This is a genomic window from Acidovorax sp. NN32 (assembly GCF_057597245.1).
Genome location: NZ_CP199679.1, coordinates 112,125 through 335,734 on the forward strand (window position 1 = coordinate 112,125; position 223,610 = coordinate 335,734).

Annotated in this window: 204 protein-coding genes and 1 riboswitch (2 of these 205 cut by a window edge); of the genes, 109 read left to right on the plus strand and 95 right to left on the minus strand. The window is 66.2% G+C overall.

From position 1 onward, the window contains the following. From ACT89O_RS00530 to ACT89O_RS00550, 5 genes are all read left to right on the plus strand, one after another. A protein-coding gene (locus ACT89O_RS00530) for a COG3014 family protein (RefSeq protein ID WP_055395761.1) crosses the window boundary here: on the plus strand, positions 1-339 show its end. 1,188 nt of this gene lie to the left of the window's left edge; 339 of the gene's 1,527 nt are visible here — the last part of the coding sequence; its start codon lies off the left edge, out of view; the stop codon is at positions 337-339. 35 nt (positions 340-374) lie between these two features. Further along, positions 375-788: a YcfL family putative periplasmic lipoprotein gene (locus ACT89O_RS00535; RefSeq protein ID WP_055395763.1), complete on the plus strand. Its 414-nt coding sequence runs from the start codon at positions 375-377 to the stop codon at positions 786-788. 42 nt (positions 789-830) lie between these two features. Continuing rightward, positions 831-1,448 (plus strand): penicillin-binding protein activator LpoB, encoded by a 618-nt coding sequence (lpoB, locus tag ACT89O_RS00540; RefSeq protein ID WP_218135467.1) that lies wholly within the window; start codon positions 831-833, stop codon positions 1,446-1,448. Positions 1,449-1,713: 265 nt separating this feature from the next. Further along, positions 1,714-2,676 carry a hypothetical protein gene (locus ACT89O_RS00545; RefSeq protein ID WP_218301383.1) on the plus strand — a complete coding sequence of 321 codons (963 nt, stop codon included), beginning with the start codon at positions 1,714-1,716 and terminating at the stop codon, positions 2,674-2,676. Between the two features lie 181 nt (positions 2,677-2,857). After that, on the plus strand, positions 2,858-3,982 hold the full coding sequence (locus ACT89O_RS00550; RefSeq protein WP_487261529.1) for an alpha/beta fold hydrolase: 1,125 nt from the start codon (positions 2,858-2,860) through the stop codon (positions 3,980-3,982). A gap of 56 nt (positions 3,983-4,038) precedes the next feature. Here the strand turns inward: ACT89O_RS00550 and ACT89O_RS00555 are convergent, their stop codons facing one another. After that, positions 4,039-4,980, minus strand: coding sequence for a LysR substrate-binding domain-containing protein (locus ACT89O_RS00555; protein ID WP_487261530.1), 942 nt, complete (start codon positions 4,978-4,980; stop codon positions 4,039-4,041). 167 nt (positions 4,981-5,147) lie between these two features. Here ACT89O_RS00555 and ACT89O_RS00560 point away from each other — a divergent pair, with 167 nt between their 5' ends. After that, positions 5,148-5,552, plus strand: coding sequence for a tautomerase family protein (locus tag ACT89O_RS00560; protein ID WP_487261531.1), 405 nt, complete (start codon positions 5,148-5,150; stop codon positions 5,550-5,552). 13 nt (positions 5,553-5,565) lie between these two features. Here the strand turns inward: ACT89O_RS00560 and ACT89O_RS00565 are convergent, their stop codons facing one another. The 3 genes from ACT89O_RS00565 to ACT89O_RS00575 all read right to left on the minus strand — a co-directional run bounded on the left by ACT89O_RS00565 (position 5,566) and on the right by ACT89O_RS00575 (position 9,022). Beyond that, the gene (locus ACT89O_RS00565; RefSeq protein ID WP_487261532.1) at positions 5,566-6,204 is read right to left on the minus strand and encodes a flavin reductase family protein; all 639 of its coding nucleotides are present in this window, start codon (positions 6,202-6,204) and stop codon (positions 5,566-5,568) included. Between the two features lie 370 nt (positions 6,205-6,574). Then, positions 6,575-7,894, minus strand: coding sequence for a hypothetical protein (locus ACT89O_RS00570; protein ID WP_487261533.1), 1,320 nt, complete (start codon positions 7,892-7,894; stop codon positions 6,575-6,577). Between the two features lie 171 nt (positions 7,895-8,065). Continuing rightward, complete coding sequence (locus ACT89O_RS00575) at positions 8,066-9,022, minus strand: AraC family transcriptional regulator (RefSeq protein WP_487261534.1); 957 nt, start codon at positions 9,020-9,022, stop codon at positions 8,066-8,068. A 65-nt stretch (positions 9,023-9,087) separates the two neighbouring features. Here ACT89O_RS00575 and ACT89O_RS00580 point away from each other — a divergent pair, with 65 nt between their 5' ends. The 3 genes from ACT89O_RS00580 to ACT89O_RS00590 all read left to right on the plus strand — a co-directional run bounded on the left by ACT89O_RS00580 (position 9,088) and on the right by ACT89O_RS00590 (position 11,275). After that, complete coding sequence (locus tag ACT89O_RS00580; RefSeq protein ID WP_487261535.1) at positions 9,088-10,356, plus strand: MFS transporter; 1,269 nt, start codon at positions 9,088-9,090, stop codon at positions 10,354-10,356. A gap of 62 nt (positions 10,357-10,418) precedes the next feature. Further along, entirely contained in the window at positions 10,419-10,661 is a 243-nt protein-coding gene (locus ACT89O_RS00585) for a helix-hairpin-helix domain-containing protein (RefSeq protein WP_121421794.1), read from the plus strand. A 101-nt stretch (positions 10,662-10,762) separates the two neighbouring features. Continuing rightward, positions 10,763-11,275: a DUF1993 domain-containing protein gene (locus ACT89O_RS00590; protein WP_055395783.1), complete on the plus strand. Its 513-nt coding sequence runs from the start codon at positions 10,763-10,765 to the stop codon at positions 11,273-11,275. A 36-nt stretch (positions 11,276-11,311) separates the two neighbouring features. On the opposite strand, the gene ACT89O_RS00595 is transcribed toward ACT89O_RS00590, so the two are convergent. Further along, on the minus strand, positions 11,312-11,764 hold the full coding sequence (locus ACT89O_RS00595) for an Lrp/AsnC family transcriptional regulator (RefSeq protein WP_487262907.1): 453 nt from the start codon (positions 11,762-11,764) through the stop codon (positions 11,312-11,314). Positions 11,765-11,999: 235 nt separating this feature from the next. Here ACT89O_RS00595 and ggt point away from each other — a divergent pair, with 235 nt between their 5' ends. After that, positions 12,000-13,877: a gamma-glutamyltransferase gene (gene ggt / locus ACT89O_RS00600; RefSeq protein ID WP_431151424.1), complete on the plus strand. Its 1,878-nt coding sequence runs from the start codon at positions 12,000-12,002 to the stop codon at positions 13,875-13,877. Between the two features lie 71 nt (positions 13,878-13,948). On the opposite strand, the gene ACT89O_RS00605 is transcribed toward ggt, so the two are convergent. Next, positions 13,949-14,908: a LysR family transcriptional regulator gene (locus ACT89O_RS00605; RefSeq protein ID WP_487261536.1), complete on the minus strand. Its 960-nt coding sequence runs from the start codon at positions 14,906-14,908 to the stop codon at positions 13,949-13,951. A gap of 154 nt (positions 14,909-15,062) precedes the next feature. Here ACT89O_RS00605 and ACT89O_RS00610 point away from each other — a divergent pair, with 154 nt between their 5' ends. Beyond that, the gene (locus tag ACT89O_RS00610) at positions 15,063-16,457 is read left to right on the plus strand and encodes a hypothetical protein (RefSeq protein WP_487261537.1); all 1,395 of its coding nucleotides are present in this window, start codon (positions 15,063-15,065) and stop codon (positions 16,455-16,457) included. Positions 16,458-16,645: 188 nt separating this feature from the next. Here the strand turns inward: ACT89O_RS00610 and ACT89O_RS00615 are convergent, their stop codons facing one another. The 5 genes from ACT89O_RS00615 to ACT89O_RS00635 form a co-directional block, all read right to left on the minus strand. Next, positions 16,646-18,880: an NADP-dependent isocitrate dehydrogenase gene (locus ACT89O_RS00615; RefSeq protein WP_121507997.1), complete on the minus strand. Its 2,235-nt coding sequence runs from the start codon at positions 18,878-18,880 to the stop codon at positions 16,646-16,648. A gap of 241 nt (positions 18,881-19,121) precedes the next feature. Next, positions 19,122-19,829 (minus strand): ligase-associated DNA damage response endonuclease PdeM, encoded by a 708-nt coding sequence (gene pdeM / locus ACT89O_RS00620; protein WP_487261538.1) that lies wholly within the window; start codon positions 19,827-19,829, stop codon positions 19,122-19,124. A gap of 5 nt (positions 19,830-19,834) precedes the next feature. Further along, on the minus strand, positions 19,835-22,558 hold the full coding sequence (locus tag ACT89O_RS00625) for a ligase-associated DNA damage response DEXH box helicase (protein ID WP_487261539.1): 2,724 nt from the start codon (positions 22,556-22,558) through the stop codon (positions 19,835-19,837). Next, a complete protein-coding gene (locus ACT89O_RS00630; protein ID WP_487261540.1) occupies positions 22,555-24,252 on the minus strand; it encodes an ATP-dependent DNA ligase in 1,698 nt (565 codons plus the stop codon). Before ACT89O_RS00630 ends, ACT89O_RS00625 begins: the two co-directional genes overlap by 4 nt. Further along, positions 24,249-25,310 (minus strand): ligase-associated DNA damage response exonuclease, encoded by a 1,062-nt coding sequence (locus tag ACT89O_RS00635; protein ID WP_487261541.1) that lies wholly within the window; start codon positions 25,308-25,310, stop codon positions 24,249-24,251. The genes ACT89O_RS00630 and ACT89O_RS00635 overlap by 4 nt, the downstream gene beginning before the upstream one ends. A gap of 236 nt (positions 25,311-25,546) precedes the next feature. Between ACT89O_RS00635 and ACT89O_RS00640 the strand changes: the two genes are divergently transcribed. The 3 genes from ACT89O_RS00640 to ACT89O_RS00650 all read left to right on the plus strand — a co-directional run bounded on the left by ACT89O_RS00640 (position 25,547) and on the right by ACT89O_RS00650 (position 28,350). Continuing rightward, positions 25,547-26,029 carry a GNAT family N-acetyltransferase gene (locus tag ACT89O_RS00640; RefSeq protein WP_487261542.1) on the plus strand — a complete coding sequence of 161 codons (483 nt, stop codon included), beginning with the start codon at positions 25,547-25,549 and terminating at the stop codon, positions 26,027-26,029. 34 nt (positions 26,030-26,063) lie between these two features. Further along, the gene (locus tag ACT89O_RS00645) at positions 26,064-26,594 is read left to right on the plus strand and encodes a BON domain-containing protein (protein WP_121421803.1); all 531 of its coding nucleotides are present in this window, start codon (positions 26,064-26,066) and stop codon (positions 26,592-26,594) included. A gap of 169 nt (positions 26,595-26,763) precedes the next feature. Beyond that, a complete protein-coding gene (locus ACT89O_RS00650; RefSeq protein WP_487261543.1) occupies positions 26,764-28,350 on the plus strand; it encodes an ABC transporter substrate-binding protein in 1,587 nt (528 codons plus the stop codon). A 52-nt stretch (positions 28,351-28,402) separates the two neighbouring features. Here ACT89O_RS00650 and ACT89O_RS00655 read toward each other — a convergent pair whose 3' ends face one another. The 3 genes from ACT89O_RS00655 to ACT89O_RS00665 all read right to left on the minus strand — a co-directional run bounded on the left by ACT89O_RS00655 (position 28,403) and on the right by ACT89O_RS00665 (position 31,726). Next, positions 28,403-30,538, minus strand: a complete 2,136-nt coding sequence (locus ACT89O_RS00655; RefSeq protein ID WP_487261544.1) for a hypothetical protein — start codon at positions 30,536-30,538, stop codon at positions 28,403-28,405. Positions 30,539-30,677: 139 nt separating this feature from the next. Further along, a complete protein-coding gene (locus ACT89O_RS00660; RefSeq protein WP_487261545.1) occupies positions 30,678-31,001 on the minus strand; it encodes a YnfA family protein in 324 nt (107 codons plus the stop codon). After that, a complete protein-coding gene (locus tag ACT89O_RS00665; RefSeq protein ID WP_487261546.1) occupies positions 31,001-31,726 on the minus strand; it encodes an ArsR/SmtB family transcription factor in 726 nt (241 codons plus the stop codon). The genes ACT89O_RS00660 and ACT89O_RS00665 overlap by 1 nt, the downstream gene beginning before the upstream one ends. A gap of 78 nt (positions 31,727-31,804) precedes the next feature. Here ACT89O_RS00665 and ACT89O_RS00670 point away from each other — a divergent pair, with 78 nt between their 5' ends. After that, a complete protein-coding gene (locus ACT89O_RS00670; RefSeq protein WP_010465174.1) occupies positions 31,805-32,149 on the plus strand; it encodes an NIPSNAP family protein in 345 nt (114 codons plus the stop codon). Then, positions 32,146-32,490, plus strand: coding sequence for an antibiotic biosynthesis monooxygenase family protein (locus ACT89O_RS00675; protein ID WP_055396150.1), 345 nt, complete (start codon positions 32,146-32,148; stop codon positions 32,488-32,490). Before ACT89O_RS00670 ends, ACT89O_RS00675 begins: the two co-directional genes overlap by 4 nt. Positions 32,491-32,675: 185 nt before the next feature. On the opposite strand, the gene ACT89O_RS00680 is transcribed toward ACT89O_RS00675, so the two are convergent. From ACT89O_RS00680 to ACT89O_RS00695, 4 genes are all read right to left on the minus strand, one after another. After that, positions 32,676-33,425: a hypothetical protein gene (locus ACT89O_RS00680; protein WP_426305879.1), complete on the minus strand. Its 750-nt coding sequence runs from the start codon at positions 33,423-33,425 to the stop codon at positions 32,676-32,678. 28 nt (positions 33,426-33,453) lie between these two features. Continuing rightward, positions 33,454-34,011, minus strand: a complete 558-nt coding sequence (locus ACT89O_RS00685) for an N-acetyltransferase family protein (RefSeq protein ID WP_487261547.1) — start codon at positions 34,009-34,011, stop codon at positions 33,454-33,456. Between the two features lie 181 nt (positions 34,012-34,192). Beyond that, complete coding sequence (locus ACT89O_RS00690) at positions 34,193-34,852, minus strand: class I SAM-dependent methyltransferase (protein WP_055396210.1); 660 nt, start codon at positions 34,850-34,852, stop codon at positions 34,193-34,195. A 731-nt stretch (positions 34,853-35,583) separates the two neighbouring features. Continuing rightward, positions 35,584-37,008, minus strand: a complete 1,425-nt coding sequence (locus tag ACT89O_RS00695; protein ID WP_487261548.1) for an FAD-binding oxidoreductase — start codon at positions 37,006-37,008, stop codon at positions 35,584-35,586. A 170-nt stretch (positions 37,009-37,178) separates the two neighbouring features. Between ACT89O_RS00695 and ACT89O_RS00700 the strand changes: the two genes are divergently transcribed. The 10 genes from ACT89O_RS00700 (at position 37,179) to ACT89O_RS00745 (ending at position 45,587) form a co-directional block, all read left to right on the plus strand. Beyond that, a complete protein-coding gene (locus tag ACT89O_RS00700; RefSeq protein WP_487261549.1) occupies positions 37,179-37,865 on the plus strand; it encodes a TetR/AcrR family transcriptional regulator in 687 nt (228 codons plus the stop codon). Between the two features lie 67 nt (positions 37,866-37,932). Further along, positions 37,933-38,931 (plus strand): Bug family tripartite tricarboxylate transporter substrate binding protein, encoded by a 999-nt coding sequence (locus tag ACT89O_RS00705; protein WP_487261550.1) that lies wholly within the window; start codon positions 37,933-37,935, stop codon positions 38,929-38,931. Beyond that, a complete protein-coding gene (locus ACT89O_RS00710; RefSeq protein ID WP_487261551.1) occupies positions 38,928-40,457 on the plus strand; it encodes a carboxylesterase/lipase family protein in 1,530 nt (509 codons plus the stop codon). Before ACT89O_RS00705 ends, ACT89O_RS00710 begins: the two co-directional genes overlap by 4 nt. Before the next feature lie 100 nt (positions 40,458-40,557). Further along, on the plus strand, positions 40,558-41,130 hold the full coding sequence (locus ACT89O_RS00715; protein ID WP_487261552.1) for a hypothetical protein: 573 nt from the start codon (positions 40,558-40,560) through the stop codon (positions 41,128-41,130). A gap of 22 nt (positions 41,131-41,152) precedes the next feature. Then, complete coding sequence (locus ACT89O_RS00720) at positions 41,153-41,566, plus strand: DUF2752 domain-containing protein (protein ID WP_487261553.1); 414 nt, start codon at positions 41,153-41,155, stop codon at positions 41,564-41,566. Positions 41,567-41,780: 214 nt separating this feature from the next. Next, complete coding sequence (locus ACT89O_RS00725; RefSeq protein ID WP_228896988.1) at positions 41,781-42,578, plus strand: GntR family transcriptional regulator; 798 nt, start codon at positions 41,781-41,783, stop codon at positions 42,576-42,578. Next, positions 42,575-43,396 (plus strand): transporter substrate-binding domain-containing protein, encoded by an 822-nt coding sequence (locus tag ACT89O_RS00730; RefSeq protein WP_055396171.1) that lies wholly within the window; start codon positions 42,575-42,577, stop codon positions 43,394-43,396. Before ACT89O_RS00725 ends, ACT89O_RS00730 begins: the two co-directional genes overlap by 4 nt. Before the next feature lie 72 nt (positions 43,397-43,468). Beyond that, on the plus strand, positions 43,469-44,143 hold the full coding sequence (locus ACT89O_RS00735; protein WP_487255882.1) for an amino acid ABC transporter permease: 675 nt from the start codon (positions 43,469-43,471) through the stop codon (positions 44,141-44,143). A gap of 3 nt (positions 44,144-44,146) precedes the next feature. Further along, positions 44,147-44,800, plus strand: coding sequence for an amino acid ABC transporter permease (locus tag ACT89O_RS00740; protein WP_487261554.1), 654 nt, complete (start codon positions 44,147-44,149; stop codon positions 44,798-44,800). After that, complete coding sequence (locus ACT89O_RS00745; RefSeq protein WP_255577867.1) at positions 44,784-45,587, plus strand: amino acid ABC transporter ATP-binding protein; 804 nt, start codon at positions 44,784-44,786, stop codon at positions 45,585-45,587. Before ACT89O_RS00740 ends, ACT89O_RS00745 begins: the two co-directional genes overlap by 17 nt. Positions 45,588-45,718: 131 nt before the next feature. Here the strand turns inward: ACT89O_RS00745 and ACT89O_RS00750 are convergent, their stop codons facing one another. Then, the gene (locus tag ACT89O_RS00750) at positions 45,719-46,081 is read right to left on the minus strand and encodes a PLC family EF-hand domain-containing protein (protein WP_055396178.1); all 363 of its coding nucleotides are present in this window, start codon (positions 46,079-46,081) and stop codon (positions 45,719-45,721) included. 347 nt (positions 46,082-46,428) lie between these two features. Between ACT89O_RS00750 and ACT89O_RS00755 the strand changes: the two genes are divergently transcribed. Further along, positions 46,429-46,869 carry a hypothetical protein gene (locus tag ACT89O_RS00755; RefSeq protein WP_121421820.1) on the plus strand — a complete coding sequence of 147 codons (441 nt, stop codon included), beginning with the start codon at positions 46,429-46,431 and terminating at the stop codon, positions 46,867-46,869. A 238-nt stretch (positions 46,870-47,107) separates the two neighbouring features. Further along, positions 47,108-47,677 (plus strand): cob(I)yrinic acid a,c-diamide adenosyltransferase, encoded by a 570-nt coding sequence (locus tag ACT89O_RS00760; protein WP_121421821.1) that lies wholly within the window; start codon positions 47,108-47,110, stop codon positions 47,675-47,677. Between the two features lie 198 nt (positions 47,678-47,875). Here the strand turns inward: ACT89O_RS00760 and ACT89O_RS00765 are convergent, their stop codons facing one another. From ACT89O_RS00765 to ACT89O_RS00785, 5 genes are all read right to left on the minus strand, one after another. Beyond that, positions 47,876-48,298: a hotdog fold thioesterase gene (locus ACT89O_RS00765; RefSeq protein WP_218301357.1), complete on the minus strand. Its 423-nt coding sequence runs from the start codon at positions 48,296-48,298 to the stop codon at positions 47,876-47,878. A gap of 139 nt (positions 48,299-48,437) precedes the next feature. Beyond that, positions 48,438-49,346, minus strand: coding sequence for a hypothetical protein (locus ACT89O_RS00770; RefSeq protein ID WP_487261555.1), 909 nt, complete (start codon positions 49,344-49,346; stop codon positions 48,438-48,440). 102 nt (positions 49,347-49,448) lie between these two features. Further along, complete coding sequence (locus tag ACT89O_RS00775) at positions 49,449-50,600, minus strand: ABC transporter substrate-binding protein (RefSeq protein ID WP_487261556.1); 1,152 nt, start codon at positions 50,598-50,600, stop codon at positions 49,449-49,451. Between the two features lie 158 nt (positions 50,601-50,758). Beyond that, entirely contained in the window at positions 50,759-52,300 is a 1,542-nt protein-coding gene (gene scpC / locus ACT89O_RS00780; protein ID WP_487261557.1) for a succinyl-CoA:acetate CoA-transferase ScpC, read from the minus strand. Between the two features lie 142 nt (positions 52,301-52,442). Then, a complete protein-coding gene (locus ACT89O_RS00785; RefSeq protein ID WP_121421824.1) occupies positions 52,443-53,732 on the minus strand; it encodes a solute carrier family 23 protein in 1,290 nt (429 codons plus the stop codon). A 146-nt stretch (positions 53,733-53,878) separates the two neighbouring features. Between ACT89O_RS00785 and ACT89O_RS00790 the strand changes: the two genes are divergently transcribed. Next, positions 53,879-54,634, plus strand: coding sequence for a zf-TFIIB domain-containing protein (locus ACT89O_RS00790; protein ID WP_487261558.1), 756 nt, complete (start codon positions 53,879-53,881; stop codon positions 54,632-54,634). On the opposite strand, the gene ACT89O_RS00795 is transcribed toward ACT89O_RS00790, so the two are convergent. Then, positions 54,628-54,963 (minus strand): DMT family transporter, encoded by a 336-nt coding sequence (locus ACT89O_RS00795; RefSeq protein WP_121421825.1) that lies wholly within the window; start codon positions 54,961-54,963, stop codon positions 54,628-54,630. The genes ACT89O_RS00790 and ACT89O_RS00795 overlap by 7 nt on opposite strands. Positions 54,964-55,309: 346 nt before the next feature. On the opposite strand from ACT89O_RS00795, the gene ACT89O_RS00800 reads away from it, so the two are divergent. Next, positions 55,310-56,272 (plus strand): class I SAM-dependent methyltransferase, encoded by a 963-nt coding sequence (locus tag ACT89O_RS00800; protein ID WP_487261559.1) that lies wholly within the window; start codon positions 55,310-55,312, stop codon positions 56,270-56,272. 34 nt (positions 56,273-56,306) lie between these two features. Here ACT89O_RS00800 and ubiM read toward each other — a convergent pair whose 3' ends face one another. From ubiM to ACT89O_RS00830, 6 genes are all read right to left on the minus strand, one after another. Next, a complete protein-coding gene (gene ubiM / locus ACT89O_RS00805; protein ID WP_487261560.1) occupies positions 56,307-57,584 on the minus strand; it encodes a 5-demethoxyubiquinol-8 5-hydroxylase UbiM in 1,278 nt (425 codons plus the stop codon). Between the two features lie 192 nt (positions 57,585-57,776). Beyond that, positions 57,777-58,205: a hypothetical protein gene (locus ACT89O_RS00810; protein WP_487261561.1), complete on the minus strand. Its 429-nt coding sequence runs from the start codon at positions 58,203-58,205 to the stop codon at positions 57,777-57,779. A gap of 177 nt (positions 58,206-58,382) precedes the next feature. After that, complete coding sequence (locus ACT89O_RS00815; RefSeq protein WP_055396198.1) at positions 58,383-59,912, minus strand: BCCT family transporter; 1,530 nt, start codon at positions 59,910-59,912, stop codon at positions 58,383-58,385. Positions 59,913-60,381: 469 nt separating this feature from the next. Next, positions 60,382-61,329 carry an alpha/beta fold hydrolase gene (locus ACT89O_RS00820; protein ID WP_487261562.1) on the minus strand — a complete coding sequence of 316 codons (948 nt, stop codon included), beginning with the start codon at positions 61,327-61,329 and terminating at the stop codon, positions 60,382-60,384. A 236-nt stretch (positions 61,330-61,565) separates the two neighbouring features. Continuing rightward, positions 61,566-62,177 (minus strand): TetR/AcrR family transcriptional regulator, encoded by a 612-nt coding sequence (locus tag ACT89O_RS00825; RefSeq protein ID WP_487261563.1) that lies wholly within the window; start codon positions 62,175-62,177, stop codon positions 61,566-61,568. A gap of 111 nt (positions 62,178-62,288) precedes the next feature. Then, a complete protein-coding gene (locus tag ACT89O_RS00830) occupies positions 62,289-64,664 on the minus strand; it encodes a LamG-like jellyroll fold domain-containing protein (RefSeq protein ID WP_487261564.1) in 2,376 nt (791 codons plus the stop codon). 314 nt (positions 64,665-64,978) lie between these two features. Between ACT89O_RS00830 and ACT89O_RS00835 the strand changes: the two genes are divergently transcribed. Further along, a complete protein-coding gene (locus tag ACT89O_RS00835) occupies positions 64,979-67,054 on the plus strand; it encodes an acetoacetate--CoA ligase (RefSeq protein WP_487261565.1) in 2,076 nt (691 codons plus the stop codon). A gap of 211 nt (positions 67,055-67,265) precedes the next feature. Here the strand turns inward: ACT89O_RS00835 and ACT89O_RS00840 are convergent, their stop codons facing one another. Then, the gene (locus ACT89O_RS00840) at positions 67,266-68,261 is read right to left on the minus strand and encodes a Bug family tripartite tricarboxylate transporter substrate binding protein (RefSeq protein WP_487261566.1); all 996 of its coding nucleotides are present in this window, start codon (positions 68,259-68,261) and stop codon (positions 67,266-67,268) included. Positions 68,262-68,351: 90 nt separating this feature from the next. Further along, positions 68,352-70,301 (minus strand): acyl-CoA synthetase, encoded by a 1,950-nt coding sequence (locus ACT89O_RS00845; protein WP_487261567.1) that lies wholly within the window; start codon positions 70,299-70,301, stop codon positions 68,352-68,354. 257 nt (positions 70,302-70,558) lie between these two features. Between ACT89O_RS00845 and pssA the strand changes: the two genes are divergently transcribed. From pssA to ACT89O_RS00860, 3 genes are read left to right on the plus strand one after another with little or no spacing between them, the layout of a single operon-like run. Beyond that, entirely contained in the window at positions 70,559-71,185 is a 627-nt protein-coding gene (gene pssA, locus ACT89O_RS00850) for a CDP-diacylglycerol--serine O-phosphatidyltransferase (RefSeq protein ID WP_055397283.1), read from the plus strand. A 56-nt stretch (positions 71,186-71,241) separates the two neighbouring features. Then, entirely contained in the window at positions 71,242-71,607 is a 366-nt protein-coding gene (locus ACT89O_RS00855; RefSeq protein WP_487261568.1) for a hypothetical protein, read from the plus strand. A 60-nt stretch (positions 71,608-71,667) separates the two neighbouring features. Continuing rightward, a complete protein-coding gene (locus tag ACT89O_RS00860) occupies positions 71,668-72,510 on the plus strand; it encodes a PhzF family phenazine biosynthesis protein (RefSeq protein WP_487261569.1) in 843 nt (280 codons plus the stop codon). Positions 72,511-72,559: 49 nt separating this feature from the next. On the opposite strand, the gene ACT89O_RS00865 is transcribed toward ACT89O_RS00860, so the two are convergent. Further along, complete coding sequence (locus tag ACT89O_RS00865; protein ID WP_487262908.1) at positions 72,560-73,507, minus strand: LysR substrate-binding domain-containing protein; 948 nt, start codon at positions 73,505-73,507, stop codon at positions 72,560-72,562. 66 nt (positions 73,508-73,573) lie between these two features. Between ACT89O_RS00865 and ACT89O_RS00870 the strand changes: the two genes are divergently transcribed. Together ACT89O_RS00870 and ACT89O_RS00875 are read left to right on the plus strand one after the other, a co-directional pair. After that, positions 73,574-74,719: an MFS transporter gene (locus ACT89O_RS00870; RefSeq protein ID WP_487261570.1), complete on the plus strand. Its 1,146-nt coding sequence runs from the start codon at positions 73,574-73,576 to the stop codon at positions 74,717-74,719. Positions 74,720-74,774: 55 nt separating this feature from the next. Continuing rightward, positions 74,775-75,287 (plus strand): hypothetical protein, encoded by a 513-nt coding sequence (locus ACT89O_RS00875; RefSeq protein ID WP_121507963.1) that lies wholly within the window; start codon positions 74,775-74,777, stop codon positions 75,285-75,287. 102 nt (positions 75,288-75,389) lie between these two features. On the opposite strand, the gene ACT89O_RS00880 is transcribed toward ACT89O_RS00875, so the two are convergent. Next, positions 75,390-76,316 (minus strand): DMT family transporter, encoded by a 927-nt coding sequence (locus tag ACT89O_RS00880; protein WP_487261571.1) that lies wholly within the window; start codon positions 76,314-76,316, stop codon positions 75,390-75,392. 242 nt (positions 76,317-76,558) lie between these two features. Between ACT89O_RS00880 and ACT89O_RS00885 the strand changes: the two genes are divergently transcribed. The 5 genes from ACT89O_RS00885 (at position 76,559) to minE (ending at position 79,960) form a co-directional block, all read left to right on the plus strand. Further along, positions 76,559-77,392, plus strand: coding sequence for a hypothetical protein (locus ACT89O_RS00885; RefSeq protein ID WP_487261572.1), 834 nt, complete (start codon positions 76,559-76,561; stop codon positions 77,390-77,392). A gap of 206 nt (positions 77,393-77,598) precedes the next feature. Then, a complete protein-coding gene (locus tag ACT89O_RS00890; protein WP_055397269.1) occupies positions 77,599-77,901 on the plus strand; it encodes a hypothetical protein in 303 nt (100 codons plus the stop codon). A 164-nt stretch (positions 77,902-78,065) separates the two neighbouring features. Next, the gene (minC, locus tag ACT89O_RS00895) at positions 78,066-78,827 is read left to right on the plus strand and encodes a septum site-determining protein MinC (RefSeq protein WP_176887800.1); all 762 of its coding nucleotides are present in this window, start codon (positions 78,066-78,068) and stop codon (positions 78,825-78,827) included. A gap of 44 nt (positions 78,828-78,871) precedes the next feature. Continuing rightward, complete coding sequence (gene minD, locus ACT89O_RS00900) at positions 78,872-79,690, plus strand: septum site-determining protein MinD (protein ID WP_176887801.1); 819 nt, start codon at positions 78,872-78,874, stop codon at positions 79,688-79,690. A 3-nt stretch (positions 79,691-79,693) separates the two neighbouring features. Further along, entirely contained in the window at positions 79,694-79,960 is a 267-nt protein-coding gene (gene minE, locus ACT89O_RS00905; RefSeq protein ID WP_010465263.1) for a cell division topological specificity factor MinE, read from the plus strand. 87 nt (positions 79,961-80,047) lie between these two features. On the opposite strand, the gene ACT89O_RS00910 is transcribed toward minE, so the two are convergent. Both ACT89O_RS00910 and ACT89O_RS00915 read right to left on the minus strand, forming a co-directional pair. Continuing rightward, the gene (locus tag ACT89O_RS00910) at positions 80,048-80,638 is read right to left on the minus strand and encodes an MOSC domain-containing protein (protein WP_055397263.1); all 591 of its coding nucleotides are present in this window, start codon (positions 80,636-80,638) and stop codon (positions 80,048-80,050) included. Next, entirely contained in the window at positions 80,635-81,156 is a 522-nt protein-coding gene (locus ACT89O_RS00915; RefSeq protein ID WP_055397294.1) for a flavin reductase family protein, read from the minus strand. The genes ACT89O_RS00910 and ACT89O_RS00915 overlap by 4 nt, the downstream gene beginning before the upstream one ends. 94 nt (positions 81,157-81,250) lie before the next feature. On the opposite strand from ACT89O_RS00915, the gene ACT89O_RS00920 reads away from it, so the two are divergent. Together ACT89O_RS00920 and ACT89O_RS00925 are read left to right on the plus strand one after the other, a co-directional pair. After that, a complete protein-coding gene (locus ACT89O_RS00920) occupies positions 81,251-82,039 on the plus strand; it encodes an alpha/beta fold hydrolase (RefSeq protein ID WP_055397261.1) in 789 nt (262 codons plus the stop codon). 113 nt (positions 82,040-82,152) lie between these two features. Beyond that, on the plus strand, positions 82,153-82,911 hold the full coding sequence (locus tag ACT89O_RS00925; protein ID WP_176887804.1) for a YdcF family protein: 759 nt from the start codon (positions 82,153-82,155) through the stop codon (positions 82,909-82,911). A gap of 4 nt (positions 82,912-82,915) precedes the next feature. Here the strand turns inward: ACT89O_RS00925 and ACT89O_RS00930 are convergent, their stop codons facing one another. The 3 genes from ACT89O_RS00930 to ACT89O_RS00940 all read right to left on the minus strand — a co-directional run bounded on the left by ACT89O_RS00930 (position 82,916) and on the right by ACT89O_RS00940 (position 85,867). Then, positions 82,916-83,491: a flavodoxin family protein gene (locus ACT89O_RS00930; protein WP_487261573.1), complete on the minus strand. Its 576-nt coding sequence runs from the start codon at positions 83,489-83,491 to the stop codon at positions 82,916-82,918. Next, positions 83,488-84,147 carry a TetR/AcrR family transcriptional regulator gene (locus ACT89O_RS00935; protein WP_487261574.1) on the minus strand — a complete coding sequence of 220 codons (660 nt, stop codon included), beginning with the start codon at positions 84,145-84,147 and terminating at the stop codon, positions 83,488-83,490. The genes ACT89O_RS00930 and ACT89O_RS00935 overlap by 4 nt, the downstream gene beginning before the upstream one ends. A gap of 820 nt (positions 84,148-84,967) precedes the next feature. Continuing rightward, positions 84,968-85,867: a LysR substrate-binding domain-containing protein gene (locus ACT89O_RS00940; RefSeq protein ID WP_121421843.1), complete on the minus strand. Its 900-nt coding sequence runs from the start codon at positions 85,865-85,867 to the stop codon at positions 84,968-84,970. Positions 85,868-85,980: 113 nt separating this feature from the next. On the opposite strand from ACT89O_RS00940, the gene ACT89O_RS00945 reads away from it, so the two are divergent. Continuing rightward, positions 85,981-86,685 (plus strand): SDR family oxidoreductase, encoded by a 705-nt coding sequence (locus ACT89O_RS00945; RefSeq protein WP_487261575.1) that lies wholly within the window; start codon positions 85,981-85,983, stop codon positions 86,683-86,685. A gap of 67 nt (positions 86,686-86,752) precedes the next feature. On the opposite strand, the gene ACT89O_RS00950 is transcribed toward ACT89O_RS00945, so the two are convergent. Beyond that, the gene (locus tag ACT89O_RS00950) at positions 86,753-88,096 is read right to left on the minus strand and encodes a D-amino acid dehydrogenase (protein ID WP_055397247.1); all 1,344 of its coding nucleotides are present in this window, start codon (positions 88,094-88,096) and stop codon (positions 86,753-86,755) included. A 176-nt stretch (positions 88,097-88,272) separates the two neighbouring features. Between ACT89O_RS00950 and ACT89O_RS00955 the strand changes: the two genes are divergently transcribed. Both ACT89O_RS00955 and ACT89O_RS00960 read left to right on the plus strand, forming a co-directional pair. Further along, positions 88,273-89,193, plus strand: coding sequence for a LysR family transcriptional regulator ArgP (locus ACT89O_RS00955; protein ID WP_055397292.1), 921 nt, complete (start codon positions 88,273-88,275; stop codon positions 89,191-89,193). An 84-nt stretch (positions 89,194-89,277) separates the two neighbouring features. Continuing rightward, a complete protein-coding gene (locus ACT89O_RS00960; RefSeq protein WP_055397245.1) occupies positions 89,278-89,892 on the plus strand; it encodes a TetR/AcrR family transcriptional regulator in 615 nt (204 codons plus the stop codon). A gap of 97 nt (positions 89,893-89,989) precedes the next feature. Here ACT89O_RS00960 and ACT89O_RS00965 read toward each other — a convergent pair whose 3' ends face one another. From ACT89O_RS00965 to ACT89O_RS00985, 5 genes are all read right to left on the minus strand, one after another. Further along, positions 89,990-90,928, minus strand: a complete 939-nt coding sequence (locus ACT89O_RS00965; RefSeq protein ID WP_487261576.1) for a fasciclin domain-containing protein — start codon at positions 90,926-90,928, stop codon at positions 89,990-89,992. Positions 90,929-90,985: 57 nt separating this feature from the next. Then, entirely contained in the window at positions 90,986-91,441 is a 456-nt protein-coding gene (locus ACT89O_RS00970) for a fasciclin domain-containing protein (protein ID WP_121421847.1), read from the minus strand. 179 nt (positions 91,442-91,620) lie between these two features. Beyond that, positions 91,621-92,043 carry a universal stress protein gene (locus tag ACT89O_RS00975; RefSeq protein WP_055397239.1) on the minus strand — a complete coding sequence of 141 codons (423 nt, stop codon included), beginning with the start codon at positions 92,041-92,043 and terminating at the stop codon, positions 91,621-91,623. A gap of 111 nt (positions 92,044-92,154) precedes the next feature. Continuing rightward, positions 92,155-93,000 (minus strand): metallophosphoesterase, encoded by an 846-nt coding sequence (locus ACT89O_RS00980; RefSeq protein ID WP_487261577.1) that lies wholly within the window; start codon positions 92,998-93,000, stop codon positions 92,155-92,157. A gap of 34 nt (positions 93,001-93,034) precedes the next feature. Next, the gene (locus ACT89O_RS00985; protein WP_055397236.1) at positions 93,035-93,994 is read right to left on the minus strand and encodes a LysR family transcriptional regulator; all 960 of its coding nucleotides are present in this window, start codon (positions 93,992-93,994) and stop codon (positions 93,035-93,037) included. A 126-nt stretch (positions 93,995-94,120) separates the two neighbouring features. Between ACT89O_RS00985 and ACT89O_RS00990 the strand changes: the two genes are divergently transcribed. Then, positions 94,121-94,561, plus strand: a complete 441-nt coding sequence (locus ACT89O_RS00990; RefSeq protein ID WP_055397233.1) for a hypothetical protein — start codon at positions 94,121-94,123, stop codon at positions 94,559-94,561. Between the two features lie 183 nt (positions 94,562-94,744). Here the strand turns inward: ACT89O_RS00990 and ACT89O_RS00995 are convergent, their stop codons facing one another. The 5 genes from ACT89O_RS00995 to norR all read right to left on the minus strand — a co-directional run bounded on the left by ACT89O_RS00995 (position 94,745) and on the right by norR (position 100,928). After that, positions 94,745-96,616, minus strand: a complete 1,872-nt coding sequence (locus tag ACT89O_RS00995; RefSeq protein WP_487261578.1) for a phosphoenolpyruvate carboxykinase (GTP) — start codon at positions 96,614-96,616, stop codon at positions 94,745-94,747. 293 nt (positions 96,617-96,909) lie between these two features. Continuing rightward, complete coding sequence (gene queC / locus ACT89O_RS01000) at positions 96,910-97,620, minus strand: 7-cyano-7-deazaguanine synthase QueC (protein WP_487261579.1); 711 nt, start codon at positions 97,618-97,620, stop codon at positions 96,910-96,912. A 91-nt stretch (positions 97,621-97,711) separates the two neighbouring features. Continuing rightward, positions 97,712-97,858 (minus strand): hypothetical protein, encoded by a 147-nt coding sequence (locus ACT89O_RS01005; protein WP_199727054.1) that lies wholly within the window; start codon positions 97,856-97,858, stop codon positions 97,712-97,714. Positions 97,859-97,934: 76 nt separating this feature from the next. Beyond that, positions 97,935-99,134: a threonine ammonia-lyase gene (locus ACT89O_RS01010; RefSeq protein ID WP_487261580.1), complete on the minus strand. Its 1,200-nt coding sequence runs from the start codon at positions 99,132-99,134 to the stop codon at positions 97,935-97,937. A gap of 228 nt (positions 99,135-99,362) precedes the next feature. Continuing rightward, complete coding sequence (norR, locus tag ACT89O_RS01015; RefSeq protein WP_487261581.1) at positions 99,363-100,928, minus strand: nitric oxide reductase transcriptional regulator NorR; 1,566 nt, start codon at positions 100,926-100,928, stop codon at positions 99,363-99,365. Positions 100,929-101,166: 238 nt separating this feature from the next. Here norR and ACT89O_RS01020 point away from each other — a divergent pair, with 238 nt between their 5' ends. The 6 genes from ACT89O_RS01020 to ipdC all read left to right on the plus strand — a co-directional run bounded on the left by ACT89O_RS01020 (position 101,167) and on the right by ipdC (position 109,024). Next, positions 101,167-103,449 carry a nitric-oxide reductase large subunit gene (locus ACT89O_RS01020; RefSeq protein ID WP_487261582.1) on the plus strand — a complete coding sequence of 761 codons (2,283 nt, stop codon included), beginning with the start codon at positions 101,167-101,169 and terminating at the stop codon, positions 103,447-103,449. A 71-nt stretch (positions 103,450-103,520) separates the two neighbouring features. Beyond that, positions 103,521-103,949: a hemerythrin domain-containing protein gene (locus ACT89O_RS01025; RefSeq protein WP_487261583.1), complete on the plus strand. Its 429-nt coding sequence runs from the start codon at positions 103,521-103,523 to the stop codon at positions 103,947-103,949. A 218-nt stretch (positions 103,950-104,167) separates the two neighbouring features. After that, the gene (locus ACT89O_RS01030) at positions 104,168-106,186 is read left to right on the plus strand and encodes a ribonucleoside triphosphate reductase (protein ID WP_487261584.1); all 2,019 of its coding nucleotides are present in this window, start codon (positions 104,168-104,170) and stop codon (positions 106,184-106,186) included. Positions 106,187-106,285: 99 nt separating this feature from the next. After that, positions 106,286-106,495, plus strand: a complete 210-nt coding sequence (nrdD, locus tag ACT89O_RS01035) for an anaerobic ribonucleoside-triphosphate reductase (protein ID WP_218301327.1) — start codon at positions 106,286-106,288, stop codon at positions 106,493-106,495. A gap of 34 nt (positions 106,496-106,529) precedes the next feature. Beyond that, a complete protein-coding gene (locus tag ACT89O_RS01040) occupies positions 106,530-107,177 on the plus strand; it encodes an anaerobic ribonucleoside-triphosphate reductase activating protein (protein WP_436129643.1) in 648 nt (215 codons plus the stop codon). A gap of 188 nt (positions 107,178-107,365) precedes the next feature. Next, positions 107,366-109,024 (plus strand): indolepyruvate/phenylpyruvate decarboxylase, encoded by a 1,659-nt coding sequence (gene ipdC, locus ACT89O_RS01045; RefSeq protein WP_487261585.1) that lies wholly within the window; start codon positions 107,366-107,368, stop codon positions 109,022-109,024. 68 nt (positions 109,025-109,092) lie between these two features. Here the strand turns inward: ipdC and recQ are convergent, their stop codons facing one another. Both recQ and pdxR read right to left on the minus strand, forming a co-directional pair. Then, the gene (gene recQ, locus ACT89O_RS01050; RefSeq protein ID WP_142150909.1) at positions 109,093-110,964 is read right to left on the minus strand and encodes a DNA helicase RecQ; all 1,872 of its coding nucleotides are present in this window, start codon (positions 110,962-110,964) and stop codon (positions 109,093-109,095) included. Between the two features lie 173 nt (positions 110,965-111,137). Next, on the minus strand, positions 111,138-112,568 hold the full coding sequence (gene pdxR / locus ACT89O_RS01055; protein WP_487261586.1) for a MocR-like pyridoxine biosynthesis transcription factor PdxR: 1,431 nt from the start codon (positions 112,566-112,568) through the stop codon (positions 111,138-111,140). 108 nt (positions 112,569-112,676) lie between these two features. On the opposite strand from pdxR, the gene ACT89O_RS01060 reads away from it, so the two are divergent. The 5 genes from ACT89O_RS01060 (at position 112,677) to trhP (ending at position 117,428) form a co-directional block, all read left to right on the plus strand. Next, on the plus strand, positions 112,677-113,150 hold the full coding sequence (locus tag ACT89O_RS01060; protein WP_121507941.1) for a rhodanese-like domain-containing protein: 474 nt from the start codon (positions 112,677-112,679) through the stop codon (positions 113,148-113,150). Next, positions 113,144-113,614: a GNAT family N-acetyltransferase gene (locus ACT89O_RS01065; protein WP_121508878.1), complete on the plus strand. Its 471-nt coding sequence runs from the start codon at positions 113,144-113,146 to the stop codon at positions 113,612-113,614. Before ACT89O_RS01060 ends, ACT89O_RS01065 begins: the two co-directional genes overlap by 7 nt. Positions 113,615-113,664: 50 nt before the next feature. After that, positions 113,665-114,729 carry a homocysteine S-methyltransferase family protein gene (locus ACT89O_RS01070; RefSeq protein WP_487261587.1) on the plus strand — a complete coding sequence of 355 codons (1,065 nt, stop codon included), beginning with the start codon at positions 113,665-113,667 and terminating at the stop codon, positions 114,727-114,729. Positions 114,730-115,013: 284 nt separating this feature from the next. Further along, entirely contained in the window at positions 115,014-115,949 is a 936-nt protein-coding gene (gene ttcA / locus ACT89O_RS01075; RefSeq protein ID WP_487261588.1) for a tRNA 2-thiocytidine(32) synthetase TtcA, read from the plus strand. A gap of 36 nt (positions 115,950-115,985) precedes the next feature. Next, entirely contained in the window at positions 115,986-117,428 is a 1,443-nt protein-coding gene (trhP, locus tag ACT89O_RS01080) for a prephenate-dependent tRNA uridine(34) hydroxylase TrhP (RefSeq protein WP_487261589.1), read from the plus strand. Positions 117,429-117,493: 65 nt separating this feature from the next. Here trhP and ACT89O_RS01085 read toward each other — a convergent pair whose 3' ends face one another. Both ACT89O_RS01085 and ACT89O_RS01090 read right to left on the minus strand, forming a co-directional pair. After that, entirely contained in the window at positions 117,494-117,805 is a 312-nt protein-coding gene (locus ACT89O_RS01085) for a hypothetical protein (RefSeq protein ID WP_147433285.1), read from the minus strand. A gap of 138 nt (positions 117,806-117,943) precedes the next feature. Next, positions 117,944-118,945, minus strand: coding sequence for a LysR family transcriptional regulator (locus tag ACT89O_RS01090; RefSeq protein ID WP_487261590.1), 1,002 nt, complete (start codon positions 118,943-118,945; stop codon positions 117,944-117,946). A 176-nt stretch (positions 118,946-119,121) separates the two neighbouring features. On the opposite strand from ACT89O_RS01090, the gene ACT89O_RS01095 reads away from it, so the two are divergent. Together ACT89O_RS01095 and ACT89O_RS01100 are read left to right on the plus strand one after the other, a co-directional pair. Further along, positions 119,122-120,762 carry an argininosuccinate lyase gene (locus tag ACT89O_RS01095; RefSeq protein ID WP_487261591.1) on the plus strand — a complete coding sequence of 547 codons (1,641 nt, stop codon included), beginning with the start codon at positions 119,122-119,124 and terminating at the stop codon, positions 120,760-120,762. Positions 120,763-120,867: 105 nt separating this feature from the next. Beyond that, positions 120,868-122,268, plus strand: coding sequence for an SH3 domain-containing protein (locus ACT89O_RS01100; protein ID WP_487261592.1), 1,401 nt, complete (start codon positions 120,868-120,870; stop codon positions 122,266-122,268). Between the two features lie 102 nt (positions 122,269-122,370). Here the strand turns inward: ACT89O_RS01100 and ACT89O_RS01105 are convergent, their stop codons facing one another. Then, positions 122,371-122,667, minus strand: coding sequence for a hypothetical protein (locus tag ACT89O_RS01105; RefSeq protein WP_487261593.1), 297 nt, complete (start codon positions 122,665-122,667; stop codon positions 122,371-122,373). 187 nt (positions 122,668-122,854) lie between these two features. Continuing rightward, a complete protein-coding gene (locus tag ACT89O_RS01110) occupies positions 122,855-123,502 on the minus strand; it encodes a hypothetical protein (protein ID WP_487261594.1) in 648 nt (215 codons plus the stop codon). 187 nt (positions 123,503-123,689) lie between these two features. Between ACT89O_RS01110 and ACT89O_RS01115 the strand changes: the two genes are divergently transcribed. Both ACT89O_RS01115 and ACT89O_RS01120 read left to right on the plus strand, forming a co-directional pair. Next, positions 123,690-124,832: a hypothetical protein gene (locus tag ACT89O_RS01115; protein ID WP_487261595.1), complete on the plus strand. Its 1,143-nt coding sequence runs from the start codon at positions 123,690-123,692 to the stop codon at positions 124,830-124,832. A 119-nt stretch (positions 124,833-124,951) separates the two neighbouring features. Beyond that, the gene (locus ACT89O_RS01120) at positions 124,952-125,776 is read left to right on the plus strand and encodes an EAL domain-containing protein (protein ID WP_431151491.1); all 825 of its coding nucleotides are present in this window, start codon (positions 124,952-124,954) and stop codon (positions 125,774-125,776) included. A gap of 15 nt (positions 125,777-125,791) precedes the next feature. Here the strand turns inward: ACT89O_RS01120 and ACT89O_RS01125 are convergent, their stop codons facing one another. After that, on the minus strand, positions 125,792-126,880 hold the full coding sequence (locus ACT89O_RS01125; protein ID WP_487261596.1) for a sensor domain-containing diguanylate cyclase: 1,089 nt from the start codon (positions 126,878-126,880) through the stop codon (positions 125,792-125,794). Positions 126,881-127,103: 223 nt separating this feature from the next. Here ACT89O_RS01125 and ACT89O_RS01130 point away from each other — a divergent pair, with 223 nt between their 5' ends. Next, positions 127,104-127,523 carry a BLUF domain-containing protein gene (locus ACT89O_RS01130; RefSeq protein ID WP_055398776.1) on the plus strand — a complete coding sequence of 140 codons (420 nt, stop codon included), beginning with the start codon at positions 127,104-127,106 and terminating at the stop codon, positions 127,521-127,523. Positions 127,524-127,577: 54 nt separating this feature from the next. Here ACT89O_RS01130 and ACT89O_RS01135 read toward each other — a convergent pair whose 3' ends face one another. The 6 genes from ACT89O_RS01135 to ACT89O_RS01160 form a co-directional block, all read right to left on the minus strand. Then, positions 127,578-128,960, minus strand: a complete 1,383-nt coding sequence (locus ACT89O_RS01135) for an MFS transporter (protein ID WP_487261597.1) — start codon at positions 128,958-128,960, stop codon at positions 127,578-127,580. Next, complete coding sequence (locus tag ACT89O_RS01140; RefSeq protein ID WP_487261598.1) at positions 128,957-130,612, minus strand: class I adenylate-forming enzyme family protein; 1,656 nt, start codon at positions 130,610-130,612, stop codon at positions 128,957-128,959. The genes ACT89O_RS01135 and ACT89O_RS01140 overlap by 4 nt, the downstream gene beginning before the upstream one ends. Before the next feature lie 379 nt (positions 130,613-130,991). Further along, on the minus strand, positions 130,992-132,299 hold the full coding sequence (locus ACT89O_RS01145) for a Glu/Leu/Phe/Val family dehydrogenase (protein ID WP_055398770.1): 1,308 nt from the start codon (positions 132,297-132,299) through the stop codon (positions 130,992-130,994). 194 nt (positions 132,300-132,493) lie between these two features. Then, positions 132,494-133,381, minus strand: a complete 888-nt coding sequence (locus ACT89O_RS01150) for a PPK2 family polyphosphate kinase (RefSeq protein WP_487261599.1) — start codon at positions 133,379-133,381, stop codon at positions 132,494-132,496. 53 nt (positions 133,382-133,434) lie between these two features. Next, entirely contained in the window at positions 133,435-133,839 is a 405-nt protein-coding gene (locus ACT89O_RS01155) for a GFA family protein (protein WP_487261600.1), read from the minus strand. A gap of 126 nt (positions 133,840-133,965) precedes the next feature. Beyond that, complete coding sequence (locus ACT89O_RS01160; RefSeq protein WP_487261601.1) at positions 133,966-134,955, minus strand: GlxA family transcriptional regulator; 990 nt, start codon at positions 134,953-134,955, stop codon at positions 133,966-133,968. A gap of 114 nt (positions 134,956-135,069) precedes the next feature. Here ACT89O_RS01160 and ACT89O_RS01165 point away from each other — a divergent pair, with 114 nt between their 5' ends. Continuing rightward, entirely contained in the window at positions 135,070-135,882 is an 813-nt protein-coding gene (locus tag ACT89O_RS01165) for an MBL fold metallo-hydrolase (RefSeq protein ID WP_487261602.1), read from the plus strand. Positions 135,883-135,931: 49 nt separating this feature from the next. Here the strand turns inward: ACT89O_RS01165 and ACT89O_RS01170 are convergent, their stop codons facing one another. After that, positions 135,932-138,094, minus strand: coding sequence for a TonB-dependent siderophore receptor (locus ACT89O_RS01170; protein ID WP_487261603.1), 2,163 nt, complete (start codon positions 138,092-138,094; stop codon positions 135,932-135,934). A 220-nt stretch (positions 138,095-138,314) separates the two neighbouring features. Continuing rightward, positions 138,315-139,250: a LysR family transcriptional regulator gene (locus ACT89O_RS01175; RefSeq protein ID WP_487261604.1), complete on the minus strand. Its 936-nt coding sequence runs from the start codon at positions 139,248-139,250 to the stop codon at positions 138,315-138,317. A gap of 72 nt (positions 139,251-139,322) precedes the next feature. Between ACT89O_RS01175 and ACT89O_RS01180 the strand changes: the two genes are divergently transcribed. Then, positions 139,323-139,784: a PACE efflux transporter gene (locus tag ACT89O_RS01180; RefSeq protein ID WP_431151499.1), complete on the plus strand. Its 462-nt coding sequence runs from the start codon at positions 139,323-139,325 to the stop codon at positions 139,782-139,784. Positions 139,785-139,865: 81 nt separating this feature from the next. Here ACT89O_RS01180 and ACT89O_RS01185 read toward each other — a convergent pair whose 3' ends face one another. Both ACT89O_RS01185 and ACT89O_RS01190 read right to left on the minus strand, forming a co-directional pair. Continuing rightward, positions 139,866-140,777, minus strand: coding sequence for a response regulator (locus ACT89O_RS01185; protein ID WP_487261605.1), 912 nt, complete (start codon positions 140,775-140,777; stop codon positions 139,866-139,868). Next, positions 140,774-144,214, minus strand: coding sequence for a hybrid sensor histidine kinase/response regulator (locus tag ACT89O_RS01190; protein ID WP_487261606.1), 3,441 nt, complete (start codon positions 144,212-144,214; stop codon positions 140,774-140,776). The genes ACT89O_RS01185 and ACT89O_RS01190 overlap by 4 nt, the downstream gene beginning before the upstream one ends. Before the next feature lie 245 nt (positions 144,215-144,459). On the opposite strand from ACT89O_RS01190, the gene urtA reads away from it, so the two are divergent. The 13 genes from urtA to ACT89O_RS01255 all read left to right on the plus strand — a co-directional run bounded on the left by urtA (position 144,460) and on the right by ACT89O_RS01255 (position 160,061). Continuing rightward, positions 144,460-145,725 carry an urea ABC transporter substrate-binding protein gene (gene urtA / locus ACT89O_RS01195; protein WP_228896924.1) on the plus strand — a complete coding sequence of 422 codons (1,266 nt, stop codon included), beginning with the start codon at positions 144,460-144,462 and terminating at the stop codon, positions 145,723-145,725. Positions 145,726-145,887: 162 nt separating this feature from the next. Next, the gene (urtB, locus tag ACT89O_RS01200; RefSeq protein WP_487261607.1) at positions 145,888-146,802 is read left to right on the plus strand and encodes an urea ABC transporter permease subunit UrtB; all 915 of its coding nucleotides are present in this window, start codon (positions 145,888-145,890) and stop codon (positions 146,800-146,802) included. A gap of 46 nt (positions 146,803-146,848) precedes the next feature. Continuing rightward, positions 146,849-148,060, plus strand: a complete 1,212-nt coding sequence (urtC, locus tag ACT89O_RS01205; RefSeq protein WP_487261608.1) for an urea ABC transporter permease subunit UrtC — start codon at positions 146,849-146,851, stop codon at positions 148,058-148,060. 19 nt (positions 148,061-148,079) lie between these two features. Further along, positions 148,080-148,823 (plus strand): urea ABC transporter ATP-binding protein UrtD, encoded by a 744-nt coding sequence (urtD, locus tag ACT89O_RS01210; RefSeq protein WP_121507918.1) that lies wholly within the window; start codon positions 148,080-148,082, stop codon positions 148,821-148,823. 39 nt (positions 148,824-148,862) lie between these two features. Next, positions 148,863-149,552 (plus strand): urea ABC transporter ATP-binding subunit UrtE, encoded by a 690-nt coding sequence (urtE, locus tag ACT89O_RS01215; protein ID WP_057228091.1) that lies wholly within the window; start codon positions 148,863-148,865, stop codon positions 149,550-149,552. A gap of 184 nt (positions 149,553-149,736) precedes the next feature. Continuing rightward, positions 149,737-150,963 carry a formamidase gene (gene fmdA / locus ACT89O_RS01220; protein WP_121507917.1) on the plus strand — a complete coding sequence of 409 codons (1,227 nt, stop codon included), beginning with the start codon at positions 149,737-149,739 and terminating at the stop codon, positions 150,961-150,963. Between the two features lie 33 nt (positions 150,964-150,996). Beyond that, complete coding sequence (locus tag ACT89O_RS01225; protein ID WP_057228095.1) at positions 150,997-151,341, plus strand: FmdB family zinc ribbon protein; 345 nt, start codon at positions 150,997-150,999, stop codon at positions 151,339-151,341. 15 nt (positions 151,342-151,356) lie between these two features. Next, entirely contained in the window at positions 151,357-152,397 is a 1,041-nt protein-coding gene (locus ACT89O_RS01230) for an aliphatic amidase (RefSeq protein WP_228896921.1), read from the plus strand. A gap of 119 nt (positions 152,398-152,516) precedes the next feature. Continuing rightward, a complete protein-coding gene (locus ACT89O_RS01235; protein ID WP_487261609.1) occupies positions 152,517-153,230 on the plus strand; it encodes a hypothetical protein in 714 nt (237 codons plus the stop codon). Positions 153,231-153,353: 123 nt separating this feature from the next. Beyond that, positions 153,354-155,060, plus strand: coding sequence for an IPTL-CTERM sorting domain-containing protein (locus ACT89O_RS01240; RefSeq protein WP_487261610.1), 1,707 nt, complete (start codon positions 153,354-153,356; stop codon positions 155,058-155,060). A gap of 29 nt (positions 155,061-155,089) precedes the next feature. Then, positions 155,090-155,198, plus strand: a riboswitch (S-adenosyl-L-homocysteine riboswitch). Between the two features lie 57 nt (positions 155,199-155,255). Continuing rightward, positions 155,256-157,970 carry a methionine synthase gene (gene metH / locus ACT89O_RS01245; protein WP_487261611.1) on the plus strand — a complete coding sequence of 905 codons (2,715 nt, stop codon included), beginning with the start codon at positions 155,256-155,258 and terminating at the stop codon, positions 157,968-157,970. A gap of 625 nt (positions 157,971-158,595) precedes the next feature. After that, positions 158,596-159,543: a hypothetical protein gene (locus ACT89O_RS01250; protein ID WP_487261612.1), complete on the plus strand. Its 948-nt coding sequence runs from the start codon at positions 158,596-158,598 to the stop codon at positions 159,541-159,543. 29 nt (positions 159,544-159,572) lie between these two features. Beyond that, entirely contained in the window at positions 159,573-160,061 is a 489-nt protein-coding gene (locus ACT89O_RS01255; protein ID WP_487261613.1) for a hypothetical protein, read from the plus strand. A gap of 90 nt (positions 160,062-160,151) precedes the next feature. Here ACT89O_RS01255 and ACT89O_RS01260 read toward each other — a convergent pair whose 3' ends face one another. After that, a complete protein-coding gene (locus ACT89O_RS01260; RefSeq protein ID WP_055398746.1) occupies positions 160,152-160,748 on the minus strand; it encodes a shikimate kinase in 597 nt (198 codons plus the stop codon). A 264-nt stretch (positions 160,749-161,012) separates the two neighbouring features. Continuing rightward, positions 161,013-162,158, minus strand: a complete 1,146-nt coding sequence (locus ACT89O_RS01265; protein WP_487261614.1) for a serine hydrolase domain-containing protein — start codon at positions 162,156-162,158, stop codon at positions 161,013-161,015. A gap of 191 nt (positions 162,159-162,349) precedes the next feature. Between ACT89O_RS01265 and ACT89O_RS01270 the strand changes: the two genes are divergently transcribed. Continuing rightward, positions 162,350-163,276, plus strand: coding sequence for a YihY/virulence factor BrkB family protein (locus ACT89O_RS01270; RefSeq protein ID WP_121421897.1), 927 nt, complete (start codon positions 162,350-162,352; stop codon positions 163,274-163,276). Positions 163,277-163,393: 117 nt separating this feature from the next. Beyond that, positions 163,394-164,206, plus strand: a complete 813-nt coding sequence (locus ACT89O_RS01275) for an outer membrane lipoprotein (protein WP_487261615.1) — start codon at positions 163,394-163,396, stop codon at positions 164,204-164,206. A 65-nt stretch (positions 164,207-164,271) separates the two neighbouring features. Here ACT89O_RS01275 and ACT89O_RS01280 read toward each other — a convergent pair whose 3' ends face one another. The 4 genes from ACT89O_RS01280 to fdxA form a co-directional block, all read right to left on the minus strand. Next, positions 164,272-165,459, minus strand: coding sequence for an amidohydrolase family protein (locus ACT89O_RS01280; protein ID WP_487261616.1), 1,188 nt, complete (start codon positions 165,457-165,459; stop codon positions 164,272-164,274). A 68-nt stretch (positions 165,460-165,527) separates the two neighbouring features. Next, complete coding sequence (locus tag ACT89O_RS01285) at positions 165,528-166,247, minus strand: TetR/AcrR family transcriptional regulator (RefSeq protein ID WP_121421900.1); 720 nt, start codon at positions 166,245-166,247, stop codon at positions 165,528-165,530. Positions 166,248-166,299: 52 nt separating this feature from the next. Beyond that, complete coding sequence (locus ACT89O_RS01290) at positions 166,300-167,076, minus strand: ferredoxin--NADP reductase (RefSeq protein WP_055398734.1); 777 nt, start codon at positions 167,074-167,076, stop codon at positions 166,300-166,302. Between the two features lie 76 nt (positions 167,077-167,152). Further along, on the minus strand, positions 167,153-167,482 hold the full coding sequence (fdxA, locus tag ACT89O_RS01295; protein WP_487261617.1) for a ferredoxin FdxA: 330 nt from the start codon (positions 167,480-167,482) through the stop codon (positions 167,153-167,155). A gap of 175 nt (positions 167,483-167,657) precedes the next feature. Between fdxA and ACT89O_RS01300 the strand changes: the two genes are divergently transcribed. The 12 genes from ACT89O_RS01300 (at position 167,658) to ACT89O_RS01355 (ending at position 182,748) form a co-directional block, all read left to right on the plus strand. After that, entirely contained in the window at positions 167,658-169,277 is a 1,620-nt protein-coding gene (locus ACT89O_RS01300; protein ID WP_487261618.1) for a 6-hydroxynicotinate reductase, read from the plus strand. 12 nt (positions 169,278-169,289) lie between these two features. Beyond that, on the plus strand, positions 169,290-170,210 hold the full coding sequence (locus ACT89O_RS01305; protein WP_487261619.1) for a UPF0280 family protein: 921 nt from the start codon (positions 169,290-169,292) through the stop codon (positions 170,208-170,210). A gap of 21 nt (positions 170,211-170,231) precedes the next feature. Next, complete coding sequence (locus tag ACT89O_RS01310) at positions 170,232-170,873, plus strand: amino acid synthesis family protein (RefSeq protein WP_121507904.1); 642 nt, start codon at positions 170,232-170,234, stop codon at positions 170,871-170,873. 36 nt (positions 170,874-170,909) lie between these two features. After that, the gene (locus tag ACT89O_RS01315) at positions 170,910-171,494 is read left to right on the plus strand and encodes an amino acid synthesis family protein (protein WP_274106096.1); all 585 of its coding nucleotides are present in this window, start codon (positions 170,910-170,912) and stop codon (positions 171,492-171,494) included. Positions 171,495-171,567: 73 nt separating this feature from the next. Further along, positions 171,568-172,776, plus strand: a complete 1,209-nt coding sequence (locus ACT89O_RS01320; protein WP_055398805.1) for an ABC transporter substrate-binding protein — start codon at positions 171,568-171,570, stop codon at positions 172,774-172,776. Between the two features lie 115 nt (positions 172,777-172,891). After that, entirely contained in the window at positions 172,892-174,799 is a 1,908-nt protein-coding gene (locus ACT89O_RS01325) for an ABC transporter permease (RefSeq protein ID WP_487261620.1), read from the plus strand. Then, complete coding sequence (locus ACT89O_RS01330; protein ID WP_055398725.1) at positions 174,796-175,581, plus strand: ABC transporter ATP-binding protein; 786 nt, start codon at positions 174,796-174,798, stop codon at positions 175,579-175,581. Before ACT89O_RS01325 ends, ACT89O_RS01330 begins: the two co-directional genes overlap by 4 nt. 2 nt (positions 175,582-175,583) lie before the next feature. Then, positions 175,584-176,327: an ABC transporter ATP-binding protein gene (locus ACT89O_RS01335; RefSeq protein ID WP_176889093.1), complete on the plus strand. Its 744-nt coding sequence runs from the start codon at positions 175,584-175,586 to the stop codon at positions 176,325-176,327. A 131-nt stretch (positions 176,328-176,458) separates the two neighbouring features. Next, a complete protein-coding gene (locus ACT89O_RS01340; protein ID WP_487261621.1) occupies positions 176,459-177,634 on the plus strand; it encodes an ABC transporter substrate-binding protein in 1,176 nt (391 codons plus the stop codon). 17 nt (positions 177,635-177,651) lie between these two features. Continuing rightward, on the plus strand, positions 177,652-178,158 hold the full coding sequence (locus ACT89O_RS01345) for a (2Fe-2S)-binding protein (protein ID WP_487261622.1): 507 nt from the start codon (positions 177,652-177,654) through the stop codon (positions 178,156-178,158). Next, the gene (locus tag ACT89O_RS01350; RefSeq protein ID WP_487261623.1) at positions 178,155-181,910 is read left to right on the plus strand and encodes a molybdopterin cofactor-binding domain-containing protein; all 3,756 of its coding nucleotides are present in this window, start codon (positions 178,155-178,157) and stop codon (positions 181,908-181,910) included. The genes ACT89O_RS01345 and ACT89O_RS01350 overlap by 4 nt, the downstream gene beginning before the upstream one ends. 127 nt (positions 181,911-182,037) lie before the next feature. Further along, positions 182,038-182,748: a hypothetical protein gene (locus ACT89O_RS01355; RefSeq protein WP_244303666.1), complete on the plus strand. Its 711-nt coding sequence runs from the start codon at positions 182,038-182,040 to the stop codon at positions 182,746-182,748. A gap of 433 nt (positions 182,749-183,181) precedes the next feature. Here ACT89O_RS01355 and ACT89O_RS01360 read toward each other — a convergent pair whose 3' ends face one another. Continuing rightward, positions 183,182-183,721, minus strand: coding sequence for an EVE domain-containing protein (locus ACT89O_RS01360; RefSeq protein WP_487261624.1), 540 nt, complete (start codon positions 183,719-183,721; stop codon positions 183,182-183,184). Positions 183,722-183,822: 101 nt separating this feature from the next. Next, a complete protein-coding gene (locus tag ACT89O_RS01365; protein ID WP_055399759.1) occupies positions 183,823-184,443 on the minus strand; it encodes a LysE family translocator in 621 nt (206 codons plus the stop codon). 101 nt (positions 184,444-184,544) lie between these two features. Between ACT89O_RS01365 and ACT89O_RS01370 the strand changes: the two genes are divergently transcribed. Further along, positions 184,545-184,994: an Lrp/AsnC family transcriptional regulator gene (locus ACT89O_RS01370; RefSeq protein WP_015012065.1), complete on the plus strand. Its 450-nt coding sequence runs from the start codon at positions 184,545-184,547 to the stop codon at positions 184,992-184,994. Positions 184,995-185,002: 8 nt separating this feature from the next. Here ACT89O_RS01370 and ACT89O_RS01375 read toward each other — a convergent pair whose 3' ends face one another. The 3 genes from ACT89O_RS01375 to ACT89O_RS01385 all read right to left on the minus strand — a co-directional run bounded on the left by ACT89O_RS01375 (position 185,003) and on the right by ACT89O_RS01385 (position 186,815). Next, a complete protein-coding gene (locus tag ACT89O_RS01375; RefSeq protein ID WP_121507896.1) occupies positions 185,003-185,431 on the minus strand; it encodes a VOC family protein in 429 nt (142 codons plus the stop codon). Positions 185,432-185,450: 19 nt separating this feature from the next. Then, entirely contained in the window at positions 185,451-185,828 is a 378-nt protein-coding gene (locus ACT89O_RS01380) for a VOC family protein (protein ID WP_487255815.1), read from the minus strand. Positions 185,829-185,921: 93 nt separating this feature from the next. Continuing rightward, complete coding sequence (locus ACT89O_RS01385; protein ID WP_306555650.1) at positions 185,922-186,815, minus strand: helix-turn-helix domain-containing protein; 894 nt, start codon at positions 186,813-186,815, stop codon at positions 185,922-185,924. Between the two features lie 214 nt (positions 186,816-187,029). Here ACT89O_RS01385 and pobA point away from each other — a divergent pair, with 214 nt between their 5' ends. Next, complete coding sequence (pobA, locus tag ACT89O_RS01390) at positions 187,030-188,202, plus strand: 4-hydroxybenzoate 3-monooxygenase (protein ID WP_487261625.1); 1,173 nt, start codon at positions 187,030-187,032, stop codon at positions 188,200-188,202. A gap of 1,236 nt (positions 188,203-189,438) precedes the next feature. Here pobA and ACT89O_RS01395 read toward each other — a convergent pair. The 10 genes from ACT89O_RS01395 to ACT89O_RS01440 all read right to left on the minus strand — a co-directional run bounded on the left by ACT89O_RS01395 (position 189,439) and on the right by ACT89O_RS01440 (position 201,431). Further along, the gene (locus tag ACT89O_RS01395; RefSeq protein WP_487261626.1) at positions 189,439-190,017 is read right to left on the minus strand and encodes an RES family NAD+ phosphorylase; all 579 of its coding nucleotides are present in this window, start codon (positions 190,015-190,017) and stop codon (positions 189,439-189,441) included. A gap of 18 nt (positions 190,018-190,035) precedes the next feature. Continuing rightward, positions 190,036-190,512, minus strand: a complete 477-nt coding sequence (locus ACT89O_RS01400; protein ID WP_487255811.1) for a helix-turn-helix domain-containing protein — start codon at positions 190,510-190,512, stop codon at positions 190,036-190,038. A gap of 20 nt (positions 190,513-190,532) precedes the next feature. Continuing rightward, positions 190,533-190,955 carry a hypothetical protein gene (locus ACT89O_RS01405; RefSeq protein ID WP_487255810.1) on the minus strand — a complete coding sequence of 141 codons (423 nt, stop codon included), beginning with the start codon at positions 190,953-190,955 and terminating at the stop codon, positions 190,533-190,535. A gap of 276 nt (positions 190,956-191,231) precedes the next feature. Then, positions 191,232-192,977 (minus strand): tannase/feruloyl esterase family alpha/beta hydrolase, encoded by a 1,746-nt coding sequence (locus ACT89O_RS01410; protein ID WP_487261627.1) that lies wholly within the window; start codon positions 192,975-192,977, stop codon positions 191,232-191,234. A 102-nt stretch (positions 192,978-193,079) separates the two neighbouring features. Next, complete coding sequence (locus tag ACT89O_RS01415; RefSeq protein WP_228896895.1) at positions 193,080-194,747, minus strand: tannase/feruloyl esterase family alpha/beta hydrolase; 1,668 nt, start codon at positions 194,745-194,747, stop codon at positions 193,080-193,082. A 196-nt stretch (positions 194,748-194,943) separates the two neighbouring features. After that, complete coding sequence (locus ACT89O_RS01420) at positions 194,944-196,674, minus strand: acyl-CoA dehydrogenase family protein (RefSeq protein ID WP_487261628.1); 1,731 nt, start codon at positions 196,672-196,674, stop codon at positions 194,944-194,946. A gap of 213 nt (positions 196,675-196,887) precedes the next feature. Further along, positions 196,888-197,877, minus strand: coding sequence for a Bug family tripartite tricarboxylate transporter substrate binding protein (locus ACT89O_RS01425; RefSeq protein WP_218301277.1), 990 nt, complete (start codon positions 197,875-197,877; stop codon positions 196,888-196,890). Positions 197,878-197,930: 53 nt separating this feature from the next. Beyond that, positions 197,931-198,695: an SDR family NAD(P)-dependent oxidoreductase gene (locus ACT89O_RS01430; RefSeq protein ID WP_487261629.1), complete on the minus strand. Its 765-nt coding sequence runs from the start codon at positions 198,693-198,695 to the stop codon at positions 197,931-197,933. A 37-nt stretch (positions 198,696-198,732) separates the two neighbouring features. Continuing rightward, complete coding sequence (locus tag ACT89O_RS01435; protein ID WP_487261630.1) at positions 198,733-200,601, minus strand: feruloyl-CoA synthase; 1,869 nt, start codon at positions 200,599-200,601, stop codon at positions 198,733-198,735. Between the two features lie 44 nt (positions 200,602-200,645). Continuing rightward, positions 200,646-201,431, minus strand: coding sequence for a crotonase/enoyl-CoA hydratase family protein (locus ACT89O_RS01440; protein ID WP_055399790.1), 786 nt, complete (start codon positions 201,429-201,431; stop codon positions 200,646-200,648). Between the two features lie 159 nt (positions 201,432-201,590). On the opposite strand from ACT89O_RS01440, the gene ACT89O_RS01445 reads away from it, so the two are divergent. The 3 genes from ACT89O_RS01445 to ACT89O_RS01455 are packed head-to-tail and all read left to right on the plus strand — an operon-like array spanning position 201,591 to position 205,691. Further along, the gene (locus ACT89O_RS01445) at positions 201,591-202,805 is read left to right on the plus strand and encodes a thiolase family protein (protein WP_436129608.1); all 1,215 of its coding nucleotides are present in this window, start codon (positions 201,591-201,593) and stop codon (positions 202,803-202,805) included. A gap of 2 nt (positions 202,806-202,807) precedes the next feature. Next, on the plus strand, positions 202,808-204,061 hold the full coding sequence (locus tag ACT89O_RS01450; RefSeq protein WP_487261631.1) for a thiolase family protein: 1,254 nt from the start codon (positions 202,808-202,810) through the stop codon (positions 204,059-204,061). A 37-nt stretch (positions 204,062-204,098) separates the two neighbouring features. Continuing rightward, positions 204,099-205,691, plus strand: a complete 1,593-nt coding sequence (locus tag ACT89O_RS01455) for an acyl CoA:acetate/3-ketoacid CoA transferase (protein ID WP_487261632.1) — start codon at positions 204,099-204,101, stop codon at positions 205,689-205,691. Between the two features lie 77 nt (positions 205,692-205,768). Here the strand turns inward: ACT89O_RS01455 and ACT89O_RS01460 are convergent, their stop codons facing one another. Continuing rightward, positions 205,769-206,275: a MarR family winged helix-turn-helix transcriptional regulator gene (locus ACT89O_RS01460; protein ID WP_218301271.1), complete on the minus strand. Its 507-nt coding sequence runs from the start codon at positions 206,273-206,275 to the stop codon at positions 205,769-205,771. Positions 206,276-206,441: 166 nt separating this feature from the next. Further along, on the minus strand, positions 206,442-207,986 hold the full coding sequence (locus tag ACT89O_RS01465) for a YifB family Mg chelatase-like AAA ATPase (RefSeq protein ID WP_487261633.1): 1,545 nt from the start codon (positions 207,984-207,986) through the stop codon (positions 206,442-206,444). Positions 207,987-208,210: 224 nt separating this feature from the next. On the opposite strand from ACT89O_RS01465, the gene ACT89O_RS01470 reads away from it, so the two are divergent. From ACT89O_RS01470 to ACT89O_RS01515, 10 genes are all read left to right on the plus strand, one after another. Next, positions 208,211-208,942: a TorF family putative porin gene (locus ACT89O_RS01470; protein WP_121421928.1), complete on the plus strand. Its 732-nt coding sequence runs from the start codon at positions 208,211-208,213 to the stop codon at positions 208,940-208,942. A 46-nt stretch (positions 208,943-208,988) separates the two neighbouring features. After that, positions 208,989-209,327: a P-II family nitrogen regulator gene (gene glnK / locus ACT89O_RS01475; protein ID WP_010466918.1), complete on the plus strand. Its 339-nt coding sequence runs from the start codon at positions 208,989-208,991 to the stop codon at positions 209,325-209,327. A gap of 36 nt (positions 209,328-209,363) precedes the next feature. Next, complete coding sequence (gene amt, locus ACT89O_RS01480; protein ID WP_121421929.1) at positions 209,364-210,902, plus strand: ammonium transporter; 1,539 nt, start codon at positions 209,364-209,366, stop codon at positions 210,900-210,902. A 261-nt stretch (positions 210,903-211,163) separates the two neighbouring features. After that, the gene (glcE, locus tag ACT89O_RS01485) at positions 211,164-212,300 is read left to right on the plus strand and encodes a glycolate oxidase subunit GlcE (protein WP_436131570.1); all 1,137 of its coding nucleotides are present in this window, start codon (positions 211,164-211,166) and stop codon (positions 212,298-212,300) included. 47 nt (positions 212,301-212,347) lie between these two features. After that, entirely contained in the window at positions 212,348-213,148 is an 801-nt protein-coding gene (locus ACT89O_RS01490; protein WP_436131550.1) for a YoaK family protein, read from the plus strand. 42 nt (positions 213,149-213,190) lie between these two features. Then, positions 213,191-214,441 carry a glycolate oxidase subunit GlcF gene (gene glcF / locus ACT89O_RS01495; protein WP_436131549.1) on the plus strand — a complete coding sequence of 417 codons (1,251 nt, stop codon included), beginning with the start codon at positions 213,191-213,193 and terminating at the stop codon, positions 214,439-214,441. A 132-nt stretch (positions 214,442-214,573) separates the two neighbouring features. Beyond that, positions 214,574-215,440 carry a ProQ/FINO family protein gene (locus tag ACT89O_RS01500; RefSeq protein WP_436131548.1) on the plus strand — a complete coding sequence of 289 codons (867 nt, stop codon included), beginning with the start codon at positions 214,574-214,576 and terminating at the stop codon, positions 215,438-215,440. Between the two features lie 457 nt (positions 215,441-215,897). After that, the gene (locus tag ACT89O_RS01505; protein ID WP_121421932.1) at positions 215,898-216,185 is read left to right on the plus strand and encodes a DUF2798 domain-containing protein; all 288 of its coding nucleotides are present in this window, start codon (positions 215,898-215,900) and stop codon (positions 216,183-216,185) included. 186 nt (positions 216,186-216,371) lie between these two features. Next, entirely contained in the window at positions 216,372-216,860 is a 489-nt protein-coding gene (locus tag ACT89O_RS01510; RefSeq protein WP_487261634.1) for a GyrI-like domain-containing protein, read from the plus strand. A 61-nt stretch (positions 216,861-216,921) separates the two neighbouring features. After that, on the plus strand, positions 216,922-217,656 hold the full coding sequence (locus ACT89O_RS01515) for a helix-turn-helix transcriptional regulator (protein WP_055399814.1): 735 nt from the start codon (positions 216,922-216,924) through the stop codon (positions 217,654-217,656). Positions 217,657-217,927: 271 nt separating this feature from the next. Here the strand turns inward: ACT89O_RS01515 and ACT89O_RS01520 are convergent, their stop codons facing one another. Beyond that, entirely contained in the window at positions 217,928-218,872 is a 945-nt protein-coding gene (locus ACT89O_RS01520) for a LytTR family DNA-binding domain-containing protein (protein WP_218301262.1), read from the minus strand. A 180-nt stretch (positions 218,873-219,052) separates the two neighbouring features. Between ACT89O_RS01520 and ACT89O_RS01525 the strand changes: the two genes are divergently transcribed. Next, positions 219,053-220,282 carry an acyltransferase family protein gene (locus ACT89O_RS01525; RefSeq protein WP_487261635.1) on the plus strand — a complete coding sequence of 410 codons (1,230 nt, stop codon included), beginning with the start codon at positions 219,053-219,055 and terminating at the stop codon, positions 220,280-220,282. A gap of 10 nt (positions 220,283-220,292) precedes the next feature. Then, entirely contained in the window at positions 220,293-220,787 is a 495-nt protein-coding gene (locus ACT89O_RS01530; protein ID WP_487261636.1) for a GNAT family N-acetyltransferase, read from the plus strand. 13 nt (positions 220,788-220,800) lie between these two features. Here the strand turns inward: ACT89O_RS01530 and ACT89O_RS01535 are convergent, their stop codons facing one another. The 3 genes from ACT89O_RS01535 to lplT all read right to left on the minus strand — a co-directional run. Beyond that, on the minus strand, positions 220,801-221,289 hold the full coding sequence (locus ACT89O_RS01535; protein WP_176887890.1) for a glutathione peroxidase: 489 nt from the start codon (positions 221,287-221,289) through the stop codon (positions 220,801-220,803). A gap of 73 nt (positions 221,290-221,362) precedes the next feature. After that, a complete protein-coding gene (locus ACT89O_RS01540) occupies positions 221,363-222,259 on the minus strand; it encodes a DMT family transporter (protein WP_487261637.1) in 897 nt (298 codons plus the stop codon). A 192-nt stretch (positions 222,260-222,451) separates the two neighbouring features. Continuing rightward, positions 222,452-223,610: the 3' portion of a lysophospholipid transporter LplT gene (lplT, locus tag ACT89O_RS01545; protein WP_487261638.1), read on the minus strand. 146 nt of this gene lie beyond the right edge of the window; 1,159 of the gene's 1,305 nt are visible here — the last part of the coding sequence; its start codon lies off the right edge, out of view — the gene reads right to left on this strand; the stop codon is at positions 222,452-222,454.

Below are 223,610 nucleotides of genomic sequence, written 5' to 3' on the forward strand. Positions count from 1 at the left end.
GACGACCGCATGTGGCGCATGCTGCCCGGCCGCGTGTATGTGGCCCGTGGCTACCTGCCGCCCGGCGAGCATGTGGTGAGCGTGAATGGCCGCCAGCTGCCCCAGCCCATCAAGATCGACGGCCAGTACGCCCTGGTGCCCCTGCGCATGTATGAAAACAGCGTGCTGACCGGCGACGTGGCCATGCTGGGGCAGCTGCCCACCGTGGCGGCGGCACCGCAGCCCGCCGCAGAGCCTGCCACCACCGTGCGCACGACGACGACCACCACCACCCGCACGCGCTCGGTGCCCAAGTCGGCGGTCAAGTCCACCTCGGCCACGCCTGCCGCCAAGAACTGAAACCGAACATGTCCCATTTTCAAGGAGCCTCTGGCATGAGAACCCGTTTTGCCCTTGCTGCCGCCGCACCCGCCGTTGCGTGCGCGGTCCTCGCGATGACCTTGGCCACCGCTGCCCGTGCCCAGCTGCACGACCCGGCCACCCCGCTGGCCGTGGCGTCCAAGGTCGCCCTGCGTGGCGAAGCCAACAGCATCGCCGTGCGCGAGATGCGCATCGTGCGCAAGAACGACATCCTGGTGGTGCAGGCTGACATGGCCAACATGGGCCGCACCGACCGTACCGTGTTCTACCGCTTCAAGTGGCTGGACAACGTGGGCAACCAGGTGGGCGACGGCGAATCCTGGAAGCAGATGAGCGTGCTCGGCCTGGGCCAGCAGACTGTCAAGAGCGTGGCGCCGACCAGCGCTGCCGTGGACCTGCGCCTGGAAATGAATGTGGAGCCGCGCTGATCGCGCCGCGCCAATCCCTGTTTGAGTGAGGAGTAAACCAACATGAACACCAAGAACCGCATCCAGCGCAGCGCGCTGGTCCTGGCCTTTGCGGCCAGCACCCTGGCCCTGTCGGCCTGCCAGAACCTGTCCTCGCCCACCGTGCGTTTTGACCGCCAGGTCAACTACGGCGATGCCAAGGCCGTCGAGCTGGTGACCAACGAATTCGGCTCCACCGACCTGCAGATGATTGCCGAGAAGATGACCGGCGGTTTGCTCGAAACCGGCATCTTCCAGGGCCGCCCCACGGTGACGATCTCCACCGTGAAGAACAAGACCAGCGAATACATCGACACCACCAACGTGATGAACTCGATCCAGACCTCGCTGGTCAAGTCGGGCAAGGTGCGTTTCGTGCGCTCCATCAACGAGATGCAGGCCGGTGTGGACGAGCTGCAGCGCCAGAACCAGAGCGGCCTGTACAAGCAAGGCACCACCGCCAAGGTCGGCCAGATGACGGCCGCCAAGTACAGCATGGAAGGCGAGCTGACCAGCATCGTCAAGCAGAACAACGCGACCAAGGACGTGTACTACAAGTTCACGCTCAAGCTGTTTGATGTGCAGGAAGGCACGATCGAGTGGCAGGACGAAAAGGAAATCCGGAAGACGAGTAAGAGATAACCCCCTGAGGTGCGACCGCTCGGTGCAGCCGCCAGAAGCGGCAGCTCTTGCGGGCCGTCCAAGCCTGCATTGGCAGGCTTGGAGCCGCGGCCCTCAGCCCCTTTCTCTCGCGCTGCGCGCGGGAAGGGGGACGCCGCCAGCGCGGCGGGGCGGCCCTTGCACGGCGGCCGCTGGCCTGGGCCGCGCCAGTTTCGAAGGATGTGGGCGCTAAGGCCACATCGCTCGATGGATTCATGAATTCCCGTTAGCTCACAAGGAGCACACCATGCAACGCAGAACCACTTTGCACACGGCCCTGGCCGTGATCGCCGCCACCACCATGGCCTGGGGCACGGGCGCCCAGGCGCAGCAGCCCGGCGCGGCGCCCAAGATCGCCGTGACCGACCTGGCCTATGCCCAGCGCGTGTCCGAATACTTTGTGGCCGGTACCTACCAGCGCAGCAGCCAGATGAGCGCAGGCGGCAGCCACAGCGGTGGCTACAGCCACGGCCCCTATGGCGGTGGCGGCTCGCACTCGGGCAGCCACTCGATGCAGGCGTCCGAGCAGGCCAGCGGCACCTACGTGGCCGGGCGCTACAGCTACATCGAGCAGCGCGAGCTGGGTGGCTACACCAACGACATCAAGGGCGCCATCCTGCAGGGCACGTACTTCCGCCTGATCCAGGGCAAGGGCTTCGACGCTGGCAAGCCCCAGCCGAGCAAGGCCGAGCAGGTGCTCAACCAGGTGCAGGGCGGCAAGATGGCCACGCCGCAGGTTCAGCCCCAGGTCAACGACGTGATCAGCCGCATCAAAAAGGGCGAGTTCAACGGCGCCGACTACGTGCTGTTCGGCGTGGTCTCCAGCATCGACTTCACCGACGCGCTCTCGCCCCTGCAAGGCACCACCAGCGCCACGCGCCAGTACGGCCTGCAGCTGCTGGCCGACTTCTCGCTCATCAACACCAAGACCTACGAGATCAAGGCCGCGTTCTCCGCCCAGGGCGAAGGCAACGACACCAAGATTTTGTCGATCCGTGGCGACATCGCCCCTCCCAACCGCGCCAAGGTGATGCGCGAAACCTCGCTGTCGCTGGCGCAGGACGTGTACCAGCAGCTCGCCATGCAGCTGGGCTACACCGACGCCAACCTGTCGCGCGGCGTGCGCCCGCCCGTGGTCTACCAACAGGGCGGCCAGCCCATGCCCATGCCGCAGCCCCAGCAGCCTGAGCAGGTCATCATCTTGAAGTAGCAGGGGTGGCAACCCCGTGAGGCGCTGCCACTCGGTGCCGACCGCCGGGGGCTGCAGCCCCTTGCTCGGCATCTCGCGCTGGGCGGCCACCCGTAGCAGGTGCAGCGCCCGGGGTGGTCGCAGTCATGCCAGACTGTGGCCTGTGCTCAACGTAAAACACCTTTCTGCTTCTACTGCACCTTTGCGGCCCTTGGCCAACCCGGTGCTGGCGTTTTTCGTCGCCACGGCCATTGCCGTGGTGCTGGGTGGCTGCGCCTCGCCCCCGCCGTTCTATGCGGCGGCAGCGTCTGAATCGCTGGTGAATGTGTACGGGCCAGAGGCTTCCACAGAGACGCCCACGGCGCCTGCACAGGCCAATGCACAGGAGGCTCCTGCAGCCACCCAGACGCCACCCCCTGCGGAGCGCTTTGTACTGCGGCCCTTGCCAGGCGCTGATGGCGCCACGCTCCTGGCCCTTACGCGCAGCGAGCGCACCGCCTCGCTGCGCTACCGCGTGATCGTCATCCCCGGCTCCGGCTGCGCAGGCATGGGGCCGATTGCCGACCGCTACTTTGCCGGCCTGCTGCATGCCCAGGTGCTGGTGTTGCACAAGCCCGGCGTGGACCCGCAGGCGCGCACGGCGCCCGCAGACTGCGCACGCGATTTCGTGCAGCAAGACCGCCTCTCCAGCTGGCTGGCCCACGCCCGTGCGGCGTTGGTGGCAGATGCGCAGCAACGCGCGCGCGAAGGCGCACCCGCGCTGCCGCAACTGCTGGTGGGCATCTCCGAAGGCGCCGAACTGCTGCCCGCCCTGGCACCCGAGGTTCCGCAACTCGCGGGCCTGGTGGTGCTGGCGTCCAGTGGCCTTGATCCGCAGGAGGCGGGAGCCCTGCAAGCCCAGCGCCTGGGGGCGCAAGCCGACTGGGAGGAACTGGGCCGCATGGTGGCTGGACGCCGCCCCGACAGTTCCGTAGCGCAGGGCCGCAGCCTGGGCTACTGGCGCGACCTGTGGAACTGGTCCTTGACCCTGCCGCTGGTGCGAAGCCCCTGGCCGTTGCTGCAGGTGTGGGGTGGCGACGATGCGCTGGTGCCCCTTGCGGCCTACGAGCGTTTTGCAGAGCTGGCCTCCTTGCGCACCGTGCCCTATTGCGCGCGCCGCCTGGACGGCGCCAACCACGGCTTGCAGCGCGGTGCGGGGCCGCTCACAGACGGCGTGCAGCTGGTCTGGGCCTGGATCGAGCAATGGGCGCGCAACCCGGCCTCAGGGCTGTGCGCGCCGCTGCTGGACCGACCCCTGATGCTGTTGCCATCAGTGGGCGTTCCCTGAGCCAGGATCGCACCGCAGCCAGCTCCGCTGCTGCCGATGCGGTAAAAAAAGGACCCTCAGCCCGACGGTGGCCCTTGCGGCCCGGGAGGGACGGGATTGGCAAGGGCCTGCGCCTGCAGCCAGGCACAGAACACATCCAGCCGGGGCAGGGGGCCGCTGGTGCGGCGGCGCACCACGTAGTCATAGCCGGAGGCCACAAAACCCAGCGGGGCCACCAGCCGCCCCGCCAACACGTCGTCCATCACCAGATGCCAGGGGGCCACGGCAATGCCCAGCCCGCGCACGGCGGCCTCCAGCGTGAAGTAGTAGTGCTCGAACTCGGGCCCCGCCTGTGAAGGCGTGGGCAGCGGCACGGTAGCGCCCGCCGCTGCCCCCCACATGGCCCAGGCATTGCGCCGCGTGCGGGTGTGCAGGCGCAGGGGCGCCAGGGCAAGGTCCGCCAGGTCGGTGGGTTGCTGCAGCGCCACCCGTTGCGCCAGTTCGGGGCTCAACACCGGGCCCAGGTGTTCGGGGAACAACCGTTGTTCCTTGCTGGTATCCCACGCCCCGGTGGCCTCTTCGGCAGTGATGGCTAGGTCGCCGTGCATGCGGCCCGCACCGGTGCCTGCGTCGGTGGTGCGCAGGCGCACCTCGATGCCCGGGTGCTGCGCCTGGAAGTCGAACAGCCGGGGGATCAGCCACTTCACGGTGAAGGTGCTGAAGCAGGCCACGTCCAGCGGCCCCCGGCTGGGGTCGCTGACCTCGCGCACCGCATCGGCGATGTGGGCAAAGGCGGTGGTCAGCACCGGCTGCAGCACATGCGCTGCCGGGGTGAGGGTAGGGCGGGCCTTGGTGCCGTCAAACAGGGCCACGCCCAGGTGCTGCTCCAGCTGGCGCACCTGGCGGCTGATGGCGCCGGGCGTGACTGCCAACTCGTCCGCGGCCGCCGTCATGCGGCCCAGCCGGGCGGCGGCCTCGAACGCGCGCAGGGCACTCAGTGGGGGCAGGCGGTGGCTCATCTATGTGATTTTAGAGCACATAAATTCAGCCAAATCATCACTTTTCAATCAAGAAATTGATAGCAAAAATAGATGGAATTTCAAGCGATAGCTGCTTGAAATGCTTGCAAATTGGCAAGCGCTGGTTTGAATGTCTTTATTTGATTTGAATGAACATAGGAAAACCGATGCCCTTTATCCGCACCAACGTTCCGCAGGACACCCCCGCCGCCACGCGCGATGCCATCGTGCAAGGCATTCACCAGGCCCTGGTGGGCGCCATCGGCATGCCGCCGGACGAGCTGTTCAACCTGGTGGCTGGCTACGCCCCCGGCGAATTTGCCTGCAGCCCCACCTTCAACGGCGTGGCGCGCTCCGACCGCGTGGTGGTGGTCGAGATCACGCTGCGGCGCGGGCGCAGCGACGCGATGAAGCGTGCCCTCTATGCCGCCATCGCGCGCAACCTGCAGGCCACGGCGGGCGTGGCCCCGGCCGACGTGTTCATCTTCATGCACGAGAACGACTATTCGGACTGGTCCGTGGGCCATGGCCGGTTTGCGATGGACCTGGTGCAGAACAAGGCCGCAGCCTGAGCTGTGGCGCCCGCTACCGGGGCCGGAACATCCTGAACAGCTGCTCCGGCCCCACGGTGAAGTAATCGGCCGGGCCCCCGCCGCGCAGGATGTGGCCTGCGTTCGCCGTGTCGTACACCCCGTCCTTGAGCAGCGCCTTGTCGATGTGCACGGCCACCACCTCGCCCAGCACCAGCCAGGTGTCCACCGGGACGCCGTCCACGCCCTGCAACTGCAGGATCTGCGTGCTGCGGCATTCAAAGGTGACCGGACTTTCGGCCACGCGCGGCGGTGCGACCAAAGTGGAGGGAAGGGGGGTGAGGCCGGTCAGGTCGAACTCGCTGACTTCGGGCGGCACAGCGGCGCAGCTTTGGTTCATCACGTCGGCCAAATCGCGCGTGGCCAGGTTCCACACGAATTCGCCCGTCTCCTGCACGTTGCGCACCGTGTCTTTGAAGCCGATGCTGGCAAAGCCCACGATGGGCGGCACGTAGTTGAAGGCGTTGAAAAAGCTGTAGGGCGCCAGGTTGGTGGCACCTGCTGCGTTCTGCGTGGAGATCCAGCCAATGGGGCGCGGCCCCACGATGGCGTTGAACGGGTCGTGCGGCAGGCCGTGGCCCAGGCGGGGCTCGTAGCTGTGGATGTCATCGCGGCGGGGTGAGGCGGTGGTCATGGGGGTGCAGTGAGGTGGATGGGGATATGCACGCTGCAGCGGGTGGTCCTTTCACCGCGCAGTCTCCGGGTCGTACATTACCTCCGGCTTCTGCGGGATGCAGTCACCGGGATTTCAAAGATGCTACTAAAGTAATAGCTAAAAGCGCTTTGTGGTCAAGCGCTAGGGGGCTATTTCTATCAAAAATGGGTGGCGCCCACTGGCGCAGTGGCTTTGGCGGTGATCAACACGTAAGACCGAAGGGCAGGGCTATCAGCCGCCCCCATGCCCGGGTGGCAGGCCGAAAAGGCTCCGCCCAAAAAAAATAGACCCGCGAGGGGTCCATGGGTAGTCGGCGATTTCGGGTCACCGCCGAGGTGCCGGCAGCGCCTTATTTCTGGAACAGCACCAGCTGAGTCTCTGTTGGGGCCATGCCGCCCCTTTCGGCGTTCATCGTCACTTCGTAGCGTGTGCCGGGTAGCGGTATTTGCGATGTGAAACTGAACGAGAAGTCACCGTTGCCATCTGCCTGCACACGCTGCGACAGCAATTCCTGGTTCAGGCCAAACGCGCCGACGAGCGTGCCGACCGCATTCACCTTGACATCCACCACCGCGCCAGGCACGGTGCGGCCGCGCACGACCACGGCGCCTCTGTCCACTGTGGCATGGTTGGCGTGGCTGGTCACCTGCAGCTGCACCGTGGTGGGCGCGGCGTTCACTTGCGAAGCGATGTTGAAGGTCCAGTTCTGGCGCATGCCGTTGCCCACCAGGTCCCGGGCGGTCACTTCGACCGGATACCGGCCGGTGGGCAGGTCAGCGCGGTAGGTGAAAAACTGCGGCGTGACCTGCGAGGCGGACGTGACATCGCGACCCGCGATCACGATGCGAACGCTCTTGGGGTCTACACCCACACCACCGACGTCATCAAACGTGCCGGACACCGAAGTGGCCGCATTGCGCGGGACCGTTTCCCCGTCGCGCGGCGACACGTGGCGAATCACCGGCGGTTTGGCATCGGCGATCAAAGGCTGGGTCAGGGTTGACGAAACCGTGCGGTCCCCGACACGCAAGGTGGCCACCGTGGGGCGCGACGGCGCCAAGTTGTCCATGCGGCGGATGGTGTACGCGCCCTCATACACGCCGGGCGATACCTCACGCATCGGCACGTTGTCGATGACACCGGGAATGTCGAAATCCGCCCGGCCTCCGGGCGCGCCATTCAGTGTAAAGCGCAATTCGGCGCCGGGCTCCATCTTGTCAATGGGGGCGACCGAGAAACGGTCGATCTTCAGTCCGGGTGGCGGTGCGGCCACCACGTTGCGGTCACCAATGTTGGCCGGAAGCGTGTAGTTGCTGGTGATGGTGCGGTTGCGCACCTTCAGCGTGGCGCGCACGGCGCTGCCTTCGTTGAGCCGGTCCTGGCGGCGGACTGTGTAGCTGCCCGTGTATACGCCCCGTTCGGTTTCCTGCAGCACGATGGCGCGGGGCACGCCAGCCACACGGAGCTGAACCTTGCCCCGCGGTGTGCCTTCTACCGTGAACTGCAGGTCGGCGCCGGCCCGCAGACCGTCGTCTGTCGCTACCTGCAGTGATCGCAATTCAGGGGCGGCGGGCTGCGCCATGACCGTACCTGGAACGACCATCAGGGCGCTGGCGACGGGAAGAAGCAGGAAAAGGGCTGCCACATGGTGGCGAATTTGTTTTGTCATGGGGTTCAAACCTGGTGCTAGGGATGAACTCACTGTGGGCGCAACACATGTTTCCAAACGTAGGCGGGCAGCGACAAGTTCGAAGGACAAGACGCCGTTGGCGCGTCAGGAGCGCGCCGTTTTGAGCCCTTTCACGCGTGCGCAGGCCGGTGGTGCAGCCTTGCACAGCCTCTATTGCTCAGGCGCCGGGTGTTGCTGCCCCAGAAACCGCCCCGGTGGCTGCCCCACCGACTTGCGCACCATGGCGCTGAACGCACTGGGGCTGTAGCCCAGCTCGGCGGCGATCTGGCCCATGGGCATGCGCCCGGCGGCCAGCGACACGGCCTTGGCCAGGATGACCTGCTGGCGCCACTGGGTGAAGGTGCTACCCAGTTCGGAACGGAACAGCCGCGCCACGGTGCGTGGGCTGGCGCCGGTGTCCTGCGCCCAGTCGGCCAGTGTTTCATGGCGCGTGGGGTCGGCCAGCACGGCCTCGCACAGGTGGCGCAGGCGCTTGTCCTGGGGCAGGTCCACGCCCAGCTTCACGGCGGCGGCGCGGGCCAGTTCGCCCCTGACCAGGGCGCTCAGATGCTGTTCGCGCCGCAGTTCGGCGGGCGTGGGGGCGGGGCCGCCATCGGGTGTGGTGGGCATCTCGCGCACCAGGGCGCGCAGCAGCTCGGACACCTCCAGCACGCGGCACTGGCGCCAGGCGTCTTCCTGGTCGCGCGGCACACCGGGGCCGCAGCGCCCCCGGGGCTGGTGAAAGTACAGCGTGCGCAGGTCGGCGTCTTCCACCATGGTCACGGCATGTTCCACACCGGGCGGAATCCACAGCGCGCGCGAGGGCGGCACGATGTAGGTGCCGTGGTTCACCGTGAGCCGGATCACGCCCGTGGTGGAGATCGCCACCTGCGCCCAGGGGTGGCTGTGGGGCATCACCTGGGTGTCGGCTGCCAGCCAGCGCAGCTTGGCGCGCACCGGGCGGGCGGGGGTAGGCACAAACAGCTCGGGTGTGAGCGAGCCCACGTACGACATCCCGCGCCCCGCTCCGCGCGAGCTCCCGCTTTTTGGACGGGGCACAACCTGGGCGGCAAAGTGCTCCACCACCGGCTCGGGGGATGGGGCGGGTGCGGCGGCGGGGTTTGGCATGTTTGCGATAGAAGTTGGCCGCCTATCGTAAACCTGCCGAAGCCTGCGTGCCTAAGATCAAGCCCATGACCGCTTCATCCTCTGGCGCCACCGCCAACCCCGTGCCCTTGCGGCAGGACGCCCGCACCATCGGCCTCGTTGGCTTGGCCCATGGCAGCTCGCATTTCTTCCACATGCTGCTGCCGCCGCTGTTCCCGTGGCTGATCGGCGAGTTTGGCTTCAGCTATTCCGAGCTCGGCCTGCTGGTGTCGGTGTTTTTTGTGATCTCGGGCGTGGGCCAGGCGCTGTCGGGCTTCATCGTGGACCGCGTGGGCGCGCGGCCGGTGATGTTTTTTGCGCTGTCGAGTTTTGCAGCAGCGGGCCTGGCGGCGGGCACCGCGCAGGGCTACTGGGGCCTGTTGCTGGCGGCCGCGCTGGCCGGTCTGGGCAATGCGCCGTTCCACCCCGTGGACTTCACGATCCTGAACAAACGCGTGTCGCCGCAGCGCCTGGGGCATGGCTTTTCGGTGCACGGCATCAGCGGTAACCTGGGCTGGGCCACGGCGCCGGTGTTCATGGCGGGCATTGCCACGGCCACGGGCTCGTGGCGCACGGCCTGCCTGTGCGGGGGGCTGTTCGCCCTGGTGGTGCTGGCCATCATGGTCTGGAACCGCGATGCGCTCGACGACCGCCAGGGCGCCTGGGCGCACCAGGCCAAGGGCGGGGCAGGGGCTGCCAAGCCCGAGCACCCCATGGCCTTCCTCAAGCTGCCCTCGGTGTGGCTGTGTTTCTCGTTCTTCTTCTGGAGCACCTGCGCGCTGAGCGCCATCCAGAGTTTCGCCAGCCCCGCGCTGCAGTCCATGTACGGCCTGCCGCTCAGCATCACGGCCATGGTGGTCACGGGCTACATGCTGTGCGGCGCGGCAGGCATGCTGGTGGGTGGGTTCCTGGTGGGGCGTGTGCAGCGGCTGGAGAAGATCATCTCGGTGTGCCTGCTGGGTTCGGCGGCGCTGCTGGTGGTGGTGGGCATGGGCTTCCTGCCCGGCATGGCGGCGGTGGCCGTGGCTTCGGTCGCTGGCCTGGGTACGGGCCTGGCGGGCCCCTCGCGCGACATGCTCATCAAGCGCGCTGCGCCCCCGGGCGCCACGGGCCGTGTGTACGGTACCGTGTATTCGGGTCTGGACCTGGGCTTTTGCCTCGCCGCCCCCGTGTTTGGCGCCATGCTGGACCATGGCATGACCTCGGGCATCTTCTACGGCTCGGCCTTTACGCTGGCGCTGAGCGTGGTGTCGGCGGCGCTGGTGGGGGTGGGGGTTGCGGCACGGGCTGCCAGGCCCCTGGCGACGGCGGTCTGAAGGACGCCGGACGTTTGACGGGCACGCCCGCCGGGTTGTCCTGCCTCCTGCATACTCGGACCATGCCATTTCCCCTTGAAGAACGCCGCGCCTTGCTCAACGTGAAGGGCGTGGGGCCGACCGTCGTCGCTCGGCTTGAACAGATGGGCTTTGAATCGCTGGCGCATCTGGGCAAGGCCAATGCCCTGGACATTGTTTCCACGGCCTCGGCCATGGTGGGCTCCACCTGCTGGAAGAACAGCCCCCAGGCCCGCGCAGCGATCCAGGCGGCCATTGCACTGGCCCAGTCGCGGCCTGCTGCTTGACCTTTCAGCTGCAAGCCTGGGTGGGGTGTGTTGCAATGCGGCCCGGCGATGGGGCATCAAGTGGCCCCTGCTGCTGCCTCACACCATTTCCAGGACACCCCATGACCCACCCCATCTACAACGCCAGCATCCCCGTCTTTCGCCAGATGCTGGGCTCCCTGAAAGACGTGCTGGCCAAGACCGAGGCCCATGCCACGGCGCGCAAGATCGAGCCGGATGCCCTGCTGCAGGCCCGACTGTTCCCCGACATGTTCCCCATGGCGCGCCAGGTGCTGATTGCCTGCGACTTTGCCAAGGGCGTGGCGGCGCGCCTGGCCGGGGTGGAGGTGCCGTCCTTCCCCGACGCCGAGCGTCCCGGTTTTGCCGACCTGAATGAACGCATCGACACCGTGCTCACGTTTGTCGAAGGCCTGCCAGAGGCTGCGTTTGCCGATGCCGCCACACGCCAGATCACCATCCAGCCCGGCACCCCGCGCGAAAAACAGTTCGTCGGCGAGCATTACCTGCTGCACTACGGTCTGCCTCAGTTCTTCTTCCACGTGAACGCGACCTATGCCATTGCGCGGCACAACGGCGTGGAGCTGGGCAAACGCGACTACATGGGCAAGTACTGATCAGTGCCTGTGCGCAGACGGTCACCTCGGTGGCCGCTACTGCGCATAGTTCAGCGGCAGCGCCGTGGTGAACTTGATTTCTTCCATCGCAAAGCTCGAACTCACGTCTGACAGCGCCACGGCCTGCGTGAGCCGCTTGTAGACCGAATCGTAGGCGCGGATGTCGGGCACCACCACGCGCAACAGGTAGTCCACATCCCCGCTCATGCGGTAGAACTCGACGATCTCGGGGATGCCCATCACGGCATCCCGCAGGGTGTCAAACCATTGCTGGTGGTGCTGGTTGGTCTTCACGGCCACGAACACCGTCACACCCACATTCACCTTGCGCGGGTCCACTAGGGCGACATGGCGGGTGATGTAGCCCTTCTCGCGCAACCACTGAATGCGCCGCCAGCAGGGCGTGTTGGACAGATGCACGGCCTCGGCCAGTGGCGTCTCGGCGTTGTGCTGCAGCATCGCCAGCAGCTGGCGGTCAATGGAATCCAGATTCTGTTTCAAGGGATATGTGAGAAATCGTTTCCCTTATTGGGCGTTAATCAGGGCATAAAAGCAAAGTTTTTTCAGGGCTGTCGTTACATACTGTCAAGGCATCGTTGGCACGGAATCTGCGTCAAGTCCCCGTAATTTCGCACCGTGCATCCACCCGGTGCGTGGTGCGCTGTCTCCCCATAGCACGCCGTTCCTGGCCCCTCCCGTCGCCCTTTTTTCAAGGATCTCATCCATGTCGCTTTCTGTTTTTCGACGCAACCCCTACGCCCTGGGACTGAGCATTGCCGCATTGGCCGTGCTGGCCGCCTGTGGCGGCAGTGACGGCCCCACCACCCCGGTGGCCACGCCTGAGCCCACCGAGCAGTACGTGCCGCCCGAGCCGCCCTCGGGCTACACGCCCAAAACCATCAGCTATGCCAACAAGGACATGGTGGCGGCGGCCAACCCGCTGGCGGTGAAGGCAGGTGTGGACATCCTGGCCAAGGGCGGCACGGCCACAGATGCCGCCATTGCGGTGCAGATGGTGCTGAACCTGGTGGAGCCGCAGTCGTCGGGCATTGGTGGCGGCGCCTTCATGCTGCACTACGACAAGGGCGCCAACAAGCTGCTGGCCTACGACGGCCGCGAGACCGCGCCCAAGGCCGCCACGCCCAACCTCTTCATCGGCGCCGATGGCAAGCCGCTGGCGTTTCTGGCGGCGGTGGACGGCGGCCTGTCGGTCGGCACTCCGGGCGTGCTGCGCATGCTCGAAGCCGCGCACAAGGCCCACGGCAAGCTGCCCTGGAAGGACCTGTTCGAGCCCGCCATCAAGCTCAGCGAAGACGGCTTTGCGATCTCGCAGCGCATGAGTGTGTCCATTGCCGGATCGGCCGCGCGCATCAAGGCCCAGGGCGAGCCCGGATCCAGCTATTTCCTCAACGCCGACGGCACGGCCAAGGCGGCGGGCACGCTGCTCAAGAACCCTGAATTTGCAGCCACGCTCAAGGCCATTGCAGCGGGCGGTGCCGATGCGTTCTACAAGGGGGACATCGCCAAGGACATCGTGGCCAAGGTGGTCAGCCATCCCACCAACCCCGGCAAGCTCGCGCTTGATGACCTGAGTGATTACACCCACAAGGTGCGTGAGCCCGTGTGCGGCGTCTACCGTGTGCAGTACCGCGTGTGTGGCATGCCCGCGCCCAGCTCCGGCGGCATCGCGGTGCTGCAGACGCTGGGCCTGCTGCAGGGCTTTGACCTGGCGGCCATGAAGCCCAACACGCTCGACTCCGTGCACGTGGTGTCCGAAGCCTATCGCCTGGCCTATGCCGACCGCGCGCTGTATGTGGCCGACCCTGACTTCGTCAACGTGCCCCAGGCCGGGCTGATCAATGCCGACTACCTCAAGGAGCGCGCCAAGCTCATCAGCCTGCAAAAGAGCATGGGCGTGCCGGTGGCCGGCATCCCGCCGGGTGTCACGGGCGCCACGGGCAAGGACAGCTCACTGGCCCTGCCATCGACCACGCACATGTCCATCATCGACAACGCGGGCAACGCCGTGTCCATGACGACCACCATCGAGAACGGCTTCGGCAGCCTGCAGATGGTGCGCGGCTTCTTGCTGAACAACCAGCTCACCGACTTCTCGTTCACGGCCACCGACGCGGCAGGCAACCCCATTGCCAACAGCGTGCAGGCTGGTAAGCGCCCCCGCAGTTCCATGGCACCCACCATCATCTTCAACGCCACCACGGGCGACCTCGAAGGTGTGGTCGGCTCGCCAGGAGGCAGTGCCATCATCCAGTACACCGCCAAGACCATCCTGGGCATGACGGACTGGGGCCTGAACGTCCAGCAGGCCATCAACCTGCCGAACTTCGGTGCGCAGACCAACGCCACCACGTCCATCGAAAAGGGCTCGCTCATCGACACCGCTGCCATCCGCGACGGACTCAAGGCACGCGGCCACACCGTGGCGCAGACCGACTCCTTCACCAGCGGCCTGCATGGAGCGGTGTTCAACGGTGTGCGGTCCAACGGCAATGCGGGCCTGCTGTCGCGCAACCCAGGTGCGGGCACCTATGCCGGCGGCGCCGATCCCCGCCGGGAGGGGATTGCGCTGGGCAACAACTGAGCTGCGCAATGTGATCGGTGGCGGCTCCAGAGCAGGGGCTGCGCTGATACTGATGAAGGCTGCCGGGTGGACTACCGGGCAGCCTTTTTTTGTGGGTGCTCCGTGGTGGCCGCCGGGTGCTTTTCGCCCGCCAGCGTCTGGAGCAAGCGGGTGAAGGTCGCTGTCGGGCCCACGTTGTCCTCGTCGCGATAGACCAGCGTCAGGGGCACATTCAGCCGCCCGCCATCCACCAACGGCCGGTAGGCAATGGCGTGGCGGTGCACGCCCAGCATCGATGAAGGCACCACGGAAATGCCCGTGCCCGCAGCCACCAGGTTGAGGTTGGTCAGCATGCGCGCCACCTCGGCCACCACACGGGGGCGCACGCCCTGCTCGGCACACAGCGCCAGCAGGTTGGCATACAGGCCGGGCGCGCCCGGGCGGCGCACCAGGATCATGGGCTCGCCCTCCAGGTCGGCAATCTGGATGGGCAGCGGCTTGCCGCGCCGCTGGCGTTGTGCCAGTGGGTGGTCGATGGGCAGGGCCACCATGGCGGGCTCGTGCTGCAGCGTATCGAACACCAGGCCCGCAGGCCTCGCCACGGGTACGCGCAGCAGGCCGCAGTGCAGGCGGCCATCGGCCACGGCCTCGGTGATCTCGGCGGCGTTGTTCTCGCCAATCTCCAGCACCAGGCCGGGGTGGCGGGCGCGGCACTCCCGCAAGGCAAACGGGGTGAATTCATGGGCGGCGGCCGAGCTGGTGAAGGCAATCACGAGCCGGCCGGTCTTGCCCTCGGCCAGCAGCTGCATGCGGCTTTGCAGTGCGTCGAAGTCATGCACCAGGCGGGCGGCATCGGCCTGCAGTGTCTGCCCCGCCTCGGTCAGCGTGACGCCCTTGGAATGGCGCTTGAACAGCACCATGCCCACCGTGTTTTCCAGGGCCTTGATCTGCTGGCTGAGCGGTGGCTGGGCCATGCCCAGCAGCCCTGCCGCGCGGCTCATGTGCCCGGCTTCGGCCACGGCGAGAAAGTAGCGCAACTGGCGGATGTCCATGTCAGAGGTCGGGTGCAGATGGCAGGATGTTCATATGCAAATCGTATCGCCTAGGGCATTTTTGCCTATTTGACGTATTGAAAGCCGGTTTCTACGATGCAGCGGCATCCGGTTTGAAACGGCCCATAAGAATCCTCAAGGAGACACATCCACCATGACTGCCCCGCAACCCCATTTGCCTCTGCCCCGCCTGGCCCTGCTGGGCCTGGCGTGCCTTGCGGTGGCCGCCTGTGCGCCCATGGCACCCAGCAGTGCACCAGCGGCCAGCGCGGTCTCTGCCAAGGCCGAGGCCGCCCCCGTGGCTGCGGCCTGCCCCAAGGACTTGGCACCCATCGCCCGCTGCCTGTCGGGCCAGGATTCGGCGGGTGCGTATTACCTGATCGCCATGCCGCAGCAATGGAACGGCCACCTCGTGCTGCATGCCCACGGGGGCCCCGCGCTGGGTGCGCCCAGGATGGAGCGGTCGGTCGAAGACCTCACGCGCTGGTCCATCATGGTCCGTGCGGGCTACGCCTGGGCGGGCAGCACCTTCCGCCAGGGCGGCGTGGAGGTGCGCGCAGCGGCCGAGGACACCGAGCGCCTGCGGCAGATCTTTGTGCAGCACGTAGCGCAGCCGCAGCGCACGGTGCTGCACGGCCAGTCCTGGGGCGCCAGCGTGGCGGCCAAGGGGGCCGAGATGTTCCAGACCACGGCCGATGGCAAGCGCCCTTACGACGCCGTGCTGCTCACCAGCGGCGTGCTGGCAGGCGGCACGCGGTCCTACGACTTCCGCACCGACCTGCGCGTGGTCTACCAGTACCTGTGCAACAACCACCCCCGGCCCACCGAGGCGCAGTACGCGCTGAATATCGGCCTGCCTGCCGACGCTGCGATGACGCAGGCGGACCTGTCAGCGCGCCTGAACGAATGCCTGGCCCTGAACAAGCCCGCTGCCGAGCGCACGCCCGAGCAGCAGCGCAAGGTGCAGACCATCGTGGATGTGATACGCATCCCTGCGAATTCCATCCAGGGCCATATGAACTGGGCCACGTTCCACTTCCGTGACGTGGTGCAGCACCGCACGGGCGGCGCGAGTCCGTTTGGCAACCAGGGGGTGTTGTACCGGGGCTCGCCCGACGATGCCGCCCTGAACGCGGCCGTGCTGCGCTACCGCGCCGACCCTGCGGCCGTGGCCCGCTTCGCGCAGGACACGGACCTGACCGGCCGCATTCCCGTGCCTGTGCTCACCGTGAAAGGCGTGGACGACCCCACCGCCTTCGTCGAGCTGGATGCAGCCTTCAAGGCCACCATGGCGCAGGGCGGCAGCGCGGCGCGCCTGGTGCAGACCTTCACCCAGCACAACACCCACAGCTACCTGAGCGACCCGACCTACCCCACGCTTTTGGCGGCGCTGCTGCGCTGGGTGGACACGGGCGACAAGCCCACGCCCGAGGGCATTGCGCGGCAGTGCGCAGGCATGGAGCCCCCATTTGGCAAGGGCTGCGCCTTCCTGCCCGGCTATGTGCCTGCGCCGCTGGTCAGCCGGGTGGCAGAGCGCGAGCGGCCGTAAACCGGCCGCCAGCAAAAAAAAGGCCCCGCTGAAACAGCGGGGCCTTGTGTCAAGACGCTACAAAATTTATAGCTGATTGCGCTTGCTGGATAAGCGCCAGGTGCCAATATCGCCAAAAAATCACAGTCAGAGCACCTGTCTTCTCGCACCAGGTGCAGCCCCGGCCGGGGCCGCCCCGCCGCCTCTGCTTACTTGACGGAGGCAAGCGCCTTGTTCAGCGTGGCGCTCGGGCGCATCACGGCGTCCAGCTTGGCCACGTCGGGCAGGTAGTAGCCGCCGATGTCAGCAGGTGCGCCCTGCACGGCCGCCAGCTCGGCCACGATGGTCTGCTCGTTGTCGGTCAACTGTTTGGCCAGGGGCGCAAACTTGGCGGCCAGCTCTGCGTCTTCGGTCTGTGCGGCCAGTTCCTGCGCCCAGTACAGCGCCAGGTAGAACTGGCTGCCACGGTTGTCCAGCTGGCCGGTCTTGGGGCTTGGGTTCTTGTTGTTGTCCAGCAGCTTGCCCGTGGCAGCGTCCAGCGTCTGGGCCAGCACCTTGGCCTTGCCGTTGCCGGTCTTCAGGCCCAGGTCTTCCAGCGACACGGCCAGCGCCAGGAACTCACCCAGCGAATCCCAGCGCAGGTGGTTTTCTTCCACCAGCTGCTGCACGTGCTTCGGAGCCGAGCCGCCCGCGCCCGTTTCGTACATGCCGCCACCGGCCATCAGCGGCACGATGGACAGCATCTTGGCCGAGGTGCCCAGTTCCATGATGGGGAACAGGTCGGTGAGGTAGTCGCGCAGGATGTTGCCGGTGGCGCTGATGGTGTCCAGGCCACGGATCACGCGCTCCAGCGTGTAGCGCATCGCACGCACCTGGCTCATGATCTGGATATCGAGGCCGACGGTGTTGTGCTCGTGCAGGTACATCTTCACCTTGGTGATGAGTTCCTTTTCGTGCGGGCGGTACGAGTCGAGCCAGAACACCACGGGCATGCCGGAGTTGCGGGCGCGGTTGACGGCCAGCTTCACCCAGTCGCGGATCGCGGCGTCCTTGACCTGGCACATGCGCCAGATGTCGCCAGCTTCCACGTTCTGGCTCAGCAGCACTTCGCCGGTGGCCAGGTCGGTGATGTTGGCCACGCCGTCTTCAGCGATCTCGAAGGTCTTGTCGTGGCTGCCGTATTCCTCGGCCTGCTGGGCCATCAGGCCCACGTTGGGCACGGTGCCCATGGTCTTGGGGTCGAACGCGCCGTGCCACTTGCAGAAGTTGATGATCTCCTGGTAGATGCGGGCGAAGGTCGATTCAGGCATCACGGCCTTCACATCCTTCAGGCGGCCGTTGGCGTCCCACATTTTGCCGCCGTTGCGGATCATCGCGGGCATGGAGGCGTCCACGATGATGTCGTTGGGCGAGTGGAAGTTGGTGATGCCCTTGGCCGAATCCACCATGGCCAGCTCGGGGCGGTGCTCGTGGCAGGCGTGCAGGTCGCGCTTGATCTCGTCGCGCTGGCTTTGTGGCAGCGTCTCGATCTTGGTGTACAGATCGACCATGCCGTTGTTCACGTTCACGCCGAGTTCTTCAAAGGTCTTGGCGTGTTTCTCGAACGCGTCCTTGTAGAAGATCTTCACGCAGTGGCCGAACACGATGGGGTGCGACACCTTCATCATCGTGGCCTTCACGTGCAGCGAGAACATCACGCCGGTCTTGCGCGCGTCTTCGATTTCCTTTTCGTAGAACTCCAGCAGCGCCTTCTTGCTCATGAACATGCTGTCGATCACTTCGCGGTCGAGCAGGCTGACCTTGGGCTTGAGGACGATGGCCTTGCCGCTCTTGGTGATCAGCTCCATCTTCACGTCACGGGCGCGGTCCAGCGTCATGGACTTTTCGCCGTGGTAGAAGTCGCCAGCGTGCATGTGCGAAACATGCGAGCGCGAGGCCTGGCTCCACTCGGCCATGCTGTGCGGGTTCTTGCGTGCGTATTCCTTCACGGCCTTGGGCGCGCGGCGGTCAGAGTTGCCTTCGCGCAGCACGGGGTTCACGGCCGAGCCGATGCACTTGCCGTAGCGGGCCTTGATCTCTTTTTCCTTGTCGTCCTTGGGCTGGTCCGGGTAGTCGGGCAGGGCGTAGCCCTTGGCCTGCAGCTCGGCGATGGCGGCCTTGAGCTGCGAGACGGACGCACTGATGTTGGGCAGCTTGATGATGTTGGCGTCGGGCTGCAGCGTTTTCTTGCCCAGCTCGGCCAGGGTGTTGGGAGCGCGCTGGTCTTCCTTCAAAAACTCGGGAAACTCGCCCAGCACGCGGGCGGCCACGGAGATGTCGCTCTCCGTCACATTGATGCCTGCGGGCGCCGCGAACGTGCGGACGATGGGCAGGAAGGAGGCCGTGGCCAGACGGGGTGCTTCGTCGGTCAGGGTGTAGATGATGGTCGGTTGCTGGGTCGTCATGGCTTGTCTCACGAAACAGAGTAGGTAGGTGCCCCCGGCTGCGTCGCAGCGGGGCCAAACGCGGATGCTCTCTGATTCTCCTTGCTCGGGGCTGTCACAGCCCGCTGTTTTTGCAATCGAATCTCACAATGCAAAATTATCATAAGCCCGGGGCACTTTTTTTCACCAAATAGGTGGTAATCACCCTGCGGCGCTCTGCAGTTTGACCGCGTTGGCGGCAGCGCGCCACCCCCTGTACACCCTATGAAAGGCCCCCTGGAACGGCCACCACGCGGCCAGGCAGGACGGCAAACTGCGCCCAGTGCCTCGGCAGGGTGTCGGGCGCCGTGCCGGTGAAGGCCCCGAAGGCGGGCAGGATCAACTGTCCATCGCCCCACCCAAAGCAAGGCGCCCGCAGCGCATCCCGCGCCGGGCCGCGCAGCCGCAGCGTGGGGTGCAGGTGCCCGGCAATCACCGTGTGGCCGGCAACGGCCTGCGGGTGGTGGCAGGCCAGCACCGGCACATCGGCGCAAGGCAACCAGGGCTCGTTGACCAGCGCCAGAGCCAGCGTGGCCGGTGGGTCGCCCGCATGCAGGTCGTGGTTGCCGCGCACCAGGGTCATCGCCACACGGGCATGGCGCTGGCGCCAGGGCAGCAACTGCTGCCACAGCGCATCGGCCGCGCCGCTGCGTGCGTGCAGAAAGTCGCCCAGAAACACCAGATGGTCGGCACCGGTGGCAGCGAGCACCGCATCCAGCCGCGCCAGGTTGTCCGCCGTGGTGCCATGGGGCACGGGCTGGCCTGCGCGGCGGAAGGTGGCCGCCTTGCCGAAATGCACATCCGCCACCAGCACCATGCGGGCAACGGGCCACCACAGGGCGTGCTGGGGCAGCAGCTGCAGCGCGGTGCCGCAGGGCAGGGTGATGGCGTGCGCACCGATGGTGTGCGTGGGGGTGGCCAGCGAGGTCATGGTGCTCAGAATCCGTGGCGTCTGCGGGCGCGACGAGGGCTGTCCCCGGCCGGGTCTCGGCGCGTGCGCCGTGCCGAGGTCGCGGAGCCTTCAGGGAGGTCCCACGCCATGTCCGTGGATTGCACAGGGTGCTGCGCAAGGTGGGTGCCCGTGGTGGCGTCGGCCGCCTGCTCCAGCGCTTGCACCATGCGCGCCAGCCGGTCGGCCAGGGTCTCGGTGCTCAGGCGCTCGCGAAAGCGCTCCACCATCAGCGGCAGGGCAAACGGGGTGGGGCGCGTGAGGGCATGGATGGACAGGGTCTGCGCCTGCATGCCGCGCAGCGTTCGGGCCAGTCGCTCCATGTCCAGCTCGTTCGCCAGCAGCTCGGCACGGGCCTGGGCCAGCAGCAGGTTGTCGGGGTCGTACTGCGCAAACACGTCGTAATAGAGCGACGACGAGGCCTGCAGCTGGCGGCTGCTGCGCTGCTCGCCGGGGTGGCTCTGGAAGATCAGGCCCGCAATGCGCGCGATCTCGCGAAAGCGCCTGCGCGCCATTTCGGTGGCGTTCAGGCTGGCCAGCACTTCGTCTTCGAGCCCGCTACCGATGGTGGTGTGCGTGCCTTCGCCGATCAGGCGCGGCAGCAGCGCGGGCCAGTCCACGGGCTTGGCCGACAGCAGCTCCAGCCCGTAGTCATTGACCGCGATGGAGAAGGTGTTGGGCACCTGCTGCGACGCGCGCCAGCCCAGCAGCCCGGCCAGGCCCAGGTGCACCAGGCGGCCTGCCAGTGGGTACAGGTACAGGTGCCAGCCCTCGCGCGTGTGCAGGGTCTCGGCCACCAGGCGGCTGGGTGTGGGCAGGGCCGACCAGGCCTGCTGCAGCTCCAGCAGCGGCTGGGCGCAGCGCATCTCGGGCGTGGTGAACTGGCCGCGCTCGGCTTGCGCCAGCTGTTCCAGCATCGCATCGGCCAGCGTGTTCGACAGCGGCATGCGCCCGCCGCTCCAGCGCGGCAGTGCGGCGCTGCCCCTGGGGGCGATGCGCACATAGGCCGTCATCTGCTGGGTGCGCACCAGCTCCAGCAGCCGGCCTGCAAACATGAACACATCGCCCTTGCGCAGCCGGGCGATGAAGCTCTCTTCCACCGACCCCAGGCGCCCGCCGCTCACAAACTGCACCTGCATGGCGGCGTCGCTCACGATGGTGCCGATGTTGCTGCGGTGGCGGCGCGCCAGGCGCGCATCGGGCACGCGCCACACACCCTCGTCGTCTGGCACCACGCGGTGAAAGTCCGGGTAGGTGGCCAGCGATGAACCGCCCTGGCGCACGAACTGCAGCGCCCACTGCCAGTCGTTGTCGGCCAATGCAGCATAGGCCGGTGCGCGCCGCACTTCGGCCAGCAGCGCATCGGGCACAAAGCCGCCGCCGAGCGCCACGGTGACCAGGTGCTGCACCAGCACGTCAAGCGGCGCACGCGGCGTGTGCCGGTCTTCAATGCGGCCCTGCGCCAGTGCGTGGCGCGCAGCGGCTGCCTCCACCAGCTCCAGGCTGTGCGTGGGCACCAGCGTGATGCTGGAGCTGCGCCCCGGCGCATGACCCGAGCGGCCTGCACGCTGCACCAGCCGCGCCACGCCCTTGGCCGAACCGATTTGCAGCACCTGCTCCACCGGCAAAAAGTCCACGCCCAGGTCCAGGCTCGATGTGCACACCACGGCCTTGAGCTGCCCGGCCTTCAGGCCTCGCTCCACCCAGTCGCGCACCTCATGCCCGAGCGACCCATGGTGCAGCGCAATGGTGCCGGCCCAGTCGGGCCGTGCCTCCAGCAGCGCCTGGTACCAGCGCTCCGCCTGAGACCGGGTGTTGGTGAACACCAAGGTGGACGCTGCCGCTTCGATCGACTGCACCACCTGCGGCAGCAGGCTCAGCCCCATGTGGCCCGCCCACGCAAAGCGGTCGGCCCGCGCGGGCAGCATCACCTGCACCTCCAGCCGCTTGTCGATGCGGCCCTGCACCAGCACGGCGGGCGGTGGATGTGGCGCTTCCGCCGTGCTGGGCAAGGGCTGGGGCAGCAAGGTGTGCAGGGCCTCCTCCAGGTTGCCCAGCGTGGCCGACATGCCCCACACCTGCAGCGCCGAGTTCCAGCCCGACAGGCGCGCCAGCGCCAGCTGCACCTGCACGCCGCGTTTGTTGCCCACCAGCTCGTGCCACTCGTCCACCACCACCAGCCGCACGCTGGCCAAGCGCTCACGCGCATCGGCGCGCGCCAGCAGCAGCGACACGCTTTCGGGCGTCGTTACCAGCAGCGTGGGCAGGCGGCGGTCTTGCGCGGCGCGCTCGCCGCTGGCCGTGTCGCCCGTGCGCAGGCCGCTGGTCCAGGTGGGGGCCAGTTCGGGCAGCGGTGCCTGCAGGGCGCGCAGCGAATCAGCAGCCAATGCGCGCATGGGCGTGATCCACAGCACGGTGAGGGGCGGTGCGGCAGCGCGGCGCGTGCGCAGGGCGGTGCGGGCGTTGGGGGCTTCTGCAGGCGCAGGTGCAGCATCGGCCTGCGCCAAGTGCTGCAGCGCGCCCAGCCACACCGCATAGGTCTTGCCCGCGCCCGTGGTGGCGTGCAGCAGGCCCGAGCGGCCCTCGCCCATCGCGCGCCACACGTCTTGCTGGAAGCCGAACGGCTGCCAGTCGCGCTCGGCCATCCATTGGGCTGCGGCACTGGTAGCCACAGTGGGCTCGGGCTTGCGCGGTCGGCGTGTCGTGCTCATGCTGCCGCGTCCTGCCCCGGCAGCAGTGCCATCAGCGTTTGCAAGGTATCGGCCTCTGCCACGGGCTTGTCTTGCCGCCAGCGCAGCATGCGCGGAAAGCGCACGGCAATGCCGCTCTTGTGGCGCGGGCTGCGCGCAATGCCTTCGAAGCCCAGCTCAAACACCAGCGTCGCGTCCACGCTGCGCACGGGCCCGAAGCTCTCGCGCGTGGTCTTGCGGATGATGGCATCCACCTGCGCAATCTCGGCGTCCGTCAGGCCCGAATAGGCCTTGGCAAAAGGCACCAGTTGCCGGTCCGGGTAGTCCTGCGGCCCGGTCCACACGGCAAAGGTGTAGTCGGTGTAGAGGCTCGCGCGGCGGCCGTGGCCGCGCTGGGCGTAGATGAGTACCGCGTCCACGCTCATCGGGTCGATCTTCCACTTCCACCACACGCCCACATCCTTGGTGCGGCCCACGCCATAGTGGGCGCTGCGGTGCTTGAGCATGAAGCCCTCGGTGCCCATGCTGCGCGCGGCCTCGCGCTGGCGCGCGAGGTCGGCCCAGTCGGAGCCGTGCAGCAGCGCGCTCAGGCGCAGGGCCTTGTGGGGCGGGGGGGCGATGGCGGTGTCATTGGGCGGCTGCAGCGTGGCCTCCAGCAGCGTGCGGCGGGCCTGTTGCGGCTCTTGGCGCAGGTCCTGCCCAGCGTGCTCCAGCAGGTCGTAGGTGACCAGCACCACGGGCAGTTCGCGCAGCAGCTTCGGGCCCAGGGTCTTGCGGCCCAGGCGCTTTTGCAGGTCGGCAAAGGGGCGGGGCTGGGGCTCGCCCGGCAGCCATACCAGGATCTCGCCATCGACCACTGTGCCGTCAGGGAGCTGCTCCATCGCGGCCTCGGCCAGTTCGGGGAAGCGGTCGGTCACCAGCTCTTCGCCGCGTGACCAGATCCACACCGTACCGCCCCGGCGCACGATCTGCGCGCGGATGCCGTCCCACTTCCATTCCACCAGCCAGTCACCTGGCGTGCCCAGCAGTGCGGGCATCTCGGCCACGGGCTGGTTGAACGGGTGGGCCAAAAAGAAGGGGTAGGGCTGGCCTGCATCGGCGGCATCCTGCGTATTGGCATCGTCGTCCACCGGCGCGATCAGCGCCTGGTAGTCGCTGGCCTGGGGCTGCCGACCGATCTGCGTGTAGCCCATCAGCCGGTGCGCAATGCGCTTGGGGTCCAGCGCGCTCACCGTGGCCAGCGCTTGCGTCACCTGCAGGCGCGACACTCCTACGCGGAAGTTGCCGGTGATGAGCTTGAAGTACACAAAGCGCTGCTCGGGCGCCAGCATGTCCCATTGCGTGCGCAGACGGGTATCGGCGTCACCCTGCGGCAGGGCGCGCAGGGGCAGCAGCTGGGCCATCCATTCGGCCAGTGTCAGTTCGGTGGGCTGGGCGGGCGGGGGCAGCAGCAGCGCCAGCGTTTCGGCCAGGTCGCCCACGGCCTGGTAGCTTTCTTCAAACAGCCACTCGGGCAGGCCTGCGGCCTCTTGTGCCAGCGCCTTCAGACGCTTGGTGGGCACCATCTGGCGCGGTTTGCCGCCTGCGAGAAAGTAGGTGGCCCAGGCCGCATCGGCGGGCGGCACCACGCGCAGGTAGGCCACCAGCGCCGCGAGCTTGGCCGACTGTGCGGTGGTGGCGTCGAGCGCCTGGAACAACTGGGCAAAGGCCTTCATGCCTTCGCCCTGGGTGCGGGTTCGCTGCTTGGCTCGGGCGCAGCCCCTGCATCGTCCTCGTTGTCATCGGCGCCGTATTCGGTGGCGAACACCTGGGCGTCCAGCCCCTGCTCGCGCAGCCAGCGCACCATCACGGCCGTGCTGCCGTGCGTCACGATGACGCGCTCCGCGCCCGTGGCGCCAATGGCTTTTTGCAAGCTGGGCCAGTCGGCGTGGTCGCTCATCACAAAGCCCCGGTCCACGCCCCGGCGTCGGCGTGCGCCGCGCACCAGCATCCAGCCGCTGGCAAACGCGTCAGAAAAATCACCAAAGCGCTTGAGCCAAGGGGTGCCAGCGGCCGAGGGCGGCGCCAGCACCAGCGCGCGTTTCAGGTCGGCCTTGGTGAGGCCCGGGTCCGTCACGCGCAGCGTGGGCGGCAGGTCCACTCGCGCCGCGCGGTACACGGCGTTAAGCGGCTCCACCGCGCCATGCACCACGATGGGCCCAATGCTGGCGTCCACCCCATGCAGCAGCCGCTGCGCTTTGCCGAAGGCATAGGCATACAGCACGCTGGCCTTGCCCGCCGCTGCGTTCGCCGCCCACCAGGCATTGATGTCGGCAAACAGCGTGGGCTGCGAGGGCCAGCGGTAGATCGGCAGGCCAAAGGTCGATTCGGTGATGAAGGTGTGGCAGCGCACGGGTTCGAACGGCGTGCAGGTGCCGTCGTCTTCGAGCTTGTAGTCGCCCGAGGCCACCCACACCTGGCCGCCATGTTCGACGCGCACCTGGGCCGAGCCCAGCACATGCCCGGCCGGGTGCAGCGACACGCGCACGCCATGGTGGTCTATGGCCTCGCCGTAGGCCAGCGTCTGCAGCGCGATGTCTGCCCCCAGCCGGTTGCGCAGCGTGCCCGCGCTGTCGTGGTGCGCCAGGTAGTGGGCCGAGCCCATGCGTGCGTGGTCTGAATGGGCGTGCGTGATCACAGCCCGCTCCACCGGCCGCCAGGGGTCGATGTAGAAGTCGCCGGACGGGCAGTACAGGCCTTCGGGGCGGTGGACGATCAGGTCGCTTGCGGGCATGGTCGGGACATCGTAGGGGGCGGGCCAAAGCCGGGGCGCGGGCTGGGGATTGCGTGACGACGCTTCATGACTAAAATTTGAATAAAAATGGCTGCTAGCGCTTATATGATGAGTGCTGGCAGCTATAAATATGTGAGCAATCGTGCTGGGCGTGATTCATTCCGTCAGCGCTGTCAACGCCTCGTCCCATCATCTTGTGCAGCTTCACCCTGTCTGCAGGCCAACACCGCTTTTGTATGCGCACCGAAATCGCCCGCCCGTCAGACGCCGTTGCCATTGCTGCCGTGTTGCGCGAGGCCGCGCAGTGGTTGGTCGATCAAAAAATTCCGCTCTGGCTCGTGTCTGATTTCACAGATGACAGCGTGCAGCGTGATGTGGATGGCGGGTTGTATGTGGTCGCCAAAGCGAGCGAAGCGGTAGTGGGTGTGGTGCGCTTCCAGCGCGAAGACCCAGTCTTCTGGCCGGACGCTGAACCGGGCACCTCCGCGTTCTTGCACAAGCTGGCCGTGCGGCGTGCTTGGGCGGGGCAGGGGGTATCTACGGCACTGCTGGCATTTGGGTGCCAGCACGCACGCAGCCTGGACCTGCGCTATCTGCGGCTGGACTGCGTGGCCGACCGGCAACCGCTGCGAAGGCTGTATGAGGGCTTTGATTTTACCCTGAACGACTGTGTGCGCAAAGGCAGCAGAGAGTTTGCGCGGTACCAGATCGTGCTGTAGCCGCGCTGTGACCATCTTCAGGAAGGAACGATTCATGCGCCGTGTTTGTGTGTTCCGCCGGTTCGTCATGGCGTTGTTGGTGGCCGTCGCCATGGCCCCCTTCCTGACCACTGCCCAGGTGGCTGGCAATGCCGCCCCGCGAACCAACGCCTTCAACGACCCGTTCGTGCAGGTCACCAGCGCTCTCCCGCACTGCCCCGTGCCCGAAGGCCCGCTCTACACCGAGGCCGAGGTGCGCGAGCTGGCGCATGTGCGATCGCAACACGGCGGCAGCTGCCACCGCGTGGGGCGCTGCCGCCTGCCCAACTCGTACCTGTACGACGCCGAGATCATTCCGCGCGTGCAGCGCTACATCCAGCAGGATGGCCGTTTTGACGACACCAGCGTGTGGGTGCTGGGCGAGCGGCGGCTGGTGACACTGATGGGTTGTGTGCGGTCGCAGGCGCAGGCCGAGGCGCTGGAGAAAGCCGTGTGGCTGGTGGACGACGTGATGGGGGTGATCAACCTGCTGCAGGTGGGCGTTGAGCGCGATGGCGTGCGCTACCCGGTGCGGTCAGTGCCGTAGCCGGTGCACCGGCCTGCCGCGGCCCTTTTATCCCAGCCGCACCCGGCGCGCAATCGGTCCCGACACGGGGCTTGCATCGCCGGTGCCACACATGGCGCGTGGGGGCTTGGGCTGGCCTGTTTCCTGCTGCATATTGCCGTTTCTCCTATTTCATCAAGGAAATTTCGCCATGCAATTCAAGCGTTCCCTGCTTGCGGCCGCTACCCTGGCCCTGGCAACCGTTGCTCCCACCGCGTCGGCAAAACCGTTCAAGTGGGCAGGCTCCAGCGACATCCAGACCATGGACATCCATTCGCAAAACAGCGCCCTGGGCAATGGCATCCATGCGGCTGTGTATGAGTCGCTGGTGATGTTCAACAGCCGCACGCTCAAGGTCGAGCCGCTGCTGGCCACCTCGTGGCAGCAGGTCAGCCCCACGCAGCTGCGCGTGAAGCTGCGACAGGGGGTGAAGTTCAGCGACGGCTCGGCCATGACGGCCGATGACGTGGTTTATTCGCTGCAGCGCGCGATGAGCAAGACCTCCACGTACTCCATCTACACCCAGGGCATGGACCGCATCGCCAAGGTAGACGGCGAGACCATTGACATCTTCCTGAAGAACCCCAACCCGGTGATCCTGAACCAGCTCACCGAGCTGCGTGTGATGAGCAAGGCCTGGGCCGAGAAGAACAACTCGGTCGAGCCCAAGGACATCAAGGCCAAGGACGAAACCTATTCGCACCGCAATGCCATGGGCACAGGGCCCTTCGTGCTCAAGGAATGGGTGCCCGACCAGAAGATCGTGTTCACGGCCAACCCCCACTGGTGGAATGCAGGCAAGGCCGAAGGCAACGTCACGGAGATCACCTACACCCCCATCAAGTCCGAAGCCACGCGCATCGCCGCACTGCTGTCGGGCGAAGTGGACATGGTGCGCGACACCAGCATCCAGGACCTGGCCCGCATCAAGGCCAACCCCGCCCTCAAGGTCATGGAGATGGTGGAAAACCGCACCGTGTACCTCGCCATGGACCAGTTCCGCGAAGAGCTGGTGGGCAGCAACGTCAAGGGCAAGAACCCGCTCAAGGACCTGCGCGTGCGCAAGGCGCTCTACCAGGCCATCGACAGCGCCACGCTGCAGCGCGTGACCATGCGCGGCATGTCCAAACCCACCGGGGCCATCGTGTCGCCGCTGGTCAATGGCTGGACGGAAGCCGTGGACAAGCGCCTGCCCTTTGACGCCAATGCCGCGAAGGCCTTGCTGGCCGAGGCAGGCTACAAGGACGGCTTCGAGGTGGACTTTGCCTGCAGCAACAACGCCATCGTGCAGGACGAAGAGCTGTGCCAGGCGATCACCTCCATGTGGTCGCGCATCGGCGTGAAGGCCAAGCTGCGCACGCTGCCAGCAGTCACCTATTACCCCATGGCACAGCGGCACGAGGCCAGCATTGCGCTGCTCAGCTGGGGCGTGCCCACCTTCGATGCGCTGTACACCCTGCAGTCACTCGTCCGCACCAAGACCACGGGCGGTGACGGCAACTACAACCTGGGCCGCTACACCAATGAACGCATGGACTACATCGTGGACCGTGTGAAGACCGAAACCGACCTGCCCGTGCGAAACCGCCTGCTCACCGAAGGCCTGCAGCTGCAGAACGACACCGTGGCACACATCCCCCTGCACAACCAGATGCTGGCCTGGGCGATGATGAAAAACGTGGAGCTGGTGCAGCGGCCGGACAACCGGATTGACTGGCGGTTGATCAAGGTGAACTGACGGGCAGGGGGGCGAAAGGCCGTCCGTTGACGGACGGCCTTTCGCGGCGCTCTTACGCTGGCAGATTCAGCCGCAGCACGCTGTTTTCGCTGCCCACGTACAGGCTGTTGGCATCTGGGCCTGGGCTGATGAATTTCACTAGGTTCAGGCTGGCGGGCAAGGAGCTCAGGCGCACGCCGCCGGGCGTCGGATCGGCCTGCCCGGCCACCAGCTCCAAGCCCTTGGCAACGGTCCAGCGGTACACGGCGCAGGCGTTGGAGATGATGAACACCTCGCCGGGCCGACCAGGCAGGGTGCAGAGCTGGTGGTAGTGCATCGAATACGCATCGGTTCCACTTACCGGGGGCAGGGCAAAGGACTGGCGCGTAGCGCCTTCCAGGCGCACCAGTTCGGGCACATGGCGCTGCACGCCCTTGCGGTCTGCGGTCAGCACGGGTCGGTTGCACAGCACCCACGACACGGGCGAGTTGCCACCCTCGAAGGCGAGGTCCGTCACGTCCATGTGCCAGGGGCGTTGCTCCAGCAGGGGGTAGTTGTCGGGTGAGTGGATGAGTTGCGGGTCGCCCACCACCACTTGCACCTGCCCCGCAGCGCTGATAGTGCCGATCAGCGAGACGCCGGAGTTTTTGAAGGGCATCCAACTCAGCGGAATTGGGCGGACCCGCGTGGCAAACCACAGTAGGCCGGTTGTGTCGGCCCGCAGCGTGGACAAGCCCAGGTCGTTGGACGGGCTCATGCTGTCCAGGAGCCTGCTCTTGGCCCAAGGCTCCCAGGCCGTGCCGGCCCCGCCCTTGGGTGCGCGCAGCAGTGTCTTGGTGTCCTGGTCGTAGGTCACGAGGTAGCCATATGCGCTGGACAACAGCCGAAAGCTGGAAGGGTAGGTGACAGGCATCGAAGTCACCTGGCCTGCCGGTGTGACCGTGCGCAGCGGCGTAGGGACCGACTGCGGCGGCGTACCGGGCAATGGGATCTGAGCCCCCACTGCCACATACAGCGGGCCCGATGCTTCCGAGGTGGCGTGGGCACCGCGTTCAAAATCAAACCGTGCTGCGTCGCCCTGGCCGTCCGTGTGCCCGCGCTGATCGGCCAGGCCGACCCAAGGTTGCGGCACAGCGGTCGGTGTTTTCACCCTGTCCAGCACCAAGAGCACGCCGGGGCTCTCGATGGAGGATTCGTCCAGAGGGCCCCGCCACGCATGCGCCACCAAGTGTCCGGTGAGGGGGTTGGACACCGCCGCATCCACCCGCCCTGGCAGTTGCCAGACGTCCGTGCGCGTGCCATCCAGCGCGTAGTGGGCCATCGTGTTGAACGCAGCGTCAAAGCCCCAGTACATGTCGATGCTGCCTTTGACGGGCGCGAAGGGTTCGGCGTGGGCCACACTTCTCCAGTTGTTCGGCAGGTCTTCCCAGAAGTATTGGCCTGACGGGGCCCTCGCCAGTTCCGCCCATTGCACGCGGTTGTTCTGAAAATCATCGGTAAACCTGCGCACTGCCCCAGTGGGGGATGCGATCAAGCGGCTGTTATTGGGCACCGGCAGCAAGGAAACCACGGTTCCATCGGAGGCCAAAGTTCGCAGCGTGTAGTTGGTGGCGCCAGCATCGCGGTCCAGAAAGTACACCAGCCCATCGCCTGCCAGCAGCGGGCTCCCGAACCAGAGGATCTGCGCCGCAGGGCCTTTGCCATCCTGCATGGTGGTGGCGTTGGGTTGGCCTGCCAGCGTCACCAGCGTTTCATTGTCGAAGAACGAAACCACAGTGCTGGAATCGCCCACCGCAGCATGGGCGATCACGTACCGGTCTTGCGCATCAAAGACCCCGAAATTCACGGGCACCTGTTGGTTGAACGCAAAGTACGACAGCGTACCTTCTGGGGTGATCCTTCCTACTTTTTGTTCACGGCCGTACCTGCCAACGAACCAAAGATCGCCCTTGCTGTTGAAGGCATGCCCCGCCATCACTGGGGGCAAACGTGCATCGGCCAACGCGCCAGACAGAAAACCTGAGCCGCCCAATGCGCCCGCCATCAAACTGAGCGAGGCTGGCCCCGGCGCGGGACCGGGCGGTGGGGCTGGCGCGGGGGCGCCCTCTCCCCCGCCACCGCCGCAGGCCGACAAACCAGAGGCCGTCATCCACAGGGCAAAGTGGCGGCGAGTGAGGGCAGAGGAAACCTTCTCGGTCGAAATGCGCATGGACAGTCTTGTGAAAGTTGAGAAATCACTGCTTATAAAACACCGATGTAGCAAATGTGGAGGTTGTTACCAGGAGTTGCAGTGACGCGCGTGCCAGCTGTGAGCACCGAGCACTGCGGGCACGCAGAGTGCGCGGGCGTTAGCGCGCGGGCTGCAGCATGATGATCGCCATGCCCGCCAGCGCTACCAGTACGCCCGCCGTATCCCAGACGGTGGGCCGAATGCCATCGACTATCCACAGCCAGGCCAGCGCTGCGCCGATATAAACCCCGCCATAGGCCGCATACACGCGCCCCGCGCCTGCGGTGTCATGCAGCGTGAGCAGCCACGCGAACAGGGCGAGGCTCAGCGCTGCAGGGAGCAGCAGCCACATCGGTTTGCCCTGTTTGAGCCACAGCCAGGACAGGTAGCAACCCACGATTTCAGCCAGGGCGGTGGCGATGAAGAGCAGCAAGGTCTTCATCATTGTTCGGGGCCGCGAAGGGCGGTGGAGGGTGGTGCCTCTGGGCTGGTTGCCAGCCACTGGCGCAGCGCCAGTTCGCCCTTGGCGGTGAAGTGCACGACGCGCGAGCCCTGCGCCCGGTGCGCCCATCCGCCGTCGAACAGGCGCTGCAGCAGCGCAGCGCCCAGCGCGCCGCCCAGGTGGTGGCGGCGCTCGCTCCAGTCCAGGCAAGGGCGGCACAGCATGCGCCGCTGTTGCGCCAGTGCCGTGGTGTCAATGCCCACCTGGGCAAACCACTGCGCGCCTGCGGGCGTCACCGCTGCACCCTGGGGCGTGGCGTGCAGCAGCCCCTGGCGCACCAGGGCTTCGTAGAACTGCACGCCCACTTCGCCGGCCAGGTGGTCGTAGCACATGCGCGCGCGGCGCAACGCGGGCTCCCGGGGGCTTGCGCGCAGGCGCACGGCACCGGCGCGGAAGGCCACGTTCATGAGCGATTCCAGCAGGTGCGCCACATCGCGATCGGCCAGCCGGAAGTAGCGGTGACGGCCCTGGTGCTCGACGGTCAGCAGGCCGGCATCGAGCAGCTTGGCCAGGTGGGCACTGATGGTCTGCTTGGTCACGCCTGCCACCGCCGCCAGTTCGGTGGCCGTGAGTGCGCGGTCTGCCATCAGGGCCGTGAGGACTTCGGCGCGCGCGCTGTCGCCAATGAGCGCGGCAATGCGCGCGATGTGGGGGCCGTCTTTCATGGTTCGATCTTGGGCGAACCATCGAAGGACGTCAACCTCCTATCGTGGAGCCCTGTCCACCAACGACGTCTGAACACCATGATCACCTGCTTTATCCGCTACGACATCGACCCCTTCCAGCGCGAGCTGTTTGCCGAATACGCGCGCCGCTGGGGCCAGATCATCCCGCGCTGCGGGGGCCACCTGATCGGCTATTTTCTGCCGCACGAGGGCAGCAACTACGAGGCCTGGGGGCTCATCGGCTTTGAGTCGCTGGCTGCCTACGAGGCCTACCGCGCCCGCCTGCGCTCCGACCCCGAAGGCCGTGCCAACTTCGCCATGGCGCAGGAAAAGCGCTTCATCCTGCGCGAGGAGCGCACGTTCACGCAGGGCGTGGAAGGCACGCTGGACCTGCCCGCACACCCACTGGAGATCAGTGCATGATGGCCGTCATTTTCGAGGTACAGCCCGCTCCGGGCCAGCAGGACGCTTATCTGGGCGCTGCCGCTGCGTTGCGGCCTTTGCTGGAGCAGATCGACGGGTTTATCTCCATCGAACGGTTCGAGAGCCTCAGTGCTCCCGGCAAACTGCTTTCGCTTTCGTTCTGGCGTGACGAGGAAGCGGTGGCGCAATGGCGCCAGATGGAAGCCCACCGCGCCACGCAGAAAGCCGGCCGCGAGCGGATCTTCGACAACTACCGCCTGCGCGTTGCCGCGGTGGTGCGCGACTACGGCATGCACGACCGCAATCAGGCTCCCGCAGATTCACGATCAGTGCACACCTGACGGGAGCCTGCGCTCCCGGCTACGACGGCCGTGCTGCCGGGCAAGCCTCGCCATGGCCGCGTTTCGAACTGTGGTGGTCTGCACAAGCGCAGGAGAAAGGGGGCTGCCACCCAGATTTGCTGCCGGGTCAGAGCCCATCGGCGGCGGATGCGGAGACGGGAGAGATCCGCAGGAGGGGCAAGCCTTCAGCAAGGTGACACCGCGCCGCTCATGCTGCCCTGGCACAGGTGCAGGCTGACCCGCGCCCGGTTCAATAGCAGATCGCACAGCCACGCGTACACCAGCGCGATGTATGCCAGCTGCGCCCAGCCCACGTAGCTGCCGAACACGACGGTGTGCAGCCAGTTCTGGCCCCAAAGGTAGATGGCGCTGCTTGCCAGCGTGGCCAGAAGGAGGGTGGCGGTGGCCGGCACCAGCGATACCCCACGGGCGCCGTGGGGTCGCCGCCATGCGGCCAGGCCCAGCAGGGCGAATGCCAGGGCATTGGCACCGCTGAAGATGCGCAATTCGCGCAACAGCTTTTCGGCCGTGTCCATGTAGGCGCTGCGGATCAGCGCATCGAGCTGGGCCTGCATCTGCTGCGCGGTGCCAATCTGCAGTTCCAGCCGTTGTTGCCGCCGTTTGCGGCACTCGCACGCCGGAATCCCCATCTCGGCCGCAATGGCCGCGACCCGGGCGGGCAGGCCCGCAGACAGCGCCTTGCGAGCGGCGTCGATCTCCTGCTCCTTGCCGCGCAAGAAGACCCGCGCCTGGGCGCTCAGAAAGCGTTCGTCCAGGGCCCGGAGCTTTTCGCCCGTCTTGTGCTCGATCTGCTGGCGGATCAGCTCGCGCGCACCGTGTTCAATCCAGGTAGGTTGCAGCAGCGATACCAGCAGCAACCCGCCGAAGGCGGCGCTGCCCAGCAGGGACAGCAGAAGTACGAAAGAGCGAAACAAGGTGGAGGTCTCCGATGTTCAGTGCAGCTTAGCTCTGCGCAGACCGCACGTCGGCACATCCACTTTCGAGTACCAGCCGGCCCAGTGCGGGCTCCGTGAGCCGGTAGCTCAGCCGTTCGGCCACGCGCTCGGCACCCAGGCTTTCGTAGAACAGGATTCCCCGGGCGTTTGAAGCCTTCACAGGCCAGTCGATGCGGCGGCAGCCGTGTTCCATGGCATATCGGGCGAGCCCGTGCATGAGCGCCCGGCCCGCACCCTGGCTTCTTGCGGCCGAACTTACATACAACTCTTTGAGCTGGCAGTGTCTGCGCTGGTCCTCTGCAAATTCGACCAACGAATACACCAGCGAGAACGCCGCCAGGCCCACCACAACGCCATCGCTGCACGAAGCCACCAGCAAACGCTGGGCGGAGTCAGGCGCCAAGAGGTTCTGGCGAAGATGCTCCATCACCACCTGCCAAGGGGGTGTGGCGCCTTGGTTGTAGAAGGCGTGCAGTTCGCACAGCAGGTCGACCAGTGATGCATGCTGGTGTTCGGCGACCAGTTCAATACGAAAGCGGTGTTTTGTGGGATGGAGGCCCTGCATATGGTTTTCTCACCAGGAAGCGTCTGCAACACGACGACCCGCGCATTCTGGCCCCTTCAGCGTGTCCGACGGCCATCGCATCCAGTCGGTACACGCCCTGCGGCGTGCACCGCGCAGGGGTGGTTGGTCAGGACTCCGTGGGCCATGCCGACCTTAGGCGCGCGTTGTGTGTACCGCCTGCCTAGGCTTTCACCGCAATCACTTCCATACAGACGCGGTACCGCTGGCTGATGCCATAGCGCACGGGCTTGAAGCCACATTCGGCCAGCAATGCATACAGGCGGTCGCGGTCGAAGTTGTGATAGTGCTCGATTTCACCCCAGTACGGGTTTGCATTGCCGGCATCCAGAGCTTTCCAGACCATGGAGCCCGAGTTGGGCATGGAGATCAGCAGCACGCCACCCGGTTGCAACAGTCGGTGGGCGGCATGCAGGCCTACCTTGGGATACGGCATGTGCTCCAGCACATCTGCCATGCTGATCACACTGGCGGGGCGAGACAGCTCGAACCCTTTGACATCCTGGCAATGGGCTGCCACGCCCCATCGGCGCAACTCTTCCACCGATTGCGGACGCAGGTCCAGGCCTACAGGCTCGAAGCCGTACTCGTGCGCCGTGAACAGAAGCGATGCATTGCCAAACCCCACGTCCAGCCACGTGCCGCCGGTCTGGTAGGGCAGCACTTTCTCAATCATTTGCGCAGACACATAGCGCTGCCGCTCCAGGTCATAGCCCACCACCTGGGATTCGTTGGTGCCACGGAAAACGATATTCAGCGCTGCTTCGGTGTAGTAGCCGCTGCGAAAAACATGCTGGCACGCCGCGCATTGGCTCCAATGCATGGTGCGAGAGAGTTCTTGGCTGTAGCGAGGGTGGTGGGAACAGTCCGCACTGCGCAGCGGACGAAAGGCTTTGCTCTCGCACAACGGGCATGCCTGGTAGTCGATCAACTCATTGGCCAGGACTGCGGGGGTGTTTGCTGGAGGCCTGTAAGTCACCGGCGCAGCTGGGAAGGAGTACTTGATCATTGCCTCATTCTAGGAGCCTGTGATCTGCGCATGAGGAGCGCCCTGGCGTCACGCCGAATTGCAAACGCCGCAAGCGCAAAGAGCACGGCCCACGAGACGAAAGCTCCGGTCAGTACGTGCAGGAGGTAGGCCGGGGCCCCGCCCTCGGGCACGAGCCAGTACACCACCGCAGTGGGAGTGATGTGCACAAGGAGTTCAGCCGTTTGGATGCCGGGCCACAGGTAGGTGGTCGAAGCCCATCCAGGCGGCAGGACCCCCCAGTGCCAACGCGCCGACAGCCGCCGAGAAACCGATACCGACCAGCACAGCGGCGCGCAAGCCCTTCATGCGGCCAACCAACGCTGCACGGTTCCAGCGTGCCGCTTCCAGCAACCGTTGGGAGCGGGGCGGAGCGCTGGGACAGCTCGAGCGGCGTGAAAGCGAGCCGTGCACCACAAATGCTATAGAAACAATAGCTTTTCGCGCTTGTCAGACAAGCGCCAGGTGCCAAAAAACCTCCAACCCGAGCCGCGCCAGTCAGCGAGCCCGTTCATGCGGCGGCCCACTCACAGCGCAAAAATTTTCCCCGGATTCAGGATGTTCTTCGGGTCCAGCGCCCGCTTGATGGCGCGCATCATGTCCACCGCGCCCGTGCCGGTCTCGTCCAGCAAAAAGCCCATCTTGTGGATGCCCACGCCATGCTCACCGGTGCAGGTGCCGCCCATGCTGAGGGCGCGGGCCACCAGCGTGTGGTTCATGGCTTCGGCCTTGGTGCGTTCTTCGGTGCTGTTGGGGTCGATGAGGTAGCCGAAGTGGAAGTTGCCGTCGCCCACGTGGCCGACGAGGAAGTAGGGGATGCCGCTGGCTTCGACCTCGTCCACCGATTCGAGCAGGCAGTCGGCCAGGCGGCTGATGGGCACGCAGGTGTCGGTGCTGATGGCGCGGCAGCCGGGGCGGCTTTGCACGGCCGCGAAGTAGGCGTTGTGCCGGGCGGTCCACAGGCGGGTGCGTTCTTCGGGCGTGCTGGCCCATTCGAAGGCCTGGCCGCCAAATTCGCTGGCGATGTCTTGCACCATCTCGGCCTGTTCCTTCACGCTGGCGGGCGAGCCGTGGAACTCCATGAGCAGCATGGGTTCTTCGCGCAGATTGAGCTTACTGTGCGCGTTCACCATGCGCACCGTGTGGTGGTCGATCAGTTCCACGCGGGCGATGGGCACACCCAGCTGGATGGTCTGGATGGTGGTGCGCACGGCAGCCTCGATGCTCGGGAACGAGCAGATGGCCGCGCTCACGGCCTCGGGCAGGGGGTACAGGCGCACGGTGATCTGCGTCATGATGCCCAGCGTGCCTTCGCTGCCCACCAGCAGGCGCGTGAGGTCGTAGCCCGCGCTGCTCTTTTTGGCGCGCGTGCCGGTGTGGATGACCTCGCCGCTGGCGGTCACCACCTCCAGCGCCAGCACGTTCTCGCGCATGGTGCCGTAGCGCACGGCGTTGGTGCCGCTGGCGCGGGTAGCGGCCATGCCGCCAATGCTGGCGTCGGCGCCGGGGTCGATGGGGAAAAACAGGCCGGTGTCCTTGATCGCATCGTTCAGTGCTTTGCGCGTGATGCCGGGCTGCACGGTCACCGTGAGGTCTTCGGCATTGATGCTCAGCACCTGGTTCATGCGGCTCACGTCGATGCTGATGCCGCCCTGCACGGCCAGCAGGTGGCCTTCGAGCGAAGAGCCCGCGCCGTAGGGGATCACAGGCACTTCGTACTGGCTGGCCAGCTTCACCGCGTCGGCCACATCCTGCGTGCTTTCGGCAAACACCACGGCGCTGGGCGGCGGGGCCTGCAGCGAGCCTTCGTCGCGCCCGTGCTGCTCGCGCACGGCCTGGGCCAGCGAGCACTGCGCGCCAAAGCGGGCCTGCAGCGCATCGATGAGGGCCTGGGGTACGTCGCGCAGCTTGATTTCGGGCAGCAGGTGGGCGGCAGCGGTGGGGGCGTTCATGGTGTGTGTCTCCGGTGGGTGCGGTCAGTGAGAAGCATTCTAGGTTCGGCCCCGTGCAAGGGCTCTGGGTGATCCAACTTGGGCCTGTGCGGGGATGCGGGTATTCACGGGCTTGTGGGTCGGCGTCTGCATAAATACATTACGTTCGAAATGTATATTGTGAAAGCGCCATGAACCACCGTGTTTCCCCCAAGGCCGGGGTGCGCCGCACCCATGCCGAGCGCAGCGCCGCCACCCGCCAGCACCTGATTGCCACGGCCATCGACGTGATCCAGCACCGCAGCCTGGAGGAGATGTCCATCCACGAGCTGGCCAAGTCGGCGGGCATGACATCGGGCGCAGTGCAGCACCACTTCGAGTCGAAGGCGGTGCTGATGATGAACGTGCTGAGCGAGCTGATCGAGTCCACCGTGCGTTCGGGCGAACTCTGGCCCAGCCCCGCGCTGCCCGCGCGCGAACGGGCCGCGAAGTTTGTGCGGGCGGTGTGGAGCCTGGTCTATGCGCAGCCGCGCTTCATCGTGGCCTGGAACATCTACCTGGGCTGCCGCAACCAGCCCGAGGTGCTGGGCCACATTGCCGAGCTGCGCCAGAGCGTGCAGGCGCGCATGCACGAAGGCTTCTTCACGGCCTTCCCCGAGCTGGCGGCAGAGCCCGACCGCGATGGCCTGTTGGGCATGGTGCTGTCGTCGTTGCGCGGGCTGGGGATGCTGCAACTGTTTGCGCCAGCACAGCCATCAGCGCCCGATGCCGTCCAGCAGGCGCAGCTGTCCTGCCTGGCCGACTGGATCGCCACCCGGTGCGAGGCCGCAGCAGCCTCTGCGGCCACGCCCGCGAAGGTGCGCACGCGCCGCCGCTGACCCGTCTTTGCCTGCACGCCGCGCCGATCAGGCATCCCTCGCTTAAAAAATCACCAGGAGACACACCATGACTTCGGCTTCCACGCGCGCTCCGCGCCTCCTCGCGCTCGCCGCACTCGCTTGCCTGGCCGGTGGCGCCCTGGCGCAGCAGCCGGGCGGCTATCCGACCAAGCCCATCCAGCTCATCGCCCAGCAACCGCCCGGCAGCGGCTCGGACGCGATGACGCGCGTGTGGGCCGATTGCGCCGCGCGCGAGCTGGGCCAGGCCGTGGTGGTGCAGAACAAGCCCGGGGCCAATGGCATCCTGGCCATCAACTACCTCAAGTCCCAGCCTGCCGACGGCTACAGCCTGCTGAGCATCGGCATGTCGCAGATGACGATCACGCCGTATGTCTACAAGCAGCCGCCGTATGACCCGCAACACGACTTTGACGGTGTGGCCGTGCTGGGCACATCGCCCCTGGTCTTGGCCGTGCCGCCCGGCATGGGGATCGCCAGTCTGGCTGATTTGCAGAAGCTCGCGCGGTCCACGCCCGGCGGCATCAACTTTGGCTCACCAGGCAAAGGCAGCCCTGCGCACCTGCTCACCTCGGCGCTGGTGGACAAGCTGGGTGTGCCCGGCACCCATGTGCCCTTCGTGGGCGAGGGCGCGGGCCTGACTGCGCTCATGGGCCAGCAGATCCATGCGATGACGCTGGTCATTGGCACGGCGGCGGCGCAGGTCAAGGCGGGCAAGCTGGTGCCGCTGGCGCTGTTTGGTGCGCAGCGCTCGGCGCTGCTGCCCGATGTGCCCACCATCGCCGAGGCCCTGCCCGCCGCCAGCGATCTGGCGCGCCCCGCGTGGATTGCGGTGGTGGCCAAGGCGGGCACGCCGCCCGAGCTGTTGAACCGGCTCAATGCCGTCACCGAAAAATGCCGTGGTGGTGATGCGCAGTACAAGTCCCGCCTGGAAGCCATGAACGTCACACTGACCACTTCCACACCCGGCGATGCCCGCACCTGGGCGGCCCGCGATGCGGCCGTGTGGCGCCCGCTGATCGACAAGCTGGGCCTGGCCACGGAATGACGGCGGGCACAGCGGCGCCGCTGGTCACGCTGCCCCACGGCGGGCAGCTGCGCGGCCTGTGGGAGCAGGGTGTGCGCGTGTTCCGGGGTGTGCCATATGCGCAGGCGCCGAGCGGCACTTTGCGCTTTGCGGCTCCGGTGCCAGCGCTACCGTGGCCTGGCGTGCGCGATGCCACCGAGTTTGCGCCGATGGCACCGCAGCTGCCCCGCACGGCGCGTGCGGATGCGCCCATGCTGGGGGGCGAAGACTGCCTGGCCGTCAACGTATGGGCCCCGCCTGCAGAGCCCGGCGCCCGCCTGCCCGTGATGGTGTGGGTGCATGGCGGCGGGTTCTTTCGCGGGGCGGCCAGCGAGCCGTTGTACGACGGGGCGTCGTTTGCGCGCCAGGGCGTGGTGTTTGTGTCGCTGCAGTACCGTTTGGGCATCGACGGTTTCCTGCATTTCGAGGACGAGGCTGAGGCTGGTTCGCCAGGCGGTGCAGCGCCCGCCAATCGCGGCCTGCTGGACCTGTTGGCCGCGCTGCAATGGGTGCGCGAGCACATCTCCGCCTGGGGCGGCGACCCGGCGCAGGTCACGGTGTTCGGCCAGTCGGCCGGTGCGGGCGCACTGGCCTGTGTGCTGGGCATGCCCGCATCGCGTGGGCTCTTGTTGCGCGCCATCTTGCAGAGCCCGAGCGTGGCCTGCCAGACGCTGCAAGAGGCCGCCGCTGCACGCCGCGCTGTGGCTGCACTGGTGGGGGTGGCGCCCTCTCTGGCTGCGCTGGGTGCGGCAGCCCGGCCTGCCGTGCTGCACGCGGTGCACCGCCTCGCGGCAGACCCGGCCCTGCGGCAGCAGCACGGCCTGGGCATCCGCAACTTCTTTCCCCTGCGGCCCGTGGTGGACGGGCAGGTGCTTGTTGCGTCGCCGCTGCAGGCGCTGGCGCAGCAGTGGGCGGCGCACCCGCCAGACTTGCAGGTGCTGGTGGGCAGCAATGCCGAGGAAATGCGCCTGTACCACATGCCGGGCGGCGCGATGGACCGCGTGACCGAGGCGCAGGTGCTGGCTTTTGCGCAGGAGGTGGGTTTGGGCGCGGACGCGGTGCAGGCCCTGCGCGTCACATTGCCGCCCACACACCCAACGCCCGGTGAACTGCTGTGTGCCCTGCAGTCCGACTTTTACTACCGCGTGCCCGCCCAGCGCATTGCAGCGCTGGCCAGCCGCTGGGCCCGCAGTGCCCATGCCTATGAATTCGCCTGGCCTTCGCCGCAGTGGCGGGGGCGACTGGGGGCGGCGCATGGGGTAGAGTTGCCGTTTGTTTTCGGCAACCTCCACACCACCACGGGGCAGGAACTGACAGGGCCCAGGCCACCCACCGCGCTGGCTGCGACCATGCACCAGGGCTGGGTGGCGTTTGCACAAAGGGGCGACCCTGGATGGGCGCCGTATGCGGGCGTGCAACCGCTGGTTCAGCGGTTCGGTGTGGCGTCGCCTGCGTATGCGCCCCACCCGGAGCCTGTGCGGCTCTCGCTGTGGGACGGTCTTCTCTGACAAAGTAGCCGCCGAGGTAGCTGCAGAGGTAGATGCCGGAGCGGTGGCTCGCTACACTGGCCCGGCGTCTTGTTGACGACTTCAAACAGAGGGGGTTGCCATGGCTTCAGCCAATGTGGGGGATTGCCTGTCGGGTGCCTGGGGCATCTTCAAGAACAACGCCATCACCCATGTGGTGTGCACCTTGCTGGTGATGGTGGTGGCCAGCATCAGCGCGGGCCTGCTGGCCGGGCCCATGGTGGTGGGCTATATGCGCATGATCGAGCGCGAGACGCGCGGCGAAGCGGTGCAGATCGGCGACATCTTCCGGGGCTTTGACGACTTTGTGCCCGCGTTTGTGGCCGGGCTCATCAGCTCGCTGGTGGTGTCGCTGGGCTTCATGCTGTGTTTCATCCCCGGCCTGCTGGTCATGGCGCTGCCCCCGGTGGCGCTGTTCCTCGTGGCGCGCGGCGAGCGCGATGGTGTGGCCGCCTTCAACCAGGCCTGGGGCATCGTGACGAAGAACCTGGGCTCGGCGTTCTTTTGCTCGCTGGTGCTGGGCATCGTGGGTTCGCTGGGCTTTTTGCTCTGCGGCGTTGGCGCACTGCTGACGCTGCCGCTGTCCACCATCGGCTCCTACTACATGGCGCGCCAGCTGGTGGGCGATGAACCGGTGGCGCTCCCTCCCCTCTGACCCCGGCCCTGTAGTGGTGCCGGTGACCAGATCGCCCGCCTGGCAGACGCTGGACGGGAACGCTCGGCGGCTGCGGCTGGCGTTCGGCCTGGGCTGGCCACTGGCCATGGCCGCTACGCCCTGGTGGCTGGGGCAGGGCGGGCTGGGCCTGGGCTGCGGGTTTCGCGCGCTGACGGGCATGCTCTGCCCGCTGTGTGGCGGCACGCATGCGTGTGCGGCCCTGGTCCAGGGCGATTGGGCGGCCGCCTGGGCCGCCAACCCGGGCGCGGTGCTGTTGCTGGTGTGGCTGGTGCTGCTGGCGGGCCAGGCGGTGGTGGAAGGCACGCTGGGCCACCACCGCACGGTGCGCTGGCCGTGGTGGCATCCGGCAGTGCTGGTGGCGGTGGGCGGCGGATTGCTGCTGCCCTGGCTGCTGCGCCTCGCGGGGCTCGCGTAGCCGGGTGCCCAGCCTTCTTTCTCGTTCTTCTTTCTCTATTCCTTTCCAACTTTTCGGGCACGCGCGTGCACCGCTTGTGATGTGCGCGCACCACTTGCATGCAAAGCAGCGTGTCCGTGGTGCCAGGGAACCGCCCGGTGCACAGCCTCCGTGCGCCAGACTGGTGCATTCGGCTTGTATACCAGTTGGCACGGAACCTGCGTAACCGCAGGCAATGACCACCGCCACCGAGATCAGCAACCGCATCATCGAAGCCGTGATGGCGCAAAAACTCGCGCCCGGCTCCCGCCTGGGCGAGCAGCAACTGGCCATGCTGTTCGACTGCAGCCGCACCATCGTGCGCGAGGCGCTCACGCGGCTGGCCACGCGGGGCATCGTCACCGTCAGCGCCCGGCGCGGCTGGTATGTGATCGAACCCTCGCAGGACGAAGCGCGCGAGGCCTTCGAGGCGCGCCGCGTGATCGAGCTGGGCCTGCTGCACCAGCTCAAGGTGGTGGACAAGGCCGCGTTGCGCCAGCTCAAAAGCCATCTGCAGCGCGAAAAGGCCGCGCTGGCGGGCACTGATGTGGGCATGCGCAGTTTTCTATTGGGCGACTTCCACGTGTGCCTGGCCGAGTGCCTGGGCAACAGCCTGCTGGCCGACACGCTGCGCGACTTCACGGCGCGCACCACGCTCATCGCCATGCTCTACCAGTCGTCGCACGATGCGGCGCAGAGCTGCGCCGACCACGTGCGCATCGTCGAGGCGCTGGAGGCAGGCGACATTGCCCGCGCCGAAGCGCTGATGTCCGAGCACATCGGCACGGTGCAGTCGGCCCTGCGCCTGCAGGCCAGCAGCGACCCGCTGGCGGGGCTGCGCGACGCACTGGCGCCGGTGCGCAAGAGCCCTGCACAAGCCACCCCACCAGCCCGCGCGCGCAAGCCCCGCGCTGCCCCCAAGAGTTCCACCCCCCCAGCGTCTGACCCAGACGCCCCTGTCGACGCATCCACCTACCTAGGAGCCCTGCTATGACCACCGTCCGCACCGTCACCTCGTCCACCCGCCGCCTGACCCTGGGCGTGTTCGCCGCCGCAGGCCTGTCTGCCGCCCTGATGGCGCCTGCCGCCCACGCGCAGAACGCGCTGGACAACATCCTCAAGGCCAAGGAAATCAAGATTGCCATTCCCACCGACTACCCGCCCTACGGCTTTGTCGGCACGGACCTCAAGCCCCAGGGCCTGGATGTCGAGATGGCCAATTACATCGCCACCAAGCTGGGCGTGAAGGTCGAGCTGATCCCCGTGACCAGCGCCAACCGTATCCCCTACCTGCAGACGCAGAAGGCCGACCTCGTCATCTCCACGCTGGGCAAGAACCCCGAGCGCGAGAAGGTGATCGACTTCACTGCGGCCTACGCACCGTTCTTCCAGGCCGTGTTTGCGAGCAAGAGCCTGAACATCAAGAGCTTTGCCGACTTGACCGGCAAGTCGGTGGCCGTGACGCGTGGCGCCATGGAAGACCAGGAGCTGGCCAAGGTCGCGCCTCCCGGCGTGGACGTGAAGCGTTTTGAAGACCACGCGGCCAGCATCTCGGCCTTCGTGTCGGGCCAGACGCAGGCGATTGCCACCAGCGCATCGACGGCCGGGACCATCATGGTCAAGAACCCCAATCTGCAGACCGAATACAAGCTGCTGCTGAAAGACAGCCCCAACTTCATCGGCGTGGCCAAGGGCGAGGACAAGCTGCGCCTGCGTGTGAACGAAATCATTGCCGAGGCGCGCAAATCCGGCGACATCGACAAGATGTCCAGCAAGTGGCTGGGCCGCCCTGCGGGCGATCTGCCCCTGTAATCGCTGTTGTCGACCCTGCTGAAAGAACCGAACAGGACCGTGGCGTGACAAGCGCCACAGGGCATTCGCACCATGCTGATTGCGCTTGACTTTTCTGCCGTGCTGTCCTCGTGGCCGTTGCTGGTGCGCGGCGTGCTCTGGACCATTGGCCTGACAATCGTGGGCACCGTGCTGGGCCTGCTGCTGGGCACGGCCTGTGCCTGGGCACGCGCCCGCAACCTCGGGCCGCGTGCACTGCCACTGCGCTGGGCCGTGGCCAGCTATGTGGAGCTGGTGCGCAACACGCCTTTCATCGTGCAGCTGTTCTTCCTGTTCTTCGGGCTGCCCGCGCTGGGGCTCAAGCTCTCGCCCGAGTTTGCATCGGTGCTGGCCATGGTGATCAACCTGGGCGCGTATTCCGCCGAAATCATCCGCGCAGGCATCGAGGCCACGCCACGCGGCCAGATCGAAGCCGCGCACAGTCTGGCGCTGACGCCGGGCCAGACCTTCCGGCGCGTGGTGCTGCCGCCCGCGCTGCAAAAGGTGTGGCCCGCCATGGTCAGCCAGATCATCATCGTGATGCTGGGATCGGCCGTGTGCGGGCAGATCTCCACACCCGAGCTGAGCTACGCCGCCAACCTGATCTCCAGCAACACCTTCCGCGCGTTCGAGGCCTTCATCCTGGCCACTGCCGTGTACCTGTTGCTGTCCATGGCCACGCGCCGATTGCTGACGTGGATCGGCGCACGTTTTCTGGTGGGGAGATAAGCCATGGTGGACTTTTCCTTGTGGGACATCCTGCGCAACCTGCTGCTGGCGGCGCGTTGGACCGTCTCGTTGTCTCTCATCGCCTTCATCGGCGGCGGCCTGGTAGGCCTGCTGCTGCTGGTGCTGCGCCTGTCCAAGGTGCGTGGCACCGAGCGTTTGATTGGTGCCTATGTGCAGGTGTTCCAGGGCACGCCGCTGCTCATGCAGCTGTTCCTGGCGTATTTCGGAATTGCGCTTTTTGGCATCAAGACCTCACCATGGACGGCCGCGGCCCTGGCGCTGACGCTCTACACCAGCGCCTACCTCACCGAGATCTGGCGCGGCTGTGTGGCCTCCATCCCCAAGGGCCAGTGGGAGGCCGCGCAGAGCCTGGCACTCAACTTTGGCGAGCAGCTGCGCCATGTGGTGCTGCCCCAGGCGCTGCGCATTGCGGTGCCGCCCACGGTGGGTTTTCTGGTGCAGGTGATCAAGGGCACGGCGCTGGCATCGGTGATTGGGTTTGTCGAGCTGACCAAGGCGGGCAGCATGATCTCCAACGCCACCTACCAGCCCTTCCTCGTCTACGCCTGTGTCGCCCTGCTGTATTTTGTTTTGTGCTTTCCGGTAAGCCTGGTGGCGCAATCGCTTGAAAGGAAACTCCATGGCAACCGCCGCTGAAGCCACCACGGCTACCCCCACTCCCGCCCACGACGGCATCGTGGTGAGCGATCCACCCATCGTGGACATCACGGCCCTGCGCAAGTCTTACGGCACCAACGAAGTGCTCAAAGGCATCGACCTCAAAGTGCAAAAGGGCGAGGTGATTGCCATCATCGGAAAAAGCGGCTCGGGCAAGAGCACGCTGCTGCGCTGCGTGAACGGGCTGGAGGTTTTTCAGGAAGGCGCTCTGAGCGTCAACGGCAAGAAACTCATGCACGACAGCCCCGCTGCCATGCGGGAGTTGCGCCAGCAGGTGGGCATGATCTTTCAGAGCTTCAACCTGTTTCCACACCTGAGCGTGGGCCGCAACATCATGCTGGCGCCCACGCTGGTGAAGGCGCGTGATGCCAAGACGGCAGAAGCGCAGGCGCGCAAGCTGCTCGAACGTGTGGGTCTGGCCGAAAAGTTTGACGCCATGCCCGATCAGCTCTCGGGCGGGCAGCAGCAGCGCGTGGCCATTGCGCGCGCGCTGGCCATGGAGCCGCAGGTGCTGCTGTGCGACGAGATCACCTCGGCGCTGGATCCAGAGCTGGTGGGCGAGGTGCTGCGCGTGGTGGAGTCGCTGGCACTGGAAGGCATGACGCTGATGATGGTCACACACGAGATGGCGTTTGCCCGCAAGGTGAGTGACCGCGTGATCTTCATGCACCAGGGCCGTGTGCATGAAACAGGTGCGCCCGCCGAGCTGTTTGGCAACCCGCAGACGCCGGAGCTGCAGCAGTTCCTGTCGTCGCTGCACGACTGACCCAAAACAAAGCCCGCCTGCGGTCTGGAGAGTTCCAGGGCAGGCGGGTCCGCAGGCCCCAATGGCCCGCTACATCCCAGAGGCCACCCGGAGGCTGGTACCGTGCCAGGTCCAGGCGCCTCACAAAAAAATCAGGACAGAAGGCCCTTCTCGAATTCTGAGGGTGACAGTGCGCCGCTCTGGTCCTTGTCCAGTTCCTTGAAGCGCTGGCTGATGGCCGGCAGCTGGGTCGCTTCCTTCTCGGTCAGCTGGCCGTCCTTGTCGAGGTCTGCGCGGTTGAATGCCGTGGTGGCCGCCCTCGATGGGTTACCGGTGCCGGGACCATACGAATATTTGGAGTCCGCCTGGGGTGCCGTTTTACTGGCTGGGGCGGGCTGGGGGGATGCCGAAGTGGTCTGTGCTTGCAATGCGCCTGCGCCGCCCAGGGAGATGGCGGCGAAAAGCATCACGCTGCGCGTGTCAAACGAATAGGTGCGTCGTTGCAGTGCTTTCATGGAAGCTAAGCTCCTTCGAAGTTGAACAGGGTTGCATTGCACCGCAGCACGGTGGTGAAGGCCAGCACTCTTGCCTGCTGTTGCCCATGTCAACATTTCCCAGCGTGGTGTAACCCGGCAGTACCGGCACATGTAGTTTTTGCGGGTGGATGTAGCCAGAAGTAGCTCGCAGGTTGGCTGCAGCCCTGGCATCGGAGAGAGAGGCTTGGGGCGGCATGCCCCACGGCGGCGCTTGTGCGCAGGATGACCGGCAGGCCCGTGTACGTCCTACAAGCGACGGGCGTGCGCGCCAAAACAATGAAACCAAGCAATTCGCTTGTTCTGGTGTTTTATCGAAGGAGCCTTTCATGCAAAAGCAAACCATCCTCGCCGCCCTGGCCACACTGGCGTGCACCGCCGCCTTGGCACAAGCCCCCGCCAATGTCACCGCGCGTCCGCCTGCAGAAGTCAACCCCACCGCATCGGGCGGCGCTGCGGCTGCCAATGCCCAGAACAAGGTGGACATGCGCAGTAGCCAGAGCAGCGCAGCACCCGCCAACCCCACCGCGGGTGACGGCCGTGCCGCCCCTGTGGCCGAGATCAACCCCAGTGCAGCAGGCGGCAAGGCCGCAGCCACCGCACAGACGCGTGTCAATGCACGCTTGATGGACAGCAATGGCGACGGGATGGTGTCGCGCAAGGAGTGGGACACCTACCATGCGAACGCCTGGAACACCCTGCAGCCCACGAACACGGGCGTATCCACCGCTGACATTGACAAGCTCAACCGCACCCCCATGACCCACTGATCGGGCCGTGCGTAGCCAACGGGTTCGAACCAACGCCCCTGCATGTGATGGCAGGGGCGTTGGTCTGTCTGGGCAGTGCGGAGCACGGTGAAGTCATATCGCAATGTGGCTTCTTGTGCGGAGAGCGGGGTGATAGGCCCCCTCCCACCACAGTGGGTCTGGGTGGCGGAGAATCTGCGAATTCTTCCACCGCATGCGGCGCCCCTGCCACCTGCGCTCCACCTTACCGAGGCACCCCATGGGCAACCGACTCACACAGATCGCCACGCGCACCGGCGACGCCGGTACCACCGGACTGGGCAACAACCAACGCGTTTCCAAAAACAGCCTGCGCATCCATGCTCTGGGCGACGTGGACGAACTCAACTCCCACATCGGCCTGCTGCTGTGCGAGCGCGTTCCCGCCGATGTGCGCGAGCTGCTTGTCGAGGTGCAGCACCAGCTGTTCAACCTGGGGGGCGAGTTGTCGATTCCCGGCTACGAACTGCTCAAGGCCGAGGCGGTGCTGGCGCTCGATGAGGCGTTGGCCCACCACAACGCGGCGCTGCCCCGGCTGCAGGAGTTCATCCTTCCCGCAGGCACCCGCGCCGCCGCGCAAGCCCATGTCTGCCGCACAGTGGCGCGCCGCGCGGAGCGTGTGGTGGTGGCGCTGGGCAACGAAGAGGCCATCAACGACGCACCCCGGCAGTACCTCAACCGCCTGTCCGACCTGATGTTCGTGCTCGCCCGCGTGCTCAACCGCATGGACGGTGGCGATGACGTGTACTGGAAAAGCGAGCGCCTGGCGCAGCAGAATGCTACTGAATAGATAGCTGCTTGCGCTTGATGGTCGTGCGGTAGCGGCCAATTTTCCTCATATTTTCACTGCCTTTTGCAACTGGCGCGCGCCAGGCCAGGGCAGCCGAGCAAGGGCCGCCCCGCAGCGAGGGCTGCGTCCCCCTTCCCGAATCGCGCCTGCGATTCGAGAGAAGGGGGGAAGGCACGCAGTGCCTCAGGGGGATGTACCTTATCTCGGTGCCAGGATCGCCATCGTCAGCCGCGACACGCAGGTCAGCTCACCCGCTTCGTTGTGCATATCGATGTGCCACACATGCGTGGTGCGGCCAATGTGCACGGGCCGTGCCGTACCGGTCACCCAGCCGCTGGTGGCAGAGCGCAGGTGGTTGGCGTTGATGTCCAGGCCCACGGCGCGGTAACCGTCGGGCAGGGTGTAGTAGGCGCCGGTGGAGCCCAGCGACTCGGCCAGCACCACGCTGACCCCGCCGTGCAGCAGGCGAAAGGGTTGCACGGTGCGGTGGTCCACGGGCACCCGTGCACGCAGAAAATCGTCACCCACCTCGACAAATTCAATGCCCAGGTGCTCTACGGCGGTGTTGCGGTTGGCGGCCTCCAGCAGGGCCAGGTCGATGGGTTTTTTCCAGATGGGCATGGTGTTCAACGGGCGTCAGAGCCGGGTCAGTACGAGCCGCGATTGTGCCTATGGCCCGCGGTGAGCAGGTGGAGCTTCCTGCGTACGCTCTCAGCTTTGCTGTATGCCCTCTGTCAGTGCGCTCACTACGCAAGCGGCTTTACCAGGGGCGGCCGATGACAAAACGCACGGGTTGGCGCACGGTCTCCATGTCTTCGTACAGCTCGGCCTGCAGTTCGCCGCGGGTAAAGGCTGTGTCGATATTCCACGTTTGCTGGTGTTCGTTGTTCATACGCGCCCATGCGCCGCGCTCGGCTTGCACCACTTGGCCGGAGGAGAGCTTGAAGGACAGCGTCTTGATGCGCAACAGCGTGTCATTGCCCTGGAACTGGACGCTCTTTCCATCTACCTTGAACTGCTTGATGTCTGCCCCGCCCAGCTTGATGGGGCCTGGGCGTTCCGGGTCGAAAGCCTGGGCCGCTTTTGTGGTCCGCTTGGCCACGCTGAGGGGGACCGTCCCTTCGAAGATCAGTCCGGTCACCGCCTTGTCGGGCAGCCGGTTGAGGGTCAGTGCGAAGCTGCGTGAGCGAGCGTCGGTTGAAAATTTCGGAAAGCTGGCGATGTCCGCCTGACCCAGGCTCTGGGTGGTTTTGTCGGGGAACACCGCCGTCACTCGCACGTCGCCTTTGTCAAAGAACGAGTTCGTCCACTGGGTGAAAAGACCGGAGCGCGTGGTGGCAATAGCGTTGACCTCCACCTTTTCCATGTCGCCGGTGGCAGCAAACGGAACCAGATTTTTGTCTTTGCCAGGAGGGGCCTCGATAAAAGTCACGCCCAGGATTTTTACGTCAATGGGAGTCTGCGCATACGCCTGAAAGCTGCACGCCACCAGGGCGGCCCCAATCATCCGAGGCAAGGTCAACAATGCGAGATTTTTCATGCAATCGATCACTGAAGATGGTCGTGGCCTCGGCGGTGACACACCACAGAGGCTTGTGTGGAGCCGAAGTTTCTCCCTCTCTTCGGCCGGGGCATTGTGCAGTATGCGCAGCGGATAGATGCTGCGCATGCAGAAGCAATTGCCAGACAACAACCCTCTATAGTCGGTCCAAGGAAAGGGCGTTACAGACGCCTAGCACAGCTGACACGGCATGGTTCGGACGATCAATCCTCAGCCCACAAACTTGCCGTTGGCGCCCATCACCCCCAGGTCCAGAAAGCGCGAGCCCACATACGGCGCGCCGCCGGCGTAGTCGATGGACAGGCCACCCAGGTCGCTGCTGCGGATACCGGCCAGTGCGCTGCGCAACTTGGCGCGGGTGAGCTCACGTCCGGCGCGTTCCAGGCCTTCGGTGAGCACGCGGGCATTCACATAGCCTTCAAAGCTGCGGGCCGAAAACTCCTGGTAGCCCAGCGCGCGCATGGCCTTCTGGTAGTCGCGCACCACGGCCACACTCGTGCGGGCCGCGTCGGGCAGCACCATCGACAGCGCAATGCCCGAGGCCTTGCCGCCCAGCTGGCGCAGGTTGTCGCCCGACAGCGCCACGCTGGTGGCGGCCAGCGGCGTGCTGGACGACACTTTCTTGAACTCGTTGACCAGTGCGGCGGTAACGTCACCTGCGGTTCCGAGAAGCACAGCGGCGGCCTTGGCGGCCACGGCCTTGCCCACCACATCGGGCACCTGCGCGCCCTGTGCATCCAGCTTGAAAGCCTTGGGTGCTGGTTGCTTGGCGGCTGCCATGGCCTTGTTCACGTCCGCCAGAAACTCGCGGCCAAACGCCGTGTCTTGGTACACGATGGCCAGGTCGTTCATGCCCATGGACACCAGCTTTTGTGTGAGGCGCTGGGCTTCGTCGGCGTAGCTGGCGCGCACGTGGAACACCGAGCGGTACTCGGCCTTGCGCAGCGACGTGGCACCGCTCTGTGGGGCCACATAGGGGATCTGCGCCTCGTCCACCAGCGGCAGGATGCGCTGGTTGTTGGCCGTGCCCATGCAGGAGATCAGCGACACCACGTTGGCGTCGGCAATCAGCTTGCGCACGTTGTCTTCGGAGCGCGCGGCGTCGTAGCCGTCGTCCAGTGCCAGCAGCTTGATCTCGCGGCCGTGGATGCCCTTGGCGTTGGCCTGTGCAATGCCTGCGTCCAGCCCTTGCTTCAATTCCTTGCCCAGGCTGGCCAGTGCGCCGGTGGTGCCCAGCGAGCAGCCAATGGTCACGCTCTTGGCGTCCATGGGGTCCTGCACGCCCACGGCGCGCGAAGAGGTGGCAAGCAGCAGGCCGGTGCTTGCGGCAACAAGGGATTGGGTGAACTGACGGCGTTGCATGGTCAAAAAAACTCGCAGGCAAAAAAGCCACCAGCCCCGGATGGGGGCTGGTGGAGGGTGGACTGGGGGAGGTCGATAGACCTAGGGTTAACCCTTATTTTATCTGCCCAGGCTGGCAATTGGCTGTCAAAGGCCTGGCAGGCCTGGGGGTGTCCTCTTTACACAGTGCTGCCAGGGCCCGCTGGCGCGCGCATGCTGCCCGTCTCCACATACCGCTGGTGCCACGACAGCGCCTCGTTCAGCAGGTGCGGCGTGTGCTGGCCCACGGCGCCCCGCTTGGCGCGGGCCACGTAGTCGTGCAGCGCGGGCCGGAAGTCGGGGTGCGCGCAGCGGTCGATGATGATCTGCGCCCGTTGCGAGGGCGAGTGCCCACGCAGGTCGGCCAAACCCTGCTCGGTCACAAGGATCTGCACATCGTGCTCGGTGTGGTCCACATGCGAGGCCATGGGCACGATGCACGAGATGCTGCCGTTCTTGGCCAGCGACGGCGTCATGAAGATCGACAGGTATGCATTGCGCGCAAAGTCGCCCGAGCCGCCGATACCGTTCATGATGGCGGAGCCCATGATGTGGGTCGAGTTCACGTTGCCGTAGATGTCGGCCTCGATCATGCCGTTCATCGCAATCAGGCCCATGCGGCGGATCAGCTCGGGGTGGTTGCTGATCTCCTGCGGGCGCAGCACGATGCGCTGCTTGTAATAGTCGATGCGCTCGTTGAAGTCCTGCATGGCCGCCGGGCTCAGCGACAGCGCCGTGGCCGATGCGCTCGCCAGCTTGCCCGAGCGCAGCATGTCCAGCATGCCGTCCTGCAGCACCTCGGTGTAGGCCGTGAGGTTCTCGAACGGCCCGTTGTTCAGCCCCGCCAGCACCGCATTGGCAATGTTGCCCACGCCCGATTGCAGCGGCAGCAGGTCTTTGGGCAAGCGGCCCTTCTTCACCTCATGCTGCAAGAACTCAATGATGTGGCCCGCAATGCGGTTGGAGGTGTCGTCTGGTGCGGCGTACACGCTGTTGCGGTCGGGCTGGTCCGTCATCACCACCGCAATCACCTTCGACGGATCGCAGCGCAGATACGGCTCGCCAATGCGCTCATCGGGCCGTGTCATCGGGATGGGCTTGCGGTGCGGCGGCACATCGGTGCCGTAGTAGATGTCGTGCATGCCTTCGAGCTGCGGGTTGTGCCAGGCATTCACTTCCAAAATGATCTTGTCGGCCTGGTCCAGCCAGGTCTTGTTGTTGCCCACCGAGGACGAGGGGATCAGCCGCCCGTCGGGCAACACGCCTGCCACCTCGACCACCGCCACATCCAGCTTGCCGAGAAAGCCAAACCACACGAACTGCGCCACGTGCGACAGGTGGATGTCCACGTACTGCATCTGCCCCGCATTGATCTGGCGGCGCACCGTGGGGTCAGACTGGTAGGGCAGGCGCATCTCGATGCCGTCCACCTGGGCCAGTGCACCGTCCAGCTCGGGGGCGGTGGAGGCTCCGGTCCACAGCCCGATCTTGAAGCCATGGCCCTGGGCGTTCAGGCTTTCGATGCGGCGCGCCAGCGCGCCGGGCACGGCCTTGGGGTAGCCCGCGCCGGTAAAGCCGCTCATGCCCACATGGGCACCAGCGGGGATCAGGGCGGCCGCTTCGTCGGCAGACATGGTGCGGGAGAGAAAGTCGGGGTACAGCACCCGATCGGCCAGGGACATGAACAAACTCCGCAAAAAGAAAAAAGCCACCCGCCCGGTGAGCGGATGGCCCTGTGGACAAAACCCAGAATGCTAGCCTGCGTTCCTTACAAATTAAGGGTTAACCCTTACAAATGCGGTCCGGCGTCCCCATACCCGCAGATTACGCCGCTTTGCGGTTGAGCAGCGCGTACAGCAGGATCGCCCCGAATGTGGCGGTGCCGATGCCGCCCAGCGCAAACTGGCCGAACTTGAGCGTGAAGTCGCCCGTGCCCAGGATGAGGGTGATGGCCGCCACGATGAGGTTCTTGTTCTTCGAAAAGTCCACCTTGTTGTCCACCCAGATCTTGGCGCCCGCCACCGCGATCAGGCCAAACACCACGATGGACACACCACCCATCACCGGCAGCGGAATGGTCTGGATCAGCGCGCCGAACTTGGGGGAAAAGCCCAGCACCAGCGCAAACACGCCCGCCAGCAAGAACACGGCGGTGGAATAGATCTTGGTGGCGGCCATCACACCAATGTTTTCGGCGTAGGTGGTCACGCCTGTGCCGCCAGCAGCGCCGCTCACCATGGTGGCCACGCCGTCGCCAATGAACGCGCGGCCCATGTAGCGGTCCAGGTCGTGGCCCGTCATGGCCGTCACGGCCTTGATGTGGCCCAGGTTCTCGGCCACCAGGATGATGGCCACGGGCGCAATCAGCAGCATGGCATTGGCTTCGAACACCGGCGCAGCAAAGTTGGGCAAACCAAACCATGCGGCGTTGGCCAGTGCGGACAGGTCCATGGGCTTGCCCAGCCCCAGGCCATTGGTCAGCACCGCGTAGATGATGCTCGCCACGATCAAGCCCACCAGAATCAGCAGGCGCTGCACCATGCCGCGCGTGAGCACGGCCACCAGGCCCACGCTCACAAAGGTCACCACCTGCATCCAGCTGTCAAAGTTGCTGGCCGCCATGTTCTTGATGGGAATGCCCGCGAGGTTCAGCCCGATCACCGCCACCACCGAGCCCGTGACCACGGGCGGCATGAAGCGCTCGATCCAGCCCGTGCCAATGGCCTGCACCAGCGCGCCGATGAGCGTGTAGACCAGGCCACACGCAATGATGCCGCCCAGCGCCACGGCAATGTTGGCGTTGGCACCTTTGCCCGCGTAGCCCGTGGCCGCAATCACCACGCCAATGAACGCAAAGCTCGACCCGAGGTAGCTGGGCACTTTGCCGCCCGTGACCAGGAAGAAGATCAGCGTGCCCACGCCGCTCATCAAAATCGCCACGTTCGGGTCAAAGCCCATCAGGATGGGCGCCAGCACCGTGGCCCCAAACATCGCAATCACGTGCTGCACCCCCATCACCGCCGTCTGCGGCCAGGGCAGCCGCTCATCGGGCCCAATCACCCCACCTTGTTGCAGCACCTCAGCGCTTTTTGTGCGCCAGTTCATGAATCCCATCTTGTCGGTTCCTTGTTGTTGAGGCGCGAATGCTAGTGGATGGGTGAGGCAATGCCGCGAAGCTGCAACTCTTTCGCCGGGCGTCAGCCGTGCCCCGGGTTAGCATTTGGGCCTACCCCGCTCTGCCCCTTGTGGGCACCGCCGCCATGCACTCTCAGCCGTCCTGCCCCAACTGCCGCCAGCCCATGCAGGCCCACCGGTTCACCAGCAACCAGGGGCAGTCGCTGGAACTGGACATCTGTTTTGCCTGCCAGGGCCTGTGGTTTGACAGGCACGAAAACCTCAAGCTCGCGCCCCAGTCGGTGGTCGAGCTGTTCCGCCTGCTGCACGAACACCGCACCGACCAGCACCAGCCCCTGGCAGAACGCATGGCCTGCCCGCGCTGCAACACCAGCCTGGCCAAAGGTTTTGACGTGGTGCGCAGCGGCCGCTACATGATCTACCGCTGCGCCCGCCTGCATGGCCGCTTCAGCACCTTCTCGTCCTTCATGGTCGAAAAAGGCTTTGTGCGCCACATGACGCGCCCCGAGATCGACGATCTGGCCAAACGCGTGGGCGCCATCTACTGCACCAGCTGTGGCGCCCCCGTGGACATCCGCAAGGACCACGCCTGCCCCTACTGCCGCGCCGCGTTCTCCCTCATCGACCCCGACGCCGTGGTGCGCGCCATGGAGGGCTACGCCAAGGCCAGCACCGAGCGCACCACCCACGCCACCCCCCCGGTGGACATCGGCGACGCCCTGGTGGCCCTGGAGCGCGACCGCAGCCGCGCCGAACGCGAGCGGCAAAAGCGCGCGTTCACCAGTGCCAGTGATGCGAGCGACAGCTCATTCACGGGCGATCTGCTGACGGCCGGGGTGGAATTGGTGTGGGCCTTGATCAACACCAGAAGCCATCACTGAGGGCTTCCGAGGTGGAGCATGACAACGCCTCCCACCACGCACACCAGACCCACTACTTTGATGACACCCACTGGCTCGCCAAACAGCGCCATCCCCACCACGGCTGCGGCCGCCGTGCCGCTGGCCGCCCAGACTGCATAGGTGAGGCCCATGTCGAGCTGGCGCATGGCCACGGCCATGAGCCAGATGGCGAGTGCGTAGCACGCAGCTGCCATACCTGACGGGAGGAGTCTGGAGAAGCCATCGGAGTACTTGAGCGCGACGGTTCCGGCAACTTCTGCAATGACGCTGGCTGCGACGAGCAGCCAGGCCGATAGGTTTGGATTCATGGGGCACCTTGGCCGAACATGCCCGTTTGTCACTTGTACCGAGTGACACGGGCAGTACGATGAAGCGGTACCCAGATGGTGAAGGGCCGCAGTGTAGCCACGCCCTTGCGATCCATCAAGAACACCCCACGCAGGCTCTGGCGGCCACTTGCGTTTGCGCGGATCATGGAGCGTTGACACAGCGGCAGCGCCGGATGGAGGGCGTGATGGTGTCCCTTCACGCACCCAGCCCATCCCCCGCACCACACTCCAACCCGTTCACAATGGCGCAGGCCTGTGTTCTGGTGGGCCCCGTCGCAAACAACCAACCAGCCGTGGCACCCGGTGGCCACAGGAGGAGAGGACCTTGCAGCCGCATCCGCCCCCAACCCGACGCCGTGCCCGCACCACCGCCGCCCCGGCGCAGCGCAACCCTGAGAACGCGGGGGATGGCGCCGCCGCCGCCTCCGACTCCGCTACCCCCTGCCTGCTGCAGCGCGCCCACCTGCGGGCCGTGCCCAGCACCCTGCTGATCCCGCTGGCAGCGCGCGCGCGGGGGAGCCGTTACTTTCCCTGGCTCGCCTGCAACGACGTGGTGGCCACCAGCCTGGTGGAGCGCCTGGGTGCCGATGTGGAACCGTGCCTGGACGACTTGCCCACGGTGCTCAACGTACTGTGGCGCACGCGCGCCATCAAGGACGCGGGCCGCAGCTTCTTCCTTGCGCACCCGAAGGCTGGCGGCGTGAGCCTGGGCTGTGGCCTGTCGCACCACTTTCAGTGGCTCGATACGGGCGCCAACCAGTGGCTCGATGCTGATCTGCCCGAGGTCATGGACCTGCGCCGCGAGCTGCTGCCGGTGCGCTGCCCGCGCACGCGCCATGCCACGGTGGACATCACGCAGCCTGGCTGGTGGCAGCGGCTGGGGCTGCCAAAGGAGGAAGGGGAGGGCGATGGCGCGGGCGTGCAGCCGGTGTTCATCGTCTGCGAAGGGGTGCTCATGTACCTGCAGCCCGCGCAGGTGCAGGCCGTGCTGCGCGAGTTTGCGCAGTGCGCGCCGGAAGGCTCGCGCCTGGTGATTGATGTCATGACGCACCGTGCCGTGGGCCGCGCGGCGCAGCACGCCAGCGTGGGACCCACGGGGGCGGAGTTCCACTGGGGCGTGGGCAGCATGGACGAGCTGACCGCCGCACACCCGCGCCTGGCGCTGCTGCGCCAGCAGAGCGTGTCGGAGTGTTATGGCTGGCCGGGTGTGGTGCTGGAAACGTTGTGGTGGCCGTGGCTGGGGGCGCCGCTGTATGGCATGGCGACTCTCGGCGTGGACAGCGCGTAAAGCTGCTCGCCGGTGGCTGCTTGGCAGCACGCTCCTAGGAGCGCGCCAGCTGCGCCCACACCGGCGCCTTGCCCGTCAGCTGCCCCACGATGGCGGCCTGCAGCGGCGGCAGCCGCCGGGCGCCCTGCAGCACCAGCTGCCGCAGCAGGCGCGGCACGGGGCGCGTGTCGGTATACAGCCGCACGATGGCATTGGTGCCCTCGTACATCGGCCATGCGTGGCGGTGGTGCGCCCGCGCATAGGTGGCCAGGGCTTCGGCATTGCCGATGTCGTGGCCCTGGCTGCGGGCTGCCGCCACGGCGGCCGTCAGGCGCTCCACACCGGCCAGCCCCAGGTTGTAGCCATGCGCCGTCACGGGGTGCATGCCCACGGCGGCGTCGCCCAGCAGCGCGCAGCGGTGGTCTGCAAAACGCTGTGCATACACGGCCACCAGCGGGTAGGCGTGGCGTTCGCCCTCCAGCTGCAAAGGCCCTAGGCGGTCGCCCAGCTGGGCCTGCACCGTAGCGGCGAAGGCCTGCGGGCTCTGGGCCATCAGCGCACCTGCGTCGGCAGTGCCCGCCGTGACCACCACCGAGCACAGCGCATGCCCCTCTTGGGGGTCATTGGGCAAGGGCAGCACCGCCAGCGTGCGTTCATAGCCAAAACACTCGTGCGCCACGCCGCCATGGGGTTGGGCATGGCGCATGCGGCAAACGATCACGGTGCGGCCAAAGTCCGTCATGCGTGCGCCAATGCCCAGCTGCCGCCGCGTGGCCGAGAAGCGGCTGTCCGCCGCCACCAGCAGCGGGGCCTGCAGACGCTGTGGCGATGGCGCGGGGCCATCGCTGGGGGCACCGGCGGGAGTCTGGGGAAGGTACTCCAGCTCGGCATGGGTGGACTGCGTGGCCACGCGCACCACCTGGGCGCCGGTCACGATGCGGACACCCGGTGTGCGTGCCGCCACGGCATAGGCCGTGCGGCGCAGTGCGTGGTTAGGCACGATGAAGCCCAGAGCCTCCAGCCCCGTACCCTGGGTGCCCAGCTGCAGGGCGCTGCGCTGGCCCAGCGGGCCGTCGTGCACCTGCGCTTCGCGGATGGTGCCCACCTCGTGGGGCGCCAGGCCGGCCCAGGTGCCCAGCCGCTGTAGCGTGGCCACGCTGGGGTGGGTGAGCGCGATCTCGCGGCCATCGGGCGCGGGGTGGGCCAACGTGGCCTCAGACTGCTGTTCGACCACGGTGGTGGTGAACCCGGCCTGCGCCAGGGAAATGGCCAGCGACAGGCCCGCAGGGCCCGCGCCGACGATGAGAACGTCGCTGTGTGAGGAGGAGGTCATGGCAAGAAGACCGGGCGAAGCAGCCCGGCATCCACCCTGCAACCGTGGGGTGGGGCTTGCCATTGTGGGCGGGCACTCCGCGCGGAGGTTTGCCCTGCATCAAGGCAGTGTGCCTGAATGCTATAAATTAAATAGCTAAAAAATGATACGGGATGAGCGCTAGGGCCTTAAAACATCAAAAATTATGGTGCGTTACGAGCGTGCCGGTTTGCGCGCGCCCTTGGCGGGCTTCTTGCGGGCGCCACCCGCTGGCTTGCCGCGCAGGTGCAGCCCCCAGGTGACCAGCACCCACAGGTACGCCGCCAGCACGCTGTAGGCCGCCATGGCGGCCAGCGACAGCGGTGGTGCGGCGATGGAGCGCGGGCTGGCCATGGTCTCCAGCAGCTGGCGTGTGCCCGTGCCCAGCACCGGCATGGCCGCGCTGCCCGAACGTGCCATGCGTGCCGCCATGAAGATGAAGAATTCCATGAGCAGCGCACCGATCAGAAAACACGCTGCCAGAGCCAGTAGCTGGACAAAGGCCCGGCGGTTGCCCTTGACCAGAAAAATGATGGCTGACACCAGCACCAGGGCGGGCAGCAGCAGAGCCAGGGCAGGCCAGGCGGACATGAGCATGGTCATGGATGGGTACCGGATGCGAAAAGAGGCAATAAAAGAAAAGGCGCACGGGTGTGGCTGCGGATGATAGACGTATGCACCGCACACCCTCTGCGCCCCCTGCACCCCTTGTGCACCGGCAGCGCGGCGGGCATGTTCTGGGCGTGCGTCTCTTGTCTCTTGCTGGCGCCAGCTTATGGCCTACGGCTGTGGGGGCGGCCCCACCATCTCGCGCATGCGGCGGCGCAGGGCGCGGTCGCGGCGGTCTTCGGCTTCCCAGTCGGCCTTCACGCCGCGCCATAGCGCCAGCGCCATGAGCAGGATGACACCGGTGAACGGCAGCGCGAACACGATGGTGGCGGTCTGCACCGCCTTCACGCCACCGGCCAGCAGCAGGCTGATGGCGATGCCCGACACCAGCACCCCCCACGTGATCTTGACGCGTGCCGACGGGTTCTCATTGCCGCCAGTGCTCATCATGCCCAGCACCAGCGTGGCGGAATCGCCAGAGGTGACGAAGAACACCAGCACGAGCAACGTGGCCACGAACGACATCACAGCCCCCCAGGGCAGCGCGTGGAACATGGCAAAGAGCGCGGTCGAAACATCGGCCTTGACGGCTTGCGCCAAAGGCACGCCTTGCATGATCTCCAGATGCAGCGCCGTACCGCCGAACACCGAGAACCACACAAACGCTGCCAGCGTAGGCGCCAGCACGGTGCCCAGAATGAATTCGCGAATCGTGCGCCCGCGCGAGACGCGTGCGATGAACAGGCCCACGAAGGGCGACCAGCTCACCCACCAGGCCCAGTAGAACACCGTCCAGCCGCTCACCCAGCCGCTGTCGCGGAAGGGTGTCATACGCAGGCTCATGCGTACGAATTCGCTCAGGTAGCTACCCAGCGTGTTGGTGAAGGTGTCGATGATGATCACCGTGGGCCCGAGCACGAACACCGACAGCGCCAGCAGCGCCGCCATGACGAGGTTGAAAGTGGACAGCCACTTGATGCCGCGCGCCACACCCGACACGGCCGAAGTGAGGAACAGAACGGTGGTCACCACAATGATGCCCACCTGCCAGGCTTCATTCACCGGCACGCCCATCGTGGCGGCCAGGCCGCTGTTGATCTGCAGCGCGCCCATGCCCAGCGATGCGGCCACGCCGAAAGCGGTGGCGATTACCGCAAGAATGTTGACCACCGGGCCGATGCGCTGCAGTGGCGCCCACGGCAGGGCTGATACGGCCGTGCTGACGAGGGCTGAGCCGCCCCGGCGGAACTGGAAGAACGCGATCGCCAATGCCACGATGCTGTACACCGCCCAGGGGTGCAGGCCCCAGTGGAAGAAGCTGTAGCGCATGGCCGCGTTGGCGGCTTCGGGGGTATTCGGCGCGATGCCAGGCGGCGGCGTGCCGTAGTGCGAGATCGGCTCGGCCACACCCCAGAACACGAGGCCGATTCCCATGCCGGCAGCAAACAGCATGGCAAACCACGCGCCGATGGAGAACTCGGGTTCGTCGTCTTCCTGGCCCAACTTTAGGTCGCCATAGCGGCTGAACGCCAGGATGAGTGCCATCACCACCAGGCCCAGCACCACCCACAGGTAGAACCAGCCGAAGTTGCGCGTGATGGCCGCGAGGGCCGTGTCGAACACGGTGCCCAGCGAATCGGGCGCAACCACGCCCCAGAGCACGATGGCGAGGATCAGCCCCGCCGAGATGAGAAGTTCCACGGATCACCTTTCTTCTGCTGAATCGACAAGGAGATGCGCGGCGCCTTTCGCCGGGTTTTGCCTGGCTCACAGCGTGCGGGATGCGGCGTGCCGCGTGCCGCATCTGCGCTACAGGAGCGTGCCACCGGGCGCGCTCGGCGGTCAAGGCACATGTAGCTACCTGTGCCATGCACGAATGAAGCGCATGCATGCAGGTGCCGACCGCAGCGGCTGCTGCACATCTCGGAAGGAGATACGGGCCGGCCAGGCGGATGGCAGGGACACCCACAGGGGTGGCTTGCCGGAACGCCGCATCGCAAGGATGAAGAGAAAGCCGGGCCCGGGGCCGATGCGCGCGTGGGAACCAGCGGCGCGGCAAGGCAGGGCATTTGCGGGGCACCGTCCTCGAACGGTGCCAGAAGGTTTGCGCAAACGGAAAAAGGGAGCAAGTGTAAGCAATGGGTGCGCTACGGCACCGGAAATACCGCAGTCAAGCCAAGGGTTGTGGGCTGTGTGAGGGCGTAGGGCCGGCGCTTGCGGGCACAGCCACAAATTCGGCCACGGCCTGCAGCACCTCTGCCTGCTGCAGGATCTTGCGGTGCCCCAGCCCCTCGGTGGCCAGCAGCGTGGCGCCCGGGATGTGGTCGCGGTAGGCCTCGCCATCGGCAAAGCGGTTGATGCGGTCGCCGCGGTCGTGCACCACCAGCGTGGGCAGCGCGATGCGTGGGCCCACAGCCGGGGGCTCGAACTGGCGCATCAGGATGCCTTCTCGGGCTTCGATGCGCCGCTGCAGGGCGGCACGCGTGCGCACCGAAAGGCCGAACACCTGGGCGAACAGGCGCGTGTATTCGTGCGGCGACGCGGGCGGTGCCAGCAGCACCAGCCGCTGGGTGGCCAGGCCCCGGCTGGCCGCGTGCGCCGCTGCGTTGGCGGCCAGCGAATGGGCCACCACGGCATGGGGCGCCGAGTCCTGCGCGTGCAGGCGGGCGGTGGCGTATTCGATGGCGCGGGCGAACTGGGGCAGGTTGCTCACGCGGCCCCGGCTGCCACCGTGCGCAGGCAGGTCCACCAGCACCGGGCGCAGGCCGCGCGCTGCCAGGGCATCGGCCAGCGGCAGCATCTGGCGTGCATGCCCGCCCCAGCCGTGCAGCAGGAGCACCGTGGGGCCGTGCGGCTGGGCCTGGGGCAGGTACAGCGTGATCTCGGCGTCTTCAAACGGCCAGCGCTCTGTGCGCCAGTGGCCTGGCGGCACGGCTTGGCGGCCGGGTTTGCGCAGTGGTAAGGGCGTGCCAAACAGGCGCGCAGCCACGCGCACGGCCAGTGCGGGCCACAGTCGCTCGGTGGCGCCCAGGGTCAGGCGCACAAGGCGCATGGCGGGGTGCTCGCCGTAGAAGCTGGACGTGGCCCGCAGGGCGGTGGATGAAGAGGAGGTGTTCATGGTGGGGTTCCTGAAGGGATGGAGTGGGGCGCGCGGCGCGCACCTCAGAAAAAGACCCAGTCCCGGTTGCTGCGCGGGAGGCTGGTGAGGGTGCTGCGCAGCGACCGGATGGCGCCCACTGCGGCCGCAATGGCGGCAATGCCCAGGATGATCAACATGGTGTTTCCTTTCTTCGCACGGTTGTGCGAAATTGGGGCATAAAAAAACAAGAGGTCTCCATGGCACACCACTGCGCATCAGGCGGTGGAAGGGAGGTAACTCTTGACGAGGCGCGCCCAGGACGCCTCGGTGCGTGACACTGCCTGCGGATCGCGCAGGAAGCGGACGTCGTGCAACAAGCCCATGATCATGGAATAGATCTCGCCCACCAGCTGGTCGGGCGGGGTGTCGGCGGGCAGGTGCCCGGCCTCGATGGACTGGATCACCGTGCGGCGCAGTGCCGCGCGCCAGCGTGTGATCTCTGAATGCAGCAGGTCGCGCAGCTCGCCTTCGCGGTCGTCCAGCTCGAAGGCCCCTGCGGTGTAAATGCAGCCGGTGAACGCCTCCACATCGCGCGTGCGGGCAATCCAGCGGCGCACGATTTCTTGGAGGCGCGGCAGGCCCTTGGGGTGCTGCATGGCGGGCACGAACACATCGGCCAGAAAGCGGCGCCCGAACTCTTCGATCACCGCTTTCTGCAGCGCCTCGCGCGATCCGGCGCGTGAAAACACGCCGCTCTTGGACAGACCCACGCGGTCGGCCACGGCCTGCAGCGTGATCGACTCCAGCCCCTCGGCCGCAGCCAAGTCCAGCGCTGCGCCCACAATGGCCGCGCGGGTGAGTTCTGATTTTTGGGTCTTGGCATCCATGGGGCGAAATTTAGCACAACTGTGCGAAATAAATCTACCCGTGTTGCCAGCAGTGTTTTGAAAGCCGATATCGGGCACAGCCCCGGTGTGCCGCCGGGGCTGTGCAGCGCGTCACTGGGCCAGGGCCGTGATCTGCACGGAAGTCAGCGCCCCGCTGTAGAGGCGGAAATCCTGCATGCGGCCCGCAAAGTACGGGTCGGCCCCGTACTGCGCGCGGCCCAGCCAGTTCTGCGTGGTGGCGCCCAGCTGGTGGGGCGCAAAGGGCGCGTCGGCCAAGGTGCCGGTGGCCTGCCCGTCCACAAACAGGGTCACGGTGTTGCCCCGGCGGGTCACCGCCAGGTGCACCCACCGGCCTGTGCCCAGCGCCACCGAGGACGTGACGTTTTCCTCGCCGAAATAGGTGGTGCCGGTGGAGGCAAAGCGCAGCGTACTGGTGTTGGCCAGCAGGGCCAGGTAGGCGATGTCGCTGGAGCCGATGTCAAACACGCGGGCGTTCCCGGCGCTGGCGCTTTGCCGGTAGACCCAGACTGAGATCGTGAAGTCGGCCAAGTCTTTCATGATGCCCGTGGGCAGGGCCACGTGGCCGCTGGCGCCGTCGAGTGCTACGGCGCTGCTGCCCGCCGTGCGGCCAGCGCCCCAGGACGTGCCGCCCACCAGTCGGCCATGCAGCGCGTTGCCGCTCTGGTCGGTGGCCGACGTTCCGCTGCCCTCGTTCAAGGGCAGATGCAGCATCAGCTGCGGCGTGGTGGCAACACTGCGGATCTCGGCGCCCGTGAGCCGGCCCGTTGGGGTGACTGCCACGATGCGGTAGTGCCAGGTGCCCGTGCCGGGTGTGTCGGTATGGGTGCGTTCCTCGCCCACGGTGGTGAGTGTGGTGAACGGGCCCGACGCTGCGGGTGCGCGCTGCACCTCATAGGCCGTGGCGTAGGCGCTGCCCCACCACGACAGCAGCACCTGACCGTTGACGAGGTAGGCCGTGAGGCCGCTGGGCGCGGCCCCGGCTGCAATCGGCGCGCGCGAGAAGGTCAAGGTGCCCATGCCGGGGTCGTCCCCGGTGCCGCGCTGCTCGGGCCGCAGTTTGGCCGCCATGGCCGTTGTGTAGGGCGCAGAGAGCCCCTTGCGGTTGACGTAGTGGTTGTACAGCAGCTCCCAGCACTGGCGCAGGTGTGGCCGCCCCGCAGGAGAGACGCCGGTGAAGATGCCCTGGCGGTTGGCATAGCGTGAGAACGGCAGAGCCGGATACGCGCCACCCGCATCGGCCAGGTTGCTGGCCGCCACGTATTCGGCGGCTGAGAGCAGCCGGTTGTTCCAGTAGCCGTACAGATCGTCGCCCTGCGACCAGGCCATTTCGCACAGCGCGCCGCACAGCGACATGCCCAGCGTGGCATGCCCCTGGTCGCGCCCGCTCTCCTGCCATTGCCCCAGGTGCCCGGGGTGGATGACGTAGACGTTGTGCGCGGCTGCGCCGTTGCCCCGGCCGTTCTTGTAATAACTGATCGCCTCGTTGTACAGGTCGCGCCGGTCACAGCAGATGCCGATGGCCATGATGGCGTTGATGTTGCACAGGTCCCAGTTGGCCCAGTAGTTGGTGATGTTGGCGCCGTTGTGTTCCTCTAGAAAGCGGTGGCTCAGCGGGTAAAACACTTCCAGCAGCAGTTTCTGGAACCGGGCCAGGCCCTCGGGCGACCAGCCGGGGTAGCTGCGCAGGAGTTCCACCGTATTGGCCCACTGGTAGCCGTAGATGCCGGCGGCGAGGTAGCGGTCCGCATTGCCGGTGAGCGTGGTCATGGTGCTCGACCACGCATCCAGGAAAGCCACGGCACGGTCGGCATAGGCGTTGTCCTGGGACACCTTCCAGCGCAGCGCCAGCTGGTAGGCCCGCTGCATGTCCTTGATCATGGTGCCGAAGTTCTGCCCATCGCCGCCACGGATCACCACGGTGAGCGCGTGGGGCCACATATCGCTGTTCAGTGAGGAATGTCCCGAAAACTGAAGCGCGTTCCAGCCAATCACCCAAGGCGATGCGTTCTCCGCAATCTTGGTACGCATGCGCGCAAAGTCAGCGTCCGTGTGCAGCCCGCCAGGGTGCACAAAGGCGCTGGGGGCCGGAGGAGGAGGAGGTGGTGGTGGTGGTGGTGGTGGTGGTGGTGGCGCTGCGGGGGGCGGCGGCGGCGCTGCAGGGGGTGGGGGGGCCGAAGGCGGAGGCGGGGTGCCAGGCGGTGTGGAGGGCGGCGTCGCGGGGGAAGGCGGCACGGTGGGGGGCACTGCCGGCGCCGGCGGTGCTGTGGGGGGCGTGGTACCTGGCGTTGGCGCGGGAGGCGGGGTGTCCCCGCCAATGGGCGCGGAGGTGGTGGGCGGTGTGTTGGTGGCGTCGGCCGGGTTGCCACCACAGGCCACCAGCGTGCTGGCCAGCGGCATGGCGGCCATTCCCTTGAGTACCCGGCGCCGGGCCGTGAAATTCGTGCCGTTGTTCAGTTCTTGGTCCATTGCTTTGGGAGATTGGGGTGGGCGGAGTGCCGTGCCTTTTGGTCGTTCCATCGGCGATTCCAGGCAATCGTTGTGCCAGGCAGGGCGCCCTGCGAAAAATGGGCGGTGTGCCGGGTTCTATGCCCAGCGCTCACAGGCAAGAACGGGGAAATGAACAATTTGGTTAGTCCAATATTGTCATTAAAGTAATTAATAACGCGCAGATTGCTTGCCCTGGGCTGGGATCGAACGCCTTTGCGCCGTTGACTGCAAGTGTCAAGCCGGGGACGGATACGGCTGGTCCGCGCCCGGATGCGCTGCTACGCTGCGTCGCCATGGAGACAAATACCAAATCCCCGCCTTACGTTCCCCAGATCCGCCTGTACCAGAACTGGCTGCGCGACCAGCGCGGCCTGCAGTTCGACAGCTACGACGCGCTGTGGCGCTGGTCCACCACCGAGCTGGATGCGTTCTGGCAAAGCGTGTGGGACTATTTCCGGATCGAATCGCCCACCCCCCACACCGCCGTGCTGGGCAAAAACACCATGCCCGGCGCTCAGTGGTTTCCTGGCGCTCAGGTCAACTACGCGCGCCAGGCGCTGCGCCATGTCGATGCTGCGCACGCGGCGGGTCTGCCCGCCATCATCAGCCGCAATGAAAAAGGCAACCACCGCGAGCTGAGCTGGCCCGAGCTGCGCCGCCAGGTCGCGTCGCTGGCGCTGCACCTCAAGGCCCAGGGCATCCAGCCCGGCGACCGCGTGGCCGCCTACCTGCCCAACGTGCCCGAGGCCATGATCGCCTTTCTGGCCACGGTGAGCATCGGCGGCGTGTGGAGCATCTGCGCGCCCGACATGGGCACGCACGCAGTGCTCGACCGCTTCCGCCAGATCGAGCCCAAGGTGCTGATCGCCGTGGACGGCGTGACCTACGGCGGGCGTGACCACGACCGCACTGGCGTGCTGGCCGAGCTGCGCGCCGACCTGCCCAGCGTGCAGCATGTGGTGTTGCTGGGTAATCTGACTGATTCTGTTTCGATAGCTGGTTGCGCAGGCTGGACAAGCGCTACGGCACAAAATGATGCGGAAACCGCAGCGTTTGAACCGATGTGGCTGCCGTTTGACCACCCGCTATGGATCGTCTATTCCAGCGGCACCACGGGGCTCCCGAAGCCCATCGTGCACGGCCATGGCGGCACGGTGCTGGTGGCGCTGCAGCTCAAGGTGCTGCACAACGACATCGGCTGCAGCTACGAACCCAACAGTTTGGGTGAGCGCTACCACTGGTACAGCTCCACGGGCTGGGTGATGTGGAACGCGCAGCTCAGCGGCCTGCTCTCGGGCACCACCTGCGTGATCTACGACGGCAACCCCGGCGGCAGCAAGGAGAACCCCGACTGGGGCGTGCTGTGGCGCTTTGCGGCCGAGACGGGGGTGACCTTCTTCGGCGCGGGCGCGGCGTTTTTTGCCAACTGCATGAAGGCGGGCATCACGCTGGCCGACTTTGGCGACCTGACGCGCATCCGTGCGCTGGGGACCACCGGATCGCCACTGTCGCCCGAGGTGCAGGAGTGGGGCACGGCGCAGTTCGAGGCGCTGGGCACGCACGACATCTGGTGGAACAACATCTCGGGCGGTACGGATTTTTGCGGCGCCTTCATCGGCGGCAACCGCGAGATGCCGCAGGTGCCCGGCGAGATGCAATGCCGCATGCTGGGCGCCGCTGTGGAGTCGTGGGACGCCGAGGGCCGTCCCGTGCAGGACGCCGTGGGCGAGCTGGTCTGCGCGCAGCCGATTCCGTCGATGCCTTTGTTTCTGTGGGGCGACCAAGACGGCAGCCGCTACCTGTCGAGCTATTTCGACATGTACCCTGCAGGCCACGGCCGCCAGCCCGGCGGTGGCGACGGCCCCGCGAGCATGGGCGCGGTCTGGCGCCATGGCGACTGGCTCAAGATCGGCGCCAATGGCGGCTGCGTGATCTATGGCCGCAGCGATGCCACCATCAACCGCCACGGCCTGCGCATGGGCACGAGCGAGATCTACAGCGCGGTCGAATCGCTGCCCGAGGTGCTCGACAGCCTGGTGGTGGACCTGGAATACCTGGGCCGCGAGAGCTACATGCCGCTGTTTGTGGTGCTGCGCCCCGGCAACGTGCTCGACGATGCCCTGCGCGCGCGCATCAACGGTGCCGTGCGCACCGCTTTGAGCCCGCGTTTTGTGCCCGACGACATCTTTGCCGTGGCCGAGGTGCCGCGCACGCTGAGCGGCAAGAAGCAGGAGCTGCCCATCAAGAAGCTGCTGCTGGGCCAGCCGATCGAAAAGGTAGTGAACAAGGACGCGATGGCGAATCCTGGGTGCCTGGACTGGTATGTGGCGTTTGCGGCGCAGCGGGCGAAGTCGATGCAAAAAACATAGCTACCTGCGCTTTGGGGAAAAGCGCAGGAGCCTGTTTTTATTTGAAATTGTCCTATCCGTGGGGTGCCTGGCCGTCCTTGGTTCCAGCCGCCCTGTTTCTCCTGACTGCTCGCCTCAGGGCGTGACGCCATGCCAGTGCCGCCGCGCAAGGGCCGCCCCGCCGCGCTGGCGGCGTCCCCCTTCAGGGGGAAGGCGCGCAGCGCCTCAGGGGTTAGTCAAGTTTCGCGCCGGACGCCTTGATCAAGCGCTCCCACACCGGCCGTTCCTTCGCAATCGCGGCGGAGAACAGCGCGGGCGAGCTGTTCTGCACATCAAAACCCATGGCCGCAATACGCTGGGCCACATCGGGCAGCTGCGTGGTCTTGCGCACCTCGTCGGCAATGCGCTCCAGGATGGCGGGCGGCGTGCCTGCGGGGGCACCAAACGCCAGCCAGCCCGCCACGCGGTAGGCCTCGTCGTTCAGGCCCTGTTCGGCCAAGCTGGGCACATTGGGCAGGGTGCCCATGCGGCGCTCGCCGCTCACGCCAATGGCCTTGAGCTTGCCCGCCTCGATGTGGGGCTTGACCTGCAGCGCGCTGGCAAACGCGATCTGGATCTGGCCGCCGAGCAGGTCCTGCACCATGGGCGCCTCGCCCCGGTAGGCCACGTGGCTCATGTCGGCGTTTTGCGTGAGGCTCATGTAGGCCCCGGCCAGGTGCGGATACGCGCCCGTGCCGTACGAGCCATAGGCCACCTTGCCCTTGTTGGCCACCACGTATTTGAGCAGTTCGGGCCCCGTGGATGCGGTCACGCTCGGGTGCGCCACCAGCACCAGCGGCGCGATGGCGATCTGGTAGATGGGCGCGATGTCCTTCTCGGGGCTGTAGGGCAGCTTGGTATAGAGGAACTGGTTGGTGAGCATGGAGTTGCTCAGGCCCAGCAGCAGCGTGTAGCCGTCGGGCGCCGCCTTGGCCACCGCGTCGGTCCCGATGATGCCGGCCGCGCCGGGTTTGTTGTCGATGACCATGGGCTGGCCCAGGCCTACGGCCATCTTCTCGGCCAGCACACGCGCCAGCACGTCGGTGGCGCCGCCTGCGGCAAAGGGCACCACGATCTTGATGGGCTTGTTGGGGTAGGCCTGCGCGAAGGCGGTCGTGCCAGTGCAGGCGGCGGCCAGCGCAGCGGCGCCGAGCCAGGTGCGGCGGGACATCAGGGGGTGGAAGTGCATCGGTTTGTCTCCTGTCATGGTTATAAAAATTCACTCAGCGGGCTCCGCGTGCATGGTGGCGGGCCGGGGCCTGGCTGTCACGCCATGGGCTTATGGGGTCTGGGGGCTCCCTGCGGCGGGGGCGGTGGTGATGCGCACGGTGAGGGGCAGGGGCGCGAGCACCTCGCGCAGGCGGGCGGCCAGTGCGTCTGCCTGTGCGCAGGGGGCCACAGCCACACGCACCGCGTTGTCGCCTTCGGGCTGCACCTGGGGGCGGAGGCCGTTCGTGACTGGTCCGCACACCCCATCGACCAGCGCCTGCACCGTGTGGCAGGCGGCGCGCTGACGCAGCTCGGGCTTGTAGATCTTGCCCACATTCGTCACGGGCATGGTCTCGATCACCTGCACCCAGCGCGGGCGGGCCACGGCCTCGTCCACGCGTTCGGCGGTGAAGGCCAGCAGTTCGGCCTCGGTCACCTGTGCACCGGGCACCAGCGTGGCGTAGACCACGGGCAGCTCGCCCGCATAGGCGTCGGGCGCACCCACGGCGGCGGCAAGTTGCACGGCGGGGTGGGCGCCCAGCGCGTCTTCGATGACCTTGGGGTCGATGTTGTGGCCGCTGCGGATGATGAGGTCCTTGGAGCGGCCGCTCAGGTGCAGGCGGCCCTGGTCGTCCACAAAGCCGAGGTCGCCGGTGGCCAGCCAGCCATCGTGGGTAAACGCCTTGGCCGTGTCGGCCACGTCGAGAAAACCCGAGAACAGGTTGGGCGACTGGAAAAGCACCATGCCCGGCTGGCCGGGTGGCAGGTCCTGGTCGGACGCATTGCCCTGCGCATCCAGCGCCACCACGCGCAGCTGCGTGTAGGGCAACCGCCAGCCCACGCAGCCTGCGGGCGCGCGCACGCCCGGCGGGGTGATGGTGGAGATGCCCGCCATCTCCGTCATGCCCAGACTTTCGTGGATGTGCAGGCCAAACAGGCGCTCAAACCGCGCCGCCAGCTCGGGCGCCAGGATGGCCGCACCCGTGCGGCAGTAACGCAGGGTGGAGATATCGGCGCCGCCCAGCGGCACATTGGCCAGTGCCGCCAGCACCGTGGGCACGGCCGACAGGTAGGTGCAGCGGTAGCGCTCTACCAGCCGCCAGTAGTTGGCAATCACCTCGCGGTTGCGGAACAGGCCGGTGGTGGGGATGATGGTCTCCACGCCTGCCGACAGCGCCGCGAGCGAGCCCGGCAGCACGCCTGCCACATGGAACAGCGGGTAGCCGTTGATGCCCACGTCCTGCGGCGTGATGCCCTGCATCTGCACGCTGCCCCAGGCGGTGAACACCTGCGCGCCGTGGCTGTGGCGCGCCAGCTTGGGCGCGCCCGTGGTGCCGCCGGTGTGAAAGTACGCCGCGATGTCGGTGGCGGCAATGTGGCGACCGCTCACCAGGTGGTCGCCGGGGTGCTGTTGGCGCTCGGCCAGGTCCACCACGCCGTCGGGCAGCGGGCCTGCGGAACCAGGGGCTTCATCGTGGGGGGCCACGCGCAGCACGGTGGTGAGCGTGGGCACCAGGGCGCGCAGGCGCACCGCCTTGCTCCAGTAGCCCACATCACCTTCGCCGCCATAGGCAATCAGCACCTTGGCGCGCGCCAGGGTCATCATGGCCGCGATCTTCTCGTCCGTAAGCATGGGGTTGAGTGGTTGCACGATGCCTGCCGCCTCGCCGCCCCACAGGGCCAGGTGGTATTCCAGGCAGCCAGGCAGCAGCACGGCCACGGCATCCTCGGGGCCCACCCCCAGGTGGTGCAGCAGGTTGGCCGTCTGGTGGATGCCGGTAAGCAGCTGCGCATACGACCAGCGGATGGGCTCGGCGGCCGGGTCGGCCGTGGGCAAAAAAGTCAGCGCCGTCTTGTCGCCAAACGCCGCCGCCGAATTCACAAAGATTTCGTAGGTGCTTTTCACTGGCAGCGCTTCGGCCAGAGGGCGGGCTTCATGCCGTTCTACATCCTGCAGGCTGCGCACCGGGGCACCGGGTGAGAAAGGCGTGTGGAGCGGGGGCATCTGTGGGAGGCGCATGGCGGGTCTCGGGTCTGATGGGGCTGCGGGTCGGTCACCGACGGGGGGCGGATGCGGCATCGTCCTACCCGCCTGCGCCCGCCGCGTGGCCACAGTCTGTCTGTGTGCAGGCGCAAAAGCAGTCACGCAGATGTCAGAGAGGGTTCAGGACCCCCTGCGAGACCGTCCGCAAGCTCTCAGCGCCGGGTGGTGCTGCGGCACACCCATAATGGACCTTGTTGATTGCCACTGCGCGCCCTGCCGCGCGCCTTCCCTCCATGAACACTCCGCAGCCGCCCAAACGTTTTTCGATGATCCGTGAGTTCCACCTCGCCGACTGGTTCACGCTGGGCAATGCGGTCTGCGGCGTGGGCGCGCTGTTCTCGGTCATGTCGTACCTGGAAACGAACGACGTGCTGCATGTGTACTTTGCGTGCGCCCTGGTGCTGGCCGCGCTGATCTTTGATGTGCTGGACGGCCGCATCGCGCGCTGGCGCCAGAAGAGTTCGGCCATGGGCCGCGAGCTGGATTCATTGGCCGACGTGATCTCCTTTGGCGTAGCGCCCGCCATCATTGCCTACGGCTGCGGCATGCAGGGCCTGTATGACCGCATCGTGCTGGCCTACTTCGTGGCCTGTGGCGTGTCGCGCCTGGCGCGCTACAACGTCACGGCCGAAACCCTGTCGGGCGACGACGGCAAGGTCAAATACTTTGAAGGCACGCCGATTCCCACCTCGATCATGCTGGTGGCGTTGATGGCCCTGGCCGCCTACCTGGGCGCTGTGCGCGAGAGCCTGTGGTTTGGCAAGGTGCTCATTGGCGGCTTTACGCTGCACCCGCTGGTGCTGCTGTTTGCGGTGTCGGGTTCGTTGATGATCAGCCGGATTCGCATTCCCAAGCTTTGAGCCGATCGGAGCTTGGCACGATGCCTGTCGAGCACATTTCTCCCGGTGATTCACCCATGAAGCCGACCGTTGATAAAGCCAAGCATGTTCCCAATCGCTTTCGCCGCGAGCATTTGGTCGGGAATGTTGCGATGGCTATTTGTCTTGTCGTATTTGGCGTGGCGGCGGTGTATTCCAACCAGTTAAAGCTATCGGCAGGCAGGGGCCGCTCGCTGGTTGTGTTGAGCGATGGTCCCCTGTGGCTTGCGCTTGGAGCAATGGCTTGTGGCGTGATGGGGCTCCTGTCGGTGGTCGTGGACCACCTTGATCGTCGGAATAGCGAGCACTCGTATGAGGCGTTTCGATGGATCACGTTGCGTTTGGGCGGGGTTCTGCTGGCCTCTGCGCTCATCGTTCATTTTTGCGTCGCGCTGCTGAGGTGATTTCTGTTGCAGCGCTGTGCTGTGTGACAACTCCCCTTCTTCAGTCTTTTCGTCAACCCCATGGCACTTCAAAAAATCGCAGCGTTTTCCGACGGCGCGCAGGGCGGCAACCCCGCCGGTGTGTGGATCGGTGACGAGCTGCCTGCCCCCGCTGATATGCAGCGCATCGCTGCCGAGGTCGGCTTTTCTGAAACCGCGTTTGCCGCCCCACTGGGCGATGGCCGTTGGCGCGTGCGCTACTTTGCGCCCGAGAGCGAGGTGCCCTTTTGTGGCCACGCCACCATTGCCTTGGGCGCCGCGCTGGCGCAGCGCGAGGGCGACGGCGTGTTTGCGCTGTCGCTGAGCCAGGCCGAGATCACGGTCGAAGGCCGCCGCCAGGGCGATCTGGTGCAGGCGGCGCTGCAGTCGCCCCCCACGCGCAGCGGGCCTGCGCCTGCCACGTTGCTGGCCGATGCGCTGGCCCTCTTTGGCCTTGGTGCATCTGATCTGGACCCGCGCATTCCGCCCGCGCTCATCCATGGCGGTGCCGACCACCTGGTACTGACCCTGCGCAGCCGCGCTGCGCTGGCGGCCATGCACTACGCGCTGGACGCCGGCCGCACGCTGATGGTGAGCGCCGGGCTGGTCACCATCGTGCTGGTGTTTGTGGAGTCAGACCGCCTGCTGCACACCCGCAACGCTTTTGCCTCAGGCGGCGTGCTGGAAGACCCGGCCACGGGTGCCGCCACCGCCGCACTGGCGGGCTACCTGCGCGACCTGGGCTGGCCGCATGGCGGCGCCATCGACGTGGTGCAGGGCGAGGACATGGGCATGCGCTCGCGCCTGCGCGCCGAGATCGGGCCAGTGGCGGGCAGCTCCATCCGCGTGTCGGGCACGGCACGGTGGATGAGCGACGGCGAATGAGTGTTTGTTGCTATAAATAATATAGCTAATAGCGCTTGATGGTAAAGCGCTAGGGCTTGTTTTGGCTTGAATGTTGCGCTGTGCGCCCAGGCCCTGACGGCGGCAGCGCACCTGGCAGCGCGTCCATCTCTTGCCGGAGCCATTGCACCAGACACTGTGTCTCCGGCGACGGGTCAGGGGCCGTGCCGAAGTAGTGCCGCGTCAGCGGCAGCCGCAAGCTGGGCAGGGGCGACACCAGCCGCCCCGAGGCCAGGTCGTGGGTGATCAGCGACACCGGGGCCATCGCAAAGCCCAGCCCATCCACGGCCGCCTGCAGCACAAAGTGCAGGTGGTCAAACTGCAGGCAGCTGGCGGGCTGGAGCGTTGGCAGGTTCACCTGCTTCTTCCAGCTTTCCCAGTCCTTGCTGCGCGACTTGGACAGCAGCAGCACGTGGGACGACAACGCCTCGGGCCGCGTGACCGGGCGCTGGGCGAACAGCGTCGGCGACCCCACCACCAGCGCCTCGTCTTCCAGAAACGGGTGGACCTGCATGCCCGGCGGCCACCCGCGCGGGCCGCGCCGCAGGGCCAGGTCGAAGGCCTCGGCCGCGTGGTCGGGTGCCAGCGTGCTGGTGATGACCTGGGGCTCGATGTCCGGGTGCTGGGCCACAAAACCCGGCAGCCTGGGGATCAGCCAGCGCACCGCAAAGCTGGGCCGCACGTTGATCTTGACGCTGCGCAGCCCGGCATCGCCCCGCAGCGACTGGGCGGCGGCGCCGATCTGCGCGAGTGCAGGCCCGACCTGCGCGTGAAACTGATGCCCTGCCGCCGTGAGCAGCACCTGCCGCGTCTTGCGCTCGAACAGCTCCACACCCAGGTGCTCCTCCAGCGCCTTGATCTGGCGGCTGATGGCGCTGTGGGTGACGTGCAGCTCCAGCGCGGCGCGGGTAAAGCTCTGGTGGCGCGCCGCCGCTGCAAAGGCGCGGACGGCATTCAGCGGGGGCAGGCGGGGTGACATGCGTGCAATTTTGTCACGCATGGCGCGCAGCAATATCGTTTGTCGCGCCGGGCACCGCCGCGCACCATGCGGGCCATGCCACAGCCTTCAGACAACACCTTGGCCTCAGACCTCCACTCGCGCCGCGCCGCCTTGGCGCTGGGCCTGTCACTCCCCGGGGACACGGTGCTCTACTTGCTGCTGCCGATGTTTGCCCCGGCGTTTGGCGTCACCCTGTTTGAAGCGGGCATTCTGCTGGCCGCAAATCGCCTCGTGCGCATTGCGGGCTACGGGGCGGTGGCGCGGTTCTATGCCCGCCATGGCGAGCGCCTCACCTGCTCGCTGGCCGTGCTGGCCGCCGCCGCGTGTGCGCTGGGGTACGCCACCCTCAGCGGCTTCATCGCCTTGTTGGGCCTGCGGCTGCTGTGGGGCCTGGCGTTTGCGGCGCTGAACCTCGCCACGCAGGCGCTGGCCACGGCCGAGCCTCTGGGCGCAGCGCGCCGCGCCGGGCAGTCGCGCGCCTTTGCAGCGCTGGGGCCCATGCTGGCCCTGCCCGCTGGCGGTGTCTGCGCGCTCTGGTGGGAGCCCCGGGCCATCTTCTTTGCGTTTGCGGCAGTTGCGTTGTGCGCCTTGCTGGCCACGCGGCACTTGCCCGCCCAGCCGCATGCCCTGCCGCCACCGCCCAAGCGCTGGGGCAGGTTGCCGGGCCGCCTGGACCGCTTTTCCTTCGTCGAGGGGCTGGTGCTGGACGGCCTGTTCATCATCGGCCTGTCCTACCTGGGCCGCGATGTTCTGCCAGGCCATCCGGTGGTTGTGGCGGGGATGCTGCTGTCGGTCCGCTATCTGGCCGAGATCGCGCTGAGTGAGGTGGGTGGCGACTTGGCCGAGCGCTATGGCGCCGAAGTGCTGCTCGTGGGTTTTGCGGTGCTCACGTCGCTGGCCCTGGTGGGTTTTGGCCTGGGGTGGCTGTGGACCAGCGCACTGGCCATCGTGATTTTGCGAGCCCTGCTGCTACCGCTGTTGCCGCCGCTGGTCGCGCGCCGCACACCGGGGCCGGGGCGCATCCAGGCGCTGGCGACGCGGTCGGTCTGGCGGGACCTGGGCGCCGGTGCGGGCCCGGTGCTGGCGGGGGTGCTCCTGCCCATTGCGCCGTCCGCCTGGGTGTATGGCGTCGCAGCCTTGCTGCTGTCGGCCACGGCCATCGCCTGCTGGGCGCCTCGCGGCGATGGATAAGGCACGCAGCGGCCACCGCCCCCTTTTCACAAACCTCTGCTTTGGAGAATTGCCCTTGAACATTCACACCACCCTGATCCGCTGTGCCGGTGGCACGGTCGACCTGCCCGCGCGGCCCATGAACCACCGCAGCGATGGCGGGCATGTGCTGGTCCACCCGCCGCGCCCCGTCTGGGAACGCAGCGAGCTGACGCCCGAAGAGCTTGCGCATTGGTCGTGCCTGGTGGCCGCAACGGGCAGGGCCATGCTCGACACCTTGCCGCAGCTTGCCGGTGGCTGCCTGAACTACTGGGAGGCGGGCAACAACGCGCTGAACCCACTGGCCCATCCCCAGGGGCCGAAAACCCCCGCGCTGCACCGCAAGATGCACCTGCATGTGTTTGGACGAAGCCCCCGGGCCACGCACCCGGACTGGCTGTGGGGCGAACCACCCCGGTTCCCGAATTTTGCGCAGTCTGAGGCTTGGACCCAGCAGTTCACGCGGCTGGAGGACGATGAAGGCGCCGCGCTGGGTGCGCGCATTCAGGTGTTGCTGGATACGCGGTATGCACTGAGTCTGGTGGGCTGACGACACCCGCCTGCAAAAGAATTGCTATAAAAATAGTAGCTTTAAGTGCTTGTTAATAAAGCGCTGGGCCGTATTTTTATGCAAACCCTTTTGTCACGGGTACTACGCCACCGCAGGCCGCCGGTTCACCAGCACGATGCCCGCCGCCACCAACACCAGTGCCGCCACCAGCCCCGGCGTTACCGGTTCGCCCAGCCACAGCGCGCCAAACAGCAGCGCAAACACGGGTGTGAGAAACACAAACACCGAGATCTTGGTGGCAGGGTAGTGCGCCAGCATCCACATCCAGGCGAGGTAGCTCACAAACGCACCCACCAGGGCCTGCACCAGCAGCGAGCCCCAGGCAAACGCGCTGAACTGCCAGACCCAGGCCTCGCCCAGGCCCAGCGACAGCACTGGCAGCACCGCCGTGCTCACGCTCACCTGGTAGAACAGTTGCTTGGCCGGGGCCACGCGCGCCAGCGGTGTGGTGCGGATGACCACTGTGGTCAGCGCCCACATCAGCCCGGCCGCCAGCCCGAGCAGATCGCCCAGCCATGCCTGGGGCAGGGCGGCATTGGCAGGGCCCAGCAACCCGTCCCCCAGCGCCAGCCCCACGCCCACAAACGCGGCAGCCAGGCCCAGCCACTGCCAGCCCTGCAGCCGCTCGCCGGGGATGAAGCGCGGCAGCAGTAACGCCACCCAGAACGGCGAGGCATACAAAAACACCGTGAGCCGAGAGGCGGTGGTGTACTGCAGGCCCAGGTAGATACACGCAAACTCGCCCGCAAACAGCGCCCCCGCCAGCAGCCCGGCGCGGGCCGCCCCGGCGGGCTCGGCCGCTGCCGACAGCCGCACGCCGCGCCACAGGCACCAGGCAGCCACCGCGACCGTGGCCAGCGCAAAGCGCACAAAGGCCTGGAACACGGGCGCCACCTCGGCCACCGTGGCTTTCACCAGCACCTGCTGGAAGCCCCAGAACATGCAGCAGGCGAGCAGCAGGGAGATGGCGAGGGCGTCGATATGGGTTTTGCGGGCAGACAGGGACATCGGTCGATTATGAAAGGCAAGCCTTGCGCTTCAGATCGCCTGTGTGCCGTGACCTTCTGGCCCTGCGCAGCGCCGCGGCGACGACAGGCAACGCCAAGCGTGGGTCGCTGGTCCTACAGCGGTTGCGCCTTTGGCGGACGCTGCCAGGCGGGTGATCTGGTTAGTGTGTGGCTTTCGGGTACGCACCAACTCTGCACCACCCTGCGGCGAAAGCCTTTGCCTTTGCCCTTCAAAGATCCAACATGAACGTATCCCACACAGATCCGTACCGCGCCGCGCCAAGGAGCGCAGGGCAAAGGCATGGACGGCACAAGGACCGGCTGCTGTCCGGCGCTGCACTGCTGGTTTTGGTCGTCCTGGTGCTGGGGTTTATGCGGCTGTGGCCAGCGATGCAGCAGCCATCGCAGACCACAGGAGCGCTGTTCTTGGGCGCCGACCTGGCGAACCCTGTAGACACATCACCCGCGAAGGTCGCGTCGCCAGCGCCGCAGCCAACCCAGGTACCGCGCAGGGCACAGTTCGGTAAGGAGCCCGCCTCGGCCGAAGCCCGCCAGATCGCGGCGTGGGCCTTGCACTCGGGTGACAACCAGAACCGCGCGGTCGTGGTGGTCGACAAAATGCACGCAAAGGTCTATGTGTTTGACCGCGACGGTGCGCTCCAGGGCGCGGCCCCGGCGCTGATGGGGTCGGCCATCGGCGACCACACCGTTCCCGGCGTGGGGGACAAGCCCGTCGGCCAGGTACTGCCCGAAGAGCGCACCACCCCCGCAGGCCGGTTCGTTGCCGAAACCGGTTTGAACGCCAATGGCGAAGACGTGGTTTGGGTGGACTACGACGCGGCGGTCTCCATGCACCGAGTGCGGGCCAACGTCAAAGCCGAGCGTCGGTTGGAGCGGCTGGCCTCCAGCACCGCCGCAGACAACCGTATCTCCTTCGGTTGCATCAACCTTCCCGTCTCTTTCTACGAAAAAGTGCTGAGCCCCCTGGTGCGTGGCTCGGGCGCTGTGGTGTACGTGCTGCCCGAGACACAACCGGCCGCCGCATTTTTTGGCGCCTATGACCTGCCTGCGCAGTGATGCCCATTGACCCACGGTGTGTGCGGGCTTGTTGAACAGGGTGTTTTCGGAGTGCGATGCAAGACCCACACCGTGCAGGCCCGTCCCTGTCCGACACGCGCTCCGGTCTCCAGCTGACGTGGCGCCAGCCGCAAACAACTAGCCTGGGTACAGCTGGCGATGTTGCTGGCGATTTCCAAATTCACCACACACCAAGGAGTCTCCACATGACTGCATCGAACACACTCAAGACATTGCTCGCGGGCCTGGCTACCGTCGCCGTTGTGGGCACCGCTATGGCGCAGGGCACGCCACCCACCACCGCAAGCCCCAACGCTGCCACGGGCGCGGGCCAGCAAAGCTCGCAAGGCACGCCGATGGGCACCACGGGCGTTGGCGGTGGGGGCGCCGCGACGGCGACCACGCAAGCCGCTCCAGCACCTGCCGCTGCAGCCCCCGTAACCACAGACAGGACCATGTCGGGCTCCGGCGGTGCGACAACCCGCCCCATGCGCGCTGACCGCAACTAAGCCGGGGAACCCTGGCAATAGCAAGAATGCCGGGTACGCCCGGCTTTTTTGTGGGTGAGGGCGCGCGAACAGTGCAAACACGCCGTGAACAAGCGCTTACGTGGCCCCACGGTACACTTTGCGCCTTCTGAAACGGTTCCCGCGCTCCTTTCCACACCCCATTCATGGCCCTTACGACGGCGGCCCAGGCCCGCACCAGCTTTGACCTCAAGAGCGCCTCGCTGCCCGTGGTGGCCGTGGTGCTCAAGACCACCGACGCCGCGCAGTTCGCCGCCGACCTGGCCGAGCGCGTGGCCGACGCCCCGGGCTTTTTTGACAACGACCCCGTGCTGATCGACCTGGCTGCCGTGCGCGAGGCCGAGGTACCCATCGACTTTGCTGCCATCGTGGCCGAGCTGCGTAGCCGCAGCACCCTGCCCGTGGCCGTGCGCGGCGGCAACCCCGCCCAGATGGACGCTGCGCGCGCCGCAGGGCTGGCGGTAGCGCCCGATGCACCGCCTGCCCGTGCCGAGGCCCCCGCCCCCGAGGTGCGCGAGGTCATCCGCGAAGTCGTGCGCGAGGTGGAGGTCGTTCGCGAAGTGCCCATGCCAGGCCCCGGCACCGTGGTGGTGGACAAGCCCCTGCGCTCCGGCCAGCAGGTGTATGCGCGCGGCGCCGACCTGGTGGTGATGGCCGTGGTGAGTTTTGGCGCCGAGGTCATTGCCGACGGCAACATCCACGTCTATGCCCCGCTGCGCGGCCGTGCGATTGCCGGCGCGCGGGGCAACACCGAAGCACGTATTTTTTCGACCTGCCTGGAGCCGCAGCTGGTCTCCATCGCGGGCATCTACCGCACCACCGAGACCGAGTTGCCCGCCGATGTGCGTGGCAAGCCAGCCCAGGTGCGGCTCGACGGCGAGAAGCTCATCATCGAGCCGCTGGCCTGAGTTCCCATTTCATTCGTACCAACCCCACAGAGAATCAGCAACACATGGCCAAAATCGTCGTCGTGACCTCCGGCAAGGGTGGCGTGGGCAAGACCACCACCAGTGCCAGCTTTGCCACCGGCCTCGCCCTGCGCGGCCACAAGACTGCCGTGATCGACTTTGACGTCGGCCTGCGCAACCTCGACCTCATCATGGGCTGCGAACGCCGCGTGGTGTATGACCTGATCAACGTGATCCACGGTGAGGCCAACCTGAACCAGGCGCTCATCAAGGACAAGCAGTGCGACAACCTGTTCGTGCTGGCCGCCAGCCAGACGCGCGACAAGGATGCGCTCACGCAAGACGGCGTGGAAAAGGTGCTCAAGGACCTGGCCGCAATGGACTTTGAGTACATCGTCTGCGATTCGCCTGCCGGCATCGAAAGCGGCGCGCTCATGGCCATGCACTTTGCCGATGAGGCGCTGCTGGTGACCAACCCCGAAGTCTCGTCGGTGCGCGACTCCGACCGCATCCTGGGCATGCTCGGCAGCAAGACCAAGCGTGCGATTGAAGGCGGTGAGCCCATCAAGGAGCACCTGCTCATCACGCGCTACAACCCCAGCCGCGTGCAGGACGGCCAGATGCTGAGCCTGGAAGACATCCAGGACATCCTGCGCATCAAGCTGATCGGCGTGATCCCCGAGTCGGAAGTGGTGCTGCAGTCGTCCAACCAGGGCACGCCCGCCATCCATGCCCAGGGCACTGATGTGTCCGAGGCCTACAAGGATGTGATCGACCGCTTCCTGGGTGCCACCGACAAGCCGCTGCGTTTCATCGATGCGGAAAAGCCAGGCTTCTTCAAACGCCTGTTCGGGAGCAAATAAGCCATGGCTTCTTTCCTGTCCTTCCTGCTCGGCGAGAAGAAGAAAACCGCCAGCGTCGCCAAAGAGCGCCTGCAGATCATCCTGGCGCACGAGCGCAACGGCCGCAATGCCGCCGAGCCCGACTACCTGCCCGCGCTGCAGCGCGAGCTGGTGGCCGTGATCTCCAAGTACGTCAAGATCAACCCCGAAGACCTCAAGGTGCACCTGGAGCGCCAGGACAACCTGGAAGTTCTGGAAGTCAAGATCGAGTTGCCCGATACGGTGCGTTGAAGGCTCGGTTTCGAGCCAAATTGGGCTCTGGCGCTTATCTGGTAAGCGCCAGTAGCTATCAAAATTGATGAATCCCGTGGGGCCTGGCTAGCGCGCGTGTTTCGCCCACTTGCCCGCCAGCGCCTGGGCGATGCTCAGCCCGCGCTGCCCGGGCACCAGCGTGGCGGTCTCTCCGGCGGCGATGGTGCCAGGCTGGTCCACCGCAAGGTAGTAGCCGCAGCACCCGGCCAGGGCCATGGTGCGGCCCGCCTGCGCAAAACCCATGACGGCGTTGAACTTGAAGCACGGCTCGCGCGGTGCACTCACCCGCAGCACGCAGTGGGGGAAATGCCATTCATCGCCCACAAACACATCCGCTTCCAGCGGCCCGTCGATCGTGAGGTTCTCGCCCATGAAACCCGGCGGCAGCGTTTCATCGAACAGGCTCACGCCCCGTTCGCGGCGTTGGGCCTGCCAGAACGCGTAGTGGGCGGCGGGGTAGGCGTATACGGCCTTGCCCAGGCCGCCATGCACGCTCGGGTCGGCCTGCTCGTCGCCTGCCAGCCCTAGCGGGCCCACAGCCACGGGGCCGGTGACGGGGGCCTTGCCGATGGCAGTGAGCACTGAGCGCTCGCCCACCTTCAGGCGCCGGGCCAGGCCGATGTTCACATGGCGCACGACCACGGTGGGGGTCGTCACAGCGGGTGCTCGGTGTAGAACTTGCCACCGTGGTACAGCAGGGGCGAGATGCCTTCGCGGTGTTCGCAGCGCTCGACCTCGCCCACAAAGATGGTGTGGTCGCCCTCCTTGTACTGGCTGCGGTTGAAGCACTCGAACGTGGCGGCTGCCCCGGCCAGCAGCGGGGCGCCGCTGATGCCGGGCCGGTGTTCCAGGCCCGCCCAGCGGTCAATGCCGCGCGTGGCAAAACGCTCGGCCAGTGCCTTCTGGTCTGCAGCCAGCACGTGGATGGCGTAGTGCGAGCCATCGGCAAAGGTGGGCAAGGTGCTGGCGCCGTGCGACAGGCTCCACAGTACCAGCGGGGGTGCCAGCGACACCGAATTGAAGGAGCTGGCCGTGAGCCCCACCAGGTCGCCCGCAGCCGTGCGGGCCGTGACGATGGTCACGCCCGTGGCAAACATGCCCAGCGCATCGCGAAACTCGCGCGTGGAGAAGCTCGGAGGCAGGGCGAGGGTGGGGCGGGGGAGCGAAGGGTTCACAAAAGCGGTGCCAGCGGTGGCAGCATGGGGGAGCAACTATTATCAGGCGCCACCCACCACCGCGCTGTTGCGGGGTTTACTGGTTTTCCACCGCATGGCCGTCCTACCTACCTTCACCACCCTGGGCTCCGGCCCCACCGTGCTCCTGCTGCACGACGCCGATGGCGACCACCTCACCTTTGCCCCCCAGGTGGAAACGCTGGCCACGGCCGGTTACCGCGCCGTGGCCTGGAACATGCCGGGCTATGGCCGCAGCGCGCCCGTGGAGCCGTACACCTTCAAGGCGCTGGCGCAGAGCTGCCTGGCCTTGATCGATGCCCTGCAGGGAGGTCCCGTGACTCTGGTGGGGCACGGCATGGGCGCCATGGTGGCGCTGGAGGCCGCCGTGCGCAGCCCGTCGCAGGTGCGCCGCCTGCTGCTCTGTGCAGGTGGGCCGGCGCTGGATGCGCAGGCCATGGATGACTGGGTGGCGCCCCGCTTGGGTGCTCTGAAGGCGCTGGACGCCGGTGGCAGTATGGAGCAGCTGGCGCAGACGCTGGTGCCCCAGTTCATCGGCACCGGTGCGTTGCCCGAAGGGGTGCGGCTGGCCAGCCACGCGCTGGGCCAGGTGTATCCAGGGGCCTACCGGCGCGCGCTGGAGGCCTTGTCCACGTTTGATCGCGGAGCCTCTGCCTTGGCGCAGCTGGCCATACCCGCGCTGCTGGTGGGGGGCGAGCTCGACCGCTGCACACCGCCGGCTGCCCTGGAGGCCCTGGCCCAGGTGATGCCCGATGCGCAGACGGTGTTGTTGCCCCACATCGGGCACTGGCCGCAACTGGAGGACCCGGAGGGTTTCGATGCCGCGCTGCTGGACTTTCTGGCGCAGCGGCGGGTGCTGCACTGAGTTCGCCCCACCCGGCGTAGCCGATTTTTCGGCCCTTCAAACGTTTCTTTTTCCCTGCCATGCCCTGGCGCCACCGGGCGGGTTCGCGCGGGTCTGATTGCTCCTCTTGTTTTATGTGGTTTGCCCTGAAAAAAATACTGTCTGCGGTGCTGCTGCCCCCGGTGTCCAGCATCTTGCTGGCGCTGGTGGGGCTGTGGATCGCGCGCTACCACCGCCGCACGGGCATCACGGTGGTGGTGCTGTCATTGCTGTCGGTGTTGGTGCTGTCCTGGCCGCCAGTGTCGGACGCGCTGGTGCGCAGCCTGGAGCGCTATCCGGCGGTCGTCCCCAAGGACTTGCCTTCGTCAAAGGTGCAGGCCATCGTCGTGCTGGGCGGCGGCGCCGACACGGTGGCGCCTGAATACGGCGTGGACGTGCTCAGCCGGGGCGCGCGTGAGCGGGTGCGCTACGCCGTGTACCTGCAGCAGCAGACCGGGCTTCCCATCCTGGCCACGGGGGGCTCCACCGGCGGCACGCGGGCCGAAGCGCTGGTGATGAAAGATGTGGTGGAGCGTGAGTTCAGGGGCCGGGTGCGGTGGACCGAGGTGGAATCCCTTGACACCCGCAGCAACGCCGAAAGATCTGCCGTGTTGCTCAAGGCCGCTGGCATCGAGCGCATTGCGCTCGTCACCCACGGCTGGCACATGGTGCGCGCGGCCAAGACCTTCGAGCGCGCCGGTCTGCAGGTGCTGCCCGCGCCCATGGGCTTCAAGGGCGGTCAGGCGCGCAAGCTGTACCGGGTGTTGCCGCGCGCCTCCGCGCTGGCCGACAGCAGCCTGGCACTGCACGAATGGCTGGGCATCCTGGCCCAGCACGGGTCGCTGGATCGCTAAGCCGTCAAGCTGCGGCCGGTGTCAGCAGAAAACGGCTGGCTGCCTCCATCGCCTGCGCATCGGCCTGCACCGCGCCCGGTGGCCCGCCCTTGCCCCACAGGGCGCCGCCCCAGGCCATCGACAGGAACTGCGCGCACAGCGCCACCGAGTCGATCATCGGCTGGGCCTTGGTGCGGTCGCCGCTGGTGGTGACAAGCGCCAGCGTCTTGGAGGCCATCGGCTCCTTGAAGGCCAGGCCGGGGACGCGCATCCACGCGCTCCAGTGGTCCAGGTAGGTCTTGAGCGGCGAGGGAATGCTGTACCAGTAAACCGGCGCCACAAAGACGATGTGCGTGGCTGCCAGCGTGGCGTCGAGCAGGGTCTTCATGTCGCCTTCGGGCGGTGCATAGGTACCCGAGGTGTGGCGCTGGTCCACGAAGGGCGGCAGGTTCATGCGGGCCAGGTGGTGCCAGGTTTGCGCAGTACCGGCAGGGAGTGCGGCGGCGGCCTGGCGCGCCAGCCATTCGGTATTGCCGGTGTGGCCTGGTTCGCGGGTGGAGGTGGTGAGGAAGAGGTAGTGCGGTGCGGTGGGCGTGGTCATGGTGCCATCGTAGCGCCGCCCCCCAGACCCGCGCCGGGTGCCAGGGTTGCGATGCAGAGCTCCACCAGCGCCTGCTCGAATTCGGGGCTGTCCAGCAGGGGCGACTGTTCCAGCGATGCCGCCCGCACCGCGCCCATGAAGGCGCGGGTGAGCACAAACAGCTGGGTTGCCGAGGGTGCGGGCATCTGCTGCTCTTGCGCCACACGCTGCAGGTGCAGGGCCAGCCGCTCGCTGGCGCCGCGCACCGAGATCAGCACGGACGCGCGGTAGTCGAGCTTCCAAGACAGGCGGGCGAGTGCGCGCCCTTCCTGGGGGCCGCCGCCAAAGGCCTGCAGGTAGTGGCGCACATACCCGCGCACCTGCTGCTCGGGCGTCCAGCCTTCCGTGCGGGCCTGGGCGAGCAGGGCGTCCAGCTCCAGCATCACCCGGTCGCAATGCTGGTCGAGCATGGCCAGGAGGATGGCTTCCTTGCTGGGAAAGTACTGGTAGAGCGAGCCCACGGACACACCCGCAACCTCGGCGATGCGGTTGGTGGTGAGCGCGTCCTCGCCCTGGGTGGTCACGATGCGTGCGACGGCTTCGAAGATGGCATCGACCGTGAACTGCGAGCGTTCCTGGCGGGGCGAACGGCGGGGGGCGGAGGAGGCAGGGGGCATGGAAAACCTGAGCGCAATGCGAGTAGGCGGAGACGGCGCCGCTGCCTATTCTGCCGCCAGTCCCTTGCAACATCCGGAGAAAACCTTCATGCACGAAACCAGCCAACTCGCCCTGGGAGCCGCCGCTGTCGGCCTGGCTGGCACCTGGGCATGGCGCCAGCGCCTTGCGCTGCGGGCCGTGCACCGCGCCAGTGCCATCGCGCTGGCATCGTTCCTGGCGGCCCACTTGCTGGGCCACCTGGCGGGGCTGGCCGGAGCGGCAGCGCACCAATCCGTGCTGGAAGCCCTGCGCCTGATCTATCGCCAGCCGTTGGTCGAAGGCGTGCTGCTTGGCTGTCTGCTGTTCCAGATGGGCAGCGGCCTCACCTTGCTGTGGCGCGGGCGGGGCCGGCGCCGTGGGGGCGTGGCGTGGATGCAGGCCATCTCGGGGGGCTACCTGGCGCTGTTCCTGTTGATCCATGTGACGGCCGTCTGGGTGGGCCGGTTTCAGGGCGTGGACACGAACCTGCAGTTTGCAGCGGCGGGCATGCACACACCGCCCTGGCAGTGGTTCTTTGGCCCGTACTACTTTTTCGCCGTGTTCGCGCTGGGCACGCACGTGGGTTGCGCTTTGTACTGGAACCTGCCAGAGCCTCTGCGGGCGCGAGCGTTGGTGGGGGCCATGCTGGCGGGCTGGATGCTGGCTGTTTGTTTGGTGGTGCTGCTGGCGGGCGGATTCCATGCGCTGGAGATTCCGGCTCGTTACCTGGCCCCCTGGCCGGGCCCGCAGGTCGGGGTTGAAGGGGGCCAGAGCATCCGCGCTGCCTGCGGTCTTTGCGGTTTATGCGCCGGCCTGGCTTCGCAGCCAAGCCCTCACGCCCGCAACGACCTCCGGTGCGCGTTGCTTGCGCGGAGCCACCAGGTAATAGCCAGCGCCCGTGTGCGCTTCTTCCTCAAACACCTTGGCCAGCCGACCGGCGGACAGATCCTGCGCCACAAAATCTTTCTGCACCAGCGCGAGTCCCTGGCCGGTCAGGGCCGCGTCGATCGCGAGTGTCGTCTGGTTGAACCAGATCGCCTGCGGTGTGGGATCTGAAGCCCCGGGAGCGGGCGGCGTGTGCTGCGCAAGGTAGTCGGCCCATGGAGACTGGGAGTCGTGCAGGAGCACGTAGCGGCCGATGTCACCCGCGGTGTCGGGTGGCCCGGAGCGGTGCAGCAACAGCGGGCTGCCCACCGCCACCAGGCACTCTTCGAACAGGAGATCGGCCGTGAGCCCCGGGCCGAATGGGGGGCGGCCGTACCGCACCGCCAGGTCCACGGCCTCGGTCTGAAAGTGCGAAAGGTGCTCGGTCGCCAGGATCCGCAGATCAACCCCAGGGTGAAGGCGCGTGTAGTCCGCCAGCCGTGGGATGAGCCACTTGGTGGCGAAGGTCGGGGTGACGCTGACCGTCACATGCAGGGGCTCGGGCCGCAGGCCCTGTGTGGCATCGGCGAGCATCTCGAACGCGCGCCGCACGCTGGTGGCATAGCGCTGGCCGTTGTGGGTCAACACGAGGGTGCGCGGGTGCCGCTCGAACAGCTTGAGGCCCAGCTCCGCCTCCAGCGCACGAATCTGCTGCGCCACGGCGCCCTGGGTCACGCCGAGCTCCAGCCCGGCCAGCCGAAAGTTGAGATGGCGGCTGGCGGCCTCGAACGCTCGCAGCGCATTGAGAGAGGGCGTGGGGCCCAACGGGGAGGTCATGGGTGTAGATTTTCTACTGGATCGAAGCACGGCGGCTGCTTCGTCCGGTCGTCCAAAACATAAAGGATACGAAACAATTGCCAGATGCCGGTGTGCGGCATTCAAGGACGATCATGGCAGTAGAAAAAGTAGCGCTCATCACCGCGGGCGGCACCGGCGTTGCCGCTGCCACCGCCCGTCGGTTGGCAGAGGAAGGTTTTCAGGTCGGCATTCTTTCGTCGTCGGGCAAAGGCGAGGCCTTGGCCCAGGAACTCGGAGGCGTTGGCGTCACGGGGTCCAGCCAGTGCTTGGCGGATCTGGGCCGCCTGGTGGATCTGGCGCAAGCCCGCTGGGGCCGGGTCGATGTGCTCATCAACAGCACCGGCCATGAACCGCGCGCGCCTTTGTTGTCTTTGGCGGATGAGCGGTGGCTGCTGGGGACGGACACCTATCTGCAGAGCGTCATCCGACCCACGCGGCTGGTGGCCCCCTTGATGCAGGCGCAGCGTGGTGGCGTGATCGTGAACCTGTCGTCAGCCTGGGCGGTGGACCCGAGCGCGCTGTTTCCGACATCGGCGCTGGTGCGCGCTGGGCTGGCTTCGTTCACGAGGATCTTTATCGACAGCTATTCGCGGCACAACATCCGCATGAACAACGTGTTGCCGGGCTGGATCGACACCTTGCCCGTGTGGGAAGAGCGCCGCGCCGCAGTGCCGCTGCAGCGGTATGGGCAGGCCGCCGAAGTGGCCGCGACCATCGCGTTCCTGGCCTCGGAAGGGGCGGGCTATATCAACGGGCAGAACCTGCGGGTGGACGGCGGACTCGCGCTGGCCACCTGAGTGCCCGCGCGATGAGCGGGTTGGTGGGATGGACCCACCCCAACCCGGGCAGGCTGTGTGGGTGCTCTCAGGCGGCCAGCGCCGTGGCCGATGCGCGCCGTGCAGAGCCGTGGTGGCCCAGGAAGCCGAAGTTCATCGCGGGCTGTTCGCCGCTGATCAGCTCGGCCAGCGCCTTGCCCGAACCTGCACCGTGTGTCCAGCCCAGCGTGCCGTGGCCCGCGTTCACCCAGAGCTTGCCCACGCGGGTCTGCCCGATGAACGGGATGTTGGTTGGGGTGGCCGGGCGCAGGCCGGTCCAGTACTGCGGGTCGCCGCCTTGTTCGGGCGTGCGGGTGTCGCACACGCCGGGCAGGATGGCCTCGATGCGGCGCGACAGCATGTGGCAGCGTGCGCGCGCCAGGGAGCTGTCGAGCGTCAGGTCCCAGCCATTGAGTTCGATGGTGCCCGCCACGCGCAGGTAGTTGCCCAGGCGGCTCATGGCGATCTTCTTGCCGTCGTCGATGGTGGAGACCATGGGCGCGCCCTCGGGCTTGAGCAGCGGGAACGTGGCGCTGTAGCCCTTGCCAGGGTAGATCGGCAGGTCCACGCCCACGCTGCGCAGCAGCGGCGCGCTGTACGAGCCGCAGGCGACGACGACGGCGTCGGCCTTCAATATGAAGTCTTTTTTGCCGCCAGCGCTTGTCTGTTTTGGCATGACAGCTACTGAATCAATAGCATTGCCGATTTTGTTCAGGCGCAGCACATCGTGGCCGTAGAGGAACTGCGCGCCGCGTGCCATGCAGCGGCGGGCCAGCTCCTGGGTGAACACGCGGGCGTCGCCGCTTTCGTCGGTGCTGGTGTAGGTGCCGCCGGTGATCTTGTCGCCATAGGCCTTGAAGGCGGGCTCGATCTTGAGCAGTTCGTCGCGGCTGACCAGGCGGCGCTGCACGCCGTGCTTGCGCATGAGCTCCACCGCGTGGCCGGCGGCGTCAAAGGATTTCTGGTCGGTGTAGAAGTGGGCAATGCCGCGTTCGAGCCGGTTGTATTCGATGCCCGTGGTGCTGACCAGGTCCTTGAGCGCGGCATGGCTGTAGGCGCCCAGCGCCACGATCTGCTGCACATTGCGCTCGAACGCGGCGTCGTTGCACTGCGCCAGAAACTGCAGGCCCCAGCGCCACTGCTGCCAGTCCATCTGCGGGCGAAACAGCAGCGGGGCTTCCTTGTCGAACATCCACTTGAGCGCCTTGAGCGGCGCCTCGCGGTTGGCCCAGGGCTCGCAGTAGCTCACCGAGATCTGTGCTGCATTGGCAAAACTGGTTTCGAGCGCAGCATCGGGCTGGCGGTCGATCACGATGACCTCGTGACCGCGTTCAAGCAGGTGCCACGCCGTGCTGATGCCGATGATGCCGGCGCCGAGAACAATGGTTTTCATATGCGGAATGCCTTGTGAGCCTTTGCGTGCCACCCGCCCCAGTGCGGGACACGATGGGGCGCAGTGTGCGCGACATTGCATTCAACTAAAAGCAAAATTAAACTTACTCCAAAAACATCAGCGCACCTAATAAACGGTGCGGTAGAGACAACCCTCTTTTGTTCGAGCCCGAGACCATGAGCACCTACGATCCCGCCGCCCTGGAATGCCTTGCCGCCATCGTTGAAGAGGGCGGCTTCGAGCGCGCTGCGCAGCGCCTGAACGTCACACAGTCGGCCGTCTCACAGCGCCTGCGCGCCCTGGAGGCGCAGGTGGGCTCGGTGCTCATCGTGCGCAGCCGACCCCTGCGGCCGACCTCGGCGGGGCAGTTGCTGCTCAAGCACACCAAGCAGATGCGCCTGCTGCGCGCAGACCTGGAGCGCGACCTGCACGAGCTGGCGCCCAGCGCCCCGGGCGGCACGCGCGAGGATGAGCGCATCTCGATTGCCATCAACGCCGACAGCATCGCCACTTGGGCGATGGGCGCGCTGCACGAGCTGGTGCGCCAGCGCTTGCCGCTGGAAATCATCGTGGACGACCAGGATTTCACGCAGGAATGGCTGCGCTCTGGCCAGGTGCTGGGCTGCGTGACCACGCTCAAGCAGGCACTGCGTGGGTGCAAGATGGTGCCGCTGGGCGCCATGCACTATGTGGCCGTAGCGTCGGCCAGCTATGCGGAGCAGTACCTGCCCCAGGGGCTCACGCCGCACAACTTTCGCGAGGTGTCGTTCCTGTCGTTCAACCGCAAGGACGACATGGCTGCCGAGTTTGTGGCGCGTGCATTCGGGCTCAAGCGCGTGGCGCTCAACCACCTGTTCGTGCCGGGTTCCGAGGCGCAGATGCGCGCCGTGGCCGCAGGCTGGGCCGTGGGTGTGATGCCCGAGCTGATGGCGCGCGAGGCGCTGGCGGACGGCAGCATGGTGAACCTGGCGCCGGGCCGCTCTCTGCCCATCCAGCTGTACTGGCACTGCTGGAACCTGGAGTCGGCCGTGCTGGACGCCCTGACGGCGGCCCTGACCGCCACCGCCGCACGGACGCTGGAGGCGCCTGCGGCATGATTCCTGCAGGGTAAAACGTGAACGACGTAGTTGTATTGCAACTTAGTCATTTATTTTTTTACTGCAATGTATAAAATACAAGCCATGCAAACGCCGCAACCCAAAGTTTCGTTCAAAGAGCAGATGCACCAGGCGCGCGAGGATGCCATCCTCCAGTCCACCTGCCAGCTTCTGGGCGAAAAGGCCTTCGATGCCATGACCATGGACGACGTGGCCAATGCCGTGGGCATTGCCAAAGCCAGTCTGTACAAGCACTTCTGCAGCAAGGAAGAGCTGTGCAGCGCCGCCATGGTGCAGATTCTGGGCCGTGTGCAGGCCTACCTGGCAGATCTGCCCACTGAAATGCCCCCGCTTGAAAAGCTCCATGCGCTGGTGCGCTGGTCGCTGGAGCGGCTGCTGAGCAACGAAATGCCGCTGCTGCCCAGCCGCAACTCCACGCTGCGCGCGGTGCTGATGGCCAACAAGGACTACCTCAACGGCCTCGTGGCCGTAAGCGACCAGATTGGTGAATGGATCACCCAGGCCCAGGCACAGGGCGTGATCAGCCCCACCTTGCCGCCGCTGGTGGTGCTCTACACGTTGTATGCGCGCGCCTGCGACCCGGTGGTGAGTTTTCTCAAGGAAGGCGGCCAGTATTCCGATGCGGAAATCGTGGATCTGGTGGTGCGCACCTGTTTCGACGGGCTGGCAGCGCGGTAGTCGCGTCTCCTTTCCAGCGTTTCGTACGCACCCAAAAAAGAAAGCCCGGCATGCCGGGCTTTCTTGCGTGGGGCTCACGGGGCTCACAGCCACCAGCTTACTTGGGCAGGATCACCTTGTCCACGACGTGGATCACACCGTTGCTGGTGAACACGTCGGCCATGGTGATGTTGCTGGTGCGCAGGTTCTGGTCGGTGATCACGAGGCTTGCGTTCACCGTGAAGGTTTGTCCCTGGGCGGTAGCAATGGCGGTATTGATAGGGACCTCGGCCTTGAGCACGCGCGCGGGTACCACGTGGTAGGTCAGTACCGTGGTCAGCAGCGCGGTGTCCGCCAGCAGGGCTTCCTTGGTCACCCCGAGCTCGGCCAGTAGCGCTGCAAACGCGGCGTTGGTCGGCGCAAATACCGTGAACGGGCCGGCTCCCTGCAAGGTGGTGGCCAAGCCGGCCGCCACCACGGCTTCCACCAGGATGCTGAAGTCCGGCAGCGCCGAGGCGGTGGCGACGATGTCCTTGTTGGCTGGCAGCAGCACGCGGTCCACTAGATGCACCACGCCGTTGCTGGCCTGGATGTCCGTGGCCGTGATGGTGGAAACGCGGTTGCGACCATCGGTGATCTTCAGGCCGTTGGCCGACTCGATCTTGAAGAAGCCGCCTGACACGGGCGTGATGGCCTTGCCCAGGGGGACGTCTGCACGCGGGACCCTGCTGCCGAGCACGTGGTAGGTCAGTACCGCTGTCAGCAGGGGCTTGTCGGCCAGCAGGGCCTCCTTGGTCACGCCCAGCTCGCTGAGCAACGCTGCAAAGGCGGCGTTGGTCGGGGCGAAAACCGTGAGCATGCCGGTGCTCAGAGTGGGCGCCAGACCGGCGGCGACCACTGCTTCGACGAGGATGCTGAGGTCAGGATTGTTCTGGGCGACTTCGACGATGTTGCGCTGGGGCTCATCGTCGCCGCCGCCACAGGCCTGCAACAAGGTGGCGCTGGCGCCCACGGCGGCGGCCAGCAAGACGGTACGGCGGTTGAATGCGGTGTTCATGGGGCTTCTCCTCGCTAGTGGATGGTGGTGGAAGGGACGAGCGGTTGGTCCGCGGGCTTACTTGGGCATCAGAACGGTGTCGATGGCGTGGATCACGCCATTGCTGGCAGCCACATCGGTCGCGATGACCTTGGACTGGTCCACCATCACGCCCATGCTGGTGGACACGGTGATCTCCTGGCCCTGCACGGTCTTGACCTTTCCGGCCTTGACGTCCTTGGCCATCACCTTGCCGGGGACCACGTGGTAGGTCAGCACCTTGGTCAGTGCGGCCTTGTCAGCCAGCAGGCCGTCCAGGGTGGCCTTGGGGATCTTGGCGAAAGCCTCGTCGGTGGGCGCAAACACCGTGAAGGGGCCGGGGCCCTTGAGGGTGTCCACCAGGCCCGCAGCCTGCACGGCCGCCACCAGGGTCTTGAAATTACCCGCCTTCACGGCGGTATCGACGATGTCCTGGGCCATCACGGTGAAGGTGGCGCCTGCGGTCAGGGCCAATGCGATCAGGGTTTTTTTCATGGGTCGTTCCTCGGTTTCGATGGAAATGACACGCCAGGATGGGCGCAGCGAGAATGTATAACTAATTGGTCGTTAAGTAAACCAACAAGTTATGTTGTAACCGATCGGTTTCATTTGGGCAAAAAAAAGCCCTGCCGGAGCAGGGCTTTGGTGGTGGGCCGGGCTGTTTGTGGTTCGGCTTAGCGAACGATCAGCAACGGCACCTTGCAATGGGCCAGCACCTGTGTGGTCACCGAGCCCATGACCAGGGTGGCCAAGGCTCCATGGCCGTGGGAGCCCATCACCAGCAGGTCGAACTTGCCGCTGTCAGCCACCTTGGCGATGTTCTCACCCACGGCGCCGACCTTGACGACGCGCTTGGCGTCCACACCATGGCGCGCCAGGAATTTGCAAACGGGCGACAGGATTTTTTCTGCCTCTTCGGCGTGGTAGCTGTCCACCACTTCCTTGCCCAGAGCGGCGCGCGCGCGTGTCGGCAGCGGGGCCTGCACGGTGAGCGCGGTGTACTGGTGGTTGCCACCGAGCAGCTCCTCGTGGGTAGCCAGGTAGGCCAGCATTTTTTTGGTGTAGGCGCTGCCATCGACAGCAAGCAGGATGTTCATGGTGTTCTCCAGAATAGGGTTGGGTCAGACTACCGTGCGCGGACTTCTGTTGTCTTGACCTGGGTCATGTTTTTCTTCTGCGCTGCGGGGCGGCAGAGCCCCGTCTCTTGATCATACGGGGATGCAGCATTGCGCCTTGAAAGCCGCCTGTTCGCCTTTGCGCGCATAGCCCAGGGGGTTGGCCACCACGCGGCACTGCCAGGGGGTGCCGTTGCCGTGAAAACCTTGTACCGTGTAGTCGCTCGGGGCGTGCAGATGGCCGTGCAGCCACAGCTGCGCGTGGGGCAACAAGCTGTCCAGGGCGTTGCAGAACCCCGCAGTGCCGGGCACCAGTCCGTAGCGTGGATCGGCACTGCGCAGGCTGGGTGCAAAGTGGGTGACGGCCACCGTGGGGCCCTCAAAAGGCACCGCAAGTGCTTGCGCCAGCCACTCCTGGCAGACCAGTGCGTGGTCGCGCATGGCTTCGGCCAGAAAGGGCTCTGCGTGGCGGGTGCCGCCCGTCTTGCGCAGGTAGAAGTTCGCTGCGCGAAAGGCCTTGTCGCGCAGTTTCAGCCGCCTGCCAAGGTCGGTGCTGCCTTCATGGTCTGCGAGTGCATCGAAATCACTCCAGAGTGTGGTGCCCACAAAGCGCACACCTTGAAGCTCGACGGTCTCGCGCTCCAGCCAGGTGATTCCCAGGCGGTCACAGGTGCGGCGCAGCCGCTCGTGGGCAGCGTCGAAATCCTGTGCATCGTATTCGTGGTTGCCGGGCACAAAAAGCACGGGGGTGGGCCAGCCTGCGCCCCCAGGCAATGGTGAAAACCGGGCCAGGCCAAAGTCTTCGTCGCCCAGCTGCGAGCCTTCCTGGTAGGAGCCCACGTCGCCAGCAAGCACCAGCACATCGGCGCCGGGAGCCGGTTCGGGGACGAAGTGGGGATGCGCCTCAAGGTGCAGATCGGACAAAAGCTGGATGTTCATGCTGGGCGCAGTCTACGGGTTCAGGCTGGGCGCCTCACTCCTCGGGGAAAGTCCGGCGCGCCGAGCGCGCCAGGGCGTGCAGCAGCCAGGTCATCGCGGCCTGCTGAGGCCCACGCCGGCGCCAGAGTGCGTCTACATGCACGGGTGGGACATCCAGCGGCAGGGCCCGCTGCACCAGCGCATCGGCAATGCCGGTCACGGGAACAAAGTGGCGGGGCAGCACCGTCAACAGGTCCGAGCCCGAGACTACCCGGCCGGCAGTGAAGAACTGGTTGACCGTGATCACTACCTTGCGCTCGCGGCCCAGGGACGCCAGGGCCTCGTCGATGAAGCCGAAGGGGCGCCCTGAGAAGCTCACGAGCATGTGGCGTGCGGCGCAATAGGTGTCCAGCGTCAGGGGCGCATCGGCCAGAGGGTGGCCTTGCCGCATCACGCACACGTATTCGCCGTCGTACAGGCGGCGGCTCTCAAAGGCCACTGCGCCCCCGGATTGCGCGCGGGCGGTCAGGTCTGCCAGCACCGCAGGGAAGTAGCCCACCGCCATGTCGGCCGCCTCTTCGTCCAGCAGGCGGCGGGGGTCGCGCGTGGTCAGGGGCAATACCCGGATCGAAATACCGGGCGCCTCCCGCTCGATAATTTCGACCAAGGCCGGTACCAGGGTGGCGGCCGTGGCATCGGCCATGGCCAGCACAAAGGTGGATTCGGCCGTAGCGGGCTCAAAGTGTCCCGGCGCCAGGGATTCCTGCAGGTGGGCCAGGGCTTCGCGCACAGGGGGCCACAGGGCCAGCGCACGCGCAGTGGGCTCCACGCCCTGGCCGCTGCGCACCACCAACTCATCCCCCAGCACATCGCGCAGGCGCCGCATGGCGTTGCTCACGGCAGGCTGGGTGACGGACAGCTTGTGCGCAGCGCGTGTAAGGCTGCGCTCGGCCATGACCTCGTCAAAAACACGCAGCAGGTTCAGGTCCAAGGAGCGGAAGTTCAAGGGCGTCATGGTCAATTCATCATCAACATGAATATCAATGATTCAAAATATAAACTTGAACATGCAAAGGGTAAACCCTAATATCACCCCATCGCCCGGCAATCTCGCCACAAGCGTTAGAAAAGGGAAACCGAAATGACCAGCTTTGCACACGTTGAGTACCCCACCGAACACCCCGGCGTTGTCCGCGCCGAAAACGCCGCTGCCGCCCTCAAGAGCGTAGCCGCCAACTTTGATGGCGCCCGTGGCGCTGCCACGCTTCTGCTCGCGGCCGTGGTATCGGCCTTGCTGGTAGTGGCCAACCAGGTCATCGACACCTGGAGCGAAGGCCACCTGCTCGCGGCTTGGATGGTGCTGTGGCTGGTCGCCTTTGCGGCCCTGGCTTTGCTGACCGCCCCCGCACGCCGTGCCGGTGCTGCCCTGCGTGTGGCCGCCCTCGGCTGGGCCGAAGCCCGCCGCCGCGCTGCGGATGACGAGCGTACCTGGCAAGTGGCTGTGAAGGACCCCCGCATCATGGCCGAACTGAACCACGCCATGGGCATTGCCACCGTGGAAGACATCCGCAAGTACTACTGAGAAGATGATGCACGGTCCACCGTGCAGTGATCGGATTTTTTGAAGCCGTGGCGAGTGTTCGCCACGGCTTTTTTCATGGCCGCGGGGCAGATCGCGCTGATCCAGTATCCGCATCCACAAGCGCAAAAAAAACGCCCCTCCTTTTCAGAAGGGGCGGTTGTCAGGACTGAGAAGATCCCGGAATCAGCTTGCCAGGCGCTCTTCCAGCGCAGCCTTGGTAGCGAGCAAAGCAGGGGGCAGGTGGTAAGCCAGCTGCTCAAAGTGGGCATCGTGCAGCTTGAACTCATCGGCCCAGGCTGCCTTGTCGATGCTGGTCACGGCAGCAAACTGCTGGGAATTGAAATCCAGCCCCGTCCAGTTGATTTCGGCGTACTGCGGAGCCACACCAAACATGGTTTCCTGGCCTGCAGCCTGGCCTTCAATGCGGTCGATCATCCACTTGAGCACGCGCATGTTGTCGCCATAACCCGGCCAGACGAACTTGCCGGCTTCGTCCTTGCGGAACCAGTTCACGCAGAACACCTTGGGCAGCGCCTTGCCGGTGGCGGCGATTTGGCCTTCCATGTTCAGCCAGTGCTGGAAGTAGTCGCTCATGTTGTAGCCGCAGAACGGCAGCATGGCGAAGGGGTCGCGACGCACCACGCCTTGGGCGCCAAAGGCGGCAGCGGTGGTTTCAGAGCCCATGGTGGCAGCCATGTACACGCCTTCCGTCCAGGTGCGGGCTTCGGTCACCAGCGGCACGGTGGTGGAGCGGCGGCCGCCGAAGATGAAGGCATCAATCGCCACGCCATTGGCATCGTCCCACTGGGGGTCGAGCGCAGGGTTGTTGGTGGCAGCCACCGTGAAGCGCGAGTTGGGGTGGGCGGCCTTGGCGCCGGTTTCCTTGGCGATCTGGGGCGTCCAGTCCTTGCCTTGCCAGTCGATCAGATGGTCCGGCAGCTTGCCGGTGTCCTTTTCCATGCCTTCCCACCACACGTCGCCGTCGTCCGTCAGGGCCACGTTGGTGAAGATCACGTCCTTGTCCAGGCTGCGCATGCAGTTGGGGTTGGTGTGCATGTTGGTGCCGGGGGCCACGCCAAAGTAACCCGCCTCGGGGTTGATGGCGTACATCTTGCCGTCGGCATGGGGCTTGATCCAGGCGATATCGTCACCGATGGTGGTGACCTTCCAGCCAGCAAAGCCCGCCTCGGGCGGCACCAGCATCGAGAAGTTGGTCTTGCCGCAGGCGCTGGGGAAGGCTGCTGCCACGTGGTATTTCTTGCCTTGGGGGTTGGTCACGCCCAGGATGAGCATGTGTTCGGCCAACCAGCCTTGGTCGCGGCCCATGGTGGACGCGATGCGCAGGGCCAGGCACTTCTTGCCCAGGAGCGCGTTGCCGCCGTAGCCCGAGCCGTAGGACCAGATTTCGCGCGTTTCTGGGTAGTGGACGATGTACTTGACCTTGGGGTTGCAAGGCCAGCTCGTCGTGTCCTTCTCACCTTCGGCCAGGGGTGCGCCCACCGTGTGCATGCAAGGCACGAACTCGCCTTCCACGCCCAGCACGTCGTACACGGCCTTGCCCATGCGGGTCATCAGGCGCTGGTTCACGGCCACATAGGCGCTGTCGGTCAGTTCCACGCCGATGTGGGCGATGTGGCTGCCCAGCGGGCCCATGCTGAAGGGCACCACGTACATGGTGCGGCCCTTCATGCAGCCGTCAAACAGGGGCTGCAGCGTGGCGCGCATTTCGGCGGGAGCCATCCAGTTGTTGGTGGGGCCAGCGTCTTCCTTGGTGGCCGAGCAGATGTAGGTGCGGTCTTCCACACGGGCCACGTCCGATGGATCGGACCAGGCCAGGAAGCTGCAAGGGCGCTTGGCGGGGTTGAGCTTCTTGAAGGTGCCGGCATCGACCAGCTGCTGGCACAGGCGGTCGTACTCTTCCTTGGAGCCATCGCACCAGTAAATGGTGTCGGGTTTGCACAGGGCGGCCATGTCGGCCACCCAGGCAAGCAGCCGGGCGTTTTTGACGTAAGCGGGGGCGTTGAGGTTCAGGCCCTGCATCGTGGGTGCGTTCATCGGGGAGCTTCCTAAGTTGAAAAACGTTTTTTCAAAGGAAGCGGACCGGGCGGGTCACGGCGAGGCCTGGCGCAGTTGCGGTGCTGAGCGCTGCCTTTGAAAAAACGGCTTTCGTGCTCAGTCGGCGGGCGGGAGCGTGTGTCAGCCCCACGGGTGGAGGCTAGTTCCACGGATTCCGCGGGTCGGCTGGGATGTCAATTTTATGAACCTGCCGCCCTTTTGTCTGTCAGACAGGGGTCAAAACCATGCAAAAAAAACATGAGGTTATGCATGGCTGTGTCCGCTCCCTCGCCTCAAACGCTGGCCGAACTGCCCTTCCACCGTTCGTAGCCACTCCTGCGCAGCGCGCAGGCCGGGCACGTGCCACAGCCGTATCCCCAGGCATGCAGCGTCTCGCGCACACCGTGGTAGCAGGTGTGCGAGTCGGTCACGATCAGATCGACCAGCGCTTGTCCGCCCAGGGACCGGGCCAGTTCCCAGGTCTCGGCCTTGTCCAGCCACATCAGCGGGGTGTCGAAGGTGAAACGCTGGCCCATGCCCAGGGACACGGCCACCTGCAGGGCCTTGAGCGTGTCGTCGCGGCAATCGGGGTAGCCTGAAAAATCGGTTTCGCACATGCCGCCCACCAGGGTGTGCAGGCCACGCCGGTAGCCCACGGCGGCCGCCAGCTGGAAGAACAGCAGGTTGCGCCCCGGCACAAAGGTGTTGGGCAGGCCGGCAGCGGTCATCTGGATTTCGGTGTCGCTGGTCAGCGCCGTGTCACTGATGTGGCCCAGCACCGCCAGGTCGAGCATGTGGTCGTCCCCCAGCTTGGCCGCCCAGTGCGGGAACTGCGCACGCAACGATGACAGCACCGTCTGCCGTGCCTGCAGCTCAATGTGGTGGCGCTGGCCGTAGTCAAAGCCGATGGTTTCCACGTGGGCAAAGTTTTCCAGCGCCCAGGCCAAGCAGGTCGTGGAGTCCTGACCGCCGGAAAATAAAACGAGTGCGTGTCCGGGTCTCATGGTGTTCTCCAGGTCAGACGGGATAAGGGGGTGGTGCGGGACGAAAAAAAGCCCCGCGCTGCGGGGCTGTGGGTGATGGCCGCAGAAGCGTTCAGGCCATCGTCACGGCAATAAAGGCCAGCAGGAACATCATGATGCCACCCACCACAGGCAGCACCACGGGGACCAGGTGAACCACGTTTTCCACGGGGTCGTTCGATGGTGTTGCGGGGGCGTGCGAGGTGTTGTGGTCGGACATGGTGGGCTCCAGATGCTTAAAACTTGCGCAATTCTAGCTGCGACTGTCCCTTCAGGGCGCAAAACCCTGCTGTCGCTTAGATCAGATCGGCCTGCATGCCCGCCGTACGCAACTGCCCCAGCACCTCATCCACATGGGTCTTGCCCCGGGTTTGCAGCACCAGTTCGATCTCCACGTTCTGCGCGGCCAGCATGGTGAAGGCGCGCTGGTGGTGGACCTCCTCGATGTTGGCACCCGCGTCGGCCACGGTGGCGGTGATGCGCGCCAGCACGCCGGGCACATCGCGCGCGCTGACCTTGATGCGCGCCAGGCGCCCCGAGCGCACCATGCCGCGTTCGATGATCGCCGCCAGCAGCAGCGGGTCAATGTTGCCACCACACAGCACCAGGCCTACGCGCTTGCCCTTGAAGCGCTCGGGGTAGCGCACCAGCGCAGCCAGGCCCGCAGCACCAGCGCCCTCGACCAGGGTCTTTTCGATCTCCAGCAGCATCAGCACTGCCTGCTCGATGTCGCCCTCGTCCACCAGCACCAGGTCGTCCACCAGGCGCTTCACGATCTCCTGCGTGATCTTGCCTGGCGTGCCCACGGCAATGCCTTCGGCGATGGTGGATGTGCCCTGTGGATGGCTTGTTCCTTTGACGGCGTTCACCATGGCGGGGAACCGCATGGTCTGCACGCCGATGATCTCGATGCCGGGCTTGAGGGCCTTGGCCGCCGTGGCCACGCCCGAGATCAGCCCGCCGCCGCCCACGGCGATCACCATGGTGTCCAGGTCGGGCACGGCCTGCAGCATCTCCAGGCCCAGCGTGCCCTGGCCGGCGGCCACGCCTTCATCGTCATACGGGTGCACAAAGGTCAAGCCCTGCGCATCGGCCAGCGCGTAGGCGTGGGCGCGGGCTTCTTCCAGCGTGTCGCCATGCAGCACCACCTCGGCGCCAAAACCGCGCGTGCGCTCCACTTTCACGCCGGGGGTAAAACGCGGCATCACGATCACGGCGCGCAGGCCCAGTCGCTGCGCGTGGTAGGCCACGCCCTGCGCATGGTTGCCCGCGCTCATGGCCACCACGCCGCGTGCGCGCTCAGCGTCCGTCAGCAGCGTGAGCCGGTTGCAGGCGCCGCGTTCCTTGAACGAGGCGGTGAATTGCAGGTTCTCGAACTTGAGAAACACCTGCGCGCCCACGATTTGCGAAAGCGTTTTGGATTCAACGCACGGAGTGTCCAGCACGTGGCCTTGTAGGCGGGTGGCGGCATCACGGATGTCTTGAAGGGTCAGCATGGGCCGATTGTGGCGCAGCGGCGTTCGCAGGGGGCCGATGATGTGTGATTTGGCATCAGATAGGCCGCTAGCGCTTATCTGGAAAGCGCTAGACGCTATCATTTTTGAATTCGCTTGGGGCGGCTCACAAAACTCAGCGCAGCGGCCCTGGCCAGGCCTTCCGTCGCAGGCAGCATCGGCGGTTCGACAAGACGGAACAACGACGCCAGGGGAGTTTGTGAATCGCTCTTATTTGATGCCCAGCCTGCGCGCCAGCTTGTGCAGGTTGCTCGCGTCCACCTCCAGCGCACGCGCGGCCTGGGCCCAGTTGCCCTGGTGGCGTGCCAGGGCCTGCGTGATGGCGAGCCGCTGGCAGGTATCCACGGCGTCGCGCAGCGGGCCTTCGGCGGTGGTGGGGGTGGGCTGCGTGGTGGCCACAGCGGGGGCACCGGCATCCAGGGGGGCGGGGGCCACGCTGGCGGCGTCGGCGTCCAGGTCGAGCAGCGCGGGCTCCAGCGTCACGATGTCGGCGCGACTCACGCCCCGGCTCAGGGCCTTGAGGGCGGCGCGGCTGACCACATGCTCCAGCTCGCGGATGTTGCCGGGCCAGGGGTAGCGGCGCAGTGCGTCCTGTGCGCTGGCAGACAGCCGCAGGCTGCGCAGGCCCAGGCGGGCACGGTTCAGTTCCAGAAAGCGGCCTGCCAGCAGCAGCACATCGTTGCCCCGTTCGCGCAGCGGCGGGATGGGCACGGGGTACACCGACAGCCGGTGGTACAGGTCGGCGCGGAACGCGCCATCGCGCACCTGCTCGCGCAGGTTGCGGTTGGTGGCGGCGATCACGCGCACGTCCACGCGGCGCGGGCGGTCGGCGCCCAGGCGCTGGATCTCGCCGTTCTGCAGCGTGCGCAGCAGCTTAGCCTGCACGGCCAATGGCAGCTCGCCCACCTCGTCGAGGAACAGCGTGCCGCCCTCGGCCGCCTCGAAGCGCCCTGGCCGGTCGGCCACCGCGCCCGAGAACGCGCCGCGCACATGGCCAAACAGCTCGCTCTCGGCCAGCGACTCCGGCAGCGCCGCGCAGTTCACGTGCACCAGCGGGCGGGTAGCGCGCGTGGACTGGCGGTGCAGCAGGCGCGCGAACAGCTCCTTGCCCACACCAGTTTCGCCCAGCAACAACACGGGCAGGTCCGAGCCCGCCACCACCTCTAGCTCGTGCAGCAGGCGCAGCAGGGGCTCGCTCTGGCCGACGATCTCCATGTCGCCATCGCCCGCGCGGGTGGTGCGCTCGTCGTCGGCGCTGCGGGTGTGTGGGGCGCTGCGCAGCGCCTGCACCTCGCGCTCCAGCCGCGAGATGCGCACGGCCGCCTCCACCAGCACCTTGCAGTCGGCCAGCGCGGCGCGTGCGGCGTCGCCGAAGGTGCCGGTCTGCAGTGCGTCCAGCGTCAGCACGCCCCAGGGCTGGCCGTCCACCAACAGGCTCACGCCCATGCAGTCGTGCACGGGCAGGGGCTCGCCCACCAGGGTGTCGAGCAGGCCGTCGTAGGGGTCGGGCAGGGTGCTGTCGTGGTCGAAGCAGGTCACCTCGCGCCGCGCCAGGATGGCCGCGAGCCGGGGGTGCTGGCTGACCACAAAGCGTCGGCCCAGCGCCTCGCGCACCAGGCCCTCCACGGCCACGGGGCGCAGGTGGTCTTCTTCCAGCTGCAGCAGGGCCACGGCGCCGCAGTGAAAGCGGGTGCGCAGGTGGTCGGCCAGCCGCTGCAGGCGCACGGCCTGGGGCAGGTCGGTGGCCAGGTCGGCCAGCAGGGGGCTATGGTCCATGGTGATATTTACCTTCAACGGGTGAATTAAACCCCATTTGAGAAGGGTCAAAAAAACCATGACCGGTGTAAGTGGTTGATTTGATAGGCCTGCAGCCCTGGCCCGGCGCTTGCGATGTGGACAGGGACACCGATTCACTCGTTCCAAAAAGCCATGACCACAAGACCCCGACCCCACGCCGCCAGCGCACGCTGGCGCCGCCCCTTCGTTGTTGTTCTGTTGAAGCAGGAGGCCCGCCATGGGTAACTACCGCAAGCTCTGGTTCACGCTGATCGGCGTGCTCATCGTCACCTTCAGCCTGCTGGGCTACTACGGCGCCGAGGTCTACCGCACCGCGCCGCCCATCCCCGCGAAGATCGCCACGGCAGGGGGTGAAGTGCTTTTCACCCACGACAGCATCCTCGACGGACAGACCGCCTGGCAGTCGGTGGGCGGCATGCAGCTGGGTTCCATCTGGGGCCACGGCGCCTACCAGGCGCCCGACTGGACGGCCGACTGGCTGCACCGCGAGCTGCTCAACTGGCTTGACGTCGCCGCTGAGCGCGCGCACGGCAAGCCTTTTGCGGACATCGACGCCGCCGCCCAGGCCGTGCTGCGCGACCGCATGAAGACCGAGTACCGCACCAACACCTACAGCCCCGAGACGGGTGTGGCCACGGTGTCCTCGGTGCGGGCCGACGCGATCGCGATGACCGCGCTGTACTACGACCAGCTCTTCAGCGACGTGCCCGCGCTGCACAAGACCCGCGAGCACTTCGCCATGAAGGAGAACACCCTGCCCAGCGCCGAGCGGCGCGCGCAGATGACGGGTTTCTTCTTCTGGACGGCCTGGGCCGCCGCCACCGAGCGCCCCGGCACCACGGCGACGTACACCAACAACTGGCCCCACGAGCCGCTGATCGGCAACAAGCCCACGGCCGAGAACATGGTCTGGTCGGTGATGAGCGTGGTCGTGATGATGGCGGGCGTGGGCTTCCTCGTGTGGGGCTGGGCCTTCCTGCGCAAACACGACGAGGTAGAGCCGACACCGCCCCAGCACGACCCGCTCTCGCGCGTGCCGCTCACGCCCTCGCAGCGCGGGCTGGGCAAGTACCTGTTCCTCATCGTTGCGCTGTTCAGCTTTCAGGTGCTGCTGGGCGGCTTCACGGCCCACTACACGGTGGAAGGCCAGCAGTTCTACGGCATCAACGTGTCGCAGTGGTTCCCCTATTCGCTGGTGCGCACCTGGCACATCCAGAGCGCGCTGTTCTGGATTGCCACGGGCTTCCTGGCTGCTGGCCTGTTCCTCGCGCCGCTCATCAATGGTGGCAAGGACCCGGCTTACCAGAGGCTCGGTGTGGACATCCTGTTCTGGGCGCTGGTCGTGGTGGTGGTGGGCTCGTTCGTCGGCAACTACCTGGCCATCGCGCAGATCATGCCGCCCGAGTGGAACTTCTGGCTGGGCCACCAGGGCTATGAATACGTGGACCTGGGCCGCCTGTGGCAGATCGGCAAGTTCACCGGCATCGCCTTCTGGCTGGTGCTCATGCTGCGCGGCATCGTTCCGGCGCTGCGCACCCCCGGCGGCGACAAGAACCTGCTGGCGCTGCTGACGGCGTCGGTGGTGGCCATCGGCCTGTTCTACGGCGCGGGCTTCTTCTACGGCGAACGCACCCACCTGTCGGTGATGGAGTACTGGCGCTGGTGGGTGGTGCACCTGTGGGTCGAGGGCTTCTTTGAAGTGTTCGCCACCACGGCGCTGGCCTTCATCTTCTCGACGCTCGGCCTCGTGTCGCCACGCATGGCCACGGCCGCCAGCCTGGCCTCGGCCTCGCTGTTCATGCTGGGCGGCGTGCCCGGCACCTTCCACCACCTGTACTTCGCGGGCACCACCACGCCGGTGATGGCGGTGGGCGCATCGTTCAGCGCGCTGGAAGTGGTGCCCCTGGTGGTGCTGGGCCACGAGGCCTGGGAACACTGGCGCCTGCAGCACCGCGCGAAGTGGATGGCCAACCTCAAGTGGCCCCTCATGTGCTTCGTGGCCGTGGCCTTCTGGAACATGCTGGGCGCGGGCGTCTTCGGCTTCATGATCAACCCGCCGATTGCGCTGTATTACCTGCAGGGCCTCAACACCACGCCGGTGCATGCCCACGCTGCGCTGTTCGGGGTGTATGGCTTCCTGGCCCTGGGCTTCACGCTGCTGGTGCTGCGCTACATCCGCCCGCAGTTGGTGTTCAGCGAACGGCTCATGAAGACGGGCTTCTGGTGGCTCAACGCGGGCCTGGTGCTGATGATTGCCACCAGCCTGCTGCCCATCGGACTGTTCCAGTTCCACGCCAGCGTGAGCGAAGGCCTGTGGTACGCCCGGGGCGAAGCCTTCATGCAGCAGCCCTTCATGCAGACCCTGCGCTGGGTGCGCACCTTTGGCGACGTGGTCTTCATTGTCGGCGCGCTGGCCATGGCCTGGCAGGTGGTGAGCGGGCTGTTCGGCTCGCGCGCCCCGGCGCAAGCGGGCCCCTACCTGGCACAGGCCCGTCGCTGAAATGCACTGTGCGCGGCGGCTGCCACAAGCGGCCACCGCGCTCACACACCGTTTGCCCACAAGGACTGACCATGAACCTCGACAAATTCAAACACCAGCACACCGACATCCTGCGCAGCATCGCCACCTTGCGCGCCCTGGCCCAGGCGGGCGTAGAGGCCAATGCCAGCGCCATCGCGCAGGGCATCGTGGCCATGAGCGGCAGCATCAAGCTGCACCTGGCCGTGGAAGACCAGGTGCTGTACCCCGCACTGCAGCGCGGCGGCAACGCCGAACTGGCGCGCCTGGGCCGCCAGTACCAAAGCGAGATGGCATCGATCGCCAGCGCCTACGATGCGTTTGCGCGCCGCTGGAACACCGCCGAGGCCGTGCGCCGCGATGCCCAGGGCTTTCGCAACGAGGCCAATGTGGTGCTGCGCCGTGTTTTCGAGCGCATGCAGCGCGAAGACCATGACTTCTATCCGCGCATCGAGGAGGAAGAAGCCACCGCCTGCCATTGAGCAGCACCCTCCTGCACCCCACTGCGTGCCTGCGCATGCACCTCTGATCCATCGGTAGGGCCTGACGGCACCTTCCTTTCCGCCGGCCCCTGTGCCGGCGTTTTTTTACCCCTGCTTACCGCCTCGATTGTGTTGAATCAAACTACCTATAGTGTTTGATGGGTATCGTGGACACCATAGGTAGTGTTTTTAACCCGTTCCACAGATTGGTCGAACCCATGGCGTCCACCCTTGCCACCTTGCCCCGCGAAGTCGTTTTGCGCAGCGGCCAGCGCGTTCCGTTTGATGCCGAACGCATCCGAGCCGCGCTGGCCAGCGCCGGGCAGGCCTCGGGTGAATACGGCGCCGACGAAGCGGCATTGCTCACCGCCCAGGTCACCAAGGTGCTCATCCACCGCTTCCAGGGCGAGGCCCCCACCATCGAGCAGATCCAGGACGTGGCCGAGCAGACGCTGATCGCCGCCAACCACCTGGCCACGGCGCGTGCCTACATCGTCTACCGCGAGCAGCACGCCACACTGCGCGCCGACAAGCAGACGCTGGTGGATGTGGAAAGCTCCATCAACGAATACCTCACGCGTGCCGACTGGCGCGTGAACGCCAACGCCAACCAGGGCTATTCGCTGGGCGGGCTGATCCTGAACGTGGCGGGCAAGGTCACGGCCAACTACTGGCTGTCGCACGTCCACACGCCCGAGATCGGCGAGGCGCACCGCAATGGCGATATCCACATCCACGACCTCGACATGCTCAGCGGCTACTGCGCGGGCTGGTCGCTGCGCACGCTGCTGCACGAGGGGCTCAACGGCGTGCCGGGCAAGGTGGAGGCGGGGCCGCCCAAGCACATGAGTTCGGCCGTGGGGCAGATCGTGAACTTCCTGGGCACGCTGCAGAACGAGTGGGCGGGCGCGCAGGCGTTCTCGTCGTTCGACACCTACATGGCGCCCTTCGTGCGCAAGGACGGCATGGACTACGCGCAGGTGCGCCAGTGCATCCAGGAGCTGGTCTACAACCTCAACGTGCCTTCGCGTTGGGGCACGCAGACGCCGTTCACCAACCTCACCTTCGACTGGACATGCCCTGACGATCTGCGCGAGCAAGTGCCGGTGATCGGCGGCGTGGAGATGCCGTTTAGCTATGGCGACCTGCAGGCCGAGATGGACCTCATCAACCGCGCCTACATCGACGTGATGACCACGGGCGATGCCAAGGGCCGCGTGTTCACCTTTCCCATCCCCACCTACAACATCACCAAGGACTTCCCCTGGGAGAGCGAGAACGCGCAGCTGCTGTTCGATATGACAGCCAAGTACGGTCTGCCGTACTTCCAGAACTTCATCAACTCCGAGCTGGAGCCCAACATGGTGCGCTCCATGTGCTGCCGCCTGCAGCTCGATCTGCGCGAGCTCTTGAAGCGCGGCAACGGCCTGTTCGGCAGCGCCGAGCAGACGGGCAGCCTGGGCGTGGTCACCATCAACTGCGCGCGGCTGGGGTACTTGCATGCGGGCGATGAAGCCGGTCTGTTTGCCGCGCTGGACCGCCTCCTGGAGCTGGGCAAACAAAGCCTGGAGACCAAACGCAAGCTCATCCAGCGCCTCATGGACCAGGGCTTGTTCCCCTACACCAAGCGCTACCTGGGCACCTTACGCAACCACTTCAGCACGCTGGGCGTGAACGGCATCAATGAGATGGTGCGCAACTTCACGGCAGACCAGCACGACATCACCAGCGAATGGGGCCATGCGTTCGCCGTGCGCCTGCTCGACCACGTGCGCGAGCGCATGACCGCCTTCCAGGAAGAAACCGGCCACCTCTACAACCTGGAAGCCACGCCCGCCGAAGGCACCACCTACCGCTTCGCCAAGGAAGACAAGAAGCGCTGGCCCGCCATCCTGCAGGCGGGCACGGCCGAGCAGCCGTACTACACCAACTCGTCGCAACTGCCCGCGGGCTTCACCGACGACCCGTTCGAGGCGCTGATGCGGCAGGAGGCACTGCAGGGCAAATACACCGGGGGCACCGTGCTGCACCTGTACATGGGCGAGCGCGTTTCCAGCGGCGCGGCCTGCCGCGAGCTGGTGCGGCGCGCGCTGACGAACTTCCGCCTGCCCTACATCACCGTCACGCCCACGTTCTCCATTTGCCCCACACACGGCTACCTGGCGGGCGAGCACCCGTTCTGCCCCCGCTGCGACGAAGAGCGGCTGGACGTCAAGCGGCGGCGTCTGGTCGCCTAGATCTTGAGCAAAAAGTGGCCCTGGCGCTTGATAGTCAAGCGCAAGTAGCTATCAAAAAAGAAGCAAACCATTTCCTCCACCCCCCGAAAGGACCTCGGCATGAGCCATTTCTCCGCTACCGAACACACCGCCATCTCCAGCGCCGCCGCCGTGCAGCTCACCGACGACGAGCGCCAGCCCTGCGAGGTCTGGACCCGCGTGATGGGCTATCACCGCCCCGTGGCCAGCTTCAACACGGGCAAGCAGGGCGAGCACGCCGAGCGCCGTTTCTTTTCAGAGCAGACGCGTGGTGGAAGCAACGCCTGCTGAGGCGCCGCCAGCCGCGGCGCTGCGGCTGGGCGGCATGACACCGCTCACCACCATCGATTTCCCCGGCCGCCTCGCGGCCGTTTTGTATTGCCAGGGCTGCCCCTGGCGCTGCGGCTATTGCCACAACCCCGAACTGCTCGATGCCACCGAACCGCCCTCGCTGCCCTGGGCGCAGGCGCTGGCCTTTCTGGAAAGCCGGCGCGGCCTGCTGGACGGCGTGGTTTTCTCGGGCGGCGAGCCCACGCTGCAGGCGGGCCTGGGCGCGGCGCTGAACGCAGTGCGCAGCCTGGGCCTGCAGACCGCCCTGCACACCGGCGGCATGTACCCCGAGCGGCTGGCGGCACTGCTGCCGCAACTCGATTGGGTGGGTCTGGACATCAAGGCCCTGCCGCAGCGCTACAACGCCATCACCGCCACGCCCGGCAGCGGTGCGCGCGCCTGGGCCGGGCTGGAGGTGCTTCTGGCCTATGGCACCGACCACGAATGCCGCACCACCTGGCACGCGGGCCTGTTTGGTGTGGATGAGTTGCTGGACCTGGCCCAGGCCCTGGCCGCGCGCGGCGTGCGCCGCTGGGCGCTGCAGGAATGCCGCGCACCTGGCGCACCGGCCTGGGCGCTGACCACGGCGCACCAGCAGCAACTGGCCGCGTGGTTCCCCTCCTTCACGCTGCGCCGGGCCTGAGCGGGCGGGGCTCCGGGTTTGGTCGGTGCTTCGCGCAGATTTGTTGCGCTTCTAGGTCGAAAACAGAACGAATCTGCGAACTCGCGCTAGGAGTCGCTGGGTTTGATGCGCATCAGAGCCGCCTTGGACACGCCGCGTGGATCATCCGCCACCGCCGCACAACGGCACCACCTGCAAGGAACACGCCCATGACCCCCCTCGGCCTTCAACTGCTGCACGCGCTCAAGCACCACGGCGCGCGCGAGATCTTCGGCATCCCCGGTGACTTCATCCTCCCCTTGTTCAAGCAGATCGAGGAGAGCGGCATCCTGCCGCTGGTCACGCTCAGCCACGAGCCCTCGCTGGGCTTTGCCGCCGATGCCGCCGCGCGCATGCACTGCGGCCTGGGCGTGGTGGCTGTCACCTACGGCGCGGGCGCGCTCAACGTGGTCAACGCGGTGGCGGGGGCCTATGCCGAGCGCTCGCCGCTGGTGGTGCTGGCCGGCTGCCCCGGCGAGGTCGAGGCGCACTCGGGCCTGGTGCTGCACCACCAGGTGCGCCATGTCGATTCGCAATGGCGGATCTTCCGCGAGATCACCTGCGACCAGGTGCGCCTGTCCGACCCTGCCACCGCGCCCGCCGAGCTGGCCCGCGTGCTGCGCAGCTGCCGCGAATACTCGCAGCCCGTGCTCATCGAGGTGCCGCGCGACATGACGCTGCACCCCATGGCCGAGGTGCCCCTGCTGCCGCCCAGCACCTTCAATGAAGCCGCCGTGGCCGAGTGCGCCGACGAATGGATGGCCCGCATCCAGGCAGCCCAGCGCCCCGTGCTGGTGGTGGACGTGGAGGTGCGCCGCTTTGGCCTGGAAGCCCGCGTGGCCGAGCTGGCGCGCCGTCTGCAACTGCCCGTGCTCACCACCTTCATGGGCCGGGGCCTGCTGGCGGAGGAGGGCGTGCACTCCGGCGTACAGCTGCACGGCACCTACCTGGGCGTGGCGGGCGCGCCCGAGACCAGTGCGCTGCTCGACGACTCCGACCTGCCCGTGATGCTGGGCGCCATCCTGTCGGACAGCAATTTCGGCGTGAGCGCCCAGCGCATGGACTTTCGCCGCGCGCTCATCGCCGCGCACCGCGAGGTGCGCGTGGGCCACCACTTGTACCCGAACATCCCCCTGGCCGCGCTGGTGGAAGCGCTGCTGGCCCGCGCCCCGGCCGCAGGCGCCAAGCCGCCGCGCGCCCTGCCGCCCCCGCCCACTTGCCCCGAGGGCCTGGTGGCCAACGATGCGCCCGTGTGTGCGGCCGACCTCTCCCGCGCGCTCAACGACCGCATCCGCGCGCACGGCCCCATGAACATCGTCGCGGACATTGGCGACTGCCTGTTTGCTGCGATGGAGCTGCTGCCCACCCCGCTGGTGGCGCCGGGCTACTACGCGTCCATGGGCTTCGGCGTGCCGGCCGGCATCGGTGCGCAGGTGGCCACGGGCCAGCGCAGCCTGATCCTGGTGGGCGACGGCGCCTTCCAGATGACGGGCTGGGAGCTGGGCAACTGCCCGCGCCTGGGGCTGGACCCCATCGCCATCGTGCTCAACAACCAGACCTGGGAAATGATCCGCTCCTTCCAGACCGAATCGCGCTGCGCCGCCCTGGGCGACTGGCACCTGGCCCAGGCCGCCGATGCGCTGGGCGGGCGCGGCCACCGGGTGCACACGCGGGCGCAGTTCAAGGCGGCGCTCGATGCCGCGTTTGCCGAGCGCGGTTGCTTTCAGCTCATCGAATTGATGGTGCCACCGGGCGACAGCACGCCTACGCTGCGGCGTTTTTCGGAAGGCATCCGGGCGCTGCGGGCGCGGGCAGCGTCGGCCGCCTGAGCGCGAAGGATCTGTTCACGTAGGCCCGCACGCATCGCATCGCGGGGCAGCAAAGCGCGGCAGCGGGGCTACCCCGCGCGTACCACGCGCAGGACGTCCGCCCCGTACGCCTCCAGCTTTTTCGCCCCCATCCCGCTGATGCCCTGCAGGTCGTCGAGCGTGCCGGGGTTGCGCTCGGCAATCGCGGCCAAAGTGGCGTCGTGAAAGATCACATACGCAGGCAGGTTGTGCTCGCGTGCCACCTCGGCGCGCCAGGCCTTGAGGTTGATGAAACGCACCTGCGCATCGGGGCCAAGATTGGCGGCCGCGGCGGGCGGCGCGCTGCCCGTGCCCTTGCGGGTGCGCGTGCGTTTGGCCGGTGCGGACGACACCGACTCGCGCAACTGCACCGGCACCTCGCCCTTGAGCACCGCGCGCGAACCCTCGGTGAGGCACAGCGTGTCAAAGCTGTGGCCGCTGTCCAGCATCACCTTCTGCAGGCCTAACGCGCCGGTGGCGATCAGCTGGCGCAGCACGCCGCGCAGCTGGGGCTCGGTCAGGTCCGCGCCGATGCCGAAGGTGGAGATTTTTTCGTGCCCGAACTGCGCGACCTTCTCGGTCTTCTTGCCGCGCAGGATGTCCATGATGTGCCCCGTGCCAAAGCTGATGCCGCTGGCCTGGTTCACGCGGTAGATGGTGGAGAGCAGCTTGCGTGCCGCATCCGTCGCATCCCACACCGCCGGTGGGTTCAGGCAGTTGTCGCAGTTGCCGCAGGGTGTGGACTGCTCTCCAAAGTACGCCAGCAGCCGCACGCGTCGGCAGTCGGTGGCCTCGGCCAGGGCCAGCAGTGCATCGAGCTTGCCACGCAGCGCCTGCTTGAACTCCTCGCCCGCCGGGCTTTCGTCGATCATGCGGCGCTGGTTGACCACGTCGTTCAGGCCATACGCCATCCAGGCATCGGCGTTCAGTCCGTCGCGGCCCGCGCGGCCCGTTTCCTGGTAGTAGCCTTCGATGTTCTTGGGCATGTCCACATGGGCCACAAAACGCACATCAGGCTTGTCGATGCCCATGCCGAACGCGATGGTGGCCACCATCACGATGCCTTCCTCGCGCAGGAAGCGATCCTGGTTCTTCTGACGCACTTTCGTGTCCAGCCCCGCGTGGTAGGGCAGGGCGGTGATGCCCGCGTCGCTCAGCGTGGCGGCCAGCTCTTCCACGCGCTTGCGCGACTGGCAATACACCACGCCCGCCTCGCCCGCATGCTCGCGCTCGATGAAGCGCAGCAGCTGCGTGGTGACGTCCTTCTTTTCCTCAATGCGGTAGCGGATGTTGGGCCGGTCAAAGCTGCTGATGAACAGCCGTGCATCCTGCAGCTGCAGCCGCTCGACGATGTCTTCGCGCGTGAGCGCATCGGCCGTTGCGGTGAGCGCAATGCGCGGTACTTGCGGGTAACGCTCGTGCAGCAGCGTGAGCGCGCGGTATTCGGGGCGGAAATCGTGGCCCCACTGGCTGACGCAGTGTGCTTCGTCGATGGCGAACAGGCTCAGGTGGCCGCCGCTGTACAGGCTGTCGAGCAGGCCCAGGAAACGCGGCGTGTTCAGCCGCTCGGGCGCGGCATACAGCAGCGTGAGGTCGCCGGTCTGCAGGCGCAGCTCCACGTCCTGGGTCTCGTCGTAGCTCAGCGTCGAGTTCAGGAACGCGGCGTCCACCCCCGCCTCGTGCAGCGCGCCCACCTGGTCGTGCATCAGCGCGATCAGCGGCGAAATCACGATGGTCACCCCGCGCCCCTGCTGCTGGCGCACGATGGCTGGCACCTGGTAGCACAGCGACTTGCCTCCGCCCGTGGGCATCAGCACCAGCGCGTCGCCGCCGCCAATCACATGCTCGACGATGGCTTGCTGCGGGCCGCGGAACTGTTCGTAGCCGAAGACATCCTGCAAGACAGACTGGGCAGGGGACAACACGGAAGACGGGCGAGACACCAAGCGAATACTCTGAAAATGAGAGCGCCCCACGCTGGACCCACCTGCGCTGGACGCCAATAAAGCCAAAAAATTGTGTGCGGGCCCGTGCTACGAACCGTGCGATGCAAGGCCCGTATTGTGCGCTGCGGGCCTGCGCCGCTGGTTGGGGGTCAGCGCAGCGCGCGGACAGCGCTTTCGATCACCTCAGGCGGGATGGCGGCAAAGCCCAGCCGCCATCCCGCGATGGGAGGCGCTGCATGGTAGAGCTCGCTGAGGCTGGGGGTTGCAATGCCGCGCGCCAGCGCGCGGCGCGTTTGCTGCCGCTCGCTGCCCTCGGTCAGCCGCACGGCCATCTGCAGCCCGCCCCGGCTGTCCAGGGGCTCGGCCCAGGGCAGGTGGGTGTGCAGCGCCTGCAGCAAGGCGTCGCGTCGGCTGCGGTACAGCTGGCGCATCAGCCGCAGGTGGGCCGCGAAGTGGCCCTGGTCCATGAAGTCAGCCGCCACGGCCTGCATGGGCTGCGAGGGGTGGCCGTCGTAGATGGTGCGTGCGGTCACCAGGGGCTTTACCAGTGGTTCGGGCAGCACCATGTAGGCCAGCCGCACCGAAGGAAACAAGGACTTCGAGAACGTGCCTATGTAGAGCACGCGGCCGTGCGCGTCCAGGCCCTGCAAGGTGGGCGTGGGCTGGTGGTCGTAGAGGAATTCGCTGTCGTAGTCGTCCTCGATCAGCCAGGCCCCCGTGGCCTGTGCGTGGTCGATGAAGGCCAGGCGGCGCTGCAGGGACATGGCGCGCCCGGTGGGGAACTGGTGCGATGGCGTGAGGTAGATCAGGCGTGGCGGCGCCTGGGTGGGCACCAGCTGGGCGCCTTCGCCGTCCAGCGGCATGTCCACCACCTGGGCCCCGCTGGCGCGGAACGCGGTGCGCGCGCCTGCGTAGCCCGGGTCCTCCATCCAGACGGTATCGCCTTCGTCCAGCAGCGTCGCGGCCAGCAGCTGCAGGGCTTGTTGCGAGCTGGTCAGCACCAGCACCTGGCCCGCATGGCAACGCACGCCGCGCGATTGCGCAAGGTAGCGCGCGATGGCCTCGCGCAGTGCGGGCAGGCCTTGGGGGTCACCGTAGAACAGCAGGGGCCCGGCGTCCTGGCGCAGGCGGCGCTGCATCAGCTGGCGCCACAGGTCCACCGGAAACGCTCGCAGGTCTGGGCTGCCCGCCACGAACGCGCGGGCGCGGTCGGGCTCGGCGCAACCGCCGGTATCGACCATGCGCTGCCCGCGCCGCGACAGCGCGGGCAGTGCCGCCGCCGGGGCCATCCGGCCCGCCCGGGACCGCGCCGCCCCGGCACGCTGCATGTCGATGGCCACGAAGCTGCCCTGGCCGACATGCCGGTGCAGGTAGCCCTCGGTTTCCAGCTGGGCGTAGGCCGCCTCCACCGTGACCCGTGAAAGACCCAGGTCGCGCGCCAGATCGCGGGTGGAGGGCAGGCGTTCGCCCAGCACGGCCTGGCCGGTGCGCACGGCCTCGCGCAGCGCCGAGCACAGGCGCTCCCGGCGGCCGCCTCCGTGGGCGTCCTCCAGCAGCGTGAGCAACAGCCGTGGTTTCATCGGTAATTGGTCTTATTTGTGACGAAGGATTGGCATTATCAATCAGGCCAAATCGTCGGAAACTTCCTCCCATCGCAACACCACACAGCCACACGAGAGGACTTTTCCATGACCCACGCAGCCCCCGTCTCCGCCCCCGCCTCCGCCGTCCTGGCGTTCCCCGCGCCCAGCCCCGAGCAGTCGCGAGACTTCATGGCCGCCAAGCTCAGCTACCACGCCGATGCCTGGGACGTGGCCGAAGACCTGCGCAACGGCATCGACGCCATCGTGGTGGTCGACACCCGCTCCACGGCGCATTACGAACAGGGCCATGTGCCGGGCGCCATCAGCTTTCCCCACCGCACCATGGACGAGCAGAGCACGGCGCACCTCGACCGCAGCAAGGTCTATGTCACGTACTGCGACGGCATCGGCTGCAACGGCTCGACCCGGGGCGCGTACAAGCTGGCGCGGCTGGGCTTCACGGTCAAGGAGATGCTGGGCGGGCTGGACTTCTGGATCCGCGACGGCCAGCCTGTAGCCACCGGCCCGGAGCGCGGCGCCATGCCGTCGGCCCGCCCCGCCATCGAGTGCGCATGCTGAGCCATCCGCCGCATCGCACCGGCTGGACCCTGCGCGCCGCAGGCGCCGCTGACGCGCCCGCGCTGGCCGACCTGTGCGCCGCCCACGCGGCGTACGAGCGCATCCCGTACAGCGCCGACGGCCATGCCCACCGGCTGGCCCAGGGGCTGGAGGCGGGGCGGTTGTTCGCCTGGCTGGGCTATTGGGGTGAGCAGGCAGTGGGATATGCCAGCGCCACGCTGGACTATTCGACTCTCGCCGCGCGCTCTTACCTGCATCTGGACTGCCTGTACCTGGAGCCTGAAGCGCGTGGCTGCGGCCGGGGCGCCGAGATGATGGCCGCTGTGCGGCACCGCGCCCAAATGCTGGGCTGCGAGGCGATGCAGTGGCAGACGCCCGTGTGGAACGAGGGCGCCATCCGTTTCTATGACCGCCTGGGCGCCACGCGGCTGGCCAAGCAACGCTACACGCTCGTGTGTGGGTGAGAAAGCCCCTGGGCCACCGGCAGCCCCGGGGGGCTTTCTACAATCGGGGGATGAAAACGCTTGCCTACACGCGCGCCGCGCAACTGCCCGACATCCTCGCCCAACGCATCGTCATCCTCGACGGCGCCATGGGCACCATGATCCAGCGCTTCAAGCTGGGCGAGGCGCAGTACCGGGGCGAAGGCTACAACGGCCCGGATGGGGCGGGCGACCGGTTCAAGGACTTCCCGCGTGACGTGAAGGGCAACAACGAGTTGCTCAGCATCGCCCGGCCCGATGTGATCCGCGACATCCACGAGCGCTACCTGGCTGCAGGCGCCGACCTGATCGAGACCAACACCTTCGGCGCGACAACCATCGCGCAGGAGGACTACAAGATGGCCCACCTGGCGCGCGAGATGAATTTGAAATCTGCCCAGCTGGCCCGCGCCGCCTGTGACAAGTACAGCACGCCCGACAAGCCCCGCTTTGTCGCAGGCGCCCTCGGCCCCACGCCCAAGACGGCCAGCATCAGCCCCGACGTGAACGACCCCGGCGCGCGCAATGTGGACTTCGAGCAGCTGCGCGCCGCTTACTACGAGCAGGTGGAAGCGCTGGTCGAGGGCGGCTCCGACGTGCTGCTGGTCGAGACGATCTTCGACACGCTCAACGCCAAGGCCGCGCTGTTCGCCATCGACGAGTTCTTTGAAAACAGCGGCGAGCGCCTGCCGCTCATCATCAGCGGCACCGTCACCGATGCCTCGGGCCGCATCCTCTCGGGCCAGACGGTCACGGCCTTCTGGCACAGCGTGCGCCACTCGCGCCCGCTAGCCATAGGCCTGAACTGCGCCTTGGGTGCCACGCTGATGCGCCCCTACATCCAGGAACTGAACCGCGTGGCCGAGGACACCTTCATCAGCTGCTACCCCAACGCCGGCCTGCCCAACCCCATGAGCGACACCGGCTTTGACGAAACGCCTGAAATCACCAGCCGCCTGGTGCATGAGTTCGCGGCCGAGGGGCTGGTCAACATTCTGGGCGGCTGCTGTGGCACCACACCGGACCACATCGGCGCCATCGCCAAGGCAGTCGAGAACGTGCCCACCCGCAAGATGTTCTACCCAGCAGAAGCCTAGAGTAGCTGCCACCCTGAGTCGCCTGCGGCGCCTTCCCCCAAGGGGGACGCCGCCAGCGCGGCGGGGCGGCCCTTGCGCGGCGGCCTTTGGTCTGGGCCGCGCCGGTTTCGCGCGCTGCGGGTTTTGCAACGCCCACCCAAGGGTGAGAGATTCGCGCTGAATGAACGGTTTGTAGGAAAATTGGCACCTGGTGCTTGATGGTCAAGCGCCAGGTGCTATCTAATTAATAGCAATTGTTGCCGCTCTGAAGTGCGGCAACGCAGTGCCGTTCCAGGCAGCCCACCATGATCGACAACGCTATCTTGCCCGCCGACACGGCACCTGCCGACGATGCTGCTCAAAAAGCCGCCGCCCACGCCGCGCTCAAGCTCGAAAAGCGCCTGGTGCGCCAGGTCGCCCAGGCCATTGCCGACTTCGGCCTCATCGAAGACGGCGACAAGGTCATGGTGTGTGTCTCGGGCGGCAAGGACAGCTACGCGATGCTTGACGTGCTGCGCATGCTGCAGCAGCGCAACGGCAACAGGTTCGAGCTGATCGCCGTCAACCTCGACCAGAAGCAGCCCGGCTTTCCGGCCCATGTGCTGCCCGAATATCTGGCGAAGGTGGGCGTGCCCTTTCACATCGAAACGCAGGACACCTACAGCGTCGTCAAGGAGCACATCCCCGAAGGCAAGACCATGTGCAGCCTGTGCAGCCGCCTGCGCCGGGGCATTTTGTACCGCGTGGCTGATGAGCTGGGCTGCACCAAAATTGCGCTCGGCCACCACCGCGACGACATGCTGCAGACGTTCTTTCTCAACATGTTCTTCGGCGGCAAGCTCAAGGGCATGCCGCCCAAGGTGCAGAGCGACCGGGGCGACCACCTCATCATCCGCCCGCTGGCCTATGTGGCTGAAGACGACCTCACCCGCTGGGCGGACATCCGCGCCTTTCCCATCATCCCGTGCACCCTGTGCGGCAGCCAGGAGAACCTGCAACGCAAGCAGATCGGCCAGATGCTGCGCGACTGGCAGCAGCTCTACCCCGGCCGCATCGAAAACATGGCCGTGGCCCTGCGCAACCTGGTGCCCTCGCACTTCATGGACACGCGCCAGTTCGACTTCAAGGGGTTGGTACCCAACGGCGTGGCCGACGCCGATGGTGACAAGGCCTTTGACGCCGAAGAACTGCCTGCGCAGGCCGTGGGCATGCTCGCGGGCCTGCCCCTGATGCCCCGCTGAACCCGACCCCCGACGATTTTTAGATTGGGCCACCCCATGACCACGCTCAAAGCCCCCGAACTGCTCTTGCCCGCTGGCTCGCTCGACAAGATGCGCGCTGCCTACGACTTTGGCGCCGACGCCGTGTACGCAGGCCAGCCGCGCTACAGCCTGCGCGCGCGCAACAACGAGTTCCGCCTGGAGCAGATCAAGCAAGGCATTGACGAGGCCCACGCGCGCGGCAAGAAGTTCTTTGTGACCAGCAACCTGATTGCGCACAACGACAAGATCCGCACCTACCTGCGCGACATCGAGCCCGTGATCGACTGCCAACCCGACGCCCTCATCATGGCCGACGCGGGCCTGATCATGATGGTCAAGGAAAAGTGGCCCGAGCAGGTGGTGCACCTCTCGGTGCAGGCCAACACCACCAACTGGGCGGCGGTGAAGTTCTGGCAGAAGATGGGCGTGGAGCGCGTCATCCTCTCGCGCGAGCTGAGCCTGGACGAGATCGAAAAGATCCGCCAGGAATGCCCCGACATGGAGCTGGAAGTGTTCGTGCACGGCGCGTTGTGCATTGCGTACTCGGGCCGCTGCCTGCTCAGCGGCTACTTCAACCACCGCGACCCCAACCAGGGCACCTGCACCAACGCCTGCCGCTGGAACTACGCCACGCACGACGCCGACATCGACCCCACCACGGGCGAAGCCATTGCGCAGAAGATGGAAGGCGACTTCAACTTCGAAGCCGCGCAGCAGAAGGCCGAACAAGCCTTTGCATCGACCACCGGCAACGGCGAGCGCCACCCCAAGGCCGACAAGGTCTACCTGATCGAAGAGGCGGGCCGCCCTGGGCAAATGATGCCCATCATGGAAGACGAGCACGGCACGTACATCATGAACAGCAAGGACCTGCGTGCGGTGGAGCACGTGGCGCGCCTGGCGCAGATCGGCGTGGACTCGCTCAAGATCGAAGGCCGCACCAAGAGCCTGTACTACGTGGCCCGCACTGCCCAGGTCTACCGCCGCGCCATTGACGACGCCGTGGCGGGCCGCCCCTTCAACCCCGAGCTGCTGATCGAGCTGGAAGGCCTGTCCAACCGCGGCTACACCGGCGGCCTGCTGGAGCGCCGCCCCAGCAACGATTACCAGAACTACATCAACGGCCACTCGGCCACGCAGCGCAGCCAGTATGTGGGTGAGGTGTTGGGTGCTGAGGGGCAGGCCGATGTGGGCTTGCAAGGGGACTGGGTGCAGGTGGAGACGAAGAACCACTTTGCGGTGGGAGACCTGATTGAGGTGGTCCACCCGAGTGGGAATATCACCGTACGGCTGCAGGAGATGCGCAATGTCGAAGGCCAGCCGGTCAACGTAGCCCAGGGCAGCCCCGTGCGTGTGTGGATTGCGCTGCCTGCGCACTACAGCGGGGCCTTGCTGGCGCGCGTGATCGAAGCGCAACCGCTTGCACCAGCGGCTGCCGAGCCTGCCCTGGCTGCATAGCCTGCCAGGGCGCTGCCTGTTTGCTGTCCGTTGGCTGCTGCCGTTGTGTGAGCAGATTGGACGGCCTACCAGGCGGCTATCACATGCACCGTGGCCCAGGCCATGACACCGTAGGCGCCCATTGCCGCCAGGGTGGTGGCCTTGGATGCTTGGCGGTCTCGCAGCAAGACCCAGAGCGCAAGGAATGACATCGCATACATCACCGCAGACAGGATGTAGGCCTCGGGCGCCGGTACGAAGGTGGACGGCCCGCCGCGCCGTGGTGATGTCGCAAAGCCTGCGTGGGCCACGATCAGCGATCCGCCCAGCAGACCCAGCACCGCGAGCGCGGCGATCGAAATCTTGGCGGGTAGGTTCAACGGGGTAGACGATGGCATGGTGAGGGCGCCACAAGGTGGCGCGGTGGTGGGGTCGGGCTTCTGGGGTGGTAAATTGCCTTCTATCGCTTTGCTATATTGGATTTGTTGCTATCAAAATAGAAGTGAGTGCCCTGGTGTGCAATAGCCTGCCCGTGTTCAACCGGGGCACATCGCGCCAGGCTCGGGCTCTTTGCCGATGGTCAACACGTCAAGCACACCGCGCACACCGAGCACATGCTCGATGAAAGCACGACAGGGATGTGAGCTATCCGCCCACACCGCCGCTTTCACCAACACACCCAGAGGGCCCACGTCCTGGGGTTTCCACGACAAGACGGCCAGATTTTTGCGCCGCACCAAGGGCCGCACAAGGCTCGCTGGCACGCAGACGAGCATGTCGCTGTCCGCCAGCATGGCGTAGATGATTTCCGTCGAGCGGCTCGACACGCGACACAGTTCCGGCACCCCGCCTAAATCGTCGAACAGGCTATCCACCTGCTGTGGGCCCAGCCCTGTGAGTGGTGGGCTCAGCCAGCGTTGTGACAGCAGCTCGGCGGACGTGACGATTGCCTGTTGCGCCAAAGGGTGCTCAGGGCGGCAAGCGATGACGAATTCATCCGGCAGCGCGGCGTGAAACTCGAACCCCTGCGGCAGCGGGGTCGGTTCGCGGCAGATCGCTAGGTCCAGGGTTCCTTCCTGGATGCTCTCCAGCAGGTTGTCGATGGTGACTTCGTGAACATCGATGGCGGCGCTCGGGTGCAGGGCGCAGTAGGCCGGAATGGCGGCCGTCAGCAACCCGTTGATGCCCGCCGCGATGCTGCCGATGCGGATCAGCGCGGACGCGGCCCCTTGCTGCATCAGCGCCGCATTGCCAGCAGCCGCTTGCAGGGGCACCAGCGAAGCGCGCAGCAGTGGCAGAACCGCCTCCCCCAGGCGGGTCAGGCGCATGCCCTTGGCGTGCCTTTCAAAGAGGGCGCCGCCCATAGAACTCTCCAGCTCCGCCAGCGCATGCGTCGCTGCGGGCTGGCTCAGGCCAATGGCAGAGGCCGCGCGGTGCAGGCTTTGCAAATCGGCAATCGCAATCGCCAACTGCAGGTGCTTGAGGCGCACACGGCCCAGGATGCGATTGAACAGGACGGAGGGCGTCAGGTCTGGCATGGGGTATTCAAAATTTGAATCATGTTGAAAAAGAAGCATTGGCCCTGTGTTGCCTGCTGTGCAACCATCGCGTGCCTTCGGTTGGGCGCGAGCCTGCCCTGGGGTCATTCAACTAACGAATCTTATTCCCGCACCGTGTGCAAGCCAGTGCGCAGGAACTCAGGAGACAAAACTTCATGCCGTCATTGCAGCGCCCCACCTTGGGCGAGATCACTTCGCGCCCGTCCCGTTTCCTCATCGCTCCGGTGATGGCGGCCATCTTCGCCATGGGCCAGGCCAACGCCGCCGATACCCTCGACACCGCGTGCAAGACCACGGCCGAGTGCCAGGCGCAGGTCGCCAAGATTCAGGGGGTGGTCAAAGGGGACGCCACCAGCGCCTTGTCCAAGTCGCAAGACACGTTCTACTGGTTCGGCCGTATCAACATGGCATCGGCCGTGGTGAATGTCGAGCAGGGCATCATCCCCAAGGCCCAGGCCGGTCGCATCGCGCGCGGCGTTGAGCATTCGATCACCCAGGCCACCACGCCCGGTGGCAAGCGCCCCACCGATGTGCTGCAGGTCGAGAAGATCATCACGGATGCCGTGGGCCCCGAGGCAACGCTGATCCACACCGGGCGCAGCCGCCAGGACATTCATTCCACCTTGAATGCCGCGCAGTTGCGTCTGGAAATGCTGGACTTTGCCGATGCGCTGGACCAGGTGCGCGCACGGCTCATCACCACGGCGCAGGCCCACACCGCTACCTATGTGCCCGCTTACACCAATGGCGTGCAGGCCATGCCCATCAGCTACGGGCACTACCTGATGGCTTGGGCCGACTCGTTCGCGCGCGACTCGGCGCGCATTCGCGAGGCCTACGCCCGCATCAACCTCAGCCCCATGGGCACGGCGGTGCTGTCCAACTCCAGCTGGGGCATCAACCGCGAGCGTCTGGCGCAGTTGCTGGGGTTCGACGGTCTCATCGTGAACTCGCTGGATGCAGGGCAGATCAGCACCTACGACATCCCCATCGAGGCCACGTCCATCGCCAGCTCCACCGCTATCCGCGTGGGCGCGTTCATGCAGGACGTGCACACCCAGTACCACCAGACGCGGCCTTGGCTGCTGCTGGCCAGCGGCAAGACCTACACCAGCAGCGCCATGCCGCAAAAGGCCAACCCCGGCATCATCCAGAACACGCGGGCCAAGGCCAGCGATGTGGTGGCCTCGGCCCAGGCGTCGCTGTGGCGGGCGCATAACGTCACGCCCGGCATGATCGACTACAAGAACACCTGGAGCCCGGCCAGCGCCAAGACCTTTGTGCAAGGCGTGGAGATGCTGCAGCAGTTTGCCGATGTGCTGGACTCATTGCGCATCGACCCCGCACGCGCGTTGGACGAACTCGAATCCGAGTGGACCACCTCGATGGAGCTGGCCGAAGCGCTGCAACGCAGCCATGGCGTGCCGTTCCGGGTGGGGCACCACTTTGCGTCGGATGTGGTGCTGTTTGCCAAGGAGCGCAACATTCGCCCCAAGGATTTCCCGTACGCCGAAGCCGTGCGCATCTACCGCGAAGCGGGCAAGAAATACGACCTCAAGGACCAGCGCCTGCCGCTGGGTGAAGCCGCATTCCGCCGCGCTTTGTCGCCCGCAGACATGGTGACCACACGCACCGGCACAGGCGGGCCGCAGCCGCAGGAGGTCACGCGCATGGCGACCGTTGCCAAGGACACCCTGGCCAAAGACCGCGTGTGGTCGGGCGAAGCGCGGCAGCGGCTGCTGGCGGCTGAGGCTGCCTTGAATGCGGCGTTTGAGGGTGTGAAGTCGTTGCCTTGAGTGTGGGCTCGCGGGCTGTGTGCTTCAGACAGGCCGAAGGGCCCGACCGGAGTGGGTCTCCCGGGCGGGCGATACTCACGCCCATCGCGAAGGGAGTCAACACACATGAGCACGACATCGAAAGCCCAGCAACGCTTCCGAGTTCCCGCCGCGTTAGCGGTCGCCATAGCGGCTGCGGCGGTTGCCGCGCTGACGGGCGCCAGTGCGTGGGCCCAGGCCCCGGCCCCGGCTGTAGCACCCGCCAAGCAGCGCTATGTGCAAGGCTCGTGGGTCAACCTGCGCGAGTCGGCTCAATCCCAGGCCCGCATCGTCGCCCAAGTACCCGCCAACACCGTGCTGCAACAGCTCACCGAGCGCGATGGCTGGTGTGCAGTGCTCTATGCGGGCGATGCCCGCCTGGGTCCCCCGTTGCCCGAGCCATTGCAAGCCCACATTGCCTGCAACCTCCTGGCTGACCAGCCCCTCACCCTGGTCCAGGCGGGCAAGGACGCGGCCCGTGCCTTCTGGGTGGCGCCGTCACCCAACCGCCTGCGCGCATACGGCAACGCTCTGCCGCGTCTGCCAACCCTGCAGCTGCCTGCGCTGGTCAAGAGCCACGCGCATGAAATGCCGGTGCAGTACCCCACGCGGCCTGAATGGGAGGCCGCCAAAAAGCTCATGCGTACCGGTGTGTTGCTTCGGGCCGAGCAAGAGATCGACCGGGGCCACCCCGTGAACCCGCTGGACGACCTGAAGCTGGCCACCCGTGCCGTGGACCACATCCCTGCCGTGGCCCCTTTGGCCGCCAAGCCGACCTTGCCGACGATTGCCCCGTCGTACTTTCGGTCCCACACCAGCGTGGCCCTGCTGCACGAGACCGATGCCGACGGTCTGGCCGCCGTGGCGGGCGCCCGCATCAGCGTCATTCCTACCGGGGCGCCCGTGGGCCGGTTCAACCGCCACAATGGGCCTGAAATCGAATACATCACCGGCTTCTGGGACGTGGGCTCTGCCGACCAGGCCTTTGCCCCTGCGCTGACCCTCTATGCCATCACCCACCAGGGCCTGGTGGGGGCCCACACCGTGCGCCAGCGCTATTGGGACATCAGCAACGAAGACCATTACTGCGGCGGCCACTACCCCGGCCGCGGGTTCAACGACCCTGGCGAAGAAGCCCAGCCCGTGCGCGGCTACGCCAGGCTGTCCGACAGTGCCGAGGTGCTGACCCGCCTGGTGCTGCCCGGAAAGCTGCCGCCTGATGCGGTGAAGGTGAAGACCCGGCGATACGCCACGAGCTGGATGCAGCCCGCCGACCCGCCCATCCGGGACAAGCCCCAGCGCAAGAACACTGCCGTGCTGGTGCACGAGATCGACCTGGACCGCGATGGCATCGCAGACATCCTGCGCATCGACACCCCTTCGCCCGGCGGCATGAGCTTCGAGCCGATCTTTGAATGGCGCTGGTACCTCAATATCGGCGGCCAGTGGTTCCGGGCGGGGCGCTGGGTGGATGAGGAGTGCACGTAAGGGGAATCTCTGCGCGTCGCTTCGTTGATGCGGGGCCTGCAGAGGTCCCCCGCGCCAATGTTTGAATTTTTTGGATCACGCATTGAATAATGCATTGACACATTACTCTCCATGCTCGTCCTCATCCCCGTAATCGCAGTCGCACGATAACGCTTGTCCTCCACACGCAGCGCACTGCTCTACGTCGCAAAACGGTACATGTAGCTGGCCTTTAACGACAGCGCAATCACCACATGGGTGATTATCAGCACCATAATCTACCGCCTCTTCGCCATAGGGCACCCGGGGATATTCAATGCCGCAAATAATGTCGGTTGTTTTTGATTGGGCAAAAATAATCTTCTCGGGCCAGCCTTCGGTCACTTGTACCCCGTTGTATTCGACAAATTTTGCTTCCAATTCAATACTCCCAATATTCGGGTTTGATCATCAACATATCTCACTTCTCACAAGGCCTGTTTCAAGCCACTTTTTTACGAGGGTCTTTCAGATACTGTTGATCACAGAGTATTGCCGATTTGAAGTTGCTCTGGAACTTCTGGGGCGCGGCCATCAAAGGTCCCCAGCGAATCCGCTGCAAGGCGTGTCACATTCCAACTCGAGGTTGCCGCAGCAACGCCCCCAACACCAGCGCCTCGGCCACCACTTCCAGCCCCTCTTCCAGCGTGGCCAGCAGCGCTGGCAGCTCGGGCAGACTGTGCCAGCGCGCTTGCACTTCGGGCCATTGGTCCACACCAATCGCCAGCCAGCCCACGGCCAGGCCCGCCCACAGCAGGGCGCGGGTGCCGGTGTGCAGCAAGACGCGGTGCAGCCAGGCCATGGTGAACAGGCCCACCACCGCCACGGCCAGCATGGGGGCTTCGCGCACGGGGCTCCAGCGGCAGGCGTCCGTCCACTCATGGCAACGGAACTTCCACAGCTCGTGCAGCATGAACTGTTCGTCCAGCGCCAGCACGAAAAACGCGAGTGCCAGCCAGGCGCCCAGCAGCCGGGGCAGGGCGCGGTCACCCACCATCCGCAGGGCCGTGACGCTGAGCGCCAGCAGCAGGGCACCCGACAACCACGCGGCGGGCGATTGGTCGGAGCGGAAGGCGCGCTCCCAGTTCGGTGCCAGGGACCAGGCCCCCAGCAGCAGGAAGCCCACCACCGCGCCGAGCAGCGCCGGGACCACCCAGGGTAGGGGCGGTGGCGCGGTGCCTAGTGAGGGCGTGGAAACCTGGCGGTGTGAGGGCATGGCGGGCTTGAAGAGCGGCGGGGCTGCTGTGCCTGGGCGGCCCCTGGATTGTGAGTCAAAAGTGGCCTCTGCGCTCGATGGGCATGCACTGCGAGCTATCAAAAACATAGCGCACCGGATTGGGCCACTGGGACTGGTCATGCAAGGTGAATGGCTCCAGAATCCGGCATCTCCCTGCCCATCCGGTATGTCCCTCCCCATCGACCCCTCCCGCAACGCGCTTCCGCCCGTGGCCCAGTTTCTGGCCGAGGCGGCGCTGCAGCGGCAGAGCGCACTGCTGGGGCTGGACAAACCCACGCCTGCGCCCGCACCGCTGCCCACGGCCGACCCGAGCGCGCCGCCGCCCACACCAACCTCGCCCAGCCCCCCCGCTGGGCCTTTGCCCGCACCGGCGGACAAGGCCAGCATTTCAGCCCAGGCGCGCGAGCAGCTGGGCGCGGGTTTTGACCCACGGCGCGAAGTAGCGGGCCATGCTGCCGCTTCAGGGGTGAAGGCGGGACCTGCGCCGCGTGGGCCGTTACTGCCGCTGGCGCCGCCCCCACTTCCCGTGGGGGCGCCAACGTCGGCACCCGCCGTGTCCACCCCTTCGGCGGCGTCGTTGTCAGGCGCTGACTGGCCTGCCACGGGGCTGGGTGCGCCGCTGCAGCGTTTGGTGAGCGCGCTCGTGGCGCAGGTCACGGCCCAGGCCGGGGTGCCGCAGCGCGTAGTGGCCGCGCAGCCCTGGCCCATCGGCATGGCGCAGGCGCTGGAGAGTGGGGCGCTGGATGCCGACCAGCCGCCGCTGCAGACCTGGCTGGTACGTCAGGGGGTGGTGTTGACACCCGAGGGGCCGCGCGGGCTGGCGCTGACCTTGCGTGCACCGGTGCCATGGCTGGCGACGCAGGCGTCGCCAGCGACCGGTGCAGCCGCAGCACAGGCCAGCGCAAACGCCAGTGCTGCAGGCGGCGCGCTGCAGGTGCCGTTTGCCGGGGGCGGCCAGCCGCTGCAGTCGGGCGTGATGGCTTTGGTGTTGCAGGGCATGGACGCCGCCGCACCGCGCACCAGTGCGCTGCTGGTGCTGGACCTGCAGCCGCAACTGGCGGCCACGGTGTACGGCCGCGACATGCTCCAGCAGGCCACGGGCCGTCTGGACCCGTGGACGCAGATGGCCGTGCTGCAGGCCAGCGGCCAGGTGCCGCGTGAGGATGAGCGTGCGCGCAATGGCGCATCCGGCCTGTGCGAAACGGTGGGCTGCCCCTATGCCGCGCGGGCTGAATGTGTGCAGCCGTTTTGCCTGGCAATGCGCGGCGTGCTGCCGCCCGAACCGGTGGGCCCGGCGTCCAGCGCTTGATGGCAATACGGGGTGCCAAGCAAGCTCTTTGCACACCGGTCATTTGCAAGCAGTGGCCTGTGTGAGGTCAAATCCAGCCCTACCCCCTTGTTTGGTGAATCGAACGGAGAATCCAGGCCATGCGCGTGCTTCCCCTCTCCCCGTCCAATGCCTCTTTCCCCGTCGATTTCGTCCCGTTGGGCGGCACTCCGAAGGACTGCGAGGATTGCGGCAAGGCCGTGGGGCTGGGGTTTCAGTTTGACTACGCGTACCAACCCATCGTGGACGTGGAGCGCCGTGTGGTCTTTGCGCACGAAGCGCTGGTGAGGGGGCCGGGTGGCGAGGGCGCGATGACCGTGTTGGCGCAGGTCAACGACCACAACCGCTACCGCTTTGACCAGGCCTGCCGGGTCAAAGCCATCAAGGGCGCAGCAGAGCTGGGGATGGCGCAGCCGGTGTCGATCAACTTTCTGCCCAATGCGATCTACAAACCTGAGGTGTGCATCCGCACGACCCTGGAGGCTGCCAGGGCAAACGGCTTTCCGCTCTCTCAGATCATCTTTGAGGTGACCGAGGGCGAGCGCATTGAGGACGGCCCCTGGTTTGCCCAGATCCTGCGCGAGTACAAGCGCTGCGGTTTCCAGACCGCCATTGACGACTTCGGTGCAGGCTATGCGGGCATGAAGCTGCTGTCGGATTTTCAGCCCGACATCATCAAGATCGACATGGACCTGATCCGCAACGTGGATGCCAACCGCGCCCGCCAGGCCATCGTGCGCAGTCTGGTGCGGCTGTGCGAGGAAATGAACATCAAGGTCGTCGCCGAAGGCATCGAGACACCGGCCGAGCGTGACTTTCTGTTCGATGTGGGGATACACCTGATGCAGGGCTATCTGTTTGCCAAGCCGGCTTTTCGTTCGGTGGCCACGGTGGACGCTTCGGCGTACGGCAGCGCATCGCGCTGAACGCCCTCAGGCGGTTCACGCCGTCACCACGCGGTTTCGCCCGGATTTCTTGGCGGCGTACAGCGCTGCGTCCGCCCGTGCAAAGAGGCTGCACGCGCTCTCTACATCCTGCAAGCTGGCCGCACCAATGCTGATGGTGGTGGGCTGGCTCAGCCAGCCCGCCTGGGCCACCGCAACACGCATGCGCTGGGCGACTTCGTGGGAGCCCTGTGCATCCGTGTGGGGCAGGATCACGGCAAATTCCTCGCCGCCCACCCGGGCCACGATGTCGATGATCCTGACGCAGCCGCTGAGCACCTGCGCGATGGACCGCAGCACCTTGTCGCCAGCCTCATGGCCGAAGTTGTCGTTGATCTGCTTGAAATGGTCCACGTCCAGCATGAGCAGGCTCAGGGGCGACTGCGTGCGCTCCACCACGGCCAGTTCCAGCTCCAGGCTGTCGTCAAATGCGCGCCGGTTGCGCAGGCCGGTGAGCGGGTCGGTCCGGGCCAGCTCGTTGAGCGCCAGGTTCAGTGCGTCCACCTTCTGGATTTGTTCGACCAGCTGCTGGTTGAGCACCTCGGCGTCGCGCAATGCCCGGCGCAGCCGGATCTCGCGCATCGTGGAGTGGGCCAGTTCGACCAGGATTTCGATGTCCTTTTCCGTCCACTGCTTGGCCTTGAAATCAACCGCACAAAAGCTGCCCAGAACCTCGCCCGCTTCGGTTTTCAGGGGGATGCCTGCGTAGGCGCGCACCCCCAGCGAGGCTACGGTGGGCACGTCGCGGAACACGGGCAACCGCGTGGCATCTTCCAGCACCAGGGGCCCGTCAGACACCATGGAGTAGTGGCAGAACGTCCGCCCGGTGAGCTGTCGCAGTGTGCTCAACGGCTCGCCCATGCCAAATGTGCTTTTGTAGAAGTCGCGGTGCGCGTCGAGCAGCGAGATGAAGGTGACGGGAGCGCCAGTGATCGTGGAGGCCAGCCGGGTCAATCGGTCAAAGCTCTCTTCGGCGATGCTGTCGAGCAAGCCGGTTTCGCGCACCGCAGCCAACCGCAGCGTGTCGGTGAGCGCCGCCTGTATCCGGGCGTCGTCGGCAGGCAGGGGAGGCGGCAATTCCGTCATGGGTGTCGTACCGGGTACCGAGTTGAGCTACCGAAAGTTACACGATCCCCTCTGGCTGCGGTGCTCTTGCGCGCAAAGACCCTCCACCCATGCCCCATCCCGGGTATTCGAAGTCCGTTTGAAGTCCCTTCGGGTGGATTCGGCGATGGGTTTTGAGGGGTTTTTTCCGAGCGGGCCACCGGTCAAGGCCAGCGCTGACACACTCGGCGTTTTGGAGACACACATGTTGATACAACTGATCTACGCGAGCCGGTCTTCGCGTGTGCTGGGGCCTGCAGACGTCAAGGACATTTTGGGGGCCTCGCAGCGCAACAACACCCGCGCCGGGATCACGGGCGCCCTGTGCCTGAACAACGGCATCTTTCTGCAGCTGCTCGAAGGTGACCGGGCTGCAGTCAACGCGCTGTACCACCGCTTGCTGAAAGACGGCCGCCACCGCGACACGGCGGTCCTGGACATGAGCGAAATTCCTTGCCGGCGCTTCACCGGCTGGTCGATGGGGCTGATTGCGTCACTCGAATCCAATCGCCAGCTGTTCCTGAAATACTCAGGGACTGCAGATTTCGATCCCTACAGCATGTCTGCAGTCACCTTGCGCAGTTTCTTCGACGAGATTCTGCAGAACGTACGCTGGCTGGAATGACCTGGCTACCCATGGCCCGCAACAGGCCGTGTAGGGCGGGGCGATTGCCGGGGCTCAGTGCCTGCCACTGCGCTCCAGTATGTCTGCGTGGCGTGAACGGGTGATCGGATAGGCCACCAGCAGCGGAATGGCCAGCACCAGGCACACCGCCGGCAGGATGCCCGTCATCAGCGTGATGCCCTGCAGCGCCGTGGCGGACTGCGCCACGTTGGGCACATAGCCCGTTACGTCCAGCATGCCCGCCACCAGCACGGTGGCCAGCGTGCGTGCCAGCTTGTCCATCAGGCCGTACAGGCCGTAGTACATGCCGGTCTTGCGTTCGCCCGTTTGCATGTGGCCGTGGTCGATGGTGTCGGGCACCATGGCAAAAGGCACGATCCAGTGGGCTCCCATGCCGATACCGACCACCACCAAAATGGCGGTGACCAGGCGCTGGTCACCCGGGCCCACCCAGTACAGCGCCACCAGCCCGGCCGCGCAGAACACCAGGCCCAGGATGTAGGCCAGGTTCTTTTCCCAGCGGTCCACCACGCGCTTCCACATGAACAACGAGAGGCCCACCACGCCCAGCAGGGTGCCCATGAAGCGCGGCAGGTCGCCCTTGTCGCCCTGCAGCTGGTAGATCACGAAATACGCGAGCGAGGCCTGCACGAGCGTGAGGCCTAGGCGCACCAGCGTTGCAGCGCCCATCAGCATCAGGAAGGGGCGGTTGTGCAGCGTGGTCCGCAAGGTCTCGCGCACCGACTCCCACATTGCGGGGGTATCGGCATCCACAGGCCGCACCGCCTGTTCCGCCACACTTTCTGCCGGTTCGCGCACGCGCCAGGCCACCACGGCGATGGCTACGCCCGCGACCAGCCCGAAACACGAGCCCGCCAGCGCATAGCCCGTGCGGGCGTCCGGGGCTGCGCGCACCAGCACGGGCATGAAAACGCTGCCCGCAAAAAAGCCCAGCAGGGCGCCCATCGATGCATAGGCCGTGAGGCTGGTGCGCTCGTCGTAGTCGCGGGTCATGTTGGCAGCCATGGCCTGGTAGGGCAGCTGCACAAGGGTCATGAGCGTGTCGAACACGGTGTAGGTCAGGGCGATCCACAGGAACGCGGCCCACGGGCTGAGGCCCGGGGGCACCATCCACACCGCTGCTGCAGCGATGGCGAGCGGAGCCGCACCATAGATCAGATAGACCCGGTGGCGGCCAAGGCGCGAGCGGGTGCGGGTGCGGTCGGTCATCCAGCCAAACAGCGGGTCGTTGATGGTGTCCCACACCTTGCCCACCAGCAGCGCCGCGCCGGCCACGGCAGGCGCCACCAGGGCCACGTCGGTGTAGAAGATCATGAGCATGAAGTTCATGGCGGCAATCTGCATCTGCAGGCCGACATTGCCGGTGGCATAGCCCAGCTTGGTGCCCAGCGAGAGCCGGGTGGCGGGGCCCGTCATGGATGCGCGGCCGAAAGAGACGCCGTCGGGCTCCCCGTGGTGGGAGCATGGGCCACGCGGGGCGGGGCGGCCTCCAGCATCAGGCGCACCTCGCGGCGCAGCATCTTGTTGAGGAAGCTGCGCGGGATCTCTTCGACGATGCGTACATCGTCCGGCTGGTGGTCGGCGGGCAGCTTGTGTGCCAGATACTGGGCAATGTCGTGCTCCAGCGCTTGCCAGTCATGCCCGGTGCGCCAGCTCTGGCGCAGGCTCAGCACCAGCACAGCACGGGCACCGTGCTGTACCAGGCAGGCCTCCTTGACGGCGGGGTGGGTGTGCGCCACCTCTTCCACCTCGCGGGGGTTGAGCCACTGTCCGTGGCGCAATACGCGGTCGGCGCTGCGGCCCAGCACATGCAGGTAGCCAGCCGCGTCGAAATAGCCCACATCGCCCATCACCACCCAGCCGTCGCGCAGCGTCTCCTGGGTTTTTTCGGGGTCGAGCCAATAGCCGTCAAAACGCACCGGCGTCAACACGGTGATGAGACCCATCTGGCCCAACGGCAGGGGCGCAAACTGTTCGTCGCGGATGACCACCTGCACCCCGGGCATCACCCGGCCCACGGTGGAGAGGATGTCATTGCCCAGTGGCTGGCCCTGCGCGTCCACATGCTGGTGAGGCAGCAGCCAGGTGATGGGCGGCAGCGCCTCCAGGCAGCCATAACCTTGCTGGAAGATCGGCCCGAAACGGCGGATGGCCTCGGCAATCTTGGGCGCCGGCATCATCTCGGAGCCATAGGGCACATGCGTAAGGGACGAGAGGTCGTACTGGCCCAGCGTGGGCTCGTCGAGCAGGTCGATGATGGCCGAGGGCGACAGAAAGGCGCGCGAGACGCGGTGCTTCTGGATCAACGCGGCCAGCGTGGTGGCGCTGAAGTCTTCGGGCATCACGAGCGTGGCGCCCGCCAGCAGGGTGGGCAGCACCAGGCCCGAGCCAGGGCCGGTGAGGGGCAGGCCCAGCATGTTCACATCCTGGCGGCTGGCGGGGGGGCGGAAATCGATGGACTTGGAGATCAGCCGCACGCTGTCGAGGTACTTGCGGTTGCTGTAGCCGATGGACTTGGGCAGCCCCGTGGTGCCCGAGGTCATGTGCAGCGCAAAGATATCGTCTTCGTGCAGCGCGGCCGTGCCGGGGGCAGGCGCATGCTGCGCCAGTGCCTGCTCGTAGTCTTCGCCCAGCGCCAGCAGGTGTATCCCTGGCAGTTGTTCGCGCACGGCCTGGAGGATGGGCGCGCTAAGCAGCGGGTCGTGGATGAGCACCGCCGGCCGGACGCGGACCATGGTGGCCAGCGCCGCATCGGCCGGCAGGTGTTTGTGAAAGCTCGCGAAGATGGTGCCGTTCTCGAACGTGGCGAGCCGGGCTTCGTACTGTTCACCGGTCTCGGGCAGCAGGGTGAACACAACGTCGCCCTTCTTCACGCCCTGCGCCTGCATCCAGGCCTGCAGCCGCTGCACGCGCTCTTGCAGCTGTGCGTAGGTGAGGGTGCCACGCCGGTCGATGAGCGCGGGTTTGTGGGCATGGCGGCGGTAGGCCAGGCGTGCCACCGACCGCGCAGTGCGCAGGCGGCTGAGCAGAAAGCGCACCACCAGGCTGCGCAGGGATGGAAAGGCCACGGAAGTCTCCGACAGAAGGCATGGCCAGCCAGTCTTTCATGTACGCAGGTTGCAAGCCGCCACAATTTGTATGTACACGTATCTTGTTGTTGCTGGCGTGGCTGTGCGGTCGGTTTGGACCAGCCAACGGCACACGGCATCCCGGCATCGTCGCTGCGGCGCCACAGCGCCACAGCGAATGTGTGCCAACACGGAGAAAAGCAAAAAAACCGCCAGGACCGGATCGCGGCGCTGGCGGTTTTGAAAGGGACTCGCCGCCTGGATGGGCGTGGCCTTTGCGGGGCGCGCAGCCCTCACACCAGTGCACCCGTGGAACTGGCTCCGCCAGGCCACCGGGTGCGTCCCCCTCGGGGGAAGCGGCGCAGCCGCTCAGGGGGGCTTACGGATACAGTCCGCGCATTTCGCGCGCATGGAGAATGCGCTGGCAGGCCACGATGAAGGTGGCGGTGCGCAGGCTCACCTTGTGCTCTTGCGCCACTTGCCAGATGCCCGCAAAGGCCTCCTGCATGATGCGCACCAGGCGGGCGTTGATCTCGTCTTCGCTCCAGAAGAAACTGGAAAAATCCTGCACCCATTCAAAGTAGCTCACCGTCACGCCGCCCGCGTTGGCGATCACGTCGGGCAGCACCAGCACGCCCTTGTCGTGCAGGATGTCATCGGCCTCGGTGGTCGTGGGGCCGTTGGCGCCTTCAATCACGAGCTTGGCCTTGATCTGGCCTGCGTTGTCCTTGGTGATCTGGCCTTCCAGCGCAGCAGGGATCAGGATCTCGCAATCCACACCCCAGAACTCCTCGGCCTTCATCACATCGGCGCCGGCAAAGCCGCCCACGCCGCCACGGGTCTTCACATGCGCCAGCAGCGCGGGCACATCGAGGCCCTTGCTGTTGAAGATGGTGCCGGTGTGATCTTGCACAGCCACCACCTTGGCGCCTGCTTCGGCGAACAGCTTGGCCGCAATGCCGCCCACGTTGCCAAAGCCTTGAACTGCGATGCGGGCACCTTCCAGCGCCAGGCCGGTCAGCTTGGCGGCTTCCACGCCCACGGTGTACACGCCGCGGCCGGTGGCCTCGACGCGGCCCAGCGAGCCGCCCAGGTCCACGGGCTTGCCGGTCACCACACCGGTGGCGGTGGCGCCGGTGTTCATCGAATACGTGTCCATCATCCAGGCCATGATCTGGCCGTTGGTGTTCACGTCGGGTGCGGGGATGTCTTTGGAGGGGCCGATCAGCAGGCCGATCTCGCTGGTGTAGCGGCGCGTCAGGCGCTCCAGTTCACCCATCGAGAGCTTCTTGGGGTCCACGCGGATACCGCCCTTGGCGCCGCCGTAGGGCACGTTCACCGCAGCGTTCTTCACCGACATCCAGGCCGACAAGGCCATCACTTCCGACAGCGTCACGTCCTGGTGAAAACGCACGCCGCCCTTGCCGGGTCCCCGGCTCAGGTTGTGCTGCACGCGGTAGCCTTCGTAGTGGGCGATGGTGCCGTTGTCCAGCTCGATCGGCACGTCCACGATCAGGATGCGCTTGGGACGCTTGAGGGTTTCCACCCAACGCGCCAGGCTGCCCAGGTAGGGGGTGACGCGGTCTACCTGCTGCAGGTAGTTGCCCCAGGGGCCGAGGTGGTCGGCCTGCAGATACGAGGGCAGGGGGTGGGATTGTGCGGCAGGGGCGCCGACGGGTTGCGACATGGTGAATTCCTTGTGGGATCAGTTCAGGCTGCGAAGCTTATGCCTGCCGCTGCACGCTGTCTAAGGCCGTAGTGTTTTGGTGTTATGCAATTAATGCATAACCACGGGAAAACACCGCCCAATGCGGCACTGCAACAAAAATGTGGCCAGTGAAAACGCCGAGAAGGCAGCGTGCTGCAGTGCCGCACGAGCGGTCATTTCACCGTGAAGCCGGCCAGCGCGGGGTCGCCAGCCGGGTAGCGGAGGTCCAGCTTCTGCAGCACCTCGCGCAGCACCGTGGCGATCATCAGGTTGCGGTGCGTCTTGGAGTTGGCGGGCACGATGGTCCAGGGCGCCCAGGGCGTGTGGGTGGCAGCCAGCAGGGTGCCATAGGCATCTTGGTACTGCGCCCACTGCTTGCGCACTTCAATGTCGCCCATGCTGAACTTCCAGTGTTTGGCCGGGTCATCCAGGCGCTCTTGCAGCCGCTCGCGCTGCTCGTCAAACCCGATGTGCAGCAGAAACTTGAGCACGATGGTGCCCGTCTCGCTGAGCATGCGTTCAAAGTCGTTGATGTGCGCCAGACGCTGCTGGTGCTGCTCAGGCGTGATCCAGCCGTTGACCACGGGCACCAGCACGTCCTCGTAGTGGCTGCGGTTGAACACGGTGATGTCGCCCGCCTGCGGCACCTGCTGGTGGATGCGCCAGAGGTAGTCGTGTGCGCGCTCGGTTTCGGTGGGGGCCTTCCAGCCCACGGCGTGTACGCCCAGGGCGCTCATGCGGCCAAACACGCCACGGATGGTGCCGTCCTTGCCCGAGGTGTCGGTACCTTGCAGCACCACGAGCAGCTTGTAGCGCTTGTCGGCGTAGAACAGGTTCTGCAGCCCGTCCAGTTCCACCGCCAGGTCTTCGACGGCTGCCTTGTCCTGGGCCTTGTCGCCCAGCGAGAAGGGTTTGGCGCCGGGATCGAAGTCTTCCAGCGACACGGTGTGCCGGGGGGGCTCGCGGCGCCGTTCGTCGGTCGCAGGCTCTGCAGGCGCAGGCTGCCAGGGCAGCAGGCGCTGCATCAAAGAGGACTTGCTCGGATCAAGCGGAAAAGGCATGGAGACTCCAGGCAGGGCAGCGGCAGTGGCGCTATTGGAACACTGCGGGGCCCTCAAAGATACCCGCTGTGCGCAGGTGCCTGCTGCCACTGGTCGTGCAGCCCGTCCACCCGCACGATGGCCAGGCGCGAAAGGTCTTCGTCGGTCAGGCCATTGATACAGCCCACGTTCACGCCGTACATCTCGCCCATCGGTGTGTCGGTGCCGTGGCCGAACACGCGCACGCCGCAGTGGCGGCAGAAGTAGTGGTGGTTCTTGTGGGTGCCGAAGGTGTATCGCGTGAGGTCGCCTTCGCCCCGGGTGATGCGAAAGCCCCCGGGCAGTGCCACGGCAGGCCAGAAGCGCGTGCGGCGGCAGATGCTGCAGTTGCAGCGGTAGGTGGGCTGGGCCAGGTCCAGCGTGGCCTCGACTTCGACGGCGCCGCAGTGGCAGGTAGCGGTGTAGGTGGAAGCAGGCATGGGTGTTCGTCCTGTCGTGGTGCTGAGGGTTGATGCAGAGGGAGCGGGTGCATGATCGCAAACTTTGCGCTCGGCGGCATTCTCCTTGTGAACGATCCCGTGCGCTGGCTGCACCCCCCTGCGCCTTCACCCGTGCGCCATGCGGTAGGCCAGCGGCGTCTGCCCCGTGGCCTGCTGAAAAGCGCGGTGCAGGCCCGCCTCGCTGGCAAACCCCAGGTCCTCGGCAATGCGCTTGAGCGGCAGGGGTGTGTCGCACAGGGCCTCGCTCACCTGCCGCAGCTTGATGCGCCGCATCCAGTGCGCGGCAGAAAGCCCCGTGTGCGCCTGCACCCGCCGCGCCAGCGTGCGGGGCGACAGGCCCAGCGCCTCGGCCAGTGCGGGCAGGCGCAGTGCGGTGGCGGGGCAACGCTGCACCCAGAGCATCGCGCGCCGCAGTTCGGCGTCGGCCACTGCCATGAGGTCGTGCCCGGCAAACGCCGGGTGGGTGGTGCGCGGGCGGGGCAGCATCAGCAGCGACTGCAGATCTGCCAGGGCTTCAGCGTCCAGCCGCGTTGCCAGCGCGTGCAGCATCAGCGGCAGGTAGCCGTTGGCGCCTGCCGCGGTGGTGATGGGGCCGTCTTCCACCAAAGGTTCGTCAAAGCGCCAGTGCACCGCGCCAAACTGCTGTTGCAGCGGGGCCCGCAGCCACCAGGTGGCCGTGGCGCCGCGCCCGCGCATCCGGCCGCTGGCCGCAGCCAGCGCTACGCCCGCGCAATAGCTCCACACCTGGGTGCGGCGGGGCAGGGCGCGCAGTGCCGCGATGGCGGGCGCGATGTGCTGTTGCTGCTGCGGCGCCTGCAGTCCGTCGGGCGAAGACAGCCACAGGCCTGGCACCAGCACCGCGTCCACCTCGGCCTGCACCAGGCTGACGCTGGGCGTGAGGGCGGGGCCTTGCCAGGTGGGCACAGGCTGCAGGTCTGCACCGGCCCAGCAGGTGGTGATCACCGGCCGCTGCGCGCGCAGGTTGGCGGCGCGGGCCAGGTCGGCGGTGGCAAAGAGGCCTGCGGGCATGCAACCGGGGTACAGCAACAGTGCCAGGCGCAAGGGTGGTGCAGGTGGTGCGGTGGTACGGCGCATGGTGGCAGGGTAGTTTGGCTAGAAATGGAAAGAAATTGTCAAACCAGGCCATTCTCGCCGGGCGTTCGATTCCCAACAATCCACTGCATACCCACTGGCTTCGGAGCCCACACCATGCAGATCACCCAATTGCGCAACGCCACCGTCCTTCTTGAATTCCAATCCCAGGGACGCCCCGTGGGCCTGCTGGTGGACCCCATGCTCGCCCCCCGGGGCAGCCTGCCCGCGCTGCGCTATCTGGGCACGGGCCGCCAGCGCAATCCCATTGTGGAGCTGCCCGGGGGCACCGATGCGCTGCTGGAGCGTGTGACCCACGCCCTCATCACGCACTGCCAACGCGGCCATTTCGACCACCTGGACCGCGCTGGCAAGCGCTTTCTGCGCGAACGGCAGATTCCGGTGATCTGCATGCCACGCGATGCCGACTACCTGGCGCAGCGCGGCCTGCTGGTGTGGCCGCTGGCGGGGCCCGCGCGCCAGCCGTGGGCGCTGGGCGGCCATGTCACGCCGATCCCGTGTGTGCACGGTACCGGCTGGGTGGGCCGCTTCATGGAGCACGGCCACGGCTACCTGCTGGAGCTGCCGGGCGAGCCCAGCGTCTACCTGGCGGGCGATACCATGCTCACTTCCACGGTGCGCGACTGCCTGGCGCGCCTTCAGCCTACGGTGTCGGTGTTGCCTGCGGGCGGGGCCCGGTTCGATGTGGGGGCAGAAATCCTCATGGATGCCGCCGACATGGCCGAAGCCGCGCAGCTGGCCCACGGCACGCTGGTGGTGAACCACCTGCAGGCGCTGGACCATTGCCCCACCACGCGCGCAGCGGTGCGCCAATTGGCGGTAGACGGTGGCTGGGCAGACCGCCTCTGGGTGCCGGAGGATGGTGAAAGCAGAGGTTTTCCTTGTCGTGCAGCAGTTGATTGCTATTAAATTTATAGCTATTGGCGCTTGATAAATAAGCGCTAGAGTCCTATTTGGCTCAAAAAACCACCTGCACCCCCGCCACCACCTGGCGCCCCAGGCCCGGGATCACGGTGAGTGCGCCCCACGAGGCCGTGTAGTACGCCTTGTCGAACAGGTTGTGCACATCCAGCGTCAGGCGCGTGCGCTTGTCCACCTGCCAGTAGCCGGTGATGCGCGCCGTGGTGTAGGCAGGCAGGCGGTAGGTGTCGGTGGCGGTGCCTGTGCGCTCGCCCACATGCACCAGGCCGCCGCCGATGCCGTAGCGGCCGCCCCAGGGCGCCTGGTCTTCGCGGATGGCAAACAGCCCGGCGCTCACGCGCGGCACATTCAGCAGGCGCTTGCCCAGCAGTGCGGGGTTGTTGTCGCGGGTCACCTCGGTGTCGGTGTAGGCCATGTTGGCTGTCATGCGCCAGTGGGTGTCGATCTGCCCGGCCACATCCAGCTCCAGGCCCCGGCTTTGCACCTCGCCCGCCGCAATGCTGAAGTTGGCGTTGGTGGGGCTGCGCGTGAGCACATTGGTCTTGCGGATATCGAACAGCGCCACGCTCGCGTTCAGGCGCTGGTCGGCCGACTGCCACTTGGCGCCCAGTTCCAGGGCTTGGCCCTTTTGCGGGTCGAACGCCTTGCCGCTTTCATCCGTGCCTGCGTTGGGGCGGAACGAGCGTCCGGCCGAGGCATAGACCGAGGTGTTGGGGTTGATCAGGTAGGTCAGCCCGATGCGCGGCGTGGTGGCCGAATGCGCCTGCTCCTGGCGGGTGGTGGCCAAGCGGTTTTCGCTGTCCTGGTGAAAGCGGTCAAAGCGCACGCCGGCCAGCAGCTTCCACTTTGCGCTCAGATCGATCTGGTCCTGCACAAATACGCCCGTGGCGCGGGTGCGGTCCATCAGGTCAAAACCCGGCGTGAGGTTGCCCACGGGCTGGTTGTAGACCGGGTTGTAGATGTCGATGGCAAACGGCTGGCTGGCCAGGCTGGAGTAGCGGATGTCCTGCGCCGCAGTGAGCCGCCAGGTCTCCACACCAGCCAGCACGGTGTGGCTGAAGCCGCCCGCTTGCAGCTTGCCTTCGACTTCGCCCTGCAGCGATGCATCGCGCGCTGGCAGGCTGCGCCAGCTATCGCGGCGCGTCAGGGTACGGCCGTCGGCGGCCAGGGTGCCGGTCAGGTCCACGGCGGCGCCATACAGGTCCGTCTCGCGGTACGACGCACCCACGCGGGTTCGCCAGCCCTGGCCCAGGTCGTGGTCCAGCGTCACCTGGTGTGTGTCGCCGTTGACATGCAGGTTCTCGCGGCTGGGGTCGCCCAGGTAGCGGTCGGACGGCAGCGCGCCCACGTTGCCCCGCACCTGCACGATGCCCCGGTCCAGCGGGGTGCGGATGCGGATGAACTCCGCCTCGTAGTTCAACACGGTGTTGGCGCCCAGGTTCCAGGTGAGGGACGGGGCCACCACCATCTTGCGGTTGTCCACCAGCGCGGTACGGCTCGCGCCGTCCTCGGCCGCCACGTTCAGGCGGTAGGCAACGTCCGTGCCCAGCGGGCCGGTGGTGTCGAGCGTGGCACGGCGGTAGCCATGCCCGCCCACCTGCACACCCGCCTTGTGCGCGGGAGTGTACTGCGGCTTTTTGGTGACGATGTTGAGCGTGCCGCCCGGCTCGCTGCTGCCATACAACGCGGCCGCCGGGCCTTTGAGAAATTCAATGTGCTCGACCGAGCTCACGTCGCGCTGTGGGCCATAGCCCCGGTTCGAGGCAAAGCCGTTGAGCAGCTGGCCGCCGTCTGTGTTGCTGAAGCCACGGATCGCATAGTTGTCCCAGGTGCCGCCAAAGTCGTTCAGGCGGGTGATGCCGCTCACATAGTCCACGGTGTCGGCCAGGCGCGTGGCGCCCAGGTCTTCCATCAGCTGCTGGGGCACCACGCGCACGGACTGCGGGGTTTCGATCAGCGGCGTGTCGGTGCGTGTGGCTGCGGTGTTGCGCTGCGCGCCCTGGTAGCCGGTGGTGGCGCTGCTGTCACGCACCTGCACTTCCGACAGCGCGGGGCTGGTGGGGACGGTGTCGGTCGGTAGAGCCGATGAAACAGGGGGTGCCGTCTGGGCCATGGCGGCGCTGGCTGTAAAGGCGAACAGCGCCAGGGTGGCGCGGGCCGTAGCAGTCGGCCGGGCGGGCCGGGGAATCGAGGGATGCATGGTGCAGATCGGTAGAGAGAAAACGGCGGGGCTAGCTCCCGCGCGCCGTGCAAACCGCCGCACGGGAGAGAGGTCGCGTTGAACGGGGCACGGGCGGGGTGCAAATGAAAGGCCGCCATTATCCATGCAAATGCAAACAATTCGCATTTGCTTTTGCGGCAACGCTCCCTTGCCTTCTGGGTGCGCATGGGGGCGGGCAGCGCCTGCCTTGCAGGAGCGCTCAGCGGGGTGCTGCCTTGGCCGCCGTGCCCATCAGCGCCACAAACCGCGCCGCGCCCAGGCCCAACGGCCGTTCCTTGGACCACACCACATCCACCCACAGTGCGGTGCCGTTGCTCAGGTTCTCAAACGGCATCTCCACCAGCCGCCCCGCCTCGATGCGCGGCTGCACCAACGCCCGGGGCTGCCAGCCCCAGCCCAGGCCTGCTTCGATCATGCCCAGCGCGGCCAGGTGGTTGTCGGTGCGCCAGTGGTGGCGGGCAAACACAAAACGTGGGTCGGTTTGCCCCAGGTCACGGCTGGCCACCACGATCTGGCGCGTGGTGGTCAGGTGTTCTTCGCGCAGCATGGCGCGCTCGGGCGGCTCGCCCCGGGCCAGGGCCGAGGCGCGCGCGCCCTGCAATACCGCATGGTCCGGCGCCATCACCGCCACCAGGGTTTCGGTGCCCACCTCCTGAAAACCCTCGCGCCCGTCGATGCTGGGCCGCTCGAACACCAGCGCCAGCTGTGCGCGGCCGCTGTGCAGCAGGGCCAGCGCATCCACCTGCGGGGCGGTCAGCACCTCCACCTGCAGCAGCGGGTATTCCGACGCCAGCGTGGCCAGGGGGCCTGTCCAGCGGGCGGCCAGCAGCTCGGGCGCGATGGCCAGCGTCAGCCGCTCTTCCAGCCCCTGCGTCAGCGCCAGCGCCTGGGCGTTGAGCTGCTGCAGCTGCCCGGCGAGCAACCGGGCCTGCGGTTCCAGCGCGCGTGCGGCGGCGGTGGGCCTGGGCTCGCGACCGCTGCGGTCAAACAGCTGCACATCCAGCTCGGCTTCCAGGTGGGCAATGGTCATGCTCACGGCCGACGGCACCCGCGACAGAGCCCGCGCCGCCGCAGAAAAAGAGCCGTGGTCCAGTGCTGCCAGGAACACCTGCACGCTGTCTGAAGAGAAGGCCATGGGTGTGATCTATCAAACAAACTGAAATAAGCTGACTTTATATATCAGCTGCAGGCACATAAAGTCGCCCCCATGGACAAGCAACCCACCCTTTTCGGCCTGCAGGGCCTCAAGCGCCGACTGATCTATGTGAGCCTGTACGAGCTGATCGCCATCGCGGCGGCCACGGCCGGGCTGGCCTTGCTCTCGGGCCAGGGTGCGGGCCATTCGAGCGTGGTGGCCGTGGCAGCCTCGGTGATTGCCATCGTCTGGAACATCGTCTTCAACTGGGCGTTTGAGCGCTGGGAGGCTCGCCAGCCCGTGCGCGGTCGCAGCGTGGCGCGGCGCGTGGCGCATGCCATCGGTTTTGAAGGCGGGCTGGTCTTCACCCTCGTGCCGCTGTTTGCCTGGTGGTTTGACATCACCCTGTGGCACGCGTTTGTGATGGACCTGGGGCTGATCGTGTTCTTCCTTTGCTACACCTTTGTTTTCAACTGGGTGTTCGACCACCTGTTCGGCCTTCCGGCGTCGGCCATGGAGCCAGTGTCTGCTTGAGATTGCAAATTGCTATTAATGTTATAGCTGATTGCAATTGATGGATAAGCGCTAGAGGCCAATTTGGGCCAAATTACCAGCTCAAACCTGTAACAACTGCCCCGCAATGGCGGCTGCGGCGGTGCGTGTCTCCACCCCCAGCTTTTCAAAAATGTGCTCCAGGTGTTTGTTCACCGTGCGCGGGCTCATGCCCAGGATGTCGGCGATGTCGCGGTTGGTCTTGCCCTTGCTCAGCCAGGACAGCACCTCGGTTTCGCGTGGGGTCAGCGCGACCTGCTGCAGGTGGCGCGGGGCGGTGGCCTCGGGCGTGGTGCGGCTGAGCAGCAGCATCGACTCGGCCAGACCGCTCGCGCCCAGATGGCGGGCCAGCAACTGGCGGCCGTCGGCCAGCGCCAGGGTCTGGTCGCCGGTGGCTTGCGCGCGCACCAGCCAGGCGGCGGCGGCATCTGCGGGGGCGGGGTCGGCGGCAAATGCAGCCTCCAGCCAGCGCAATGCCTGCGGGGAGCGCCAGGCCACGCGGCCCTGGCCGTCCAGCACCACCACGCCCAGCCCGGCGACGTCGACCGCCTCGCGCGCCAGCCGCGTGGCCTGGGCGTTGCGCACATGGGTGGCCAGACGGGCCAGCACCTCCGGGATGCGCAGGGGCTTGACCACATAGTCCACCCCGCCACTGGCAAAGCCCCGCAGGATCTGCTCGGTGTCCGACAAGCCCGTCATGAACACCACCGGCACGTGCGACCAGGGCGGCGTGGCTTTCAACCGGCGGCACAGCGCAAAGCCGTCCATGCCGGGCATCACGGCGTCCAGCAGCACGCCGTCGGGCACGGTCAGGTCAAAGCGCTGCAGGGCTTCTTCGGCGTCGCGCGCGGCCAGCACGGCGTAGCCCTCGGCGGCCAGGGCGTCACACAGCATGCGCAGGGTGTCGAGCGCGTCGTCCACCACCAGGATCACGCGCTGGCTGACCTGCTGGTCTGGATGGGATTCGTCGTTCATAGGGTTCCCTCTTCGGGCTCGCGCAGGTGGTGGGCCAGGGTTTCAAAGTCGAAGCGGTCGGCACTGGCCTGCAGCAGCGCCAGCGTGGCGGCATGGCCGGGCAGGTCGCCGCGTGCGCGCCGCAGCCGCTCGCGCAGCGCGGCGGCCTGGCCAGACCGCGCCAGCCGGGTCAGGTCTTCGCGCAGTTCGTCGGGCAACGTGGCCGGGGTGTCGTTCGGGTTGGCGGGGCCCGCGGCGGGCTCGGGGCTGGGCGCAAGCGGCGTGTTGTCGCGCACCCATTCGAGCTGCAGCGCTTGCTCCAGCGCCTGCAGCAGTTCGGATTCGATCACCGGCTTGCCCACAAAAGCCTGGCACTGCTGCGCCGCCAATCGTGAGGCCTCGTGCTCGAAAAGATTGGCCGACACGAACACGATGGGCAGCTCGGACGCAGGCCGCAACTCGCGCAGCAGGGCGGCGGTCTGCCAGCCGTCCAGGTCGTCCATGGTGATATCGAGCAGCACCAGGTCGGGCGGTGTCTGGCGCACGATCTCGATGCATTCGCGCCCGCTGGCGGCCTCGCGCACGTCAAAGCCCAGGGGCACCAGCAAGCCGGCCAGAAGTTGCCGTTGCAGGGGCTGGTCGTCCACCACCAGCAGCGTGCGCCGGGGCGCCAGGTAGCCGATCACGGGGCGCAGCGTGGCCCGGCTGGGCGTGGTCCAGGCCGGGTCTACCGCAATGCTGGGCAGGTACAGCCGCACGGTGAAGGTGCTGCCCTGGCCCGGGGTGCTGGTCAGCGTGAGCTGGCCACCCATCAGTTCGGCAAGCAGGTGCGTGATGGTCAGGCCCAGGCCCGTGCCCGCCTCGCTGGCGCGGCGCCCGGCGCTGCCGCGTTCAAACGGCACAAAGATGCGCTCCAGGTCTTGCGGCTCGATGCCGATGCCGGTGTCGATCACTTCGATGCGCGAGACATGCTGGCGAAAGTCCATGCGCAGCCGCACCTCGCCGCGCTCGGTAAACCGCACGGCGTTGGACAGCAGGTTGATCAGAATCTGCCGCAGCCGCTTGGCGTCGGCCCGTATCCAGCCTGGCATGGTGCCCAGCGTCTCCACCACAAAGTGCAGGCCCTTGGCCTCAGCCTGCGGGCGCAGCATGGCTTCGATGTTCTCGATCAGCTCGGGCAGCGGCAGCGGGGCCATGTCCAGCCGCAAGCGCCCCGCCTCGATGCGCGCCAGCTCCAGCGATCCATCGATGAGCGCATGCATGTGCTGGCCGCTGTGCTGCATGGTCGACAACGTCTCGCGCATCCAGCCCTCGGTGTGCGGGTTCTTGAGCAGGATCTGCGTGTAGCCCAGGATGCTGTTGAGCGGCGAACGCAGCTCGTGCGTCATGCCTGCCACGTAGCGCGTCTTGGCCTGGTTGGCTGACTCGGCCTGGTCCTTGGCCGCCTGCAGTTCGGCGTCGGTGCGCTTGTGGGCTTCGATTTCCTGCAGCAGCAGCTGCGTCTGCCGTTCCGACTCGTCCTGCGCCATGCGCCGGCTGTCGGTGCTCAGCACCACCCACCACGCGCACACGGCGGCCAGCAGCGCCAGCAGCGCAAACACCTTGAGAAACGGCATCTGCAGCATTTGCCCGGGCACCGGCGCTTGCAGGCTTTCCTGCACATACACCACGCCCACCAGAAACGCCATCACCGCGCACAGCGACACCATCACCATCAGGTACTGCCCCAGGCGAAAGTTCACCTTGATGGCCCAGCGCTGCGGCAGCAAGGCTTCCACCACGCTGCGCAACTGGTCGGCGGCGCGCGAGCCGGTCTTGCAGCGGTCGTGGCAGCGCGATTCGAGCGAGCAGCACAGCGAGCAGATGGGCGCGGCATAGGCCGGACAGCGCGCCATGTCTTCGGATTCGAACTGGTTCTCGCACACGGCGCAGCGCACGATCTCGCCGCGCCGCCACTCGTTGCCCGGAGCGCGCGCCAGGTAGTAGCGGCCCTGCGTCAGCCAGGCCAGCAGCGGCGCCAGCGCCATCGACAGCACCAGCGCAATGAAGGGCGAAAACGCGGCCGCTTCTTCGCCCAGCAGCCCTGCATAGGCGCAGCAGGCCACCGTGGCCGCCAGCACCATGGCGCCCAGGCCCACGGGGTTGAAGTCATACAGGTGCGCGCGCCGAAACTCGATGCCTTTGGGCGACAGACCCAGAGGCTTGTTGATGACGAGGTCGGCCACCAGCGCTCCCACCCAGGCAATGGCCACGTTGCTGTACACAGCCAGCACTTTCTCCAGCGCGCCAAACACCCCGAGCGTCATCAGCAAGGTGGCAATCAACACGTTGAACACCAGCCACACCACGCGCCCGGGGTGGCTGCGGGTCACGCGCGCAAAAAAGTTGGACCACGCCAGCGAGCCCGCGTAGGCGTTGGTGAGATTGATCTTGATCTGAGAGACCACCACAAACACCACCGTCACGGCCACCGCCAGGCCCGGCAGGCCCAGCGCCTGCATGACCTGGTGAAAGCCTGCGAGGAACATCTGCGTGGGCTCGGCCGCGCGCTGGGCGCCCACCTCGAACTGCAGCGCGGCAAACGCCAGAAAGGCCCCACCCGCCATCTTGAGCATGCCCATCACCACCCAGCCCGGCCCCGCCACCAGCACCGCGCCCCACCAGCGCAGGCGGTTGGCGGCAGTGCGCTCGGGCAGAAAGCGCAAAAAGTCCACTTGCTCGCCAATCTGCACCACCAGTGAAAAGATCACCGCCGCGGCTGCACCAAACATGAGCGGGTCGAACTGGCTGCTGCCGCTCTTGAGGCCCGACAGTCCCGCAAAGTCGCGGTACAGCTGGGGCTGGGCCAGCGCAATCCACACAAAGGGCAGCAGCAGCAAGAACAGCCACAGCGGCTGCGTCCAGGCCTGCAGGCGCGATATAAGCGTGATGCCACGCATGGCCAGCGGCAGGACCACCAGCGACGACGCGATGTAGCACCACTCCAGCGGCCACTCCACCACCATCTGCAGCGCCAGCGCCATGATGGCCGCCTCCAGCGCAAAGAAGATGAAGGTGAACACCGCGTAGATCAGCGACGTGATGGTGGAGCCCAGGTAGCCAAAACCTGCGCCCCGCGTGAGCAGGTCCATGTCCAGCCCATAGCGCGCTGCGTAGTAGGCAATGGGCAGGCCCGTCAGAAAGATCAGCAGACCCACGGTGAGGATGGCCCACATGGCATTGCTGAAGCCGTAGTTCAGCGCAATCGCCCCACCAATGGCCTCCAGCGCAAGGAACGACAGCGAACCAAACGCCGTGTTCGCCACGCGGAATTCGCTCCAGCGCCGAAAGCTCTTGGGCGTGTAGCGCAGCGCGTAGTCCTCCATGGTCTCGTCGGCCACCCAGGCGTTGTACTCGCGCCGGAAACGAAAAATCGTTTGTGGTGCGCTCTGGGCATCGGGTGCATGTGGTGAGGCCATGCCCAGCACAAAGCAAGAAGCGTTCTAGGCGCGCACCGCGTTGGGGCGTTGCACGGGCATGCATTGCCATGGGCAGGTCCATGTGCAGGTGTATTTGCAGTGCATGCACCGGGGTGCGTACGCAGCCCTACGTTAATTGACGTATGGGCGCATTCAAGGGTTGTCCCTAACCTTCATTCCACAGCGCACACAACCCGCTTTGGTCCCGTCCCTTCATTCACACCGATCCTGCAAGGAGCGTCTTTATGAGCCACCCGTCCGCCCCCCGCTTTAGTGACTCCGCCCAGGCCGAACCCGGCCGCCGTCGCATCCTGCAGGCGCTGGGCGCCGCATCCGTGGCGGGCCTGCCTGCCTGGTCTTTTGGCCAGCCCACTGCGCAGGTCAACACCACCAAGCTGGCCATCACCGACACCGAGGTCACCGTGGGCCAGTTGCACTCGGCCACCGGCACCATGGCGATTTCCGAAACCGGCTCCATCCAGGCCGAACAGCTGGCCATTGACCAGATCAACGCCATGGGCGGTGTGCTGGGCCGCAAAATCAAGGTGATCAAGGAAGACGGTGCGTCGGACTGGCCCACGTTTGCCGAAAAGTCCAAGAAGCTGCTCATCAACGACCGCTGCGCCGCTGTGTTTGGCTGCTGGACCAGCGCCTCGCGCAAGGCCGTGCTGCCGGTGTTCGAGAAAGAAAACGGCCTGCTCTACTACCCCACGTTCTATGAAGGCCTGGAGCAGTCCAAGAACGTGATCTACACGGGCCAGGAAGCCACCCAGCAGATTCTGTACAGCCTGGAATGGGCCAAGACCGAGAAGAAGGCCAAGACCTTCTTCCTCATCGGCTCCGACTACATCTGGCCCCGCACCTCGATGAAGATTGCGCGCAAGCACATCGAGAACTTCCAGAAGGGCAAGGTCGTGGGCGAGGAGTACTACCCGCTGGGCAGCACCAACTTCGGCTCGCTGATGAACAAGATCAAGGTGCAAAAGCCCGACTGCCTGTTTGTGGCGGTGGTGGGCGGCTCCAACGTAGCGTTCTACAAGGCGCTCAAGGCCGCGGGCATCACGGGCGACAAGCAACTGCTGGTCACGCTGTCGGTCACCGAAGACGAAATGACCGGCGTGGGCGGCGAGAACTTCAACGGTTTCTACTCGTCGATGAAGTACTTCCAGTCGCTCGATAACGAGAACAACAAGAAGTTTGTGGCGGCCTTCAAGGCCAAGTACGGCAAGGACGCCGTGATTGGCGACGTGACGCAGGCGGGCTACCTGGGCCCCTGGCTGTGGAAGGCGGCGGTCGAAAAAGCCAAGAGCTTTGATGTGGACAAGGTGGTGGCCGCGTCCCCCGGCATCGAGCTGACCACCGCGCCTGAGGGCTATGTGAAGGTGGACGCCAACCACCACCTGTGGAGCAAGTCGCGCATCGCCATGGGCATGCCGGATGCTTCGTTCAAGGTGGTGTCCGAGTCGCCTGCGCTGATCAAGCCGGATCCATTTCCCAAAGGGTATCAGTAGGAAGTCACCCCCTGAGCGGCTGCGCCGCTTCCCCCTCTCTCGCTGCGCGGGAGGGGGACGACACCCTCGGTGCGGGGCGGCCCTTCCTCGGTGTCCCTCGCAAGAGGCCGCCCCATGGCACCGCTGTTCGTTTTCCAACGCTGCCCACGCAGGAGCTGCAACATGACCTTTTCCGAAATGATGAACATCGGCCTGATGCAGGGCTTTGCGGGCCTGAGTCTGTTTGCCGTGCTGCTGCTCATGGGGCTGGGCCTGGCCATCATCTTTGGGCAGATGGGCGTGATCAACATGGCCCATGGCGAGTTCATGACCATTGGCGCCTATACGATCTACCTGGGCTCCACCCTCGCGGCCAACCATGCGCCGCAAATGATTCCGTATTACTTTCCGCTGGCCATCGTGGCGGCGTTTGGGTTTGCGTTTGTGGCGGGCTGGCTGGTGGAATGGGGGCTGATCCGCCACCTGTACAAGCGCCCGCTCGACACCCTGCTGGCCACCTGGGGCATCAGCTTGGCCCTGCAGCAATCGTTTCGCACCTTCATCGGCCCCAAGGAGGTCAGCCCGACCTTGCCCGACTGGCTGCTGGGTTCGTGGGCGCCTGCCGAGGGGCTGGACATCCCGATCAATGGCCTCTTCGTGCTGGCGCTGACGGCGGTGGTCACGGGGGGCGTGCTGCTGGCCCTGCACAGAAGCCGCTGGGGCCTGCGGGTGCGCGCCACGGTGAGCAACCGCATCATGGCCAACGCCATTGGCATCGACACCCAGAAGACCGACCGCCTGACCTTTGCCATTGGCTGCGGCATTGCCGGCGTGGCGGGCGCGGCGTTTACCACCATCGGCTCCACCGGCCCCACATCGGGATCGCTCTACATCGTGGACGCCTTCCTGGTGGTGACCTTTGGCGGCGCGGCCAGCCTTCTGGGCACCGTGGTGTCTGCCTTCGGCATTGCGCAGACGCAGTCCATCACCGAATTCTTCATGGCGGGCTCCATGGCCAAGATGATCACGCTGTCGCTGATCGTGCTGATCCTGATGGTGCGGCCACAGGGCTTGTTCGCCTCCAAAGTTCGCCGATGAAATTCGCCCAACTGTCCATTTCCTTCGAGCCCACCGGAGTTTCCGCATGAACGCCCTCAAAGCCTGGATCCTGCGCTACCAGCTCGCCAGCCTGGTACTGCTCACCGTGCTGCTGGCCGTGGTGCTGCCGCTGGCACTCGACATCTTTCGGCTGAACTTGGTGGGCAAGTACCTCACCTATGCGTTCGTCGCTATCGGCCTCGTGATGGTGTGGGGCTACGGCGGCGTGCTCAGCCTGGGGCAGGGCGTGTTTTTTGGCCTGGGGGGCTATGCCATGGCCATGTTCCTCAAGCTCGAAGCCTCTGACCCCATCAGCACCAAGATCCAGTCCACGCCGGGCATCCCCGACTTCATGGACTGGAACCAGATCACCGAGCTGCCCAGCTTCTGGATTCCGTTCAAGAGCCTGCCATTTGCGCTGGCAGCGGTCATCGTTGTGCCCACGCTGCTGGCCTGGATCATCAGCTTTGCGATGTTCAAGCGCCGTGTGGGCGGTGTGTATTTCGCCATCATCACGCAGGCCGTGGCACTGATTCTGACGGTGCTCATCATCGGCCAGCAGGGCTACACCGGTGGCGTGAACGGTATGACGGATCTGAAGACCCTGTGGGGCTGGGACACGCGCACCGACAGCGCCAAATACATCCTGTATTACGTGTGCGTGGCGCTGCTCATAGGCTCCATCATCCTGTGCCGCTGGATACAGACCGGCAAGGTGGGCACGCTGCTGCTGGCCATGCGCGACAAAGAAGACCGCGTGCGCTTTTCGGGCTACGACGTGGCCAATTTCAAGGTCTTCACCTTCTGCCTGGCCGCCGCGCTGTCGGGCATCGGGGGCGCCATGTTCTCGCTGCAGGTGGGCTTCATGTCACCCAGCTTCGTAGGCATCGTGCCATCTATCGAGATGGTGATCTATGCCGCCGTGGGCGGGCGCATGAGCCTGGTGGGCGCGGTGTATGGCACCTTGCTGGTGAACGCGGGCAAGACGTATTTCTCGGAGAGCTTTCCCGAGCTGTGGCTGTTCCTCATGGCCGGGCTTTTCATCGGCGTGACCATGGCCTTCCCCATGGGCCTGGCGGGCCTGTGGGAGAGCCATGTGGTGCCCTGGTGGAAGGGCCGCCGCGAAGCGCTGCGCCAGGCATCGGAGCAAGGCCGACCATTCGCGGCGCGCCCGCCTGTGGATGCAAGCACCGCTGCGGCAGCGTCGCCAGCACCCGCCGCCACGCTGCCTGATGGCGTGAGCCGCCAGGGCGTCTGAAACCACCGGAGCACTCCTCATGAGCAACACCGACTTCGCGCTGGCCATTGAAGACCTGACCGTGTCGTTCGACGGCTTCAAGGCCATCGACGACCTCACGCTGTACATCGACAAGAACGAGCTGCGCGTGATCATTGGCCCCAACGGTGCGGGCAAGACCACGCTGCTGGATCTGATCTGCGGCAAGACCCGCGCCACGGGCGGCAGCATCAAGTTCAAGAACGAAGAACTCACCCGCATGGCAGAGCACAAGCGTGTGCGGCTGGGCATCGGGCGCAAGTTCCAGACGCCCTCCATCTACGAGAACCTGTCGGTCTTCCAGAACCTGGAGGTGTCTTACCCCGCAGGCCGCTCGGTGCTGGGCGCGCTGGCGTTCAAGTGCACCGATGAGGTCAAGGCGCGTGTGCAGGTGGTGGCCGAAGACATTGGCCTGGGCGACAAGCTCGATACCGAGGCTGGCTTGCTGAGCCACGGGCAAAAACAGTGGCTGGAGATCGGCATGCTGCTGATGCAGGAGCCCGAGCTGCTGATGCTCGACGAGCCGATTGCCGGCATGAGCGCGCGCGAGCGTGAACTGACGGCCGAGCTGCTGCAGCGCATCTGCAAGAACCGCGCGGTGATCGTCATTGAGCACGACATGGAGTTCGTCAAGCGCATTGCCCACAAGGTCACTGTGATGCACCAGGGAAAGATCCTGGCCGAAGGCCCCATGGAGAAGGTGCAGGCGGACCCCAAGGTCATCGACGTGTACCTCGGGCATTGACCTCCTCACCCGCCCACCGAACCCCCACAGGAGCGCAGCATGCTGGAAGTCAAGGATTTGTTTGTGGCCTACGGCCAGAGCGAGGCGCTGCACGGCATCTCGTTTGACGGCCGTGCCAACGAGACTGTGGCCATCATGGGCCGCAATGGCATGGGCAAAACCACGCTGTTCAAGAGCCTCATGGGCGTGATGCCCGTCAAGAGTGGCCAGATCACCGTGGCAGGCCAGGACGTGACGAAGGACGAGAGCTTTCGCCGCGTGGCCAAGGGCATCGCCTATGTGCCGCAAGGCCGCATGATCTTCCCGACCCTCACGGTCGAAGAGAACATCGAGACCGGGCTGGAAAACTCCAAGACGCGACAGATTCCCGAAGACATCTACGCACTGTTTCCCGTGCTGTGGGACATGCGTCGGCGCAAGGGAGGCAACCTCTCGGGCGGGCAGCAGCAGCAACTGGCCATTGCGCGAGCGCTCGTCACCGACCCCAAGGTGCTGCTGCTCGACGAGCCCACCGAGGGCATCCAGCCTTCCATCATCAAGGACATCGCCAAGGCGCTCAACGAGATCCGCAAGCTGCGCCAGATCACCATCGTGGTGAGCGAGCAGGTGCTGTCGTTTGCCATGGACGTGGCCGACCGGCTGTTCGTCATTGAGGGCGGCCGCCTGGTGCACGAGACCGCCCGCGCGGACACCGACCAGCAGCGCATCAAAGCCTATCTGTCGGTATGAAACACCCCCTGAGTCGCCTTCGGCGCCTTCCCCCCTCAAGGGGGACGACGCCCTCGCTGCGGGGCGGCCCTTGCTTGGCGTCCCGGGCCTCGGCCGTGGCGGTCTCGGCGGCAATGCGCCATGTAAGGCCGGGATTTTTTCTCGCTTTTTCCTTCTTCCACCCAACCCTTCCAAGGAGCACGCCATGGCTGAAACCCTGATCAAGGTCGATCTGAGCAAGTCGCCCACCGAGAACGAGAACATCCACAACCGCTGGCACCCCGACATTCCCATGGCCTGCTGGGTCAATCCTGGCGATGAGTTCGTGCTGGAGACGTTTGACTGGACGGGCGGCTTCATCAAGAACAACGACAGCGCCGATGATGTGCGCGACATCGACCTGACCACGGTGCACTACCTCAGCGGCCCCGTGGGCGTGAAGGGCGCCGAGCCGGGCGACCTGCTGGTGGTGGACCTGCTGGACATTGGTGCCAAGCAGGACAGCCTGTGGGGTTTCAACGGCTTTTTCAGCAAGAACAACGGCGGAGGTTTTTTGACCGAGCATTTCCCGCAGGCGCAAAAGTCGATCTGGGACTTTCATGGCATGTTCACCAGCTCGCGCCATGTGCCGGGTGTGAAGTACGCTGGGCTCATCCACCCCGGCCTGATTGGCTGCCTGCCCGACCGCAAGATGCTGGAGCAGTGGAATGCGCGCGAGCAGGCGCTCATCGACTCAGACCCCACGGCCGGGCTGGCCAACCCACCCTCGGCGGGCACGGCCCACATGGGCCGCCTCACGGGCGATGCCAAGGCCAAAGCGGCTGCCGAAGGCGCCCGCACGGTGCCCCCGCGCGAGCATGGTGGCAACTGCGACATCAAGGATTTGTCGCGCGGCGCCAAGGTGTTCTTCCCGGTGTATGTAGACGGCGCCGGGCTGTCGGTGGGCGACCTGCACTTCAGCCAGGGCGACGGCGAGATCACCTTTTGCGGCGCCATCGAGATGGCAGGCTGGGTGCACATGAAGGTCACGCTCATCAAGGGCGGCATGGCCAAGTACGGGATCAAGAACCCCATCTTCAAGCCCAGCCCCATCACGCCCACCTACAACGATTACCTGATCTTCGAGGGCATCAGCGTGGATGAGAGTGGCAAGCAGTACTACCTGGACGTGAACGTGGCCTACCGCCAGGCCTGCCTGAACGCCATCGAGTACCTCAAGAAGTTTGGCTATTCGGGCGCGCAGGCGTATTCCATCCTGGGCACAGCCCCGGTGCAGGGCCACATCAGCGGCGTGGTGGATGTGCCCAACGCCTGCGCCACGCTGTGGCTGCCCACGCAGATCTTTGACTTTGACATCAACCCGAGTGCGGCGGGGCCGATCAAGCACCTGGATGGCTCGGTGGCCATGCCGCTGTCGCCCGATCTGGTCTGACAGTCAAACACCATTGCTGCAGAAGGACCCGCCATGCCCACCTACGACTACGCCTGTGCCCAGTGTGGCGGGTTTGATGCCTTCCGCCTGCTGGCCGACCGCAACGAACCCGCCGCCTGCCCAGACTGCGGCGCAGCATCGCCGCGCGTGTTTGCCACCGCACCGCGCCTGGCACTCATGAGCGCGTCCGCGCGCAGCGCCATCGCCACCAACGAGCGAGCGCGGCACGAGCCGCAGCGCTCGGGCGACTACGCCCGCCTCAAACACCCTGCAGGCTGTGGCTGCTGTTCGTCATCGCAAAGCCGCAAGGCCACGGTGACGGCGCCCAGCGGCGCCAAGGCGTTTCCGAGCAAACGGCCCTGGATGATTTCTCATTGATAGGGATGCTTCACCATGATTCACGGCGATATTTCAAGCAGCAAGGACACCGTCGGCGTGGCGGTGGTCAACTACAAGATGCCGCGCCTGCATACCAAGGCCGAGGTGCTGGACAACGCGCGCAAGATCGCAGACATGCTGGTGGGCATGAAGACCGGCCTGCCCGGCATGGACCTGGTGATCTTTCCGGAGTACAGCACCCACGGCATCATGTACGACGCCCAGGAGATGATGGACACGGCGGCCACCGTACCGGGTGAAGAGACCGAAATCTTCGCCGCCGCCTGCCGCAAGGCCAAGGTGTGGGGCGTCTTCTCACTCACCGGCGAGCGCCATGAGGAGCACCCGCACAAGGTGCCGTACAACACCCTGATCCTCATGAACGACCAGGGCGAGATCGTGCAGAAGTACCGCAAGATCATGCCCTGGACCCCCATCGAAGGCTGGTACCCCGGGGACACCACCTACGTCAGCGAAGGCCCCAAGGGCCTGAAGATCAGCCTCATCATCTGCGACGACGGCAACTACCCCGAGATCTGGCGCGACTGCGCCATGAAGGGTGCCGAGTTGATCGTGCGGTGCCAGGGCTACATGTACCCCGCCAAGGAGCAGCAGATTCTGATGAGCAAGGCCATGGCCTTTGCCAACAACACGTATGTGGCCGTGGCCAATGCCGCCGGGTTTGACGGCGTATACAGCTACTTCGGCCACAGCGCCCTGATTGGCTTTGATGGCCGAACGCTCGGTGAATGCGGCGAGGAGGAATACGGCGTGCAGTACGCCGCGTTGTCGAAGAGCCTGATCCGCGACTTCCGCAAGAACGGGCAGTCCGAGAACCACCTCTTCAAGCTGCTGCACCGGGGATACACCGGGCTGATCAACTCCGGCGGTGGGGACCAGGGTGTGGCCGCCTGCCCGTATGACTTTTACACCCGCTGGGTGACTGACCCCGAAGGTACGCGCAAGGCCGTGGAGGCCATCACGCGGCCCATGGTGGGCACCGAGGAGTGCCCGATCAAGGGTATCCCCAACCCCGACAGCGCAGACCGCTGCTGAGGCAATGGGATTCAGGGCCGTGGCCTGAGATCTTCAAACAGTGTTAACCGGCTGTGAGGCGCCCACACTGCGCCCGATAATCGGCCCCCATGCGTGGGCCGTTCCTTTCTCTCCTGTGGATGTCATCGTGTGCAATGCTGTGCACCGTGCTCGCAGGCTGCGCGGCGAATGCGCCCACGCCACGCGGCGAGGTCAAGGGTGCCGCCACAACGCCCGCCGAGCTGGCCCAGTCCGACATGAACCGCGTGGCCACGCTGGCCATGCACGAGAACCTGGAGGGCTTGTTCCGCCTCATGGACAAGCTCTACCGCCGCAACCCCGCCGAATGGCGCAAAACCAGCGCCACCAGCCGCGAGCACGCGGCCGAGCAGGTGCGCACAGCCATCCTGCAGCGCCAGCCCTGGGCACCACTGCAGGGGCGGCGCGACATTGCCGCGATGGGCTTTGCGTTCGCGCCGGAGTTCACCGGGGACCGCGTGGCAGCCTTCATCCATGCCACGGCCGACATGATCATCACGGCCCATGGCGGAAAGATCGAATTCTTCTTGCTCGACGGTGTGGATGCACAGCACCTCTACAACGCCGCCCGCAATGTGGAAAGCGCCGTGTGGCTGCTGGCCCAGCGCCGCAATGCCCAGGGCCAGCCACTGCTGCTGGCGGACGAGATCGGCCCCCAAGGCCGCAACCTGAGCTTTGAGCGCGAGTTTGGCAAGATCATCGCGCGCCTCGACCTGCTGGCTGCCCTGACCACCGAAAAGTACCGCCGCGCCGCCATCAGCTATGTGCAGGGCATTGTGGGCGGCACGTTCCTGCAGTTCCTGCCGGTGCGTTGAGAGCGATTCAACCGCTTCAAACGCGGGACGCGCGGTCAGCGCGTGCCGCCATGCACGAAGATTCCGGGTGGAAACGTGGCGTTACACTTTGGTCACCCCTCCACTTCGAATCGGGACTTCGCCATGCTCCAACGTGTTTTGCTGTGGCTCACTGCGCTCTTGTTGGCCATGGTGGCTGCGACCGCGGCGCATGCCCAAGATGCGGACCTGTCCATCACGAAGACCGATGGTGTGGCCACGGCCGTCCCGGGCGGGTCGGTGACCTACACCATCACCGCCAGCAACGCAGGGCCGGACCCCGTCGTCGGTGCCACGGTTGCGGACACCTTTCCCGCCGTGCTCACCGGCACCTGGACCTGTGTGGGCGCAGGCGGCGGTACCTGCACCGCCGCAGGCAGTGGCAACATCAACGACAGCGTCAACCTGCCAGCGGGGGGATCGGTCACCTACACGGTGAGCGCCACGATCAACGCTTCTGCGACCGGAACGCTGACCAACACCGCGACAGTGACGTCCGCCGTGAACGACCCGGTTCCCGCCAACAACAGTGCCACCGATTCCGACACGCTCACGCCACAGGCCGATCTGGCCATCACCAAGACCGATGGTGTGACCACGGCCACGCCGGGCGGATCGGTCACCTACACCATCACCGCCAGCAACGCGGGGCCATCCAATGCGCCGGGGGCCACGGTGGCGGACACCTTCCCCGCATCACTCACTGGCACCTGGACCTGTGTGGGCGCGGGTGGCGGCACCTGCACCGCCGCAGGCAGCGGCAACATCAACGACACCGTCAACCTGCCCGCCGGAGGATCGGTAACCTACACCGTCAGCGCCACGGTGAGTGCAGCGGCCACAGGGACGCTGGCCAATACCGCGACGGTGACAGCGCCGGGCGGAGTGACCGATCCCGTCCCGGGCAACAACAGCGCCACGGACTCCGACACCATCACGCCGCAGGCCGATCTGTCCATTACCAAAACGGACGGCGTGACCACGGCCGTCCCGGGCGGGTCGGTGACCTACACCATCACCGCCAGCAACGCGGGGCCGTCCAATGCGTCGGGGGCCACGGTGGCGGATACCTTCCCCGCAGCGCTCACCGGCACCTGGACCTGCGTGGGTGCGGGTGGCGGCACCTGCACGGCAGCGGGCAGCGGCAACATCAACGATAGCGTCAACCTGCCCGCCGGTGGATCGGTGACCTATACGGTGAGCGCAACAGTGAGTGCTGCGGCCAGCGGAACGCTGGTGAACACCGCGACGGTGACAGCGCCGGGCGGGGTGACCGACCCCAATCCGGGCAACAACAGCGCCACGGATTCCGACACCATCGCATCGCAAGCCGACCTGACCATCACCAAGACCGATGGCGTGACCACGGCCAACGCTGGCGGCTCGGTGACCTACACCATCACCGCCAGCAATGCCGGACCGTCCAACGCCCCTGGCGCGACGGTGGCAGACACCCTGCCCGCCGTGCTGACCGGCACCTGGACCTGCGTGGGCTCCGGCGGCGGCACCTGCACGGCGGCGGGCAGCGGCAGCATCAACGATGTCGTCAACCTGCCCGCGGGTGGATCGGTGACCTACACCGTCACCGCCACGGTGAGCGCGTCGGCCACAGGGACGCTGGTCAACACCGCGACGGTCGCGGCCCCGGGTGGCGTGACCGACCCTAACCCCGGCAACAACAGCGCCACCGATACCGACACCATCACGGCAGTGGCCGCGAGCGCGATTCCGTCGTTGTCCGAGTGGGCTTTGTGGCTGATGGCGGGCTTGATGCTGCTGGCCGCACTTCGGGGCCGCCGCCCAGTGCGCTGATCCCGGGCGGGCAACTTACAATCGCCCCTCGGCCCAAGGAGCGTTGCAGCGACTTGCCATGCCCGGCTTGGTGCATGGCGATTCGTCAGGCTTGGGCCCCGCGCACCCCACCGTACACCGCAACGACGCTCACCTGTTTTTCTGCTGCCCCTGCACAGGTGAGTGAGTCCTATGTCTGCTGTATCCCTGCCCCCCATGAAGCTGTCCGGTCTGGAGCCCGTCTCCATTGGCGAGGGCACCTTGTTCGTCAACATCGGCGAGCGCACCAACGTCACCGGCTCCAAGGCGTTCGCGCGCATGATCCTGAATGGCCAGTACGAAGAGGCCCTGGCCGTGGCGCGCCAGCAGGTGGAGAACGGCGCCCAGGTCATCGACATCAACATGGACGAGGCCATGCTCGACAGCAAGGCCGCCATGGTGCGCTTTCTGCAGCTCATCGCGTCCGAGCCCGACATCGCCCGCGTGCCCATCATGGTGGACAGCTCCAAGTGGGAGGTGATCGAGGCCGGTCTGCGCTGCGTGCAGGGCAAGGGCATCGTCAACTCCATCTCCATGAAGGAGGGCGTGGACAAGTTCAAGCACGAGGCGCGCCTGGTGCGCCGCTACGGCGCCGCTGCCGTGGTCATGGCGTTTGACGAAAAAGGCCAGGCCGACACCTACGAGCGCAAGATCGAAATCTGCGAACGCGCCTACCGCATCCTGGTCGATGAAGTGGGCTTCCCGCCCGAGGACATCATCTTCGACCCCAACATCTTTGCCGTAGCCACCGGCATTGAAGAGCACAACAACTACGCCGTCGATTTCATCGAGGCCACGCGCTGGATCAAGCAGAACCTGCCCGGCGCCAAGGTGTCGGGTGGGGTATCGAACGTGTCGTTCAGCTTCCGCGGCAACGACCCGGTGCGCGAAGCCATCCACACCGTGTTTCTGTACCACGCCATCAAGGCCGGCATGGACATGGGCATCGTCAACGCGGGCATGGTGGGTGTGTACGACGACCTGGAGCCCGTGCTGCGCGAGCGCGTGGAAGACGTGGTGCTCAACCGCCGCCCGGATGCTGGTGAGCGCCTGGTCGAGATCGCCGAAACCGCCAAGAGCGGCGCCAAGGACGAAAGCAAGAAGCTCGAATGGCGCGGAACGCCCGAGCACCCCAAGACCGTGGGCGAACGCCTGTCGCACGCGCTGGTGCATGGCATCACCGACTTCATCACCGAAGACACCGAAGAGGCATACCGCGAGATCCTGGCCAAGGGCGGCCGCCCGCTGCACGTGATCGAAGGCCCGCTCATGGACGGCATGAACGTGGTGGGCGATCTGTTTGGTGCGGGCAAGATGTTTTTGCCCCAGGTGGTGAAAAGCGCACGCGTGATGAAGCAGGCCGTGGCCCATCTCATCCCCTACATCGAGGAAGAAAAGCGCCAGGACGAACTGGCCGGGCGCGACGTGCGCAGCAAGGGCAAGATCGTCATCGCCACCGTGAAGGGCGACGTGCACGACATCGGCAAGAACATCGTCACCGTGGTGCTTCAGTGCAATAACTTCGAGGTGGTGAACATGGGCGTGATGGTGCCCTGCCACGAGATTTTGGCGCGCGCCAAGGTCGAGGGCGCAGACATCGTGGGCCTGTCGGGCCTGATCACCCCCAGCCTCGAAGAAATGCAGTACGTGGCGGGCGAGATGCAGAAGGACGAGCACTTCCGCATCAAGAAGATCCCGCTGCTGATCGGCGGCGCCACCACCAGCCGCGTGCACACCGCCGTCAAGATCGCTCCGCACTACGAAGGTCCCGTGGTCTATGTGCCCGACGCCTCGCGCAGCGTGAGCGTGGCGCAGAGCCTGCTGGGCGACGGCGTGCAGAACTACGTGGACGAGCTCAACGCGGACTACGACAAGGTCCGCACCCAGCACGCCAACAAAAAGGCCACGCCCCTGTGGCCCCTGGCCAAGATCCGCGCCAACAAGACCCCGGTGGACTGGTCTGCCTACCAGCCCACCGTGCCCCGCGCGCTGGGCCGCCGCGTGTTCAAGAACTTCGACCTGGGCGAGCTGGCCAAGTACATCGACTGGGGCCCGTTCTTCCAGACCTGGGACCTGGCCGGCCCGTACCCCGCCATCCTCACCGACGAGATCGTGGGCGTGGAAGCCACGCGTGTGTTTGCCGATGGGCAGGCCATGCTCAAGAAGATCATCGAAGGCCGGTGGCTCACGGCCAGCGGCGTGATGGCCCTGCTGCCCGCCAACAGCGTGAATGACGACGACATCGAGTTCTACACCGACGACACCCGCACCGAGGTGGCCATGACCTGGTACGGCCTGCGCCAGCAGGCCGAAAAACACACCATCGACGGCGTGACCCGCCCCAGCCGCTGCCTGGCCGACTTTGTAGCGCCCAAGAGCAGCGGCATTGCCGACTACGCCGGCATGTTCGCCGTGACGGCGGGCCTCGGGATCGAGAAGAAGGAAAAGGCCTTCATCGACGCGCTGGACGACTACTCCGCCATCATGTTCAAGAGCCTGGCCGACCGCCTGGCCGAAGCCTTTGCAGAAGCCCTGCACCACCGCGTGCGCACCGACCTGTGGGGCTACGCTGCCGGTGAAGCGCTGAGTAACGACGACATGATTGCCGAGAAGTACCAGGGCATCCGCCCCGCGCCCGGCTACCCCGCCTGCCCCGACCACAGCGCCAAGACCGACCTGTTCCGCGTGCTGCAGGCTGGCGAGATCGGCATGTCGCTCACCGAAAGCCTGGCCATGATGCCCGCCGCCAGCGTGAGCGGCTTCTACATCGGCCACCCTGATGCCGTGTACTTCAACGTCGGCAAGATCGGCGAAGACCAGCTGCACGACATGGCCCAGCGCCGGGGCATGGATGAGAAGGTGTTGGAGCGGTTGCTGGCGCCTAATCTGTGATGCCGTTGGATGCATATTGCTATTAATTGTGTAGCAATTTACGCTTGCGGATAAAGCGCTGGAGGCTGATTCGGCTTGATTTTGAGGACCTTGTGACAACATGTCGCACCCGTTGCCCTCGTCCTTTGTCCCGCCCGTTTCCCCCCGCCCGTTCGGGCTGGCCCTGTCCAAGCCAGGGCGTCTCCGCTGAACAGTCCCTCGACAGGCAGGGCGAAAGCTCGGGCTGCCCGATCAAGACTCCTGACCAGACTTTCCGCTAGATCGAACGCAGGGTTCCGTCCCGAGCCCTTGGTGTGGCCGGGCGGTTCTTCTCTCTGTGGGTAGGTGTTCTTCCCAGCTAGGGAGATTCCTAGCTAGGAATCGCCTGTATAGCTATACGAAGGTAAAACCGGTTCAATCACGTTCATCCCCCATGGCTGCATCAAGTGGCAGATGCCCCAAGGGATGGCCTGAGGCCCACTGCCCATCGTGCCCAGGGATGGATCAATACCGACAGCTCTTCACCATGCAAATCACTACCAACACCAGTACTTGGGCACTTTCCGGCAGTGGTGCTGCTGCAGCGCCTACGGACCCCAGTTTGTCTCAGGGGACGGGCTTTGCTAACGAAAGCACCGCGACGTCTTTGCAATCCGGCTTGATGCTGGCGCAGGCCGATACCCTCAACCCCACCGCCAGCAGCAACACCGCGCAAAGCGCCAACTCCACGCCGTTCTGGGGGGCTGGCACCGTGCCTGCGCCCAATGCTTTGACAGCGTTGCGGAATGCCGAGCGCGACCGGACCGATCCATTGCGACTGGGCGTGAACGAGATTTATCGCGACGCCATTACCCTGGCTGCGGATCGCACGGGCTACCCACGCGCCACGATTGCGGCCGTGATATCTGCAGAAGCGGGCCCGCTGCGCGGCAAGCGTCTGGACGATGCCACCAACCAGCGCTTTTTTGGCGAGCTGCATCCGCAGCTGGACCCCAAAGCCAAGCTGGACAAGGCGGGGGCCGCCGAGTGGAAGGCCCTGCGCCGTGAACTCTCGGCCACCTGGGACCCGCAGAGCTACAACACCACCAGCAAGGCTGGGGGCTTGACGCAATTTCTGGAAAGCACCTGGATCGAATCGGCCACCAAGCCGGGCAGCTACGTCAATGAACAGGCCAAGTCCCTGGGGCAGGTGAACGATGCCAACCAGGTGGTGGACCGGGCTGCGCTGCTGAACTTGCGCTTTGACGCCACCACCTCCATCGTGGCTGCGGCTGAGCTGGACAAGGGTTACTTCACCCAACTGAGCGCCCGCACCAACGACGATGGCACCCCTCTGGTGCCTGCCGATCTGTCCGCAGACAAGAAAGCGCAGTACATCTATCTGGTCCACCACGAGGGGGCGAATGGTGCCGCGCAAATCCTCAAAGGCACGCTGACCGATGCGCGCGCTGAAGGCCTGCTGAAAAACCACGTGGCTGATGCCGACAAGCGCCAGGCGATGATCGACGCCCACGACGGCAGTGCAGCCAAGGCTTACACGGCGTACCTGTGGCAGTACATTGAGCAGCGCATAGTGCCCGCCAACTTCCGTTGAATCGCCCGACTTCTGCCATGACTTGTTCCTTGTCCGCTCGACTTCGCTCCCTTGTACGTTTTGGTGCCGTGGCGCGCAGCGTGGCGTGTGCTGGAGCGCGAAAAGCGCTGTGGACCGCGCTGGCACTGGCCCAGCCCGTCTGCTGGGCCCAGGCCCAGGCGCCTGCTCTTGCCGCCAGTTCGACCTTGCCAGCCAGCCGCCTCGCGGCGCATTGGGAAGGCCCGGCCCTGGTGGGGCAGTTGCAGTTGCGACTCATCGTGTTGGATGCTGAACGCGGCCTGGTGGCGGCAGCGCTCACGGTTGGATCGCCGCAGTGCAGCGGCGGTCTGGACAGCCTGGGGCAGTGGCAACGAGGCACCTTGGTGCTCAAGCCCTACCGGCCCGAGCCCGACGCTGCTGCTTGCGAGGTCCAGGTGCGGGTGGATCCCGACGGGCGCCGGGCCTGGGTGTCCGAGACGGGTTGCGGTGCCTATCGGGGCGCTGCCTGTGTGTTTGAGGGGCAGTTGCAGGCGCGGTAGGGGGGCTGCTCGCTGCTGCAGGGGGCATGAAAATGGCGGCTAGCGCTTGCCGGTAAAGCGCAAAATGCTATCTATTTAATAGCAAATGATTCAAACGCGGTCGTCGTGCGGCGCGCCCGAAAAGGTTGGGGCATCGGACGCGCCGTGCGGCACTTGCTCCCCCTGTGCCCCCGCCGCCATCTCCAGCTGCATCATGATCATGTTGACCAGCGTGTGCACAGTGGGGCGGCCGGTTTCGATGACGTAGTGGGCGGTTTCGCGGTACAGGCCATCGCGCTGGGCGTACAGGTCGCGCAGCTTGTCCATGGGGTTGCCGCCTTGCAGCAGGGGGCGGGTCCGGTCGTGTTTGACGCGCCGGTAGATTTCTTCGGGCGAGGCGCGCAGGTACAGCACGTTGCCAAACTGGCGCAGGGTTTCTCGATTTTCGGGGCGCAGCACGGCGCCGCCGCCGGTGGACAGGACCATGCCACCAGCTTGCCCGGCCACGTCGGCCAGGGCCTGCGACTCCAGGTCGCGAAAGCGGGCTTCGCCCTCGGCCTCGAAGAAGCTGCGGATGGTGGTGCCGATGGTCTGTTCCAGCCGGTGGTCCAGGTCGATGAAGGGCACCCCCGCCCGGTGGGCCAGCTGGCGGCCGATGGTGGATTTGCCGGAGCCGGGCATGCCGACCAGTGCGCAGCGGATCTGCATAGATAGGAAAAAGGATCTGGTTGACGGGCCTGCGAGTGGGGCGCTGGGCCTGCTGCATGTTTCCCGAGACTGGACGCCGAGTGTAAGCGCGCGGGCGCCCGCGGGCCTTCGGCGCAGGGCGCCACCAGCAGCCGTTGCGACTGGCGCGGCCCAAGCCAGTGGATGCCGAGCAAGGGCCGCCCTGCTGCGAGGGCATCGTCCCCCCGCCCGCGCGCAGGGCGAGAGCAGTGGGAAGCGGCGAAGCCGCTCAGGTGGGCCTCTCTCTCACAGTGCAGCGTAGACCAGCGCCGGATACAGCTCGCACAGGGTGCGCAGTTGGCCCGGCGCCTGGGTGAGCAGGATGGCGAACAGGTCTTCGGCAGGGTCTACCAAAAAGAAGGTGCCGCCCAGTCCGCTCCAGCTGTAGGTGCCTGCCGAACCGGGGCTGGATGCCAGGCCGGTGGCCTTGCGAACGGCCACGCCCAGGCCAAAGCCGTAGCCTGCGGGCAGGATGTCGCCCACCGGGGGGATGTTGCCCAGGTGGTCGGCGGTCATGAAACCGACGGTGGCGCGGCTGGCCAGGCGGAGGGTGTGGCCGTCCGGGCCTTGTACGGTGCCCTGGCCCAGCATCAGCTGCAAAAAGCGTGCGTAGTCGCTGGCGGTGGACACCAGCCCGCCGCCAGCGGATTCAAACGCGGGCGGGGCCGAGACATCGATCAACGCCACCTCGGCCCCGGTCTGCGGGTCGCGCGCGAACGGCTCGGCGGTGTCGGTCAGGCGGTGGGGCAGTACCGAAAACCCGGTGTCGTGCATGCCCAGGGGTTCCAGAATACGGCGTTTCAGGAGGGGGCCCAGGCTCTCGCCTTCGACCACCTCCAGTACCGCACCCAGCACATCGGTGGCGCGGCTGTATTCCCAGCGGCTGCCAGGCTGGTGCACCAGCGGCAGCGGGCCGAGCGCGGCCACCAGCTCGGCATTGCTGTGGCGCCGCGAGCCGACGCGGGCCGCCCGGTATTGGTCGGGCACCGTGCCGGCCTCCCACGCATAGCTCAGCCCTGCGGTGTGGCGCAGCAGGTCGTGCACCGTGGCCTCGCGCGCTGCGGGGCTGGTGGTGCCGGTGGCTTCGTCGTACACCCGCTGCCCCGCAAACGCAGGCAGGTAGTGCGAGACGGGGTGCGACAGCAGCAGGCGGCCTTCTTCCATGAGCATCAGCGCTGCCAGCGAGGCGATGGGTTTGGTCATGGAGTAGATGCGGAACACGGTGTCGGGCGCCATGGCGGGCGCGCCTGCCCCGGGCCGCTGGGCGCCCACGGCTTCGTGCAGCACCGTGCGCCCTTGGTGGTGCACCAGGGCCACTGCGCCGGGCAGCAGACCCTGGTCGACGTGGGTCTGGAGTGCGGCGCGCAGGTGGGCAAAGGCGTGGGGGTGCATGGGGCGGTGTCTCCGGGTGGATGGGTGTCGGCCCTGAGAATATCCGCGCGCGTGGGGGGTGGGAGGTCACCTGGGCAACAGGCAGGGCCACTGTTGCAGGGGGCTATGGCGTCGATGTGGGATCGGGCCTACCGCAGTTGCAGCGAAACGCGGGTGGACGCGCGGTGGCTGCCGCCGTAGGCTAGCCGCATATGGCAGCACCCTCCCTGAAGCGCCGCGCACTGCGCCTTGTCAAACCCGTGTGGACCCTGCTCCAGCCTTTCTGGCGCGCCACCACGCTCTGGCTGGACGCCGACGGGCTGCGCATGAGCGCCGCCATGTCGTTCTACGGCATGCTCAGCCTGGCGCCCCTGTTGCTGTTGCTGGTGGGGGTGCTGGGCTGGTGGATGGACCGCAGCTATCTGGAAAGCAATCTCATCGCACAGGTGCAGGCTGTGATGGGGCAGCAGGTGGCCGACGTGGTGCGGCAGGCGATGGCCAGTGCGCAGGCCCCGGCCGAGGGGCGGCTGGCATCGCTGGTGGGGTTTGTGGTGCTGGTCTCAGGCGCCACCGGGGTGTTTGTCGAGTTGCAGTCGGCACTGGAGCACCTGTGGCGCGGCGAAGGCCCTGTGCCGCAGCGGGCCGCCTGGTGGCGCATGGCGTCGCTGCGCCTGCGGGGGCTGGCCTATGTGCTGGCGCTGGGTTTTTTGCTGCTGGTGTCGCTGGCGCTGTCCACGCTGATCCACCTGCTGGCGGGCTGGGCGGGCTCGCGCCTGGCGCTGGCGCCGCTGGCACCGGCAATGCAGCTGGTCAATGAAGTGGTGGCCTTTGGGTTTGCCGTGGCACTGTTTGTGGGCTTGATGCGCATTGGCGCCGGGGCCAAGCCGCCGCCGCGCTGCATCATGGCTGGGGCTGTGGTGGGCGCCACGCTGTTCACGGTGGGCAAGCAGCTGCTGGCCTGGTACCTGGCCACGGCGGCGGTGGTGTCGGCCTATGGCGCAGCGGGGTCGCTGGTGGTGCTGCTGATGTGGATCTATTTCTCGTCGGCGGTGCTGTTGTTTTCAGCCAGCTGCGCCCGGGCTTTTCAGGAGCTGGGTGCGCTGCCTGCAGCGCGGGGGCGTCTGCATGTGCCGCAATAGGCTGGTTCTTAAACAGGTTCTTACGTCCTTTACAGACGCTACGCCCGGATTTCCGGGCTGGCTGGTTACGCTGGCGGCCATTCATCCAGAGCTTTCTGGATCTTTCGGAGAAAAATCATGAGTCTTGTCGTTTCGCCTTCCACCAACACTTCCGCCGTTCCTGTGGCACAGGCTGGCGCCTTTGGCGGCGCGGCCAGCCCTTCCCTCAAGTGGCTGTGGGTCGCTATCGGCGTGCTGGGCGTGAGCGTGGTGGCGCTGGGCACGACGCTGGTGGTGCAGAACGCGGGCAAGTCCGCCGCCGCCGACGCGCAACCCTTGGCCATGACGGCGCAGCCTGCGCCAGGAGTGCCAAGAGCTGAGAATTTGCAAAAAAAACCGGCGCCAGCGCTTATTGGTAATAGAAATATTGCTACCAATAATGTAGCAAATCAACCGCCCGCAGCTTCGCAAGGTTATGCCGGGCAGCCCCCGCAGCAATACCAGCCACAGCAGCAGCCACCGCTGCGCACTGCCGCACAGGCCCCCCTGTGTGCCACCTGTGGCCGCGTCGAGTCGGTGCAAGCCGTGCAGCAGGCGGCCCCGGCCACAGGCGTAGGGGCGGTGGCGGGCGGTGTGTTGGGGGCCGTGGTGGGCAACCAGGTGGGCAAGGGCTCGGGCCGTACGGCCGCCACTGTGCTGGGCGCCGTGGGCGGCGGCTACGTGGGCCACAAGGTGGAAGAGCGCACGCGCACGCAGACGGTCTACCAGATCGCGGTGCGTATGGAAGACGGCTCGGTGCGCCGCTTCACCCGCGCACAGCCCACCGCCGTGAGCACGCCCGTCGTGCTGCAGGGCAAAGGCTTCCGCGTGGACGATGGCGCCGCCATGCGCGCTGAAGAACCTTACCCGCGTGCACAGCCCGGCGCGGTGCGAGTGGCGGACACGTATTGATTCGACCGCACCTCTCCCAACAGAAAGCCCGCTGATTGCGGGCTTTTTTGTGGGATGAGCGTGGGCTACAGCACCACCGGGATCTCGGTCGCGGGTGGTGTATTGCGGCTGCGCCCGCAGCGCACCAGGCCGTCGATCATCACCATGCCGATGCCCGGGATGTCGCCCAGCTGTACGCTTTCGAGCAGCGTGGCGCCGGCGGTGTGCTGGGCGCGGTCCATGAAGACGAAGTCGGCCGCGCGGCCTACCTCGATGAGGCCGCAGTTCAGGTTGCGGATGCGCGCCGTGTTGCCCGTGGCAAAGCAGAACACCAGCTCGGCGGGGATGTCGGCAAAGCTCGATATCAGCGCAATCATGCGCAGCATGCCCAGGGGCTGCACGCCCGAGCCAGCCGGGCCGTCGGTGCCCAAAATCACGCGGTGCGGGCACTTGAGCTCGATGGCCGCGCGCGCGGCCTGGATGGCGATCTTCTCGTTGCCGTTGTGCACCAGCTCGATCGCGCGGGACGACTTCTCGCACAGCTCGCACACGTGCTGCCAGGGCAGCGAGGTGTGGCCGCCGTTGATGTGGCCGATCACGTCGGCGTCGGCCTCCAGCACCACGTCCTTGTCGATCAGCCCCGAGCCCGGGATGGACGGGCCGCCCGTGTGGATGGTGCTCTGGATGCCGTGCTTGCGCGCCCACGCCACCATCTGCTGGGCCTCGTAGCCGGCCTTGACGGAGCCCAGGCCCACTTCGCCCAGCAGCGTCACGCCCGCGTCGGCCAGGTCCTTGAAGTCCTGCTCGGTCATGCCTTTCTCGATCACCGGGGCGCCTGCAATCACCTTCACGCCGCCGGGGCGGAAGTTGTCGAACGAGCGCTGCGCCGTGATGGCCAGCGCCTTCAGGCCCACGATGTCCTTGGGGCGGCCGGGCAGGTGCACTTCGCCGGCCGACACCATGGTGGTCACGCCGCCGTTCATGGTCGAGTCGATCCAGCCGATCTGGTTCTGGCGTGGCGTCCAGTCGCCAAACACGGGGTGCACATGGCTGTCGATCAGGCCCGGCGCCACGCAGGTCTGGCGTGCGTCGATCACGGTGTTGGCGTGGCCGGTGTCGCAGTCCTTGTAGCGGCCCACGGCCACGATGAGTCCGTCATTCACCACGATGGTGTCGGCGTCGAGGATGGGGCGGTCCAGGTCGCCCGACAACAAAAGACCGATGTTCTGGATGACGACCTTGCCCGATTTGCCGCCTGCTGCTGCTTCTGCCATGGATTCTCCTCGTGGGGTGGTGGGCGGGGCACCACGCGGCACCCCGCAGGGAAAAATCTCTAGTTGATTCAGGCCGCTGCGACCCTGCCCTTGGGCAGACTGGGGCCGGGCGCCACAGTGCGCAGCACGCTGTCGATGACAAACGATTCCCAGTGCGCCAGCGCGTCGGGCGTCTCCAGGTCTTCGCCCAGAAAGGCCGACAGCGTGTGCCGGTTGGACATGTAGAAGTAGCCCGTGGCGGCAATCAGCAGGTACACATCGCGCGCCGACACATCCTTGCGGAACAGCCCCTGCGTCTGGCCGCTTTCGAGCACGCGGCGGATCACCTCGATGGCGGGCGACGAGTATTCACGGGCGCGCATCGACTTGGAGATGTGCTTGCCCTTGTGCAGGTTCTCAGTGTTGAGCAGCGTGATGAACTCGGGGTTCTTGCGGTAGTAGCCCACCACAAAGCGGATCACCGCCTGCAGCGCCTCCACCGGCTTGGCGGTGTCCAGGTCCAGCTTGGACTCCGCATCGTTCATGCGCCGGTAGGTTTCCTCCAGCACCTCGATGAACAGGCCTTCCTTGCTGCCAAAGTAGTAGTAAATCATCCGGTCGAACGACTTGGCCGCCTTGGAGATCTTCTCCACGCTGCCGCCTTCGTAGCCGTAGCGGGCGAACACCTTGGTCGCCGCCTTCAGGATGTTGTCGCGCGTGGTCTGTGCGGCCTGCTCGCGCACGCCCGTCTTGCGGGCAGAGGCGGCGCGGGGGGACGCGGTCCGGGTCTTGGTGGGAGTGGCAGACATGGCGGGTCCTGGTGGATGAGGCGGGCCCCCGGTAAGGGGGGCCGCCGGGGGATCACTGCTCTGCGAACGCGCGTTCGATCACGAAGTCGCCAGGCTTCGTGGTGTTGCCTTCCTTGAAGCCACGCTCTTCCATCATGTGCTTGAGGTCGCGCAGCATCTCGGGGCTGCCGCAGATCATCACGCGGTCTTCCACGGGGTTGAGCGCGGGCAGGCCCAGGTCGCGCGCCAGCTGGCCGTTTTCGATGACGGTGGTCACACGGCCCTGGTGCTTGAAGGGCTCGCGCGTCACGGTGGGGTAGTACTTGAGCTGCTTGGTGACCATCTCGCCCAGGAACTCGTGCTGCGGCAGCTCCTGCGTGATGTAGTCGTGGTAGGCCAGCTCCTTCACCTCGCGCACGCCGTGCACCAGGATGACTTCCTCGAATTTCTCATAAGTCTCGGGGTCGCGGATCAGGCTCAGGAACGGGGCCACGCCCGTGCCGGTGGACAGCATGTACAGGCGCTTGGCGGGCAGCAGGTAGTCGATCAGCAGGGTGCCCGTGGGCTTCTTGCCGACCACGATGGTGTCACCCACCTTGATGTGCTGCAGGCGCGAGGTCAGCGGGCCGTCGGGCACCTTGATGGACAGGAACTCCAGGTGCTCTTCGTAGTTGGGGCTCACGATGCTATAGGCGCGCAGCAGGGGTTTGCCGTTTTCGCCGCGCAGGCCAATCATCGTGAAATGGCCGTTGGAGAAGCGCAGCGCGGTGTCGCGCGTGGTGGTGAAGGAGAAAAGGCGGTCCGTCCAGTGGTGGACCGTCAGGACGCGTTCGTCAAGAAAGGCGCTCATGGTGCGTTAGATGGAAAAGTTGGAAACAAATAAGAAATCTGGCTGAAGCTGGCTCAGATTCAGGGCCCCAAGCGCTCTACAGCGCAATGTTCAGGCCTGAAAGCTTGTGGCTCACAACCCTCCATTGTTCCGCATCTGGCAAAGCCGCTTTTCTTTTGGTGATTGTGGGCAGCGTGGGCGCCAGCTTTTTGTTGAACTGCAGGAAGATTTCCATGCCCTCGGGCAGGTCGTCTTCGGCATAGATGGCGTTGGCCGGGCACTCCGGAATGCACACCGCGCAGTCGATGCATTCGCCCGGGTCAATGACCAGGTATTCCGGCCCCTCCTTGAAGCAGTCCACGGGGCACACATCGACGCAGTCGGTGTACTTGCACCGAATGCAGGCGTCTGTCACAACGTGCGTCATTTTGGGGCTCCTCATGCACCATTTTTGGGGGCGCAAAAACACCATTGCAGAGTCTGATTGATTCCGCTACATTGACATCGAATGTAGTGTTCACAACATTTAAGTTAAGTGAATGCTACACAAAATGCAATGCGCGTACAAGCACTTGCCACAATGCAATGAATGGGCCGCCACGATGACTGAACACACCAAGACCGACGGGCTACCTGGCATGGATGCGCCGGATCTGCCGCAGGTGCTCGAGCGCGCCCGGCCCCGCAACGAGCGCATGAACGCTGCCAAGGTCGAGTGCAATGCGTGTCCGGTGCTGTGCCAGATTTCCGAAGGCCGCGCAGGGGCCTGCGACCGTTATGCCAACCACGCAGGCGTGCTTGTGCGGCTGGACCCGGTGGTGCTGCTGCGCAAGACCCTGGAGGCGGGCGAGGCCACGCTGGTGCCGTTTGCGGGCCGCGCCCCGGCTGCAGAAGACGCAGAGACCGCAGTGGCTTCAGAACCCGCATGGAACGGCGACCTGCTGCTGTCTGAAGAGGTGTTCGTGACGGGCGTGGGCTCGTCCACCACCTACCCCGACTACAAGCCAGCGCCCTTCATCGTGGGTTCCCAAACCGATGGTGTGGACATGGTCACGGTGGTCACTGAGGGCATCTTCAGCTACTGCAGCTTCAAGGTGAAGATCGACACCGATCGCTTCCTCGGCTCCGAGCAGGCCAACGTGCGTTGCAAGGGCGAGGTGGTGGGCCACGTGACCACGGCGGAATACGGCTCACAGATGCTGTCGCTCGGCGGCGTGCACCACCTCACGGGTGGTACCAAGAAGGAAGGCCGCATCACCGCTGAGATGATGCAGGCGCTGGGCAACAAGCAGGCCGTGGAGTTCACCATCGACGGCGGCTCGCAGCTGGTGATCCAGGCCGGGCGCGCACCCATCGTCAACGGTGTGGCCGAGCAGCGCATGCGCGTGGGCTGCGGTTCGGCGGCCATTGGTATCTTTGCGCGCCAGTTCTTCGGCCATGCCGACGAGGTGGTGGTGGTGGACGACCACATCACCGGCGTGCTCACCGAGCATCAGGCGGGTCGCTGTCTGGACATGAAGCCCTCGGGCATCCAGATGCGCGGGCGCAAGTCCACGCCGGGCCGCTATTTTCAGGTGGCGAACCCGGGCACCGGCTGGGGTGGCACCGACATTGCCGACCCGCTGTCCATCATCGAGGGCTGGGACGAATCCGTCGCCTGGCAGGGGTTGCGCCTCTTGATGACCTCCACCACGGGGGAGCACGCATCCTGGTACGTGCTGGACGAGCAACTGAATCCGGTGGAAGCCGAGATGCCCGTCGAGGTGCGCCGCATCGTGGACCGCATCGGCGAAAACTGTGAGCCTTCGCTGGCGTCTGTGCTGTTCCTCGGCGGTGCGGGCGGCAGCCTGCGCGCAGGTGTTACCGAAAACCCGGTGCTGCTCACCCGTTCCATCAAGAATGCGCTGGTCAATGTGACCTGTGGCGGCGCACCGGCCTATGTGTGGCCGGGCGGCGGTATCACCGTGATGGCCGACGTGCTGCGCATGCCGGACAACAGCTTTGGCACCGTGCCCACCCCCGCCATCGTGGCGCCCATCGAGTTCAGCATGCGCCGCGCGGACTACGAAGCGCTGGGCGGGCACACCGAACAAATTCGCAGCCTGCGCGAAGTGCTGGAGCGCGGTGCGTGGCACAACGACGGTGCGCCGCAGGCGCGCGTGTGGCAGACCTTGCCTGCGGCCAATCCGTGGCCGCTGGGCCGCCCACCCCTGCTAGGCTGAGTGAGCCGCGCTGTGAACGCTTGCCGCAAACTCCTTTCCGACGGCCGCTGGCACTTCCAGCATGGCCCGATGGACCTCATCCTTCAGGCCGAAGGGGCGCACGACGCCGTGACCCACGCGCACGAGCGCGCCTGGCAACGTTTTGAAGGGCTGCTGCAGGAGCTGGTGAGTGAACTCCCAGGCCTGCGGGCGCCGGTGGGTGCGCACTGCACGCTGCAGGGCGTGGTGGCGCGTCGCATGTGGGCGGCCTGCAGCCCCTACCGCGCAGGCTTCATCACGTCGATGGCTGCGGTGGCGGGTGCGGTGGCCCAGGAAACTCTGGCGTGCTACGACCAGCAGGGCATAGACCGGGCCTGGGTCAACAATGGGGGCGACATTGCGCTGCACCTGGCGCCGGGCCAGTCGGTCACGGTGGGGGTGTACGCTGATATCGCTGCACTCAACGCTGCACAGTTGCGCAACGGTTTGGTGCTGGATGGGCAGATCCGCATCGACAGCGCCATGCCGGTGCGCGGTGTGGCCACCAGTGGGTGGCGCGGGCGCAGCCAGTCGCTGGGCATTGCGGACAGCGTCACGGTGCTGGCGCGCACGGCCGCGCAGGCCGATGCGGCAGCGACCATTGTGGCCAATGCGGTCAATGTGCAGGACGCGCGCATTGGTCGCATGCCTGCGTGGCTGGTGCGGGACGACAGTGACCTGGGTGCCATTCCTGTCACCGTGGATGTGCCTGACTTGCCCGAAGAGCAGGTTCGCCGGGCTTTGCAGCAGGGGTTGCAAAAAGCGCAAGAATTGCAGTCCAGCGGCCTGCTGTGGTTTGCGCTGCTGGCGTGCCAGGGGCAGTTTCTGGCGACCGCAGCACCGCAAGCCCTGGCCGGTGCTGTGTGGTCCCCACAAGCGGTGATGAAATCGGAAGTTGGTTCAGTATTTGCTTAACGAATTGCACAGGTCTCCAAAATGATCCAGATACGACGCGTTTTCACCCATCTTGAGGAAATCCGGCACGAATTCGGGCCGGTGGCTGAGGTGCCGCTGCTGCGTGGTGCCATCGGCGCGGTGCTGACCAACCCGTTTGCGGGCCGGTACGAACCCGACATCCTCCCCATGATGGATGCCCTGCAGGACGTGGGGCTGGACATGGCCCAGCGCCTGCTCAAGGCCATGGCTGTGCCCGCCGAGCGCATCGAGACCTATGGCAAGGGCGCCATCGTGGGGGCAGCTGGCGAGCTGGAGCACGGTGCGCTGTGGCATGTGCCTGGTGGTTATGCCATGCGCGAGCTGCTGGGCTGGAAGGGCGACCGCAACGCCTACGCCAAAGGCCTTGCCGAAGAGAAGACCGGGCAACCCGCCAATGCACTGTCCATCGTGCCTTCCACCAAGAAGGTGGGCGGCCCCGGCGCGGCGCTGGATGTGCCGCTCACCCACATCAACGCGAGCTACGTGCGCAGCCATTTTGATGCCATCGAAGTGCGGGTGCCCGGCGCACCCACATCGGATGAAATCGTCTTCATCCTGGCCATGTCCACCGGCGCTCGCATCCATGCACGCGTTGGAGGCCTCAAGGCCGCAGACATCAGCCAGTGGAACGGCCTGCGCTGATCCACTGCCAACCACAAGACCCTAGGAGACCCACACATGCCCGCCAAGATCCGGAAGATCATTGTTCAAACCGACGAAGTCCGCGTGGAGATGGGGCGCGACGTACAGCCGCCTGTGCGCAAGGCCCTGGCCATGGCCGTCATCGAGAACCCCTGCGCGGGCCGCTATGTCGAGAACCTCGACGAACTCGTGGCCATCGGTGAAGAGTTGGGCGCACTGCTGGGTGCCCGTTGCGTCGCAGCCCTGGGCATTGAGCCCGGCCAGGCACAGAGCTACGGCAAGGCCGCCATCGTGGGCGAGGCGGGCGAGCTGGAACATGCCGCCGCCATCCTGCACCCCAAGCTGGGGGCGCCACTGCGTGTGGCGGTCGAGAAAGGCGCTGCCCTGGTGCCGTCCAGCAAGAAGATCGGCGGCCTGGGCACCGCCATCGACGTGCCCCTGGGCCACAAGGATGCCGCCTATGTGCGCAGCCACTTCGACGCCATGGAGGCCCGCGTGGCCGACGCCCCCCGCGCCAACGAAATCGTGGTCGCCATCGTCGTGACCGACAGCGGCCGTCCGCTGGCACGCATTGGCGGTCTTCAGGCCTCCGAAATCAAAGGCGAGGATGGACTGCGCTGATCTGAGCGCGCACTACCATCCCGAGCAGTCTCACCAGTTCCCCTTCCCCAACCCACCTTTCAGGAGTTTCCCCATGACGATGCGACGAAACCTCATGCGTGCCACGGCCGCAGCCGCGCTGGCATTCACGCTGGCCCCTGTGGTGCACGCCCAGGATGTCATCAAGATTGGCGAGATCAACAGCTACAAGGCGCAACCCGCCTTCCTGGAGCCCTACAAGAAAGGCATGGAGCTGGCGGTCGATGAGATCAACGCATCGGGTGGGGTGCTGGGCAAGAAGGTCCAGCTCATCATCCGCGACGACAACGCCAACCCTGGTGACGCCGTGCGTGCTGCCGAAGAACTGGTGTCGCGCGAAAAGGTCGATGTGCTCACGGGCTCGTTCCTCTCGCACATCGGGCTGGCGCTGACCGACTTTGCCAAGCAAAAGAAATTCTTCTTCCTGGCCGGTGAGCCACTGACCGACAAGATCGTCTGGCAAAACGGCAACCGCTATACCTACCGCCTGCGTCCCTCCACGTACATGCAGGTGTCGATGATGGTGCCCGAGGCAGCGGCCCTCAAGAAAAAGCGCTGGGCGCTGGTGTACCCCAACTACGAGTATGGTCAGTCGGCCGTGGCCACGTTCAAGCAGCTGCTCAAGGCGGCCCAGCCCGATGTGGAGTTTGTGGCCGAGCAGGCGCCCCCGTTGGGCAAGGTCGATTCGGGTAGCGTGGTGCAGGCCCTGGCCGACGCCAAGCCGGATGCGATCTTCAACGTGCTGTTCGGTGCCGATCTGTCCAAGTTTGTGCGCGAAGGCAACACGCGTGGCCTGTTCCAGGGCCGTGAAGTGGTCAGCCTGCTGACGGGCGAGCCCGAATACATGGACCCGCTCAAGGACGAAGCGCCGAACGGCTGGATCGTCACCGGCTACCCCTGGTACGGCATCCAGACGCCTGAGCACAAGGCCTTTCAGACTGCCTACCAGGCCAAGTTCAATGACTACCCGCGCCTGGGCTCCATCGTGGGCTACAGCGCCATCAAGTCGCTGGCCGAAGGCATGAAGAAGGCCGGCTCCACCGACACTGAAAAGCTCGTGGCAGCGTTCAAGGGCTTGCAGGTGCCCACGCCGTTTGGCCGCATCACCTACCGCCCCGAGGACAACCAGTCCACGATGGGCGGCTATGTGGGCCGCACCAAGAACGAAGGCGGCAAGGGTGTGATGGTGGACTACCGCTATGTGGATGGCAGCAAAGTCCAGCCCTCGAACGACGAAGTCAAGAAAATGCGCCCCGCCGACTGACGGCCGCGCAAGGCCGGGGAGGGCTCTCTCCCTGCCAACTGCCCCTGATCTCTGAACCATAGCGCAGGCGCCGACCTGCAGGGATGGACCTTGCCGTGACCCCGAAGGATGTGGAATGAGTTTTTCGAGTTTTATCGTTCAGCTGCTCAACGGACTGGCGGGGGCCTCCTCGCTGTTCCTGGTGGGCGCCGGGCTGTCGCTGATCTTCGGTGTCACGCGCATCGTCAACTTTGCGCATGGCTCGTTCTTCATGGTCGGCATCTATGTGGCCTATTCGCTGGTGGCCAAGCTGGGCACCGGCCTGGGCTTCTGGCCCGCGCTGCTGCTGGCGGCGGTGGTGGTGGGGGCGCTGGGCGCTTTGGTGGAGGTGGTGCTGCTGCGCCGCATCTACAAGGCGCCCGAGCTGTTCCAGCTGCTGGCCACGTTTGCACTGGTGCTGGTCATCAAGGACGCTGCGCTGTGGTTCTGGGGGCCGGAAGAACTGCTGGGCCCGCGCGCGCCGGGGCTGTCGGGCTCGGTCAACATCCTGGGGCGGCAGTTCCCTTCGTATGACCTGTTTCTGATCGTCGTGGGCCCGGTGGTGCTGGGCCTCTTGTGGCTGCTGCTCACCCGTACACGCTGGGGCACGCTGGTGCGCGCTGCTACGCAAGACCGCGAAATGGTCAGCGCCCTGGGCGTGAACCAGGCCTGGCTGTTCACGGCGGTGTTTGCCCTGGGCGCGCTGCTGGCGGGCCTGGGCGGTGCGTTGCAGTTGCCGCGCGAACCCGCCACGCTGGAGATGGACCTCAACACCATCGGCGCAGCGTTTGTGGTGGTCGTGGTGGGGGGCATGGGCTCCATTCCGGGCGCCTATGTCGCGGCCCTGTTGATCGCCGAAATCAAGGCCATCTGCATCTGGCTGGGCGTGGTGGACATCTTCGGTTTCAGCGTGTCGTTCTCCAAGCTCACGCTGGTGGTGGAGTTTCTGGTGATGGCCGTGGTGCTGGTCTGGCGCCCCTGGGGCCTCATGGGCAAGCCGCAGGGCGTGAGCCGCAACACCGGCCTGCCCGAGGCGCCTCTGCGCCAGCCCGAGCGCTGGTTCAAGCTCGGTGGCGCGGCGTTGGTGGTTGCTCTGGTGCTGTTGCCGTTGCTGACCACGGGCTCGCCATACCTCACGGTGCTGATGATCGACCTGCTGATTGCCGCGCTGTTTGCGGCCAGCCTGCACTTCATCATGGGCCCGGCAGGCATGCATTCGTTCGGCCACGCTGCGTACTTTGGCCTGGGCGCCTATGCCGCAGCGCTGCTGGTGCGCTCGGCGGGTATCCCCATGGAGCTGGCGCTGGTGCTGGCGCCGCTGGCGGCGGCGGCGGGCGCGCTGCTCTATGGCTGGTTCTGCGTGCGCCTGTCGGGCGTCTACCTGGCCATGCTGACGCTGGCGTTTGCCCAGATCACCTGGGCCATCTGCTACCAGTGGGACGGCTTCACGGGCGGCAGCAACGGCCTCACGGGCGTATGGCCGGCCGAGTGGCTGTCAGACAAGCGCAACTACTACTACCTCACGCTGGCCCTGGTGGTGGGTGGTGTGCTGTTGTTGCGCCGCGTATTGTTCTCGCCGTTTGGTTACGCGCTGCGGGCCGGGCGGGATTCCGTGCTCCGGGCCGATGCGATCGGCATTGACGTCAAGCGCATGCAGTGGACGGCTTTCGTCATCGCCGGCCTGTTCGCCGGCCTGGGCGGCGCGCTGTTCGCGTTCTCCAAAGGCAGCATCTCGCCCGAGACGCTGCATGTGGGCCGCTCGGTCGATGGCCTCGTCATGGTGCTGCTCGGCGGGATCCAGACGCTGGCGGGCCCTGTGGTGGGCGCCGTCACCTTCACCTGGCTGCACGACACCGTGGCGCGCAACACCGACTACTGGCGCGCCATGCTGGGCGCCATCATCCTGATCCTGGTGCTGCTGTTCCCGCAGGGCATTGCGGGCGCCATCAAGCAAATCTTTGACAACAAGCGCGAAGCCAAGAACACGAAGGAGGGCACGGCATGAGCCTGCTCAAAGTCTCTGGCCTGGGCAAGTCCTTTGGCGGCGTCAAGGCGGTGGATGGCATCCACTTCGAGCTGGCTGCCGGCGAGCTGCTGGCGCTGATCGGCCCCAACGGCGCGGGCAAGTCCACCACCTTCAACATGGTCAACGGCCAGCTGCCTGCCGATGCCGGCTCCATCCAGCTCAATGGCCAGGAGCTGGTGGGCCGCAAGCCGCGCGACATCTGGCGCATGGGTGTGGGTCGCACTTTTCAGATCGCTGAAACCTTTGCATCGCTCACGGTGGTGGAGAACGTGCAGATGGCACTGATCTCCAACGACAACCGCCTGTTTGCGATGTGGCGCAAGGCGGCAGACCACAAGCGCGACGAGGCCCTGGCGCTGCTGGACCAGGTGGGTATGAAGTCGCAGGCCGACCGCCCCTGCAGCGTGCTGGCCTATGGCGACGTCAAGCGCGTGGAGCTGGCCATCGCGATGGCCAACGCGCCGAAGCTGCTGCTCATGGACGAGCCCACCGCCGGCATGGCGCCCAAGGAGCGCAACGAACTCATGGCGCTTACCAAGCAGCTGGTGATCGACCGCAACATGGCCGTGCTCTTCACCGAGCACAGCATGGACGTGGTGTTTGCCTATGCCGACCGCATGATCGTGCTGGCGCGCGGGCGCCTCATTGCCGAGGGCAAGCCGCTGGAGCTGCGTGACCACCCCAAGGTGCAGGAGGTGTACTTCGGCACCGGCAAGACCTTCGAGAAGAAAACGGCAGCCGCTGCTGCAGAGGCCGCATGAGCATGACGACCAACGAACCCAAAGAGCTGCTGCTGCAGGCCAAAGGGCTGCAGGCCTGGTATGGTGCGGCGCAAATCCTGTATGACGTGGACCTGGACGTGCGCCGGGGCGAAGTCGTGGCCCTGATGGGCCGCAACGGCGCAGGCAAGTCCACCACGCTCAAGACGCTGATGGGCATGCTGGCCAAACGCAAGGGCCAGATCCAGTTCATGGGCAAGGACATCTCCAAAAGCGACCCGCACGACGCCGCGCGCCTGGGCCTGGGCTTTGTGCCCGAAGACCGCCGCGTGTTCACCGACCTCACAGTGATGGAGAACCTTGAGGTAGGCCGCCAACCCGCCCGCACCTGGCCCGACGGCACGGCCGCCCCGGTGTGGACGCCCGAGCGCCTGTTCAAGCTCTTCCCCAACCTGGGCGAGATGCCCCAGCGCCCCGGCGGCCGCATGAGTGGTGGCGAGCAGCAGATGCTCACCGTGGCGCGCACGCTCATGGGCAACCCTTATCTGGTGCTGCTGGATGAGCCCTCCGAAGGCGTGGCCCCCGTCATCGTGGAGCAGATGGCGCACATGATCCTGGAGCTGAAGGAGCAGGGCGTGAGCATTCTGCTGTCCGAGCAGAACATGCACTTTGCCGAGCTGGTGTCCGACCGCGCCTATGTGCTCGAAAAGGGCCAGATCCGCTACCAGGCCAGCATGGAAGAGCTGGCCGCCAACGAAGAGGTGCGGCGCGCTTACCTGAGCGTGTGATGCACCTGCGCAGCCGTGCGATGTGGTGCGCTGCACACGGGTGCTGTTGGTTACAAAAAACACCTCTTCAAACACTTGCGCGATGCGAGCACAAGCCCCGAAACTGGCGCCTTTGATGTAAGGAGCACTACATGAAGTGTCGAGGAGTGGAGGATGGATGCATCGACCGCCGGACTGCCATGGCGGGGCTGGCGGCAGCAGCGGGATGGGCCTGGGCGGGGCCGGCCGCTGCCGAGACCGGAGTGACGGACACCCGCATCAAGGTGGGGCAGTCGGCCGTGTTCACCGGCCCTGCCAAGGATTTTGGGGTGGACTACAAGGCGGGCATCGCGCTCTACTTCGACAAGGTCAATAAAACGGGTGGCGTGTTGGGGCGCACGCTGGAGCTGGTGTCCCACGACGACGCTTACGACCCCAAGAAGACGGCCGAGAACACGACCAAGCTGATCGATGAGGACAAGGTGTTCGCCCTCATCGGCTACGTGGCCACAGGCAACCTGATCGCTGCCATGCCCATTGCCGAGAAGGCCGGTGTGCCCATGTTTGCCCCGCTGGTCGGCACCACATCGTTTCGCACCAACCACAACCGCTACCTGTTCCACGTGCGTGCCAGCTACGAGGCCGAACTTCGCAAGATCGTGGGGCACCTGGCCACGCTGGGCATCCACAACATTGCGGTCATCTACCAGAACAGCGCATTTGGCAAATCCAACCTCGACACCTGCCTGCAGATTGCACAGGGGCTCAAGGTCAAGGTGGTGGAGTCCGTGCCCATGGAGATCGCCGCCACCGACGCCAAGGCCCAGGTGGCCTCGCTCACCAAGGCGCAGCCTGGTGCGGTGGTGATGATCATGGCGGGCAAGATGGTGGAGGTTTTCCTGCGCGACTACCGTGCCGGGGGCGGCGCCTCGCCGCTGTACACGATATCGGTGGGCATCACCGATGCGCCGGGCTCTGCGCAGCGCTTGAACGGCGGCATCGAAGGGCTGGTCACGGCCAGCATCGTGCCCTCGCCACAGGCCAGCCGCCTGCCCATCGTGGCGGACTACCGCAAGGACCGCGTTGACGCGGGCGAGAAGATCGACAGCTACACCATGCTGGAGGGCTACATTGCCGCCCGCGTGTTTGTGGAGGGCCTCAAACGCGCGGGCAAAGCGCTCACGCGTGAAGGCTTTATCAAGGCCATGGAAGACATGGGCACCACCAAGATCGGTGACTTTCCGCTGCAGTACGGCCCGGGCAACCACAATGGCTCCAACTTTGTGGATCTGGAGATGTACACGCGCACCGGCAGTCTCCGGCGCTGAGGGCATCCCAAAGAGACATGCACGCGCCCGCTTCGCTTCACACCATGGTCGTCAACGGCCAGCCTTGTGCCTTGCCAGCAAGTACCTCCACCCACGCCACGCTGCTGCACGTGCTGCGAAATGACTTGTCGCTCAACGGCCCCAAATACGGCTGTGGCCTGGGGCAGTGCGGGGCGTGCACGGTGCTGGTGGACGGCATTGCCGCGCGGGCCTGCGTGATCCCGGCGCAGGGCGTGGCAGGCCGCGAGGTGACCACGCTGGAAGGCCTGCCCGGCCGCTGCAGCCGCACCGAAGGTCTTCACCCGGTGCAGCAGGCCTTTGTGGATGAGCAGGCCGCGCAGTGCGGCTACTGCCTGAACGGCATGGTGATGATGGCCGTGGCCTTGCTGGAGCGCGACCCAGACCCCGACGAAGCCGCCGTGCGACGCGAGCTGTCGGGCAACCTGTGCCGCTGCGGCACACATGTCGAAATCATTCGCGCCGTGCTGCGCGCGGCCCAGTTGATGCGCGAGGCCCAGGCATGAGCGCCACACCTGACAACGCCGCACCCCTGCGCGCCCACAGCCCGCTCACCCGCGCCGACTTCCATGCCGCCCAGGGCGTGCTGCTGGTGGTGCGCAACCCACCGCCCGCGCCACCGCCCGTCAAGGGCCAGCCCGCGCTCGTGGCGGGCAACCCGGCCGAAGGCGTGGAGATCCTCATCGCCGTGTGGGACGACGGCAGCGTGACCGCACTCAACGGCCATGTGGACCTGGGCACCGGCATCCGCACCGCACTCGCGCAGATCGTGGCCGAAGAACTCGATGTGCCGCTGGCCCAGGTGAACATGGTGCTGGGCGACACCACGCGCGCGCCCAACCAGGGCGCCACCATCGCCAGTGCCTCCATCCAGATCCACGCCAAGCCTTTGCGCACCGCCGCCGCGCAGGCACGCCACTGGCTGGTGGCGCAGGCCGCAGAGCGGCTGGGCGTGCCAGTGGATGCACTGCAGGTGGGTGCGGGGGTGGTGCAGGTCATCGCAGACCCATCGCACCAAGTGGCCTACGGCGCGCTGCTGGTGGGCGCACACACCACGCTGGAGCTGGTGGATGCCACGACCACCAAGGCCGCCGCCGACTACACCGTGGTCGGCCAGTCCGTGCCGCGCGTGGACATCCCCGCCAAGGTCAGCGGCGAGCTGGTGTTCGTGCATGACATGCGCGTGCCCGGCATGCTGCACGGCCGCGTGGTGCGCCCGCCGTATGCGGGGGCAGACCATGGCGACTTCATCGGGAACACGCTGGAATCGGTAGACCAGCAGTCCATCGCGCACATCCCCGGCATCTGCGCCGTGGTGGTGATCCGCGACTTCGTTGGCATCGTCGCCGAGCGCGAGGAACAGGCCGAGCAGGCGCTGCGCGAGCTGAAAGTGCGCTGGAAGGACTGGCCCGGCTTCCCGCGCCAGGACAGCACTGAGGCGCTGGAGCAGGCCATTCGCGCCAACCCCGCCACCCAGCGCCGCCTAGTGGACGAGGGGGATGTGGAGGGCGCCCTGGTCGCGCTGTCTGCCGACGGCCAGCCCATGCCGCGCACCTATGTGTGGCCGTACCAGATGCACGGCTCCATCGGCCCATCGTGCGCGGTGGCCGAATGGCGCAGTGATGACAGCACGGGCCGCCCACGCATGACGGTGTGGGCAGGCACGCAGAACCCCCATGTGCTGCGTGCCGACCTGGCCCGCCTGATGGGCCTGGCCGATATGGACATCGACCTCATCCGCATGGAGGCCGCAGGCTGCTATGGCCGCAACGGTGCCGACGATGTAGCGGCCGATGCGGCACTGCTCTCGCGCGCCGTGGGCGCCCCGGTGCGCGTGCAGCTCACGCGCGAGCAGGAGCATTTGTGGGAGCCCAAGGGCACGGCCCAGCTCATGCAGGTGCGCGGCGGGCTCAAGGCCGATGGCACCGTGGCGGCGTACGACTTCGAAACGTCCTACCCCTCCAACGGCGCGCCCACGCTGGCCCTGCTGCTCACCCGCACCATCGAGCCCGTGGCCCAGGCCTACGAGATGGGCGACCGCACCGCGCGCCCGCCCTACCAGTACGACAACCTGCGCGTGGCCGTCAATGACATGCCGCCCATCGTGCGCGCGTCGTGGCTGCGCGGCGTGTCGGCCCTGCCCAACTCGTTTGCGCACGAGTCCTATGTGGACGAACTGGCGACGGCGGCGGGTGTGGACCCGGTGCAGTTTCGCTTGCAGTTGCTGAACGACCCGCGCGCCGCCGAGCTGGTGCAGGCCACGGCTGAGAAGGCGGGCTGGATTCGCCACACCGGCCCGCAGCAGCGCGACCTGGATGGTGACTGGGTGCAAGGCCAGGGCTTTGCCTATGCCCGTTACATCCACAGCAAATGGCCCGGCTTTGGCGCCGCCTGGGCAGCCTGGGTGGCCGATGTGGAGGTCAACAAAAGGACCGGCGAGGTGCATGTGCGCCGCGTGGTCGTGGGGCACGACGCGGGCCTGATGGTGAACCCCGCCGGTGTGGAGCAGCAGGTGCATGGCAACGTGCTGCAGACCACCAGCCGCGCGCTCAAGGAGCAGGTGACGTTCGAGCCCGTGAAGCAGGCCGTGGATAACCGCGAGTGGGGCAGCTACCCCATCCTGAGCTTCCGCGAGGTGCCGGTCATCGAGGTCATGCACATGCCCCGGCAGGACGAGGCGCCGCTGGGCTCGGGCGAGTCGTCGTCCGTGCCGGGAACGGCGGCCATTGCCAATGCGATCTTTGATGCGACGGGCGTACGCTTCCGCGCGCCGCCCTTCACACCCGAGGTGGTGCGCGCCGGGCTCAACCCCTTGCCCGGCGGCGCAGGCGAGGCGGCTGCAGGCAGCACCCCACCCACTGAGCAGGCCGAGGTATTGCCCACGCTGGAACTGCCCGCACCCACCGTGCCCGCCAGCGCCACATGGCCCACACAGCGCAGCCCCTGGGCCCGCGCGCTCGCTCTCGTCGCCGGTGGCATCGCCATGGGCGCGGCGCTGCTGGGCTGGCGCCCCTCCATCGCGCCCGTGGTGCAGACGGCGGGCGCGTCGGTCTACAACGCCGCCACCATCGAGCGGGGCCGCCTGCTGGCCTCTGCGGGCGACTGCGTGGTGTGCCACACCGCACCGGGCGGCACGCCCAACACGGGGGGCCGCGCCATGGACACGCCGTTCGGCAAGGTCTACACCACCAACCTCACGCCCGACGCCGAGACCGGCATCGGCCAGTGGTCCTTCAGCGCCTTCCAGCGCGCCATGCGCGAAGGCATCTCGCGCGATGGCAAACACCTGTACCCCGCGTTCCCCTACACCTCGTTCGCCAAGATGAGCGACGACGACCTCACCGCGCTGTACGCCTACCTGATGGCGCAGCCCGCCGTACGGGCCGAGGTGCCGAAGACCGAGCTGACCTTCCCCTTCAGCGTGCGCCCGCTCATGGCGGGCTGGAACGCGCTGTTCCACGACGCGACCCCGTTCAAGCCCGACCCGACCCGCCCGCCCGAATGGAACCGGGGCGCCTATCTGGTGCAGAGCGTGGGCCACTGCGGCGCCTGCCACACGCCGCGCAATGCGCTGGGGGCCGAGCTGGGCGGGGCTGCGTTCCTCTCCGGGGCCATGATTGATGGCTGGGAGGCACCTGCGCTCACCGGCCTGTCGAAGGCGCCCGTGCCCTGGACGGCCGATGCGCTGTACGGCTACCTGCGCCACGGCCACAGCCCGCAGCACGGCAGCGCCTCCGGCCCCATGGCGCCCGTGGTGCGCGAGCTGGCCCACTTGCCGGACGAAGACATCCGCGCCATGGCGGGCTACCTGGCCTCGTTCACCGCTACGGACGCGGCTACCCAGCCATCCACCCAGCCTGTGCCTGACCCGCAGCAGCGCGCCCAAACCGCCGTGGCCCAGGCCGCCGCGCTGGCCCCGCAGCCCGGCCAGGCCCAGCGCCTGTTCGACGGCGCCTGCGCCGCCTGCCACCACGACGGCGACGGCCCGCGCCTGCTGGGCGTGAACGTGCCCCTGGCGCTCAACAGCAACCTGCACAGCGACCGGCCCGACAACCTGCTGCAGGTCATCGTGCACGGCATCCACGAGCCCGCCGCGCGGGACATCGGCTTCATGCCCGGCTTCGGCTACGCGCTCAGCGACGCACAGATCACCGAGCTGGCGGGCTATATGCGCCAGCGCTACGCCCCCGGACGCCCGGCGTGGCGTGACGTGCCCGAGGCGCTGGCCCGTGTGCGGGCGGGGCCTGCGCATCCTTAGAGCAGGTTTTTTTGAGCTTTCTGGGGCTCTGGCGCCTGTGGGGTAAGTGCAGGCAGTTATCAAAATTGGAGCAATCGCAGGCTCCGTGTTCGGCCCGACAATCGGGCTGCACCACCGCCCAGACACCATGACACCTGCCGCTCCCCTGCAATCGCACAGCGCCATACTTACCCCGCACCGGCGCGTGCAGCGCATAGGCGGCGCCGCAACGCTGGCCCTGTGTTGCCTGGCCCTCACGGCCTGCGGGCCGGATGTGCAGGGGTCGCCCAAGCCGCCCCCGGCGTTTGGCCCGGTGCAGAGCAGCTGGTTCGGCTGCCCATCCCTGCAAGGGGTGTACGCCTGGCCGCCGGTCGAGCCCGCTGGCGTGCGGGGCAGCCTGCCGTTTTTTACCGGCTCGGCCGAGATGCAGGTCTGGGTGCAGCAGCAGCGCGGCGAAACCACGCTGCGCACGCGCACCGCCAACCGCGCACGCAACGTGCGCACCTCGCTCACCCGGCAGTGGAGTCTGGTCACCTACAGCGGTACGCATGCTCGCTGTAGCTCCGGCATGCTCGACTTGGCTCCGCAGACCGTGTCGCCGGACAAGGAGCCTGGGGCCCCGGGCGTGCTGCAGGGGTTCAGGCTGGCGCTGCTCAAGGATGGCGGGCTGGCCGTGGGCAAGCGCACCCTCAGCACGGGCAACAAGGGCTCGTACTTCTCGTGGGGCGGGCAGTCCTACGGCAGCTACGATGCGCCCGATGTGGAGACCTGGACCTGGCTCAAGCTGGCCCGCACCGCTGCGGGGGACACCGAGCCGCCGGTCATCGACGCCTACGTGCCTGGGGCCACCTCTCCATAAGCCCCTTGGTTGCAGAGCGGCGCGCGAAAAAAGCCGCGAACTTCCCCGTTTATCGCGCTACCGCCTGCGCTTCCACCTCGGCACAGTGGCATCGGGGCTTGGTCCATGGTGGGGCAGGCCCGGGCGCCCTCCTTTTTTTGTCGGGGCAGGCGCCCATGTCATCGGCCAGCCACGCGGCGGCCGCCCACTGTTGCCGCTCAAGGAGAAGACCATGCCTGCTAGCGAAATTGAAATCCACGCGATCGTGCTGCGACTGCTGCGCGAAGGCTATGCCGCCCTGACCGCCGCCCAACGCCGGGTGGTGGACACGCTGATGGCGGTGTGCTGACAGCTACAGCTGCCCGCGTGCTGTTCGGAGGCTCCACGGGGCTGTTTGCGATCCTCTTGAAGTCTTTTGGGCCGGATGCGCCAGTGCTGATTGCCTGAATAGCTATCAAAAATGTAGTAACTGCAGCTCGGCCTGCATCGCCTGCGCAATCAGGCGCATGTCGTGGTCGCTGACGGTAAACAGCCCAAAGCGAAACTTGCTGCCCCAGCGCTGGCGGTCGTCCACAAACTCCAGCGCGTCCAGCAGCGGCGCAATCGCCGCCCCACGTGCAGGCACATAGGCCACGTCCCGCCGCGACGGCACAAACCCGCCACCCATGTCAAACGCATACGGCGCACCCGGCAACACGATGCCAATCGAGATAAACGCTTGCAGCCGGTCCTTGCCACCCATCGTGATGGTGGGCGCGTAGTACGCCACGCGGTCGCCGGGCCGTATGCGCTGCAGCGGCGCAACCTTGCCATGGCACATCTGCATGTAGCCCGCGCCAGGCGTGGCGCAGCCCCGGCGGGCGTGCTGGGCGCAGGCCACGGCAATCCAGTTGCGGCGCGTGGTGGCTGCGGGGTTCGCTGCCGACACAGGCATGTCGCTGCGCGCAGGCTCGGCATCCGGCCAAAGGGGGTGTTGCAGCACGGCGTCGGTCATGAGAAAGCCCCGGGTCAAAGAAGCCACCGATGGTGCGGGCGTGCTGCTGACACCGCAGTGTCAGTACCTTTGCAGCATCCCTGTCAGCAGCGCACGGGTTCTCAGACCAACTGCCCCCACTGCCACAGTGCAAACCCGCCCAGCAGCAGGGCCGACGCCCGGTTGATGCGCTGGCGCCAGGCGGGCGTAAAGCGCTGGCGCTGGTAGGCAATCGCGCCGGTCAGCAGCAGCCACCAGGCGGCAGAGCCCACCAGCACGCCCGCCACCATCCACAGCGGCGACGGCAGGCTGGGCCGGCCGCCACCCAGCGAGCCAAACACCGCAATGAACGACACGATGGTGGCCGGGTTGGCCAGCGTCAGCGCAAACGTGCCGGCCGCCAGGCCCAGCAGGCCCCGCGCATCGCGTGCCGGTGCGGCGGTGTGGGCCACGGGCGCGTGCCAGGTGCGCCAGGCCAGCACCAGCAGCAGTGCGCCGCCGCCCAGCGCCAGCGGCGTCTTGGCCTGCGTCAGCCCGTCGATGAGCCAGCGCACACTGAAGGCGCCCACGGCGCCATACACCGCATCGGCCGCAGCCGCGCCCAGGCCTGTGGCCAGCCCGGCCGCCAGGCCCCGCTCCAGGGTGCGTTGCATGGTCAAAAGGCCAATGGGGCCCACAGGGGCCGCGATGAGCACGCCGATCACGGCGGCTTGCAGAAACACGGTGATTGAGGTCAAGTCCATGCACCAATGCTAGGGTGGTGGTTGGCGGTGGAGAATGCAGAAAATTCGGCGAATCCAGAACTGGGTTTCGTTTTTTTCTGTGCCAATCGATAAAGGCTTTTATGGAAGTCGATGACAAAGCCTGGCGCTTGATCAGCGCGTTGCAGGCCGATGGCCGCGCCTCGCTCAAGGAACTGGCCGAGGCCGTGGGCCTGTCGGTGCCCGCCACGCTCGAGCGCCTGCGCCGCCTGCAAGAGGCGGGCGTGGTGCGCGGCGTGCATGCCGACATCGACCCCGCCAAGGTTGGCTACGGCGTGCGCGCCGTGGTGGGCATCAACGTGCCGCAGCCCGGCAAGAAGGCGCTGATCGACAAGCTGCGTCAGTCGCCCCAGGTGCTCGAATGCCACCATGTCAGCGGCAACGACTCGTACGTGATGCAGGTCGTGGCGCGCGACCTGCCCGATCTGGAGCGCTTTCTGGGCGATATCAACGGCTATGGTGAAACGCGCACATCCATCGTGTTCTCCACGCCCATCCCGCTGCGTGGCCTGGCCCGCCCGGAGGCGGGCTGACCCACCCCTCAGAACGTGATCTTCACCGACGCCGCACTGCGCTGCGCGTCGCCATGGAACACCGCCTCGATGTTGTTGCCATCCGGGTCCAGCACAAAGGCGGCGTAGTAGCCGGGGTGGTAGGGGCGTTCGCCCGGTGCGCCGTTGTCGGTGCCGCCGTGGGCCAGTGCGGCCTGGTAGAAGGCATCCACCATCGCCCGGTCCTGCGCCTGAAAGGCCAGGTGCGTGCGGCCGGTCAGGTGGCCTTGCGCGGCAGGGCTGTCGGCAGACGACACAAACAGCTCGTCCGCCCAGAAATAGCCCTCGTCAGCGCCACCCATCGGCACCTTCAGCGCCCCCAGCGCGGCTGTGTAAAACGCCTGGCTGGCCGCCAGATCGCGCACAACGAGCTGAATGTGGTCAATCAGCCGTCCCCGGTGCAGTTCCTGTGTTTCCATGCGGTTGTCCCTTCTTCAATCAAGAAAGTGCGTGCAAACCCACGCGGTTGCCATCCAGGTCATGGATGTGCGCAAAAAACCCCATGCCCGGTGGCAATGCCTGGCGGGGCAGTGCTACCTGGCCGCCGTGGGCTACGGCGCGCTCCAGTGCGGCGTCGAGCGAGGGCGAAGCGTCCAGGTACACCAGTGTGCCGCTGCCCGATACCTGCGGTGCCGTCGGGCCCATCATCAACGCGCCGCCCACGCCGTCTGCTGCGCCGTCGTAGGGAAACACAGCACCTTCGCTGGGCCCCATGTTCTCGCGGCGCAGGGGCTGGCCCAGCACGGCTTCATAAAAAGTCTGGGCGCGGTCGAGTTGGGTGGTGGGGATTTCAAACCAGGTGATGGCGTTTTTCATGCAAAGGCTCCTTGTGTGTGCAAACTCAAAAAAGAAGCCTTGATGGTCGCGGCGGCCTGCTGACAGCGCAGTGTCAGCAGCGTGTCACCGGGCTCACGTGATGCGGCCCGGGCTCGATGCTGCAACCTGTGCGCGAAAGCTGCGCGGCGACAAGCCTGCATCGCGCGTGAAGGCGCGGGTGAAGTACGCCGGGTCGGCATAGCCCAGCGTGTAGGCAATGGTGGCCACGCCCAGGTGCGTGTAGGCCAGGTTGCGCCGCGCCTCGCGCATCAGGCGCGCCTCAATCAGCCGCTGGGCCGATACGCCCGTGGTGGCCCGCGACACGCGGCTGAGGTGCGTGGGCGACACGGCCAGCGCCCGCGCGTAGTCGGCCACCTGCCAGTGCTCCAGAAAATGCGCCTCGATCAGCGCCTCCAGCCGCTGCACCAGGCTGGACTCTGGTGCTGCCGCGTCGCCCGGGCTGTGGTCTTCCATCGCGCGGGCCACCCAGCCCAGCAGCGTGGCGCTCAGGCCCCGCAGCACCAGCGCACGCGCCTTGGCGCGGCCCGAAAACTCCTGCCAGATCTGCCCCATGGCCTGGCTGATGGGCGGGCTGGCGGTGACCACGGCGGGCCGCGCCAGGTCGCGCCGCACATCGCCCACGCGCACAAAAATCTCGTCCATCAATTCATCGGCCAGCGTGGCCACCCAGCCCTGTGTGTGCTGTGTGAACCGAAACGCATGCACATGGCCCGGCGGCACGTTGATGAGCGCACCGGCGGCCAGCGCGTGCTGCTCGCCATCCAGGTGCGCCACGCCGCCGCCCGATTCGATCAGCAACACCTGGTGCAGCCGCGTGTGCCGGTGCGGGGCCAGCTCCCAGTCGTGCAGCACCGATCGCGCGGCAATCGTCTCGCAGTGCAGCACGTCGGGCAGGTGCTGCGACTCGCCAAACAGGCTGTACGACTGGATGCTGCTGTGGTTCTCGGCCATGTTCGAAAAGTGCATGTTCTGGCTCCATCCGTCCATTCAACGCGGCGACTGTGCCACGTATCTTTGGGTGGTCGTTTTGACCCATGTCATCAACCCAACAGAGCGGCTCACACAACTCAGCGAAGCGGCCCTGGCTAGGCGTCCTGCCGCAGACAGTACAAGCAGTACGGCAAGGCAGGACAACAACGCCAGGGGAGTTTTGTGAGCCGCTCGCCACAAAGGAGACACCATGAAAACCCAGGTTTGCATCATCGGCGGGGGCCCCTCGGGCCTCATGCTCTCGCAGCTCTTGCACCTCAAGGGCATCGACACCATCGTGCTGGAGCGCCAAAGCCGCGAATACGTGCTCGGCCGCATCCGCGCCGGCGTGCTCGAGCACGGCTTTGCCGCGCTCATGCGCGAGGCCCAGTGCGGCGAGCGCATGGACCGCGAAGGCGAGATCCACGACGGCTTCATCATTGCCCACGACGGCAAGATGGACCGGGTCGATTTGCACAAATACAGCGGCGGCAGCTCGGTGGTGGTGTACGGCCAGACCGAGCTGACGCGCGACCTGTACGAAGCGCGCGACCGCATGAAGGGCATCGTCATCCACAACGCCGAAGACGTGCAGCCGCACGACCTCAAAAGCGCCAACCCGTACGTCACCTACCGCAGTGGCGACGAGGTGGTGCGCATCGACTGCGACTTCGTCATCGGCGCCGACGGCTTCCACGGCGTGAGCCGCAAGTCCATCCCGCGCGACGTGCTCAAGGAGTATGAAAAGGTCTACCCCTTCGGCTGGCTGGGCGTGCTCTCGCGCACCAAGCCTGTCTCGCCCGAGCTGATCTACGCCAAGCACGAACGCGGCTTTGCGCTGTGCTCGCTGCGCTCGCAGGTGCTGAGCCGCTACTACGTCCAGGTGCCGCTGACCGACACCGTGGAAGACTGGTCCGACGAAGCCTTCTGGGCCGAGCTCAAGCGCCGCCTGCCCGCCGAGGTGGCCGACAAGCTGATTACGGGTGCCTCCATCGAAAAGTCCATCGCCCCCCTGCGCTCTTTCGTGGCCGAGCCCATGCGCTACGGCAACCTGTTCCTGGCGGGCGACGCCGCCCATATCGTGCCGCCCACCGGCGCACGGGGCCTGAACAGCGCGGCATCCGACATCTACTACCTGTACCACGCCATGGTGGCGCACTACCAAAGCGGCGACAGCACCGGCCTCGACAAATACTCCGAAAAGGCCCTGGCCCGCGTGTGGAAGGCCCAGCGCTTCTCGTGGTGGATGACGACCATGCTGCACACCTTCCCGGATTCCATCGCGTACGACCAGAAGCTGCAGGACACGGACCTGGCGTATCTGTTCTCTTCTGAGAAGGCGCTGGGGTCGCTGGCGGAGAACTATGTGGGGTTGCCGTTCTGAGCATCCGGCATTCGTACTGCCACCCAATCAAAGGCTTGCATGGGGTTCTCTCATGCAGGCCTTTTTTTGCGCCCAGATCGGCATTCGGTGCAGGCAGTCGCGTTGGGCAGCGGCCTCCATCTGCTACGCAAAATTTAGGCAGAACTGATGCTTACGCCCGCACAGCAGGCCCGATAGCATCGCACCAAGTTTTCAGATCATTTGCCCAGTGGTGTCGATGTGCGATTCGACGATGGCTCGAATACGATGAAGCTGCCGATGCAGCGTTTTGAGGCAGTGCACTTCACATCCGATAGTGCCAATCAACAGTCAGGAAAATCTCAAAAATGGATTGGGTCCCGATAGTCTTCATTGTGTTCAAGGTGGCCGTTTTCGGCACAGGCATGTTCTTCGCCATCAAGTGGCATTACGACCAAGGGAAGAAGGCGAGGAACGAAGCCAGCAGGTCGCAAATGCCGACCGAACGCACGCCGGGCGCGTCGGAGTAGGCGTCTGATTCCCCGGCGATGGTCGGCGGGCCATCAAACTTTTCCCTACCTGTATCACGCGATGGTCGCCCGTCAAAAAAAAGCGGCGACGGCATCCAGCTCGACAAATACCCCGAGAAGGCCCTGGCCCGCGTGTGGAAGGCTCAGCGCTTCTCACGGTGGATGACGACCATGTTGCACACCTCCCTCGAATCGCTTGCCTACGACCAGAAGCTGCAGGACACGGACCTAGCGCATCTGATCTCGTCGGCGGAGAACTATGTGGGGGTGCGGTTTTGAGCCGCCGGGTCGTGCATCTGGGCGCACCCTGGGGCTTGGATTGCTTAGGGGCTGTATTGCCAAGCTTCCTATAGAAAGCCCGTCGCAAAATCTAAGGCTTGCAAAGGTTCGCCGATGCAAGCCTTTGTTGTAAGCCTGCACAGCAGAACATCGCTCCTTCGACAGGGGAGTCTTCCCAGCCACCGCCTTGGGCAGCATTGGCTATCTGCTATGGGCACATGTCCGCCCGGCTGATGCGTTCGCCCGGGCTGTTAGCAGCTATGCCATCGTGAATACATTGCATTTCGCCAGTTTTTTTGTCCCAGCAAATATCCCCAAACAGCATGAGCATCTATTGCAGCAAGCGCACTTGTTTGTGTTACTCCAGCAGTCAGGAGCTGGGAAAAAGGCCTCAATGCAAGTATCTGAACAAAAAATGCCAGTCAGTGGTTTAACTGACTGGCATTGCGCATCAGCGGGCTCGTAAACGTCAGCTGATCTCCACCCCAGATCGTCGCGCACCCTCAACCACTGCACCATGCAGAATGTCAGTGCCCGGCTTCACCAGAGGCCAAGCCTCTACAAAACCCAGCTTTTTGGCACCGGGCTCAAAGAGGCACACACACTCATGATGCGGGTGCTGCGCTGAGGCGTACAGGATGCCTTCATAGCCTTGTCCAAAGCACTCCTCAGCAAACGCTTGGGTATGCTGAAGACGCTGTGACTGCAGCACCGGGTATTGCTCTTCGAGTCCTCGCAAATCCACCAGCCTCAAGGGCTTCCTGGATGTGAAAGTGCCCAACTCCTTCAACCGCAAATCCGCTAAAGCAACGAAGGTTTTAAGTTCACGTCTGAAAACTGCTTCATACAACGCCGTCTCCGCGCTATCTGCCAGATACGCAGTCACCCCAGTTGCCAGACAAAACCGCCCTGCTTTGATGCCTGCCGGAGGCAGAATCATTCGATTGATTTTGACACTACCCTTGCGTACAGCAGTGCGCTGCACGCGATGGAAAATCTGCCCAGCGGGCAATTCAATTTTAGGAACCTGCTTTTCTGAAATTATCATTTTTGAAGAACATATTTATTAATGTCCTTCTGCCATAGCCAGTTGCAAGATACGCTCTGCAGATTCGCCCTGTTCCAACGCCACCAAAGGGGTGCGGCGGTCAAGTGCCTCTTGAGAGTTTTCAAGGAACGCCAGCACGCTCCAGCTATCCGTCGTGCCCAGCGCTTCAAACAGAGGCTGAATCAACTCAAAGACCTGCGGCTCAAATTGCCACTTAGGAATTTTGAAGCCACGGCGCAGGTTAGCAATGCCAATGCAACGATTTTGCCTAATCCAAGCATTAATCGTTACACGCGACACGCCGGCCAGCTCTGCAGCCTCTTCAGTCGTCAGCATGTCAGCTGCAGCAATCCGGTTTTTACGGAACTCTGCACCTGAGCGCAAAACTGCAGCAGACTGTGCTGCAGTAGCATACGGGTCAGCCTTACCCGCTGTTTTATCCTTGGCATCTACCTTAAGCCGAGCAGAAAGATTGTTTAGTGAATTAATCAACATTTAACTTCCTTCTACCATATTCATGGTGCATTCTTCATGTTCTCTTTTAGTGGAGAATAAAATCCGCACCGTGCGAACAGAGTGCTCTGGCAATTTGCTCTTAGCTTTGAAGATAAAGAATTAATAAATTTTTCAAATTTATTAATTAACAGCGAAAATCTAAGCGTCCAAATATATCTTGATTTTCCGTCTGAAGATTCAGATTCAAATTCTGACAATGAATCTATAGCACGACCAATAAGTACTGAAAATGCATAGTCTAGATAAGATTTTCTTGTCTCATCGTGCGTTTTGCTGCCTTCATCAATAATTTGAAATATTTTTTTATTCAGTTTATCTCTAAGTTTTTCGACGCTACCTTCCGGAACAATAGATCCTTCTTGTATTAATCGCTCTCGAAGCGATTGCATAGGGTTGGGTGGTGATAGTGCTTCGGCTGTCATGTGAGAGCTTCAAATTTGAGGGGTGACGACGGCTAGCGTCGGTTGTGGAGGTGAGCCCATTGTCGCAATTTTTGAAAGTTTGGTCAATCTCGTTAAGTTGGGAAGATTTGGATGCTTGGAAGTTCGTACGGAGCTGTAAGGCAAACCGGCGCACAGCAAGCGGTAGCTTGCTGCAGGATCCACTCCCATAGGGCTCGTTACCGCGCCACCAAGTAACCATCCCCTTCACCCAAAAAAAAGCCCGGCAGACGCCGGGCTTCCCACTTTCAACCCCCCTCACTTGCAGCTAAAACTGCTCGCACTCTCCACATCTCCCGTCCCGTTGTACCGCGCCACCTTGGGGTACGCACACAGCGGCCGGGTGCGGTTGGCGGACCAGCTGGCGGGCAGCTCGTTATTGACCACCTTGGCCCCCGCGCCGCGCGCGTTCGCCGTCACGCTGTCGGGCGCCTTGCCTTGTTCCACCCAGGCCACCAGCGGGGCCAGCATGTCGAACTGGTCGGTGGCGGGGCCGCCGGAGCAGTGGTTCATGCCGGGCACCAGGTACAGGCGGGCAAAGTCGTCGGCCTTGCCGCCGTGGGTTGCCTGCACGCGGTCCATCCAGTTCGCGGTGTCGATGGGCGAGAACACGCCGTCGGCCACGCCGTGGTAGACCATCATCTTGGCGCCCCGATTGCGCAAGGCGCCCAGGTCGGCGGGGTTGGGCGGCGTCATGTACGACCAGGATGACTCGGTGTAGACCGGCGTGGTGGCGAACATCTTGGGGTAGTCCGCGTCCAGGCTGAAGTTCAGCGCGTACTGCAGGCCGGTGGTGGCCTTGAAGGCGTCCAGGGTGGAGGGCGGTGTGGTGAACAGGAAGGCCACGGCACCCGCGTCGCGCGTGGTGGGTGCATTGAAGTGCCAGAACGCAAAGTTGCTGCCTGCCACGCCGGGGTCGAACCAGGTGCCGGTGTACAGGGCTTCGCCCTTGCTGTTCTTGGGCCCGGCAAAGATGCTGGCCAGCACGTTCTTTTGCTCGGCAGAGATGCACGACCCGTCCCGCGCGGTGTTGGCAGCGGTGCAGGTGGGCACATCGCGTTGCAGGTTGAACGCGGCCTGGCAGGCCTGCACGTCGTTCACCTGGCCGTCGGTGGCGCCGTCCAGCGCGTCGCAGCGCTCCACAATCTTGCGGCCGATGAGCTGGAATTCGGCGGGGCTCACGGCCTTGGTCAGGTCGGGCTGGCCGTTGACTCCGGCCGGGGATACCTTGGCGTATTGCTGGGCCTTCCACAGCTGCGCGGTGGCGGCCTTGGGCAGGCTGAAGCCGGGGTTGCCCGCCAGCACGCCGTCGTACTGGTCGGCATAGCGCGATGCGGCCACCATGGCGTGGCGGCCACCGTTGGAGCAGCCTGCGATGTACGAGCGGTCGGGGCCCTTGCCGTAGGCGCCCTTGATCAGGTCTTTGGCCATGGGTGTGAGGGTGCCCACGGCCTGGTAGCCGTAGTCGCGCCGGGCCTGGGGGTCTAGCCCGAAGAAGGGCGTGGGCGCGCTGTGGCCTGCGTCAGAGCTGAGCACGGCAAAGCCTTGCACCAGGCCGGGGGCCACGGGCGCAGCGCCGCTTACCGCGCCGAGTGCGGTCACCACGCTGCCGTCCAGCCCGCCGTTGGCCTGGTGCAGAAAGCGGCCGTTCCAGTGGACGGGCATGCGGATCTCAAAACCGATGGCGTAGCTGGCGCCGTCCACGGGGCCGGTACGCTCTTTCATCTTGCCTTTGACGAGGCAGTGCGCAGGCGCTTGGGTGGTGTTGCCCTGCAGGGTGATCGGGCCTTCGGCCACCATTTCTGCCGAGGTGATGCGCGTGTCGGGCAGCGCAAGGCTCTGGGCCAGCGCGGTGCAGTTTTTCAGCGTGGCGGGTGTGGCGGCGCCGAGCTGCGGTGGGGGCGTGGTGCGCGGTGCGCTGGCGCAGCCCGCCAGCAGCGTGGCGGTGCCCAGAGCCATGGCCAGGGCCGACAGGGGGAGGGGGCGCGTGAGAGGGTGTGGCATGCGGGTCTCCGAAGGGTGGCGGGTGTGCCCCCGCGTTGTGGGCGAGGGGACACACCCCAAGAAAAAAAGGCCCGGGCCGCAGGGGGCCAGGGCCTGGGGGCGCTACTTGCAGCTGAAGCTGCTGGCGCTTTCGATGTCACCCGTGCCGTTGTAGCGCGCGACCTGGGGGTAGGGGCACAGGGGGCGGGTGCGGGTGGCCGACCAGCTGGCGGGCACGTCGGCGTTGACGGCTGCGGCGTTGCCCTTGCCGCGCACGCTGGCCAGCACGGTGGCGGGGGCTTCTCCCTTTTCCACCCAGTTCACCAGCGGGGTCAGCATGTCGAACTGGTCGGTGGCGGGGCCGCCGGAGCAGTGGTTCATGCCGGGCACGCGGTAGAAGCGGGCGAAGTTGCTGGCGTCGCCATTGTTGGCGGCGCGCACGCTGTCATACCAGGCGGTGGTGTCGTCGCTGGAGAAGATCGGGTCGCTGGTGCCGTGGTAGACCATCATCTTGGCGCCCCGGTTCTTCATGGCCGACAGGTTGCTGGGGTTGGGCGGCGTCATGAACGACATGGCGCTTTCGGTGTACACGGCGCTGGTGGCGTTCACACGGGCCAGCATGGTGTCCACGTTGCCGGTCAGGGCGAACACGGGGCCGTTGAAGGTGGCGGGGTCCTCGGGGGGCACCGACCAGATCAGGCCCACACCGCCCGAGTCCAGCACCAGCGGTGCCGTGAACTCCCAGAAGCCATAGCCTGCGCCTGCCAGCCCTGCGTCGTAGGGGAAGCTGGTGTAGATCTTGTTGCCCGCGCTGGTGGTGGGGCCGCTGAAGATCTTGGCAATGCCTGCCTTCTGGTCGGCAGACAGGCAGGTGCCGTCGCGGCCGCCGCTGCAGGTGGGCACGTCGCGTTGCAGGTTGAAAGCGGCCTGGCAGGCGCCGGTGTCCTGCACCAGCCCGTCGGTGCTGCCATCCAGCGCATCGCACTTGGCCAGCACGGCGTTGGAGACCAGCGCGCGCTCGGCCGTGGTGAAGCCGGTGGACAGGTCGCCAGGCGTGCTGGCCAGCGACGCATAGATCTTGCCGCTGGCAATGTTGGCGATGGCCGCCTTGGGCAGGTTGAAGCCGGGGTTGCCCACCAGGTAGCCGTCGTACTGGTCGGCAAACCGCGACGCGGCCACCATGGTGTGGCGCCCGCCGTTGGAGCAGCCGCCAAAGTACGAACGGTCGGGGCCCTTGCCATAGGCGGTCTGGATGGCGCTCTTGGCCATGGGGGTGAGTTTGGCCACGGCCTGGTAGCCGTAGTCCAGCCGTGCCTGCGGGTCGATGCCGAAGTTGGGGCCCATGGCGGCTTCGTGGCCCGCGTCGGAGCTGATGACGGCAAAGCCCATGTTCAAGGCGTTGTTCAAACCCGCCCCGCCGTTGACGGCGCCCGTGGCTGCAACGATGTTGCCGTCGATGCCCCCGTTGCCCTGGTAGAAGAAGCGGCCGTTCCAGGTGTTGGGCAGGCGCATTTCAAAGCCGATTGCGTAGCTCTTGCCGTCCACCGAGCTCACACGCTGGTGCATCTTGCCGGTGATCTGGCAGTGCGCGCGCACTGCCGTGCCTGCGACGGTCAGCGTGCCTTCTGCAATCGGGTTGGCGGCGGTGATGGTGGTGTTGGGGAAGTTGATGCGCGTCGCCAGCTCACTGCACGACTGCAAGGCGCCCGGTGTGGCGGCTGCCAGCTGGGGCAATCCGGGTTCGGACGATCCGCCGCAGGCGACAAGCAGTGCGGCGGGCAACGCTGCCATGGCCGCTAGGGTCGCCCGAGAGGCTCGGGACTGGGGGTGTGCACGCATTCCTGACTTTTTTCTTCTGAAGTTCATGCTGTTGTCTCCGGTTTTTTCGAGGCGCAAGGAATCCCGCAGCGCGGCCTCAACACGCTGTGGGAGGGAGATCGTTCAGATGGGTGTTGCTACTATTTTTGTAGCTGTAGGTGCTTGTCCATCAGGCGGTAGCGGCCATTTTTGGCTTGATTTCCAGTGCCTGTGCAATGCGCTGGCGCAGCATGGCCGCGCGCATCTCGAACTCGGGCAGCACCCACTGGGCCAGTGCCTGGGCCGGGGTGCTCCAGCGTTCGGGAGCTTGGGTCGGCTCGCTCCCTCGCTCGCCTTGGGCCACGGCACCGATCTCGCCCCAGGCCCAGTCCAGCAGCACCAGCGCCACCGCGCGCAGGTAGTCGTCGGCCACCCAGTAGGGCAGTTCGGGGTCGGTCTGCGCGGCAATCGCCAGCGTTTGTGTGATCTCCACCAGCGCATGGCGGCGCGCGCTGGCAGCAGGGCTGGGCGCTGCGCCGGGCAGCGTGGCCAGCAGCGCGGCCAGGCCCTGGCCGCCATCGGCCAGTACCTTGCGCACCAGCAGGTCAATCGCCTGGATCTCGTTGGTGCCCTCGTAGATCATGGCCACGCGCGCGTCGCGCACGATCTGCTCAATGCCCCATTCGCTCACGTAGCCATGGCCGCCAAACACCTGCAGGCAGGCACTGGCGCCGTGGAAGCCCTGGTCGGTGAGCGCGGCCTTGAGCACGGGCGTGACCAGCGCACACCAGCGCTGGGCGGCGGCGCGCGCAGCGGCGTCGGTGCTGTGTTTGGCCACATCGAGCTGCAGGGCTGTGTGGTAAGCCAGCACGCGGCCACCGTCGATCCAGGCGCGCTGCGTGTGCAGGATGCGGCGGATGGCGGGGTGATCGTGGATGAGGCTGGTGTCTTTGGCGCCGGGGGCGCGCATCTGGCGGCGCTCTGCCGCATAGGCGCTGGCTTTTTGCCATGCGGCTTCCAGCAGGCCGATGCCCTGCAGGCCCACGTGCAGGCGCGCCGCATTCATCATCACGAACATGGCGGCGAGGCCCTTGTTGGGCTCGCCCACCAGCCAGCCGGTGGCGTCGTCAAAGCGCATCACGCAGGTGGGGCTGCCGTGCAGGCCCATTTTTTCTTCGATGCGCTCGCACACCACGGCATTGCGGCTGCCGTCCTGAAGCACCTTGGGCACCAGAAACAGCGACAACCCCTTGGGGCCCGCCGGTGCATCGGGCAATCGCGCCAGCACCAGGTGCACGATGTTGTCGGTCAGGTCGTGTTCGCCGCCGGAGATAAAAATCTTGCTGCCGTTCACCCGCGCGCTGCCGTCGGCCTGCGGCACACCGCGTGTGCGCACCAGGCCCAGGTCGCTGCCCGCGTGGGCTTCGGTCAGGCACATGGTGGCCAGCCATTCGCCGGTGGCGACCTTCTCCAGGTACTGCGCCTTGAGTTCGTCGCTGGCGTGGTGCTTGATGCATTCGTAGGCGCCATGCAGCAGGCCGGGCGCCATGGTCCAGCCGTGGTTGGCACCGGCCAGCCATTCAAACAGCACACATTCGAGCACCGCAGGCAGGCCCTGGCCGCCGTCTTCGGGCGCGCAGGCCAGCGCGGGCCAGCCGCCTTGCCAGAAGGCCTGGTAGGCGTCGCGGAAGCCGGGCGGCGTGTGTACCTGGCCTGCGTCAAACCGGCAACCCACCTCATCGCCCGTGCGCTGCAGCGGCGCCACGGCGCTGTCCACAAACTTGGCGGCTTCCTCCAGCACCTGCGCCGCCAGCTCGCCATCGGTATCGGCAAACGGCGCCAGCGCCTGCCACCGCGCAGGGGCCTGCAGCACCTCGGTCAGCAGGAACTGGATGTCGGTGAGTGCCTGGCGTGCTTGCATGAATTGCTCTTGATTTGATAGCTGTTAACGCTTTATGGACGCGCGGTAACGGCTGTTTTCTTTCAAATTTCGCCGGAAGAAACCGGGTGGCTGTGTGCGCCCTGGCTTCGACAGGCTCAGCCCGAACGGGTGGGGCGAGGGTTGCGCCCGCTGTGCGTCGATACCGGCGCGCCCTTGTGCGAGGGCCGCCGCGCCAGCGCCTCAGGGGGGAGCTCAAGAATCTGCGGTAAAGCCAATCTTCTTGATCAGCGGGCCCCAGGTGTCGTACTCGGCCTTCTGCCAGCGGGCTTGTTCCTCGGGCGTGGAGCCGTGGGGCATCAGGCCCACGATGGCCAGGCTGTCGATGACCGACTTTTCCTTCAGCGCAGCGTTGATGGCAGCGTTGGCCGCGGCAATCACGGGCTTGGGCGTGGCGGCTGGGGCGTAGAAGCCAAACCATTCTTCGGTGGTCAGCTCGGGGAAGCCCTGCTCGGCAAACGTGGGCACGTCGGGCACGTAGATGGAGCGCTTGGGGCCCGAGGTGGCCAGGATGCGCAGCTTGCCCGCCTTGTAGTTGGCAATGAAGTCACCGTGCGGCGTGACCATGGCAGCCACCTGGCCGCCCACCACGTCCGTCACGCCGGGGATGGAGCCACGGTAGGGCACGTGGCGCAGGTCCACGCCGCTGTTGATGCCCAGCAGCGCACCCAGGAAGTGCGGCGTGGAGCCCGCGCCGGGCGAGCCGTAGCTGGCGTCCTTGGGGTTGGCCTTGGCCCAGGCCAGGAAGTCCTTCACGTTCTTCACGCTGGCGGGCACCATGGGGCCCACGGCCAGTCCGTGGTGCATCACGGCGGCAATCGACACGGGCGCGAAGTCCTTGTCGGTGTAGTTCATCTTGCTGTAGATGTGCGGGTAGTTGGCAATGGCCGACACCTGCGCCAGCGCCAGCACCGAGCCGTCGGCGGGTGCTGCCTTCAGCGTCTCCAGCGCAATGCGGCCGCCCGCGCCGGGTTTGTTCTCCACCACGCCAGCGTTCTTGCTGAAGGCGCTGCCGCCCCATTTTTCTGCCACGCGACGGGCCACGGTGTCGCCCGAGCTGCCAGCGGGGAAGCCGAAATACACCTTCACCTGGTCTACCTGGGCGTGGGCAGCAAAGGGGTGCAGGGCGCCCAGCGCGGCGCTGGCGCCAAAGGCCTGGACGAGTTGTCGGCGGGTGATGGTCATGGTGTTGTCTCCTGTGTGTCGTTGAAAGCTCTGGGGGCGGGGGAAGGAATGGATCAGCGTGGCGCCATGCGCAGTGCGCCATCGAGGCGGATGACTTCGCCGTTGAGATGGCCGTTGGTCACGATGTGGCAGGCCAGCTCGGCAAACTCCTCGGGCTTGCCCAGGCGTGGCGGGAAGGGGATGCTGGCGGCCAGCGATTGCTGCACGGCTTCGGGCAGTTCCTTCATCAGCGGCGTGGCAAACAGGCCGGGCGCCACGGTGCACACGCGGATCGCGTGCTGTGCCAGGTCGCGCGCCATGGGCAGCGTCATGCCCGCCAGGCCCGCCTTGGAGGCGCTGTAGGCCTGCTGGCCCACCTGGCCGTCAAAGGCGGCGACGGAGGCGGTGAACATCATCACGCCGCGCTCGCCGTTGTCCAGCACGTCGAACTTGCTGCAGGCGGCGGCAAACAAACGGCTCACGTTGTAGGTGCCGATCAGGTTGATGTTGACCACGCGTACAAAGTCTTCCAGCGGCGCGGCACTGCCATCGCGCTGCACCACGCGTTTGGCGCTGCCGATGCCTGCAACATTCATGAGAATGCGCGCGGGGCCGTGGGCGGCGGCGGCCTTGTCGATGGCGGCCTGCACGCTGGCGGCGTCGGTGATGTCGCAGGGGCAGGCTACGCCGCCGATTTCGCTGGCCACTTTTTCGGCCAGCTCGGCATTGCGGTCCAGCACCGCGACCTTGGCGCCCTGGGCGGCCAGTGCGCGTGCGGTGGCTTCACCGAGGCCCGATGCGCCGCCGGTCACGAGGGCGGCTTGTCCTTGAATCTGCATGGTGGTGTCCTTGGGTAGTCGTTCAGTTCAGGTCAATTCATTTCTGGGGCACGAGGGTGAATGGCAACTTGCCTTCGTGCATGGCTTCCACCAGGTTGGCGCGGTGTTTGAGCACGGCGCGCTGGTTGATGGAGCCCTTGTCGGTGACCTCGCCCTTGTCGAGCGAGGGCGGCTCGGCCATCAGGTGCATGCGGGCCACACGCGTGGCACTGCCCGTGGCTTGTGCGGCCAGCTGGTTGATCACCTGCTGAAAGTGCTGCTGCACGGGCGCGCTCTCCAGCACCTGTGGCAGGCTGGCGTCGCTGGGCAGCCCCGCCAATGTGCGGATATGGGGCGTGGGGATCAGCAGCGCGCCCACTTCCTTGAGGTTGATGCCGGTGATGACGGCATCCTGCACATAGGGTGCGCAGGCCGCGATGATCTTGGCGCGCATGGGGCCCACGCTCACGAAGGTGCCGGTGGAGAGCTTGAAGTCCTCGGCAATGCGGCCGTCGAACTTCAGGCCCTTGTTGTGGTCGGTCTCGTCGATCCACTTCACGGCGTCGCCGGAGCAGTAGAAGCCTTCTTCGTCGAACGCCTCTTGCGTGGCCTCGGCGTTGCGCCAGTAGCCCTGCGTGATGTTGGGGCCGCGATAACGCACCTCGACCTTGCCATCAATCGGCACCAGCTTCAACTCCAGGCCCGGCGTGGGCACGCCGATGTCGCCTGCCTGCACGTTGGGGCTGTTCACGGCCACGCAGAAGGGGCAGCCCTCGGTCATGCCCAGGCCGGTGTTCATCACGATGCGCTCGCCCACCTCCTGCTCGGCCACTTCAAAGAGGGCATCCCAGATGGGTTGCGAGAGTGCGGCAGCGGCAAAGAAGAACATCTTCACGCGGCTGAGCAGGTTCTTGCGCAGCTGCGCGTCGGTCTTCATGGTGTGCGCCAGCACCTCGAAGCCCGTGGGCACGTTGAAGTACACCGTGGGCGCGATCTCGCGCAGGTTGCGGATGGTCTCGGCCATGCCCGCGGGCGTGGGGCGGCCTTCGTCCAGGTACAGCGTGCCGCCGTTGTAGATGACGATGCCGAAGTTGTGGTTGCCGCCGAAGGTGTGGTTCCACGGCAGCCAGTCCACCAGCACCAGGTCTTCCTCGGCCAGCACGGGCATGGACTGGTTCATCTGCTGCAGGTTGGCGGCCCACATGCCGTGCGTGATGATCACGGCCTTGGGCGCCTTGGTGGAGCCCGAGGTGAACATGAACTTGGCGATGCTGTCGCCCGTGATGGCGGCGTGTGCGGCGTCCACGGCGGGCGTGGCCTTGGTGGTCAGCAGCGCGCTGAATGGGGTGGTACTGCGGCCGGGCAGGGTGCCCTCGATCAGCGCCACCTCTACGTCGGCGCCCACGGTGGCGTTGATGGCGGCGGCAAAGCGCTCGCCGCTGCTCGCAAACACCAGGCCGGGCGTGAGGGTGTCGATGGCGTGGCGCAGCTTGTCGTAGTCCTTGCTCACGGTGGAGTAGGCGGCGGACACGGTGCACTGCGGCACGCCCGCCACCAGGCAGCCCAGCGACAGCAGGGCGTGCTCCAGGTCGTTTTCGCTGAGCATGACCACGGGGCGGTCGGCGCTCAGGTTGCGGTCGAGCAGCGCTTGCGCAATGCGGCGCGCACTGTCCCATGCCTCGCGGTAGCTGATGTGCCGCCAGTCGCCCAGGCTGCCGTCGGCGTTCTTCACACGCTGCGCCATCCAGGTGCGGTCGGGCGTCGTCTGCGCCCAGTGCGCCAGGCGGTCGGTCAGGCGCACGGGGTGGGGCTGCAGGTCTTGCGTGGCGCGCACATAGACCACGCCGTTGTCGCCCTGGCGGGTGGTGACCTCGGTCACGCCAAAGCGCAGCGGCCGGTAGCGGGGGGTGGGGGCGGTTGCCATCATGGGTGCTTTCAAGAACTCACTGGCGCGGGCGGGGGCTCGCATCTTCAGGCCTTCTGGACCTTGGCTGCCTTGCCGTCGAGGAAGGCGCGCACGCGGGCCTTGGCTTCGGGCGCGCTCTGGGCAATGGCGGCCATCATGGCTTCGGTCATCAGGCCCTGGTCGGACGGCTGTTCGGCAATGCGGGGCAGCGCGTGCATGAGTGCGTAGTTGGTCAGCGGTGCGTTCTGCGCAATGCGCTGGGCCAGCTCAAAGGCCTTGTCGAATGCGGTGCCGGTGGGCACGAGGTATTGGGCAAAACCCACACGCTCGCCGTCCACGGCGTTGTAGACGCGGCCGGTCATCATCATGTCGGTCATGCGGGCCGTGCCGATCAGGCGCGGGATGCGCACCGCACCGCCGCCGCCCACGAAGATGCCGCGCGAGCCTTCGGGCAGCGCGTAGAAGGTGGATTCATCGGCCACGCGGATGTGGCAGGCGCTGGCCAGCTCCAGCCCGCCGCCCACCACCGCGCCGTGCAGCGCGGCCACCACGGGCACGGGGCCGAACTGCACGCGGTCCAGCGCTGCATGCCACATGCGCGAGTGGTGCAGGCCCTGGCCCGCGTCGCGCTCTTTCAGCTCCGAGAGGTCGAGGCCCGAGCAGAAGTGTTCGCCATCGCCATCGATCACGGCGGCGCCCACGCTGGCGGGCAGGTTGTCCATCACGTCGCGCAGCGCCAGGATCAGGCCGTCGTTCAAGGCATTGCGCTTGGCGGGGCGGGTGAGGCGGATGACCGCGATTTCCTCGCGTTCGCCACGGATTTCAAGGGAGATGTCGGAGTTCTTGGTCATGGTGGTGTGAGTGAGTTAGGGAAATTATGGTTATCAAAAATAACTAAAACAAGACCGCAAGGCCGCTCTTTGCTAGGGGGTTTCCCTAGCTTTTCAAGCGACTCATATGGTTATGATAAATAACTAAAATTGGTGCGCAATCCAAGCAAGGACCCTGTCATGAACGCCTTCATCCCCTACGGTATCTACTGGTCGTCCCCGTTTGCCAAGTGGCAGGGCACGCTGGCCAACCTCAACGCGCTGCCGCTGGCCGCCGCCGTAGGCAAGCAGGCGCTCGCCGCGCGCGGCTACGACCTGGCGGCGGTGGACCTGGCGATCCTCGGGATCACCAACCCGCAAAAGGGCAGCTTCTACGGCCTGCCCTGGGTCACCGGCATGATGGGTATCGACCGTGTGGCCGGGCCCACGGTGCAGCAGGCCTGCGCCACCAGTGTGCGCGCGCTGCAGATGGCTGCACAAGAGGTGGCCTGCGGCACGGCCACCAGCGCGCTGCTGGTGATGGCCGACCGCCAGTCCAACGGGCCGGTGGTGTACTACCCCGACTCCAGCGGCACGGGCGGCTATGGCATTACCGAGCACTGGGTGCCCGACAACATGGGCCACGACCCGTATGCCAAGAATCCCATGCTGCAGACCGGCGAGAACGTGGCGGCGCGCTATGGCATCAGCACCGAAGAGCAGCATGCGCTCAAGCTGCACCGCTACCACCAGTACCAGGAGGCGCTGGCCGACGACCGCGCCTTCCAAAAGCGCTACATGGCCGATGTGCCCGTCACCGACTCCAAATTCCGCAAGCAGACGGGCACGCTGAGCACCGATGAAGGCATCTTCCCGACCACCGCCGAAGGCCTGGCCAAGCTCAAGCCCGTCAAAGAGGGTGGCACGGTGACCTTCGGCGGCCAGACGCATCCGGCCGACGGCAACGCGGGCGCCATCGTCACCACGCGCGAACGGGCCCGTGCCGTGGCGACCGACCCCGGCATCGAGGTCGAGATCCTGGGCTTTGGCATGGCGCGCGTGGAGGCGGGCTACATGCCCATGGCGCCGTCGCCTGCCGCGTTCAACGCGCTCAAGAACGCGGGCCTTTCCATCAGCGACGTGGCGGCCATCAAGACGCACAACCCCTTTGCCGTGAACGACATCGCCCTGGCGCGCGACACCGGCTTTGCCTGGGAGCGCATGAACAACTACGGCAGCTCCATCATCTGGGGTCACCCCCAGGCGCCCACCGGCATGCGCGCCATCATCGAACTGATCGAAGAGCTGGTGCTGCGCGGCGGCGGCGTGGGCCTGTTCACCGGCTGCGCTGCGGGCGACACCGGCTATGCCACCGTGCTGCGTGTGACCGACAGCAAAACCACTTCCAAGGCCTGACCATGACTACCACTTCGACAAGCTCTTTCTCCGCGCCCCTGAACGCCTGGCTGGTGGACGGCGTGCGCACGCCCATGGTCGATTACTGCGGCCCGCTGGGCCATGTGTCGCCCACCGACATGGGCATCAAGGTGGCACGTGCGGTGCTGGAGCGCAGCGGCGTGCCCGCTGCCGATGTGGGCTCGGTCATCACCGGCTCCATGGCGCAGGCCGATTTCGACGCCTTTGTGCTGCCGCGCCACATTGGCCTGTATGCAGGCGTGCCGCAAGCCGTGCCCGCCATCCTGGTGCAACGCATCTGCGGCACGGGCTTTGAGCTGTTCCGCCAGGCCGCCGACCAGATTGCGCTGGGCTACACCGACGTGGCACTGGTGGTGGGCACCGAGTCCATGACGCGCAACCCGATTGCGGCCTACACGCACCGCACCGGCTTCAAGCTGGGCGCGCCCGTGGAGTTCAAGGACTTCCTGATGGAGGCGTTGATCGACACCGCAGGCCCGGTGACGATGATCGAGACCGCCGAGAACCTGGCCAAGAAATACGGCATCACGCGGGAAGACGTGGATGCCTACGCCTCGCAGTCCTTTGCCCGCGCGCTCAAGGCGCAGGAGGATGGCTTCCTGGCGGGCGAGATCGTGCCCGTGACCAGCGAAAAGTTCGAACTGGCAGGCTACGCCACGCGCGGCATTACGCTGCCGCGTAAGGTCGCGCAGCTCGACCGCGACACGCACCCGCGCCCCTCGCCGGTTGAAGCCCTGGCCGCGCTGCGCACGGTCTACCCCGGCGGCGTGCAGACCGCTGGCAACAGCTCGGCCCTGGTGGACGGCGCCGTGGGCGCCGTGGTGGCCAGCGATGCCTATGTGCAGCAGCGTGGCCTCAAGCCCCTGGCGCGCCTGCGCGGTGTGGCCGCTATGGGTGTGGCGCCCGAGTACATGGGCATCGGCCCGGCCCCGGCCATTCGCGCGCTGCTGGCACGCACCGGCCTCACGCTGGATGACATCGGCCTGTTCGAGATCAACGAAGCCCAGGGCGCACAGACCCTGGCCGTGGGCCGCGAGCTGGGGCTGGACCTCAACAAGCTCAACGTGAACGGCGGTGCGATTGCCCTGGGCCACCCGCTGGCCGCCACCGGTGTGCGCCTGACGGTGACCCTGGCGCGCGAGCTGCGCCGCCGTGGGCTGCGCTACGGCATCTCCAGCGCCTGTGTGGGCGGCGGGCAAGGCATTGCTTTGCTGATCGAGAACACCGACGCGTAAATCCAGTCTTCACACCCATTTGCAAGAGCACAGCACCATGAAAATCATCACCGCAGCCCAGGCAGGGGCCCTGATCCCCGACAACGCCACCATCTTTCTGGGCGGTCTGGCCGTCTCCAGCCTGCCCGAAGAAGTGCTCAAGGGCGTGGAAAAGAACTTCCTCGACACCGGCCACCCGAAGAACGTGACCACCTGGGCCTGCGGCGCCATTGGCAACAGCAAGGACGCGGGCATGGTGCACTTTGCCCACCCCGGCATGATCAAGCGCACGGTGGCCGGCCACTTTGGCCAGACCGGCGCCGAGATGATGAAGATGGTGTTTGACGGCGAGGTGGAGGCCTACAACTTCCCGCAGGGCAGCCTGTCGCACCTCACGCGCCACATCGCCAGCCGCAGCCCCGGGCTGCTGACCAAGGTGGGCCTGGGCACGTTTGTAGACCCGCGCATCGAAGGCGGCAAGCTCAACAGCAAGTCCACCGAAGACCTGGTCAAGCTCGTCGAGTTCAACGGTGAGGAATGGCTGTTCTACCCCGCGCCCAAGGTTGATGTGGCCATCATCCGCGGCACGCTGGCCGACGAGAACGGCAACATCACGCTCGACAAGGAAGGCGTGCTGCTGGAGCAGATCAACATCGCCCACGCGGCCAAGGCCTGCGGCGGCATCGTGATCGCGCAGGTGGAGCGCATCGTCAAGGCGGGCAGCCTGCACCCCAAGTCGGTCAAGGTGCCGGGCGTGTCAGTGGACTATGTGGTGGTCAGCCAGCCCGAAAACCACATGCAGACCATCACCACGCAGTTCAACGCCGCGCTGTGTGGCGACGTGCGCGTGCCGGTGAACTCGCTGGCGCCCATGGCACTGGACGAACGCAAGGTCATCGCACGCCGCACCGCGCTGGAGCTGAAGCCGGGTGCCATCACCAACCTGGGCATCGGTATTCCGGCCGGTGTGCCGTCGGTGGCGGCGGAAGAGGGCGTGGCGGACCAGTTCACGCTGAGCGTGGAAAGTGGCATCACCGGCGGCATCCCGGCGCAGCTGGGCGACTTTGGCACGGCCTACAACGCCGACGCGATCATTGAGCAGTCGTTGCAGTTCGACTTCTACGACGGCGGCGGGCTGGACGCGAGCTTCCTGGGCCTGGCGCAGGCCGACAACCACGGCAACGTGAACGTGAGCAAGTTCAACGGCCGGCCCGTGGGCTGCGGTGGTTTTGTGAACATCACGCGCTCGACCAAGAACCTGGTGTTCTGCGGCACCTTCACGGCGGGTGGCCTGGAGGTGAAGGTGGCCGACGGCCAGCTCACCATCGTCAGGGAAGGCCGCTCGCGCAAGTTCATCGAGAAGGTCGAGCAGATCACCTTCAACGGGCTGGATGCTGCCCAGCGGGAGCAGAACGTGCTTTTCGTCACCGAGCGCGCCGTGTTCCACCTGACCACCGAAGGGCTGGAGCTGACCGAGATTGCGCCCGGCATTGACCTGGAGCGCGACGTGCTGGCGCACATGGGCTTCAAGCCGATCATGCGCAATGTGAAGACCATGGACGCGGGCCTGTTCCACGAAAAGTGGGGCGGACTGGCTGCGGCCATGGCCGCGAAGTCTGACGCGGTGGCACCGGCGGCCGCAGGCCAATAAACGGGGCGCAGAAGCGGCCCTAAGCCGGGCACAAAACCAAAGACCAAGGGGCGCTGGCTGCAGCGCCCCTTTTTTTGTCAGGCCCCGTCGCGGGCGTAGACCTTTTGCAGCAGGCGGATCAGCGTCTTGCGCTCGGCGGCCGTGAGGCCTGCGGTGGCGTCCACCTCCAGCTGTGCGGCGGTCTGCTCGGCCTGGGCCGTCAGCTCCACACCGGCGGGCGTCAGGTGCAGGCCCATGGCGCGGCCGTCGCTGGGGTGGGGGCGGCGCTCGATCAGCCCGCGCCGCTCCAGCGCCGCAATCAGGCCCACCAGATTGGGCGGCAACACGCCCAGCGTCACGCACAGCTGGCGCGAGGTCACGCCCGGGTTGTGCGCTACCAGCGACAGCACCGAGAAATCCACCACCTTGAGGCGGTACACCGCCATGCGCTCCATGAACACCTCGATCACGGCCAGCGACGCGCGCCGCGCGTTGTAGCCCACCAGGGTGCGCAGAAAACCGGTATCCACCGATTCGGGTGCGGGCGCCGGGTTGGCTGGAACCATGGAGGCGGTGGTCTTTTTGGTGGGGCGAACGCTGGACATGGGGTGATTGTGGCGGGGGGTGGGCGGGGGTTGGCAGCAGGTTGCGCGGAAATTTGATTCAAATCAGACGCTAGCGCTTATTTGACGGATATCTATTGCTATCATAATTATAGTAGTTGATGTGTGGCAGGCGACACACACGGTGCAGCATCGGCGCCTGTGGCTCTCAGACGGGGCTGCGCAACACGCGCCGGTATTGCACGGCCTCGGCCACATGGCCCACTTCGGTCGAGGGTGCACCCGCCAGGTCGGCAATGGTGCGCGCCACCTTCAGCGCACGGTGCGTGCTGCGGGCCGACCAGCCCAGGCGGGCGGCGGCGGTGTTGAGGAATTTGGCGGCGGCATCCTGCAGGTGCAGGTGGGTGTCGATCTCCTGGCCCTGCAGCGCCTGGTTGGTCTTGCCTTGCCGCGCCAGTGCCACGGCGCGGGCCTGCGCCACGCGTTCGCGGATCGCCTCGCTCGCTTCGCCCGCGGGAGCCTGCACCAGTTGGTCGGCGGGCAGGGCGGGCACCTCCACATGCAGGTCAATGCGGTCCAGCAGCGGGCCGCTGAGCTTGGCCTGGTAGCGGTTCACCTGGTCGGGCGTGCAGCGGCACGCGCGCTGGGTGGAGCCCAGGTAGCCGCATGGGCAGGGGTTCATGGCCGCGATCATCTGGAACCGGGCGGGGAAATCCGCACTCTGCGCCGCTCTGGAGATGGTGATATGTCCTGTCTCCAGCGGTTCGCGCAGGGCCTCCAGGGCAGCACGCGGAAACTCGGGCAGTTCGTCCAGAAACAAGATTCCGTTGTGCGCCAACGAAATTTCGCCGGGCCTGGGGGGTGATCCGCCGCCCACCAGGGCCACTGCGCTGGCGGTGTGGTGTGGCGCGGCTGTGGGCCTGTGGCCCCACTGGTCGGTGCGAAAGCGCCCGGCCAGGCTGGCAATGGCGGCGCTCTCCAGCGCCTCGTCCACGGTCATCGCGGGCAGCAGCCCCGCAAACCGCAGCGCCAGCATCGACTTGCCCGACCCCGGCGGCCCGGCCATGAGCACGCTGTGCCCGCCAGCGGCAGCAATCTCCAGCGCGCGCTTGGCGCTGGCCTGGCCTTTCACGTCGCACATGTCGGGGCCTGCTGTGCTCGCCGCCATGGGGGTGGCCAGCAGGCGGGTCCAGCCGTCGTTGGCCACGTCGGCATCGCCCGCAGCCACGCTGCCCGGCGGCAGGAAGGCGCGCACCACATCCAGAAGATGCCGTGCGCGCACCACCTGCGCGGCGGGCACCAGGGCGGCCTCTTCAGCGCTGCCGGGGGGCAGCACCAGTTGCGCGGTGATCTGCTGGGTCTGCAGCGCCAGGCTGGTGGCCAGCGCGCCGCGCACAGGGCGCAATTCGCCAGACAGCGACAGCTCGCCCGCAAACTCATAGCCCGCAAGACGGCTTGCGTCCACCTGCCCGCTGGCGGCGAGGATGCCCAGCGCAATCGGCAGATCAAACCGGCCCGAGTCCTTGGGCAGATCGGCTGGTGCCAGGTTTACCGTGATGCGCTTGTTATGCGGGAACTCCAGCCCCGCGTTCTGCAGCGCCGAGCGCACCCGTTCGCGGGCCTCCTTGACCTCCACCTCGGCGAGGCCCACCAGAGTGAAGCTGGGCAAACCATTGGCCAGATGCACTTCGACGGTGACAGAAGGCGCCTGCAGCCCCAGAAGGGCGCGGCTTTGCACCAAAGCAAGACTCATGAAGCGGTTTCTCCCCAGATGGGTGCGTTTTATGGTTTTTTAGCGCGGCCCTGTTGTGTAGTGCACCAACAAGGTGCAGCATGGTCCGCGCGCACACCGTCACTGTACTTGGGGATCGGTGTAACGCAACGCAACGGCGATGTGAAGGCGATGCAATGGTTGCACTGGCGTGGCACGGTCCGTGCTTAAAACGCTTGTCCCTACTTTGTCCAACCGGAGGAAACATGACCCGCGCCATCATCAAGACCCTGGGCGTTGCCCTTGTTGCAACCCTTCCCATGCTGGCCAGTGCCCAGCTCACCGGCAATGTCAGCCTGACCACCAACTACAAGTTCCGTGGCCAGGACCAGGACGTTTCCAAGTCCAAAGCGGTCAAGCCTGCACTGCAAGGCGGTTTTGACTACGCCTTCGGCGACACCGGCTGGTACGTGGGCAACTGGAACTCCAGCGTGGACTGGCTTGCCAACAACTCGCTCGAATCCGACCTGTACGGCGGCTACAAGTTCAAGGCTGGCGGCGCCGACCTGGACGTGGGCGCCCTGACCTACATCTACCCTGGCAACAGCAACGGCAACACCACCGAGCTGTATGGCGCGGCCACCATGGGCCCCTTCACTGCCAAGTATTCGCACACCATCTCCAAGGACTACTTCGGCTTTGCCGGCGCCAAGGCTGGCTCGGGCCTGAAGGGCCGCAACACCGGCTACCTGAACTTCGCGTTTGCGCAGGAAGTTGCCCCCAGCGTGACGGTGAAGGCCTCGGTCGGCTTCACGCGCTTTGCCAGCGACATCAAGGACCTGGGCGTGCCCAACTACATGGACTACAGCGTGGGCGGTGCCTACGACTTCGGCGGTGGCCTGTCGCTGGGCGCTGCCGTGGTGGGTGCAAACAAGAAGGCCTTCTTCGGCCACGTCAACAAGTCGCGCGTGATCGTCACGCTCACCAAAACCCTGTAAGCAAGTCTCAATGGGCGCTTGCTGCGCCCATGTCGGAGGAACCAAAATGAAAATGGTGACAGCCATCATCAAGCCCTTCAAGCTGGACGAGGTGCGTGAAGCGCTTTCGGACATCGGCGTGCAAGGCATCACGGTCACTGAGGTCAAGGGCTTTGGCCGCCAGAAGGGCCACACCGAGCTGTACCGCGGCGCGGAATACGTGGTTGACTTCCTGCCCAAGGTCAAGATCGAAGCCGCTGTGGCGGACGACCTCGTGGACCGCGTGATCGAGTCCATCGAGAGCGCCGCCCGCACCGGCAAGATCGGCGACGGCAAGATCTTCGTGACCCACCTGGAGCAGGTGGTGCGCATCCGCACTGGCGAAACCGGCAAGGAAGCGCTGTAAGGGCGCGGCCGTACTACATCCAAGAAGAGAAACGCCATGAAAAAACTGCTTGCTTCCTTCATTCTGGGGCTGGGTCTGCTGACCATGGGCAACTTGTCCCTGGCACAGGCGCCCGCCGCCTCCGAGCCGGCTGCTGCCGCGCCCGCTGCTGCCGCAGAAGCCCCGGCTCCTGCTGCTGCCGCAGCCCCCGCAGCGGCAGCAGCCGCCGCTCCCGCAGCTGCCGCCGAGGCACCCGCTCCCGTCCCCAACAAGGGTGACACCGCCTGGATGATGACCTCCACCATCCTCGTGATCCTGATGGTCCTGCCCGGCCTGGCGCTGTTCTACGGTGGCCTGGTGCGCAGCAAGAACATGCTGTCCGTGCTCATGCAGGTGATGGTCACGTTCTCGATGATCGTGGTGCTGTGGTTCATCTACGGCTACAGCCTGGCCTTCACCGAAGGCGGCGCGTTCATCGGTGGCTTCGACCGCCTGTTCATGAAAGGCATCTGGGACAACGCCGCAGGCACGTTTGCCAACGCGGCTACGTTCAGCAAGGGTGTCGTGATCCCTGAAGTGGTGTTCGCCGCCTTCCAGGCCACGTTCGCCGGCATCACCTGCGCCCTGATCGTCGGTGCGTTCGCAGAGCGCATCAAGTTCAGCGCCGTCATGATGTTCATGGTGCTGTGGTTCACCTTCAGCTACCTGCCCATTGCCCACATGGTGTGGTTCTGGATGGGCCCTGATGCCTACGCCTCCAAGGAAGTGGCCGACGCCATGACCGGCAAGGCTGGCCAGATCTGGCAGTGGGGTGCTCTGGACTTCGCTGGCGGCACCGTGGTGCACATCAACGCCGCTGTGGCGGGCCTGGTGGGCGCGTTCATGGTGGGCAAGCGCATCGGCTACGGCAAGGAAGCCATGGCGCCTCACAGCCTGACGCTGACCATGGTCGGTGCCTCGCTGCTGTGGGTGGGCTGGTTCGGTTTCAACGCCGGCTCTGCCCTGGAAGCCAACGGCTTTGCCGCCCTGGCCTTCATCAACACGCTGGTGGCCACCGCCGCTGCCGTGCTGGCATGGTGCATCGGTGAAGCGCTGATGCGTGGCAAGGCTTCGATGCTGGGTGCAGCATCGGGTGCCGTGGCCGGCCTCGTGGCCATCACGCCTGCCGCTGGCAACGTCGGTATCGGCGGCGCCCTGGTGATCGGCCTGGTGGGCGGTTTTGCCTGCCTGTGGGGTGTCAACGGTCTCAAGAAGCTGCTGGGTGCGGACGACTCGCTCGACGTGTTCGGCGTGCACGGCATCGGCGGTATCGTGGGTGCCCTGCTGACCGGCGTGTTCAACGCCCCTGGCCTGGGTGGCCCTGGCTACGTGGCCGACTGGGTGACGGCAACGATGGTGACATCGGCCGACTACTCCATCGCCGCGCAAGTCTGGACACAAGCCAAGGCTGTGCTGCTGACCATCGTGTGGTCGGGTGTGGTCTCCTTCGTCGCCTACAAGATCGTTGACCTCACGGTGGGCCTGCGTGTCACGGAAGAAGACGAACGCGAAGGCCTGGACATCACTTCGCACGGCGAGACAGCGTACAACCGCTGATCCGCCTGCACCCCACGCGCTGCGGTGTCTGGTGGCACCGCAGCGTCGCAACAAGAACAAGCGAGTCACTCCTCTGGTTGTTGAGCCCGCCGGCAACGGCGGGTTTTTTTCGTACCGGTGGGGGGCTCGCTGTTGGCTTTGGCAGGGTTGCCAAGGCAGGTTCCCCCAGACAACTTGCCCGCAGGCCCGAGTCCTTTGCACGCGCCCTGTTCAAAAAATTCACGCACTGCGGGTGTAGCACCGGACATGGCTGCCGCTACGATGCAAGGCATGGACCTCGCCCTTGCCCAGATCACCGAACGTGTGCGCACCGCCGCCGCCGACCAGACCCCCTTGCGCATCCGTGGCGGGGGCACCAAGGATTTTCATGGCCTGGCACTGCATGGTGAAGTGCTCGACACGCGGGTGCTGCGCGGCATCGTGAGCTACGAGCCGAGCGAGCTGGTTGTCACCGTGCGGGCGGGCACCCCGTTGGCCGAGTTGGAGGCCGCGCTGGCCGAACAAGGCCAATGCCTGCCTTTTGAGCCCCCGCATTTCGCCAAGGCCTCCTCGGATGCCGCCACCGTGGGCGGCATGGTCGCGGCAGGCCTCTCAGGCCCCGCCCGCGCCAGCGTAGGGGCTGTGCGCGACTATCTTCTGGGCGTGACCCTGCTCAACGGCAAAGCCGAGCTGCTGACTTTTGGCGGCCAGGTCATGAAAAACGTGGCGGGGTATGACGTGTCCCGCCTCATGGCCGGTGCCTGGGGCACGCTGGGTTTGCTGACCGAGGTCAGCCTCAAGGTGCTGCCCGTGGCGCCCGGCGAGGCCACGCTGCGGTTTGACGACATCAACCAGGCCGACGCATTGCGCAAGCTGCACGCCTGGGGCGGCCAGCCGCTGCCCCTGAACGCCAGCTGCTGGGTGCAAGACGGTGGCGTGGGCACGCTCTATGTGCGCCTGCGCGGCGCCGTGGCGGCGGTCGAGGCCGCCTGCAAAACGGTGGGTGGCACGCGCATGGACAACGCCACGGTGGCTGCCGACTGGACGGCCTGCCGCGAGCAGACCCTGCCCTGGTTCACCGCACGTGCTGCACAGCCCGGCCACGCCCTGTGGCGCCTGTCCGTGCCCGCCACAGCCCCGGTGCTGAGCTTGCCGGGCGGCGCGCAGCCGCTGGTCGAGTGGCATGGCGCGCTGCGCTGGGTGCAAGCGCCCGAATCCACAGGCGACGCCCTGCGCGAAGCCGCTCGGGCTGTGGGTGGAAATGCTTCTATTTTTGTAGCTGCTAGCGCAGGTGGGACAAGCGCCAGTGGCACATTTGACCTTCAGTCCAAGGCGCTGGAACACATCCACGCCCGGCTCAAACACAGCTTTGACCCGGCTGGCATCTTCAACCCCGGCCGCATGGCGCGGGCCTGGTAGGCGGGGTCAGTTCCATCACCACCACCGTTTTCACCGTCACCTTGGCCATGCGACGCCTTCGCCACCTCACCGGAAACCGCCGCACGGTCGCCAGCAACCGGGTGCTGGGCCTGCTGCTGGCGTTCAATGCGGGGGCCGTCAATGCAGGGGGCTTTCTGGTGGTGCACCTGTACACCTCGCACATGACCGGCTTTTTGTCCTCGCTGGCCGACAACCTGGTACTGGGCCAGATGAAGATCGTGCTGGGTGCCATCGGTGCGCTGTGGGCCTTCATGTCGGGCGCAGGCACCACGGCCATCATGATCAACTGGGCGCGCCAGCGCAAGCTGCGCAGCACCTTTGCGCTGCCGCTGGTGCTGGAGTCCGTGCTCATGCTGCTGTTCGGCCTGGTGGGGGCCATCACGCTCACCTGGCCCACACCGTTTGCCGTGCCGCTGGCGGTGTTGCTGCTCTCCTTCATCATGGGCCTGCAGAACGCCACGGTGACCAAGATGTCGTCGTCGCAGATCCGCACCACCCACATGACGGGCGTGGTGACCGACCTGGGCATCGAGATGGGCAAGATGCTCTACTGGAACCGCACCGGTACCGCGCCCGAATCACAAGTGCGCGCCAACCAGGCCCGGCTGCGGCTGTTTGCCGGGCTCGTCGCCATGTTTTTGGTGGGCGGTATTGCAGGCGCGGCGGGCTTCAAGCATGTGGGCTTTGTGTTTGTGGTGCCGCTGGCGCTGGTGCTGCTGGCCCTGTCGCTGCCCCCGCTGTGGGCCGACCGCGCAAGGCTGCGCAACCCCTTGCGCAAGCCGCTGGCGCTGGAAGCGCCCTTGGACCCACCGACCGCGCCGCGCTGAATCGGCCCTGATCTTTTTTGTCTCTTCGCCCAGGCATGCACCATGCAAACCCAGCTCTCCCCTGAATACCGCGCCCGCGCCGATGGCTTGGAGGCCGAATCCATCCTGCGCAAATGCGTGCACTGCGGCTTTTGCACCGCCACCTGCCCCACCTACCAGCTGCTGGGCGACGAGCTGGATGGTCCGCGCGGTCGTATCTACCTCATCAAGCAGGTGCTCGAAGGCGAGACCCCCACGCGCAAGACCCAGATGCACCTGGACCGGTGCCTGACCTGCCGCAACTGCGAAAGTACCTGCCCGAGCGGCGTGCAATACGGCCACCTGGTGGACATCGGCCGCAAGATCGTTGATGAAAAAGTGCCTCGCCCCGTGGGCGAAAAAGCCCTGCGATGGGCGCTGAAGGAGGGGTTGCCCTCGCCCCTGTTTGCCCCTGCCATGAAGGCCGGGCAACTGGTGCGCGGCCTGCTGCCCGCATCCCTCAAGGCCAAGGTGCCCGCGCCCCAAAATGCCGGCGCCTGGCCCACACGCGAGCATGCCCGCAAGGTGCTCATGCTGGCGGGCTGCGTGCAACCGGCCATGATGCCCAACATCAACACCGCCACCGCCCGCGTGCTGGACGCCGTGGGCATCCAGACCGTGATCGCACCCAAGGCCGGCTGCTGCGGCGCCGTCAAGTTCCACCTCAACGACCAGGAAGGCGGCAAGGCCGAGATGCGCGCCAACATCGACGCCTGGTGGCCGCTGGTGGAGCAGGGGGTGGAGTCCATCGTCATGAACGCATCCGGCTGTGGCGTGACGGTCAAGGAATACGGCCACATCCTCAAAGACGACACGATGTACGCGGCCAAGGCCGAGCGCATCAGCGCCCTCACGCGCGACCTGTCGGAGCTGCTGCCTGACCTGTTGCCCGAGCTGGCGCATAAGCTCGCCGGTCGCGTGCAAAAGCCCGACACGCTGTTCGCCTACCACCCGCCCTGCACGCTGCAGCACGGCCAGAAGCTGCGGGGCGGGGTGGAGATGCACCTGAACCAGCTGGGCTTCAAGCTGCGCGCGGCGCGCAACGATGCCCACCTGTGCTGCGGCTCGGCGGGCACCTATTCCGTGCTCAACCCCGAGCTGTCGTACCAGCTGCGCGACCGCAAGCTCGGCGTGCTCGGCGAAGCCTTTGGCGACCAGCCTCCGGACATGATCCTGTCGGCCAACATCGGCTGCATCACGCACCTGCAAAGTGGCACGGGCACACCCGTGCGGCACTGGGTAGAGGTGCTGGACGAGGCGCTGCGCGCAGGCTGACCCTCCCATGCCCTGCTGCACAGGCACAGGGTAATTCAGGCCTCTGTCAGAGGCTGTTTTGCGCCCGCCGACCCAACGCTGGCATGATCGAGGGTTTTGTCGCCCCCATTTTTGCCCCGGAACTGCACCGCCATGACCGACTCCGTGTCCGCACAAGAACAACCCCACACAGCCCCTGTCGAACCCTTGGCAGCGCCTGTGGCAGCCGCGCCCGCGGAGGCTGGGGCTCCCCCCCAGCGCACAGGGGGCTCGCGCCGTGGTGGCCGCAACCGCCGCAATGCTGACGGGCGCCAGGCGCCCCGGAGCGCGGAGGGTGCCGAGGGCGCCACCGTGCCAGCTGGCGCCCCGGGCCCGCGTGCGCCTCAGCGTGTTCACCCCGCGCTGGAACAACTGGCGGGGCTCTATCCCCATCTGTTTGGCGCCGTGTTCCGCCCGCTCAAGCGCGGCATCTTCCAGGACCTGCTGGCTGCGCACCCCGAGCTATTTGAGCGCGAGGCGCTCAAGGTGGCTCTGGGCATCCACACCCGCTCCACACGGTATCTGCAAAGCGTGGCGGCGGGCGACAAGCGCCACGACCTGCAAGGCCAGCCTGTGGAAGACATGGCGCCCGAGCATGTGCACCACGCGCTGCTGGAGGTCTACCGCCGCAAGAAGGCCCGCGCCACCGATGACCTGCTGCCCAAGCTGCGCAACCGCATGATCGCCGCGTTCGAGGCCTCGGGCCTCACGCGCGAGGCGTATACCGAGCTGGTGCAAAGCCGCGACGAGGCCGCCAACGCCATCCTCGAAGAAGCCTTTGCCGAATGGGCAGCCCGCAATGCCAAGGACGAAGCCCTGCTGCGCGCCTTTGAAGCCAGTGGCCAGACGCTGGAGGCCTTTGCCGACATGTACGGCATGGTGCCTCGCACTGCGGCCCAGCAGGTCGAACGCGCGCGCCGCCTAGCCGCCGCGCGGGCCCAGGCCACCGTGGCTGCGGCGCCTGAGGGCCAAAGCAGCTAAGGCCAGCGCGGCCCGGGCCGACGGGGCCTAGAATCTCCCCGCGACCCGGTTCATGGGTTGCCGTAAGCGTCTAGAACGTGTTTGCGGTCTTTTCGGGGCCGCGCAAGTGCCTTGCCGGGATGGGTTGCCAGGCGCGGTGCGCAGTGGATAGCCCGGCTATCCACAAGCGCCGCAACGCCGCAGACCGCCCGGCAAGGCACTTGCCCGAAGGGTTGGGGCGAAATCGGGCGATTGGATGCCCCGGCTGCTTGCATGGGAATGGGCCCAAGCTGCGCATCCGAAGCAGCCACTCATCCCGATTGCGCCCCAACGCGGCCCCGAAAAGATCGCAAACACGTTCTTGCGTCCATCAACGTGCCAACCAACACCGGCCCTGCCGGGGTTGTGGTCCCTGGCCTGCATCTGCTGCAGGGTGGGGGCGGCACCTTGCTTGACCGGTCTGCTTTCTGGAATTTCAATGAACCAACCTTCCTCGCTCCCGCCGTCGTCCCGCCAGACCTTCCTCGGGCTGCGCAGATTGCCCGCACGCTCGGCGGCCTGGGTCATGCCACTGCTGCTGTCGCTGCTCATGACTTTCATCGTGTCCCTGATCAGCACCGTGCGCGTGGCGGGCTTCTCACTGGACCTCCCGCGCCTGTGGCTGAGTGCCTGGGCGCTGTCCTGGGTAGTGGCCTTCCCCACGCTGTTGCTGGTGCTGCCTGTGGTGCGCCGCATCACGGCGGCTATCGTCGAGCAGCCGCGCTGACCGATCGCGTGGCGGGCGGTGGGCACCCTCACGCCGCCCATGGGCTGAGCCCACCCGGAGTCACCAGCGTGCGTGCACGCTACTGACATCAGGTTGTCAGTAGCGTGCACGCACCATGCCTCTCCTGCACGGCGCCCAGCGGCCCGCGCGTCAATTCCATCCATTGAAGACCAGAGAGGACCCGCCATGACAAACACCCCCGCAATCATCAAGATTCCTGCATTCAGCGTGGCCGGCATCGCCGTGCGCACCCGCAACAGCGAAGAGATGAACCCCGCCATCGCGCGCCTCGGAGGCCTGTGGAACCGTTTCTTCAGCCAGAGCTGGGAGCGCAAACTGCCCAGCCGGGGCGACGATGGACGCATCTTCGGTGTGTACAGCGGCTACGAGTCGAACGAGCACGGCGCCTTTGATGTGACCGCCGGTGTGGCCGTGGCCGACCCCGATGGGGCCCAGGCCGTACCCGGCGCCAGCCGCGTTGACATTCAGGCTGGCGACTACCTGGTCTTTACCGGCCAGGGCGATATGCCCCAAATGGTGATCGACACCTGGGTGCGCATCTGGCATTACTTTGCCGAGAACCCGCAGGTGCAACGCCGCTTTGGAACCGACTTTGAGGCCTATGAGGGCCCGGACCAGGTGGCCATTCATATCGGAGTGCTGCTTCAAAATTGATAGCTTGTAGCGCTTGATAGATAGGCGCTAGAGCCTTAAAACTCTAAAAAAATAAACCACCATGCGCCGCGCCGACCGCCTGTTTCAGATCGTCCAGCTAATCCGGGGTCGGCGCTTGTCCACGGCCGCCTTCCTGGCCGAGCGGCTCGAAGTCTCGCAGCGCACCATCTACCGCGACGTGGCGGACCTCCAGCACCAGGGCGTGCCCATTGAGGGCGAAGCCGGTGTGGGCTACCGCCTGGGCGCGGGTTTCGAACTACCGCCGTTGATGTTCAGCCAGGGCGAGGCCAACGCCCTGGTGGCCGCCGCGCGCCTGGCCCAGGCCTGGCTCGACGCCGGGCTGGCGCGCGAGGTCGAGGGGGCGCTGGGCAAGATCCTGTCGGTGCTGCCCCCCGCTGCCCGCGTGGCGGCCGAGGCGCAGGCGCTGTATGCGCCATCGGTGGGGCTGGACCCGCGCGTGCAGGCCACCCTGCAGGCCCTGCGCGAGGCGGTGCACAGTCGCCACGTGGTGCAGATCAACTACGCCGACGTACACGGCCGCCCCAGCCTGCGCCGCCTGCGCCCACTGGGTTGCTTCTACTGGGGCAAGGTCTGGACGCTGTCCGCCTGGTGCGAGCTGCGCAATGACTTCCGGGGTTTTCGCATCGACCGCATCGTGGATCTGGTGGTGCTCGACGAACAGTTCCGCCAGGAGCCTGGCAAGACCCTGGCCGACATGCTGCGCAAGGTGGAGGCGGAGATGGCCGCCTGCCCGCCCGAATGGGGGGCTGCGCAGACGCCGGGGCTCAATGCGTGAAGTGAAGCACCCCCTGAGTCGCTTCGCGCCTTCCCCCTCTCTCTCCTCGCTGCGCGAGTCGGGAGGGGGACGCCCCCAGCGCGGCGGGGCGGCCCTTGCGCGGGGGCACTGGCCTTGGCCGCGCCAGTTTTATGCGTGGAGGGTGGCGCGCAGCACAATGAATAACTGACATCGATTCGCGTTTGATCGCCGCAAGCCGTCCACGCTCAGCGTGAAGGGTTGTGTTTTGTGAACGCAGTCGGGTATGGGGCTTGAACAGCTCCCGAGGTATTTAGCCCGCGCGGGGTGCCAGCCCGTCCCGGTAGCGCCGACTGCAGGGCACGCTGCTGCCGTCCTTCATCACCAGGCGCGCGTCGCCGCTGTCCAGCGGTTCGATCACGGCGATGGCGTCCAGGTTGACCGCGTAGCTGCGGTGCACGCGCACGAAGCGTGACGGGTCCAGCTGGGTGAGGAAGTCGGTGAGCGTGGAGCGCAGCAGGTAATCGTGCCCATTCACATGCAGGCCCACGTAGTTGGCCTGGGCCTGCAGCCAGGCGATGTCGCCTGCGGCAATCAGGAACTCGCGGCGCAGCTTGCGCACCAGGAAGCGTTCGGGGCGTTGTGCGGGCGGGGCGTGCGGGGTTTCGGGCGTTGATGCCGGGGCTTGCGCGGCGGGCGTTTCGGGCACGTCCTGCACTTGTGGCGCGGGCGGTTCGGGGGCATCCAGCACGCGCGCCTCGCCCTGCAGGCGCAGCAGCAAGAAGCGGTAGCTGACCAGCGCGCACACCGTGAGCGCGTAGCTGCGCACGTCTTTCAGGTATTCATACCCCCACTGCGCCCACCAGCTTGGCGGCTGGTAGCGCTCGCCCAGGGCCGCATAGCCCGCATGGCGCAGCGCCCACATGCCCGCCAGGTGCACGGTGCAGTAGGCCACGCTGGCCAGCACGTGCCAGGGCAGATGGCGCCGCAGCGTGCCCCAGCGCAGCACAAAGCGCCGCTCGAACGCCACCACGGCCGGGATCAGCGCCGCCACCACCAGCGCGCTCGTCAGCTCCCACAGCAGCGGCTCCCACGCGGCCACGGTCCGCCCGGCGCTGCGCAGTTCGATCCGGGTCACCACCGTGTTGAAGGTCGCCTGCACCAGCAGCACCACGGCCCAGAAGCTGACTTCCGCACGGCGCCGCAGGGCGCGGTCGTGGGGGTAGCGGTCGATCCAGGCGGGCGCGGGGGCGGTCATGGGTGGCAAGTGTAGGCAGGGCCGTGCGCCGCCGGGCGGGAGTTTCCCTGGGGCGGTTTCTTTTCGTCCCTCCTGCCCGCCACTGGTCCCAGTGGCACCCCAGCCCGTCCCCCGGCGGTGCCGTGAGAAGGGGCGGGGCCGCAGCATCGGGCCCTGTGTCCACCCTGTCTGCGTTGTGCCATGTCTACACCTTCCTGTGCCTCCACCCCCGTCCGCCGCCATGACATCGACGCGCTGCGGGCGCTGGCCTTTGCCCTGGTCATCCTGTACCACGTGGCCATGTATTACGTGGCCGACTGGCACTGGCACCTCAAAAGCCCGTACGTGGCGGAATGGCTGCAGGCGCCCATGCGCGCGCTCAACCTCTGGCGCATGGACCTGGTGTTCCTGGTCTCGGGCCTGGCCTTCGGGCTGGTCCGGCGGGGGCAGTCGGTGGCGGGGCTGGTGCGGCTGCGCAGCCTGCGCCTGCTGGTGCCGCTGGCCTTTGGCATGGCCGTCATCGTGCCCTACCAGCCCTACGCGCAGGGGGTGGCCAACGGGCTCATCGCGCCGGGCTTCGGCGCCTTTCTGCTGCGCTACTACAGCGGCAGCACCTGGCCGCCGGGCGCATTTGACGGCTGGCACGCGGGCGTCACCTGGAACCATCTGTGGTACCTGGCCTACCTGTGGGCCTACACCGTGGTGCTGGCGGCGCTGCTGCCCTTGGCCGAATCCGCCGCCGGGCAGCGCCTGCGCCGTGCCTTCACCGGGCTGCGGGGCGCTGCACTGATGGTGGTGCCCGTGCTGCCGCTGGCGCTGTATTCGGTGCTGCTGTGGCCGCATTTGCCGCCCACGCACGACCTGGTCCATGACGGGTGGCTGCACGCCGTGTACTTCACAGTGTTTGTCTACGGCTACTGGATCGGGCTGGATACCGGTCTGTGGGCGGAATTCGTGCGGCTGCGCTGGCGCACCCTCGCCCTGGCGCTGGTGCTGCTGGTTCTGTACCTGGGTCTGCTGGGCTTGGCGCAGCAGCACGGCGTGCGGTCCGCGCGCTGGCCGCTGCGCGTGCTGGCAGACGTGTACCTGTGGGCGGCCCTGCTCACGATCCTGGGTTGGGCCCATCACCGCCTCAATCGGCCCTGGCCCTGGCTGCGCTGGGCCAGTGAGTCGGTCTACCCCTGGTACCTGCTGCACCAGACGGCCATCATCGTGCTGGTGGTGTGGCTGGCGCCTGCGCAGCTGGGGCCGGTGGTGGAGCCGCTGGCCGTGGTGGCCGGGACGGTGGGGCTCTGCTGGGGGCTGACGGCGGTCGTGCAGCGTGTGGGATGGTTGCGGCCGTTGTTCGGGTTACCCGGCCGAAGCCAGGTGCCATCGGCCAGGCTGGCGGAAGTGGGATTGTGTGCAGACCCGGTACCCCCCGTGCGCTGACAATACCGCCATGCCGCCCAGCGCAATAGCTTCTGCCGTCCTGCCTTTCATGCGGCCCGCGACCGACGCCGACTCTGCCAGCCTGGCCCGCGTGTGGCGCCGGGCCTGGTGCTCCGCCAATCCGTCGGTGGAGTCGGTGGCTCCGCCCGGCCAATGGGAGGCGCGGGTCAGTGCGGAATTCGGTCCGCCCTGTGTCACGCTGGTGTGTGCCGAAGGGCCAGAGGTCACGGCGTTCCTGGTGCTGGATGTGGCCTGCGCCCATCTGCACCAGCTGTTTGTAGATCCCGATTGCCAGGGCCAAGGCGTGGGGGCCGAATTGCTGCAACAGGTGCATCGCCTGTGCCCAGGGGGCTGGACCCTGCATGTGGCCACGGCCAACCACGGCGCGCGGCGCTTCTACGCACGCCATGGCTTGGTGGAGGGGCTGGTCGACACCCATCCGGCCACGGGCCGGGAGCGGGTGTTGTGCCGGTGGTCGCCCCCTGCTACGCCTGCCGCAGGCTGAACAGGTCGGTGATTCAGGCGGCCAGCGCTGCCTCGATATCCCCCGCCAGCTTCTTCGGCGCATCCTGCGGCGCATAGCGGCGGATCACCCGGCCGTCCTTGCCGACCAGGAACTTGGTGAAATTCCACTTGATGGCCTTGCTGCCCAGCAGCCCCGGGGCTTCGGCGGCCAGCCACTGGTACAGGGGCGAGGCGTTGGCGCCATTCACGTCGATCTTGGCCATCATCGGAAAGCTCACGCCGTAGTTGAGCTGGCAGAAGCTGGCGATCTCGTCGTTGCTGCCGGGGTCCTGGCTGCCGAACTGGTTGCAGGGAAAGCCCAGCACCACCAGGCCCTTGTCGGCGTATTGCTTGTGCAGCTCTTCGAGCCCGCCGAACTGGGGCGTGAAGCCGCAGGCGCTGGCGGTGTTCACGATGAGCAGCACCTTGTCCTTGTATTGCGACAAGGGCACGGTCTTGCCGTTCATCTGCTGGGCTTCAAAGTCGTAGATGCTGGTGGGCATGCGGAACCTCCGGGGTTGGGATGACGGGCCATGGTAGCCCCTGCCGCCAATCCGCGTGCGGCGCGTGGCCTGCTCAGTGGGCCGTGGCGCCAGGGCGGCGAAACTGCAGCGCCGCGAGCAAGGATGCCAGCAGGATCAGCGCCCCACCCAGCACGGTCCGCGTGCTCAGGGTGGAGGCGCCCAGCAGGGCCGACGACACGCTGGCAAACATCACCTCCGACAGCATCACCAGCGCCGTGGTGCCCGCCGCCAGGCGCGCGGCGCCGAATTGCAGCGCCCAGTTGCCCAGCATGAGCACCCCGGCCAGCAGCAAGCCGGTGACGATCCAGGTGCTGTTAGGGGCAGGGAAAGCCTCCACCACACCCACTTGCAGTCCGATGAAGGCCACCACCAGCGCCATGAGCATGCAGCCGCCGAACATGGTGACCATGCGCGCAGGCCCCGGCACGGCGTGCAGGCGGCGCAGCGTGACGTTGGTGAGCGCGAACATGAAGCCGCCCAGCAGGGCCAGGCCATCGGCCAGCGACAGGTTCTGCAGCAGGCGCGTGGCGGGCGCGCCCTCGGGCAGCAGCACCAGCACCACGCCTGCAAAGGCCAGCGCCAGGCGCAGCAGCGCCGAGGGCGTGGGGCGCTCGCCCAGAATGCGCCAGGCCAACAGCACGGCCCAGGCGGGCATCAGGTAGAACAGCAGGATCACGCGCACCACGTCGCCAATGGTCACGGCCCAGTTGAAGGCCACGTTGTTCAGCCCCGAGGCCAGCGCCAGCAGCCACAGCTGCGGGTGCGCCCGCACCTGCGCCAGGATCCCCGGCCGCCAGGCCAGCAGCGCCACCAGCACCACCGCATACATCGACGCAGTGGCCCACAGCGGATGCAGCCCCGCCTGGTGCATGCGCTGAAACGGCCACCACGCCAGGCCCCAGACGAAGGCGTTGAACAGCAGGGCGGCAAAGGGCAGGGGAGGTTGCATTGAGAGTAAAAATAGGCTCTAGCGCTTTATGGATAAGCGCTGGAAGCTATAAATTATGTAGCAATTTGCGCCAAGTCACACAGCGCTCAAAACAGGCACGCCCCAAGGCCAGTGCACCCGTGGAACTGGATCTGCCAGGCCAGCGGGTGCGTCCCCCTCAGGGGGAAGGCGCCGAAGGCGACTCAGGGGGATTCAGTGGTGCGTATCGTGCCGCGCAATGTCCAGCAAGTGGTTCACTTCGTCGCGGTAGTTGATGCAGTTGCGCTGGTGCCAGCGGCGGATGATCCACATGATTCCGGCCACCACGAGGCCAAACGTGATGATCGCGCCAAACACCGACAGCCCCAGCTTGAGCGACAGGCTGTAGAACGCGCCCAGGCCCAGGATGCAGGCCTGTTCGTTGAAGTTCTGCACAGCAATCGACCGGCCCGCGCCCATCAGGTTGTGGCCCCGGTGCTGCAGCAGCGCGTTCATGGGCACGACCAGGTAGCCGCCCAGGCCGCCCAGCAGGATGAGGAAGGGGATCGCCAGCCAGATGTTGCTGATGAACACCATGAGGATCAGCAACAGCCCCATGCCAATGCCCAGCGGGATCACCTTGGTGGCCATGTCCAGGCGCATGCGCATGGACGCCACCACCGCGCCCACGGCCGTGCCGATGGCCACCACACCGGTGAGGGCCGAGGCCTGTGTGGTGTTGTAGCCCAGCGCCACAGCCGCCCAGGCCAGCACGATGAACTTGAGGTTGCCGCCTGCGCCCCAGAACAGGGTGGTGGTGGCCAGCGAGATCTGGCCGAGCTTGTCGCGCCACAGGCGGCCGTTGCAAGCCCAGAAGTCGGGCAGCAGATTGAGTGCGTTGGTCAGCACGCTGCGCGAAGGGTCGGCGCGCAGGGGGCGCATTTCCACCCCGGTGTGCGGGATGCGGGTGTTGAACCAGGCCGCCAGCGCATACACCGCAATCAGTGCGGCGATGGCGGATTCAGCGGGCGTGTCCACGCCGGTGTCGATCATGGGGATGTCGATGCCCAGCAGCATGTGCGACAGGTGCTGCCCCACCAGCTGGCCGCCAAACAGCACGCCGAGGATGATGGACGCGATGGTGAGCCCCTCGATCCAGCCATTGGCCTTGACCAGTTGCGAGGCCGGAAGCAACTCGGTGAGGATGCCGTATTTGGCGGGCGAGTAGGCCGCCGCACCCAGCCCCACCACCGCATAAGCCATGAGCGGGTGCGAGCCAAACAGCATCATGAGGCAGCCCACCACCTTGATGGCGTTGCTGACAAACATGACCTTGCCTTTGGGCAGGGCGTCGGCAAAGGCGCCGACAAAAGGCGCCAGCACCACATAGAAG

What these genes read in the sequence shown, in the direction of transcription:
- ACT89O_RS00535 (WP_055395763.1), top strand. Translation starts at nt 375, where the DNA reads ATGAGAACCCGTTTTGCCCTTGCTGCCGCCGCACCCGCCGTTGCGTGC.
- lpoB (WP_218135467.1), top strand. Translation starts at nt 831, where the DNA reads ATGAACACCAAGAACCGCATCCAGCGCAGCGCGCTGGTCCTGGCCTTT.
- ACT89O_RS00545 (WP_218301383.1), top strand. Translation starts at nt 1,714, where the DNA reads ATGCAACGCAGAACCACTTTGCACACGGCCCTGGCCGTGATCGCCGCC.
- ACT89O_RS00555 (WP_487261530.1), bottom strand. Translation starts at nt 4,980, where the DNA reads ATGAGCCACCGCCTGCCCCCACTGAGTGCCCTGCGCGCGTTCGAGGCC.
- ACT89O_RS00560 (WP_487261531.1), top strand. Translation starts at nt 5,148, where the DNA reads ATGCCCTTTATCCGCACCAACGTTCCGCAGGACACCCCCGCCGCCACG.
- ACT89O_RS00565 (WP_487261532.1), bottom strand. Translation starts at nt 6,204, where the DNA reads ATGACCACCGCCTCACCCCGCCGCGATGACATCCACAGCTACGAGCCC.
- ACT89O_RS00570 (WP_487261533.1), bottom strand. Translation starts at nt 7,894, where the DNA reads ATGACAAAACAAATTCGCCACCATGTGGCAGCCCTTTTCCTGCTTCTT.
- ACT89O_RS00575 (WP_487261534.1), bottom strand. Translation starts at nt 9,022, where the DNA reads ATGCCAAACCCCGCCGCCGCACCCGCCCCATCCCCCGAGCCGGTGGTG.
- ACT89O_RS00580 (WP_487261535.1), top strand. Translation starts at nt 9,088, where the DNA reads ATGACCGCTTCATCCTCTGGCGCCACCGCCAACCCCGTGCCCTTGCGG.
- ACT89O_RS00585 (WP_121421794.1), top strand. Translation starts at nt 10,419, where the DNA reads ATGCCATTTCCCCTTGAAGAACGCCGCGCCTTGCTCAACGTGAAGGGC.
- ACT89O_RS00590 (WP_055395783.1), top strand. Translation starts at nt 10,763, where the DNA reads ATGACCCACCCCATCTACAACGCCAGCATCCCCGTCTTTCGCCAGATG.
- ggt (WP_431151424.1), top strand. Translation starts at nt 12,000, where the DNA reads ATGTCGCTTTCTGTTTTTCGACGCAACCCCTACGCCCTGGGACTGAGC.
- ACT89O_RS00605 (WP_487261536.1), bottom strand. Translation starts at nt 14,908, where the DNA reads ATGGACATCCGCCAGTTGCGCTACTTTCTCGCCGTGGCCGAAGCCGGG.
- ACT89O_RS00610 (WP_487261537.1), top strand. Translation starts at nt 15,063, where the DNA reads ATGACTGCCCCGCAACCCCATTTGCCTCTGCCCCGCCTGGCCCTGCTG.
- ACT89O_RS00615 (WP_121507997.1), bottom strand. Translation starts at nt 18,880, where the DNA reads ATGACGACCCAGCAACCGACCATCATCTACACCCTGACCGACGAAGCA.
- pdeM (WP_487261538.1), bottom strand. Translation starts at nt 19,829, where the DNA reads ATGACCTCGCTGGCCACCCCCACGCACACCATCGGTGCGCACGCCATC.
- ACT89O_RS00625 (WP_487261539.1), bottom strand. Translation starts at nt 22,558, where the DNA reads ATGAGCACGACACGCCGACCGCGCAAGCCCGAGCCCACTGTGGCTACC.
- ACT89O_RS00630 (WP_487261540.1), bottom strand. Translation starts at nt 24,252, where the DNA reads ATGAAGGCCTTTGCCCAGTTGTTCCAGGCGCTCGACGCCACCACCGCA.
- ACT89O_RS00635 (WP_487261541.1), bottom strand. Translation starts at nt 25,310, where the DNA reads ATGCCCGCAAGCGACCTGATCGTCCACCGCCCCGAAGGCCTGTACTGC.
- ACT89O_RS00640 (WP_487261542.1), top strand. Translation starts at nt 25,547, where the DNA reads ATGCGCACCGAAATCGCCCGCCCGTCAGACGCCGTTGCCATTGCTGCC.
- ACT89O_RS00645 (WP_121421803.1), top strand. Translation starts at nt 26,064, where the DNA reads ATGCGCCGTGTTTGTGTGTTCCGCCGGTTCGTCATGGCGTTGTTGGTG.
- ACT89O_RS00650 (WP_487261543.1), top strand. Translation starts at nt 26,764, where the DNA reads ATGCAATTCAAGCGTTCCCTGCTTGCGGCCGCTACCCTGGCCCTGGCA.
- ACT89O_RS00655 (WP_487261544.1), bottom strand. Translation starts at nt 30,538, where the DNA reads ATGCGCATTTCGACCGAGAAGGTTTCCTCTGCCCTCACTCGCCGCCAC.
- ACT89O_RS00660 (WP_487261545.1), bottom strand. Translation starts at nt 31,001, where the DNA reads ATGAAGACCTTGCTGCTCTTCATCGCCACCGCCCTGGCTGAAATCGTG.
- ACT89O_RS00665 (WP_487261546.1), bottom strand. Translation starts at nt 31,726, where the DNA reads ATGAAAGACGGCCCCCACATCGCGCGCATTGCCGCGCTCATTGGCGAC.
- ACT89O_RS00670 (WP_010465174.1), top strand. Translation starts at nt 31,805, where the DNA reads ATGATCACCTGCTTTATCCGCTACGACATCGACCCCTTCCAGCGCGAG.
- ACT89O_RS00675 (WP_055396150.1), top strand. Translation starts at nt 32,146, where the DNA reads ATGATGGCCGTCATTTTCGAGGTACAGCCCGCTCCGGGCCAGCAGGAC.
- ACT89O_RS00685 (WP_487261547.1), bottom strand. Translation starts at nt 34,011, where the DNA reads ATGCAGGGCCTCCATCCCACAAAACACCGCTTTCGTATTGAACTGGTC.
- ACT89O_RS00690 (WP_055396210.1), bottom strand. Translation starts at nt 34,852, where the DNA reads ATGCATTGGAGCCAATGCGCGGCGTGCCAGCATGTTTTTCGCAGCGGC.
- ACT89O_RS00695 (WP_487261548.1), bottom strand. Translation starts at nt 37,008, where the DNA reads ATGAACGCCCCCACCGCTGCCGCCCACCTGCTGCCCGAAATCAAGCTG.
- ACT89O_RS00700 (WP_487261549.1), top strand. Translation starts at nt 37,179, where the DNA reads ATGAACCACCGTGTTTCCCCCAAGGCCGGGGTGCGCCGCACCCATGCC.
- ACT89O_RS00705 (WP_487261550.1), top strand. Translation starts at nt 37,933, where the DNA reads ATGACTTCGGCTTCCACGCGCGCTCCGCGCCTCCTCGCGCTCGCCGCA.
- ACT89O_RS00710 (WP_487261551.1), top strand. Translation starts at nt 38,928, where the DNA reads ATGACGGCGGGCACAGCGGCGCCGCTGGTCACGCTGCCCCACGGCGGG.
- ACT89O_RS00715 (WP_487261552.1), top strand. Translation starts at nt 40,558, where the DNA reads ATGGCTTCAGCCAATGTGGGGGATTGCCTGTCGGGTGCCTGGGGCATC.
- ACT89O_RS00725 (WP_228896988.1), top strand. Translation starts at nt 41,781, where the DNA reads ATGACCACCGCCACCGAGATCAGCAACCGCATCATCGAAGCCGTGATG.
- ACT89O_RS00730 (WP_055396171.1), top strand. Translation starts at nt 42,575, where the DNA reads ATGACCACCGTCCGCACCGTCACCTCGTCCACCCGCCGCCTGACCCTG.
- ACT89O_RS00735 (WP_487255882.1), top strand. Translation starts at nt 43,469, where the DNA reads ATGCTGATTGCGCTTGACTTTTCTGCCGTGCTGTCCTCGTGGCCGTTG.
- ACT89O_RS00740 (WP_487261554.1), top strand. Translation starts at nt 44,147, where the DNA reads ATGGTGGACTTTTCCTTGTGGGACATCCTGCGCAACCTGCTGCTGGCG.
- ACT89O_RS00745 (WP_255577867.1), top strand. Translation starts at nt 44,784, where the DNA reads ATGGCAACCGCCGCTGAAGCCACCACGGCTACCCCCACTCCCGCCCAC.
- ACT89O_RS00750 (WP_055396178.1), bottom strand. Translation starts at nt 46,081, where the DNA reads ATGAAAGCACTGCAACGACGCACCTATTCGTTTGACACGCGCAGCGTG.
- ACT89O_RS00755 (WP_121421820.1), top strand. Translation starts at nt 46,429, where the DNA reads ATGCAAAAGCAAACCATCCTCGCCGCCCTGGCCACACTGGCGTGCACC.
- ACT89O_RS00760 (WP_121421821.1), top strand. Translation starts at nt 47,108, where the DNA reads ATGGGCAACCGACTCACACAGATCGCCACGCGCACCGGCGACGCCGGT.
- ACT89O_RS00765 (WP_218301357.1), bottom strand. Translation starts at nt 48,298, where the DNA reads ATGCCCATCTGGAAAAAACCCATCGACCTGGCCCTGCTGGAGGCCGCC.
- ACT89O_RS00770 (WP_487261555.1), bottom strand. Translation starts at nt 49,346, where the DNA reads ATGCGCAGCATCTATCCGCTGCGCATACTGCACAATGCCCCGGCCGAA.
- ACT89O_RS00775 (WP_487261556.1), bottom strand. Translation starts at nt 50,600, where the DNA reads ATGCAACGCCGTCAGTTCACCCAATCCCTTGTTGCCGCAAGCACCGGC.
- scpC (WP_487261557.1), bottom strand. Translation starts at nt 52,300, where the DNA reads ATGTCCCTGGCCGATCGGGTGCTGTACCCCGACTTTCTCTCCCGCACC.
- ACT89O_RS00785 (WP_121421824.1), bottom strand. Translation starts at nt 53,732, where the DNA reads ATGGGATTCATGAACTGGCGCACAAAAAGCGCTGAGGTGCTGCAACAA.
- ACT89O_RS00790 (WP_487261558.1), top strand. Translation starts at nt 53,879, where the DNA reads ATGCACTCTCAGCCGTCCTGCCCCAACTGCCGCCAGCCCATGCAGGCC.
- ACT89O_RS00795 (WP_121421825.1), bottom strand. Translation starts at nt 54,963, where the DNA reads ATGAATCCAAACCTATCGGCCTGGCTGCTCGTCGCAGCCAGCGTCATT.
- ubiM (WP_487261560.1), bottom strand. Translation starts at nt 57,584, where the DNA reads ATGACCTCCTCCTCACACAGCGACGTTCTCATCGTCGGCGCGGGCCCT.
- ACT89O_RS00810 (WP_487261561.1), bottom strand. Translation starts at nt 58,205, where the DNA reads ATGACCATGCTCATGTCCGCCTGGCCTGCCCTGGCTCTGCTGCTGCCC.
- ACT89O_RS00820 (WP_487261562.1), bottom strand. Translation starts at nt 61,329, where the DNA reads ATGAACACCTCCTCTTCATCCACCGCCCTGCGGGCCACGTCCAGCTTC.
- ACT89O_RS00825 (WP_487261563.1), bottom strand. Translation starts at nt 62,177, where the DNA reads ATGGATGCCAAGACCCAAAAATCAGAACTCACCCGCGCGGCCATTGTG.
- ACT89O_RS00830 (WP_487261564.1), bottom strand. Translation starts at nt 64,664, where the DNA reads ATGGACCAAGAACTGAACAACGGCACGAATTTCACGGCCCGGCGCCGG.
- ACT89O_RS00835 (WP_487261565.1), top strand. Translation starts at nt 64,979, where the DNA reads ATGGAGACAAATACCAAATCCCCGCCTTACGTTCCCCAGATCCGCCTG.
- ACT89O_RS00840 (WP_487261566.1), bottom strand. Translation starts at nt 68,261, where the DNA reads ATGCACTTCCACCCCCTGATGTCCCGCCGCACCTGGCTCGGCGCCGCT.
- ACT89O_RS00845 (WP_487261567.1), bottom strand. Translation starts at nt 70,301, where the DNA reads ATGCGCCTCCCACAGATGCCCCCGCTCCACACGCCTTTCTCACCCGGT.
- pssA (WP_055397283.1), top strand. Translation starts at nt 70,559, where the DNA reads ATGAACACTCCGCAGCCGCCCAAACGTTTTTCGATGATCCGTGAGTTC.
- ACT89O_RS00855 (WP_487261568.1), top strand. Translation starts at nt 71,242, where the DNA reads ATGAAGCCGACCGTTGATAAAGCCAAGCATGTTCCCAATCGCTTTCGC.
- ACT89O_RS00860 (WP_487261569.1), top strand. Translation starts at nt 71,668, where the DNA reads ATGGCACTTCAAAAAATCGCAGCGTTTTCCGACGGCGCGCAGGGCGGC.
- ACT89O_RS00865 (WP_487262908.1), bottom strand. Translation starts at nt 73,507, where the DNA reads ATGTCACCCCGCCTGCCCCCGCTGAATGCCGTCCGCGCCTTTGCAGCG.
- ACT89O_RS00870 (WP_487261570.1), top strand. Translation starts at nt 73,574, where the DNA reads ATGCGGGCCATGCCACAGCCTTCAGACAACACCTTGGCCTCAGACCTC.
- ACT89O_RS00880 (WP_487261571.1), bottom strand. Translation starts at nt 76,316, where the DNA reads ATGTCCCTGTCTGCCCGCAAAACCCATATCGACGCCCTCGCCATCTCC.
- ACT89O_RS00885 (WP_487261572.1), top strand. Translation starts at nt 76,559, where the DNA reads ATGAACGTATCCCACACAGATCCGTACCGCGCCGCGCCAAGGAGCGCA.
- ACT89O_RS00890 (WP_055397269.1), top strand. Translation starts at nt 77,599, where the DNA reads ATGACTGCATCGAACACACTCAAGACATTGCTCGCGGGCCTGGCTACC.
- minC (WP_176887800.1), top strand. Translation starts at nt 78,066, where the DNA reads ATGGCCCTTACGACGGCGGCCCAGGCCCGCACCAGCTTTGACCTCAAG.
- minD (WP_176887801.1), top strand. Translation starts at nt 78,872, where the DNA reads ATGGCCAAAATCGTCGTCGTGACCTCCGGCAAGGGTGGCGTGGGCAAG.
- minE (WP_010465263.1), top strand. Translation starts at nt 79,694, where the DNA reads ATGGCTTCTTTCCTGTCCTTCCTGCTCGGCGAGAAGAAGAAAACCGCC.
- ACT89O_RS00920 (WP_055397261.1), top strand. Translation starts at nt 81,251, where the DNA reads ATGGCCGTCCTACCTACCTTCACCACCCTGGGCTCCGGCCCCACCGTG.
- ACT89O_RS00925 (WP_176887804.1), top strand. Translation starts at nt 82,153, where the DNA reads ATGTGGTTTGCCCTGAAAAAAATACTGTCTGCGGTGCTGCTGCCCCCG.
- ACT89O_RS00930 (WP_487261573.1), bottom strand. Translation starts at nt 83,491, where the DNA reads ATGACCACGCCCACCGCACCGCACTACCTCTTCCTCACCACCTCCACC.
- ACT89O_RS00935 (WP_487261574.1), bottom strand. Translation starts at nt 84,147, where the DNA reads ATGCCCCCTGCCTCCTCCGCCCCCCGCCGTTCGCCCCGCCAGGAACGC.
- ACT89O_RS00940 (WP_121421843.1), bottom strand. Translation starts at nt 85,867, where the DNA reads ATGACCTCCCCGTTGGGCCCCACGCCCTCTCTCAATGCGCTGCGAGCG.
- ACT89O_RS00945 (WP_487261575.1), top strand. Translation starts at nt 85,981, where the DNA reads ATGGCAGTAGAAAAAGTAGCGCTCATCACCGCGGGCGGCACCGGCGTT.
- ACT89O_RS00950 (WP_055397247.1), bottom strand. Translation starts at nt 88,096, where the DNA reads ATGAAAACCATTGTTCTCGGCGCCGGCATCATCGGCATCAGCACGGCG.
- ACT89O_RS00955 (WP_055397292.1), top strand. Translation starts at nt 88,273, where the DNA reads ATGAGCACCTACGATCCCGCCGCCCTGGAATGCCTTGCCGCCATCGTT.
- ACT89O_RS00960 (WP_055397245.1), top strand. Translation starts at nt 89,278, where the DNA reads ATGCAAACGCCGCAACCCAAAGTTTCGTTCAAAGAGCAGATGCACCAG.
- ACT89O_RS00965 (WP_487261576.1), bottom strand. Translation starts at nt 90,928, where the DNA reads ATGAACACCGCATTCAACCGCCGTACCGTCTTGCTGGCCGCCGCCGTG.
- ACT89O_RS00970 (WP_121421847.1), bottom strand. Translation starts at nt 91,441, where the DNA reads ATGAAAAAAACCCTGATCGCATTGGCCCTGACCGCAGGCGCCACCTTC.
- ACT89O_RS00975 (WP_055397239.1), bottom strand. Translation starts at nt 92,043, where the DNA reads ATGAACATCCTGCTTGCTGTCGATGGCAGCGCCTACACCAAAAAAATG.
- ACT89O_RS00980 (WP_487261577.1), bottom strand. Translation starts at nt 93,000, where the DNA reads ATGAACATCCAGCTTTTGTCCGATCTGCACCTTGAGGCGCATCCCCAC.
- ACT89O_RS00985 (WP_055397236.1), bottom strand. Translation starts at nt 93,994, where the DNA reads ATGACGCCCTTGAACTTCCGCTCCTTGGACCTGAACCTGCTGCGTGTT.
- ACT89O_RS00990 (WP_055397233.1), top strand. Translation starts at nt 94,121, where the DNA reads ATGACCAGCTTTGCACACGTTGAGTACCCCACCGAACACCCCGGCGTT.
- ACT89O_RS00995 (WP_487261578.1), bottom strand. Translation starts at nt 96,616, where the DNA reads ATGAACGCACCCACGATGCAGGGCCTGAACCTCAACGCCCCCGCTTAC.
- queC (WP_487261579.1), bottom strand. Translation starts at nt 97,620, where the DNA reads ATGAGACCCGGACACGCACTCGTTTTATTTTCCGGCGGTCAGGACTCC.
- ACT89O_RS01005 (WP_199727054.1), bottom strand. Translation starts at nt 97,858, where the DNA reads ATGTCCGACCACAACACCTCGCACGCCCCCGCAACACCATCGAACGAC.
- ACT89O_RS01010 (WP_487261580.1), bottom strand. Translation starts at nt 99,134, where the DNA reads ATGCTGACCCTTCAAGACATCCGTGATGCCGCCACCCGCCTACAAGGC.
- norR (WP_487261581.1), bottom strand. Translation starts at nt 100,928, where the DNA reads ATGGACCATAGCCCCCTGCTGGCCGACCTGGCCACCGACCTGCCCCAG.
- ACT89O_RS01020 (WP_487261582.1), top strand. Translation starts at nt 101,167, where the DNA reads ATGGGTAACTACCGCAAGCTCTGGTTCACGCTGATCGGCGTGCTCATC.
- ACT89O_RS01025 (WP_487261583.1), top strand. Translation starts at nt 103,521, where the DNA reads ATGAACCTCGACAAATTCAAACACCAGCACACCGACATCCTGCGCAGC.
- ACT89O_RS01030 (WP_487261584.1), top strand. Translation starts at nt 104,168, where the DNA reads ATGGCGTCCACCCTTGCCACCTTGCCCCGCGAAGTCGTTTTGCGCAGC.
- nrdD (WP_218301327.1), top strand. Translation starts at nt 106,286, where the DNA reads ATGAGCCATTTCTCCGCTACCGAACACACCGCCATCTCCAGCGCCGCC.
- ACT89O_RS01040 (WP_436129643.1), top strand. Translation starts at nt 106,530, where the DNA reads ATGACACCGCTCACCACCATCGATTTCCCCGGCCGCCTCGCGGCCGTT.
- ipdC (WP_487261585.1), top strand. Translation starts at nt 107,366, where the DNA reads ATGACCCCCCTCGGCCTTCAACTGCTGCACGCGCTCAAGCACCACGGC.
- pdxR (WP_487261586.1), bottom strand. Translation starts at nt 112,568, where the DNA reads ATGAAACCACGGCTGTTGCTCACGCTGCTGGAGGACGCCCACGGAGGC.
- ACT89O_RS01060 (WP_121507941.1), top strand. Translation starts at nt 112,677, where the DNA reads ATGACCCACGCAGCCCCCGTCTCCGCCCCCGCCTCCGCCGTCCTGGCG.
- ACT89O_RS01065 (WP_121508878.1), top strand. Translation starts at nt 113,144, where the DNA reads ATGCTGAGCCATCCGCCGCATCGCACCGGCTGGACCCTGCGCGCCGCA.
- ACT89O_RS01070 (WP_487261587.1), top strand. Translation starts at nt 113,665, where the DNA reads ATGAAAACGCTTGCCTACACGCGCGCCGCGCAACTGCCCGACATCCTC.
- ttcA (WP_487261588.1), top strand. Translation starts at nt 115,014, where the DNA reads ATGATCGACAACGCTATCTTGCCCGCCGACACGGCACCTGCCGACGAT.
- trhP (WP_487261589.1), top strand. Translation starts at nt 115,986, where the DNA reads ATGACCACGCTCAAAGCCCCCGAACTGCTCTTGCCCGCTGGCTCGCTC.
- ACT89O_RS01085 (WP_147433285.1), bottom strand. Translation starts at nt 117,805, where the DNA reads ATGCCATCGTCTACCCCGTTGAACCTACCCGCCAAGATTTCGATCGCC.
- ACT89O_RS01090 (WP_487261590.1), bottom strand. Translation starts at nt 118,945, where the DNA reads ATGCCAGACCTGACGCCCTCCGTCCTGTTCAATCGCATCCTGGGCCGT.
- ACT89O_RS01095 (WP_487261591.1), top strand. Translation starts at nt 119,122, where the DNA reads ATGCCGTCATTGCAGCGCCCCACCTTGGGCGAGATCACTTCGCGCCCG.
- ACT89O_RS01100 (WP_487261592.1), top strand. Translation starts at nt 120,868, where the DNA reads ATGAGCACGACATCGAAAGCCCAGCAACGCTTCCGAGTTCCCGCCGCG.
- ACT89O_RS01110 (WP_487261594.1), bottom strand. Translation starts at nt 123,502, where the DNA reads ATGCCCTCACACCGCCAGGTTTCCACGCCCTCACTAGGCACCGCGCCA.
- ACT89O_RS01115 (WP_487261595.1), top strand. Translation starts at nt 123,690, where the DNA reads ATGTCCCTCCCCATCGACCCCTCCCGCAACGCGCTTCCGCCCGTGGCC.
- ACT89O_RS01120 (WP_431151491.1), top strand. Translation starts at nt 124,952, where the DNA reads ATGCGCGTGCTTCCCCTCTCCCCGTCCAATGCCTCTTTCCCCGTCGAT.
- ACT89O_RS01125 (WP_487261596.1), bottom strand. Translation starts at nt 126,880, where the DNA reads ATGACGGAATTGCCGCCTCCCCTGCCTGCCGACGACGCCCGGATACAG.
- ACT89O_RS01130 (WP_055398776.1), top strand. Translation starts at nt 127,104, where the DNA reads ATGTTGATACAACTGATCTACGCGAGCCGGTCTTCGCGTGTGCTGGGG.
- ACT89O_RS01135 (WP_487261597.1), bottom strand. Translation starts at nt 128,960, where the DNA reads ATGACGGGCCCCGCCACCCGGCTCTCGCTGGGCACCAAGCTGGGCTAT.
- ACT89O_RS01145 (WP_055398770.1), bottom strand. Translation starts at nt 132,299, where the DNA reads ATGTCGCAACCCGTCGGCGCCCCTGCCGCACAATCCCACCCCCTGCCC.
- ACT89O_RS01150 (WP_487261599.1), bottom strand. Translation starts at nt 133,381, where the DNA reads ATGCCTTTTCCGCTTGATCCGAGCAAGTCCTCTTTGATGCAGCGCCTG.
- ACT89O_RS01155 (WP_487261600.1), bottom strand. Translation starts at nt 133,839, where the DNA reads ATGCCTGCTTCCACCTACACCGCTACCTGCCACTGCGGCGCCGTCGAA.
- ACT89O_RS01160 (WP_487261601.1), bottom strand. Translation starts at nt 134,955, where the DNA reads ATGCGCCGTACCACCGCACCACCTGCACCACCCTTGCGCCTGGCACTG.
- ACT89O_RS01165 (WP_487261602.1), top strand. Translation starts at nt 135,070, where the DNA reads ATGCAGATCACCCAATTGCGCAACGCCACCGTCCTTCTTGAATTCCAA.
- ACT89O_RS01170 (WP_487261603.1), bottom strand. Translation starts at nt 138,094, where the DNA reads ATGCATCCCTCGATTCCCCGGCCCGCCCGGCCGACTGCTACGGCCCGC.
- ACT89O_RS01175 (WP_487261604.1), bottom strand. Translation starts at nt 139,250, where the DNA reads ATGGCCTTCTCTTCAGACAGCGTGCAGGTGTTCCTGGCAGCACTGGAC.
- ACT89O_RS01180 (WP_431151499.1), top strand. Translation starts at nt 139,323, where the DNA reads ATGGACAAGCAACCCACCCTTTTCGGCCTGCAGGGCCTCAAGCGCCGA.
- ACT89O_RS01185 (WP_487261605.1), bottom strand. Translation starts at nt 140,777, where the DNA reads ATGAACGACGAATCCCATCCAGACCAGCAGGTCAGCCAGCGCGTGATC.
- ACT89O_RS01190 (WP_487261606.1), bottom strand. Translation starts at nt 144,214, where the DNA reads ATGGCCTCACCACATGCACCCGATGCCCAGAGCGCACCACAAACGATT.
- urtA (WP_228896924.1), top strand. Translation starts at nt 144,460, where the DNA reads ATGAGCCACCCGTCCGCCCCCCGCTTTAGTGACTCCGCCCAGGCCGAA.
- urtB (WP_487261607.1), top strand. Translation starts at nt 145,888, where the DNA reads ATGACCTTTTCCGAAATGATGAACATCGGCCTGATGCAGGGCTTTGCG.
- urtC (WP_487261608.1), top strand. Translation starts at nt 146,849, where the DNA reads ATGAACGCCCTCAAAGCCTGGATCCTGCGCTACCAGCTCGCCAGCCTG.
- urtD (WP_121507918.1), top strand. Translation starts at nt 148,080, where the DNA reads ATGAGCAACACCGACTTCGCGCTGGCCATTGAAGACCTGACCGTGTCG.
- urtE (WP_057228091.1), top strand. Translation starts at nt 148,863, where the DNA reads ATGCTGGAAGTCAAGGATTTGTTTGTGGCCTACGGCCAGAGCGAGGCG.
- fmdA (WP_121507917.1), top strand. Translation starts at nt 149,737, where the DNA reads ATGGCTGAAACCCTGATCAAGGTCGATCTGAGCAAGTCGCCCACCGAG.
- ACT89O_RS01225 (WP_057228095.1), top strand. Translation starts at nt 150,997, where the DNA reads ATGCCCACCTACGACTACGCCTGTGCCCAGTGTGGCGGGTTTGATGCC.
- ACT89O_RS01230 (WP_228896921.1), top strand. Translation starts at nt 151,357, where the DNA reads ATGATTCACGGCGATATTTCAAGCAGCAAGGACACCGTCGGCGTGGCG.
- ACT89O_RS01235 (WP_487261609.1), top strand. Translation starts at nt 152,517, where the DNA reads ATGTCATCGTGTGCAATGCTGTGCACCGTGCTCGCAGGCTGCGCGGCG.
- ACT89O_RS01240 (WP_487261610.1), top strand. Translation starts at nt 153,354, where the DNA reads ATGCTCCAACGTGTTTTGCTGTGGCTCACTGCGCTCTTGTTGGCCATG.
- metH (WP_487261611.1), top strand. Translation starts at nt 155,256, where the DNA reads ATGAAGCTGTCCGGTCTGGAGCCCGTCTCCATTGGCGAGGGCACCTTG.
- ACT89O_RS01260 (WP_055398746.1), bottom strand. Translation starts at nt 160,748, where the DNA reads ATGCAGATCCGCTGCGCACTGGTCGGCATGCCCGGCTCCGGCAAATCC.
- ACT89O_RS01265 (WP_487261614.1), bottom strand. Translation starts at nt 162,158, where the DNA reads ATGCACCCCCACGCCTTTGCCCACCTGCGCGCCGCACTCCAGACCCAC.
- ACT89O_RS01270 (WP_121421897.1), top strand. Translation starts at nt 162,350, where the DNA reads ATGGCAGCACCCTCCCTGAAGCGCCGCGCACTGCGCCTTGTCAAACCC.
- ACT89O_RS01275 (WP_487261615.1), top strand. Translation starts at nt 163,394, where the DNA reads ATGAGTCTTGTCGTTTCGCCTTCCACCAACACTTCCGCCGTTCCTGTG.
- ACT89O_RS01280 (WP_487261616.1), bottom strand. Translation starts at nt 165,459, where the DNA reads ATGGCAGAAGCAGCAGCAGGCGGCAAATCGGGCAAGGTCGTCATCCAG.
- ACT89O_RS01285 (WP_121421900.1), bottom strand. Translation starts at nt 166,247, where the DNA reads ATGTCTGCCACTCCCACCAAGACCCGGACCGCGTCCCCCCGCGCCGCC.
- ACT89O_RS01290 (WP_055398734.1), bottom strand. Translation starts at nt 167,076, where the DNA reads ATGAGCGCCTTTCTTGACGAACGCGTCCTGACGGTCCACCACTGGACG.
- fdxA (WP_487261617.1), bottom strand. Translation starts at nt 167,482, where the DNA reads ATGACGCACGTTGTGACAGACGCCTGCATTCGGTGCAAGTACACCGAC.
- ACT89O_RS01300 (WP_487261618.1), top strand. Translation starts at nt 167,658, where the DNA reads ATGACTGAACACACCAAGACCGACGGGCTACCTGGCATGGATGCGCCG.
- ACT89O_RS01310 (WP_121507904.1), top strand. Translation starts at nt 170,232, where the DNA reads ATGATCCAGATACGACGCGTTTTCACCCATCTTGAGGAAATCCGGCAC.
- ACT89O_RS01315 (WP_274106096.1), top strand. Translation starts at nt 170,910, where the DNA reads ATGCCCGCCAAGATCCGGAAGATCATTGTTCAAACCGACGAAGTCCGC.
- ACT89O_RS01320 (WP_055398805.1), top strand. Translation starts at nt 171,568, where the DNA reads ATGACGATGCGACGAAACCTCATGCGTGCCACGGCCGCAGCCGCGCTG.
- ACT89O_RS01325 (WP_487261620.1), top strand. Translation starts at nt 172,892, where the DNA reads ATGAGTTTTTCGAGTTTTATCGTTCAGCTGCTCAACGGACTGGCGGGG.
- ACT89O_RS01330 (WP_055398725.1), top strand. Translation starts at nt 174,796, where the DNA reads ATGAGCCTGCTCAAAGTCTCTGGCCTGGGCAAGTCCTTTGGCGGCGTC.
- ACT89O_RS01335 (WP_176889093.1), top strand. Translation starts at nt 175,584, where the DNA reads ATGACGACCAACGAACCCAAAGAGCTGCTGCTGCAGGCCAAAGGGCTG.
- ACT89O_RS01340 (WP_487261621.1), top strand. Translation starts at nt 176,459, where the DNA reads ATGAAGTGTCGAGGAGTGGAGGATGGATGCATCGACCGCCGGACTGCC.
- ACT89O_RS01345 (WP_487261622.1), top strand. Translation starts at nt 177,652, where the DNA reads ATGCACGCGCCCGCTTCGCTTCACACCATGGTCGTCAACGGCCAGCCT.
- ACT89O_RS01350 (WP_487261623.1), top strand. Translation starts at nt 178,155, where the DNA reads ATGAGCGCCACACCTGACAACGCCGCACCCCTGCGCGCCCACAGCCCG.
- ACT89O_RS01355 (WP_244303666.1), top strand. Translation starts at nt 182,038, where the DNA reads ATGACACCTGCCGCTCCCCTGCAATCGCACAGCGCCATACTTACCCCG.
- ACT89O_RS01360 (WP_487261624.1), bottom strand. Translation starts at nt 183,721, where the DNA reads ATGACCGACGCCGTGCTGCAACACCCCCTTTGGCCGGATGCCGAGCCT.
- ACT89O_RS01365 (WP_055399759.1), bottom strand. Translation starts at nt 184,443, where the DNA reads ATGGACTTGACCTCAATCACCGTGTTTCTGCAAGCCGCCGTGATCGGC.
- ACT89O_RS01370 (WP_015012065.1), top strand. Translation starts at nt 184,545, where the DNA reads ATGGAAGTCGATGACAAAGCCTGGCGCTTGATCAGCGCGTTGCAGGCC.
- ACT89O_RS01375 (WP_121507896.1), bottom strand. Translation starts at nt 185,431, where the DNA reads ATGGAAACACAGGAACTGCACCGGGGACGGCTGATTGACCACATTCAG.
- ACT89O_RS01380 (WP_487255815.1), bottom strand. Translation starts at nt 185,828, where the DNA reads ATGAAAAACGCCATCACCTGGTTTGAAATCCCCACCACCCAACTCGAC.
- ACT89O_RS01385 (WP_306555650.1), bottom strand. Translation starts at nt 186,815, where the DNA reads ATGCACTTTTCGAACATGGCCGAGAACCACAGCAGCATCCAGTCGTAC.
- pobA (WP_487261625.1), top strand. Translation starts at nt 187,030, where the DNA reads ATGAAAACCCAGGTTTGCATCATCGGCGGGGGCCCCTCGGGCCTCATG.
- ACT89O_RS01395 (WP_487261626.1), bottom strand. Translation starts at nt 190,017, where the DNA reads ATGATAATTTCAGAAAAGCAGGTTCCTAAAATTGAATTGCCCGCTGGG.
- ACT89O_RS01400 (WP_487255811.1), bottom strand. Translation starts at nt 190,512, where the DNA reads ATGTTGATTAATTCACTAAACAATCTTTCTGCTCGGCTTAAGGTAGAT.
- ACT89O_RS01405 (WP_487255810.1), bottom strand. Translation starts at nt 190,955, where the DNA reads ATGACAGCCGAAGCACTATCACCACCCAACCCTATGCAATCGCTTCGA.
- ACT89O_RS01410 (WP_487261627.1), bottom strand. Translation starts at nt 192,977, where the DNA reads ATGCCACACCCTCTCACGCGCCCCCTCCCCCTGTCGGCCCTGGCCATG.
- ACT89O_RS01415 (WP_228896895.1), bottom strand. Translation starts at nt 194,747, where the DNA reads ATGGCAGCGTTGCCCGCCGCACTGCTTGTCGCCTGCGGCGGATCGTCC.
- ACT89O_RS01420 (WP_487261628.1), bottom strand. Translation starts at nt 196,674, where the DNA reads ATGCAAGCACGCCAGGCACTCACCGACATCCAGTTCCTGCTGACCGAG.
- ACT89O_RS01425 (WP_218301277.1), bottom strand. Translation starts at nt 197,877, where the DNA reads ATGACCATCACCCGCCGACAACTCGTCCAGGCCTTTGGCGCCAGCGCC.
- ACT89O_RS01430 (WP_487261629.1), bottom strand. Translation starts at nt 198,695, where the DNA reads ATGCAGATTCAAGGACAAGCCGCCCTCGTGACCGGCGGCGCATCGGGC.
- ACT89O_RS01435 (WP_487261630.1), bottom strand. Translation starts at nt 200,601, where the DNA reads ATGATGGCAACCGCCCCCACCCCCCGCTACCGGCCGCTGCGCTTTGGC.
- ACT89O_RS01440 (WP_055399790.1), bottom strand. Translation starts at nt 201,431, where the DNA reads ATGACCAAGAACTCCGACATCTCCCTTGAAATCCGTGGCGAACGCGAG.
- ACT89O_RS01445 (WP_436129608.1), top strand. Translation starts at nt 201,591, where the DNA reads ATGAACGCCTTCATCCCCTACGGTATCTACTGGTCGTCCCCGTTTGCC.
- ACT89O_RS01450 (WP_487261631.1), top strand. Translation starts at nt 202,808, where the DNA reads ATGACTACCACTTCGACAAGCTCTTTCTCCGCGCCCCTGAACGCCTGG.
- ACT89O_RS01455 (WP_487261632.1), top strand. Translation starts at nt 204,099, where the DNA reads ATGAAAATCATCACCGCAGCCCAGGCAGGGGCCCTGATCCCCGACAAC.
- ACT89O_RS01460 (WP_218301271.1), bottom strand. Translation starts at nt 206,275, where the DNA reads ATGTCCAGCGTTCGCCCCACCAAAAAGACCACCGCCTCCATGGTTCCA.
- ACT89O_RS01465 (WP_487261633.1), bottom strand. Translation starts at nt 207,986, where the DNA reads ATGAGTCTTGCTTTGGTGCAAAGCCGCGCCCTTCTGGGGCTGCAGGCG.
- ACT89O_RS01470 (WP_121421928.1), top strand. Translation starts at nt 208,211, where the DNA reads ATGACCCGCGCCATCATCAAGACCCTGGGCGTTGCCCTTGTTGCAACC.
- glnK (WP_010466918.1), top strand. Translation starts at nt 208,989, where the DNA reads ATGAAAATGGTGACAGCCATCATCAAGCCCTTCAAGCTGGACGAGGTG.
- amt (WP_121421929.1), top strand. Translation starts at nt 209,364, where the DNA reads ATGAAAAAACTGCTTGCTTCCTTCATTCTGGGGCTGGGTCTGCTGACC.
- glcE (WP_436131570.1), top strand. Translation starts at nt 211,164, where the DNA reads ATGCAAGGCATGGACCTCGCCCTTGCCCAGATCACCGAACGTGTGCGC.
- ACT89O_RS01490 (WP_436131550.1), top strand. Translation starts at nt 212,348, where the DNA reads ATGCGACGCCTTCGCCACCTCACCGGAAACCGCCGCACGGTCGCCAGC.
- glcF (WP_436131549.1), top strand. Translation starts at nt 213,191, where the DNA reads ATGCAAACCCAGCTCTCCCCTGAATACCGCGCCCGCGCCGATGGCTTG.
- ACT89O_RS01500 (WP_436131548.1), top strand. Translation starts at nt 214,574, where the DNA reads ATGACCGACTCCGTGTCCGCACAAGAACAACCCCACACAGCCCCTGTC.
- ACT89O_RS01505 (WP_121421932.1), top strand. Translation starts at nt 215,898, where the DNA reads ATGAACCAACCTTCCTCGCTCCCGCCGTCGTCCCGCCAGACCTTCCTC.
- ACT89O_RS01510 (WP_487261634.1), top strand. Translation starts at nt 216,372, where the DNA reads ATGACAAACACCCCCGCAATCATCAAGATTCCTGCATTCAGCGTGGCC.
- ACT89O_RS01515 (WP_055399814.1), top strand. Translation starts at nt 216,922, where the DNA reads ATGCGCCGCGCCGACCGCCTGTTTCAGATCGTCCAGCTAATCCGGGGT.
- ACT89O_RS01520 (WP_218301262.1), bottom strand. Translation starts at nt 218,872, where the DNA reads ATGACCGCCCCCGCGCCCGCCTGGATCGACCGCTACCCCCACGACCGC.
- ACT89O_RS01525 (WP_487261635.1), top strand. Translation starts at nt 219,053, where the DNA reads ATGTCTACACCTTCCTGTGCCTCCACCCCCGTCCGCCGCCATGACATC.
- ACT89O_RS01530 (WP_487261636.1), top strand. Translation starts at nt 220,293, where the DNA reads ATGCCGCCCAGCGCAATAGCTTCTGCCGTCCTGCCTTTCATGCGGCCC.
- ACT89O_RS01535 (WP_176887890.1), bottom strand. Translation starts at nt 221,289, where the DNA reads ATGCCCACCAGCATCTACGACTTTGAAGCCCAGCAGATGAACGGCAAG.
- ACT89O_RS01540 (WP_487261637.1), bottom strand. Translation starts at nt 222,259, where the DNA reads ATGCAACCTCCCCTGCCCTTTGCCGCCCTGCTGTTCAACGCCTTCGTC.